Source organism: Pseudomonas sp. KH_024_B2 (assembly GCF_057839965.1).
In genome coordinates this window covers 4568620-4797292 of the sequence record NZ_CM174502.1, presented here as the reverse complement: position 1 = coordinate 4797292, position 228673 = coordinate 4568620, and the positions used below count along the sequence as shown (strand labels likewise).

At 58.8% G+C, this 228673-nt stretch carries 194 protein-coding genes and 4 pseudogenes (2 of these 198 running past the window's edge); 99 read left to right on the top strand and 99 right to left on the bottom strand.

Going from position 1 to position 228673, the window contains the following annotated elements; all coding sequences use genetic code 11:
* The 4 genes from AC3I0A_RS22355 to AC3I0A_RS22340 form a co-directional block, all read right to left on the bottom strand.
* On the bottom strand, positions 1-785 hold the 5' portion of the coding sequence (locus AC3I0A_RS22355) for an NAD(P)/FAD-dependent oxidoreductase (RefSeq protein WP_489374756.1). Its footprint begins 343 nt before the window's first position; 785 of the gene's 1128 nt are visible here — the first part of the coding sequence; the start codon lies at positions 783-785; its stop codon lies beyond the left edge, outside the window.
* Between the two features lie 198 nt (positions 786-983).
* The gene (locus tag AC3I0A_RS22350) at positions 984-1937 is read right to left on the bottom strand and encodes an ornithine cyclodeaminase family protein (protein WP_489374754.1); all 954 of its coding nucleotides are present in this window, start codon (positions 1935-1937) and stop codon (positions 984-986) included.
* Between the two features lie 129 nt (positions 1938-2066).
* On the bottom strand, positions 2067-3554 hold the full coding sequence (gene rhlB, locus AC3I0A_RS22345; RefSeq protein WP_489374752.1) for an ATP-dependent RNA helicase RhlB: 1488 nt from the start codon (positions 3552-3554) through the stop codon (positions 2067-2069).
* Positions 3555-3645: 91 nt separating this feature from the next.
* Complete coding sequence (locus tag AC3I0A_RS22340; RefSeq protein WP_489374750.1) at positions 3646-4302, bottom strand: alpha/beta hydrolase; 657 nt, start codon at positions 4300-4302, stop codon at positions 3646-3648.
* A gap of 472 nt (positions 4303-4774) precedes the next feature.
* Here AC3I0A_RS22340 and AC3I0A_RS22335 point away from each other — a divergent pair, with 472 nt between their 5' ends.
* From AC3I0A_RS22335 to AC3I0A_RS22320, 4 genes are all read left to right on the top strand, one after another.
* The gene (locus AC3I0A_RS22335) at positions 4775-5803 is read left to right on the top strand and encodes an amino acid ABC transporter substrate-binding protein (RefSeq protein ID WP_489374748.1); all 1029 of its coding nucleotides are present in this window, start codon (positions 4775-4777) and stop codon (positions 5801-5803) included.
* Positions 5804-5868: 65 nt separating this feature from the next.
* Positions 5869-7050 (top strand): amino acid ABC transporter permease, encoded by a 1182-nt coding sequence (locus tag AC3I0A_RS22330; RefSeq protein WP_489374746.1) that lies wholly within the window; start codon positions 5869-5871, stop codon positions 7048-7050.
* A gap of 10 nt (positions 7051-7060) precedes the next feature.
* Positions 7061-8158 carry an amino acid ABC transporter permease gene (locus tag AC3I0A_RS22325; protein ID WP_489374744.1) on the top strand — a complete coding sequence of 366 codons (1098 nt, stop codon included), beginning with the start codon at positions 7061-7063 and terminating at the stop codon, positions 8156-8158.
* Positions 8159-8169: 11 nt separating this feature from the next.
* Complete coding sequence (locus AC3I0A_RS22320; RefSeq protein WP_489374742.1) at positions 8170-8934, top strand: amino acid ABC transporter ATP-binding protein; 765 nt, start codon at positions 8170-8172, stop codon at positions 8932-8934.
* 64 nt (positions 8935-8998) lie between these two features.
* Here AC3I0A_RS22320 and AC3I0A_RS22315 read toward each other — a convergent pair whose 3' ends face one another.
* The gene (locus AC3I0A_RS22315) at positions 8999-9487 is read right to left on the bottom strand and encodes a type II toxin-antitoxin system MqsA family antitoxin (RefSeq protein WP_489374740.1); all 489 of its coding nucleotides are present in this window, start codon (positions 9485-9487) and stop codon (positions 8999-9001) included.
* The gene (locus AC3I0A_RS22310; RefSeq protein WP_489374738.1) at positions 9484-9729 is read right to left on the bottom strand and encodes a type II toxin-antitoxin system MqsR family toxin; all 246 of its coding nucleotides are present in this window, start codon (positions 9727-9729) and stop codon (positions 9484-9486) included. Before AC3I0A_RS22310 ends, AC3I0A_RS22315 begins: the two co-directional genes overlap by 4 nt.
* Before the next feature lie 173 nt (positions 9730-9902).
* Here AC3I0A_RS22310 and istA point away from each other — a divergent pair, with 173 nt between their 5' ends.
* The 7 genes from istA to AC3I0A_RS22275 all read left to right on the top strand — a co-directional run bounded on the left by istA (position 9903) and on the right by AC3I0A_RS22275 (position 16495).
* The gene (istA, locus tag AC3I0A_RS22305; protein WP_489374736.1) at positions 9903-11417 is read left to right on the top strand and encodes an IS21 family transposase; all 1515 of its coding nucleotides are present in this window, start codon (positions 9903-9905) and stop codon (positions 11415-11417) included.
* Between the two features lie 19 nt (positions 11418-11436).
* The gene (istB, locus tag AC3I0A_RS22300; RefSeq protein ID WP_489374734.1) at positions 11437-12192 is read left to right on the top strand and encodes an IS21-like element ISPsy14 family helper ATPase IstB; all 756 of its coding nucleotides are present in this window, start codon (positions 11437-11439) and stop codon (positions 12190-12192) included.
* A gap of 375 nt (positions 12193-12567) precedes the next feature.
* A complete protein-coding gene (locus tag AC3I0A_RS22295) occupies positions 12568-13227 on the top strand; it encodes a FadR/GntR family transcriptional regulator (protein WP_489374732.1) in 660 nt (219 codons plus the stop codon).
* Complete coding sequence (locus tag AC3I0A_RS22290; RefSeq protein WP_489374730.1) at positions 13217-14527, top strand: CynX/NimT family MFS transporter; 1311 nt, start codon at positions 13217-13219, stop codon at positions 14525-14527. The genes AC3I0A_RS22295 and AC3I0A_RS22290 overlap by 11 nt, the downstream gene beginning before the upstream one ends.
* 100 nt (positions 14528-14627) lie before the next feature.
* Positions 14628-15098: a nuclear transport factor 2 family protein gene (locus AC3I0A_RS22285; protein WP_489374728.1), complete on the top strand. Its 471-nt coding sequence runs from the start codon at positions 14628-14630 to the stop codon at positions 15096-15098.
* Positions 15099-15151: 53 nt separating this feature from the next.
* Positions 15152-15463, top strand: coding sequence for a GIY-YIG nuclease family protein (locus AC3I0A_RS22280; RefSeq protein WP_489374726.1), 312 nt, complete (start codon positions 15152-15154; stop codon positions 15461-15463).
* A 96-nt stretch (positions 15464-15559) separates the two neighbouring features.
* Positions 15560-16495 (top strand): glutathione S-transferase family protein, encoded by a 936-nt coding sequence (locus tag AC3I0A_RS22275; RefSeq protein ID WP_489374724.1) that lies wholly within the window; start codon positions 15560-15562, stop codon positions 16493-16495.
* A gap of 190 nt (positions 16496-16685) precedes the next feature.
* Here the strand turns inward: AC3I0A_RS22275 and AC3I0A_RS22270 are convergent, their stop codons facing one another.
* Positions 16686-17036, bottom strand: a complete 351-nt coding sequence (locus tag AC3I0A_RS22270; RefSeq protein ID WP_489374723.1) for a glutaredoxin family protein — start codon at positions 17034-17036, stop codon at positions 16686-16688.
* Positions 17036-18040, bottom strand: a complete 1005-nt coding sequence (yejK, locus tag AC3I0A_RS22265; RefSeq protein ID WP_489374721.1) for a nucleoid-associated protein YejK — start codon at positions 18038-18040, stop codon at positions 17036-17038. Before yejK ends, AC3I0A_RS22270 begins: the two co-directional genes overlap by 1 nt.
* Before the next feature lie 395 nt (positions 18041-18435).
* On the opposite strand from yejK, the gene AC3I0A_RS22260 reads away from it, so the two are divergent.
* Positions 18436-18717 carry an HU family DNA-binding protein gene (locus AC3I0A_RS22260; RefSeq protein WP_150640524.1) on the top strand — a complete coding sequence of 94 codons (282 nt, stop codon included), beginning with the start codon at positions 18436-18438 and terminating at the stop codon, positions 18715-18717.
* 91 nt (positions 18718-18808) lie between these two features.
* Here AC3I0A_RS22260 and rlmF read toward each other — a convergent pair whose 3' ends face one another.
* The 5 genes from rlmF to AC3I0A_RS22235 all read right to left on the bottom strand — a co-directional run bounded on the left by rlmF (position 18809) and on the right by AC3I0A_RS22235 (position 25616).
* A complete protein-coding gene (gene rlmF / locus AC3I0A_RS22255; protein WP_489374719.1) occupies positions 18809-19831 on the bottom strand; it encodes a 23S rRNA (adenine(1618)-N(6))-methyltransferase RlmF in 1023 nt (340 codons plus the stop codon).
* A gap of 263 nt (positions 19832-20094) precedes the next feature.
* Positions 20095-22941: a valine--tRNA ligase gene (locus AC3I0A_RS22250; RefSeq protein WP_489374717.1), complete on the bottom strand. Its 2847-nt coding sequence runs from the start codon at positions 22939-22941 to the stop codon at positions 20095-20097.
* Positions 22942-23218: 277 nt separating this feature from the next.
* On the bottom strand, positions 23219-23629 hold the full coding sequence (locus AC3I0A_RS22245; protein WP_489374715.1) for a DNA polymerase III subunit chi: 411 nt from the start codon (positions 23627-23629) through the stop codon (positions 23219-23221).
* Between the two features lie 7 nt (positions 23630-23636).
* A complete protein-coding gene (locus AC3I0A_RS22240; RefSeq protein WP_489374713.1) occupies positions 23637-24065 on the bottom strand; it encodes a DNA polymerase III subunit chi in 429 nt (142 codons plus the stop codon).
* Positions 24066-24125: 60 nt separating this feature from the next.
* Positions 24126-25616 (bottom strand): leucyl aminopeptidase, encoded by a 1491-nt coding sequence (locus tag AC3I0A_RS22235; RefSeq protein ID WP_489374711.1) that lies wholly within the window; start codon positions 25614-25616, stop codon positions 24126-24128.
* A gap of 318 nt (positions 25617-25934) precedes the next feature.
* Here AC3I0A_RS22235 and lptF point away from each other — a divergent pair, with 318 nt between their 5' ends.
* The 9 genes from lptF to AC3I0A_RS22190 all read left to right on the top strand — a co-directional run bounded on the left by lptF (position 25935) and on the right by AC3I0A_RS22190 (position 35623).
* Positions 25935-27056 (top strand): LPS export ABC transporter permease LptF, encoded by a 1122-nt coding sequence (gene lptF / locus AC3I0A_RS22230; protein WP_489374709.1) that lies wholly within the window; start codon positions 25935-25937, stop codon positions 27054-27056.
* Positions 27049-28110: an LPS export ABC transporter permease LptG gene (gene lptG, locus AC3I0A_RS22225; RefSeq protein WP_489374707.1), complete on the top strand. Its 1062-nt coding sequence runs from the start codon at positions 27049-27051 to the stop codon at positions 28108-28110. Before lptF ends, lptG begins: the two co-directional genes overlap by 8 nt.
* A 172-nt stretch (positions 28111-28282) precedes the next feature.
* Positions 28283-30082, top strand: coding sequence for a translation elongation factor 4 (lepA, locus tag AC3I0A_RS22220; protein WP_489374706.1), 1800 nt, complete (start codon positions 28283-28285; stop codon positions 30080-30082).
* A gap of 5 nt (positions 30083-30087) precedes the next feature.
* Positions 30088-30942 carry a signal peptidase I gene (gene lepB, locus AC3I0A_RS22215; protein WP_489374704.1) on the top strand — a complete coding sequence of 285 codons (855 nt, stop codon included), beginning with the start codon at positions 30088-30090 and terminating at the stop codon, positions 30940-30942.
* Between the two features lie 184 nt (positions 30943-31126).
* On the top strand, positions 31127-31816 hold the full coding sequence (gene rnc / locus AC3I0A_RS22210) for a ribonuclease III (RefSeq protein WP_150801957.1): 690 nt from the start codon (positions 31127-31129) through the stop codon (positions 31814-31816).
* Complete coding sequence (era, locus tag AC3I0A_RS22205) at positions 31809-32711, top strand: GTPase Era (RefSeq protein WP_489374702.1); 903 nt, start codon at positions 31809-31811, stop codon at positions 32709-32711. Before rnc ends, era begins: the two co-directional genes overlap by 8 nt.
* 130 nt (positions 32712-32841) lie before the next feature.
* The gene (recO, locus tag AC3I0A_RS22200) at positions 32842-33531 is read left to right on the top strand and encodes a DNA repair protein RecO (protein ID WP_489374700.1); all 690 of its coding nucleotides are present in this window, start codon (positions 32842-32844) and stop codon (positions 33529-33531) included.
* Between the two features lie 210 nt (positions 33532-33741).
* Positions 33742-34488 carry a pyridoxine 5'-phosphate synthase gene (pdxJ, locus tag AC3I0A_RS22195; RefSeq protein WP_489374698.1) on the top strand — a complete coding sequence of 249 codons (747 nt, stop codon included), beginning with the start codon at positions 33742-33744 and terminating at the stop codon, positions 34486-34488.
* Between the two features lie 109 nt (positions 34489-34597).
* Entirely contained in the window at positions 34598-35623 is a 1026-nt protein-coding gene (locus AC3I0A_RS22190) for an IS110 family RNA-guided transposase (protein ID WP_489374696.1), read from the top strand.
* Between the two features lie 357 nt (positions 35624-35980).
* On the opposite strand, the gene mltF is transcribed toward AC3I0A_RS22190, so the two are convergent.
* Positions 35981-37441 carry a membrane-bound lytic murein transglycosylase MltF gene (gene mltF, locus AC3I0A_RS22185; RefSeq protein WP_489374694.1) on the bottom strand — a complete coding sequence of 487 codons (1461 nt, stop codon included), beginning with the start codon at positions 37439-37441 and terminating at the stop codon, positions 35981-35983.
* A gap of 285 nt (positions 37442-37726) precedes the next feature.
* Between mltF and purL the strand changes: the two genes are divergently transcribed.
* Together purL and AC3I0A_RS22175 are read left to right on the top strand one after the other, a co-directional pair.
* Positions 37727-41623 (top strand): phosphoribosylformylglycinamidine synthase, encoded by a 3897-nt coding sequence (purL, locus tag AC3I0A_RS22180; protein ID WP_489374692.1) that lies wholly within the window; start codon positions 37727-37729, stop codon positions 41621-41623.
* A 5-nt stretch (positions 41624-41628) separates the two neighbouring features.
* Positions 41629-41940, top strand: a complete 312-nt coding sequence (locus tag AC3I0A_RS22175; RefSeq protein ID WP_489374690.1) for an NGG1p interacting factor NIF3 — start codon at positions 41629-41631, stop codon at positions 41938-41940.
* 285 nt (positions 41941-42225) lie between these two features.
* On the opposite strand, the gene AC3I0A_RS22170 is transcribed toward AC3I0A_RS22175, so the two are convergent.
* Complete coding sequence (locus AC3I0A_RS22170; protein WP_489374688.1) at positions 42226-43146, bottom strand: histone deacetylase family protein; 921 nt, start codon at positions 43144-43146, stop codon at positions 42226-42228.
* 86 nt (positions 43147-43232) lie between these two features.
* Between AC3I0A_RS22170 and AC3I0A_RS22165 the strand changes: the two genes are divergently transcribed.
* The 3 genes from AC3I0A_RS22165 (at position 43233) to AC3I0A_RS22155 (ending at position 45368) form a co-directional block, all read left to right on the top strand.
* Positions 43233-43802, top strand: a complete 570-nt coding sequence (locus AC3I0A_RS22165; protein ID WP_489374686.1) for a GNAT family N-acetyltransferase — start codon at positions 43233-43235, stop codon at positions 43800-43802.
* A 106-nt stretch (positions 43803-43908) separates the two neighbouring features.
* The gene (gene tesB, locus AC3I0A_RS22160; protein WP_489374684.1) at positions 43909-44778 is read left to right on the top strand and encodes an acyl-CoA thioesterase II; all 870 of its coding nucleotides are present in this window, start codon (positions 43909-43911) and stop codon (positions 44776-44778) included.
* Positions 44775-45368 carry an HAD family hydrolase gene (locus AC3I0A_RS22155; RefSeq protein WP_489374682.1) on the top strand — a complete coding sequence of 198 codons (594 nt, stop codon included), beginning with the start codon at positions 44775-44777 and terminating at the stop codon, positions 45366-45368. The genes tesB and AC3I0A_RS22155 overlap by 4 nt, the downstream gene beginning before the upstream one ends.
* A 113-nt stretch (positions 45369-45481) precedes the next feature.
* Here the strand turns inward: AC3I0A_RS22155 and AC3I0A_RS22150 are convergent, their stop codons facing one another.
* The 3 genes from AC3I0A_RS22150 to ypfJ (AC3I0A_RS22140) form a co-directional block, all read right to left on the bottom strand.
* Complete coding sequence (locus AC3I0A_RS22150) at positions 45482-46438, bottom strand: alpha/beta hydrolase (protein WP_489374680.1); 957 nt, start codon at positions 46436-46438, stop codon at positions 45482-45484.
* Complete coding sequence (gene ypfJ, locus AC3I0A_RS22145) at positions 46438-47331, bottom strand: KPN_02809 family neutral zinc metallopeptidase (RefSeq protein WP_489374678.1); 894 nt, start codon at positions 47329-47331, stop codon at positions 46438-46440. Before ypfJ (AC3I0A_RS22145) ends, AC3I0A_RS22150 begins: the two co-directional genes overlap by 1 nt.
* Positions 47332-47480: 149 nt before the next feature.
* The gene (ypfJ, locus tag AC3I0A_RS22140; protein ID WP_489374676.1) at positions 47481-48347 is read right to left on the bottom strand and encodes a KPN_02809 family neutral zinc metallopeptidase; all 867 of its coding nucleotides are present in this window, start codon (positions 48345-48347) and stop codon (positions 47481-47483) included.
* Between the two features lie 185 nt (positions 48348-48532).
* Here ypfJ (AC3I0A_RS22140) and AC3I0A_RS22135 point away from each other — a divergent pair, with 185 nt between their 5' ends.
* Positions 48533-49309 (top strand): IclR family transcriptional regulator, encoded by a 777-nt coding sequence (locus tag AC3I0A_RS22135; protein WP_489374674.1) that lies wholly within the window; start codon positions 48533-48535, stop codon positions 49307-49309.
* Positions 49310-49457: 148 nt separating this feature from the next.
* Positions 49458-50336, top strand: a complete 879-nt coding sequence (locus tag AC3I0A_RS22130; protein ID WP_489374672.1) for a DMT family transporter — start codon at positions 49458-49460, stop codon at positions 50334-50336.
* A gap of 61 nt (positions 50337-50397) precedes the next feature.
* Here AC3I0A_RS22130 and AC3I0A_RS22125 read toward each other — a convergent pair whose 3' ends face one another.
* On the bottom strand, positions 50398-51735 hold the full coding sequence (locus AC3I0A_RS22125) for an MFS transporter (RefSeq protein WP_489374670.1): 1338 nt from the start codon (positions 51733-51735) through the stop codon (positions 50398-50400).
* Positions 51736-52220: 485 nt separating this feature from the next.
* On the opposite strand from AC3I0A_RS22125, the gene quiC reads away from it, so the two are divergent.
* Positions 52221-54131 carry a 3-dehydroshikimate dehydratase QuiC gene (gene quiC / locus AC3I0A_RS22120; RefSeq protein ID WP_489374668.1) on the top strand — a complete coding sequence of 637 codons (1911 nt, stop codon included), beginning with the start codon at positions 52221-52223 and terminating at the stop codon, positions 54129-54131.
* 103 nt (positions 54132-54234) lie between these two features.
* Positions 54235-54912 (top strand): TetR/AcrR family transcriptional regulator, encoded by a 678-nt coding sequence (locus tag AC3I0A_RS22115; RefSeq protein WP_489374666.1) that lies wholly within the window; start codon positions 54235-54237, stop codon positions 54910-54912.
* Between the two features lie 192 nt (positions 54913-55104).
* Here AC3I0A_RS22115 and AC3I0A_RS22110 read toward each other — a convergent pair whose 3' ends face one another.
* Together AC3I0A_RS22110 and aroQ are read right to left on the bottom strand one after the other, a co-directional pair.
* Positions 55105-55959: a shikimate dehydrogenase gene (locus tag AC3I0A_RS22110; RefSeq protein ID WP_489374664.1), complete on the bottom strand. Its 855-nt coding sequence runs from the start codon at positions 55957-55959 to the stop codon at positions 55105-55107.
* Between the two features lie 5 nt (positions 55960-55964).
* Complete coding sequence (gene aroQ / locus AC3I0A_RS22105) at positions 55965-56405, bottom strand: type II 3-dehydroquinate dehydratase (protein WP_419119835.1); 441 nt, start codon at positions 56403-56405, stop codon at positions 55965-55967.
* A gap of 323 nt (positions 56406-56728) precedes the next feature.
* On the opposite strand from aroQ, the gene AC3I0A_RS22100 reads away from it, so the two are divergent.
* Together AC3I0A_RS22100 and AC3I0A_RS22095 are read left to right on the top strand one after the other, a co-directional pair.
* A complete protein-coding gene (locus AC3I0A_RS22100; RefSeq protein WP_489374662.1) occupies positions 56729-57157 on the top strand; it encodes a DUF4160 domain-containing protein in 429 nt (142 codons plus the stop codon).
* Positions 57154-57600: a DUF2442 domain-containing protein gene (locus AC3I0A_RS22095; protein WP_489374660.1), complete on the top strand. Its 447-nt coding sequence runs from the start codon at positions 57154-57156 to the stop codon at positions 57598-57600. Before AC3I0A_RS22100 ends, AC3I0A_RS22095 begins: the two co-directional genes overlap by 4 nt.
* A 57-nt stretch (positions 57601-57657) precedes the next feature.
* Here AC3I0A_RS22095 and trmA read toward each other — a convergent pair whose 3' ends face one another.
* Both trmA and AC3I0A_RS22085 read right to left on the bottom strand, forming a co-directional pair.
* Entirely contained in the window at positions 57658-58746 is a 1089-nt protein-coding gene (gene trmA / locus AC3I0A_RS22090) for a tRNA (uridine(54)-C5)-methyltransferase TrmA (RefSeq protein WP_489374658.1), read from the bottom strand.
* Complete coding sequence (locus AC3I0A_RS22085) at positions 58743-60038, bottom strand: NCS2 family permease (protein ID WP_489374656.1); 1296 nt, start codon at positions 60036-60038, stop codon at positions 58743-58745. The genes trmA and AC3I0A_RS22085 overlap by 4 nt, the downstream gene beginning before the upstream one ends.
* 194 nt (positions 60039-60232) lie before the next feature.
* Between AC3I0A_RS22085 and AC3I0A_RS22080 the strand changes: the two genes are divergently transcribed.
* Positions 60233-60685 carry a DUF4879 domain-containing protein gene (locus AC3I0A_RS22080; protein WP_489374654.1) on the top strand — a complete coding sequence of 151 codons (453 nt, stop codon included), beginning with the start codon at positions 60233-60235 and terminating at the stop codon, positions 60683-60685.
* Positions 60686-60752: 67 nt separating this feature from the next.
* The gene (locus tag AC3I0A_RS22075) at positions 60753-61304 is read left to right on the top strand and encodes a DJ-1 family glyoxalase III (protein WP_489374652.1); all 552 of its coding nucleotides are present in this window, start codon (positions 60753-60755) and stop codon (positions 61302-61304) included.
* 14 nt (positions 61305-61318) lie between these two features.
* Here the strand turns inward: AC3I0A_RS22075 and AC3I0A_RS22070 are convergent, their stop codons facing one another.
* Positions 61319-62560, bottom strand: a complete 1242-nt coding sequence (locus tag AC3I0A_RS22070) for an MFS transporter (protein WP_489374650.1) — start codon at positions 62558-62560, stop codon at positions 61319-61321.
* A gap of 521 nt (positions 62561-63081) precedes the next feature.
* Between AC3I0A_RS22070 and AC3I0A_RS22065 the strand changes: the two genes are divergently transcribed.
* The 3 genes from AC3I0A_RS22065 to AC3I0A_RS22055 all read left to right on the top strand — a co-directional run bounded on the left by AC3I0A_RS22065 (position 63082) and on the right by AC3I0A_RS22055 (position 65791).
* Positions 63082-64515 carry a cytochrome ubiquinol oxidase subunit I gene (locus AC3I0A_RS22065; RefSeq protein WP_489374649.1) on the top strand — a complete coding sequence of 478 codons (1434 nt, stop codon included), beginning with the start codon at positions 63082-63084 and terminating at the stop codon, positions 64513-64515.
* A gap of 3 nt (positions 64516-64518) precedes the next feature.
* Positions 64519-65529 (top strand): cytochrome d ubiquinol oxidase subunit II, encoded by a 1011-nt coding sequence (gene cydB, locus AC3I0A_RS22060; protein WP_489374647.1) that lies wholly within the window; start codon positions 64519-64521, stop codon positions 65527-65529.
* A 94-nt stretch (positions 65530-65623) separates the two neighbouring features.
* Positions 65624-65791, top strand: a complete 168-nt coding sequence (locus AC3I0A_RS22055; RefSeq protein ID WP_489374645.1) for a DUF2474 domain-containing protein — start codon at positions 65624-65626, stop codon at positions 65789-65791.
* A 92-nt stretch (positions 65792-65883) separates the two neighbouring features.
* Here AC3I0A_RS22055 and AC3I0A_RS22050 read toward each other — a convergent pair whose 3' ends face one another.
* Together AC3I0A_RS22050 and AC3I0A_RS22045 are read right to left on the bottom strand one after the other, a co-directional pair.
* Positions 65884-67008 (bottom strand): methyltransferase, encoded by a 1125-nt coding sequence (locus AC3I0A_RS22050; protein ID WP_489374643.1) that lies wholly within the window; start codon positions 67006-67008, stop codon positions 65884-65886.
* A gap of 218 nt (positions 67009-67226) precedes the next feature.
* A complete protein-coding gene (locus AC3I0A_RS22045) occupies positions 67227-67937 on the bottom strand; it encodes an autoinducer binding domain-containing protein (RefSeq protein WP_489374641.1) in 711 nt (236 codons plus the stop codon).
* 379 nt (positions 67938-68316) lie between these two features.
* On the opposite strand from AC3I0A_RS22045, the gene AC3I0A_RS22040 reads away from it, so the two are divergent.
* Positions 68317-69093 carry a ferredoxin--NADP reductase gene (locus AC3I0A_RS22040; RefSeq protein ID WP_489374639.1) on the top strand — a complete coding sequence of 259 codons (777 nt, stop codon included), beginning with the start codon at positions 68317-68319 and terminating at the stop codon, positions 69091-69093.
* A 249-nt stretch (positions 69094-69342) separates the two neighbouring features.
* Here AC3I0A_RS22040 and mscL read toward each other — a convergent pair whose 3' ends face one another.
* The gene (mscL, locus tag AC3I0A_RS22035) at positions 69343-69756 is read right to left on the bottom strand and encodes a large-conductance mechanosensitive channel protein MscL (RefSeq protein WP_489374637.1); all 414 of its coding nucleotides are present in this window, start codon (positions 69754-69756) and stop codon (positions 69343-69345) included.
* Positions 69757-70280: 524 nt separating this feature from the next.
* Between mscL and radA the strand changes: the two genes are divergently transcribed.
* Complete coding sequence (radA, locus tag AC3I0A_RS22030) at positions 70281-71648, top strand: DNA repair protein RadA (protein WP_419116331.1); 1368 nt, start codon at positions 70281-70283, stop codon at positions 71646-71648.
* Positions 71649-71690: 42 nt separating this feature from the next.
* Here the strand turns inward: radA and AC3I0A_RS22025 are convergent, their stop codons facing one another.
* Positions 71691-72059: a PilZ domain-containing protein gene (locus tag AC3I0A_RS22025; RefSeq protein WP_489374635.1), complete on the bottom strand. Its 369-nt coding sequence runs from the start codon at positions 72057-72059 to the stop codon at positions 71691-71693.
* Between the two features lie 194 nt (positions 72060-72253).
* On the opposite strand from AC3I0A_RS22025, the gene AC3I0A_RS22020 reads away from it, so the two are divergent.
* From AC3I0A_RS22020 to yjiA, 3 genes are all read left to right on the top strand, one after another.
* A complete protein-coding gene (locus tag AC3I0A_RS22020; protein WP_489374633.1) occupies positions 72254-74320 on the top strand; it encodes a carbon starvation CstA family protein in 2067 nt (688 codons plus the stop codon).
* A gap of 15 nt (positions 74321-74335) precedes the next feature.
* Entirely contained in the window at positions 74336-74533 is a 198-nt protein-coding gene (locus tag AC3I0A_RS22015) for a YbdD/YjiX family protein (RefSeq protein ID WP_008052036.1), read from the top strand.
* A gap of 179 nt (positions 74534-74712) precedes the next feature.
* Positions 74713-75684 (top strand): GTPase, encoded by a 972-nt coding sequence (gene yjiA / locus AC3I0A_RS22010; protein WP_489374631.1) that lies wholly within the window; start codon positions 74713-74715, stop codon positions 75682-75684.
* A 113-nt stretch (positions 75685-75797) separates the two neighbouring features.
* On the opposite strand, the gene glyA is transcribed toward yjiA, so the two are convergent.
* Together glyA and AC3I0A_RS22000 are read right to left on the bottom strand one after the other, a co-directional pair.
* A complete protein-coding gene (gene glyA / locus AC3I0A_RS22005) occupies positions 75798-77051 on the bottom strand; it encodes a serine hydroxymethyltransferase (protein WP_489374629.1) in 1254 nt (417 codons plus the stop codon).
* Positions 77052-77317: 266 nt separating this feature from the next.
* Entirely contained in the window at positions 77318-81169 is a 3852-nt protein-coding gene (locus AC3I0A_RS22000; RefSeq protein ID WP_489374627.1) for a sensor domain-containing protein, read from the bottom strand.
* A 283-nt stretch (positions 81170-81452) separates the two neighbouring features.
* Between AC3I0A_RS22000 and ettA the strand changes: the two genes are divergently transcribed.
* On the top strand, positions 81453-83117 hold the full coding sequence (gene ettA, locus AC3I0A_RS21995) for an energy-dependent translational throttle protein EttA (protein ID WP_489374625.1): 1665 nt from the start codon (positions 81453-81455) through the stop codon (positions 83115-83117).
* Between the two features lie 301 nt (positions 83118-83418).
* On the opposite strand, the gene AC3I0A_RS21990 is transcribed toward ettA, so the two are convergent.
* Positions 83419-85851: a glucose/quinate/shikimate family membrane-bound PQQ-dependent dehydrogenase gene (locus AC3I0A_RS21990; protein WP_489374623.1), complete on the bottom strand. Its 2433-nt coding sequence runs from the start codon at positions 85849-85851 to the stop codon at positions 83419-83421.
* Between the two features lie 401 nt (positions 85852-86252).
* Positions 86253-86795, bottom strand: a pseudogene (locus tag AC3I0A_RS21985) (benzoate/H(+) symporter BenE family transporter); the annotation flags it as partial.
* 226 nt (positions 86796-87021) lie between these two features.
* Here AC3I0A_RS21985 and AC3I0A_RS21980 point away from each other — a divergent pair.
* The gene (locus AC3I0A_RS21980; RefSeq protein ID WP_150804022.1) at positions 87022-87252 is read left to right on the top strand and encodes a VF530 family protein; all 231 of its coding nucleotides are present in this window, start codon (positions 87022-87024) and stop codon (positions 87250-87252) included.
* A gap of 9 nt (positions 87253-87261) precedes the next feature.
* Positions 87262-87933 (top strand): Pr6Pr family membrane protein, encoded by a 672-nt coding sequence (locus AC3I0A_RS21975; RefSeq protein ID WP_489374621.1) that lies wholly within the window; start codon positions 87262-87264, stop codon positions 87931-87933.
* A gap of 167 nt (positions 87934-88100) precedes the next feature.
* Here the strand turns inward: AC3I0A_RS21975 and AC3I0A_RS21970 are convergent, their stop codons facing one another.
* Positions 88101-88886, bottom strand: a complete 786-nt coding sequence (locus tag AC3I0A_RS21970; RefSeq protein WP_489374619.1) for a siderophore-interacting protein — start codon at positions 88884-88886, stop codon at positions 88101-88103.
* Positions 88883-89455, bottom strand: a complete 573-nt coding sequence (locus AC3I0A_RS21965) for a PadR family transcriptional regulator (protein WP_489374617.1) — start codon at positions 89453-89455, stop codon at positions 88883-88885. The genes AC3I0A_RS21970 and AC3I0A_RS21965 overlap by 4 nt, the downstream gene beginning before the upstream one ends.
* Positions 89456-90021: 566 nt before the next feature.
* Between AC3I0A_RS21965 and AC3I0A_RS21960 the strand changes: the two genes are divergently transcribed.
* The 5 genes from AC3I0A_RS21960 to AC3I0A_RS21940 all read left to right on the top strand — a co-directional run bounded on the left by AC3I0A_RS21960 (position 90022) and on the right by AC3I0A_RS21940 (position 95909).
* Positions 90022-90528 carry a CS1 type fimbrial major subunit gene (locus AC3I0A_RS21960; RefSeq protein ID WP_489374615.1) on the top strand — a complete coding sequence of 169 codons (507 nt, stop codon included), beginning with the start codon at positions 90022-90024 and terminating at the stop codon, positions 90526-90528.
* 119 nt (positions 90529-90647) lie between these two features.
* Entirely contained in the window at positions 90648-93170 is a 2523-nt protein-coding gene (locus AC3I0A_RS21955; RefSeq protein WP_489374613.1) for a TcfC E-set like domain-containing protein, read from the top strand.
* Between the two features lie 86 nt (positions 93171-93256).
* Entirely contained in the window at positions 93257-93997 is a 741-nt protein-coding gene (locus AC3I0A_RS21950; RefSeq protein ID WP_489374611.1) for a molecular chaperone, read from the top strand.
* 48 nt (positions 93998-94045) lie between these two features.
* A complete protein-coding gene (locus tag AC3I0A_RS21945; protein WP_489374610.1) occupies positions 94046-94534 on the top strand; it encodes a CS1 type fimbrial major subunit in 489 nt (162 codons plus the stop codon).
* A 127-nt stretch (positions 94535-94661) separates the two neighbouring features.
* Positions 94662-95909 carry a hypothetical protein gene (locus AC3I0A_RS21940; protein ID WP_489374608.1) on the top strand — a complete coding sequence of 416 codons (1248 nt, stop codon included), beginning with the start codon at positions 94662-94664 and terminating at the stop codon, positions 95907-95909.
* A gap of 69 nt (positions 95910-95978) precedes the next feature.
* On the opposite strand, the gene AC3I0A_RS21935 is transcribed toward AC3I0A_RS21940, so the two are convergent.
* A complete protein-coding gene (locus AC3I0A_RS21935; RefSeq protein ID WP_489374606.1) occupies positions 95979-99116 on the bottom strand; it encodes a transglycosylase domain-containing protein in 3138 nt (1045 codons plus the stop codon).
* 352 nt (positions 99117-99468) lie between these two features.
* Here AC3I0A_RS21935 and AC3I0A_RS21930 point away from each other — a divergent pair, with 352 nt between their 5' ends.
* Positions 99469-99927 carry an REP-associated tyrosine transposase gene (locus AC3I0A_RS21930; RefSeq protein ID WP_489374604.1) on the top strand — a complete coding sequence of 153 codons (459 nt, stop codon included), beginning with the start codon at positions 99469-99471 and terminating at the stop codon, positions 99925-99927.
* A gap of 550 nt (positions 99928-100477) precedes the next feature.
* Complete coding sequence (locus AC3I0A_RS21925) at positions 100478-101899, top strand: amino acid permease (RefSeq protein WP_489374602.1); 1422 nt, start codon at positions 100478-100480, stop codon at positions 101897-101899.
* A 248-nt stretch (positions 101900-102147) separates the two neighbouring features.
* On the opposite strand, the gene AC3I0A_RS21920 is transcribed toward AC3I0A_RS21925, so the two are convergent.
* Complete coding sequence (locus AC3I0A_RS21920) at positions 102148-103266, bottom strand: OpgC family protein (protein WP_489374600.1); 1119 nt, start codon at positions 103264-103266, stop codon at positions 102148-102150.
* A 366-nt stretch (positions 103267-103632) separates the two neighbouring features.
* On the opposite strand from AC3I0A_RS21920, the gene AC3I0A_RS21915 reads away from it, so the two are divergent.
* Genes AC3I0A_RS21915 through AC3I0A_RS21905 form a run of 3 tightly spaced genes read left to right on the top strand, consistent with a single transcriptional unit; the run spans position 103633 to position 106499 of the window.
* Positions 103633-104013, top strand: a complete 381-nt coding sequence (locus tag AC3I0A_RS21915) for a GtrA family protein (protein ID WP_489374598.1) — start codon at positions 103633-103635, stop codon at positions 104011-104013.
* Complete coding sequence (locus AC3I0A_RS21910) at positions 104010-104951, top strand: glycosyltransferase family 2 protein (RefSeq protein ID WP_489374596.1); 942 nt, start codon at positions 104010-104012, stop codon at positions 104949-104951. Before AC3I0A_RS21915 ends, AC3I0A_RS21910 begins: the two co-directional genes overlap by 4 nt.
* A gap of 6 nt (positions 104952-104957) precedes the next feature.
* The gene (locus tag AC3I0A_RS21905) at positions 104958-106499 is read left to right on the top strand and encodes a glycosyltransferase family 39 protein (protein WP_489374594.1); all 1542 of its coding nucleotides are present in this window, start codon (positions 104958-104960) and stop codon (positions 106497-106499) included.
* Positions 106500-106680: 181 nt separating this feature from the next.
* Here AC3I0A_RS21905 and AC3I0A_RS21900 read toward each other — a convergent pair whose 3' ends face one another.
* The 5 genes from AC3I0A_RS21900 to AC3I0A_RS21880 are packed head-to-tail and all read right to left on the bottom strand — an operon-like array spanning position 106681 to position 115079.
* Positions 106681-108087, bottom strand: a complete 1407-nt coding sequence (locus AC3I0A_RS21900) for an ATP-binding protein (RefSeq protein WP_489374593.1) — start codon at positions 108085-108087, stop codon at positions 106681-106683.
* The gene (locus AC3I0A_RS21895; RefSeq protein WP_489374591.1) at positions 108047-109894 is read right to left on the bottom strand and encodes a DAHL domain-containing protein; all 1848 of its coding nucleotides are present in this window, start codon (positions 109892-109894) and stop codon (positions 108047-108049) included. Before AC3I0A_RS21895 ends, AC3I0A_RS21900 begins: the two co-directional genes overlap by 41 nt.
* Complete coding sequence (locus AC3I0A_RS21890) at positions 109891-110850, bottom strand: cytochrome-c peroxidase (protein WP_489374589.1); 960 nt, start codon at positions 110848-110850, stop codon at positions 109891-109893. The genes AC3I0A_RS21895 and AC3I0A_RS21890 overlap by 4 nt, the downstream gene beginning before the upstream one ends.
* 51 nt (positions 110851-110901) lie before the next feature.
* Complete coding sequence (locus tag AC3I0A_RS21885; protein WP_489374587.1) at positions 110902-112776, bottom strand: GGDEF/EAL domain-containing response regulator; 1875 nt, start codon at positions 112774-112776, stop codon at positions 110902-110904.
* Positions 112773-115079 (bottom strand): GGDEF/EAL domain-containing response regulator, encoded by a 2307-nt coding sequence (locus AC3I0A_RS21880; protein WP_489374585.1) that lies wholly within the window; start codon positions 115077-115079, stop codon positions 112773-112775. The genes AC3I0A_RS21885 and AC3I0A_RS21880 overlap by 4 nt, the downstream gene beginning before the upstream one ends.
* Positions 115080-115340: 261 nt before the next feature.
* Here AC3I0A_RS21880 and nosR point away from each other — a divergent pair, with 261 nt between their 5' ends.
* From nosR to AC3I0A_RS21860, 4 genes are all read left to right on the top strand, one after another.
* A complete protein-coding gene (gene nosR / locus AC3I0A_RS21875) occupies positions 115341-116696 on the top strand; it encodes a response regulator c-di-GMP phosphodiesterase, NosR family (RefSeq protein WP_489374583.1) in 1356 nt (451 codons plus the stop codon).
* Positions 116697-116945: 249 nt separating this feature from the next.
* Positions 116946-118126 (top strand): IS3 family transposase gene (locus AC3I0A_RS21870; RefSeq protein ID WP_489372800.1). Its coding sequence is split into 2 segments (ribosomal slippage): positions 116946-117210 and positions 117210-118126, totalling 1182 coding nucleotides; the frame shifts between segments, so codons are not numbered across the junction.
* Between the two features lie 271 nt (positions 118127-118397).
* Positions 118398-118826, top strand: a complete 429-nt coding sequence (locus AC3I0A_RS21865; RefSeq protein WP_489374581.1) for an NUDIX hydrolase — start codon at positions 118398-118400, stop codon at positions 118824-118826.
* A gap of 25 nt (positions 118827-118851) precedes the next feature.
* The gene (locus AC3I0A_RS21860) at positions 118852-119490 is read left to right on the top strand and encodes a LysE family translocator (protein ID WP_489374579.1); all 639 of its coding nucleotides are present in this window, start codon (positions 118852-118854) and stop codon (positions 119488-119490) included.
* A 151-nt stretch (positions 119491-119641) separates the two neighbouring features.
* On the opposite strand, the gene metR is transcribed toward AC3I0A_RS21860, so the two are convergent.
* Positions 119642-120559, bottom strand: a complete 918-nt coding sequence (gene metR, locus AC3I0A_RS21855) for a transcriptional regulator MetR (RefSeq protein WP_489378575.1) — start codon at positions 120557-120559, stop codon at positions 119642-119644.
* Positions 120560-120665: 106 nt separating this feature from the next.
* Here metR and metE point away from each other — a divergent pair, with 106 nt between their 5' ends.
* The gene (gene metE / locus AC3I0A_RS21850) at positions 120666-122978 is read left to right on the top strand and encodes a 5-methyltetrahydropteroyltriglutamate--homocysteine S-methyltransferase (RefSeq protein ID WP_489374577.1); all 2313 of its coding nucleotides are present in this window, start codon (positions 120666-120668) and stop codon (positions 122976-122978) included.
* A 366-nt stretch (positions 122979-123344) separates the two neighbouring features.
* Here the strand turns inward: metE and AC3I0A_RS21845 are convergent, their stop codons facing one another.
* From AC3I0A_RS21845 to AC3I0A_RS21835, 3 genes are all read right to left on the bottom strand, one after another.
* A complete protein-coding gene (locus AC3I0A_RS21845; protein WP_489374297.1) occupies positions 123345-124370 on the bottom strand; it encodes an IS110 family RNA-guided transposase in 1026 nt (341 codons plus the stop codon).
* Between the two features lie 107 nt (positions 124371-124477).
* A complete protein-coding gene (locus AC3I0A_RS21840) occupies positions 124478-124687 on the bottom strand; it encodes a DUF6124 family protein (protein WP_489374575.1) in 210 nt (69 codons plus the stop codon).
* Positions 124688-124874: 187 nt separating this feature from the next.
* Positions 124875-125825, bottom strand: a complete 951-nt coding sequence (locus AC3I0A_RS21835; protein ID WP_489374573.1) for a phosphotransferase enzyme family protein — start codon at positions 125823-125825, stop codon at positions 124875-124877.
* Between the two features lie 460 nt (positions 125826-126285).
* Between AC3I0A_RS21835 and AC3I0A_RS21830 the strand changes: the two genes are divergently transcribed.
* Positions 126286-127305, top strand: a complete 1020-nt coding sequence (locus AC3I0A_RS21830; RefSeq protein WP_489374571.1) for an alpha/beta fold hydrolase — start codon at positions 126286-126288, stop codon at positions 127303-127305.
* Positions 127306-127565: 260 nt separating this feature from the next.
* Here the strand turns inward: AC3I0A_RS21830 and aauR are convergent, their stop codons facing one another.
* The 10 genes from aauR to AC3I0A_RS21780 form a co-directional block, all read right to left on the bottom strand.
* The gene (aauR, locus tag AC3I0A_RS21825; RefSeq protein ID WP_489378574.1) at positions 127566-128843 is read right to left on the bottom strand and encodes a two-component response regulator AauR; all 1278 of its coding nucleotides are present in this window, start codon (positions 128841-128843) and stop codon (positions 127566-127568) included.
* Positions 128844-128887: 44 nt separating this feature from the next.
* Positions 128888-130789, bottom strand: coding sequence for a two-component sensor histidine kinase AauS (gene aauS, locus AC3I0A_RS21820; RefSeq protein ID WP_489374569.1), 1902 nt, complete (start codon positions 130787-130789; stop codon positions 128888-128890).
* A 177-nt stretch (positions 130790-130966) separates the two neighbouring features.
* Entirely contained in the window at positions 130967-131701 is a 735-nt protein-coding gene (locus AC3I0A_RS21815; protein WP_489374567.1) for an amino acid ABC transporter ATP-binding protein, read from the bottom strand.
* The gene (locus AC3I0A_RS21810) at positions 131698-132369 is read right to left on the bottom strand and encodes an amino acid ABC transporter permease (RefSeq protein ID WP_489374565.1); all 672 of its coding nucleotides are present in this window, start codon (positions 132367-132369) and stop codon (positions 131698-131700) included. The genes AC3I0A_RS21815 and AC3I0A_RS21810 overlap by 4 nt, the downstream gene beginning before the upstream one ends.
* Positions 132369-133115, bottom strand: coding sequence for an amino acid ABC transporter permease (locus AC3I0A_RS21805; RefSeq protein ID WP_489374563.1), 747 nt, complete (start codon positions 133113-133115; stop codon positions 132369-132371). Before AC3I0A_RS21805 ends, AC3I0A_RS21810 begins: the two co-directional genes overlap by 1 nt.
* A gap of 212 nt (positions 133116-133327) precedes the next feature.
* The gene (locus AC3I0A_RS21800) at positions 133328-134242 is read right to left on the bottom strand and encodes a glutamate/aspartate ABC transporter substrate-binding protein (RefSeq protein ID WP_489374561.1); all 915 of its coding nucleotides are present in this window, start codon (positions 134240-134242) and stop codon (positions 133328-133330) included.
* A 440-nt stretch (positions 134243-134682) separates the two neighbouring features.
* Positions 134683-136221 carry a glycerol-3-phosphate dehydrogenase gene (glpD, locus tag AC3I0A_RS21795; RefSeq protein ID WP_489374559.1) on the bottom strand — a complete coding sequence of 513 codons (1539 nt, stop codon included), beginning with the start codon at positions 136219-136221 and terminating at the stop codon, positions 134683-134685.
* A gap of 339 nt (positions 136222-136560) precedes the next feature.
* A complete protein-coding gene (locus AC3I0A_RS21790; RefSeq protein ID WP_489374557.1) occupies positions 136561-137316 on the bottom strand; it encodes a DeoR/GlpR family transcriptional regulator in 756 nt (251 codons plus the stop codon).
* Between the two features lie 95 nt (positions 137317-137411).
* Positions 137412-138917, bottom strand: a complete 1506-nt coding sequence (glpK, locus tag AC3I0A_RS21785; protein WP_489374556.1) for a glycerol kinase GlpK — start codon at positions 138915-138917, stop codon at positions 137412-137414.
* Positions 138918-138997: 80 nt separating this feature from the next.
* Positions 138998-139846 carry an MIP/aquaporin family protein gene (locus AC3I0A_RS21780; protein WP_489374554.1) on the bottom strand — a complete coding sequence of 283 codons (849 nt, stop codon included), beginning with the start codon at positions 139844-139846 and terminating at the stop codon, positions 138998-139000.
* A 382-nt stretch (positions 139847-140228) separates the two neighbouring features.
* Here AC3I0A_RS21780 and ybaK point away from each other — a divergent pair, with 382 nt between their 5' ends.
* Together ybaK and AC3I0A_RS21770 are read left to right on the top strand one after the other, a co-directional pair.
* Positions 140229-140699, top strand: a complete 471-nt coding sequence (gene ybaK, locus AC3I0A_RS21775) for a Cys-tRNA(Pro) deacylase (RefSeq protein ID WP_489374552.1) — start codon at positions 140229-140231, stop codon at positions 140697-140699.
* Between the two features lie 107 nt (positions 140700-140806).
* Positions 140807-141589, top strand: coding sequence for a PhzF family phenazine biosynthesis protein (locus AC3I0A_RS21770; protein WP_489374550.1), 783 nt, complete (start codon positions 140807-140809; stop codon positions 141587-141589).
* A 150-nt stretch (positions 141590-141739) separates the two neighbouring features.
* Here the strand turns inward: AC3I0A_RS21770 and AC3I0A_RS21765 are convergent, their stop codons facing one another.
* Positions 141740-142849, bottom strand: a complete 1110-nt coding sequence (locus tag AC3I0A_RS21765; protein ID WP_489374548.1) for an ABC transporter ATP-binding protein — start codon at positions 142847-142849, stop codon at positions 141740-141742.
* On the bottom strand, positions 142846-143766 hold the full coding sequence (gene argF / locus AC3I0A_RS21760) for an ornithine carbamoyltransferase (RefSeq protein WP_489374546.1): 921 nt from the start codon (positions 143764-143766) through the stop codon (positions 142846-142848). Before argF ends, AC3I0A_RS21765 begins: the two co-directional genes overlap by 4 nt.
* Before the next feature lie 416 nt (positions 143767-144182).
* On the opposite strand from argF, the gene AC3I0A_RS21755 reads away from it, so the two are divergent.
* The 3 genes from AC3I0A_RS21755 (at position 144183) to grxD (ending at position 147185) form a co-directional block, all read left to right on the top strand.
* A complete protein-coding gene (locus AC3I0A_RS21755; RefSeq protein WP_489374545.1) occupies positions 144183-144473 on the top strand; it encodes a hypothetical protein in 291 nt (96 codons plus the stop codon).
* A gap of 137 nt (positions 144474-144610) precedes the next feature.
* Complete coding sequence (locus AC3I0A_RS21750; protein ID WP_489374543.1) at positions 144611-146719, top strand: molybdopterin oxidoreductase family protein; 2109 nt, start codon at positions 144611-144613, stop codon at positions 146717-146719.
* 124 nt (positions 146720-146843) lie between these two features.
* Entirely contained in the window at positions 146844-147185 is a 342-nt protein-coding gene (gene grxD, locus AC3I0A_RS21745; protein ID WP_150643657.1) for a Grx4 family monothiol glutaredoxin, read from the top strand.
* A gap of 98 nt (positions 147186-147283) precedes the next feature.
* Here grxD and bfr read toward each other — a convergent pair whose 3' ends face one another.
* Together bfr and AC3I0A_RS21735 are read right to left on the bottom strand one after the other, a co-directional pair.
* A complete protein-coding gene (bfr, locus tag AC3I0A_RS21740) occupies positions 147284-147754 on the bottom strand; it encodes a bacterioferritin (RefSeq protein ID WP_489374541.1) in 471 nt (156 codons plus the stop codon).
* 199 nt (positions 147755-147953) lie between these two features.
* Positions 147954-148172, bottom strand: a complete 219-nt coding sequence (locus AC3I0A_RS21735) for a bacterioferritin-associated ferredoxin (RefSeq protein ID WP_489374540.1) — start codon at positions 148170-148172, stop codon at positions 147954-147956.
* Between the two features lie 316 nt (positions 148173-148488).
* Here AC3I0A_RS21735 and AC3I0A_RS21730 point away from each other — a divergent pair, with 316 nt between their 5' ends.
* Positions 148489-149091, top strand: a complete 603-nt coding sequence (locus AC3I0A_RS21730; protein WP_489374538.1) for a peroxiredoxin — start codon at positions 148489-148491, stop codon at positions 149089-149091.
* A gap of 75 nt (positions 149092-149166) precedes the next feature.
* On the opposite strand, the gene rnt is transcribed toward AC3I0A_RS21730, so the two are convergent.
* Positions 149167-149844 carry a ribonuclease T gene (gene rnt, locus AC3I0A_RS21725; protein WP_489374536.1) on the bottom strand — a complete coding sequence of 226 codons (678 nt, stop codon included), beginning with the start codon at positions 149842-149844 and terminating at the stop codon, positions 149167-149169.
* Positions 149841-150887 carry a dihydroorotase gene (pyrC, locus tag AC3I0A_RS21720; RefSeq protein ID WP_489374535.1) on the bottom strand — a complete coding sequence of 349 codons (1047 nt, stop codon included), beginning with the start codon at positions 150885-150887 and terminating at the stop codon, positions 149841-149843. The genes rnt and pyrC overlap by 4 nt, the downstream gene beginning before the upstream one ends.
* A gap of 170 nt (positions 150888-151057) precedes the next feature.
* Here pyrC and AC3I0A_RS21715 point away from each other — a divergent pair, with 170 nt between their 5' ends.
* Together AC3I0A_RS21715 and AC3I0A_RS21710 are read left to right on the top strand one after the other, a co-directional pair.
* Entirely contained in the window at positions 151058-151966 is a 909-nt protein-coding gene (locus tag AC3I0A_RS21715; protein ID WP_489374533.1) for a flagellar protein MotY, read from the top strand.
* A gap of 129 nt (positions 151967-152095) precedes the next feature.
* Positions 152096-153313: an argininosuccinate synthase gene (locus AC3I0A_RS21710; protein ID WP_008009296.1), complete on the top strand. Its 1218-nt coding sequence runs from the start codon at positions 152096-152098 to the stop codon at positions 153311-153313.
* Positions 153314-153430: 117 nt separating this feature from the next.
* Here the strand turns inward: AC3I0A_RS21710 and AC3I0A_RS21705 are convergent, their stop codons facing one another.
* Positions 153431-154171 (bottom strand): hypothetical protein, encoded by a 741-nt coding sequence (locus AC3I0A_RS21705; RefSeq protein WP_489374531.1) that lies wholly within the window; start codon positions 154169-154171, stop codon positions 153431-153433.
* 587 nt (positions 154172-154758) lie between these two features.
* On the opposite strand from AC3I0A_RS21705, the pseudogene AC3I0A_RS21700 reads away from it, so the two are divergent.
* A pseudogene (locus AC3I0A_RS21700) lies at positions 154759-155380 on the top strand (response regulator).
* A gap of 154 nt (positions 155381-155534) precedes the next feature.
* On the opposite strand, the gene AC3I0A_RS21695 reads toward AC3I0A_RS21700, so the two are convergent.
* The 8 genes from AC3I0A_RS21695 to metG form a co-directional block, all read right to left on the bottom strand.
* On the bottom strand, positions 155535-155714 hold the full coding sequence (locus AC3I0A_RS21695) for a PA3496 family putative envelope integrity protein (protein WP_489374529.1): 180 nt from the start codon (positions 155712-155714) through the stop codon (positions 155535-155537).
* A gap of 107 nt (positions 155715-155821) precedes the next feature.
* Entirely contained in the window at positions 155822-156460 is a 639-nt protein-coding gene (gene nth / locus AC3I0A_RS21690) for an endonuclease III (RefSeq protein WP_489374527.1), read from the bottom strand.
* A gap of 25 nt (positions 156461-156485) precedes the next feature.
* Entirely contained in the window at positions 156486-157076 is a 591-nt protein-coding gene (locus tag AC3I0A_RS21685; RefSeq protein WP_489374525.1) for an Rnf-Nqr domain containing protein, read from the bottom strand.
* The gene (locus AC3I0A_RS21680) at positions 157069-157680 is read right to left on the bottom strand and encodes an RnfABCDGE type electron transport complex subunit G (RefSeq protein ID WP_489374523.1); all 612 of its coding nucleotides are present in this window, start codon (positions 157678-157680) and stop codon (positions 157069-157071) included. Before AC3I0A_RS21680 ends, AC3I0A_RS21685 begins: the two co-directional genes overlap by 8 nt.
* Complete coding sequence (locus AC3I0A_RS21675; RefSeq protein WP_489374521.1) at positions 157677-158666, bottom strand: RnfABCDGE type electron transport complex subunit D; 990 nt, start codon at positions 158664-158666, stop codon at positions 157677-157679. The genes AC3I0A_RS21680 and AC3I0A_RS21675 overlap by 4 nt, the downstream gene beginning before the upstream one ends.
* The gene (gene rsxB, locus AC3I0A_RS21670) at positions 158653-159861 is read right to left on the bottom strand and encodes an electron transport complex subunit RsxB (RefSeq protein WP_489374519.1); all 1209 of its coding nucleotides are present in this window, start codon (positions 159859-159861) and stop codon (positions 158653-158655) included. Before rsxB ends, AC3I0A_RS21675 begins: the two co-directional genes overlap by 14 nt.
* Positions 159858-160442: an electron transport complex protein RnfA gene (locus AC3I0A_RS21665; RefSeq protein WP_489374517.1), complete on the bottom strand. Its 585-nt coding sequence runs from the start codon at positions 160440-160442 to the stop codon at positions 159858-159860. Before AC3I0A_RS21665 ends, rsxB begins: the two co-directional genes overlap by 4 nt.
* Positions 160443-160576: 134 nt before the next feature.
* A complete protein-coding gene (metG, locus tag AC3I0A_RS21660) occupies positions 160577-162628 on the bottom strand; it encodes a methionine--tRNA ligase (protein WP_489374516.1) in 2052 nt (683 codons plus the stop codon).
* Positions 162629-162934: 306 nt separating this feature from the next.
* Here metG and apbC point away from each other — a divergent pair, with 306 nt between their 5' ends.
* Entirely contained in the window at positions 162935-164029 is a 1095-nt protein-coding gene (gene apbC, locus AC3I0A_RS21655) for an iron-sulfur cluster carrier protein ApbC (RefSeq protein ID WP_489374514.1), read from the top strand.
* A 132-nt stretch (positions 164030-164161) separates the two neighbouring features.
* Here the strand turns inward: apbC and AC3I0A_RS21650 are convergent, their stop codons facing one another.
* Positions 164162-164920: an SDR family oxidoreductase gene (locus AC3I0A_RS21650; RefSeq protein ID WP_489374512.1), complete on the bottom strand. Its 759-nt coding sequence runs from the start codon at positions 164918-164920 to the stop codon at positions 164162-164164.
* Between the two features lie 160 nt (positions 164921-165080).
* On the opposite strand from AC3I0A_RS21650, the gene AC3I0A_RS21645 reads away from it, so the two are divergent.
* The 4 genes from AC3I0A_RS21645 (at position 165081) to groL (ending at position 168586) form a co-directional block, all read left to right on the top strand.
* Positions 165081-165812, top strand: a complete 732-nt coding sequence (locus AC3I0A_RS21645; protein ID WP_489374510.1) for a HugZ family pyridoxamine 5'-phosphate oxidase — start codon at positions 165081-165083, stop codon at positions 165810-165812.
* 65 nt (positions 165813-165877) lie between these two features.
* Complete coding sequence (locus tag AC3I0A_RS21640; protein ID WP_489374508.1) at positions 165878-166351, top strand: FxsA family protein; 474 nt, start codon at positions 165878-165880, stop codon at positions 166349-166351.
* Positions 166352-166599: 248 nt separating this feature from the next.
* Positions 166600-166893: a co-chaperone GroES gene (locus AC3I0A_RS21635; RefSeq protein WP_150803965.1), complete on the top strand. Its 294-nt coding sequence runs from the start codon at positions 166600-166602 to the stop codon at positions 166891-166893.
* Between the two features lie 49 nt (positions 166894-166942).
* A complete protein-coding gene (gene groL / locus AC3I0A_RS21630) occupies positions 166943-168586 on the top strand; it encodes a chaperonin GroEL (protein WP_489374506.1) in 1644 nt (547 codons plus the stop codon).
* A gap of 217 nt (positions 168587-168803) precedes the next feature.
* On the opposite strand, the gene AC3I0A_RS21625 is transcribed toward groL, so the two are convergent.
* Entirely contained in the window at positions 168804-169544 is a 741-nt protein-coding gene (locus AC3I0A_RS21625; protein ID WP_489374504.1) for a phosphatase PAP2 family protein, read from the bottom strand.
* Positions 169545-169762: 218 nt separating this feature from the next.
* Between AC3I0A_RS21625 and colR the strand changes: the two genes are divergently transcribed.
* From colR to AC3I0A_RS21600, 5 genes are all read left to right on the top strand, one after another.
* Positions 169763-170446, top strand: coding sequence for a two-component system response regulator ColR (gene colR / locus AC3I0A_RS21620; RefSeq protein WP_489374502.1), 684 nt, complete (start codon positions 169763-169765; stop codon positions 170444-170446).
* A complete protein-coding gene (locus AC3I0A_RS21615) occupies positions 170436-171716 on the top strand; it encodes a sensor histidine kinase (protein WP_489374500.1) in 1281 nt (426 codons plus the stop codon). Before colR ends, AC3I0A_RS21615 begins: the two co-directional genes overlap by 11 nt.
* A gap of 180 nt (positions 171717-171896) precedes the next feature.
* Positions 171897-172577 (top strand): class I SAM-dependent methyltransferase, encoded by a 681-nt coding sequence (locus AC3I0A_RS21610; RefSeq protein ID WP_489378573.1) that lies wholly within the window; start codon positions 171897-171899, stop codon positions 172575-172577.
* A gap of 3 nt (positions 172578-172580) precedes the next feature.
* On the top strand, positions 172581-173291 hold the full coding sequence (locus AC3I0A_RS21605) for a lipopolysaccharide kinase InaA family protein (protein ID WP_489374498.1): 711 nt from the start codon (positions 172581-172583) through the stop codon (positions 173289-173291).
* The gene (locus AC3I0A_RS21600; protein ID WP_489374496.1) at positions 173291-173518 is read left to right on the top strand and encodes a hypothetical protein; all 228 of its coding nucleotides are present in this window, start codon (positions 173291-173293) and stop codon (positions 173516-173518) included. Before AC3I0A_RS21605 ends, AC3I0A_RS21600 begins: the two co-directional genes overlap by 1 nt.
* Before the next feature lie 158 nt (positions 173519-173676).
* On the opposite strand, the gene AC3I0A_RS21595 is transcribed toward AC3I0A_RS21600, so the two are convergent.
* From AC3I0A_RS21595 to AC3I0A_RS21545, 11 genes and pseudogenes are all read right to left on the bottom strand, one after another.
* Complete coding sequence (locus tag AC3I0A_RS21595; RefSeq protein WP_489374495.1) at positions 173677-176703, bottom strand: multidrug efflux RND transporter permease subunit; 3027 nt, start codon at positions 176701-176703, stop codon at positions 173677-173679.
* Positions 176704-176716: 13 nt separating this feature from the next.
* Positions 176717-177868 (bottom strand): efflux RND transporter periplasmic adaptor subunit, encoded by a 1152-nt coding sequence (locus AC3I0A_RS21590; protein ID WP_489374493.1) that lies wholly within the window; start codon positions 177866-177868, stop codon positions 176717-176719.
* Between the two features lie 96 nt (positions 177869-177964).
* Complete coding sequence (locus AC3I0A_RS21585; RefSeq protein ID WP_489374491.1) at positions 177965-179062, bottom strand: DUF1513 domain-containing protein; 1098 nt, start codon at positions 179060-179062, stop codon at positions 177965-177967.
* Positions 179063-179076: 14 nt separating this feature from the next.
* Positions 179077-180141, bottom strand: coding sequence for an imelysin family protein (locus AC3I0A_RS21580; protein WP_489374489.1), 1065 nt, complete (start codon positions 180139-180141; stop codon positions 179077-179079).
* Positions 180142-180203: 62 nt separating this feature from the next.
* Positions 180204-181631 carry a di-heme oxidoreductase family protein gene (locus AC3I0A_RS21575; protein WP_489374487.1) on the bottom strand — a complete coding sequence of 476 codons (1428 nt, stop codon included), beginning with the start codon at positions 181629-181631 and terminating at the stop codon, positions 180204-180206.
* Between the two features lie 280 nt (positions 181632-181911).
* Positions 181912-183255, bottom strand: a complete 1344-nt coding sequence (locus AC3I0A_RS21570) for an imelysin family protein (protein ID WP_489374485.1) — start codon at positions 183253-183255, stop codon at positions 181912-181914.
* A gap of 195 nt (positions 183256-183450) precedes the next feature.
* Positions 183451-185499 (bottom strand): putative bifunctional diguanylate cyclase/phosphodiesterase, encoded by a 2049-nt coding sequence (locus tag AC3I0A_RS21565; protein WP_489374483.1) that lies wholly within the window; start codon positions 185497-185499, stop codon positions 183451-183453.
* A gap of 1117 nt (positions 185500-186616) precedes the next feature.
* Positions 186617-186760 (bottom strand): annotated as a pseudogene (locus AC3I0A_RS21560) (IS481 family transposase); the annotation flags it as partial.
* 177 nt (positions 186761-186937) lie between these two features.
* Positions 186938-187534 (bottom strand): superoxide dismutase, encoded by a 597-nt coding sequence (locus AC3I0A_RS21555; RefSeq protein ID WP_489374481.1) that lies wholly within the window; start codon positions 187532-187534, stop codon positions 186938-186940.
* 175 nt (positions 187535-187709) lie between these two features.
* Positions 187710-188312: a LysE/ArgO family amino acid transporter gene (locus AC3I0A_RS21550; RefSeq protein WP_489374480.1), complete on the bottom strand. Its 603-nt coding sequence runs from the start codon at positions 188310-188312 to the stop codon at positions 187710-187712.
* A gap of 5 nt (positions 188313-188317) precedes the next feature.
* Positions 188318-188719 (bottom strand): ACT domain-containing protein, encoded by a 402-nt coding sequence (locus AC3I0A_RS21545; protein WP_489374479.1) that lies wholly within the window; start codon positions 188717-188719, stop codon positions 188318-188320.
* Between the two features lie 96 nt (positions 188720-188815).
* Between AC3I0A_RS21545 and AC3I0A_RS21540 the strand changes: the two genes are divergently transcribed.
* The 3 genes from AC3I0A_RS21540 to AC3I0A_RS21530 all read left to right on the top strand — a co-directional run bounded on the left by AC3I0A_RS21540 (position 188816) and on the right by AC3I0A_RS21530 (position 191717).
* The gene (locus AC3I0A_RS21540; protein WP_489374477.1) at positions 188816-189709 is read left to right on the top strand and encodes a LysR family transcriptional regulator ArgP; all 894 of its coding nucleotides are present in this window, start codon (positions 188816-188818) and stop codon (positions 189707-189709) included.
* A 71-nt stretch (positions 189710-189780) separates the two neighbouring features.
* On the top strand, positions 189781-190773 hold the full coding sequence (locus AC3I0A_RS21535) for an NAD-dependent epimerase/dehydratase family protein (protein WP_489374475.1): 993 nt from the start codon (positions 189781-189783) through the stop codon (positions 190771-190773).
* 107 nt (positions 190774-190880) lie between these two features.
* The gene (locus tag AC3I0A_RS21530; RefSeq protein ID WP_489374474.1) at positions 190881-191717 is read left to right on the top strand and encodes an ATPase; all 837 of its coding nucleotides are present in this window, start codon (positions 190881-190883) and stop codon (positions 191715-191717) included.
* A gap of 185 nt (positions 191718-191902) precedes the next feature.
* On the opposite strand, the gene pobA is transcribed toward AC3I0A_RS21530, so the two are convergent.
* Positions 191903-193087: a 4-hydroxybenzoate 3-monooxygenase gene (gene pobA, locus AC3I0A_RS21525; protein ID WP_489378571.1), complete on the bottom strand. Its 1185-nt coding sequence runs from the start codon at positions 193085-193087 to the stop codon at positions 191903-191905.
* A gap of 178 nt (positions 193088-193265) precedes the next feature.
* Between pobA and AC3I0A_RS21520 the strand changes: the two genes are divergently transcribed.
* Positions 193266-194162, top strand: a complete 897-nt coding sequence (locus tag AC3I0A_RS21520; RefSeq protein WP_489374472.1) for a helix-turn-helix domain-containing protein — start codon at positions 193266-193268, stop codon at positions 194160-194162.
* 23 nt (positions 194163-194185) lie between these two features.
* Here AC3I0A_RS21520 and AC3I0A_RS21515 read toward each other — a convergent pair whose 3' ends face one another.
* A complete protein-coding gene (locus AC3I0A_RS21515) occupies positions 194186-194365 on the bottom strand; it encodes a hypothetical protein (RefSeq protein WP_489374470.1) in 180 nt (59 codons plus the stop codon).
* Positions 194366-194614: 249 nt separating this feature from the next.
* Positions 194615-195520, bottom strand: a complete 906-nt coding sequence (locus AC3I0A_RS21510; RefSeq protein WP_489374469.1) for a LysR family transcriptional regulator — start codon at positions 195518-195520, stop codon at positions 194615-194617.
* Positions 195521-195634: 114 nt separating this feature from the next.
* Here AC3I0A_RS21510 and AC3I0A_RS21505 point away from each other — a divergent pair, with 114 nt between their 5' ends.
* A complete protein-coding gene (locus tag AC3I0A_RS21505) occupies positions 195635-196519 on the top strand; it encodes an MBL fold metallo-hydrolase (RefSeq protein ID WP_489374467.1) in 885 nt (294 codons plus the stop codon).
* 62 nt (positions 196520-196581) lie between these two features.
* On the opposite strand, the gene AC3I0A_RS21500 is transcribed toward AC3I0A_RS21505, so the two are convergent.
* Entirely contained in the window at positions 196582-197460 is an 879-nt protein-coding gene (locus AC3I0A_RS21500) for a LysR substrate-binding domain-containing protein (protein WP_489374465.1), read from the bottom strand.
* A 159-nt stretch (positions 197461-197619) separates the two neighbouring features.
* On the opposite strand from AC3I0A_RS21500, the gene AC3I0A_RS21495 reads away from it, so the two are divergent.
* The 6 genes from AC3I0A_RS21495 to AC3I0A_RS21470 all read left to right on the top strand — a co-directional run bounded on the left by AC3I0A_RS21495 (position 197620) and on the right by AC3I0A_RS21470 (position 205236).
* Complete coding sequence (locus tag AC3I0A_RS21495) at positions 197620-199257, top strand: 5-guanidino-2-oxopentanoate decarboxylase (RefSeq protein WP_489374464.1); 1638 nt, start codon at positions 197620-197622, stop codon at positions 199255-199257.
* On the top strand, positions 199254-200702 hold the full coding sequence (locus tag AC3I0A_RS21490) for an aldehyde dehydrogenase family protein (protein ID WP_489374462.1): 1449 nt from the start codon (positions 199254-199256) through the stop codon (positions 200700-200702). The genes AC3I0A_RS21495 and AC3I0A_RS21490 overlap by 4 nt, the downstream gene beginning before the upstream one ends.
* Before the next feature lie 410 nt (positions 200703-201112).
* Positions 201113-202216: an ABC transporter substrate-binding protein gene (locus tag AC3I0A_RS21485; RefSeq protein WP_489374461.1), complete on the top strand. Its 1104-nt coding sequence runs from the start codon at positions 201113-201115 to the stop codon at positions 202214-202216.
* Between the two features lie 195 nt (positions 202217-202411).
* Entirely contained in the window at positions 202412-203320 is a 909-nt protein-coding gene (locus AC3I0A_RS21480) for an ABC transporter permease (RefSeq protein ID WP_489374459.1), read from the top strand.
* Positions 203317-204165, top strand: a complete 849-nt coding sequence (locus tag AC3I0A_RS21475; protein ID WP_489374457.1) for an ABC transporter permease — start codon at positions 203317-203319, stop codon at positions 204163-204165. The genes AC3I0A_RS21480 and AC3I0A_RS21475 overlap by 4 nt, the downstream gene beginning before the upstream one ends.
* Before the next feature lie 15 nt (positions 204166-204180).
* A complete protein-coding gene (locus AC3I0A_RS21470; RefSeq protein WP_489374455.1) occupies positions 204181-205236 on the top strand; it encodes an ABC transporter ATP-binding protein in 1056 nt (351 codons plus the stop codon).
* A gap of 140 nt (positions 205237-205376) precedes the next feature.
* On the opposite strand, the gene AC3I0A_RS21465 is transcribed toward AC3I0A_RS21470, so the two are convergent.
* A complete protein-coding gene (locus AC3I0A_RS21465) occupies positions 205377-206306 on the bottom strand; it encodes an AraC family transcriptional regulator (protein ID WP_489374453.1) in 930 nt (309 codons plus the stop codon).
* A gap of 336 nt (positions 206307-206642) precedes the next feature.
* Here AC3I0A_RS21465 and AC3I0A_RS21460 point away from each other — a divergent pair, with 336 nt between their 5' ends.
* Entirely contained in the window at positions 206643-207008 is a 366-nt protein-coding gene (locus AC3I0A_RS21460) for a putative quinol monooxygenase (RefSeq protein WP_489374452.1), read from the top strand.
* 9 nt (positions 207009-207017) lie between these two features.
* Entirely contained in the window at positions 207018-207290 is a 273-nt protein-coding gene (locus tag AC3I0A_RS21455; RefSeq protein WP_489374451.1) for a hypothetical protein, read from the top strand.
* On the opposite strand, the gene AC3I0A_RS21450 is transcribed toward AC3I0A_RS21455, so the two are convergent.
* A complete protein-coding gene (locus AC3I0A_RS21450; RefSeq protein WP_489374449.1) occupies positions 207283-207912 on the bottom strand; it encodes a flavin reductase family protein in 630 nt (209 codons plus the stop codon). The genes AC3I0A_RS21455 and AC3I0A_RS21450 overlap by 8 nt on opposite strands.
* A gap of 344 nt (positions 207913-208256) precedes the next feature.
* Positions 208257-209576: an MFS transporter gene (locus AC3I0A_RS21445; protein ID WP_489374447.1), complete on the bottom strand. Its 1320-nt coding sequence runs from the start codon at positions 209574-209576 to the stop codon at positions 208257-208259.
* 777 nt (positions 209577-210353) lie between these two features.
* On the opposite strand from AC3I0A_RS21445, the gene ltrA reads away from it, so the two are divergent.
* Positions 210354-211586 (top strand): group II intron reverse transcriptase/maturase, encoded by a 1233-nt coding sequence (gene ltrA / locus AC3I0A_RS21440; RefSeq protein WP_489372898.1) that lies wholly within the window; start codon positions 210354-210356, stop codon positions 211584-211586.
* Positions 211587-211781: 195 nt separating this feature from the next.
* On the opposite strand, the gene AC3I0A_RS21435 is transcribed toward ltrA, so the two are convergent.
* The 3 genes from AC3I0A_RS21435 to AC3I0A_RS21425 all read right to left on the bottom strand — a co-directional run bounded on the left by AC3I0A_RS21435 (position 211782) and on the right by AC3I0A_RS21425 (position 216520).
* Entirely contained in the window at positions 211782-213116 is a 1335-nt protein-coding gene (locus AC3I0A_RS21435; protein ID WP_489374446.1) for a sigma-54-dependent transcriptional regulator, read from the bottom strand.
* A 3-nt stretch (positions 213117-213119) separates the two neighbouring features.
* A complete protein-coding gene (locus tag AC3I0A_RS21430; protein ID WP_489374444.1) occupies positions 213120-214874 on the bottom strand; it encodes a sensor histidine kinase in 1755 nt (584 codons plus the stop codon).
* 122 nt (positions 214875-214996) lie between these two features.
* On the bottom strand, positions 214997-216520 hold the full coding sequence (locus tag AC3I0A_RS21425) for a fumarate hydratase (RefSeq protein WP_008156025.1): 1524 nt from the start codon (positions 216518-216520) through the stop codon (positions 214997-214999).
* 476 nt (positions 216521-216996) lie between these two features.
* Between AC3I0A_RS21425 and AC3I0A_RS21420 the strand changes: the two genes are divergently transcribed.
* From AC3I0A_RS21420 to AC3I0A_RS21410, 3 genes and pseudogenes are all read left to right on the top strand, one after another.
* Positions 216997-218103, top strand: coding sequence for a GGDEF domain-containing protein (locus AC3I0A_RS21420; protein ID WP_489374442.1), 1107 nt, complete (start codon positions 216997-216999; stop codon positions 218101-218103).
* The gene (locus tag AC3I0A_RS21415; RefSeq protein WP_489374440.1) at positions 218096-219031 is read left to right on the top strand and encodes an iron-sulfur-binding ferredoxin reductase; all 936 of its coding nucleotides are present in this window, start codon (positions 218096-218098) and stop codon (positions 219029-219031) included. The genes AC3I0A_RS21420 and AC3I0A_RS21415 overlap by 8 nt, the downstream gene beginning before the upstream one ends.
* A gap of 123 nt (positions 219032-219154) precedes the next feature.
* Positions 219155-219352, top strand: a pseudogene (locus AC3I0A_RS21410) (enoyl-CoA hydratase); the annotation flags it as partial.
* Positions 219353-219490: 138 nt separating this feature from the next.
* Here AC3I0A_RS21410 and AC3I0A_RS21405 read toward each other — a convergent pair.
* From AC3I0A_RS21405 to pyk, 3 genes are all read right to left on the bottom strand, one after another.
* Positions 219491-220792 (bottom strand): NHL repeat-containing protein, encoded by a 1302-nt coding sequence (locus AC3I0A_RS21405; protein ID WP_489374438.1) that lies wholly within the window; start codon positions 220790-220792, stop codon positions 219491-219493.
* A gap of 211 nt (positions 220793-221003) precedes the next feature.
* Positions 221004-222185: a hypothetical protein gene (locus AC3I0A_RS21400; RefSeq protein ID WP_489374436.1), complete on the bottom strand. Its 1182-nt coding sequence runs from the start codon at positions 222183-222185 to the stop codon at positions 221004-221006.
* A gap of 332 nt (positions 222186-222517) precedes the next feature.
* A complete protein-coding gene (gene pyk / locus AC3I0A_RS21395; RefSeq protein WP_489374434.1) occupies positions 222518-223969 on the bottom strand; it encodes a pyruvate kinase in 1452 nt (483 codons plus the stop codon).
* A gap of 165 nt (positions 223970-224134) precedes the next feature.
* On the opposite strand from pyk, the gene AC3I0A_RS21390 reads away from it, so the two are divergent.
* Together AC3I0A_RS21390 and AC3I0A_RS21385 are read left to right on the top strand one after the other, a co-directional pair.
* The gene (locus tag AC3I0A_RS21390) at positions 224135-224509 is read left to right on the top strand and encodes a tetratricopeptide repeat protein (protein ID WP_489374432.1); all 375 of its coding nucleotides are present in this window, start codon (positions 224135-224137) and stop codon (positions 224507-224509) included.
* A gap of 226 nt (positions 224510-224735) precedes the next feature.
* Positions 224736-225095, top strand: a complete 360-nt coding sequence (locus tag AC3I0A_RS21385) for a PilZ domain-containing protein (RefSeq protein WP_489374430.1) — start codon at positions 224736-224738, stop codon at positions 225093-225095.
* A 209-nt stretch (positions 225096-225304) separates the two neighbouring features.
* On the opposite strand, the gene AC3I0A_RS21380 is transcribed toward AC3I0A_RS21385, so the two are convergent.
* The 3 genes from AC3I0A_RS21380 to AC3I0A_RS21370 all read right to left on the bottom strand — a co-directional run.
* Complete coding sequence (locus AC3I0A_RS21380) at positions 225305-226636, bottom strand: DUF58 domain-containing protein (RefSeq protein WP_489374428.1); 1332 nt, start codon at positions 226634-226636, stop codon at positions 225305-225307.
* A gap of 213 nt (positions 226637-226849) precedes the next feature.
* The gene (locus AC3I0A_RS21375; protein ID WP_489374426.1) at positions 226850-227872 is read right to left on the bottom strand and encodes an AAA family ATPase; all 1023 of its coding nucleotides are present in this window, start codon (positions 227870-227872) and stop codon (positions 226850-226852) included.
* Positions 227869-228673: the 3' portion of a DUF4350 domain-containing protein gene (locus AC3I0A_RS21370; RefSeq protein ID WP_489374424.1), read on the bottom strand. The gene runs 359 nt beyond the window's last position; the window shows 805 of its 1164 coding nt (coding positions 360-1164); the start codon falls outside the window, past its right edge; its stop codon occupies positions 227869-227871. The genes AC3I0A_RS21375 and AC3I0A_RS21370 overlap by 4 nt, the downstream gene beginning before the upstream one ends.

Below are 228673 nucleotides of genomic sequence, written 5' to 3'. Positions count from 1 at the left end.
GGGGAGCCGAGGAACATCCCGGCATCCGGTTTCATGTAGAACGACTCGTCGAGACTGACCAGCATCGGCCAGTCATGGATATCCAGCCCTTCGGGGCCGGCGAAGATAAACGCCGCACGGCGCTTGGGTTGCAGGCCGAGCGGTCTGGCCCCGGCCATCTCACCGATCTTGTCCGCCCAGGCTCCTGCCGCATTGATGACCACTGGAGCGCTGAAAGTCTGTTTGGCGGTTTCAACCTGCCAGTTACCTTGGGCGTCACGGGTCAGGCTCTGGACTTCGCTGTCGGTATGCACTTGCCCCTGATTGCGCCGAATGCCGCGCAGATAACCTTGGTGCAGGGCATCGGTGTCGATATCGCTGGCGCTCGGGTCGAAAATCGCGCCGTGGACTTTCTCCCGACGCAGAATCGGCAGTCGCGCACAGGCTTCATCGGCGCTGAGCAATTGCATCTCTGGCACGCTGGCCTTGGCACTCAGGTATTGAGTATTCAGTTCTTGCGGGTCACCGGTGAAGTCCACGGTCATTTCCCCGCGCGCAGTCAGCAGCGGGTGTTCGCAGAAACCGGTCGGCGGCGCATCGAAAAAGTCTCGACTGGCGAGGGTCAATGCGCGGACCTGGGGTGTGCCGTACGCGGCGGTATACAAGGCGGCGGATCGCCCGGTGGAGTGATAGGCCGGATGCGATTCACGCTCCAGCACAATCACTCGGGCGTGGCGCGACAGCCAGTAACCGGTGGATGCACCGGCGATACCGCCGCCGATGATGATGAAATCTGCCTGGGTCATGAAACTCTCCTGCGGGGGGCACAAGGCTGGTGTGAGAGCGGGCATTTGTGGCGAGGGAGCTTGCTCCCGCTCGGCTGCGAAGCAGTCGTAAACCGGCACATGGGTTTTAACTGAACGAACCCGTCGCCTGATTTAGGGCCGCTTCGCGCCCCAGCGGGAGCAAGCTCCCTCGCCACAGGGGATCGCATTCGGTCTGTGTTAGCTATTGCGCTGCAAATGGTAAAGGGCATTGGCCAGTGCGATGTCTTCCAGGCCCAGGCCAATGGAGCGGAAGAATACGTGGCGGTCGTAGGCTGGACGCGGTGTCTGGTCGCTGAGCAGCTCTGGCAGATCGCCGCGAATGGCGCTTTTATCCCAGCCATGCTGCTCGCTGGCGATCAACATTTCCCCGGCCGAGCCGGGGGTGGTCTGACGATAGTCGCAATAGACCTGCATTTCATTCAGCGCTTGCGGCGGCACTTCATGAGCTCGCGGCGCGTTGGTGCTGATTGAGGTGATCAGCGCCGGTTTGCTCAATGCAAGCGGGTCGATCACCGGGCCGGCCGAGGAGGTGCAGAGCATGATCACATCGGCGTCTTCGAGTGCTTGCTCGCGACTGGCAACGATCTGCAAGCGTGGATCAAGTGCGCGCAGTGACGCGAGCGCCTCAGGGGCTTTGCCGGCCAGGCTCGGCGAATAGAGGCTGATGCTTTGCCAGTCGCGCAGGTTTTTCACGTAATGCAGGTGAGCCTGGGCTACAGGACCGCTGCCGATGATCGTCAAGCGCTGAGCTGCGGGTGCGGCGAGCGCATCAACCGCCACCGCAGTGGTCGCGGCGGTGCGGGCGGTGGTCAGTTCGCCAGCGTCGCAGAGCAGCAATGGCTGGCCGGTCTCCATTGACATCAGCAGCGTCCAGGCCGTCACCAACGCGCCTTCGCTGCGCACGATGTAGGGCGAGGTTTTCACGCCGTACACGCGGTCTTCGGCCAACACACCAAGGTAGTTGATGAAATCGCCGGCACCTTGGGGGAATTCCACCCACTGCTGAGCCGGTTGCACGGCTTGCCCGGCGGCCAGGTCACGGAACAGCTTGCGCAGGATCTGCGGCACGTCGACGTGTTCGAGTAGTTGGCGGGCTTGGGCTTGGGCGATCACATAAGGCGTGCTGGACATGCGGATGCTCCCGTGGAGGCGAATGTAAACTAATTTGTCCATTATGGACTTTTTGTTCTGACAGGCAATATCCGGACGAAAAAAAACGCAGACCGTTTCCGGGCTGCGTCTCTTTTATTGCGCCGGGTTTTACGGGCGCTTGCGCTCTACAGGTCGTAGTAGGTGCGTCGGTGGCGTTTCGCAATTGATCTTGCGACCTAGCAGCGCCTCGATGGACGGTAGCTGGTAGGAGTCGTCTTCACCGGCAAAACTGATGGATACACCATCGGCGCCGGCACGACCGGTACGACCGATGCGGTGCACATAGTCATCCGGAACTTCCGGCAGGGTGAAGTTGATGACGTGGCTGATACCCTCGATGTGAATGCCGCGACCGGCAACATCGGTGGCCACCAGCACGCGGATCTTGCCTTCGCGGAAACCTTCCAGGGTCTTGATGCGCTTGTGCTGCGGCACATCGCCAGACAGTTGCGCCGCGTTGACACCATCGCGTACCAGGCGTTCTTCGATGCGCCGCACTTCGTCCTTGCGGTTGGCGAAGACCATCACCCGTTCCCAGCCGTTATCGTTGACCAGGTTGTAGAGCAGTTTGTATTTATCGGCACCAGCCACCGCGTAGATGTGTTGCTCGACGTTTTCGCTGGCCACGTTCTGCGCTTCGATCTCGACGATCGACGGGTCGGTGGTCCATTGCTTGGCCAGGTTCATCACGTCTTCGGTGAAGGTCGCAGAGAACAGCAGCGTCTGACGCTCGTTTTTCGGCGGGGTCTGGCGAATGATCTGACGCACTTGTGGGATGAATCCCATGTCGAGCATCCGGTCGGCTTCATCCAGCACCATGACTTCGACCATATCCAGGTGCACGTCGCCGCGCTGGTTGAAGTCGAGCAAGCGACCCGGAGTGGCCACGAGAATGTCGCAGTGACGGGCTTCGAGGTTCTTGAGTTGCTTGTCGAAGTCCATGCCGCCGACAAATGTCATGACGTTGAGGCCGGTGTACTTGGTCAGGTCGGCTGCGTCTTTGGCGATCTGCACCACCAGTTCCCGGGTCGGGGCGATGATCAGTGCCCGCGGTTCACCCATGTAGCGCTCTTTGGGCGGTGGGGTTTGCAGCAGCTGAGTGATGATCGAAATCAGGAAGGCGGCGGTTTTGCCGGTGCCGGTCTGGGCGCGACCGATGGCGTCTTTACCCGCGAGGGTGAAGCCAAGTACCTGTGCCTGGATCGGCGTGCAATACGGAAAGCCCAGGTCCTGGATGGCGTGCATCAGTTCGGGAGCGAGTTTGAAGTCGTGGAAGCGGGTTTTGCCTTCCTGGGGTTCGACGACGAAATCTTCGAGTTTCCAAGGGATAGCGGGCGCTTTGGGCTTCGGTTCGCGACGCGGTTTTGCCGGTTTCGGGGCTTCGCTGCACGGCTGTTCAGAGGCAATGGCCGGGGCAGAAGGGGCGGTCGGTGTGATCACCGGCTCGTGCTTCGGTGTCGCTGCGGTTGCGGTCCGGCCAGGCTGATTACCGTCGGTGCGGTGGCTGGGGGTATGAGGCGGAGCGCTGGAGCCAGGCGCGAGCTGCTCAGCCTCGCTTTTACCGAACATTTTCTTGAGTGCTTTGAGCACGGTCATCTCATTTCAATTGGTTAAGTGCCGGGCAGTGTAATGCAAGAATCGGGCGCGGCGTAGTGCATTGGTCACCCGGCTACAGGAAGTTTCGATTTCAACGCAAACGGTCGGCCAGCCACACGCCTATATCGCGAATTTCTTCGGGTAACACTTCGTGGCCCATTGGGTATTCCTGCCATGTCACGGTGACATCAAGTCGCTTCAAATGCTCATAGGCGGTTCGGCCCATGGCATTTAGTACGACCTCATCGTAATGACCATGCAGGCAATACACCGGAATTCGCTGTTGACTGGCCGATAATTGCAGTTCGTCACTGAATGTCGGCGCGTAAGTGGAGAGGGCGAGCACGCCCCCCAAAGGGCCTTGCCACTGCAAAAAGGCCGTGTGTAAAACCACTGCGCCGCCTTGTGAAAAACCAGCGAGAAAAATCCGCGAGGCGTCTATTCCGCCGGTTCGCTGCTCTTCAATCAAATTGACGAGCGTTTGCGCGGACTCATCCAGCTGCTCGCGGTTGATTGCCCGTGCCGGGCTCATGGCCAGAATGTCGTACCAGCTGGGCATCTCGTATCCGCCGTTGATGGTCACGGCGCGGGTCGGTGCCTGGGGCAAAACGAAGCGGGTGGTCAGCAGACTTTCTTGCAGCGCCTCGGCTACCGGCAGGAAGTCGTAGCGGTCCGCGCCCAGGCCATGAAGCCAGATTACGCAGGCGTCGACGGGCTTGGCGGGCTGAAGAATCAAGGTTTGGGTCATATCTGCACCATTATTGTGCGCGCACTCTTATTCAGTGAGCTCGGTCGGCGTGCGCGGCTGGTTGATCAGTTAAGAATATGTCGCAATGCTGAAAGTTTTGCTATTGATCCGCAGCTTAAACGTTTTGACGGGCGGTGTGGTACGGGCTTTGCTATAGGAAAATCCGTACATGTAATCCTGCGCCGAGCGGTAACACTATCAGGGTACCTTCGGTTGTGGGATAGCAAAGAATCCAGTGATGGACGTTCGCCAAAGGCCGATACGGGCTTAGCGAACATTGAAAGGGCTACAGTCCGTTCGGCCGATTGGTGAGAAGTAGTTTTCCATTATGTGGAATTTTCTCCTACTAGACTCATGGCTAGGCCTAACGCCGCTTGACCCTAAAAAAAACCTACACGGGTCAACAGCGCCTCATAAGGGTGCGGCAAGGCTCAAGCTCCGACACAACAAGAGCAAAAACTTGGAGGTTTGAATGAAGATGTTGAAATCCACCCTGGCCATCGTGACTGCAGCTGCAGTGCTTGGTGTCAGTGGGTTCGCTCAGGCGGGTGCAACCCTGGATGCAGTGCAGAAGAAAGGTTTCGTACAGTGCGGTGTAAGTGATGGTCTGCCGGGCTTCTCGGTTCCGGACTCCACTGGCAAGATCATCGGCATCGACGCTGACGTCTGCCGCGCTGTGGCCGCTGCCGTTTTCGGTGATGCGACCAAGGTCAAATTCAGCCAGTTGAACGCCAAGGAGCGTTTCACCGCGCTGCAATCGGGCGAAATCGACGTGCTGTCGCGTAACACCACCTGGACCAGCTCCCGTGATTCGGGCATGGGTCTGGTGTTCGCTGGCGTGACTTACTACGACGGCATCGGCTTTCTGGTAAACAACAAGCTGGGCGTCAAGAGCGCTAAAGAGCTCGACGGTGCCACCATCTGCATTCAAGCCGGTACCACCACCGAGCTGAACGTTTCCGACTACTTCCGCGGCAACGGTCTGAAATACACCCCGATCACCTTCGACACCTCCGATGAAAGCGCCAAGTCGCTGGAATCCGGTCGTTGCGACGTGCTGACCTCCGACAAATCCCAGCTCTACGCACAACGCAGCAAGCTGGCGACCCCGGGCGACTACCTCGTTCTGCCGGAAACCATCTCCAAGGAGCCTCTGGGCCCGGTCGTGCGTAAAGGCGACGAAGAGTGGTTCAGCATCGTCAAGTGGACCCTGTTCGCCATGCTCAACGCCGAAGAAATGGGCATCACGCAGAAAAACGTCGAAGCCGAAGCCAAAGCCACCAAGAACCCGGACGTCGCTCGTCTGCTGGGCGCTGATGGTGAATACGGCAAAGACCTGAAAGTGAAGAAGGACTGGGTTGTCCAGATCGTCAAGCAAGTGGGTAACTACGGTGAAGTGTTCGAGAAAAACCTCGGCAAGAGCACTCCACTGGCCATCGACCGCGGGCTGAACGCTCTGTGGAACAACGGCGGCATTCAATACGCACCACCAGTGCGCTGATGGTTCTATCACCCGGTGGGCCAACCGCCGGGTGATGTTCTGTTCCATTATTTCCGGGGCACTTCATGCAAAATTCAATCGGCGCACCAAAGCAGAGGCTCAGCCTCAGCGATCCACGAGTGCGTGCGTGGGTATTTCAGATCATCACGATTGTCGCGGTGGTCTCGATGGGCTGGTATCTGTTTGATAACACCCAAACCAACCTTCAGCACCGGGGCATTACCTCCGGTTTCGACTTTCTCGAGCGCAGCGCCGGATTCGGCATCGCTCAGCACCTGATCGACTACACCGAATCGGACAGCTATGCCCGGGTGTTTGTCATCGGTCTGCTCAATACCCTGTTGGTGACCTTCATCGGCGTCATCCTGGCAACGGTCCTCGGCTTCATCGTCGGCGTTTCCCGGTTGTCGCATAACTGGATCATCAGCAAGCTGGCGACCGTCTACGTCGAGGTCTTCCGTAACATTCCACCGCTGCTGCAGATCCTGTTCTGGTACTTCGCGGTGTTCCTGACCATGCCAGGGCCGCGCAACAGTCATAACTTCGGCGACACCTTCTTCGTCAGCAGCCGTGGCTTGAACATGCCGGCAGCCCTGACCGCCGACGGGTTCTGGCCGTTCGTGAGCAGCATCGTGGTGGCCATCGTCGCCATCGTGCTGATGACCCGCTGGGCCAACAAGCGTTTCGAAGCGACTGGTGTGCCGTTCCACAAGTTCTGGGCTGGCCTGGCGCTGTTCCTGGTGATCCCTGCGTTGTGCGCGCTGATCTTTGGCGCTCCGCTGCATTGGGAAATGCCGCAGCTGCAAGGTTTCAACTTCGTCGGTGGCTGGGTGTTGATCCCGGAACTGCTGGCCTTGACCCTGGCCCTGACGGTGTACACCGCGGCATTTATTGCCGAGATTGTGCGTTCGGGCATCAAGTCGGTCAGCCATGGCCAGACCGAAGCGGCCCACTCGCTGGGGCTGCGCAACGGTCCGACCCTGCGCAAGGTGATCATCCCGCAAGCCCTGCGCGTGATCATTCCGCCGCTGACCAGCCAATACCTGAACCTGGCGAAAAACTCCTCGCTGGCGGCCGGTATCGGTTATCCGGAAATGGTCTCGTTGTTTGCCGGTACGGTGCTGAACCAGACCGGGCAGGCGATTGAAGTCATTGCCATCACCATGAGCGTGTACCTGGCGATCAGTATCAGCATTTCCCTGCTGATGAACTGGTACAACAAGCGCATTGCGCTGATCGAGCGGTAAGGAAGAGCGCATGACGACTCATACTTTCAAACCCGACATGCCACCACCGAGCAGCAGCATCGGTATCGTGGCGTGGATGCGGGCGCACATGTTCTCCAGCTGGATCAACACTCTGCTGACGCTGTTCGCGTTCTATCTGATTTACCTGATAGTTCCACCTATCGTGAGCTGGGCGATTCTCGACGCCAATTGGGTCGGCACCACCCGCGCCGATTGCACCAAGGAGGGCGCCTGCTGGGTGTTCATCCAGCAGCGCTTCGGCCAGTTCATGTATGGCTACTACCCGGTGGACTTGCGCTGGCGCGTGGACCTGACCGTGTGGCTGGCGGTGATTGGCGTGGCGCCGTTGTTCGTCGCACGCGTTCCACACAAAGCAATCTACGGCCTGAGCTTTCTGGTGCTGTACCCGATCATTGCCTTCCTCCTGTTACATGGCGGCGTGTTCGGCATGGTCGAAGTGGCGACCAGCCAGTGGGGCGGCCTGATGCTGACCCTGGTGATCGCTACGGTCGGTATCGTCGGCGCACTGCCGCTGGGTATCGTGCTGGCCTTGGGCCGTCGTTCGAACATGCCGGCGATTCGAGTGGTCTGCGTGACCTTCATCGAATTCTGGCGCGGCGTACCGTTGATCACGGTGCTGTTCATGTCTTCGGTGATGTTGCCGTTGTTCCTGCCCGAAGGCATGAACTTCGACAAACTGCTGCGGGCGCTGATCGGCGTGATCCTGTTCCAGTCGGCCTATATCGCTGAAGTGGTGCGTGGCGGTCTGCAAGCGATCCCCAAAGGTCAGTACGAAGCGGCTGCAGCGATGGGCCTCGGTTACTGGCGCAGCATGGGGCTGGTGATTCTGCCGCAAGCCTTGAAGCTGGTGATTCCGGGCATCGTTAACACCTTTATTGCGCTGTTCAAGGACACGAGCCTGGTGATCATCATCGGCTTGTTCGATCTGCTCAACAGTGTCAAACAAGCCGCCGCCGACCCGAAATGGCTGGGCATGGCCACCGAAGGCTATGTGTTCGCAGCCCTGGTGTTCTGGATTTTCTGTTTTGGTATGTCCCGCTATTCCATGCATTTGGAACGTAAGCTGGACACAGGCCACAAGCGTTAGGAGCGTAGTTTATGAGTGAAGCGATCAAACAGCCTGTGAGCCCTGAAGGCATTATTCAGATGCAGGGCGTGAACAAGTGGTACGGCCAGTTCCACGTATTGAAAGACATCAACCTGAACGTCAAACAGGGCGAGCGTATCGTCCTGTGCGGCCCGTCGGGTTCCGGCAAATCGACCACCATTCGCTGCCTCAACCGTCTGGAAGAACACCAGCAGGGCCGCATCGTGGTCGATGGCGTGGAACTGACCAACGACCTCAAGCAGATCGAAGCGATCCGCCGTGAAGTCGGCATGGTGTTCCAGCACTTCAACCTGTTCCCGCACCTGACCATCTTGCAGAACTGCACGCTGGCACCGATGTGGGTGCGCAAGATGCCCAAGCGCAAGGCCGAGGAAGTCGCCATGCATTACCTGGAGCGCGTGCGCATTCCAGAGCAGGCGCACAAGTATCCGGGGCAACTGTCCGGTGGTCAGCAACAGCGTGTGGCGATTGCCCGTGCGCTGTGCATGAAACCGAAAATCATGCTGTTCGATGAGCCGACTTCGGCACTCGATCCGGAGATGGTGAAAGAGGTTCTGGACACCATGATCGGCCTGGCCGAAGACGGCATGACCATGCTCTGCGTAACCCACGAAATGGGCTTCGCCCGTACCGTGGCCAACCGCGTGATCTTCATGGACAAGGGCGAAATCGTCGAACAGGCTGCGCCGAACGACTTCTTCGACAACCCGCAGAATGAACGGACCAAGTTGTTCTTGAGCCAGATTTTGCATTGATTGGCACTTGGTAGAGAAATAAACCCGGACAATGTTCCGGGTTTATTTTTGTCTAATATTCGGATCAGGATGCAAGCATCGTTTCCTGTTCCGGGAAGCGTGCGGCCAGCAGCCGCTTCAAGTCAGTGCCTTCGTTCATCGCTTGTATTTCAGCAAGTAAGTGAGGATGACGATCCAACAGGCGCATTAGCGTGAACAAAGCTTGAGGTGGGGGAAGTTCCCCGCGCTCGTATCGTGAAAAGGCATTGTGGCCGGCGCCGGAAAGCAGCTTCACCGCTTCCTTCTGCGTGAGATGCAGTTTGCGACGGATGCGTTTCATCTCGGTGCCCATGATTTCAAAGCAATCTTCGAGTAGCTGATCGCCAGCGTCGGAATAGCGCTCGGCGCTGTCAGTATCGTTATCGAAAATGATTTCACCGCAGACCTTGCACTCCCAGCCGGCAATGTCGTGCACCCATCGTGAAACGTTCTTGTAGTCCACAGTGAGACTGCGACGTTCGAAATGTCGCATTGCGTCTTGTGCTCCACAACTCATGCATTGCCGCGTATTCATAAGTTCTTCTCCTTGAAAGAGATCACCGGAGGCCCGCCATCGGGGCAGTAGGTCACTTTGATGTAAAGCTCCAGGTCATGAAATGTAGTGTGATAAACGTCCTGCCAGTTTCGGTGATCGGAATAGCAAGTCATCGACTTGTAGAGCATCCGGCGCTCCAGTGAGCAAATGGCTTTTTGCATGTCTTGCAGGTTTAGCCCCATGCGCTTGCCTGGGGATTCCACGCGCACTTGGACACCCATTCCACGAACACTTGGACAGTGATTCCACGCTGACTTGGACACTCATTCCACGAGCACTTGGACAGTGATTTTCCACTGACCCAACCCATGCTCAGGCAGGCAGCGACGCAGGATTATTCACTACCATCGACCTCTTTTCTCGAAGCGAAGAGGTCGTCGTGGAGCGTATATCCATGCGTAAAATCCGAGAGGTACTACGCCTAAAGTTCGACGCCGGCCTGTCCGTGCGCAAGATCGCCACCAGCCTTCGCATCAGCAGTGGCAGCGCCGGCAACTACCTGCATCGCTTCAACGCTTGCGGGCTGACCTGGCCGACGGCGTTGTCGGATGCTGAACTGGAACGCTGTCTGTTCCCGCCAGCGCCGACGGTTCCCAGCGATCAACGGCCGATGCCCGACTGGGCTCATGTTCACGCAGAACTGCGCCGCCCCGGCGTGACTCTGGCTCTGCTCTGGCAAGAGTATCGGCTCAGCCATTCGCAAGGCTTCCAGTACAGCTGGTTCTGCGAGCACTACCGCCTCTGGGCCGCCAAGGTCGATGTGGTCATGCGTCAGGAGCACCGAGCTGGCGAAAAACTGTTCGTCGATTACGCTGGCCAAACCGTGCCAGTTATCGACCGGAAAACCGGCGAAATCCGTCAGACGCAGATCTTCGTCGCCGTCCTGGGCGCCTCAAGCTACACCTTCGCCGAGGCCACCTGGTCGCAAAAACTCCCAGACTGGCTGGGCTCGCACACTCGGTGCTTCGCTTTTCTGGGCGGCACCTCACAGATTCTGGTGCCGGACAATCTACGCAGTGGCGTCACCAAAGCACATCGCTACGAGCCCGACATCAACCCCAGCTACCGTGATCTGGCCGAGCATTACGGCGTAGCGGTGCTGCCCGCGAGATCCCGAAAACCCAAGGACAAAGCCAAGGTTGAAGTTGGTGTGCAAGTGGTCGAGCGCTGGATCCTAGCGGTCTTGCGCGACCGCCAGTTCTTCTCTCTCGGCGAACTCAACATAGCAATCGGACTGCTGCTGGATCGCCTCAATCAAAAGCCCTTCAAGAAGCTGCCCGGCTCGCGCCGGTCGGCCTTCGAGAACATCGACCGGCCCGTGCTGCAACCGCTGCCGGAACATCCTTACGTTTACGCCGAGTGGAAAAAAGTGCGGGTACACATCGACTACCACGTCGAAGTCGACGGCCATTACTACTCGGTGCCGTACCAGCTGGTGAAGCACCAACTCGAAGTGCGGCTGACCGCGCAGACTGTCGAGTGCTTCCACGCCAATCAGCGCGTGGCCAGTCATCTGCGCTCGCAGCACAAAGGTCGCCACACCACCCACACCGAGCACATGCCCAAGAGCCACCGCGAACATGCCGAGTGGACGCCACAACGGCTGATCCGTTGGGCAGAGCAGACCGGCCCGAACACGGCCGGCGTCATCGCCTACATCCTCGAGCGCCGAATTCATCCGCAGCACGGCTTCCGTGCCTGTCTGGGCATCCTGCGCCTGAGTAAACAGCACAGCGAAGAGCGGCTGGAAGCCGCTTGCCAGCGTGCGCTGGCACTCGGCGCATGCAGTTACAAAAGCCTCGAATCGATCCTGCGCCAAGGCTTGGAACGGCTGCCGCTGACCCAGCAAAACCTGCCACTGCTGCCCGAAGAACACATCAACCTGCGTGGCCCCGACTACTACCACTGACCTGAAAAGGAGCATCAAGATGCTACCCAACCCGACTCTGGACAAGCTGCAAACCCTGCGGCTGCACGGCATGATCAAAGCGCTGAGCGAGCAACACGCAACGCCCGACATCAGCGATCTCAGCTTCGACGAACGCCTCGGCCTGATGGTCGACCGCGAAGTGACCGAGCGTGAAGATGCTCGGCTGACCACTCGCCTCAAAGCCGCGAGACTACGCCACAACGCCTGCCTGGAAGATATCGATTACCGCAGCCCGCGCGGCCTGGACAAGGCCCTGATCCTGCAACTCGGTAGCGGCCAATGGCTGCGCGACGGCCTGAATCTGATCATCGGCGGCCCGACAGGCGTAGGCAAAACGTGGCTCGCCTGCGCGCTGGCCCATAAGGCCTGCCGGGACGGTTACAGCGTGCGTTATCTGCGTCTGCCTCGCTTGATGGAAGAACTGGGCCTGGCCCACGGCGACGGTCGCTTCGCCAAACTCATGGCGGGTTATGCCAAGACCGATCTGCTGATCCTGGACGACTGGGGCCTTGCACCGTTTACCGCCGCGCAGCGGCGCGACATGCTGGAACTGCTGGACGACCGTTACGGAAACCGCTCGACGCTGGTGACCAGCCAGATGCCGGTGGATAAATGGCATGCGCTAATCGGTGATCCGACCTTGGGCGATGCGATCCTCGACCGGCTGGTGCACAACGCTTACCGCATCGAACTGAAGGGCGAATCGATGCGCAGGCGCGCAACGAAATTGACTGCAACCGGGACTTCAGACTAACAATGCGAACCTGCGTCGCTGCGCTCCGACTGCCTGTCCAAGTGAGCGTGGAATGAGTGTCCAAATGATCGTGGGCTGAGTGTCCAAGTGTCGTGGAATCCGCACGCTTGCCCGAACTCATTGCGCTTCCAGTAAAGGCTTTGGCTCCTTGCCTTATGACCTCTTCCTTCACGACCGCCAAGTTGTAATGGGGTGTGTTCTTTTCCATAAGAAGCTATGAACCCTATTCTTGAAATTACCCTTAAAGGGTAATTTTGACTAATCGAAAATCCCGCTCCATTTCCCGTCCTATGACCGTAGGCGGTTGCCGTCCTACGCAAAGCTGACTAACATGTCAGAAAATTCATCCTATGATTGGATGAAAGGGCGAATCCTATGTCAGATATTTCTCCATTAATTAAGCGATCTTTGGTCGATCAGGCCCTGGAGCAGTTGCGCTCGCGCATCAACAACGGCACCTGGACCATCGGCCAGCGCTTGCCCACCGAGCCGGAGCTGGCGATTGAACTGGGCATCAGCCGCAACACCGTGCGCGAAGCCATGCGCGTGTTGGCGTTTTCCGGGCTGATCGAGATTCGTCAGGGTGACGGCAGTTACCTGCGGGCGGTGGTCGATCCGCTGGACACCATGAAGGCTCTGTCACGCTGCTCCCATGAACAGGCTCGTGAGACGCGGCACATTCTTGAAGTCGAGGCCATCGGCCTGGCAGCTTTGCGGCGCACGGATGACGACCTCAAAGCACTGCATGAAGCCCTCGGCGTCAGCGGCAGTCACTACCACGGCGATCTCGACAGCTACATCGCCTGCGATCTGGTGTTTCACCGACGCCTGGTGGATGCCGCGCACAACCCGACCCTGAGCGAGTTGTACCGCTACTTTTCGAGCATCGTCGGCGCGCACTTGCGCCAGACCCTGAGCAGCACGCCCCGGCGCCAGGAAGTGTTCGACCTGCACATCGACCTGCTGGACGCCGTCGAGCAACGCGACCCGGAACGGGCCAAGGCCATTTGCCGGAGGCTGATCAATGAACCTTGAAACCGGGAACCCCATGTCTACCCCACGGGCCGGCAACATCACATTACCTGAACGCACGGCAGAGCTCGAAAGGCTGTTGATCGATGCCGAGGCGGATGACGAGCAGGTCCAGCAAAGTCATCCAGTCCTGCGCCGCCCATGGCTTTTGCTGCTGGGGTTGATTCTGGTTGCATTGAACCTGCGCCCGGCGCTATCGAGCATGGCGCCGTTGCTCAGCGATGTATCCAAAAGCCTCGGCCTGTCGGCGGCGCAAGCGGGTTTGCTGACCACCTTGCCGGTGCTGTGTCTCGGCCTGTTCGCCCCGCTGGCGCCGATTCTGGCGCGACGTTTCGGGGCTGAACGGGTGGTGCTGGGCATTCTGTTGACCCTGGCCTGCGGGATCATTCTGCGCAGTTCGTTCGGTGAAACCGGCCTGTTTGCCGGCAGCATCCTGGCCGGTGCCAGCATCGGTGTGATCGGCGTGTTGCTGCCGGGCATCGTCAAGCGCGACTTCGCCAAACACGCCGGGACCATGACCGGTGTCTACACCATGGCACTGTGCCTGGGCGCGGCCATGGCAGCGGGGGCGACGGTGCCGCTCAGCCAGCATTTCGAGGGTGGCTGGACCATGGGCCTGGGCTTCTGGATGCTGCCTGCACTGGTAGCGGCGGCGTTCTGGTTGCCGCAAGTCGGGCGCAAACACGGTGCCCACCACGTGGCTTATCGGGTGCGCGGACTGCTGCATGATCCGTTGGCCTGGCAAGTGACCCTGTATATGGGCCTGCAATCCTCGCTGGCTTACATCGTCTTTGGCTGGTTGCCATCGATCCTGATCGGCCGTGGTTTGACAGCCACTCAGGCGGGGCTGGTGCTGTCAGGTTCGGTCATCGTCCAGCTGGCCAGTTCGCTGGCCGCGCCATGGCTGGCAACCCGTGGCAAGGATCAGCGGCTGGCGATTGTGGTGGTGATGGCGCTGGTGATCGCCGGCCTGTTCGGCTGTCTGTACGCACCGCTCGAAGGCCTCTGGGGTTGGGCGATTCTGCTCGGCCTGGGGCAGGGCGGGTCGTTCAGCCTGGCGCTGACCCTGATCGTCTTGCGCTCACGGGACGCCCATGTCGCGGCGAATCTGTCGGGCATGGCTCAGGGCGTCGGCTACACCCTGGCGTCCATGGGCCCGTTCGCGGTCGGGCTGGTGCATGACCTGACTGGCGGCTGGACTGCGCTGGGCTGGATCTTCGGGATAGTCGGTATCGCCGCGATCCTCGCCGGCCTCGGCGCCGGACGTTCGCGGTACGTTCAGGTCGAAAGCGAGAAGATCTGAGCCAGGCGCACTCTCGGTATTTGCACCACGAATGCCGATAGTTTTCCTTGGCGTTGCAGACTATCTTGCAGGCATCCTTTCGATTCTTCGGAGCCTGCCCATGAGTGATGCCCACAGCGCATTGATCACTGAGTTCTATAAAGCTTTTCAGCGGCTGGATGCCGAGGCCATGAGCGCCTGCTACACCGAGGACGTGGTGTTCAGTGACCCGGCGTTTGGCGAGTTGCGCGGCCGCGATGCCGGCGACATGTGGCGCATGCTGACCACTCGGGCCAAGGACTTCTCCCTGACCTTCGATAATGTCCGTAGCGATGAGCGCACCGGCGGTGCTCATTGGGTGGCCACTTACCTGTTCAGCCAGACCGGTAACATCGTGGTCAACGATATCCAGGCGCGGTTCGTTTTTCGCGACGGCAAGATCTGCGAGCACCACGATCAGTTCGATGTGTGGCGCTGGTCGCGGCAGGCGCTGGGCACCAAAGGTCTGCTGCTGGGCTGGACGCCGTTGCTGAGAAACGCCGTGCGGGCCCAGGCCTTGAAAGGCTTGAGGACGTTCCAGACCAGTCGTTAAGGGCAGGCCTCTGATAAGATCGCGGCCTGTTTCCCGAAAACCATGATCGTCACGTGAACAGTCTCAGCGAATCCTCCGTCCATAGCCCCGAACCAGAAGTCCCGGTCAGCAAACCGTGGTTCGTCTATCTGGTTCGCGCGGCCAATGGCTCACTCTATTGCGGAATCAGCGATGATCCGGTGCGACGTTTCGCGACCCATCAAAGCGGCAAGGGTGCGCGCTTCTTTCTTTCCAGTCCGGCGGTGGCCTTGGTCTATACGGAAGTGTGCCGCGACAAGGGTGAGGCCCTGCGCCAGGAGCGCTTGATCAAAAAACTCAAGAAAAGCGCCAAGGAATGTCTGGTGGCCAGTGCCTCGAAGGGCTGATCAATCTGACTGATATGGCCCCATCAGGCCGATGGGTAGGCTGCTTGCCCTTTGCGCGCTAAGCTGGTTGTTCCTGATCGTCCGGCGGATTCCAGCATGTCAGAGTTGATTCTTCACCATTACCCGACTTCCCCATTCGCGGAAAAGACCAGGTTGTTGCTGGGCTTCAAGGGCCTGTCATGGCGTTCCGTGAAGATCTCGCCGGTGATGCCAAAACCCGATCTGACAGCGTTGACCGGTGGCTATCGCAAGACGCCGGTGTTGCAGATTGGTGCCGATATCTATTGTGATACCGCGTTGATTGCCCGTCGTCTCGAGCAAGAGAAAGTTTCGCCCGCACTGTTTCCGGAAGGACAGGAAATGATCGCCGCAACCTTCGCTGCCTGGGCCGATTCGGTGGTATTCCAGCATGCGGTCAGCCTGGTGTTCCAGCCGGAGTCGGTGGCGGTGCGTTTCGCCAAACTGCCGCCGGAGGCCATCAAGGCGTTTATCGCCGACCGCGCCGAATTGTTCAGTGGCGGCAGCGCGACACGTTTGTCGGCCGGGCAGGCCAGGCATCAGTGGCCGACGATCATGGCTCGTCTGGAGCAGCAACTGCAGCGCGAGCAGGGTGACTTCCTGTTCGGTGAGCCGTCGATTGCCGACTTCGCCATGGCTCACCCTTTGTGGTTTCTCAAGGGCACGCCGGTCACTGCGCCGTTGGTTGATGTTTACCCGGCGGTGTCGGCCTGGCTCTCGCGCGTGATGGGTTTCGGGCATGGCGCATCGAGCGATCTGAGCTCTGAAGAGGCCTTGGAGATTTCCCGTCGGGCCACGCCAGCCGCGTTGCCGGATGAGCAGTTCGAAGAGCCGAATGGCTTCGAGGCCGGTCAACAGGTGGTGATTGCCGCGATCGACTATGGCGTCGATCCGGTAGCCGGCGAGTTGCTGTTTGCCGGCAGCGAAGAGCTGATCCTGCGCCGTGAGGATGAACGTGGCGGTGTGGTGCATGTGCACTTTCCGCGGTTTGGCTTTCGGATTGAAGCGCGCTAAGTCTTGAGTAGTCGCTAAAGTGAACGCGGTCAATTGTGGCGAGGGAGCTTGCTCCCGTTCGGCTGCGAAGCAGTCGTAAAATCTGTGACCGCGTTTTGCCTGGCAGGACCGGGTCTGCCCATTTGCGAGCGCTTCGCACTCGAGCGGGAGCAAGCTCCCTCGCCACAGTATCGGTACGCTCGCGATCGAGTCACTTGAGCGCTGCGAGTATCCCCTCCGGGCTATAACCCCGAATCAACGTACCGTTCACATCCAGTAACGGAATCCCTCGTCCACCCAGGGCCTCATAGGCCTTGCGTGCCTCGGCATCCTTCTCGATATCGAACTCGTTGTACGGGATGCCTTTCTGATCGAGAAAACGCCGGGTCAGCTTGCAGTAGCCGCACCAGTCGGTGGCGTAGAGCACGACCTTGGCATTCGCCTGGGTCTGCCCGGACACCACCGCTTGTGGGTTGACTACCCGCTCGATCTTGCCCCAGTTCTGGTAAACCACGACCACCAGCAGGATCAGCAGGAATTTCTTCAGCATCCCGTTCAACATCAGTTGCGACGCTTGAGCTGGTCGGTCAGTTGGGTCGGCAAGCCCTTGATGATCAGCGTGCCGGCTTCTTCGTCGTATTCGATCTTCGAGCCCAACAGGTGCGCTTCGAAGCTGATGGACAAGCCCTCGGCACGACCGGTAAAGCGGCGAAACTGGTTGAGGGTGCGTTTATCCGCCGGGATTTCCGGCGACAGGCCGTAGTCCTTGTTGCGGATATGGTCGTAAAAGGCTTTCGGGCGTTCTTCATCGATCAGCTCCGAGAGCTCCGCAAGACCCATCGGCTCGCCCATTTTCGCCTGACTGCTGGCGTAGTCCACCAGGGTCTTGGTTTTCTCCCGGGCGGACTCTTCCGGCAGGTCTTCGCTTTCGACGAAGTCGCTGAAGGCCTTGAGCAGCGTGCGGGTTTCGCCCGGGCCGTCGACGCCTTCCTGGCAGCCGATGAAGTCGCGGAAGTACTCCGAGACCTTCTTGCCGTTCTTGCCTTTGATAAAGGAGATGTACTGTTTGGACTGTTTGTTGTTTTGCCACTCGGAGATGTTGATGCGCGCCGCTAGGTGCAGTTGGCCCAGATCGAGGTGGCGCGACGGCGTCACATCCAGCTCGGCGTTCACCGCCACGCCTTCGCTGTGGTGCAGCAGGGCGATGGCCAGGTAGTCGGTCATGCCTTGCTGGTAATGGGCGAACAGCACGTGCCCCCCGACCGAAAGGTTGGATTCTTCCATCAGCTTTTGCAGGTGCTCGACCGCGATCCGGCTGAACGCGGTGAAATCCTTGCCAGCGTCGAGGTATTCCTTCAGCCAGCCGCTGAAAGGGTGCGCCCCGGATTCGCCATGGAAAAAGCCCCAGGCTTTGCCTTGCTTGGCGTTGTAGCTCTCGTTGAGGTCGGCGAGCATGTTCTCGATGGCCGCAGACTCAGCCAGTTCGGAGTCGCGAGCGTGGAGAACTGCAGGGGTGCCGTCGGGTTTTTTGTCGATCAGGTGGACGATGCAATGACGGATCGGCATGGGCTTCTCGGCTGGTTGAATTGGGGGAGGGCGAGCTCCCCAAAAAGTGCCCAGTGTACCGCACCTGCTGGTTTTGGCGGTGTTCGACGGCCGTTTCAGAGGGGGGCTGAGCGGTGTTATGCGATTTTTTACGGGTTTAGAGCGATAAAGCTGACCAAATGGGTAGGTAGAGGCGGATATTTCCCCGTCTCTGTGCTAGTTTTGCCCCGTCTTACGCGCAGTAATGGCGTTAAGCGTGCATTCAGCATTGTCAGGTCGAACCAAACCCTGATTTCGGTATCTATAACCCCGAGCTGTCGTGGTTATAGCCGGGGTGCCAGATTCAGAAGATCTGGCTCGATGGCTGACACCGCACTCTGCAATCCAAATGAATTTGATAGGGAAGGAACACCACCATGGCTATGACTAAAGACCAACTGATCGCCGATATCGCTGAAGCTATCGACGCGCCGAAAACCACCGCGCGTAACGCTCTGGACCAACTGGGCCAAATCGTTGCTGATCAATTGGAAAATGGCGGCGAAATCACTCTGCCAGGTATCGGCAAACTGAAAGTGACCGAGCGTCCTGCCCGTACTGGCCGTAACCCATCGACTGGCGCTGCCATCGAAATCGCTGCCAAGAAAGTTATCAAGCTGGTCGTGGCTAAAGGCCTGACCGACGCTGTTAACAAGTAAGACTTGTTAAAAAAAACCGTGCTCCGGAGCGATCCGGGCACGGTTTTTTGTTGCCTGGGTTTTACTCAATGAAAACCCGGGCGTCACCTATTCAGTCCTTGCGCACCCAGCGCTGGTGCCAGGCCTGTTGCTCGGTTTTGGTCTGGAAGGTCCAGGCGACGAAGCGGCTCTGCTTCTGGCCTTGGGACATCTCCACCACCTGGCTCTCCAATACACCGGCCTTTTTCAGCGCAGTCTGGATCGCCGGCAGGTTCGAGGCTTTCGACACCAGGGTGCTGAACCACAGCACTTTGTGTTGAAAATGCGCGCTCTCGGCGATCAGCTGCGTCACAAACCGTGCTTCGCCGCCTTCACACCACAGCTCTGCCGATTGACCGCCGAAATTCAGCACCGGCAGTTTGCGTTTCGGGTCGGCACGGCCCAGGGCGCGCCATTTGCGCTCGCTGCCCTTGGTCGCTTCGTCCATCGAGGCGTGGAAGGGCGGGTTGCACATGGTCAGGTCAAAACGCTCGCCGGGTTCGAGCAAGCCCAGCAGGATGTGCTTGGGATTGCTTTGCAGGCGCAACTGGATGGCTTTGTTCAGCCCGTTGGACTGGACAATGGCTTTGGCTGCGGCGATGGCGATGGGGTCGACTTCGGAACCCAGGAACTGCCAGCGGTAATCGCTGTGACCGATCAGCGGATAAACGCAGTTGGCGCCCATGCCGATGTCCAGCACCTTGACCGGCGCGCCACGAGGGATCACGCCTTCGTTGATGCTGGCCAGCAGGTCGGCGAGGAAATGCACGTAGTCGGCACGACCCGGAACCGGCGGGCACAGGTAGTCGACCGGGATATCCCAGTGATTGATGCCGTAGAACGATTTGAGCAAGGCCCGGTTGAACACTCGAACCGCGTCGGGGCTGGCGAAGTCGATACTTTCCTTGCCATACGGGTTGAGGATCACGAACTGCGCCAGTTCCGGCGTGGTTTTGATCAACTGCTGGAAGTCGTAACGACCCTGGTGGCGATTGCGCGGGTGCAGGCTGGCCTTCTCGCGGGGTTCGACGGCTTTGGCCGGGGTCGCGGATTCAGGTTTTTTGCGCGCAGGTCTGGGTGTGCGGGGGGCGTTCATGGGCGTTGTCGATTCGGGTATGGCTAAAAGTGGCGGGTATTGTCCCACATCCAGCTGCTGGTAACCCAACTGTGAAGATCGCCGCATGTCCCTGTGGGAGCGGGCTTGCCCGCGATGGCGGTTTTACATTCAACATTGATGTCGGCTGGTACACCGCTTTCGCGGGCAAGCCCGCTCCCACAGGGTTTTTTTGTGTTTGGGAGGAAGTGGCAGGCAAAAAAAGGGAGGCCACATGGGCCTCCCTGTTTCATTGCGATTTGCCGTTACAAACTGGCAATCCGCGCATGCTGCTCGGCCAACTTGCCCAGAGCCTGTTCGGCTTCGGCCAGTTTGGCGCGCTCTTTATCGATGACTTCAGCCGGCGCCTTGTCAACGAAGGCGGCGTTGGACAGCTTGCCGCCGACCCGCTGCACTTCGCCTTGCAGACGCTGGATTTCCTTGTCCAGACGCGCCAATTCGGCGGCCTTGTCGATCAGACCGGCCATTGGCACCAGCACTTCCATCTCGCCGACCAGAGCGGTGGCGGACAGTGGTGCTTCGGCGCCTGGGGCGAGAATCGTGATCGATTCAAGCTTGGCCAGCTTCTTGAGCAGCGCATCGTTTTCGCTCAGGCGACGCTGATCTTCGGCACTGACGTTTTTCAGGAACAACGTCAGCGGCTTGCCAGGACCAATGTTCATCTCGGCCCGAATGTTCCGGGTGCCGAGCATCAGCGCCTTGAGCCATTCGATATCGTCTTCGGCCGCCTGATCGATGCGCGCTTCGTTGGCCACCGGCCACGGTTGCAGCATGATGGTCTTGCCTTCGATACCGGCCAGCGGCGCCAGGCGCTGCCAGATTTCTTCGGTGATGAACGGCATGAACGGATGGGCCAGGCGCAGCGCCACTTCCAGCACCCGAACCAGCGTGCGACGGGTGCCGCGCTGACGTTCGATCGGCGCGTTCTCGTCCCACAGCACAGGCTTGGAGAGTTCCAGGTACCAGTCGCAATACTGGTTCCAGATGAACTCGTACAGCGCCTGGGCAGCCAGGTCGAAACGGAACTGGTCGAGTTGGCGGGTCACTTCGGCTTCGGTGCGTTGCAGCTGCGAAATGATCCAGCGATCCGCCAGAGACAGCTCGTAGGCTTCGCCGTTCTGAGCGCAGTCGTCGCCTTTATCCAGTACGTAACGCGCAGCGTTCCAGATCTTGTTGCAGAAGTTGCGATAGCCTTCGACGCGGCCCATGTCGAACTTGATGTCGCGACCGGTGGAGGCCAGCGAGCAGAACGTGAAGCGCAGGGCGTCGGTGCCATAGCTGGCGATACCCTCGGCGAATTCGTCGCGGGTCTGCTTTTCGATCTTTTTCTGCAGTTTTGGCTGCATCAGGCCGGTGGTGCGTTTTTCCACCAGCGCTTCGAGTTCGATGCCGTCGATGATGTCCAGCGGGTCCAGGACGTTGCCCTTGGACTTGGACATTTTCTGGCCCTGACCATCGCGGACCAGGCCGTGCACGTAGACTGTCTTGAACGGAACCTGCGGGGTGCCGTCTTCATTTTTCACCAGATGCATGGTGAGCATGATCATCCGGGCGACCCAGAAGAAAATGATGTCGAAGCCAGTCACCAGCACGTCGGTGGAGTGGAATTTCTTCAGGAACTCGGTTTGCTGCGGCCAGCCCAGGGTGGAGAAGGTCCACAGACCGGAACTGAACCAGGTGTCGAGAACGTCGTTGTCCTGTTGCAGCGCTACATCCGGGCCAAGATTATTTTTGGCACGCACTTCGGCTTCATCGCGGCCTACATAGACTTTGCCCGATTCGTCGTACCAGGCCGGAATCCGGTGGCCCCACCACAGCTGACGGCTGATGCACCAATCCTGGATATCGCGCATCCACGAGAAGTACATGTTTTCGTACTGCTTGGGCACGAAGGCAATCCGGCCGTCTTCAACGGCAGCAATCGCCGGTTCCGCCAGAGGTTTGGTGGAGACGTACCATTGGTCGGTCAGCCATGGCTCGATGATGGTCCCGGAGCGGTCGCCTTTCGGCACTTTCAGGGCGTGATCGTCGACGCTGACCAGCAGGCCCGCAGCCTCGAGGTCGGCAACGATTTCCTTGCGGGCCTGGAAACGGTTGAGACCGGCGTATACGGCGGGCAGGGTGCCGTCGATCTGCTCGTTGAGCGTGCCGTCAAGGTTGAACACTTGAGCGGCCGGCAATACATCGGCGTTCTTGTCGAAAATGTTCAACAGCGGCAGATTGTGGCGCTTGCCGACTTCATAGTCGTTGAAATCGTGGGCCGGGGTGATCTTCACGCAGCCGGTGCCGAATTCAGGGTCGCAGTAATCGTCAGCGATGATCGGGATGCGACGGCCGACCAGCGGCAGGTCGACAAACTTGCCGATCAGCGCTTTATAGCGCTCATCTGCCGGGTTCACCGCAACGGCGGCGTCGCCGAGCATGGTTTCCGGGCGCGTGGTGGCGACGATCAGGTAATCCAGACCTTCAGCGGTTTTGGCGCCGTCGGCCAGCGGGTAGCGCAGGTTCCACAGGAAACCTTTCTCGTCGTGGTTTTCCACTTCGAGGTCGGAGATCGCTGTGTGCAGCTTGGTATCCCAGTTGACCAGACGCTTGCCGCGGTAGATCAGGCCGTCTTCGTGCAGGCGCACAAAGGCTTCTTTAACGGCTTCCGACAGACCGTCGTCCATGGTGAAGCGCTCGCGGCTCCAGTCCACGGACGAGCCGAGGCGGCGGATCTGGCGGCTGATGTTGCCGCCGGATTGATCCTTCCATTCCCAGACTTTTTCGAGGAACTTTTCGCGGCCCAGGTCATGACGGCTCTGGCCCTGGGCTTCGAGCTGACGCTCCACCAGCATTTGCGTGGCGATACCGGCGTGGTCGGTGCCCGGCTGCCACAGGGTGTTGCGACCCTGCATGCGGCGGAAACGGATCAGCGCGTCCATGATCGCGTTGTTGAAGCCATGGCCCATGTGCAGGCTGCCAGTGACGTTCGGCGGCGGAATCATGATGGTGTAAGAATCGCCCGCGCCTTGCGGAGCGAAATAATTCTCGGACTCCCAGGTGTTGTACCAGGAAGTTTCAATGGCGTGCGGCTGGTAGGTCTTATCCATGCGCGGCGGGACCCTATTGGCATTTATTCAGGAAAAGCCGGCAAGTATAGCGGGGATGTTCGATTGGGCGTAGAGCGAGGTGATGATGGGTGAACTAAAACTTTTCGCGAAATTTGGGTGGTCGGGCTTTTGTGGCGAGGGAGCTTGCTCCCGCTGGGTTGCGAAGCGACCCTGAAATCTGCAACCGGGTTTTTCAGGATGACCGAGTCAGCCGATTTACGACTGCTTCGCAGTCGAGCGGGAGCAAGCTCCCTCGCCACAGGAGTTGTGTTTGGCCTCAGAACTGATACTGACTCAACAACCGCTCCATCCGCGCATCAAGGCGGCGTTTGATTTCGGTTTCGATGTGCGGGGCGAAGTCGTCGATCACGTCTTGCATGATCAGTTGCGCGGCGGCGCGCAGTTCGCTGTCCAGATGCAAGAGGGCGTCGGCACCTTTGTTGGTGACCGGTGCCGGGGCGGGCTCTGCGACCGGCACTGGCAGCGGTTGCACAGTGGCCTCGACGACTAGCACAGGAGGTTCGCCACCCACCATGTCAGACAGTAGGGGGATCTGCACCTGCACATCGCCGGTAACGGTTTCGGTCAACAGCGGTGGCTGCAGGTTGTCATCGCCGAGCAGTTGGCGGATCGACTCGAGGTCATCCAGCAGGTGCGCGGACTTTTGTTGCGGATTTGGAGTGTCCATCGGGTGCTCAGAGTCGCTGTAAACGGTGATCTTGCAGAGGATAGCCCTGTTCGCGGTAGAAACGGAAACTCTCCCGCGCGGCCTGACGAATAGCAGGGTCTTCGACCACGACTTCTGCCACGCGGGCGAAGCGCTGGGCAAATGCCGGGACTTTCAGGTCCAGATTGACCAGCAGGTCCTGATGTTGTCCGCAGTCTTCGCCCAGGCCCAGAACAATCAATCCATCCGGTTCGCTTTCGGCGGGGCCGTGGGGGACGAAACTTTCACCCTTGAAGCTCCACAGGCGAGCGTCGAGATCGTCACGCTGGGCCGCATCGCTGCAATGCAGGTAGATCCGATGGCCCATGCGCCAGGCTTTTTCGGTGAGTTTGCAGGCGAAGTCCAGGCGTGCGCAAGGATCGGCGCTGGGCAGAATATAAAAGTCGACTTTGGTCATTGCGGGTCCTGACGCCTGTGCTGCGTCATCCCTGGATGAGGCAGCACAGAGTCTTCAGTTTCAGGCTTTGGCGCGATCCAGCAAGTATTGGGTCAGCAAAGGAACCGGGCGGCCAGTGGCACCCTTGTCCTTGCCGCCGCTGGTCCAGGCAGTCCCGGCGATGTCCAGGTGCGCCCAGTTGTATTGCTTGGTGAAGCGCGACAGGAAGCAGGCGGCCGTGATGGTGCCGGCTTTCGGGCCGCCGATGTTGGCGATGTCGGCGAACGGGCTGTCCAGCTGTTCCTGGTACTCATCGAACAGCGGCAGTTGCCAGGCGCGGTCGTCAGCCTGAACACCTGCGCTCAGCAGTTGGCCGATCAGCTCGTCGTTGTTGCCCAGCAGGCCGGAAGTGTGCGCACCCAGAGCGACCACGCAAGCGCCAGTCAGGGTGGCGATATCGATCACCGCTTGTGGCTTGAAGCGCTCGGCGTAGGTCAGGGCGTCGCACAGCACCAGACGGCCTTCGGCGTCGGTGTTGAGGATTTCCACGGTCTGGCCGCTCATGGTGGTGACGATGTCGCCCGGACGGGCCGCGCCGCCGCTCGGCATGTTCTCGGCACAGGCCAGGATGCACACCAGATTGATTGGCAGCTTGAGTTCGAGCACCGCATGCAGGGTGCCGAACACGCTGGCCGAACCGCCCATGTCGTACTTCATTTCGTCCATGCCGGCGCCAGGCTTGAGGCTGATGCCGCCGGTGTCGAAGGTGATGCCTTTGCCGACCAGTACGAACGGCTTCTCGGATTTCTTGCCACCCTGGTAGCTCATGACGATCAGGCGAGGCGGTTGATCGCTGCCCTGGCCTACGGCGTAGAACGCGCCCATGCCCAGTTCCTTGATTTTCTTCTCGTCGTGAATCTCGACTTTCAGGCCCTTGTGCGCCTTGCCGAGATTTTTCGCCTGTTCGGCGAGGAAGCTTGGGTGGCAGATGTTCGGCGGCAGGTTACCCAGGTCGCGGGTGAAGGCCATGCCTTTGGCGATGGCTTGTGCGTGAGCCACGGCGCGCTCGACTTCAGCCTGTGCAGCCTTGATGGTCAGCAGGGTGATTTTTTTCAGGGCGCGCGGTTCGGTTTTCTGGCTCTTGAACTGCTCGAAGAGGTATTCGCCGTCCACCAGGGTTTCGGCCAGCAGGCGCGTTTTGCCGTAGCTGTCACGGCCTTTGACGATCACTTCGTCCAGGGCCAGTACCGCGTCGCTGCCGCCCAGGCCTTTGAGGATATTGAGCACGCCGCCGATGATTTTGCGGAACGGGCGATCGCCCAGTTCTGCGTCTTTGCCGATGCCAACCAGCAGCACGCGTTCGGCCTTGAGGTTAGGCAAGCTGTGCAGCAACAGGCTCTGGCCCGTTTTGCCGGCCAGATCGCCACGCTTGAGGACTGCGCTGATGGCGCCGCCGCTGAGTTCGTCGAGTTGGCGGGCAGAGGTGCCGAGCTTGCGATCTTCGCCGACGGCGACCACCAGAGTGGCGGTCTTCAACGTCTCCGGGCTAACGCTTTTTACAACCAGTTCCATGTCCGAGTCCCTGAATAAATGGTCAAAGTGCGCCGCGCTCAACGGCGGACGCTTGGCTTATCTATATGAAGCTTGTCTATAAAAGGCGCCAGTACGTGCCAGCGACAAAGCCGCCAGTTTGAACCTCGCCGCCCGAGGCTGACAACCCTCCCATGCGCGAACTTCGCCGCTTTACGCGCCAGCTTGAGCGTGTGCAGTGACAGGCGCACCCAATCACAGGATAATGCGCCATCTTTTTTCGGCGGCTCTGCATTACGAGCCGGCTCGATACGTTTGCTTGTTTGGCCGCCTTAGCCTGACAACCCTGGAGTGTCTGGTTTGATCGTCTTCCGTTATCTGTCCCGCGAAGTTCTGTTGACCTTGAGCGCCGTCAGCGCTGTGCTGCTGGTCATCATCATGAGCGGACGCTTCATCAAATACCTGGCTCAGGCCGCTTCGGGCGCCCTGGACCCGGGCTCGCTGTTCCTGATCATGGGTTTTCGCCTGCCAGGCTTTTTGCAGCTGATTCTGCCGCTGGGGCTGTTTCTCGGGATCCTGCTGGCTTACGGCCGCCTGTACCTTGAAAGCGAAATGACCGTGCTCTCGGCCACCGGCATGAGTCAGCAGCGTTTGCTGGGCATGACCCTGTTTCCGGCCACGCTGGTCGCATTGGTGGTGGCGTGGCTGAGTCTGAGCCTGGCGCCGCAAGGTGCGAACCAGTTCCAGTTGCTGCTCAACAAACAGGACGCGATGACCGAGTTCGATACGTTGGTGCCAGGTCGCTTCCAGTCGCTGAGCGATGGCACGCGCGTGACTTACACCGAACAGCTGTCCGATGATCGCGCCAACCTGGGTGGCGTGTTTATCTCGCAAAAGAATACTTCCGCTGACAAGAGCAAGGATCGCGGTATTTCCGTGCTGGTTGCAGAGACGGGGCGCCAGGAAATAAAACCAGACGGCAACCGCTACTTGATCCTCGAGAACGGCTATCGCTATGACGGCAAACCGGGCCAGGCCGACTACCGCGCCATCAAGTACGACACCTATGGTGTGCTGCTGCCCAAGCCGGATGTCAGTGAAGAAGTGACCGATCGCGACGCAAGGTCGACCCGGGATCTGTTGGGGAAGGACGACCTGCGTTCTCGCACCGAGCTGCAATGGCGGCTTTCCCTGCCTCTGCTGGTATTCATCGTGACCTTGATGGCGGTGCCGTTATCGCGGGTCAACCCGCGCCAGGGGCGTTTCCTCAAGTTGCTTCCGGCGATTCTTCTTTATATGGCTTATCTGACCATCCTGATCTCCGCCCGTGGCGCTCTGGAAAAAGGCAAGCTCCCGGCTGCACTGGGCTTGTGGTGGGTTCACGCAATCTTCCTGACCATTGGTCTGGGGTTGCTGTACTGGGAGCCGTTGCGCTTGAAGATGGCGAGTCGCCGCAGTGCGTTGGAGGTGGCCCGTGGATAAGCTCGATCGCTACATCGGTAGCAGCGTGTTCACGGCCATTGTCGGGGTGTTGGGGGTTATTCTCGGTCTGGCGTCATTGTTTGCCTTCATTGACGAGATGGGCGACGTCAGCGATACCTACGCGCTGGTCGACGTCTTGAGCTTCGTGTTGCTGACCGCGCCGCGCCGCGTCTATGACATGTTGCCAATGGCGGCTTTGATCGGCTGTCTGATCGGACTTGGCAGCCTGGCCAGCGCCAGCGAACTGACCATCATGCGCGCCGCTGGTGTGTCCATTGGTCGTATCGTCTGGGCAGTGATGAAGCCGATGCTGATCCTGATGCTCGTGGGCGTGCTGGTCGGCGAGTACGTTGCGCCGGCCACGGAAAACATCGCGCAGGCCAATCGTTCCCTGGCTCAAGGCGGCGGTGAAGCGCAAAGTGCCAAACATGGCTTGTGGCACCGTCAGGGCGATGAGTTCATTCACGTCAACTCCGTGCAACCCAATGGTTTGCTGTATGGCGTGACCCGTTATCGCTTTGACGATCAACGTCACATGCTGTCCTCGAGTTTTGCCAAGCGCGCGAAGTTCGAAGAGGATCATTGGCAGTTGAGCGACGTGACCACCACATTGTTCCACGACGGCAGTACTGAAATCGTGAGTATTCCGGTAGAGCGCTGGGATGTAGCCTTGAGTCCGCAATTGCTCAGTACCGTGGTGATGGCACCTGAATCGCTTTCGATCACCGGTCTGTGGGGTTATATCCATTATCTGGCTGACCAGGGCTTGAACAATGGTCGCTACTGGCTGGCGTTCTGGGTCAAGGTGCTGCAGCCCCTGGTCACCGCGGCGCTGGTGCTGATGGCGATTTCATTCGTGTTCGGTCCGCTGCGCTCGGTGACTCTCGGTCAGCGTATCTTCACCGGCGTGCTGGTGGGCTTCACCTTCCGGATCGTCCAGGATCTGCTGGGGCCGTCGAGTCTGGTATTCGGTTTCTCACCGTTGTTTGCGGTGTTGGTGCCGGCCGGTATCTGTGCGCTGGCCGGGGTCTGGTTGTTGCGCCGAGCCGGCTGATAGCGGTTATTCCCCCGCGCTGGCTGGAAAAAAACGCCTCTGTCGAAAGACCGGGGCGTTTTTGCATTTCACCGTTGGTGACAGGCAAACGTGACGCTTGCGCCGTGGATCAGGTACAATTCCCGGCTATTTTTCGGCGGGCTATGCCTGCAGCCTTTTTGAGTGTTGATCCGTGAGTGATTTGAGTCATATCCGCAATTTCTCCATCATCGCCCACATTGACCATGGCAAGTCGACGCTGGCCGATCGCTTCATCCAGATGTGCGGCGGCCTGGCCGAGCGCGAAATGGAAGCCCAGGTTCTGGACTCCATGGACCTGGAGCGTGAGCGCGGGATCACCATCAAGGCCCATAGCGTCACCCTGTATTACACCGCCCGCGACGGTATCAAGTACCAGCTGAACTTCATCGACACCCCAGGCCACGTCGACTTCACCTATGAAGTCAGCCGGTCGCTGGCGGCGTGTGAAGGTGCGTTGCTGGTGGTCGATGCCGGCCAGGGCGTAGAAGCCCAGTCGGTCGCCAACTGCTACACCGCGATCGAGCAGGGCCTTGAAGTCATGCCGGTGCTGAACAAGATCGACCTGCCGCAGGCCGATCCAGACCGGGTGAAGGACGAAATCGAGAAAATCATCGGCATCGACGCTACCGATGCGGTCGAGTGCAGTGCCAAGACCGGCCAGGGCGTCGACGAAGTGCTCGAGCGTCTGGTTCGCACCATTCCTGCGCCGACCGGCAACATCGAAGATCCGCTGCAAGCGTTGATCATCGACTCCTGGTTCGACAACTACCTGGGCGTTGTTTCCCTGGTACGCGTGCGCCATGGCTGTGTGAAGAAGGGCGACAAGATCCTGGTCAAGTCCACCGGCAAGATCCACCTGGTGGACAGCGTTGGTGTCTTCAACCCGAAACATACCGCGACCGTTGACCTGAAAGCCGGTGAAGTGGGTTTCATCATCGCCGGTATCAAGGACATTCACGGCGCGCCGGTCGGTGACACCCTGACCTTGAGCTCCACGCCGGACGTCGACGTGCTGCCAGGTTTCAAACGCATTCAGCCGCAGGTTTACGCCGGCTTGTTCCCGGTCAGTTCCGACGACTTCGAAGACTTCCGCGAAGCCCTGCAAAAGCTCACGCTCAACGACTCGTCCCTGCAGTACACCCCGGAAAGCTCCGACGCCCTGGGCTTCGGCTTCCGTTGCGGGTTCCTCGGCATGCTGCACATGGAGATCATCCAGGAGCGCCTTGAGCGCGAGTACGATCTGGACCTGATCACCACGGCGCCGACGGTGATTTTCGAGCTGTTGCTCAAGAACGGTGAAACGATTTACGTCGATAACCCGTCCAAGCTGCCAGACCTGTCGGCCATCGAAGACATGCGCGAGCCGATCGTGCGGGCCAACATTCTGGTGCCGCAAGAACACCTGGGCAACGTCATTACCCTGTGTATCGAAAAGCGTGGCGTGCAGCACGACATGCTGTTCCTCGGTACCCAGGTCCAGGTGACCTACGATCTGCCGATGAACGAAGTGGTCCTGGACTTCTTCGACCGTCTGAAGTCCACCAGTCGCGGCTATGCTTCGCTGGATTATCATTTCGATCGTTATCAATCAGCTAATCTGGTGAAGCTGGATGTATTGATCAACGGTGACAAAGTCGACGCCCTGGCGCTGATCGTGCACAAAGACAATGCGCACTACAAAGGTCGCCAGTTGACCGAGAAGATGAAAGAACTGATTCCGCGTCAGATGTTCGACGTCGCAATCCAGGCCGCCATTGGCGGACAGATTATTGCGCGGACCTCCGTCAAGGCTCTCAGAAAGAACGTATTGGCCAAATGCTACGGTGGTGACGTTAGCCGTAAGCGCAAGCTGCTGGAAAAGCAGAAGGCCGGTAAAAAACGCATGAAGCAAGTGGGCAACGTGGAAATTCCACAAGAAGCCTTCCTTGCGGTGCTCAGGTTGGATAGTTAGGTCCTATGTCACTAAATTTCCCGCTGTTGCTGGTCATCGCTGTCACCGTTTGCGGTCTGTTGGCGTTGCTCGATCTGGTCTTTCTGGCGCCGCGCCGGCGTGCAGCCATCGCCACCTATCAGGGTAGCGTCAGCCAGGCTGACATGGTGGTGGTCGAGAAACTGAACAAAGAGCCGCTGCTGGTCGAATACGGTAAGTCGTTCTTTCCGGTGTTGTTCATCGTGCTGGTGCTGCGTTCGTTTCTGGTCGAACCGTTCCAGATTCCATCGGGCTCGATGAAACCGACCCTGGATGTCGGCGACTTCATTCTGGTGAACAAGTTTTCTTACGGGATCCGTTTGCCGGTGATCGACAAGAAAGTCATCGAAGTCGGTGAACCACAACGCGGCGATGTGATGGTGTTCCGCTTCCCAAGCGACCCGAACGTCAACTACATCAAGCGTGTGGTGGGCCTTCCGGGTGATCAGGTTCGTTACACCAGCGACAAGCGTCTGTTCGTCAATGGTGAGTCGATCGCCGAGCAATTGGTCGGCGCCGAGCCGGGTACGCTGGGTAGCGCAGAACTCTATAAGGAAAAACTCGGCGCTGCCGAGCACCTGATCCGCAAAGAGATGAGCCGCTACCGTGCGACGCCGGACCATCAGTGGACCGTCCCCGCCGGGCATTACTTCATGATGGGTGACAATCGCGACAACTCGAATGACAGTCGCTACTGGGATGACCCGAGTATTCCCAAGGATCTGCTAGGCATGGTTCCCGACAAGAATATTGTCGGCAAAGCCTTCGCAGTCTGGATGAGCTGGCCCGAACCAAAACTCAGCCACCTGCCGAATTTCTCGCGGGTTGGCCTGATCAAGTAATCACACACGGCGCTGTTGAACACAGCGCCGAATGCTTTTCTGGGTCTTGTAGAACGTTTCACCAGAAGCATGCAGTCAACGATATTCAGGATGTGGATTTGAACACAGCGTTAATTGTCGAGGGCCACCGGTGCCTCGCACCTATGGTGGTGATAGTCGACCACGAATTCAGTGTGGGTAAACCGTGAGCGTCTCTTTAAGCCGTCTCGAGCGTCAGCTCGGATACACCTTCAAGGATCAGGAACTGATGGTCCTGGCCCTGACTCACCGCAGTTTTGCCGGACGCAACAACGAACGTCTGGAATTCCTCGGTGATGCCATTCTCAACTTCGTCGCCGGTGAAGCCTTGTTCGATCGCTTCCCGCTCGCCCGCGAAGGCCAGCTATCGCGTTTACGCGCACGGCTGGTGAAAGGCGAAACCCTGGCCGTACTGGCTCGCGGTTTCGATCTGGGCGAGTACCTGCGCCTGGGCTCCGGCGAGTTGAAGAGCGGCGGTTTTCGTCGCGAGTCGATCCTCGCCGATGCCCTGGAAGCGCTGATTGGCGCCATCTACCTGGATGCAGGCATGGACATGGCGCGCGAACGCGTGCTGGCCTGGCTGGCGTCCGAGTTCGAAGGCCTGACGCTGGTCGACACCAACAAAGATCCAAAGACCCGACTGCAAGAATTCCTGCAGTCGCGTGCCTGCGACCTGCCGCGTTACGAAGTGGTAGATATCCAGGGTGAGCCGCATTGCCGGACGTTCTTCGTCGAATGCGAAATCACCTTATTGAATGAAAAAAGCCGAGGTCAGGGTGTGAGTCGTCGTATTGCCGAACAGGTAGCGGCCGCTGCAGCTCTGATTGCCCTGGGCGTGGAGAATGGCCATGACTGATTCAACTGCAACTCGCTGTGGCTATGTCGCCATCGTCGGCCGCCCCAACGTGGGCAAATCCACGCTGCTGAACCATATTCTCGGGCAAAAGCTGGCGATCACTTCGCGCAAGCCGCAGACCACCCGCCACAACATGCTCGGGATCAAGACCGAAGGCACCGTTCAGGCGGTCTACGTCGACACCCCCGGTATGCACAAAGGCGGCGAGAAAGCGCTCAATCGTTACATGAACAAGACCGCTTCGGCGGCGTTGAAAGACGTCGACGTGGTGATCTTCGTGGTTGACCGCACCAAGTGGACCGACGAAGACCAGATGGTCCTCGAGCGCGTTCAGTACGTTCAAGGCCCGGTCATCGTGGCGTTGAACAAGACCGACCGTATCGAAGACAAAGCCGAGCTGATGCCGCACCTGAGCTGGTTGCAAGAGCAGCTGCCCAACGCGCAGATCATGCCGATTTCGGCGCAGCACGGTCACAACCTCGAAGCCCTGGAACGGGTGATCGCCGGGCACTTGCCGGAAAACGATCACTTCTTCCCGGAAGACCAGATCACCGACCGCAGCAGCCGCTTCCTCGCTGCGGAGCTGGTGCGCGAAAAAATCATGCGCCAGATGGGCGCTGAATTGCCGTACCAGATCACCGTGGAAATCGAAGAGTTCAAGCAGCAGGGCAAAACCCTGCATATCCATGCCTTGATCCTTGTCGAGCGCGACGGTCAGAAGAAAATCATCATTGGCGAGAAGGGCGAGCGGATCAAACGCATCGGCACCGAGGCGCGCAAGGATATGGAGCTGCTGTTCGACTCCAAAATCATGCTCAACCTGTGGGTCAAGGTCAAAGGCGGCTGGTCCGACGACGAGCGCGCCCTGCGTTCGCTGGGTTATGGCGACCTGTAATCACTTGGCACCGCGACGCGGCATTCGCGGGCAAGCCCGCTCCCACAAGGACAGTGTGATCCCTGTGGGAGCGGGCTTGCCCGCGAAGACGGGCTGAAAGTCACCTAAGGTTTTCAGGGTTCAAGAAACTATGTCGCCCACCGCACCAACCGCCCAACCCGCCTACGTACTGCACAGCCGGGCGTACCGCGAAAGCAGCGCGCTGGTGGACTTCCTTACGCCTCAAGGGCGGCTGCGGGCGGTATTGCGTAGCGCGCGGGGCAAGGCCGGGACCCTGGCTCGACCGTTCGTGGCACTGGAAGTTGAATTCCGTGGTCGCGGTGAGCTGAAGAACGTCGGGCGGATGGAAAGTGCTGGCGTTTCAAATTGGCTCAACGGTGAGGCGCTGTTCAGCGGTCTCTATCTGAACGAACTGTTGATTCGCTTGTTACCTGCCGAAGTTCCCCACCCAGCGGTTTTCGATCATTACGCCGCAACCCTGCTCGCCCTCGCTGAAGGCCGCCCGCTTGAGCCGTTGCTGCGGGCGTTCGAATGGCGGCTGCTGGATGATCTCGGTTACGGCTTCGCGCTGGACACCGATATTCATGGCGACCCCATCGCGGCGGACGGCATGTATCGCTTGCAGGTCGACGCCGGGCTTGAGCGGGTCTACTTGCTGCAGCCCGGTTTGTTCAACGGCATCGAGTTGCTGGCCATGGCTGAAGCCGACTGGACTGCTCCTGGCGCTCTCTCCGCCGCCAAGCGCCTGATGCGCCAGGCATTGGCCGTGCACCTGGGCGGTCGGCCATTGGTCAGTCGCGAGTTGTTTCGCAAGCCGTAGTCTCCCTGTGTCCGGTCTCGGAAATACGTTCGAATTTTGACGAGTGGCTCTCGAAGTCAGGCTAGGCGCCGCGACGAGTCATAGCCCGCTATGGCGAGGAGCGGCAACGCAGCGTGGCTGCGAGAGACGCCGTCAAAAGCGAACAGTTATTTTCGTGACCGGACACTATATGCTGTGCGCCGAATCTTCATTTATTTCAGGAGCGCTTCCGTGACCACCAGCAATCGCATTCTTCTTGGCGTGAACATCGACCACGTTGCCACTCTGCGCCAGGCCCGGGGCACTCGTTATCCTGATCCGGTCAAGGCAGCGCTGGACGCGGAAGAGGCGGGCGCTGACGGGATCACCGTGCATTTGCGTGAAGACCGTCGCCACATTCAGGAACGCGATGTGTTGTTGCTCAAGGATGTGCTGCAAACCCGCATGAACTTCGAAATGGGTGTCACCGAAGAGATGATGGCGTTTGCCGAGCGCATTCGCCCGGCGCATATCTGCCTGGTCCCGGAAACCCGTCAGGAGCTGACCACCGAAGGCGGTCTGGATGTGGCGGGGCAGGAAGCGCGGATCAAGGCTGCGGTAGAGCGGCTGGCCAAAATCGGCTGTGAGGTCTCGCTGTTCATCGACGCCGATGAACAGCAGATCGAGGCGTCCAGGCGGGTTGGCGCACCGGCGATCGAGCTGCACACCGGCCGTTACGCCGATGCGCAGACGCCGACCGAAGTCGCAGAAGAGTTGCAGCGAGTGGCTGATGGCGTGGCCTGCGGTCTGGCTCAGGGCTTGATCGTCAACGCCGGTCACGGCCTGCACTACCACAACGTCGAAGCCGTCGCGGCGATCAAAGGCATCAATGAATTGAACATCGGCCATGCGCTGGTGGCCCATGCGCTGTTCGTCGGCTTCAAGTCGGCGGTGTCGGAGATGAAGGCGTTGATTCTGGCGGCTGCAGCAAAGGCGTAATAATTAAGTTCTTTGGATAAATGCAAATCTAGTAATGAAATGGCTACCCCCGCCGCCCCTTGCGATCGCCCACTAAGCTTTCGCAGGGGGCTCATCGGAGACCGTTGCCATGAACAAAGTAGCTATTGCCGCCATCGACCTGGGAAAACACACCTTTCATCTGCATGCGCAAGATGATCGTGGTCATGAGCTTTACCGCAAAAAGTTTAACCGAGTGGCGCTCATTCAACACCTGGCGAACCTCGAACCCTGCACCATCGTGATGGAAGCCTGTGGCGGAGCCCACTTCATGGTGCAGGAGGTGGCAAAGCTGGGACATACGCCCAAGCTCATTGCCCCTCATCTCGTGCGTCCTTACGTGAAAAGCAACAAGAACGACTTCGCTGATGCCGAGGCAATCTGCGAGGCGGCGACTCGTCCAACGATGCGCTTTGTGCACCCCAAAACCCCAGCTCAGCAGGCGCTGGCCATGCTCAACTCGACACGCGATTCGTTCATCGAAGACCGCACCGCTACCGTCAACCGGATTCACGCCGCCCTTCTGGAGGTGGGCGTCAGCCTGGCCCCAGGCTTCAAATCCATCAAAGAGCTTCCGGCGCTGCTGGAGGCGAGTTCACTTTCTGAACGCTTCAAAAAAATTCTGATGAAGCTGCATAAGCACTTCAACTATCTGGATGAGCAGGTCAAGGAACAGGACAAGGACGTGGAGTGCCAGGCCGCTGAAGCTGATCTGGCGACTCGTTTGATGACCATGCCCTGTGTCGGTCCGATCACCTCCACCGTCCTGGCTGCCGAGTTGGGCGATGGCAAACAGTTCAAATGCGGTCGAGGCTATTCGGCCTCGATCGGGCTGGTGCCCAAACAGCATTCCACCGGCGACAAGACCGTACTGTTGGGCATCAGCAAGCGCGGTGATCGGAACCAGCGGCGCCTGCTGATCCAGTGCGCCCGTGTTTACTTGATACAGCTGGACCGACAGAAAGGCCGGCTGGCGGACTGGGTCCGGCAGCTATTGGCCCGCCATCACTCCAACCATGTGGTCTGCGCGCTGGCCAACAAGCTGGCGAGGATCGCCTGGGCGATTGCGGCCCACCACACTGAATTCGATGCAGGGCCAACCGCGATGAACGCCTGACCCTGCTGTCACCCGAGCACCACCCACCTGGTTTTGCGATGCTGGATAACAGATGACGTGAACGGCAAACCGGCCTGACGACAACCCTGAGCTCCCACACGGCTGAAAGGCCGTTCTAGTAATTAGGATCGTCGGGCATCGATTCTCATCGAGGCGCGGGGCCACAGCCCCACTCAGACGCCGGATAGATGAAAGCAAGCCAAACACCCATCAAAAACAGTATTGCAGAAAAGGGGGTAACCATAGATGTGGGAGCGAGCTTGCTCGCGAAGGCGGTGTCACAGTCGACAGAGATGTTGAATGTTGAACCGCTTTCGCGAGCAAGCTCGCTCCCACATTTGATCTCGGTTAGCCAGATTAAAGCGGCGGGGTTTCTTCAGTCGGCTTGGTCTTGTCCACGCCCGGTACATGCAGGCTGCCTTCAGCCACCTGATTGCCTTCGAGCTGCGGCTGCGTGACCCAGGTCAGGATGTCGTAGTAACGACGGATGTTGGCGACAAAATGCACGGGCTCACCGCCACGGGCATAGCCATAGCGGGTCTTGCTGTACCACTGCTTCTGCGACAGACGCGGCAGCATTTTCTTCACATCGAGCCACTTGTTCGGATTCAGGCCTTCTTTCTCGGCCAGTTTGCGCGCGTCATCGAGATGGCCGCTGCCGACGTTGTAGGCTGCCAGTGCAAACCAGGTGCGATCCGGTTCCAGGATCTTGTCGTCCAGCTGATCTTTCGTGTATGCCAGGTACTTGGCACCGCCGCTGATGCTTTGCTTGGGGTCCAGACGATTGGACACGCCCATGGCCTGGGCGGTGTTCTGCGTCAGCATCATCAAGCCGCGAACACCGGTCTTGGACGTGACTGCCGCTTGCCACAACGACTCTTGATAACCAATGGCGGCGAGCAGGCGCCAGTCGACTTTCTCTTCCTTGGCCGACGCCTTGAAGTGCTTCTCGTACTTGGGCAGCCGTTGCTGCAAATGCTGGGCAAAGGTGTAGGCGCCGACATAGCCGAGTACGTCCACATGCCCGTAATAGCGGTCTTTCAGGCGTTGCAAGGTGCCGTTCTTCTGCACCTTGTCGAGGAAGGCGTTGATCTCGTTAAGCAGACTGTTGTCAACGCCCGCGGCAACCGCCCAACTCTGGTTACTGGCATCGCCCAGGTCGAAGGCGACCCGTACTTTGGGGAAGTAGACTTGATTCATCGCTACTTCGTTGGAGTCGACCAGCGTCAGATCGATCTGGCCTTCATCGACCATGCGCAGCAGATCGACGACTTCAACGGCGTCGGACTCTTCGTATTCAATAGCAGGGTATTTCAGTTTCAGATCCGCCAACTGCTCGGCGTGGGTGCTGCCCTTGAGCACCATGATGTGCTTGCCCACCAGATCGGCTGCGTTGGTCGGGCGGGACTGGCCGTTGCGGTAGATGATCTGCGGAGTGACTTCCAGGTACTTGTGGGAAAACCTGACTTGTTTCTTGCGTTTTTCGCTGCTGATCAGGCCGGCAGCTGCCAACACCGGGCCGTTGGGTTTGCCGATCTGAGCGAAAAGATCGTCGAGGTTGTCGGCGGTTTCGATCTTCAGCTCGACACCCAAATCGTCGGCGAAACGTTTCACCAGCTCGTATTCGAAGCCGGTTTCGCCGTTGCGATCCTGAAAGTAGGTGGCGGGGCTGTTACGGGTGACCACCCGCAGCACGCCATCCTCCTTTACGCGCTCGAGTGTGCTGGGTTTATCAACACAGGCACCAAGCATCAGGAAGAGTCCGGTTGCGATGAGCCATTTGGCAAAGCGCGGACGGAAAGCCGTTTGGGAAAACATCTGCGCAGTATACGCAAAGGACCACGGCCGCCATATCTCGACAGCGAAGGGCATGTCTGTTAGTGAGTGGGGAAACCGACTAAAGGCCTCAAGAACAGGCGCTGTGGCGCGAATGTAGGGGTGAAAATAACCCTTCGCACCCGCCTTGATACCCATAGGTTACAGGCCCTGAACCGCGGGCCGACGTTCGGCCAAAGTCTGGCGTGCCGTTTCGGGTGCCGTCGCGGGCGGTTTAGGCTAGAATGCACGGCCTCAAAGCATTCCCTTCCCGAGGCTGTCCCGAAGATGTTGATCCTGCGCGGCGCTCCTGCCCTTTCTGCCTTTCGCCACAGCAAACTTCTTGAGCAACTGAGCCGATGCGTTCCGGCTGTCAGTGGCTTGTATGCTGAATTCGCTCACTTCGCCGAAGTTAACGGCGTCCTGACTGGCGACGAACAGCAGGTGCTCGCGCGCCTTCTGAAGTACGGCCCAAGCGTGCCGGTACAAGAGCCGACCGGCCGACTGTTTCTGGTGTTGCCGCGGTTCGGCACCATCTCTCCATGGTCGAGCAAGGCCAGCGATATCGCCCGTAACTGTGGCCTGGCGAAAATCCAGCGCCTGGAACGCGGTATCGCCTTCTACGTCGCCGGTGAATTCACCGACGCGCAGGCACAGCTTGTTGCTGATGCGCTGCACGACCGCATGACCCAGATCGTGCTGGAAAACCTCGAGCAGGCGGCTGGCCTGTTCAGTCACTCCGAGCCCAAGCCGCTCACCGCAATCGACGTGTTGGGTGGCGGTCGCGCCGCGCTGGAAAAAGCCAACGTCGAACTGGGCCTGGCCCTGGCCGAAGACGAGATCGATTACCTGGTCAACGCTTTCGTTGGTTTGAAGCGCAACCCGCATGACATCGAACTGATGATGTTCGCCCAGGCGAACTCCGAGCACTGCCGTCACAAGATCTTCAACGCCAGTTGGGACATCGACGGTCAGAGCCAGGAAAAAAGCCTGTTCGGCATGATCAAGAACACCTACGTGATGCACAGCGAGGGCGTTCTGTCGGCTTATAAGGACAACGCTTCGGTGATCGTCGGCAACGTCGCCGGCCGTTTCTTCCCGGACCCTGAAACCCGCCAGTACGGCGCGGTGCAGGAACCGGTGCACATCTTGATGAAAGTCGAAACCCACAACCACCCGACCGCGATTGCCCCGTTCCCCGGCGCATCCACCGGTTCCGGCGGCGAGATTCGTGACGAAGGCGCCACCGGTCGCGGTGCCAAGCCCAAGGCTGGCCTGACCGGTTTCACTGTGTCCAACCTGCAAATCCCGGGCTTCGAACAACCGTGGGAAGTGCCGTACGGCAAACCAGAGCGCATCGTTACCGCGCTGGACATCATGATCGAAGGCCCATTGGGCGGCGCTGCATTCAACAACGAATTCGGCCGTCCGGCGCTGACCGGTTACTTCCGTACCTTCGAGCAATCCATCACCACTCCGCGTGGTGAAGAAGTGCGTGGTTACCACAAGCCAATCATGTTGGCTGGCGGCATGGGCAACATCCGCGAAGAACACGTACAGAAAGGCGAAATCCTCGTTGGCTCCAAGCTGATCGTGCTCGGCGGCCCGGCGATGCTGATCGGCCTGGGCGGCGGTGCGGCTTCCTCCATGGCCACCGGCACCAGCTCGGCGGACCTGGACTTCGCTTCGGTACAGCGCGAAAACCCGGAAATGGAACGCCGCTGCCAGGAAGTCATCGACCGTTGCTGGCAGTTGGGTGAACACAACCCGATCAGCTTTATCCACGACGTGGGTGCGGGCGGTCTGTCCAACGCCTTCCCGGAACTGGTCAACGACGGCGACCGTGGTGGCCGTTTCGAACTGCGCAACATTCCAAACGACGAGCCGGGCATGGCCCCGCACGAAATCTGGAGTAACGAATCCCAGGAACGCTACGTACTGGCGGTCGGTCCGGCCGACTTCGAGCGTTTCAAAGCGATCTGCGAACGTGAACGCTGCCCGTTCGCCGTCGTCGGCGAAGCCACTGCCGAGCCGCAACTGACGGTCACCGACAGCCACTTCGGCAACAGCCCGGTGGACATGCCGCTCGAAGTGCTGCTGGGCAAAGCCCCGCGTATGCACCGTTCGGCCGTTCGCGAAAGCGAGCTGGGCGATGACTTCGACCCGAGCGCCCTGGAAATCGCTGAATGCGTCGAACGCGTTCTGCATCACCCGGCCGTGGCCAGCAAAAGCTTCCTGATCACCATCGGTGACCGGACCATTACCGGCCTGGTCGCTCGTGATCAGATGGTCGGTCCGTGGCAGGTTCCGGTGGCTGACGTCGCCGTGACCGCCACCAGTTTCGACGTCTACACCGGCGAAGCCATGGCCATGGGCGAGCGTACTCCGCTGGCACTGCTGGATGCTCCGGCCTCCGGTCGCATGGCCATCGGCGAAACCCTGACCAACATCGCCGCTTCGCGCATCGGCAAAATCTCCGACATCAAACTGTCGGCCAACTGGATGTCCGCTGCCGGCCACCCAGGCGAAGATGCTCGTTTGTACGACACGGTCAAAGCCGTTGGCATGGAGTTGTGCCCGGAGTTGGGCATCACCATCCCGGTCGGTAAAGACTCGATGTCGATGGCCACTCGCTGGAGCGAAGAGGGCGTTGATAAGAGCGTGACCTCGCCGCTGTCGTTGATCGTGACCGGTTTTGCGCCAGTGACTGACATCCGTCAGACCCTGACGCCGCAACTGCGCATGGACAAAGGCACCACCGACCTGATCCTGATCGATCTGGGCCGTGGCCAGAACCGCATGGGCGCCTCGATCCTCGCGCAGGTTCACGGCAAGCTCGGTAAACAGGCTCCGGACGTCGATGACCCGGAAGACCTGAAGGCCTTCTTCGCAGTGATCCAGGGCCTCAACGCCGATGGTCATCTGCTGGCTTACCACGACCGTTCCGACGGTGGTCTGCTGACCAGTGCGGTGGAAATGGCCTTCGCCGGCCACTGTGGTCTGAGCCTGAACCTCGACGGTCTGGCGGAAACCTCGGCAGACATCGCGGCGATTCTGTTCAACGAAGAGCTGGGTGCTGTGATCCAGGTTCGTCAGGACGCCACCCCGGACATCCTCGCGCAGTTCAGTGCTGCCGGTCTTGGCGACTGCGTCTCGGTCATCGGCCAGCCGCTCAACAACGGCGAAATCAGCATCAGCTTCAATGGCGAGACCGTGTTCAACGGTCAGCGTCGTTTGCTGCAACGTCAGTGGGCTGAAACCAGCTACCAGATCCAGCGTCTGCGCGACAACGTGGAATGCGCCGAGCAAGAGTTCGACGTGCTGCTGGAAGAAGACAACCCGGGCCTGAGCGTCAAGCTCAGCTTCGATGTGAACCAGGACGTCGCTGCGCCGTACATCAAGAAAGGCATTCGTCCTCAGGTGGCGGTACTGCGTGAGCAGGGCGTCAACGGTCAGGTGGAAATGGCCGCGGCGTTCGACCGTGCCGGCTTCAACGCGATCGACGTGCACATGAGCGACATCCTTGCCGGTCGTGTCGACCTGAACGAGTTCAAAGGTCTGGTGGCTTGCGGCGGTTTCTCCTACGGCGACGTTCTCGGTGCCGGTGAAGGCTGGGCCAAGTCGGCACTGTTCAACAGCCGCGCACGGGATGCCTTCCAGGGCTTCTTCGAGCGTAACGACAGCTTCACCCTCGGTGTGTGCAACGGTTGCCAGATGATGTCCAACCTGCACGAACTGATCCCGGGCAGCGAGTTCTGGCCGCACTTCGTGCGTAACCGTTCCGAACAGTTCGAAGCCCGTGTAGCGATGGTTCAGGTGCAGGAGTCGAATTCGATCTTCCTGCAAGGCATGGCCGGTTCGCGCATGCCGATCGCCATCGCCCACGGTGAAGGCCATGCCGAATTCGAAAGCGAAGAGGCACTGCTCGAAGCCGATCTGTCCGGTTGCGTGGCCATGCGTTTCGTCGACAACCATGGCAAGGTCACTGAAAACTACCCGGCCAACCCGAACGGTTCGCCGCGCGGGATCACCGGGCTGACCAGCCGCGACGGTCGCGTGACCATCATGATGCCGCACCCTGAGCGGGTGTTCCGTGCCGTGCAGAACTCCTGGCGCTCGGAAGACTGGAACGAAGACGCGCCATGGATGCGCATGTTCCGTAACGCGCGCGTTTGGGTTAACTAAAAGCCGTGTACAAGCTCAGCTTTTTTGTTCCCGACAGTCATGTCGAAGTGGTCAAAAGCGCCGTATTCGCCGCCGGTGGCGGACGGATCGGCGCCTATGATCATTGCGCGTGGCAGGTGCTGGGGCTTGGTCAGTTTCGGCCACTGGACGGCAGTCAGCCGTTCATTGGTGAAGCGGGGCAGGTCGAGCGGGTTGAGGAGTGGAAGGTTGAGTTGGTGGTGGCTGATGAGCTGATTGTCGCTGTAGTGGCGGCGCTCAAGCTAAGCCATCCCTATGAAACACCGGCTTATGAAGTGTGGCGTCTGGAAGATTTCTGATCTGATCGGTGCCACATGAAAAACCCGCTGACCTTTACTGGTTCAGCGGGTTTTTTGTTGTGTGTGGGTATGCCAATCAACTATGGGGCCGGCTTGCCCGCGGCCGGACAGCCGACCTGCTCTCGCGGATGTACACCGATCACCCATACCTGGCTGGCAATGGGTCATTAACTGATCAAAAAACACTCAGCGCTCCGCAGGCTATACGCAGCGGCGCCTGCAGAACCTTCCACTCAGGTTATCCACAGGCAGTTCCACAGGCATTGTGGGTAACGCGCCCACATCTCAGTGACAGCCTGATGACTCCCAGACCCGTTGTGCGCTGTGATGGAGGATGCCATGGCGTCGCGCCAGCGCTTTGCGGTCTTTGCTGTAACCGCCGCCGATCACCCCGACCACCGGGATGTCGCGGCCCAGACAGTGGTGCAGTACGCTTTCATCGCGGGCGGCGACGCCTTGGTCGGTGAGCTTCAGGTAGCCCAGCGCGTCATCCTTATGCACATCCACACCGGCGTCATACAGCACCAGGTCTGGCTGGTAGAGCGGCAGCAGGTAGTTCAACGCATCGTCGACCACTTTCAGGTAGTCCGTATCGCCCATGCCCATGGGCAACGGGATATCCCAATCGCTTTGGGCTTTGCGTGCCGGAAAATTCTTTTCGCAATGCAGGGAAACGGTCACTGCATCCGGGGTGTCTTCCAGGATGCGTGCAGTCCCGTCACCTTGATGCACATCGCAATTGAAGATCAGTACCCGACCCACCCGGCCGCTTTCCAGCAGATATCGGCTGATCACCGCCAGGTCATTGAAAATACAGAATCCCGCCGGATGGTCGTAATGGGCGTGATGGGTGCCGCCGGCCAGATGGCAGGCCAGTCCATGCTCCAGCGCTTGCTCGGCGGCCAGCAGCGAACCGCCGACCGCGCGCACGGTGCGCCGGGCCAGTGCTTCGCTCCAGGGCAGACCAAGACGCCGTTGGTCTTCGCGGGACAACTCGCCGCCCATATAGCGTTCGATATACCCAGGGTCATGGGCGAGGGCGAGAATGTCCGGCGGGCACAGCTGCGGGCGCAATAGCTCGGGGTCGCGGGTCAGGCCGCTGTCCACCAGGTGATCGCGCAGCAGGCGAAATTTGTCCATGGGGAAGCGATGTTCCGCCGGAAACTCGGGGCTGTAGTCTTCGTGGTAGATCAGCGGCAGGGGCATGGCAGATTTATCTAGGAAGGCATGTAGGAATGAGTGAAGGATCCTACCAGCGATGTAGACTTGTGGCATGGAAACGGAGGGGCACGATGGAGCCGATACTGGAACTCGAGAGCGCGCGGCTGCTGTTGCGTCAGTGGAGCGATGACGATTTGCCGGAATTTGCGGCCATGTGTGCCGATCCACAAGTCATGCGTTATTTTCCCGCACCCTTGAGTCGACTGGAAAGCGCCGCATTGATCGGGCGAATACGCGGCCATTTTGCCGAGTATGGCTTCGGCCTGTGGGCGCTGGAGCGTAAGGACACCGGTGACTTTATTGGCCTGACCGGCCTGCTGCATGTCGGTTTCGACGCAGCATTCACACCGGCGGTGGAAATCGGCTGGCGTCTGGCTCGCGAGCATTGGGGCTTGGGCTACGCCAGTGAAGCGGCCTGGACCGCTCTGCGTTGCGGCTTTGACCGCTTGGCGCTGAAGGAGGTCGTGGCGTTTACTCCCTTGACCAATCTGCCGTCGCAGAAAGTCATGCAGGCGATCGGCATGCAGTACGACCCTGCGCACGACTTCGAGCATCCCAGGCTCGGCAGCGATGATCCGCTGCGCCATCATGTGCTGTACCGCATCACTCGTGAACAATGGCTGGAAACCTTGCATGGCTAAGCCTGCCTGGACGTTTACAATGGGTCCATTGTTGGCCCGGGCCAAAAACCGAATCGACCGCCGCAGCCAAGACTGCGCGGCATTGCTCTGTGTGAGGAGAGTCTGAATGAGCCACGTGTTGGAAGATCTGGTCGACCTGCTGACCCTGGAACCGATCGAAGAAAATCTCTTTCGCGGTCGTAGCCAGGACCTGGGTTTTCGCCAGTTGTTCGGCGGCCAGGTACTCGGTCAATCGTTGTCGGCGGCCAGCCAGACCGTCGAAGAAGCGCGTCATGTGCATTCGATGCATGGCTATTTTCTGCGCCCCGGCGATGCCGCTTTGCCGGTGGTCTATCAGGTCGATCGGGTGCGCGATGGCGGTAGCTTCAGTACCCGTCGCGTCACGGCGATCCAGAAGGGCAATCCGATCTTCACCTGCAGCGCATCGTTCCAGTATGACGAAGAAGGTTTCGAGCATCAGCTTCAGATGCCGCAAGTGGTCGGCCCGGAGAATCTGCCGTCGGAACTGGAAATCGCCCAGCAACAGGCACACCTGATCCCGGAGCACATGCGCGAAAAGCTGCTGTGCCCCAAGCCGATCGAAGTGCGCCCGGTGACGGAAAAAGACCCCTACAACCCGCAACCCGCCGACCCGATCAAGTACGTGTGGTTCCGTGCCGACGGCGCCTTGGCCGACTCGCCGGCGCTGCACAAATACCTGCTGGCGTACGCTTCGGACTTCGGTTTGCTGACTACCTCGATGCTGCCCCATGGCAAATCGGTCTGGCAGAAAGACATGCAAGTCGCCAGCCTCGACCATGCCTTGTGGTTCCACGGCGACTTGCGCGCCGATGATTGGCTGCTGTACGCGATGGACAGCCCGTGGGCCGGCAATTCCCGTGGTTTTTCCCGAGGCAGCGTGTTCAATCGCGCCGGGCAATTGGTAGCGTCGGTCACTCAGGAAGGCTTGATTCGTCACCGCAAGGATTGGGCATGAGTCTCTCCGAGGTTCGGTACTGGGTGTTCGACATGGACGGCACGCTGACGATCGCCGTGCATGACTTCGTGGCGATTCGCGAGGCGCTGGCGATCCCCGCGGAACACGACATCCTGACCCACCTCGCTGCGCTGCCGGCCGATGAAGCCGCGGCCAAACACGCTTGGCTGCTTGAGCATGAGCGGGATCTGGCGCTGGGTTCGAAACCGGCGCCGGGAGCGGTGGAACTGGTGCGTGAGTTGGCCGGGCGGGGTTATCGCCTGGGCATCCTCACACGCAACGCTCGCGAACTGGCGCATGTCACGCTCGAGGCGATCGGTCTGGCCGACTGCTTCGCGGTGGAGGATGTGCTGGGCCGCGATGAAGCCCCGCCAAAACCTCATCCGGGTGGTTTGCTGAAACTGGCGCAAGCCTGGAATGTGACGGCGAGCGAGATGGTAATGGTCGGTGATTATCGCTTTGACCTGGATTGCGGTCGGGCGGCTGGCGCACGGACCGTGCTGGTCAATTTGCCGGATAATCCGTGGCCGGAATTGACGGATTGGCATGCGCAGGATTGTTTGGCATTGCGGCAGATGTTGTCTGCTTGAGGTCCATTCGCGGGCAAGCCCGCTCCCACGGGAGAATACGGTTACCTGTGGGAGCGGCGGTGCGGCGATCCGACTTGCCCGCGAAGGCGTCAGGTCAGGCAATACCATCTCGACTATCGAAATAACGCCTTCTGCCCCTCAGGCGAGGTAAACATCCCGTCCCCATCATGCCCAACCCCGGGCACTTCGATCAGTTGCTGATTCAACCCTTGAGGATGGCGCCGCTTCAGATAGACATAATATTTGTGCCCGCGGATCAATCGATTAGCGCCTTGGGCCTGGGCTTCACAACTTTTATCCAGCGCCGGATGATTCGGCTCGATGTCCTGCTGCCCCAGTAAATAAACGATGTCACGCTTGACGTAGTTTTCCTCCAGTTGTTTGGGTGTTTGCCCACCGGCATAGGCGGGCAAGTCCTTCAGCCCATACTTCCAGCGATTGAAATCCGGACAACCGGCGTGTTTGAAAGCCACCGGCCGTTGCTCATTGAAATACGCATACGACGAGGGATTGGCGATCACGTAGCGCACCTGCACGCCAGCCGTCTTGAGGGCTGGCTGATCCTGGCTCAACAATGCATAACGCTGAACCACCTGAGCGCCGTCGGCGTGACCGGCAATGACGACTTCCTTCACGTCCGGAAACTGTTGTCGATCACCCAGTCGGGCGATGATTTCGTCGATAACCGTGTAGGAACTCATAGAATTTTGACCTGTGGATAAGCCTCCGGCCATCCAGTCATTGCCCTTCCAGTACAACAGGTTGTCCGTCAGTTGATGGCGAACGATATCGGTTTCATTGAGAAACTGTGGGACGATCACCAGAGTGGTGGTGTTTTGCCCGGCCTGCCTGGCCGCGTATTCAGCGCTCTGCAGGTAGGTTTCAGCATTGCGTGAAGGACCATGAATAATGATCAGCATGCGTTCGATTTTCGCCGGCGACGGGCCTACGGCCACTGCCATCTCGCCGGCTTTCAACTGCAAGCGCCCGGGGCTGATCGACTCAGCCCCTTGCTCGGCAGCCTGGGTGCCGGCGCAGGTGATCAGTAAAGCCAGCAGCCACTTACGCATTACAGGCTCCCCGCGGCGAAGGTGTCGCACTGGTCGATCTGACCTTTAGCAAAACCGGCCTTGAACCAACGGACCCGTTGCGCCGAAGTGCCGTGAGTGAAGGAGTCCGGCACCACGTGGCCCCGGCCCTGCTGTTGCAAACGGTCGTCACCGATGGCGTTGGCCGCGTTCAGCGCTTCTTCGATGTCACCCGGCTCCAGCCAGTTCAGGCGTTTTTGCGCAATGTGCGCCCAGACACCGGCCAGGCAGTCGGCCTGCAACTCCTGACGCACCAACAGACCACCGTCGCCCTCCATCTGCCGACCCTGTTGCCGAGCAGTCTGGATTTTGGCGGAAACCCCGAGCAAGGTTTGCACGTGGTGACCAATTTCGTGAGCGATCACATAGGCCTGAGCGAAGTCGCCGGCAGCGGAGAAGCGCTGGGACATCTCCTGGAAGAAACTCATGTCCAGATAAACCTTTTGGTCCGCCGGGCAATAAAAAGGGCCGGTGGCGGAGGTGGCAAAACCGCAGGCGGAATTCACGCCGTTGCTGAAGAGGATTAGCGTCGGGTCCTGATACTGGCGTCCGGCCTGCTGGAAAATCTGAGCCCAGGTGTCCTCGGTGTCACCGAGGATGGAGCGGACGAATTCCGCCTGCTCATCGTTGGCCGGCGGCGCCTTGCGCGTCTGTTGGGTGGAGGGTGCCGATTGCTCGGTCATCTGACCGGTCAGTTGCCCGAGAATCTGCAGCGGATCCTGTCCGGTCAACCAGCCAATGCCGACAATCAGCACAATGGCTGTCAGACTCAGGCCCTTGCCACCACCGAAACGCATCCCACCGCCGCCAACGCCAGTATCGTCACCGCGAGCATCCACCACGTTGTCGCTGCGTCGACCTTTTTTCCATAGCATGTGGGAATTCTCTTTTGGTTTGCTGATGAGTGTTGCTGGTCAGTGGGGTTGGCGCCAGTCCAGTCGTCAGACCACGCCGAGCGACAAAGGTTAGATGCCTGCTGCATTTCAGCGTCACGAGCGGGAGGTTTCGCCCGCCCGTGGTGGTCTTACAGGTCAGCGGCGAAGGTATCGCACAGGCTGATCCGGCCTTCGGCAAAACCGGTCTGGAACCATTGCGCACGCTGGGCCGAGGTGCCATGGCTGAACGTCTCTGGCGACTGGGCGCGGTTCGGGTTGCGCCGGGCATAGTCGTCACCGAACACTGCCGCAGCATGCAGCGCCTCTTCGATATCTCCGGGCTCCAGCCAGTTCAGACGCTGCTGCGCGTGATGGGCCCAGACACCCGCCAGGCAATCGGCCTGCAGCTCTGAGCGAACTTCCAGGCCATTCGCCCCCGCCACCGGCTGATCGGCGTCCAGCGCATCGTCCAGGGCTTGTGTCAGACCGAGCACCGTTTGCACGTGATGCCCGACTTCGTGGGCGATCACATAGGCCTGGGCGAAGTCGCCGACCACTGCATAGCGCTGCGCCATCTCACGGAAAAACTTCAGATCCAGATACAGCTGCTGGTCCTCGGGGCAATAGAAGGGGCCGCTGGCGGACCTGGCAAAACCACAACCGGAGACCACCCCGTTATCGAACAGGGTCAGGGTCGGTTCCGGGTAGCGTTTACCCAGTTGCTCGAATATCGGGTTCCAGGTGTCTTCGGTATCACCCAGCACCGCTTCGACAAACGCCAGTCGGGGATCTTCGGCGACGGACGCGTCTATGGCTGGCGAGTCGAGTACTTCGATGGGGACGGGCTCCAGTCGAACCTGGTCGACCGGCGGGTCGACACCGGCATACAGGCCGATACCCGCCAGGGCGAAGGCGCCGAGCCCCAGCCCCAGCTTGTTACCAGTCAATGTGCGCGTTTGCCGGCCATCGCGCGCATCCACCACATTGGCACTGCGTCTTGCTTTGTTCCATAACATTGATCGTGCTCTCCATAGCGTGATCGGCGGTAATCGCCTGTCTTTATAGATAGCTCGGTTGACGTTGAAAGAACGCGCAATTGTGTAAACGCACGTAAGGCTATTTCATTCCGGAACACAGTTCCAGGTTTCGTATTTGGTACGTTGTCTTCTAGAATCAGGCAAATTTCGTCTGGACCCCAACCATGGCCGGCAGTCAAATCGAACGTGTTTTCAGCGTTCTGGAAAGTCTCACCAGTGACTCGCGAGGCCTGCCGATGCAGACTCTGGCGGAGCAACTGGACATCCCGAAAAGCGCCACCCACCGTCTGCTCGCCGAGCTGATTCGCTTGGGTTACGTGCGGCAGAATCCGGACACTCTGCGTTATCACCTGTCGACCAAACTGGTCGCCATGGGCTTTCGTTACCTGTCCAGCAGCGGTGCGGATATCGTTCAACCGGTGCTCGATCGCCTGGCTCAGGAAACCGGCGAGCTGGTGCGTCTGGGGGTGATCGAGAGCGAGCGCCAGACCTGGATCGCCAAGTCTCAGGGCGCCCGTTCCGGCCTGCGCTACGACCCGGACATGGGCCGTGAAGCGCCACTGTTCTACACCGCCTCCGGGCATGCCTGGCTGGCTTGCCTGAGCGACGCCGAGGCCTTGTCGCTGGTTGAACGGCAAGCTGCGGACGTACCGCTGGAGCCGGGCCCGAATGCGCCGCGTTCCAATATCGAACTGCTCGAGCGTTTGCGTCTGGCTCGTGAACTGGGTTATGCCTGGGTCGAGGAAAGTTCGGCGGTCGGCACTTCGGCCATTGCCGCGGTGGTGCGTCATCCGGTGGATGGGCGGGTGATCGGTGTGCTCAGTGTGGCCGGGCCGAGTGCGCGGCTGCCGCAAACCAGGCTGCATGAGCTGGCGCCGCTGTTGTTGAGGTTTGCGGATGAGTTGTCGGCGGCGAGTCAGGCGTCGGAACTCTTTAGCTGAACCTTTCGGGTTGACTCACGTCCCTACGGGGATTTCGTAGAGCATTCCATAATCTGTGCGCTGTTCGCACAGCTTTTTATTTCTCTATTGATTGAAACTGGAACCGGGTTCTAAATAATTAGAGCTCAGCTTTCTCTCAGAGAACCCCATGACCCTCAGCACACCCCTTTCCGGCGTCAATCAACCCTTCAAGGGCATTCTGTTGGTCGTCGTGGCAACCTTTCTGTTTTCCAGTCATGACGCCTTGTCCAAATACCTCTCTGGTTTCTATCCGGTGATGATGGTGGTCTGGGCCCGCTATGTGGTGCACACCTTGCTGATGGCCGGGATTTTCCTGCCGCAGTCCGGCCTGCGGGTGCTGCGCAGCAAACGGCCGCTGCTGCAGTTGTTGCGGGCGCTGTGTCTGCTCAGTACCAGTCTGTTGTTCACCACGGGCTTGTTGTTTATCCCGTTGGCCGAAGCGACTGCGGTCAATTTTCTTGCGCCGGTGCTGGTCACGGCACTATCGGTGCCGTTGCTCGGCGAGCACGTTACCCGTGGCCAATGGCTGGCGGTGATCTGCGGTTTTATCGGAGTGCTGGTTATCGTTCACCCTGGCGGCGAACTGTTCACCCCTGCGGTGCTGTTGCCATTCTGCTCGGCGCTGTTTTTCTGCTTCTATCAATTGCTCACGCGCAAACTCAGCGAGTTCGACAGCCCGACTACCAGTAATTTTTTTGCCGGCCTGTGCAACACCTTGGTGATGAGTGCGTTGGTACCATTCTTCTGGCAAGTACCGAGCTTTGCTCACGGTTTGCTGATGGTGGCGTTGGGGGCGTGTGGCATGACCGCGCATTTGTTTCTGACCCAGGCGTTCCGCCACGCCGCACCGGCGTTGCTGGCGCCGTTTGGTTACTGCCAGATTGTCTTCGCCGGTTTGCTGGGCTGGCTGCTGTTTTCCCATACACCGACCCTGACCACGGTGTTCGGCATCGGGGTGATTTGTCTCAGCGGTCTGGCCGCGGTCTGGCAGCAGCGACGTCAGTGAGTGATAAACGCGGGGGGGAGAGAGATGTGCAGGCCTGGAGCCAGGCCTGCACGAGGGTGGATCAGTTTTCGACTTTCGGGATCTTGCGCGGTGCCATGAAGTACAGCCAGATCAGCGCGATGAAGTACATCGCCGGGATCATGGTGAACAGCACGGTGTAGTTGTTATGGGTGGTGGTGAGGACGTAGCCCACCAGTTGCGTCATGAACATCCCGCCGACGGCCGCGCACATGCCGCCGAAGCCAAACACCGTACTCATCATGTGCTTGGGCGTGTAGTCCATCACCAGGCTCCAGATGTTCGCAGTCCAGGCCTGGTGCGCACCGATGGCCAGGGAAATCGCCCCGACCGCTACCCACAGATGGCTGGAACCGGCGGCGAACACCACACCAATGATGCAGCAGGCGAACAGCGCCATGGATATCAGCCGCGCCTTGATTGGCGCCATCCCGCGACCGATCAGGAACGACGACAGAATGCCGCCGCCGACGCTGCCGAAGTCTGCGGTCAGGTAGATGATGATCAACGGAATGCCCATTTGGGTGACGCTGATACCCAGGTTGTATTGCTGATTCAAGAACGGCGGCAGCCAGTACAGGTAGAACCAGAACACCGGCGCGGTGATCGAATAAGCCAGGGCGAAGGCCCAGGTGCCACGCATCCGCAGGATCCGCGAGAAGGGCACGGGGGTTTGTTCCGGTTCGACTTCGTTATGGATGTAGTCCAGTTCGGATTGTTTTACCGACGGGTGATCTTCCGGGTTGAAGTATTTCAGACCCCAGAACGTCAGCCAGATCGCGCCCAGTGCCGCCATGCAGAGGAACGCGGCTTGCCAGCCCCAAACCTGCAGCACCAATGGCAACAGCATCGGGGTAAACATGGCGCCAACGTTGGTGCCGGCGTTGAAAATGCCGGTCGCTACTGCGCGCTCGCCAGCCGGGAACCACAGCCGGGTAGTCTTCACGCAGGCCGGGTAGTTGGCCGCTTCAGTCAGCCCCAGGATGAATCGGCAAACCATGAAACCGACTGCAGACGTCGCCAGGCCATGAGCGCCAGTGGCCAGACTCCAGAGCAGCACGGCGAAGAAAAACACCCGTTTCACGCCGATCCTGTCGATCAACCGTCCTTGCAGAACGAAGCCGACGGCGTAACCGACCTGGAACCAGAAGTTGATGTTGGCGTAGTCCATCGCCGTCCAGCTCATTTCCTTGGCCAGGATCGGTTGCATCACGCCCAGTGCGGCGCGGTCGATGTAGTTCAGCGTGGTGGCGAAAAACACCAGTGCCAGCATGCCCCAGCGGGTCTTGCCGACGGCCATGGCTCCGCGAATCTTGTCACCTATGCCGCCTCTGGCGACGCCCAGGTCTGGGGTTATGCGTGAGCTTTGAGAAGGAATCATGTGGGTACCCGATTTTTGAAATTTTTATGGTGTGTACTGGGTCTTGGGTAACTGAGGCCTGCGTTCACAGGTGCCTCAATATGGTGTCGATGGTGCGCAGTGAGCAAAAAATCGTCAATTCGCCAACGGCCATTGTGTTCGATAATCGCCCGAAAAACTAACTAGTTCGTACACTTTGAATTGCTGTATGGAATCGCCAGACCAATAATTGGCGCACCAAAGCGAACTCTGACCCATGAGCGCGGGCTTGCCCTGATGCTGGTCAGTTAAGGCGGTCAAGAGTCAGATACAAGACCTGTGGCGAGGGAGCTTGCTCCCGCTCGGCTGCGAAGCAGTCGTATAGCTGGCTGATGCGTTCTGTCTGAAGAATCGCGATGCCGGGTTTTGGGGCCGCTTCGCGGCCCAGCGGGAGCAAGCTCCCTCGCCACAGTTGATCACCAGATAGATTCGCGCACCTCACCATCCCCACAACCGGGAGTTGAAACATGCAGCGTTCCATTGCCACCGTTTCCTTGAGCGGTACCCTGCCGGAAAAACTTGAAGCCATCGCCGCCGCCGGTTTCGACGGGGTGGAGATTTTCGAGAATGACCTGCTCTACTACGACGGCAGCCCGCGTGAAATCAAACAGATGTGCGCGGACCTGGGGATCGCCATCACGCTGTTTCAACCCTTCCGTGATTTTGAGGGCTGCCGCCGCGATCGCTTGCCGCGCAACCTCGAGCGGGCCGAGCGCAAGTTCGACCTGATGCAGGAGCTCGGCACCGATCTGGTGCTGGTGTGCAGCAACGCCTCGGCAGACTGCGTCGGTGATGAGCAAATCCTGATCGACGACTTGCGCTTGTTGGCCGAGCGCGCCGGTGCCCGCGGCTTGCGGATCGGCTATGAAGCCTTGGCCTGGGGTCGGCATGTAAACACTTATCAACAGGTGTGGAATATCGTCCGCCAGGCCGATCACCCAAGCCTTGGGGTGTTGCTGGACAGTTTCCACACCTTGTCGCTCAAGGGCGACCCGCGTGCCATCGCCGGGATTCCCGGCGACAAGATTTTCTTCGTGCAAATGGCCGACGCGCCGATTCTGGCCATGGACGTTCTGGAGTGGAGCCGGCATTTCCGCTGCTTCCCAGGGCAGGGCGAGTTCGACTTGCCGGGCTTCCTTGCGCCGATCATCAAGAGCGGCTACACAGGGCCGCTGTCACTGGAGATCTTCAACGACGGTTTTCGCGCCGCGCCGCCTCGGGCCAATGCCGCCGATGGTTTGCGTTCGCTGCTGTACCTGGAAGAAAAGACCCGCGAGCGCCTGCAACAAGAAGCTACGCCTGCGGCCAACCTCGATACGCTGTTCGCCACGCCTGCGGCCAGCGAGTACGACGGCATCGAGTTTCTTGAGTTTGCCGTGGACGAAAGCCTCGGCGCCAAGCTCTCCCATTGGCTGGAGCGGCTGGGGTTCGTCAAGGCCGGTCAGCATCGCTCCAAGAGCGTCAGCTTGCTGCGCCAGGGCGATATCAACCTGATTCTCAACTCCGAGCCGTATTCCTTTGCCCACAGCTTTTTCGAGTCCCACGGGCCGTCGCTGTGCGCCACGGCGATTCGGGTCAAGGACAGCGCCAGCGCGCTGGCACGGGCGGTGGCTTACAAAGGTCAACCTTATCGTGGTCTGGTCGGGCCGAACGAGCTTGAACTAGCCGCGGTGCGCGCGCCGGATGGCAGCCTGATTTACCTGGTGGATCAGGACTCTGGTGGCAAAACCCTCTACGACACCGACTTCAATTTGCAACCGGCATCGACCGCCAGCGGCGGCCTCAAGCGCATCGACCATATGGCCATGGCGCTGCCGGCGGACAGCCTCGACAGTTGGGTGCTGTTCTACAAAAGCCTGCTGGATTTCGAGGCCGACGATGAAGTGGTGCTGCCCGATCCTTATGGCCTGGTGAAGAGCCGCGCGTTGCGCAGCCGTTGCAGCTCGATTCGCTTGCCGCTGAACATCTCCGAGAACCGCAACACCGCGATTTCTCACGCCTTGTCCAGTTATCGCGGTTCCGGTGTGCACCACATCGCCTTCGACTGTGAGGACATCTTCGCCGAAGTCAGTCGTGCCAAGGCAGCTGGAGTGCCGCTGCTGGACATCCCGCTCAATTACTACGACGATCTCGCGGCACGCTTCGATTTCGACGACGAGTTCCTCAGTGAACTGGCGTACTACAACGTGTTGTATGACCGTGACGCACAGGGCGGTGAGCTGTTCCACGTCTACACCGAACCTTTCGAAGGGCGCTTCTTCTTCGAAATTATCCAGCGCAAGAATGGCTACGTGGGATATGGCGCGGCGAACGTCGCGGTGCGTCTGGCAGCGATGGCCAAATCGCGCAGTGGTGGGGTGCGACACGCCAAGTTGTAGGAGTTTCGTAACGGCGGCCAGAAACGGCCGCCTGTATGCTTTCCTTCACTGCGCGGCGCGGCCCATAATCGATAACTTGTGCAGTGATGGCCGTGAGCCCGGAATGACAATGACCCCAGAACTCTCCGTAACGCCCGACGAGCCTGCTCTCGAGCCGCGCAAGAGTCGCAAGAACAACCCGGAAAAGACCCGCGAGAACATTCTTCAAGAAGCCATTGTCGAGTTTGTCCAGCAGGGGCTTTCGGGGGCTCGCGTCGATGCCATCGCCGAGCGCATCCACACCTCCAAACGCATGATCTATTACTACTTCGGCAGTAAGGAACAGCTCTACGTCGAGGTGCTGGAGAAACTCTACGGCGATATCCGCAGTACCGAGAACCGTCTGCACCTGGCTGAACTGGAACCCCGCGAAGCGATTCGGCGGTTGGTGGAATTCACCTTCGATCACCATGACCGCAACGTCGACTTTGTGCGTATCGTCAGCATCGAGAACATTCACAACGCCGAGTACGTGAAGCAGTCCGACGCGATCAAGGCAATGAACAACACCATTCTGGATTCACTGGGCGAGATTCTGCAGCGCGGTGTCGAGGCGGGTGTGTTCCGCAGCGGGCTTGTACCGCTGGACGTGCATTTGCTGATTAGCTCGTTCTGTTTCTACCGCGTGTCGAACCGCCATACGTTCGGCGAAATCTTTCAGATCGACTTGCCGGACGAAGCGATCAAGCAGCGCCATCGCGAGATGATTTGCGAATCGGTGTTGCGGTATTTGCAGGCCTGACCTTGTGGCGAGGGAGCTTGCTCCCGCTCGGCTGCGCAGCAGTCGTAATCCGGCTGATGCGGTCTTCCTGAAATACTTGGGTTGCAGGTTTTGGGGCCGCTTCGCAGCCCAGCGGGAGCAAGCTCCCTCGCCACAATTGAGTGCCAGACCGAATTTTTTGCGTTAACTGATAGGGCTTGCCCGCGAAGCTTCTCAGCCATTCATGCTCTGAAAATGCTCGAGCATCCGCTGCGCATCCGGCGCCACGCCGCTGAACAGTTCAAACGCCTTCACCGCCTGAAACACCGCCATGGTGCCGCCATCCAGCGTACGGCAGCCTAAGGCACGGGCGTTGCGCAGCAGTTCGGTCTCCAGCGGGAAGTAAACGATTTCCGCGACCCACAATTGCGCGCGCAGCAACTCCACCGGTACCGGCATTCCAGGCAGCTTGGCCATGCCCATTGGCGTTGTGTTCACCAAACCATCGGCTTGCGCCATTACGCTCGGCAGATCGGCTCCAGCATGGGCACGGCCGGCACCGAAGTGCTCATTGAGATTGTCAGCCAGGCTTTGCGCGCGGCAGGTTTGCACATCGAAAATGCTCAGCTGTTGTATGCCTTCGCTCAGCAACGCGTGGGCAACTGCCGCACCGGCACCGCCAGCACCCATTTGCACCACACGCTCGCGGGCGACGCCATTCAAGCCGCGCCGAAAACCCTCGGCGAAGCCCAGGCAATCGGTGTTGTGGCCGATGCGCTTTCCATCCTTGAGCACCACAGTATTCACTGCACCGATGCCGCGAGCCTCAGGTGAAAGTTCGTCGAGCAACGGGATGATTATTTGCTTGCACGGGAACGTGATATTCAGCCCGGTGAAATTCATCCGTTCTGCGGCCATCAGCAGGTCGGGCAGGGCGTTGCTGTCGAGTTTCAACTGATCCAGATCGATCAGCCGATAGAGGTAGCGCATGCCTTGGGCATCGCCCTCGTGTTCGTGCAGCTTTGGCGTGCGCGAGGCCTGGATGCCGGCGCCAATCAGTCCTGCCAGGACACAGCTGTTCTGCGACATGCCGATCACCCCTTCAACTGCTGACTGAAATGTTCCAGCGCCAGGCGATAGCCGTTGCTGCCAAAACCGCACAGCACTGCCTTGGCAATCGCCGACACAAACGAGTGATGACGGAACGGCTCGCGGGCATGCACGTTGGACAGGTGCACTTCGATCACTGGCAATTCACTTGCCACCAGCGCATCACGGATCGCCACCGAGGTATGGGTCCAGGCGGCCGGGTTGATCACGATTCCGGCACAACGGCCACGAGCGCCGTGAATCCAGTCGAGCAACTCGCCCTCATGATTGGTCTGGCGAAACTCCACTACCAACCCGAATTCCTCGGCGGCGCGTCCGCATAGGGCAGAAATGTCAGCCAGGGTTTCATGGCCGTAGGTCGCCGGCTCGCGGGTACCGAGCATGTTCAGGTTCGGGCCGTTGAGCACCAGAACGATAGGGGACATGGGGGGATCTCCGTTGTTGTTTTTGGCTTTGCTGAGGGGCTCAGCCTGTGGAGATAAAATGTACTAGATGGTTACTTTGGTCAATTGAAGACAAGCGGCAGGCGAGAAAGGGTGGAAAGAAGTGTTCGGTGATCGGACATCTCAGCTAGGGCAGAGGGCTGGATCGTAAGGATTGCTTACGACTTGGTTCCGTAGAGCGAAGGCCCTTGCCCGCCGCCAGAACTAATCTCAAGTCCGGGCAGCGGTATGGAAAAACTGCCAGTGGTCGGATTCATAATGGAAAACAGAGCCAGCAGGCTCATTAACCTAACGGATGGGTTAGCATGAAGGTATGCAACTACAAAGGATTGGTGATGGTGGTGAAGCTGCGCGACGAACACTGTCCGCCTCACGTGCATGTGGATGGAGGCAGATGGAGTGCTCGTTTCAAGTTCAGCTTCTGGCATAACGGTGTTGAGCTGTGGGATGTCATCCCTTATGCCCGTCGACCGCCTTTGGCTGTTCTGGAGGGCTTGCGTCAGGAATTGAAACAAGCCGCCCATTTGCAGCTTGCGCGCACTATTTGGTGGGCCAAAATCCAGACTGTCTGCCTGGATAATCAGTTGTGGGATTGGCAAGCAGATGAAGTGGTTGCAACGAAAAGGCCTGGCAGCATGACTTATCCGATTGAGTCTGCTCGCTATGAGGTAGAGGGGAATAGAACCCTGCTGGAGCTGGTAGATGCACCAGACAGGGTGGAGATCGAACTATGAAAACGATAAAGGCCAGGGTGCCTTTCGATGCGCCGGTAACCGAGGCTGTTTTGGATGAGGCGATAGAGCGTGGTCAGGCTCGCCGCAGTTGCGGGGTCAATGCGACCTCAGTGAAATTTCAGGAGCAGCGCTTGTCTATCGGTTTTGAAGATGGAAGCGCGATACTGCTGCCGATTAAGAACTATCCGGAGTTCGATGATTTCAAGGTCGAGGATTTCGCCGGACTGCAGGTTGGCTTTGCAGGTACGGCGCTCTGTCATGAGGAGCGGGATTTACAGGTTTCCATCGCCGGCCTGATATCAGCCAGCAAACCGTTGATGGATATGGCAGCAGTGGTCATCGCCTCTCGTAACGGTCGTCAGGTCAGTGATGCCAAAGCGCAGGCGGCCCGTGCCAACGGTAAAAAAGGTGGTCGCCCGCGTAAGGTCGATATAGCCCTTTAAACAAGACCCAGACAAACAGCCGTCATTGCGACGGCTGTTTTGTTTGTCGGAGCCGTTTCAGCGCCGGGTCAACAACACCCCGGACTCCATGTGATGAGTCCATGGAAACTGGTCGAACATCGCACATTGGCTGACGCGGTGAGTGTCGTGCAATTGCGCGATGTTGGCAGCGAGGGTTTGCGGGTTGCACGAGATGTAGAGGATGTTCTCGAAGCGTCGGGTCAGCTCGCAGGTGTCCGGGTCCATGCCGGCGCGCGGCGGGTCGACGAACACGCTACCGAACGCGTAGCTCTTGAGGTCGATGCCGTGCAGGCGACGGAACGGACGAACCTCGTTCAGCGCTTCGGTCAGTTCTTCGGCGGACAAGCGCACCAAAGTGACGTTATCCACAGCGTTTTCGCTGAGGTTGCTCAACGCGGCATTTACCGAGGTCTTGCTGATCTCGGTGGCCAGCACTTTGCGCACACGGGTCGCCAGCGGCAGGGTGAAGTTGCCGTTGCCGCAATACAGCTCCAGCAAATCATCGGAACGCTCGCCGAGGGCCTCGAACGCCCAGTTGAGCATCTTCTGGTTGACCGTGCCGTTGGGCTGAGTAAACGCGCCCTCTGGTTGGCGGTAGCTGAACGTGCGGCCGCCGACGTCGAACTTCTCGACCACATAATCGCGGCCGATCACTTCGCGCTTGCCCTTGGAGCGACCGATCACGCTGACATTCAAATCGGCGGCCAGCTGCCTGGCAGCCACTTGCCAGTGCTCGTCCAGCGGGCGGTGATAGCACAGGGTGATCATCGCATCGCCGGCCAGGGTGGTCAGGAAGTCCACCTGAAACAGCTTGTGACTCAAGGCTGCGCTGGCTTGCCATGCTGCTTTGAGCTGCGGCATCAATTGATTGATGCGTGGGCTGGCGATCGGGAACTCTTCGATCAGAATCGGCGTGCGATTGTCCCCCGGGGCGAACATCGCGTAGTGGCGCTGGCCGTCTTCGCGCCACAGGCGGAATTCGGCGCGCAGCCGGAAATTTTTCAGCGGTGAGTCAAACACCGCAAGCTCGGGCGCATCGAACGGCATCAGCAGTTCGCGCAGGCGTGCAGCTTTTTCATCGAGCTGACGGGTGTAGGACTCAGTGTCGAAAGACGGAACACTCATGCGTTGAACCAACCCAACTTGATCACGAACAGAATCGACAGAATCACCAGCGCGGAGTTCAGTTCACGACCACGGCCGGACAGCAGCTTGATCGCGGTCCAGGAAATGAAACCGAAGGCGATACCGTTGGCAATGGAATAGGTGAACGGCATGGCCAGCGCAGTGACCACCACGGGCGCTGCTACGGTGATGTCGTCCCAGTCGATTTCCGCCAGACCGGAAGTCATCAATACCGCGACGAACAGCAAGGCCGGTGCGGTAGCGAATGGCGGAACGCTGCTGGCCAGTGGCGAGAAGAATAGCGCCAAAAGGAACAGGATCGCCACGACAATGGCAGTCAAACCGGTACGGCCACCGGCGCTGACGCCTGCTGCCGACTCGATGTAGCTGGTAGTGGTCGAGGTACCCAGCAAGGAACCGGCCATGGCCGCGGTACTGTCGGCGATCAGGGCACGGCCCATTTTTGGCATGTGACCGTCCTTGCCCATCAGCCCGGCGCGTTTGGCCACACCGATCAGGGTGCCGGAGTTGTCGAACAGGTCAACGAACAGGAAGGCGAAGATCACGCTGACCAGACCGATGTCCAATGCACCCATGATGTCCAGTTGCAGGAAGGTCGGTGCCAGCGATGGCGGCATCGACATCACGCCGCCGAACGGAGTGAAGCCCAGAGCGATGGAAACGATGGTCACCGAGAGAATGCCGATCAGCACTGCACCGCGAATCTTCAGCGCTTCAAGGGCGACGATCAGGGCGAAACCGAGGGTGGCGAGGATCGGCGCCGGTTGTTTCAGATCGCCCAGGCCAACCATGGTGGCCGGGTTGCTGACCACGATACCGGCGTTATGCAGGGCGATCAGTGCCAGAAACAAACCAATACCGGCGGCAATTGCCGAACGCAACGCCAGCGGGATGCTGTAGATGATCCATTCGCGGATGCGGAAGATCGATAACAGGAAAAACATTACCGCCGAGATGAACACCGCCCCCAGCGCCACTTGCCAGGTGTGGCCCATGTGCAGGACTACGGTGTAGGTGAAGAAGGCGTTCAAGCCCATGCCCGGCGCCAGAGCGATCGGGTAGTTGGCGATCAGGCCCATCACGGTCGAGCCGAAGGCCGCCGCCAGACAGGTCGCGACAAACACCGCCCCCTTGTCCATGCCGGTCTCGCCGAGGATGCTCGGGTTGACGAACAGAATGTAGGCCATGGCCAGGAAGGTCGTGAGGCCCGCAAGAATCTCGGTTCGCACATTGGTGTTGTGTGCCTTGAGTTGAAACAGCCTTTCCAGCATGTCTGCTCCCCGTGGCGCGCCCGGCGCCGTGAATGTATCGACTTCAACAGCAAAGCACAGACTGCCTGAAGCGCCTGTTGATTTTCTGTGGGTCGGAAAAAGCCGCGCATCATACCAGCAGCTTGCGCGATCGTCGGCGATGTTTTGCGGTGCAGGGGAGTGGGGCATACTGCGCGCAGGTTTTGGGGGTAGATATGTATTGCACAAAGAGCGTCGTTTTTGGCCTGGGGTTGTTGGCCACCCTGGTGGTGGGCGCGCAAAGCGCCTGCGCCGCTTCGGCCGCGCCGCTGAGCGAAGTGAAAATTCTCAAGGTCCAGTCGCCCGCCTGTGGTTATGAAGATGTGGCGGATGGCCGTAAACAGACCCGATGCAATCACGGCGCCGGGACTATCAAGGTTTTCGTACTGGAGCAGGGTTATGGTCGCAACCCGACAGTCGCGCTGGACGGTTTCGCTGTGAGCGGCAGCAAAACCAGAGTGTGCGGGGACGCAGGCAACGGTTTGGGGGAGTGTTCCGGTTCGGCGAAGATCGTCGGCTACCTCTATGTCTTTGATCTGCTCGGCAAACAGGAAGGCACCTTCACCTTCAGCAACAGGTCCATCAACGCGCCGGGAAACACCCGGTCAGCGCAGATCTACATCAAGTAATCGCGCTGCCCGGACACTTGTAGCGAAAGCTGGCTAAGCTTTACAGATCATTGTGTGGAAACTGCCCATGACCTTTAGAGCCCTGATCACCCTCGCCGAAGGCATCGACGACCTGCAAAGCGTGACCCTGATCGACGTGTTGCGCCGTGCCGGGATCGAAGTGGTGGTGGCGAGCATCGAGTCGCGGCGCATGCTCACTTGCGCCCGCGGTACTCGCCTGACCGCCGACGCCATGCTGGTCGATGTACTGGCCCAGCATTTCGATCTGATCGCTCTGCCCGGCGGCGCCGTCGGTGCACAGCACCTGGCGGCCCATCAACCCTTGTTGCAACTGGTCAAGGACCAGGCGGCGGCCGGGCGGCTATTCGCCGGCATCGCCGAAGCCCCGGCGCAGGCCTTGCAGGCTTACGGCGTTCTGCGTCAGCGGCGCATGACCTGCCTGCCAACGGCCAGCCATCAGTTGTCCGGTTGCAACTTCATCGACCAGCCGGTCGTCGTGGACGGCAACTGCATCACCGCCCAAGGCTCCGGCGCAGCGCTGCAGTTTGCGTTGACGCTGGTGGAGCAACTCTGCGGCAAGGCCAAACGGACAGCGTTGGCGGGGGAGTTGGTGGTTTAGCCGCGAGGGGCGCCTCAGACTTTTATTTCGGCACCCACATCCGCATGCATGCGGTCGCGATTGGCCAGGGTCGGGAACAGCTTGACCCACACTCCGGTGACTATCAGCGTGCCAATTCCGCCGAGTACCACGGCCGGCACGGTGCCGAACCAATGGGCGGTCACCCCGGATTCAAACTCACCCAACTGGTTTGAAGCGCCGATGAACAAGCCGTTTACGGCGCTCACCCGACCGCGCATTTCGTCCGGTGTTTCCAGTTGCACGAAGGAGGCACGGATCACCATGCTGATCATGTCCGCCGCGCCCAGTACCACCAGCACCGCGAGGGAGAACCAGAGCGAGGTCGACAGGCCGAAGGCAATAGTCGCGACACCGAACACGCCGACCGCGGTGAACATGATTCGTCCGACCTGGCGCTCTACCGCAAAGCGCGCCAGCCACAGCGACATCAGCAAGGCGCCGACCGCAGGGGCGGAGCGCAGCAAGCCCAGCCCCCAGGGACCTGTGAGCAAGATGTCTTTGGCGAACACCGGCAGCAATGCTGTCGCACCGCCCAGCAATACGGCGAACAGATCCAGGGAAATCGCCCCGAGAATATCCGGACGGCTGCGAATGAAGCGAATCCCGGCCAGCAGTGAATCCAGTGTCGCCTTGCCTTTGTTCAGTGGTGTCTGTCGAGCCGGCAGGTTGAGCATCAGCAGGCAGGCGATGAGGTACAAAATCACCGTCGGGCCGTAGACCCAGACGCTGCCGAAGGCATAGAGCAAACCGCCCAGAGCCGGCGCGACGATGGTCGCCGATTGCTGGGCCGACTGCGAAGCGGCAACGGCACGCGGGAACAGCCCGCTGGGGACGATGGTCGGCAGCAACGCTTGAGTGGTCGGCATTTCGAACGAGCGGGCGGCACCCAGCAGGAACGCGAGGATGAAGATCATTTCCCGGGTGACGTTGTCGGTGACACTGCCGATGACCAGGGCCAATGCGATCAATGCTTGCAGAGACTGGCAGATGGCCGCGATCTTGCGCCGGTCATAGCGGTCCGCCACATGCCCGGTGTGGAGCATGAACAGTACCCGCGGTGCGAACTCCACCAGTCCGACCCAACCGAGATCCAGGACATTACCGGTCAGTTGATAGAGGTTCCAGCCGATGGCCACGGTGAGCATCTGGAAACCACTGGCGGTAAACACCCGAGCCAGCCAGAACGCGATGAAAGGGCGGTGATGACGCAATAGCAACGGGGCTTGGCTTGGCATCTGAAAGGCAGGTCCGAGCGGGGGAAAGGCGAGATTATCATCAACTTGTAACCATAAGTTGCCATGGCTGTAAATATCGTTAGCAAAGCACCTATTTCAGAGTGACGACATCCCTGTGGCGAGGGAGCTTGCTCCCGCTGGGGTGCGAAGCGCCCCCAAACCCTGCCACCTCAATTTATCTATCACACCGCGTCAGCCGGATTTACGACCGCTTCGCGATCGAGCGGGAGCAAGCTCCCTCGCCACAGAAAGCCCCTGACCTGGGTTGGTGGAAACGGTGAGGCAACCTGTCACGCGACAAAAGACCACACAGTCCGGGCCTGAAAATGCGACTACTCTTTGATCGTTGCTTGATCCAGATCAATTTCTTTCCGGGAGTTGCTCTGGCGGCCAGATGGCCAGAATCCCTGCGTTGTGATGGTTTAAAAGAACGAACTCGAATTCGCCACACTCAATGTCCGTGGGGGAAGTGGGTGCAGGCCTGACGCCCGCAGCCGGTATTACCTGACAGAGGAAGACTTATGTTCGGTTTGGAGGCACTTGATCTCGCCCGAATTCAGTTCGCGTTCACCATCTCGTTCCACATCCTGTTTCCGGCCATCACCATTGGCCTGGCGAGTTACCTGGCGGTGCTCGAAGGCCTGTGGCTGAAGACGCATAACGATACCTACCGCGATCTGTACCACTTCTGGTCGAAGATCTTTGCCGTCAACTTCGGCATGGGTGTGGTTTCCGGGCTGGTCATGGCCTATCAATTCGGCACCAACTGGAGCCGCTTCTCCGATTTCGCCGGCTCCGTCACCGGGCCGCTGCTGACCTATGAAGTGCTGACGGCGTTCTTCCTTGAAGCCGGTTTCCTCGGCGTCATGTTGTTTGGCTGGAACAAGGTCGGGCGCAATTTGCACTTCTTCGCCACGATCATGGTGGCCATCGGTACGCTGATCTCGACCTTCTGGATTCTTGCCTCCAACAGCTGGATGCAGACCCCTCAAGGCTATGAAATTGTCAATGGCCAGGTGATCCCGGTGGACTGGCTGGCGGTGATTTTCAACCCCTCGTTCCCCTATCGTCTGATGCACATGGCCACGGCCGCCTTCGTCGCTACTGCCTTTTTCGTGGGTTCGTCTGCTGCATGGCATCTGTTGCGTGGCCGTGACAATCCGGCGATCCGCACGATGCTGTCGATGGCGATGTGGATGGCATTGATCGTGGCGCCGATTCAGGCGGTGATCGGTGACTTCCACGGCCTCAATACCCTCAAGCATCAACCGGCGAAAATCGCCGCGATCGAAGGCCATTGGGAAAATCACGGCAACGAGCCGACCCCGCTGATCCTGTTCGGCTGGCCGGACATGAAAGCCGAGAAGACCCATTTTGCCGTAGAGATTCCGTACCTGGGCAGCCTGATTCTGACCCACTCGCTGGACAAGCAAGTGCCGGCTCTCAAGGAGTTCCCGCCTGAAGATCGAGCGAATTCGACCATTGTTTTCTGGTCGTTCCGGATCATGGTCGGGCTGGGCATGTTGATGATCTTCACCGGTTTGTGGAGCCTCTGGCTGCGCAAGCGCGACACCCTGTACTCGTCTCGTCCGTTCCTTTATCTGGCGTTGTGGATGGGCCCGTCCGGGTTGATCGCGATCCTTGCCGGCTGGTTCACTACCGAAATCGGTCGTCAGCCGTGGGTGATCTACGGATTGATGCGCACGGCGGATGCCTCGTCCGGGCATAGCTTCACGCAGATGAGCATTACCCTCGCGTTGTTCGTCGTGGTGTATTTCTCGCTGTTCGGTGTAGGCCTGGGCTACATGATGCGTCTGGTGCGCAAGGGTCCGGTGACCAACGAAGGTGCCGAGCCGAGCCACGGTGGTCCTGGCCAGCAACGCACGCCGGCCCGTCCGCTTTCCGCTGCTGATGATAATGGCGATCTCAGCGACAGCCTGAACAAGGGGAACTGAGTCATGGGTATTGATCTTCCGCTGATCTGGGCTGTGATCATCATCTTCGGCATCATGATGTACGTGGTCATGGATGGGTTCGATCTGGGAATCGGGATTCTTTTCCCCTTCATCAAGGGCGACCGCGACCGCGACGTGATGATGAACACCGTCGCGCCGGTCTGGGACGGTAATGAAACCTGGCTGGTGCTGGGCGGTGCCGCACTCTTTGGCGCGTTCCCGCTGGCCTACTCGGTGGTGCTCTCGGCACTGTATCTGCCGTTGATTCTGATGTTGATCGGACTGATCTTCCGCGGCGTTGCGTTTGAGTTTCGCTTCAAGGCCAAGGACGACAAACGACATATCTGGGACAAGGCCTTTATCGGCGGCTCAGTGACGGCGACCTTCTTTCAGGGGGTGGCGCTGGGGGCGTTCATCGATGGCCTGCCGGTGGTCAACCGCCAGTTCGCCGGTGGCTCGCTGGATTGGTTCACGCCGTTCACGCTGTTCTGCGGTGCGGCGCTGGTGGTGGCCTATGCCTTGCTCGGCTGCACCTGGCTGATCATGAAGACTGAAGGCCAGTTGCAGGAGCAGATGCATAATCTGGCGCGACCATTGGCGTTCGTGGTGTTGGCGGTGATCGGCATCGTCAGTATCTGGACCCCACTGGCCCACGCCGAGATCGCCGCACGCTGGTTTACCCTGCCGAACCTGTTCTGGTTCCTGCCGGTGCCGATACTGGTGCTGGTGACCATGTACGGTTTGATCCGCGCCGTAGCCCGCAATGCGCATTACACGCCGTTCCTGCTGACCCTGGTGCTGATCTTCCTCGGCTACAGCGGTTTGGGCATCAGCCTGTGGCCGAACATCGTGCCGCCGTCGATCTCGATCTGGGACGCCGCCGCGCCACCGCAGAGCCAGGGCTTCATGCTGGTCGGCACGTTGTTCATTATCCCGTTCATCCTGGGCTACACCTTCTGGAGCTACTACGTGTTCCGCGGCAAGGTCACCCATGACGACGATGGTTACCACTAGGTGTGTAGGAGCAGCCGGGCGGCGTTCCGTTTGCTCCGGGCGGCGTTCCGACGATGGCGTCCCCATTGACGCCAACCCAAGAGAGGATCAGGCAATGACCGGCAAACACTCCTTGCAGGAAATCGAACAGGCCGAGAACAAGCCACTCTGGCAACGACTCGGCTGGCTGGCAGTGATCTGGACCGGCAGCGTGCTGGCCCTGGCCATTGTTGCCAGTCTGATGCGCATGTTCATGAACGCCGCTGGCCTGACCACTCACTGAAATTTGCGCCACGCACTCCCATCCCGTTGCCTTGCGGCACGGATTTATAACCCTCCGTGTATGGAGGGTTTTTTTTACCTGGAATTCGAGTGTTATTTACGCGCTTTGAGGATCACGAACTTGGGCGTCGCCGCGACTTGCTCGACACCGCGGAACAGCCGGGCCAGTTTGCTGTGATAACCCAGGTGGCGATTGCCGACGATATACAGCGCGCCACCGACCACCAGTGCCTCACGAGCTTGCTGGAACATCCGCCAGGCGAGGAAATCACCGACCACCTGTTGCTGGTGGAACGGCGGGTTGCACAGCACCACGTCAAGGGATTGCGGCTCTTGACCGGCCAGACCATCGCCTGCGCGGACGATCACTTCGCGTTCACCGAGTGCGGCGCGCCAGTTCTCGGTCGCCGATTGCACCGCCATGAACGATTCATCCACCAGCGTGTACCGGGCCTCGGGGTTTTGCAGTGCACTGGCGATGGCCAGCACGCCGTTACCGCATCCCAGGTCGGCGACCCGTGCGTTACCGAGGTTTTTCGGCAGGTGCGGCAGAAAAGCCCGGGTACCGATATCCAGGCCTTCGCGGCAAAACACATTGGCATGGTTCAACAATTCGATCGCCGGCGTGTCGAGGCTGTAGCGAGTCGGGTAGGGCGATACGGCCGGCTGTTTGCTCTCGGGTGTGGCAATCAGCAGGCGGGCCTTTTTCACCGCCAGCGAAGCTTGCACCGGGCCGATATAGCGTTCCAGCAGATCGCCGGCGGCGCGTGGCAGGTGCTTGACCATGGCCGCTGCGATCACCTGCGCACCGGGAGCCAGTTGGCCTTGCAAGCGAATCAGCTGTTCTTCCAGCAAGGCCAGGGTTTTCGGTACCCGAATCAATACCCGGTCGAACGGTCCGCTCGGCACTTCACTGGCGGGCACGATCGACACGGCATCGAAGGCCTGGCCGTTGCGCAGCAGATTCTTCTCCAGTGCCAGGGTCCCCAGAAACGAGTCGCTGCTGCTGGTGACCTGCGCATGCCCGGCCAGACTGGCGGCCAGAGCGCCAAAGCTGTCGTTGAGCACCAATACCCGGGTATCCGCCGCTGGCTGCTGTTCGGCCAGATAATTGAGCAGGTATTCATCCGCCGCGTCGAACGCCTGCAAAGGCTCGTTCTGTTGTTCTGGCTGGCGGATCAGGTCGAGCTGGGCGAAGGGACTGTCGAGCAGGGGCATGGGGCGGGGACTCTGGGTAATCAACGGGTGTCCCGCAGGACCTGGGCGGTTTAATGCTGGCAGGTCCGACTGAGTGAACTACGTCGCGGTGAGGGGCAACTCGCGTCATCGCTCAGATGGGCGACAAATGTTACGTTTTTTTCTTATGGATTACTCGCAGGTTTTTATCGGATCGCAAAGCGTGGACTGGCTTTTTTTTATTTATCTGGCGGTGCGGGTCAGAGCCACCCTCCCTTGGCAGCGTGTACTACTGCCGAGATCTTATTGTTGACGCCCAGTTTCTTTATTGCGCGGCTCACATGGAAATTCACGGTCCGTTCCGAGAGGCTGAGAATGGTTGCAACGTCGGCGGCGGTCTTGCCTTCGGCAGACCACTTCAGGACTTCGGTTTCCCGGGTCGATAAACGGCTTTCAGGGCGAAAATGAGCGGTGGGTATCAGTTTTTTCGCGACGACTGAGTGGAGCGCGTGGGCCAGCCAGATAAAGTGCCCTGCTTTCTCGTAAAACTCGCCGGAGGAAATCGACTGATGGCTTCGTGTGAGGCTCAGCATGCTGAAGAACCCACTACCGTCATGCACCGATTGCGACCAGCCATGACACATCCCGTAGCTTTGTTTCTCCTCCCAAAAGGCAGGAAAGGTAGCGAACACGTCGTCGTTCCAGAGGATAGGCAAGGCCGATAGGCTGCAATGTTTCAGTAATGGGTCTTGCACAGCATAGTGACGCGTTTCGTATTTTTGGTTCCATTCGGTTGGGTAGTTATTGATCCTTATCGTTTGCGTGTGAGAAGCGAGTGAGTGAGGGCTTAGCGCAAATGCACAGTATTCAAATCCCATCTCACGGGTAAGGTTGAGAGCGACTTCGAATATCGACTGTATGTCGTCACCTTGAGTCAACCGTAGTAGCTGGGCTTCCTTCCAGAGTGCCATTGGAAACTCCCTTTGCTGGGCTCTGTAGTGTGTTCAATTTTCGGATACGAAAATGAACAAAAACGAGTGTAGGATATTTCTTATAGAGTGGGAGAGAATTTTTTGTTCTGAATTGTGTTTTACTCGGTTTGATTCTTGGGAGTACCACTCTTATTGATGTTTTTGGCTGTAGTACTTTGATGTCATGAGTGGTCGCTAGATGAAATATTTTTGTAACAAAACTTCAACCTTTGTTTTCAAGTGTCTAGCGCAATGTTCCATATAGTTAATAGTTTCTGGGGCGGGCCTTCTGTGTTGAGGCCTATACCATTACAAATCGCCGGTGTTCCTGCGCCCGACTTTGCGGGAAACTGATTGCATCTGTTCATTGGAGCGGCCCATGACCGCCAGCGCCGAGAAATTCACCCGACAGACGTTATTCGATGTTCAGCCGCTGACCTCAGGCCTGTTCACGCTGCGCACGACCAGGGATCCGGGTTTTCGTTTCCGGGCCGGGCAATTCGCTCGGCTGGGGGTTACCAAGGCGGATGGCAGCATGGTATGGCGGGCGTATTCCATGGTGTCTTCGCCTCATGACGAGTTTCTTGAGTTCTTTTCCGTTGTGGTACCGGGTGGCGAGTTCACCAGTGAACTGAGCCGTTTGGGAGAGGGCGACAGGTTATTGGTCGACCGTCAGGCGTTCGGTTTTCTGACCCTTGACCGCTTTGCTGACGGCCGTGATCTCTGGCTGTTATCCACAGGTACCGGCGTTGCACCGTTTTTGTCGATACTCCAGGACTTCGAAGTCTGGGAAAAATTCGAGCGAATCATCCTGGTCTATAGCGTGCGTGAAGCACGAGAGCTGGCCTACCAGGACCTTATAGCCGGGCTGGCACAGCGCGAGCACCTGGCTGAGCACGGGCATAAATTGCAGTTCATCGCGACGGTCACCCGCGAGCAGTACCCGGACGCCTTGAACGGTCGGATCACCCGGTTGATCGAGAATGGCGAACTGGAGCGAGCGGCGGGCGTGAGTCTTACGGTCGAACACTCGCGGGTGATGCTCTGCGGTAACCCGCAGATGATCGATGACACGCGCAACCTGCTGAAAAAGCGTGGTATGAATCTGAGCCTGAGTCGCAAGCCCGGACAGGTTGCGGTAGAAAATTACTGGTAAAAAAAAACGGCGCCATCAAGGCTAATGCCGGTCAGTTAAGCGAACACAAGTCTCAACACAGCGAAAATCAAATGTGGGAGCGAGCTTGCTCGCGATGGCGGTGGGGCAGTCAACATTGATGCTGAATGTTATTCCGTCATCGCGAGCAAGCTCGCTCCCACATCTAGATCTGCTGCGTTTTACAGACCGTACTCCTTAACTGATTGGCATTAGCCTTGATGGCGCCGTTTTTGATTGCGCCAAACCCGTTCAGGGCCTGTCATTCTGCGCTTTGAGCAGGTCGCGAATTTCGCTCAATAGCTCTTCTTCCTTGGTCGGAACCGGCGGCAGGGTTGGCGCAACGGCCTCTTCGCGTTTCAGACGATTGATCGCTTTCACGCCCATGAAAATCGCAAAGGCGACGATTATGAAGTCGACCATGCTCTGGATGAATTTGCCGTAGGCCAGCATCACCGCCGGTGCATCGCCCACGGCTGCCTTGAGCGTGATCGCCAGATCACTGAAGTCCACCCCGCCGATCAGCAGACCAATGGGCGGCATCACCACGTCACCTACAAACGATGAAACGATTTTGCCGAAGGCCGCGCCGATGATGATCCCGACGGCCATGTCGACCACATTACCTTTGACCGCGAAGGCCTTGAACTCACTTATCACGCCCATAGGGTATTCCTTGTTACAGATGAGGTTGGTGAACACAGTGTAAATCAGCAAAACGCATCCTGCTCGACACAAGGGCGCTGCGAAAACCTTAGCGAAATGAACAAGGGAAAAACGGTGAGTGTTGTTGGGTTGCTCTGCGTTATCGGACAGGTTGCCAGATGTCAAAATCATGGTTCGGAAATGTTCGGAAATGTTAAAATCTTAAATCGTATGGCTAAATGTTCGATTGCGCGTATAGGAAGGTCAATTTCCAATGGTTTAGTTGTACATGCAGGATTGCAATACAACAGGGCTTGTACAAGTTTTAATCCGTGTCTTTTGGATATGGTCGATTTGGCGGGTTGTCCAGGAATGGAAAGTTTGACAAATAATGCTGAAGCTCTAGTTCGAGGAGTGTTTCAGAATCTGAACAAGTTGCCAGGTTTGGCGTGCCAAACTTTGCTGGCTTAGCCCATAGGGCTCAACTCAACTGCGCCGATCAGCTGCCAGCTGAGCTATCATCGCGGTTTTTCGTTGGAGTTCTGATGGCCAAGGCAAAGCGCATGTACGGCTGCACCGAGTGCGGCGCAACCTTTCCCAAGTGGGGCGGCCAATGCGGCGAGTGCGGCGCCTGGAACACACTGACCGAAACCATGGTGGAAAGCGGTGGCGCAGCGGCCCCCAGCGGCCGTACCGGCTGGACCGGGCAACAGGCTCAGATCAAGACGCTGGCCGAAGTCAGCGTTGAAGAAATCCCGCGTTTTTCCACGGCGTCCGGCGAGCTGGACCGCGTCCTCGGCGGCGGTCTGGTAGACGGCTCGGTGGTGCTGATCGGCGGTGATCCCGGTATTGGCAAGTCGACCATCCTGTTGCAGACCTTGTGCAGCCTTGCCGCGCGCATGCCGGCGTTATACGTCACCGGCGAAGAATCCCAGCAGCAAGTGGCCATGCGTGCCCGTCGCCTGGGATTGCCTCAGGACAAGCTGCGGGTGATGACCGAAACCTGCATCGAAACCATCATTGCTACGGCTCGGGTAGAAAAGCCGAAAGTCATGGTGATCGACTCCATTCAGACGATCTTCACCGAGCAACTGCAATCCGCACCGGGCGGCGTGTCCCAGGTGCGTGAAAGTGCGGCGCTGCTGGTACGTTATGCGAAACAGAGTGGGACTGCGATTTTCCTGGTAGGTCATGTCACTAAAGAAGGCGCACTGGCCGGGCCGCGGGTGCTCGAGCATATGGTCGATACCGTGCTGTATTTCGAAGGTGAGTCGGATGGCCGTCTGCGCCTGCTGCGGGCGGTGAAAAACCGCTTCGGCGCGGTCAATGAACTGGGCGTGTTCGGCATGACCGACAAAGGCCTGAAGGAAGTCTCCAACCCTTCGGCGATTTTCCTGACCCGTGCTCAGGAAGAAGTGCCGGGCAGTGTGGTGATGGCAACCTGGGAAGGCACGCGGCCGATGCTGGTGGAAGTCCAGGCACTGGTGGACGACAGCCATCTGGCCAACCCGCGTCGGGTAACCCTGGGCCTGGATCAGAATCGTCTGGCCATGCTGTTGGCGGTCCTGCATCGACACGGTGGAATTCCTACACACGATCAGGATGTTTTCCTTAACGTGGTCGGCGGGGTCAAGGTGTTGGAAACCGCTTCCGACCTGGCCTTGATGGCGGCGGTGATGTCCAGTCTGCGCAACCGGCCGTTGCCCCATGATCTGCTGGTGTTTGGCGAAGTGGGTCTGTCCGGTGAGGTACGGCCAGTGCCCAGCGGTCAGGAGCGCCTGAAGGAAGCCGCCAAACACGGTTTCAAGCGGGCCATCGTACCCAAGGGCAACGCGCCGAAAGAGGCGCCGCCAGGGTTGCAGATTATTGCCGTGACACGCCTTGAGCAGGCGCTGGATGCGTTGTTCGAGTAGGAGGGGAGCGCGAAGTCACCACAGGACTCGCGGTCACCATGATCAAACGTCGATCAGTGCCCCCAGCTCCCGCTCCAGCTCTTGCGGATCTCCCACATTCAACTCGACCAGTCGTCGCAGGTGTTCGACCGATTCCAGGTCGATATGCAGGCAGACGAAGCCAAGCTGGCCGTAATCCTTGCGGGTCAACTGCACGTCCATCCTGACGTCGACATCGTCGCTCAAATGAATGTTGGCTCCAAAAGGCTGCGTCTCGTCGCCCTGCCAGGGTTCGGGGCGCTGAATCAGCAGTCCTTTGAGTGACAGATCAATCAACTGCACCGGCCAACGATGCTCACCCTGGCTCAGCTCAGTCCTGGCATCGAAGGCAATACGTTTGAAACGGCGGCGATCTGCGGGCTGGTCGCTCATGATGCAATCCTCTGGATGTTCGCTGACTATAGACCCGCATCTGCAGGCGTCGCCACCGGCGTCCATTCATGACGTTGAAGAGTGAGTGCCTTAAAGAAGGCTCTAGACCAATGTCAGGGGTATGGTCTTTGGCGCAATCGGGGCTAAACTCGGGATGGCTTTATCTCAAGTCCACCCTGGCCGGAATAAAAAAAATGAAAAACAATAATAGCCTGCTACGCCACTTACCCTGGCTGCTGCTGGCGATCGTAGGAGCGTGCGCCTTGGGCGTAGTGGCCTTGCGCCGCGGCGAGGCGATCAACGCCTTGTGGATTGTGGTCGCGGCAGTGGCCATTTATCTGGTTGCTTATCGTTACTACAGTCTGTTCATCGCTAACAATGTGATGCAGCTCGATCCACTCCGGGCCACCCCCGCAGTGCTCAACAATGACGGTCTGGACTATGTGCCGACCAACAAACACATTCTTTTCGGTCACCACTTCGCGGCCATCGCTGGCGCGGGGCCGTTGGTCGGTCCGGTTCTGGCAGCGCAGATGGGCTACCTGCCCGGCACGCTTTGGCTGATTGCCGGTGTGGTGCTGGCCGGTGCCGTGCAGGACTTCATGGTCCTGTTCCTGTCGACCCGCCGCAATGGCCGTTCGCTGGGCGATATGGTCCGTGAAGAAATGGGCCGTATCCCTGGCACCATCGCGCTGTTTGGCTGTTTCCTGATCATGGTCATCATCCTCGCGGTGCTGGCGCTGATCGTGGTCAAGGCCCTGGCCGAGAGCCCATGGGGCATTTTCACGGTGATGGCGACCATCCCGATCGCGATGTTCATGGGCATTTACATGCGTTACATCCGCCCGGGCCGCATCGGTGAAATCTCGATTGTCGGCGTACTCCTGCTGCTCGGTTCGATTTGGCTGGGGGGCCAGATTGCCGCTGATCCGGTTTGGGCCAAGGCCTTCACCTTCACCGGGGTTCAGATCACCTGGATGCTGATCGGTTACGGCTTCGTTGCCGCAGTGCTGCCGGTCTGGCTGATTCTGGCGCCACGGGATTACCTGTCGACCTTCCTCAAAATCGGCACCATCGTCGCCCTGGCGATCGGCATCCTGATCACCATGCCTGACCTGAAAATGCCGGCACTGACCCAGTTCACCGACGGTACCGGGCCGGTATGGAAGGGCGGGTTGTTCCCGTTCCTGTTCATCACCATTGCCTGCGGTGCGGTGTCCGGTTTCCACTCGCTGATCGCCTCCGGCACCACGCCGAAGTTGCTGGCCAACGAAGGCCATGCCCGTTACATCGGTTACGGCGGCATGTTGATGGAGTCCTTCGTGGCCATCATGGCCATGGTCGCTGCTTCGGTGATCGAGCCGGGTGTCTACTTTGCGATGAACAGCCCGGCGGCGATCGTCGGCGGTGATGTCGTTGCGGTTGCCCAGACCGTCAGCAGCTGGGGTTTCGCCATTACCCCGGAGGCCCTGCAAGCGGTGGCCAAGGACATCGGTGAAACTACCATCCTGGCCCGTGCCGGCGGTGCGCCGACCCTGGCGGTGGGGATCGCGCAGATCCTGCACACGCTGCTGCCGGGTGAAAACACCATGGCGTTCTGGTACCACTTCGCGATTCTGTTCGAGGCGCTGTTCATCCTGACCGCTGTCGACGCCGGTACTCGTGCCGGACGTTTCATGCTGCAGGACTTGCTCGGTTCCTTCGTTCCGGCGCTCAAGCGGACTGAATCCTGGACCGCCAACCTGATCGCGACGGCAGGTTGCGTGGCAATGTGGGGTTACCTGCTGTATCAAGGCGTGATCGACCCGTTGGGCGGCATCAACACCTTGTGGCCGCTGTTCGGTATCTCCAACCAGATGCTGGCCGGTATCGCGCTGATGCTGGCGACCGTCGTGCTGATCAAAATGAAACGCCAGCGCTACGTCTGGGTCACCATGCTGCCGGCTGTCTGGCTGCTGATCTGCACCACCACTGCCGGCTTCATCAAGCTGTTCGACGCCAACCCGGCGATCGGTTTCCTGGCGCTGGCCAAAAAGTACGGTGATGCATTGGCCAACGGTCAGGTCCTGGCGCCGGCCAAGAGCATCGAGCAGATGCAGCACGTGATCTACAACGCCTACACCAACGCGACGCTGACGGCGCTGTTCCTGTTCGTGGTGTTCAGCATTCTGTTCTATGCGCTCAAGGTCGGCATTGCCGCCTGGGGCAGCAAAGAACGCACGGATAAAGAAACGCCCTTCCAGGCCCAGCCGGACGCGTAATCGAGGATTGCAAACATGTTCAATGACCTGAGTCGCCTCGGTAAATACCTCGGTCAGGCCGCCCGCCTGATGGTCGGCATGCCCGACTACGACAACTACGTCGAGCATATGCAAAGCAAACACCCGGACAAACCGGTGATGAGCTACGAGATGTTCTTTCGCGAACGTCAGGAAGCCCGCTACGGTGGCAAGGGTGGACCGAAGTGCTGTTGATCCGCTGGTAGCGGCTCACCAGACGTAACATGGGAGCAGAATTTTTGTGGGAGCGAGCCTGCTCGCAATAGCAGTCTGACAGTCAACATCTGTGTTGAATGTCGGGCCCTCATCGCGAGCAGGCTCGCTCCCACACAAGACTGCTCCCATTTTCATTTGTGTACCGAAGGAGCACAGGTTTGTCTTTCCCCATCCCCGTCACGATCCTCAGCGGCTTTCTCGGCGCAGGTAAAACCACTCTGCTGCGCCACCTGCTGAAGGCTGAACACGGCTTGAAAATAGCCGTGATCGAAAACGAATTCAGCGACGCCGGTATCGACACCCAACTGTTGGGTGATGAGCCGGTGCAAGTCATGACACTGTCCAACGGCTGTGTCTGCTGCACCATCCACACCGATCTGACCAAGGCCCTGTACCTGCTGCTGGAGCGTCTGGACAGCGGCGAAATCGCCTTCGACCGGTTGGTGATCGAATGCACCGGGCTGGCCGATCCGGCACCCGTGGCACAGACCTTTTTCATCGATGAAGAGCTGCGCGAGCGCTACATCCTCGACGGCATCATCACCCTGGTCGACGCCGCTCATGCCGAGCACCACCTGACCCAGACCATCGCTCAGGCGCAGATCGGCTTCGCCGACCGCTTGCTGGTGAGCAAGTGCGATCTGGTGGACGAACCAACCTTTACCGCACTCAGCGAACGGCTGACGCGGATCAATCGACGTGCGCCGATCCGTGTGGTCGAGCACGGCAAAATCGATTTGGCCGAATTGTTGGACGTGCGCGGCTTCAACCTGAATGCCGACCTGGGCGGTGGCTTGAGCCTGCGACCGGTGAGCAAGGCACCGACCATCGACCGTATCTCCAGTCTGGTGCTGCGCACCGACAAACCGCTGGATATCGACAAGCTCAGCGAGTTCATGAACGAGCTGCTGGAGGAGCACGGCAAACAGTTGCTGCGCTACAAAGGCGTGCTGAACATTGTCGGCGAGGCACGGCGGATGGTGTTTCAGGGTGTGCTGAAGCTCTATGGTTTCGACTGGGATACCGAGTGGGCAGAAGGCGAGGCGCGTGAAAGCGTCATCGTGTTTATTGCCGATGATTTGCCGGAAGAAAAAATACGCGAAGGGTTTGCTCGGGTTGAGGCGCATTGAAGGATTAAAGTTTGTAGCGCTCATCAGGACGCTATCGCGAGCAAGCTCGCTCCCACAAAAAAGCCCGACCATCACTGGCCGGGCTTTTTTACTACTGCGCTAATGCGGGCTGATTAAGCGCCGTATACCGGCAGCTTCTTGCAGATGGCCTTGACCTTCTCGCGAACGGCGTCGATCACCGCTTCGTTGTTCAGGTCAGCCAGGATGTCGCAGATCCAGCCGGCCAGCTCTTTGCACTCAGCCTCTTTGAAGCCACGAGTGGTGACTGCCGGAGTACCGAAGCGCAGGCCGGAGGTGACGAATGGGGAGCGTGGATCGTTCGGTACCGAGTTCTTGTTCACGGTGATGAAAGCCTTGCCCAGAGCGGCGTCGGCATCTTTACCGGAGATTTCCTGTTTGATCAGGGACAGCAGGAACAGGTGGTTTTCAGTACCGCCGGAAACCACGTCGAAACCGCGCTCGATGAACACACCGGCCATGGCCTGGGCGTTCTTGACCACTTGTTGCTGGTAGGTCTTGAACTCAGGCTGCAGTGCTTCCTTGAAGCAGATCGCTTTAGCGGCGATCACGTGTTCCAGCGGGCCGCCCTGAGCACCCGGGAAGACTGCGGAGTTCAGCTTCTTCTCGATCTCGGCGTTGGCGCGAGCCAGGATCAGGCCGCCACGTGGACCGCGCAGGGTCTTGTGGGTGGTGGTGGTCACGACGTCAGCGAATGGCACCGGGTTCGGGTAGACACCAGCGGCGACCAGACCGGCCACGTGGGCCATATCAACAAAGAGATAGGCGCCAACCTTGTCAGCGATCTCGCGAAAGCGCGGGAAGTCGAGGATTTGCGAGTAAGCGGAGAAACCCGCGATGATCATTTTTGGCTTGTGTTCTACAGCCAGACGCTCGACTTCGTCGTAGTCGATCAGGCCGTTGCTGTCGATGCCATACTGCACGGCGTTGTACAGCTTGCCGGAGGAGGAGACGCTGGCGCCGTGGGTCAGGTGACCGCCGTGGGCCAGGCTCATGCCCAGGATGGTGTCGCCGGCTTGCAGCAGTGCCAGGTAGACCGCGCTGTTGGCCTGGGAACCGGCGTGCGGTTGAACGTTGGCGTAATCTGCACCGAACAGCTCTTTGGCGCGATCGATTGCCAGTTGCTCGACGACGTCGACGAACTCGCAACCACCGTAGTAGCGCTTGCCCGGGTAGCCTTCGGCGTACTTGTTGGTCAGTACCGAGCCTTGAGCTTCCATCACCGCTGGGCTGGTGTAGTTTTCCGAAGCGATCAGCTCGATGTGTTCTTCCTGGCGCTGAGCTTCTTGCTCCATGGCGGCAAAAAGGTCGGCGTCGTACTTGGCAATAGTCAAATCACGGCTGAACATGGCGGTCCTCAAGGATCGGGGGCAGAAAAAGAAGGCATTCTAACTCAATGGGTTTTGTCTGGCATATGAAAGGACATCATGTCGCAGACAAGTGGTGTTCATGCGGGGGAGATGATGAATGCTCTTGTGGCGAGGGAGCTTGCTCCCGCTGGAGCGCGAAGCGGTCCCAAATTGAAGAATGCGGTTTGTCGGATTGAACGCGTCAGCCGGTTTTACGACTGCTGCGCAGCCGAGCGGGAGCAAGCTCCCTCGCCACAAAAGCCAGGTCAGTCGAACATAAACAACGCATCATTGCTGAACTGCGCTTCGAAGCGATTGGCCGGCATCGGACGGCCGAACAGGTAGCCTTGCACCTCGTCGCAGCCATGCTCGCGCAGGAAGTCGAGCTGCTCATGGGTTTCCACGCCCTCGGCGATCACCGACAGGTTCAGGCTGTGGGCCATGGCGATGATCGCCCGGGCAATCTGCGCATCCTGTTCACCCGAGGGCAGACCGTCGACGAAGGTGCGGTCGATTTTCAGTACGTCGATCGGGAACTGCTTGAGGTAGTTCAGCGATGAATAGCCGGTACCGAAGTCGTCGACCGCAATGCTCAGGCCGAGGTTTTTCAAGCTGGCGAGGATCTGCATCGCCTCATTGACCTCGCGCATCAGAATGCTTTCGGTCAGTTCCAGCTCCAGACAGGCCGGTGGCACGCCGGTTTCCTTGAGGATCGTGGCGATCCGCGTGCCGAGCTGACCGTCGGAGAACTGCCGGGCCGAGATGTTCACCGAAACTTTTGGCACCCGGACCTTGGCCTGGTGCCAGGTCTTGAGCTGACGGCAGGCCTCGCTGATCACCCAGTCGCCGACATCCACCACCAGTCCGAGCTCTTCGAGCACCGGAATGAAATCTCCCGGCGGCACCAGCCCGCGACGCGGATGACGCCAGCGCAGCAGGGCCTCGGCACCGGTCAGGCGTTTGCCGTCGCCGCTGAACTGCGGCTGGTAGTAGAGAACGAATTCATTTTGCTCAAGGGCATGGCGCAAATCGCTTTCCAGCTCCAGACGCTCCAGGGCGCTGGCATTCATGTCCGCCTGATAAAACTGGAAGTTGTTCTTGCCGCGTTCCTTGGCGTGGTACATCGCGGTGTCGGCGTTCTTCATCAATTGGCTCAGCTCGTTGCCGTCCTGCGGACTCAAGGCAATACCGATACTGGCGGTGACAAAAAACTCCCGGCCTTCAAGCACGAACGGCTTGACCAGGCTGGCGAGGATTTGTTCTGCAACGTGAATGGCCCGGTTCAAGGCCATTTCACGGTTGGCGCGCGGTTGCAGAAGCAAGGTGAATTCATCGCCGCCCATACGCGCCACGGTGTCGTCATCGTCGACGCAACCGAGCAGGCGCGTGGCCATTTCCTTGAGCATGCGATCGCCGGCGGCGTGACCCAGGGAGTCGTTGATCGGCTTGAACCGGTCGAGGTCGAGGAACATCAATACCACCCAGGACTTCTGCCGCTCGGCCGATTGCAGCGCCGTGTGCAGGCGATCCTGGAACAGCGTACGGTTGGGCAGGTGGGTCAGGGCGTCGTAATAGGCCAGGCGGTGGATGCGCTGTTCACTGGCCTTGCGCTCGCTGATGTCGCTAAAGAAGCAGACATAGCTGGCAAGATCGCCTTCGTCGTCGAGCACCGCGGTGATCCCGACCCAGGCCGGGTAATGCTCACCGTTACGTCGTTTGAGCCAGACTTCACCTTCCCAGGTGCTGTGCTGATGAAGCTGTTTGAGCACATAACTCAGATGGGCTTCTTGCTGCTCGTCGACCGTCAGCATGTTCGGCAACTGATCGAGGACTTGCGCCACCGCATAACCGCTGACGCGGCTGAAGGCCTCGTTGGCCTGGACGATGTAGCCGGCCGGGTCGGTGATCAGAATCGCCGAGGTCGAATGTTCGAATACCGTGGCCGCCATGCGCAGGTCTTTTTCCGCGCGGCGTTGCTGGCTGATGTCACGACCGACACCGAGCACGCCTTCGAAGGCACCGTGTTCGTCCCATACCAGTACCAGTCGCAGTTCGATCGGAATCTTGCGTCCGTCGGCCCGCAGGCAGTCGAACAGGAACAGTTGGGTCTGCACCTGGCTGCGCAATTGAGCAAGCTGTTCGGGTTTGTCCAGGGCCTTGCTGACCCGTTCCATCAGCGTGTAGATGCCGGTCAACTGTTGTGGGTTGGCGATGATCGATTGCCAGCCGTTCTGGAAGATCCAGTCGGCGTCATAACCGAGTACCGCCTGCACCGAAGGGCTGACGTAATTGAGCGCCAGCTTGCTGTCAGTGGAGAAAATCACATCGCTGATGCTCTCGGCGAGCATGCGGTAGCGCTGCTCGCTGTCGCGCAGGGATTCGCTGGCTTCGATCTGGTCGGTAATGTCCTTGGCCACGCCGATGATGCGCGTGACCTGGTCGTGCCTGTCGCGGGCCAGTGCTTGCTCGCGGATCTCGAAACGGCGCCATTGATTGTTGCGATGGCGGAAGCGCAGTTGGCATTGCATGAGCTGCGCGTAGCCGGTTTGACGTTGTTCCTGACGCATGCGGTGATAGTGATCGGCGTCTTCCGGGTGCAGCAGGATTTCCCAGAAATACTCGCCCATCTGATGCAACTCGGTCTTGTTGTAGCCGAGTGTCTGGCCCAGGTGATGGTTGCTGAAAATCATCCGTTGGCTGATCACATCCTGCACATACAGATGATCAGGTACGGTGCGTACCACATCCGACCAGAAGCCTTCACGCTCCAGCAGGGACAACTCGACGAGCTTGCGGCTGGTGATGTCGCTGATGCTGAGAATCACCGCCTGATAGTCATGCTGTTCTTCCGGCAGCCGCAGTACCAGCCACAAATGCTGGTCATGGCCTTGGGCGTCCTTGTGCTTGATCTCCAGTTCCAGCTGTTTCTGCTGGCTGATCACGGCCTCGAGCAACTGATTGCCGATGGCTTTGCCGTCCAGCGGACAGCCGTCGATCAGGACTTTCCAGGCCTGCTCGCAGGAGTCGACGTTAAGCAGGTGCAAGGCGACCTGATTGACTTCAGTGATCCGCAGCTCTTGCAGCAGTTGCTGGCGTTGTTCGGGGTAGCTTTCCAGCCAGAGCCGCAGTTGCTCACTGGTCTGCAGTTGAGCTTTGTCGAAGAGCGCCTGGAGACCGGAAAGATCGAGCACACACAAGGCCACGCCGGTGCCTTCGAAAATGTCCTGATAACGGCGACGCCCTTCATGCAATTGCCGCTGTCGGCGCCGCATGTTCAGCAGTGCGATCAACGGCACAAGGGAGAAGACCAGCCCCAGCAGGCATTTACCGATGAAGGCCGGCAACAGTGCTGCGATCACCGCTTGTTCATCGAACAGGCCGCGCAGTTGCCAGTCGCTTTTGCTCAAGGGCACGGCCAGGACACTATTGGTCAGGTCATCCGGGCTCAATACTTCGGGGCTGGCGGTTGGCAGTTTATCGTTGCGCGTGATGATTTGATGATCGAGCTGGTTTTCCACCAGCCACATCGGCGGTAGCGGATGTTCGGTCTGTTTGGTCAGGGACTGGAAAAACGTTGGCGCCAGTCGCAACACCCAATAGCCGTTGGTCGCGCCACTGGATTGGTTGAGCAATAGATGCACCACCGAACCATCGTCGGCGTTGCTATAGAAGTCGCGTTGGCCACGGCTGCGTTTGACCAGCTCGGCGAGCCAGGCGTCGTCATGGCTGTCGATGGCGCTGTCACTGAGTACTCCGCCGGTCGGGCCCAGCAGGGCCACGCTGCGCAAGTCCGGGAGCGACAATCGGAGTTTTTTCAGCAACGCCTGCTGTTGGTCGGCATTTTGCGGTTGTTCCACGATCGGTAGCAGATTGAGGGCGGTTTGCGCGTTCAACGCCATGTTCAGGCTGACGTGATCGGCCAGATCAGCGGTGTAATCGATGGTGTATTGAAGCTGATGCTTTTGGGTTTGCCTCAGCTGATCGAGCAATTGCCAGAACAGCAAGGCGAGCAGCAGCAAGACCAGCGTCGCCAACCCGCCTTTGAGCGTGCCGCGCAGGGGCGAGCCGGGCGCAGGACTCGATGCGCATACGGAAGATGGCTGCGTTAGGTTGGACAAACTGTGATCCTGCGGTTTGGCTGGATTGGCGCGACGTGCACTATAAGCCGGGCGCCCGGAGGGCGGCTAGCATGCCCTGAGTTGTGGCAAAGTGCCAGCCCCTGTTGGCTGGACTGGCAACTCTCATTAAGGTAGCTTTGCCGGTTACGCGGGGGCGTTCCAGCTCCTACACTCAGGCCTTTTCCGCACGCGGGTATTGATCGCGATCAATCGCTGGCGCTGCGCATGGCCTGGCCGAGCTTCGCTCGTGCTTTATTCATCAGTCACTGACGCTAGGTTCTCCATGGCTCAATACGTCTTCACCATGCATCGGCTGAGCAAAGTTGTTCCGCCGAAGCGGGAAATTCTGAAAAATATTTCTCTGTCATTCTTCCCCGGCGCCAAGATTGGCGTGCTCGGTCTCAACGGTTCGGGTAAGTCCAGCCTGTTGAAAATCATGGCGGGCGTCGACACCGAGTTCGACGGCGAAGCCCGGCCAATGCCCGAGCTGAACGTCGGCTATCTGCCGCAAGAACCCCTGCTGGATCCGACCAAGACCGTGCGTGAAGTGGTCGAGGAAGCGGTCAGCGTGATCAAGGACGCTCAGGCGCGCCTGGATCAGGTCTATGCCGAATACGCCGAGCCGGATGCCGACTTCGACAAGCTGGCTGCCGAACAGGCCAAGCTCGAAGCCATCCTGCAAGCGGGCGACGGTCATAACCTCGATCGTCAACTGGAAGTCGCCGCCGACGCGCTGCGTCTGCCGGCCTGGGACGCGAAGATCGAATTCCTGTCCGGTGGTGAAAAACGTCGTGTGGCCCTGTGCCGTCTGCTGCTGTCCGCTCCGGACATGCTGCTGCTCGACGAACCGACCAACCACCTGGACGCCGACTCCGTGGCCTGGCTGGAGCATTTCCTCCACGACTTCCCGGGCACCGTGGTTGCGATCACGCACGACCGGTACTTCCTGGACAACGTCGCTGGCTGGATCCTCGAGCTCGACCGCGGCGCCGGTATTCCTTACGAGGGCAACTATTCGGGTTGGCTGGAAGCCAAGTCCAATCGTCTGGCCCAGGAATCCAAGCAGCAGTCGGCCCACGAAAAGGCCATGAAAGACGAGCTGGAATGGGTGCGCCAAGGCGCCAAGGCCCGTCAGTCGAAATCCAAGGCTCGTCTGCAACGCTTCGAAGAAATGCAATCGCAGGAATTCCAGAAGCGCAGCGAAACCAACGAGATCTACATCCCGGCCGGTCCGCGCCTGGGCGACAAGGTCATCGAATTCAAGAACGTTTCCAAGGGCTATGGCGATCGCGTGCTGATCGACAACCTGTCGTTCTCCATGCCTAAAGGCGCGATCGTCGGCGTGATCGGCGGTAACGGTGCCGGTAAGTCGACGCTGTTCCGCATGCTGATGGGCAAGGAAACACCGGACTCCGGCACCATTGAAGTCGGTGAAACCGTGCAGCTGGCTTGCGTGGATCAGAGCCGCGAAGACCTCGACGGCAGCAAGACAGTGTTCCAGCAGATCTCCGATGGTTCCGACCAGATCCGCATCGGCAGCTATGAAATCCCGTCGCGCACTTATGTGGGTCGTTTCAACTTCAAGGGTGGCGATCAGCAGAAGTTCGTCAAGGACCTGTCCGGTGGTGAGCGCGGTCGCTTGCACCTGGCGCTGACCCTGAAAGAGGGCGGCAACGTCCTGCTGCTCGACGAACCGTCCAACGACCTCGACGTCGAAACCTTGCGTTCGCTGGAAGAAGCCTTGCTCGACTTCCCGGGCGCCGCCATTGTGATCTCTCACGATCGGTGGTTCCTTGACCGCGTGGCCACTCACATCCTGGCGTACGAAGACGACTCGCAAGCCGTGTTCTTCGAAGGTAACTACACCGAGTACGAAGCCGATCGCAAGAAACGCCTCGGCGAAGCGGCTGCCCAGCCACACCGGGTACGGTACAAGAAGCTGGCCTGATCAGCGATAAAAAATGCCCCGACGAGTCGGGGCATTTTTTTTGCCTGGCAGATAGAGTTTTCACCCCGATGCAGCGGCCAGGCACAAATCCTGTGGCGAGGGAGCTTGCTCCCGCTGGGGCGCGCAGCGGCCCCAAAACATGCAAACCGGTTCTACCAGACACACCGCAGGTGCCGGATTTACGACTGCTGCGCAGCCGAGCGGGAGCAAGCTCCCTCGCCACAAGTCCGCGCTCGATGCGGCTTTTTCTTAACTTACTGGCAGACCGGGTTTTCACCCAGTCTGCTTTCGGTGGCCAACCTTAATCCGGCAGTTTGTACGCCAGGACATAATCACCCTGTTTGGTACCCAGCGAGCCGTGACCGCCGGCAACCACCAGCACGTATTGCTTGCCGTCTTTACCGGTGTAGGTCATCGGTGTGGTTTGAGCGCCTGCTGGCAGGCGGGCTTCCCATAGCTGTTTGCCGTTTTTCACGTCGTAGGCGCGCAGGTACTGGTCGAGGGTGCCGCTGAGGAAGGCGACGCCACCCGCGGTGGTGAAGGCTCCGCCCAGGCTTGGCACGCCCATGCTCAGGGGGATCGGAACCGGTGCGCTGTCACGCACGGTGCCGTTCTTATGCTGCCAGATGGTTTTTTGCGTGGTCAGGTCCACTGCTGCCACGTAACCCCAGGCCGGCGCCTGGCAAGGCAGCCCCATCGGCGACAACAGCGCTTCGAGGACCACGCCATAAGGCGCGCCTTTGTTCGGCTGTACGCCTTCGGTTTCGCTTTTGCGTGGCCCTTGGGCGGCAATTTCCGCCGCCGGAATCAGCCTGGACTTGAACGCCATGTAGTTAGGGTTCACGAAGGCGATCTGACGAACCGGGTCGACAGACATGCCACCCCAGTCGAACACGCCGAAGTTGCCGGGATAGATGATCGAACCTTGCAGCGATGGCGGGGTGAACGGACCGTCATAGCGCATGGATTTGAAATCGATCCGGCAGAGCATCTGATCGAATGGCGTCACGCCCCACATGTCGCGCTCTTTGAGGGGCGGCGGCATGAAGTGCAGGTCGGATTTGGGTTGGGTCGGCGAAGTGTGATCGCCGGCAACCGCGCCTTGTGCAACCGGTACTTCATGGATTGGAACGATCGGTTGGCCGGTGCTGCGGTCCAGCACGTAAATGCTGCCTTGCTTGGTCGACGCGAGGACCGCCGGTTTCACACCGTCTGCGGTTTTCAGGTCCATGAGCGTCGGCTGACCACCGACGTCCATGTCCCACAGGTCATGGTGAGTGAACTGGAAGTACCAGCGTACGTGGCCGGTGTCGATGTCCAGTGCGGTGAGGCCGGCGCTGTATTTTTCCGACTCGGGGGTGCGGTTACCGCCCCACTGGTCCGGTGTCTGGTTGCCCATCGGCAGGTAAAGCATGCCGAGTTTTTCGTCGACGCTGAACATTGACCACATGTTCGGCGAGTTGCGGGTGTAAACCTTGCCTTCAGCAATCGGCGTGGTGTCATCCGGATTGCCGCTGTCCCAGTTCCACACCAGGCGACCGGTGTGCACGTCGAACGCGCGGATCACACCGCTCGGTTCGTCAATGGAGACGTTGTCGGTAACGTGACCGCCGATGACCACCAGGTTCCGGGTCACGGCAGGCGGCGAGGTGGAGTAGTAACCACCGGCGGTGAAGCTGCCGATGTTGGCGCGCAGGTCGACTTGACCCTTGTCGCCGAAGTCTTCGCACATTTTGCCGGTGTCGGCATTCAGGGCGATCAGGCGGGTGTCGGCGGTCGGCAGGAAGATGCGCCGCGGGCACGAGTTGCTGGCAGCGGCAGGCGCGGCAGCAGTGCTGGCGTCGGCCGGAGCAGCCGGGCTTTGCTCGGTGGCAGCGTAAGCGGCGTCATCGTGATACGCCACGCCGCGGCAGGTCATGTGCGCCCAACCCTTGAAGTTCTCCGCATTCAGCGTGCTCAGCTTGGGATCGAAGCGCCAGATTTCCTTGCCAGTGTCCGGGTCCAGGGCGATCACCTGGCTGTGGGGCGTGCAAACGTAGAGCATGCCGTTGGCTTTGAGCGGGGTGTTCTCGGCGGTGGTCTCACCCGGGTCGTTCGGCCCTGGAAGGTCACCGGTGCGATAGGTCCAGGCCGGCACCAGCGTGTTCACGTTCTCTGGAGTGATCTGCGCCAGTGGCGAGTAACGGTCACCGTGAGCGCTGCGGCCGTAGGAATTCCAGTCACCGTCGGGCATGGCCGGGGCGGTGTTGGTCATGCCGGGAACGGCGTCGCGATCCAGCTGGCCTTTGATTTCCCCCGGGTTGGTGAACAGGCTGGCCAGCGCGGCAATACCGGCGATAACCACGGCAGCGCTCAGCGCGCCAGTGCCAATCGGGTTGAACTCACCGCGATGCAACGGACGGCGGACCCACGGCAGCAGCAGGACGATACCGAAGGCAAAGAACAGCGCCAGACGCGGCACCAATTGCCACCAGTCCAGGCGGACTTCCCACAGAGCCCAGACCGTACTGACGAACAGCACCAGTGCGTACAGGCCCAGTGCGGAGCGGCGGGCAGCGAGCAATAACGCTCCGGTCGCGAGCAGACCGATACCGGCCAGCAGGTAATACAGCGAGCCGCCGAGCATGCTCAGCTTGATCCCTCCGGCCAGCAAGGCCAGGCCCATTAGCACAAGCATGATGCCGAGCAGGCTCGGCAGCAGACGGCTTCGACTCAAAGCACCATCAGTGCTCATAGTGTGGTTCTCCATGACGTTAAGAGTATTCCCCGCGCATGTTCACTGTAGATGACGATCAGGCGCGGGCTTTGGTTTAGGTAAGTCGGGTTTATCGGATTCGTCGGCGTTAAGGTGGCGAGACAGCGCTGTCTTTCGGCTTTTTGAAGTGAGTCAGTCGTGGATCTTTTTCCGGGAGTGGGCAGAAGCAAAGGGTAGATGAAACGTTTCAGCTTTTAATGCTTAAAGGATAAAGCTCTGTCTGCGGGAGAGAAAGGGCTTTTATTGACATGGATCATTTCGGATTGGGTAACAGTTGGCTAAGACCCGTCGCCGCAACGATTCATCACGGCAAAAAGGGCGGACAGAGCAGTCCGCCCCGGTACACTCAAAGAGCCTTCAGTTCAGCAGATACACCGCGATCATGGTCGGCTGCCCTCGACCACAGTGTTCGCTTTGCTTTCCCGGGTGTAGGTCAGCACGAAATGCGCGACGAGCCCGAAGATCAATCCCCAGAAAGCAGCGGCCAGTCCAAGGAAACTCATACCCGAGGCGGTCACCAGAAAGGTGATCAGCGCGGCTTCACGCTGTTTTTCATCGGCCATGGCACCGGTGAGCCCGGCGCTGATCGCCCCGAACAGGGCCAGGCCGGCCAGGGAGGCAATCAACTCTTTGGGCAAGGCGGAAAATACCGAGGCCAGGGTCGCACCGAACGTGCCCATCAGAATGTAAAACACTCCGCAGGCGATCCCGGCGACGTAGCGTTTGTCGCGATTCTCATGGGCTTCGCGACCGGTGCAGATCGCCGCGGTAATGGCTGCCAGGTTAAAGCCATGGGAGCCGAACGGCGCCAGCAGTACCGAACCGATGGCCGTGACCGAAATGATCGAGCGCGCCGGGGTGTTGTAGCCCGAGGTGCGCAACACTGCCATGCCTGGTACGTACTGCCCGGTCAGGGTCACCAGGGTTTAAAACCGGCTGATGCATTCCATCTGAAAAAAACGTGATAGCTGGTTTTGGGGCCGCTGCGCGACCCAGCGGGGCGGTGCGGCGTTCCGACAAGCCCCCTCGCCACAGTCACCTACAGTTAATTCAGTATCTGACGCGTGCCTGCGTCCGGGGTCTTCCACCGGAAGAAGCCCTCGGCTAAGGTGCGCGGCTTCCTTTTCTTTCTTCGCTCAAAGGCCTGGCATGACCGCACCGAATAACGACCCGCTGCATGGCGTGACCCTGGAACAGATCCTCACCGCGCTGGTGGAACACTACGAATGGTCGGGGCTGGCCGAGCGCATTGATATTCGCTGCTTCAAGAGCGATCCGAGCATCAAGTCGAGCCTGACCTTTCTGCGCAAAACCCCTTGGGCGCGTGAGAAAGTCGAAGGGTTGTATGTGAAGTTGCAGCGCACCAAGCGCCCGATCTAGGGAACAGGGATGCACAACGGACAGCCTCAACCGTCACGCAGGATGCGTGGTTTTATCGCTTTGGCCGCAGTGTCTGGCTGGTCGGGATTAGCCATTCAGCAGTACCTGATCCTTTACTCTCGCTGGATGTCCGAGGCCAGTCTGCTGGCTGGGCTGGTGAACTTCTTCAGTTTCTTTACGGTATTCACCAACACCCTGGTTGCAGTGGTGCTGACCTACGCGCTGAGCGTGCAAACATCCAAGGCACGGGATTTCTTCCTTCAGCCGTGGGTCAGCAGTGGGATCGCGGCGAGCATTACGGTGGTCGGCCTGGCCTATAGCCTATTGCTGCGACACCTGTGGCAACCACAAGGTTGGCAGTTTCTGGCAGACGAGTTGTTGCACGACGTGATGCCGGTACTGTTTCTGTTGTATTGGTGGTTGTGTGTGCCGAAAGGGGCGTTGCGCCTGAAACACATTGGGTTATGGGTGATCTACCCGCTGGTGTATTTCGCCTACGCCTTGTTGCGTGGGGAGTCGTTGGGGCTGTACCAATATCCTTTTATCGATGTTGCCCGGTTGGGTTATCCACAGGTGTTTATCAATGCTGGCGGGATATTGGCAGGGTTTGTGCTGGTTTCGTTGGTGTTGGTTGGGTTGGATCGGTGGCTGGGGAGGCGCTCCAGCGCAGATCGAATGTGAGCACTGACTTGTGGCGAGGGAGCTTGCTCCCGCTGGGTTGCGATGCGACCCCAAAATCTGCTGGCGCGCTATGTCTGACAAAACCCATTGACCAGGTTGCGCCCGCTGCGCGGTCGAGCGGGAGCAAGCTCCCTCGCCACAGGGGACTCGTGTGTAGCATGTAAGGATCATTCTTCCTCACCACCCTCCAACCGCCAATATCCAACTGCTTTGACCGATGCCTCATTGAGTCGATGCTCATCGAGCAGCACCCGGCGAATCTGTCGGGACAATTTGGTTTCGGTCGCCACCCACGCATATAACTCGCCGGTCGGCATTTGCAGTTGCCGCACGGCGCTCAACAAGTCCTGCTGACCGCCCTCGCGCAACACCCAGATCACCTCGACCTGCGCAGCGCTTTTCAGTGGTTGCTGTTCGGCGGCGTTTTCCACTTCTATCACCACCAGTGCGCGACGATTGGCAGCCAGGCCTTCCAGGCGGCGGGCGATGGCGGGTAGGGCGGTTTCGTCGCCGATCAACAGGTAGCTGTCGAAGATGTCCGGCACCACCATCGAACCGCGCGGCCCAGCGATATGCAGGTACTGGCCGGGCTTGGCCTGTTCGGCCCAGGTCGAGGCGGGGCCGTCGCCGTGCAGGACGAAATCGATGTCCAGCTCCAGGGTTTCCAGGTCATAGCGCCGTGGCGTGTAATCGCGCATGGCGGGCATCGGGCCACCGTCCTTGCCGGCACCGAGCACCAGGGTTTCCAGGGCGGCCTGTTCCTCAGCAGTCTGCGGGAACAGCAACTTCACATGGTCATCGGTGCCCAGGCTGATGAACCCGGCCAACTCCGGTCCACCGAGGGTGATTCGGCGCATGCGCGGGGTCAGGTCGACTACTCGCAGCACTTGCAGGCGACGACGTTTGATCTCATGGCTGACACGGTGAATCGTTTGCACAGTCACTGCAGTCATTCGGCTTTCTCCGGTGCAGGTTGAACGGCAGGGCCGTCGACGATGGCTTTGGCGGTGTTATTCAGCAGGTCACGAACCCGGAGGATTTCTTCGGCGCTCCAGCGACCGTGGTGCATTTGCAGGGCGTGACGCAGGTTGTGCACGGCTTCGTGGATCTCCGCCGGACGGTCACGCCCGCACAATGAGCGCTTGCTGACTTCGATGCGCATGCGCACGCCGTCCAGGGCAATTGCTTGCTCGCTAAGTGAAAGACGTCCGGCGTCGGTCACGCTGTAACGTTTTTTTCCGCCTTCAGCGTCGCCAAGAATCAGTTCGCTTTCCTCCAGGAAGGTCAATGTCGGGTAAATCACACCGGGGCTCGGGCTGTAGGCGCCGTCGAACAGGCTTTCGATCTGGCGGATCAGGTCGTAGCCATGGCACGGCTGTTCGGCGATCAGCGCCAGCAGCAGCAATTTCAAATCACCGGGGGCGAAGACCCGCGGTCCACGACCACCGCGTAACCGTCCCGGGCGATTTTCGAAGCCGTCACGGCCGTCACCGTGCTCGCGATGGGGATGATGCTCTCTCATTTTCTCGTTCTCTCGTCGTGTTTAGATATAACTCAAGATGTATCGTTACGAAAAAACAAGGCCTCAGGACCAACGGTCGGGCACAGGAGCAGGTGTGATTCGTTTACGTACAGTTGTCGGACAATTCTATATTGATGAAAAGCGGGTTTTAATTCAGGTGCGTGTTTGGAAATTAGTGTTAACTCTCTAATGGTCCTGTGCTGGCCTGTATTTGCTAGTTGCGGGATGTCGGTCGTGCGGATAGCGCATTACGATGAACGCTGTATTGTTTTTTCCATTGTTCTGTTTGTAGGCTGGTTCTTACGGTTACTAACTGATTGTATTATTTTTTCAGGTTTTATCACTCTGCATTTGCGGCGCCCTGGCTACAGGTTTACCGGAACTTTCCTGCTTACTTTTTATGGGAATTGTTCGATCATCTGCTGGCGTTGAAAGTTCGAGTCAATAGCCGTCCGGCTCTAACAAGAAGGACTGGCTATTCAGCGCGTAAAGTAAATCTCGGTTGTTCGGGGTTTTAATGTTCAGGTGTTAACTGTCTGACCTTTTGACATAACAGGTGTCTAACAATGTTCAAGAAAATCGCAATCGCTACTCCTCTGGCTGTCCTTGCTTTGAGTTCCTCCGTGGCCTTTGCCGCAGGTGAAGCGCGTCATTCCATTAATCTGGTTGCATCGATTCCAACCAAGGTCTTTCACGTACTGCCAGTGGACCCGGATCTGATCGTTAAAGACCAAGTGTTGAACTACAACCCGATTTCCGATGATCTGAGCACTTTGCGTGCATTCTTCGATACCAAAAACACCAATGGCTCGATTGCTGCCAGCCTTGAAAGCGAAGCCTTTCTGTCCAACGGTGTAGTAGCGGAGAAGGTTCCCTTAACGGTGACGTTCAATGGTAAAGCGCTGAGCCATACGAAGGCTGAGGAAGTCGTCGGCGAGGCCGAGTCCACTCCAGGCAAGCGTGTCGAACTGGTCATTGCTCCCACCAAGCCAGGCACTGGTTATAAGCCGGGTGAGTACACCGGTGCGGTCACCATGATCTTTGACGCCGTGCCAACGCCGCCAACGCTTTGATGTCTTGAATGCTTGTGAGCGCCAGTCTCACAAGGCATCCATAACCGGTCGACAGGTAAGTTCCCCCTGTCGTCCGGACTTTTACTGCGTTAACCGTTAAAACTTAGAGTATTCCGTTCATGTTCCCGATGACACCCATCGCGGCTGCGCTCGCGCTTTTTATTTGCGCAAGTGCACTGGCTGCGCCAACTAACAACGGCACGACACCCCGAAGTTTGCTCGCTCAAGCCAAAGGTTTACCGGCGGAGTTCGAAGAGCACTTCTTTGATGTGCCCTTGGCGGTTCGGGTGGAACTTGATCAACAATTTCTCGGCGAGGCGATGATTGTATTATCCCGCGATGATCGCGTCACCCTGCTTGAATTCGTCGATGTCGGCGACAGCAATATTCCCGCCAGCGAGCGTGAAATCTGGGCCTCGTATCTACAAAAAGGTGCGGCACTGGGTGCCTGCGAAGGTAGTTGCCCGGAGCAGATGCTGGCAGTGCATTACAACCTTCAGAATTCATTGGTGTCGATCCTCACTGAAAATGCCGAGCGCGACACTGAAACCAAGCGTTACTACGACCAACCCGAAGGCGGCAGCAGTGGCTTGATCCTGCGCAACCAGCTCAACCTGAACGGTGGTCAGGATCAGGACCTGGGCGGGCGTTATGGCCTGGAAGCCAGCAGCAGCCTCGGCAACTGGACCCAGAGCCTGAACATGCAACTGGCCCGTTTGGGCGGCCCCGATGACAAGCTCTATCACGCGGTCCACGAGCTCTACAGCCAGCGTGAGCTGGAAGGCCGCTTTCTGCGCCTGGGTTATTTCACCCCCAACTCCGAAGGCCTGAGCCGTCAGCCGCGTTCGTTCGGTGCCAGCCCTGACACGGCGGTGGGCCTTATGTACGGCAGCTCCGACAGCCTGGCAATCAACAGCCCCAAACCCAGCGTTTATCCGATCTATGTCACCGCCAATCGCCAGGCTTCGGTGGAGATTTTTCGCAATGGCCTGCTGATCAATACCCAGGCGGTCGATGCCGGTTTGCAAACTCTGGATACCCGGGTATTGCCCGGTGGTATCTACGAAGTGGAAGTGCGCTTGATCGAAGACGGTCAAATCACCTCCACCACTCAGGAGCTGGTGTATAAACCGAGTAACTGGCGCAACCACGATGAGCGTTGGCGCTACAACCTGTTTGCCGGGCAGGAAAGCAAGTTGTTGAGCAACTGGGATGAGCAGGCTTACGGCGACATGACCGCCGGCGCCGCTGTCAACTTCCTGCTGCACCCGCGGGTCATTCTCGGGGTTTCGGGTCGCCAGGTTCGGGACACGATGCAATACGGCTCGTCGGTCGACTGGAGCCTGGCCGACAACACCAGCCTGTTCGCCAACGTTTATCAGACCGAAGACCACGGCACCGGTCTCGACCTGCAAGCGATGTACAACTATGGCTCCGGTAGTGTGTTCGCCACCCATAACCGCAGCTGGCTGGACACTACCAATACCTACGAAACCCTGCCCGACGGCACCCGGGTGCGGCAGCGCAATGTGTTTATCGGCCAGACCAGCAACTCGTCGTTATCGGTGAATCACCGCCTGAGCAGCAAAAGCTCGATCAACGGTCGGGTCTCTCACAGCGACGGCAATAGTGAAGGCGTAGGCGTGGATCTGGGCTGGACCCAGCGCACCCAGCTGTTCGGCAGCGATGCCAACTGGCGTTTCTCGGTGTTTGACCGGCCCGGGACCTTCAGCAGTGGTGACCAACGCAACCGCGGCTTCGACCTGACGGTCAGCCTGGCCTTGGGCGGGCCGGGTGAGCAGTGGTCCGCCAGCATCGGTTCGCGCACTTCCCGTGACGGCGGCCGCGACAACAATGCTTCGCTCAGCTACCGCAAAGACCTGCAGGGCCATGTGCTGCAAAGCGTCTCGGCCACCGCGATTACTGATACCTACGGAGTCGGGCTTTCCAGTACGGCGAACTTTCGCACTGAAGCCATCAACGGCGATGCCTTCGTCCAGCGTTCGTCGTTCAACGGCAACTACACCGGCGGGTTGAACCTGGACAGCACCGTCGCCGTGGGTGGCCAGCAAATCGTCATGACCAGCCAGCATCAAGGAAGCGGGGCCGGGATGATCATCGACGTCGAATCCGACCTCGATGAAATCGCCCTGCGCGCCGACGATCTCAGTGGTGGCAGCACAACCCTGCGGCCGGGACGCAACTTCGTCCCGATCACCGCCTACAAGAGCAGTTCGGTGAGCTTCGACTTCGAAGGCAACCACCCGCCAGCGGCGAGTATCCAGCCGGTACGCACCAGCTATCACCTGAACAAGGGCGGTGTGGACTACCGCAAGATCACCATCAGCAAAACCCTGACCGTGCTCGGCCGCTTGATCGACCCCCAGGGCAAACCGCTCAAGGGCCACCACATCATCAACCACGCCAGCCGTGGGGTCAGTGAAGTGGACGGGTTCTTCTCCATGGAAATGAAGGCCGGTGCACCGACCCTGGAAGTGCGTTATGGCAACCAGTTGCTCTGCCAGTTCCGCCTCGACCCAGGCAGCGCGCGCAATGAAAACGATGTGTTGATGATCGGGGATTTGCGTTGTACGCCGGACACGTTGGCGGATGTGACTCATAGAACCGGTGCAGCCGGGTGACGGATATCCGGGACTCAGACGTTTAGTCAGTTCTTGAAACATGTCGTCGCGGCACTGCTGCATTCAATCAAGGAGGTAATAGGAATATGAAACGCCTATTGGCATTGTTTGGCTTTTGTTTATTCACCCAGTCCGTTCATGCGGGACCGAGCATCAATGTCGGGACGGTGTATGACTATCTGGATGGGGACAAAAGTACTTATTTGAAGCGCGTGTTCAATGGTGGCGACAGTACGGCGTTCGTCAAGGTCAATATTCTTGAAATCGTCTATGACGCCGATGGCTCATCGCGGGAAATTCCGCTCAAGGCGCAGGCCGACACCAGCGCCCGTGACGGCTTGATGGCCAGCCCCGCGCGGCTGATCGTGCCGGCCAATGGCATGCAGGGCACGCGGTTGTTGTACATGGGCGAACGGGAGAAGGAACGCTACTTCCGGGTGCGCTTTGTACCCGTAGTGCCGGAAAAAGAAGATGAATTCGCCGTCTCGGCCGAAGAACGCGAAGACTACAAAAAAGGCCTGTCGGCCGGAGTTAACGTGCTGGCCGGTTACGGCACCGTGTTTTTCGTGCGGCCTAAAGAAACGCGCTACGAAAGCGTGATTGATAACGCTGCGAGTCACTATCAGATCCGAAACAACGGCAACACCGTGGTGGTGATCGATGAGTTCAAGGATTGCTCGATCAAGAGCGAGACCGACTGCCAACCGACTACCAAACATCACATTCTGACCGGGCGCACCTTCCAGTTCGAAAAGCAGGCCGGTCGTAAATACCGGTTCACGATGATTGAAGGTGCGAGTACAAAAAAACTGGAGATAAAGGGATAGGTTGTTATCTATTGACCGGCATCGAAGCGTAAGCAACAGGTGATCAGCATGATTAAAATATTAACGACATTCACTTCAATGGCGCTCCTGACGCTGGCCAGTACGTGTGCGTTTGCTATTCGAGAGAGCGAGACTTTTGAGGTGTCGGTGACTATTCCAACCGCGGAGTTTTATGTCTTGCCGTCGGAATCGGACTGGATTCATCGGGAACAACGTCTGCCGTGGAATCTGGTGACCTCTGAATTAAGCCCATTGCGTAAAAATTTCGACGTTAAAAACACTAACGGCGGGATCTCTGCCTGGCTGAATGCCGAGCCGTACCTGAGCAACGGCAGGGACACCGACAATATTCCATTGATCGTCACGTTCAACAAAATACAACTCACCGTCGATGCTGAAGAAGTGATTTCGCAAACCGATGGAAAAATCGGTAAACGCGTGGGCCTGGAAATCGCGGCGGTTAAACCGGATGACGGTTACAAGGCCGGTGAGTACTACGGTACTGTTCATATGATGTTTGAAGCGCTCAGTCCTTGATAAGGGCAACTCTGAAGGTGGCGGTTAGTAGGCGTTAGTATCTTGGTGATTAAGTATGAAAAACGCTATTTCGATAGTGCCTTGGTTGTCTGTGGTTTTTAAAATTATATTGCGGGGGTGGTCGGTAATGAATGTTTCCAAGGTTGTTGTTTTACTACTCGCTATTGGTTTTTTTGCAACCCCGGCCCATGCGATAGTAGAAGATATCACAGCGAAATTCGAGCCGGATCCAACAAACCCGCAGGTTAACAAGTTTAAAAATACGACGGCAATAAGTAGCATCTGTTTGGTGCATATACCCACGCAATGCCAAGCACTGAATCTTTTCAGTCTGCGAAACACGGGGTTCCGTGCTTTCTCCAATTCACCGATCCCGGCGAATCATGCGTTGATGGCGGGGGAGCGGGACCCTCGGCAAGGCGCGATGTTCAAGGTGCCGTCGCAATGGCGCGCTTTTCAAGTGACACACGAAAAGAGCGGAGAAGTCGAGACGGTGGAAATGCGCATTGCGGGTATCGGAAGCCACTGGCGTACTCCTCGGCCCCCGGGCGTCAGTGCCTGGGCTTTGCCGGGAATGTCTTGGGCCGCCCAGTGGCTGCGTCCATCAAGCCCGTGTGTAGCGACTGGTTTTTTCACATCCGATACGGCTAACGCGAATTTTTTCTGGGTCGTGCCTGAGAACGCCGGGGCTTGCGTCGCATTCCCTGGTATTGAACTTTCATGGCTTGAATATCGCACGCTTGAATATGCCTACGAGCTCAGAACGCCCAAACCATTGGGGATGTCCACGGGTCAATACCGTGGCAGCCTTACCTATTCGATGGGACTTGGGGGTGATTTCGATTTTGGCGACCTTATGATTCCCACTGACACTCAAATGACCTTCAACTTCGTCCTGGATGTGCAGCACACTCTCAAGGTTGAAGTCCCGCCGGGTGGCAACAATATCCAGCTGGTTCCACAGGGTGGCTGGCAGGCCTGGCTGAATCAAGGGCGTAAACCGACGCGGCTGTTTCGTGATCAGACTTTCAATATTTCTGCTTCTTCACGGTTCAAGATGAAGATGGAATGCCAATACGACGCGCCGGGAGACACCTGCGGCCTGGAGGACGGGGTCGGCAATCGAGTGCCGCTGCAGGTGTTGGTGACGTTGCCCAGCGGCCTGACTCGCGAAGACGGCAGCCCGGTGATCCGACAGCCGTTACGGATGAGTGGCAGCGGTACGGAACTGTTCAAACCGGGATTTTACGTAGACCGCAAACCTGGCGCTTTGCATTTTGAAATTCAAAGGGACGATGTTGAACAGATGCTGGCCCGTGAGGCGGCGACCTACAAGGGCAATGTCACGGTCGTCTGGGACTCGGATGTGCGGTGAGGGAAGGGCCCCCAATGGTAGCTATGCCCGCCAGACTAAAGATCTACCTCAGGACCAGGCTCTGAGTTATCAGAGCCTCGATAGTTCTACCGGCAGGCACTGGGTATTACTCCCCGGATCCAGGTAAGGCGTAAGAATCGGTGCCATGCCTTTAAGCACCTGCACCGGCAATGCCGAGGTGAACGTGTAGGTTTGCGCCGAGGCACCGGGAACGAACGCGGTCAGCGTACCGAAGTGATGGTCGCCGATGTAGAACACGAAGGTCGCGGTGCGGTTGATCGATTTGGAGCTGAGAATCCGCCCGCCGGAACCGACGGCTTCGATGCGGTTGTCACCGGTACCGGTCTTGCCGCCCATGGCCAACGGGGTGCCGTCAGGCAGTTTGAAACTGCCGGCGAGCCGCTTGGCCGTACCGGCATCCACCACTTGCGACAAGGCTTCGCGCATCGCTGTCGCCACCTCGGAAGGCATCACTCGTTTGCCTTTGTCCGGGTCATTGATCAGCCTGGTTTCATAGGGTGTATTGGCGGCGAAGTGCAGGCTGTCGATGCGCAGGGTCGGCATGCGCACACCGTCGTTGAGGATGGTGCCGATCAGTTCTGCCAGCGCGGCGGGGCGATCGCCGGAGCTGCCGATGGCAGTGGCCAGCGATGGCACCAGGTGGTCGAACGGATAGCCGACTTTCTGCCAGCGCTGGTGAATGTCGAGGAAGGCTTCGATCTCCAGCATGGTGCGGATCCGGCTGTCGCGAGCGCTCTTGTGTCGGCTCTTGAACAGCCAGCTATAGACTTCCTGACGTTCGAATTTGCTGGCTTTCACTATTTCGCTGAACTTGGCGTCGGGGTTGTTCAGCAAGTAGCCTATCAGCCACAAGTCCAGTGGGTGAACCTTGGCAATGAAGCCCTGATCCGGCAGGTCATAGGAACCGGGGCCGTAGCTAAGATAGAGTTTTTCCAGGCGCTCGTCGGTGAGTTTTTCGGTGGCTTTGGTGGGTTTGGCGGTTTTGTCGATTTTGGCGGTTTTCAGGTGCGAGCGCACGAAGCTGTTGAAGTTCTCCTGACTGGCCTCCGGAAACAGGTAGCGGTGCACCGCCGCGAGACGGATGGCAGTCGGGCGCATGCCGTCGAGGAAGGTCTCGAGGCGGGCCTGGGTGTCCTTCTTCTGGTATTTCTTCCAGAAGCGCAGCAGGAACGAAGTGCCCTCGTGGTCGGCGAATTGGGCCAGATACTCCTGGCGCCGTGGGTCCTTGTCATCCTTGAGCAATAGGGCGCTGCTATTGGGTCCCGAGTAAGTGCTGTAGCGCACCAGATCACGCATCAACCTAATGAACGGCAGGTTGATCGATTCGCGTATGGCATCGCGCAAGGTCGGCATGCGGCCGTTGTCTTCCTTGCGAAAGTTGTTGAACGTGTGCAGCCCGCCACCGGTAAAAAAGGCTTCGCCGGGGCTCGCCGAATATTTGCGATCGAGGGCCGCGCTGAGCATTTTCGGCAGGCTGCGGTCGGTGTTCTGGATCAGGTAGTCGACCGCCCAACGGGTGATTCGATCTGGATCGGCGACCTCGGTTGTTTTCAACTCTGTTGGGGTTTGTGTCCCATAGCGCTCGTGCAGTTCGGCGATGATTTGCAGGTACGTCGTCAGCACCCGCAGTTTGGCGGTGGAGCCCAGCTCCAGCTTGCTGCCTTCGTTGATGTCGAACGGCTGATCGGTGCTATCTGTCTGTACCCGGACCCGTGAACCGTCGGGGGTCAGCTCGAACAGCGTGAAGCTGTAGCGCACCTGTGTGGTGCTGGTGGGGGTCAACAAACGTTCACCCATCAGGCCGATTTCGGTGGCGAACGCCGGGTCGGCCAAATGCTTGAGGTACTCGGTGGCCCTGGTTTGCAACTCGCCTTGCAAGGTGCTGGTGGCCGACAGGTCGAGGCGGTCGAGGTCATACAGCGGACGGTTGAGCAGGGCTCCCAAGCGGCTACGGGCAACGCTGATGCCTTTGTTGGTTTCGATTGGCTGGATGGTCGGTTGCTGCTGCCAGTCACGGTAAACCACCTTGCTAGCCAAGGCGGCGGCCGACAACGGTGCATCGATCACGCCGCTTTGCGCGAGCAGGCGGATATGGCTGTCGGTGAGGTCTGCCAATTCAATGCGACCCTTGGACAGATAATGCGAAGGCCGCCGCTGGGCGATCATCAGCGACAACACCTGACGCAAGGCCAGACCTTTTTTCGCCAGACTCTGCGGATCGCTGGCGTCGCTCGCCAGGTTCTGGTTGACCTGATTGAAATCCGCGCCATACCAGACCCGCAAGCCCTCGGCCATGCCATGCACTTCACCATGGCCGGGCACCGCTGACAGCGGCACGCTATTGAGGTAGTCGCGGACGATATTCTTCCGGGCCTCCAGGGTTTGCGGGCCATCCTGATAAGCGCGCACGCTGGCGGAAATCATCTGACGGATTTTCTCGCCGCCGGAAATCGTCAGGCCATCGGGTGAATGGCGATATTTTTCAAGCTGGGTGGCCAGGGTGCTGCCGCCCGCCGTCTGACCGGGCACGCTAAGGATTTTCGCCACTTGCGACCACACCGCCTTGCCAAAACGCGGCCAGTCCACCGCCGGGTTGGCCAAAGGTTGTTTTGGATCGAGCAGTTCGCGGTTTTCGATAAACAACAGGCTATGCACCACCAGCGGAGGAATCGCTGCAAAGCTTGAATAGAGCTGCTGCGGATATTTGTATTGGTACAGCGGCGCGGCGCGGCAATCGGTGATCGACAACCCGGCCTGGATTTTCTCCGCATAGGGCACGAAGAAGCCTTTTTCGCTGTAATCGAGCAAGTCTGGGGAAAAGCGGGTTTGTGACTGTATCAGGTAGTCGCGCTTGAGCAGGCGCGGCAGGAATTCACCCAGAGAGCTGTAGCCCAGGCGTTTGTCGAACGGGCCGGCACCCGGATAGTAAATCGAATCGCTGGGGCCCGGCTGCATGGAATAGCTCAGCGACGCTGCGAATTTGCTGAACTCACGCGCCTGCAATTTCGAGGTGCGCATTTCCTTGGTAGCGGCAAACCCCAGAGCAATCAAGGTAATCAGCAGTAATAACCAGAACAGCCGCCACCAGGGTCGGCTACGGCGAGGTTTTTTTGGTAAAGGCGCTTCATCCACACTGTCCGTTGGCACCACAGCTTCACTCGAATCGGATTGCCACAAAGCGCCCATAGTCGACTGATCCATTCACGCAGATTGAGAGGACTTGTCTGAAGCTTAGACGGTGCTTGGAATCGGTGAAAAATTTGTGAAGGATGAGTTTCGTTGGCCGGGCACTTTCCCTGTGGCGAGCGAGCTTGCTCGCGCTGGACTGCGCAGCAGTCCCAAAACCTGCGACCGCGTTTTGTCAGGTAGACCTCGTTGGCTGAATTGCGGCTGCTGCGCACCCGAGCGGGAGCAAGCTCCCTCGCCACAGTAATTCCCCACCGTTTCTGAAATATTCACACAACAGTCCGAACGTCAGCTCGAGCTTTGGGCTGCTAGCGTCAATTTACGAACCTCTCCACTTCAAGGAAGCAACGGATTGCCTTCTCGACCAAACTCACACCGCCTGCGCCTAGGCAGGTACTCAGAACAAGGCCGGGCTTACCTGATCACCATCGTCGTTCACAACCGCCGGCCTCTGTTTGCTGATTGGCGACTGGGGCGCCTGCTGGTCGCTGAACTCAAACATGCGCATGAACAGGGGTGGGTCAACTCAATGGCTTGGGTGGTCATGCCGGATCACCTGCATTGGCTGTTTCAGCTGAGGGAAGGGACTTTGGCGCAGGTTATGCAGCTCACCAAATCTCGTAGCACCCTCAGCATTAACAGAGCTCTGAGTAGCAAAGGTGCCTTCTGGCAAAGCGGTTATCACGACAGTGCCGTCCGCGATGGTGAAGATCTATGCCATCTAGCTCGCTACATCGTTGCTAACCCGATACGAGCGGGCTTGGTCAAACGCTGTGGTGACTATCCGCTTTGGGATGCCTGCTGGCTTTGATCCTCGCCTCAGGGTTCACACTGCCCTGTGGCGAGGGAGCTTGCTCGCGCTGGACTGCGCAGCAGTCCCAAAACCTGCCACCGGGTTTTGTCAGGTAGACCTCGTCGGCTGAATTGCGGCTGCTGCGCACCCGAGCGGGAGCAAGCTCCCTCGCCACAGGGGATTGGTGCTCGGCTTTAGTAGTCGTGCGCCTGAAAGTGTCAGAGTAGAGCCATCGCTCAGGTAATACAGCACAGTTAGGGGCATGACGATGCACCATTGCTGTGCAATACTCGGCACCGCTTTTCAGGCGCGATGACACACAAAACCCAGGTAATGCCCCTCCGTCAGAGGCGCTTTCACCGCGAGTTCTCGCTGAATCCAGTCGTTTATATAGTGAAAAACCCTGTCCTGAGCTTTTTATACTGCACGCCCCGCTGATCTTGCTGGATTTGTCCTACAAGAAGGGCCCGCCCATAAGGTGGACCCGGTATGAGGAGGTACAGACTATCCGTCGGTACTTCGAACGCTCGGTGGTTCATATCCAATAACAAGACGAGGTTGTATCCCTATGCCAGTTGGCAACCACTTGCCCCACGGCGAGACCGCTCAGGGCGGTCCGCTGAAACGTGAACTCGGCGAACGGCATATTCGCTTGATGGCGCTCGGCGCCTGTATCGGTGTCGGTCTGTTCCTCGGCTCGGCCAAGGCCATCGAAATGGCCGGCCCGGCGATCATGCTGTCCTACATCATCGGCGGCCTGGCGATTCTGGTGATCATGCGCGCCCTCGGCGAGATGGCTGTGCATAACCCGGTGGCCGGCTCCTTCAGCCGTTACGCTCAAGACTACCTTGGCCCATTGGCGGGCTTCCTCACTGGCTGGAATTACTGGTTCCTGTGGCTGGTGACCTGCGTCGCGGAAATCACCGCGGTGGCGGTGTATATGGGCGTCTGGTTCCCCGAGGTGCCACGCTGGATCTGGGCACTCGCCGCGTTGGTCAGCATGGGCTCGATCAACCTGATCGCGGTCAAGGCGTTCGGTGAGTTCGAGTTCTGGTTCGCCTTGATCAAGATCGTCACCATCATCGCGATGGTCGTCGGCGGCATCGGTGTGATTGCTTTCGGCTTCGGCAACGACGGTGTTGCGCTGGGGATTTCCAACCTGTGGAGCCACGGCGGTTTCATGCCGAACGGTATCCAGGGCGTGTTGATGTCCCTGCAAATGGTGATGTTCGCGTACCTGGGCGTCGAGATGATCGGCCTGACTGCCGGTGAAGCGAAGAACCCGCAGAAGACCATTCCGAATGCAATCGGCTCGGTGTTCTGGCGCATCCTGCTGTTCTACGTCGGCGCGCTGTTCGTGATCCTGTCGATCTACCCGTGGAATGAAATCGGCACCCAAGGCAGTCCGTTCGTGATGACCTTCGAGCGTCTGGGCATCAAGACCGCTGCCGGCATCATCAACTTCGTGGTGATCACCGCGGCGCTGTCGTCCTGCAACGGCGGCATCTTCAGCACCGGTCGCATGCTCTACAGCCTGGCGCAGAACGGCCAGGCCCCGGCGGGTTTTGCCAAGACCTCGAGCAATGGTGTGCCGCGTCGCGCCTTGCTGCTGTCGATCGGTGCTTTGCTGTTGGGCGTGTTGCTCAACTATCTGGTGCCGGAAAAAGTCTTCGTCTGGGTTACGGCCATCGCCACCTTCGGCGCGATCTGGACCTGGGTGATGATCCTGCTGGCACAGCTCAAGTTCCGCAAAGGCCTGAGCCCGGCTGAACGTGCGGGGCTCAAGTACCGTATGTGGCTGTACCCGGTGAGCTCGTACCTGGCGCTGGCATTCCTGGTGTTGGTCGTGGGCCTGATGGCTTACTTCCCGGACACTCGTGTCGCGCTGTATGTCGGCCCCGCATTCCTGGTGCTGCTGACGGTGGTGTTTTATGTGTTCAAGCTGCAACCGAGCCATGCACCTCTGGGTGCGGTACGTTCGGCTTCGTAGTTTGTAGCGCTGGAAAAGCAAAAGCCCCGGTCGGATGATCGGGGCTTTTTGATTGTGCGGGGAATTCCTTGGCGACGAACTCCACTGTGGCGAGCGAGCTTGCTCGCGCTGGGGTGCGAAGCAGCCCTAAAACCTGTAAACGCGCTGTATCAGACACACTGCGTTCACCGACTTTTACGACTGCTGCGCAGCCGAGCGCGAGCAAGCTCGCTCGCCACAATGGTGGCTGACCTTAAATCTTGTGCTATTCAAACCGCCGCCACCTGCACCGGCCTGTTCAAACGCTTGTGCAAATCCAGCCACGCCGCCAGCACCGCCATCAATCCCACCCCGAGCACGGCGCTGAATATCTGCATCGCCAAAGCATCCCCGGCCAACGAGTTGAGCATGTCCGCCAGCGGTGCGAGCAGTACGCCGAAACAGAACACCTCCAGCGAGTAACGACCCATGCGACAGCTTTGCTGCGCCAACCAGTTTTGCGTCCAGCCGCTGCTCGGCAGCAGTTTTGCGGTGACGTAGGCGAGGGCGAGGAAGTGCAGCAGGCGCGTTGGCGAGAGGTTGGTCTTGCTGATCGGGTAGAGCCATTCGCCGAGCATTTTTGGCATGAGGGCGTCATGCACCGCCGGCCATTTCCACGAAAAGGCGATCAACCCGCTGATCAGCAAATAGATCGCCGCTGCGACAAACAGCGGCTGACGCGGCAAGGGACGGGTCTGCGCTGCGCGTTGCCCATGAATCGCCGCGGCACCGCCGAGGATAAACAGCAGTTGCCAGGCCATCGGATTGAAAAACCACACACCACCGTCCGTAGCTGCCAGGTTCCATTGAAGCCACGGTGCCAGCAGATACAGCGTCACCGACAGCCCCACTACGTACTTGGCCTTGCGCAACAGCATTGGCAAAACCAGCGGCAAACCCAGTAACAACAGAATGTACAGCGGCAACGGATCCATCAGGTTGGGCTTGAAGCGCAACAACAATTCATCGACCAAGGCCTGCTGCGGATTGCTCAGGAAATACTGAAGACCCATCTCTTGCACCAGGTCGCGGGTTTCCACATGGCTGTTGGCGAAAAACACGATGCCCATCAGCAGCGCCAACAGAAAGATATGCACCACATACAGCACCCAGGCGCGGCGCAGGATCTTCACGCCGGCAATCAGGTAACCGTCGCGCCGGGCGATCTTGCCGTAGGCCAGCACCGCCGCGTACCCGGCCAGAAACACGAAGATCTCTGCTGCATCGCTGAAACCGAAATTGCGCACGGTGAAATGGGCCAGCGGATTTTGTGGCACGTGATCCCAGAAAATGAAGATCAGCGCCAGGCCGCGAAAGAAATCGATGCGAGGGTCGCGTCCGTTAAGCATGACAGCGGGCTCTTGAGCGAGTGTTCAATTGAGTGGCGGGCGTAGGGTTGCGCCTCGAAGATCGACGGCGCGAAGGGTGGCGGGATTTTTCGGTAATTGCAAAAGCCGGGTATTACTGGATGTCTCCGTGCAGGAAGCGAACGGCGTTTTTTCCCACTGGTCTATTCTCAGCGCTGAAAGTAGACAAGTAGGCGAAGGGTGCCAAGCTTCGTATACGACCCGCCCCGGTCTGACAGCTGCAGTATTCGCAAAGAACGGTGCGTCAGTTATGCCTTCTTCGAACAGGAAGATGAGGTTCGGAGTGTCATGGATTGATGACGGTATTCAATTGAATTGCTGCCAGCAGACAGATCGGAAGTAAACGTCATGGATATGAAGCCAGCGTTTCACGGTTTTTCCAGATTCGTATCAGTCGGTTTTCTTAATACGTTGATCCACTGGTCAACGTTTTCAGTTCTGCACGCCATTTTGGGCTTCAGCCAGGCGCTGAGTAATCTCGCGGCGTTCTGTCTGGCTGTTTCCTTTTCTTTTTATGCCAATGCGCATTACACCTTCAAAGCCAGGGCAACGGGCTCGCGTTATCTGCTGTTTGTCGGGTTCATGGGTTTATTCAGCCTTGGCGTGGGTTACGCGGCGGACCGATTACGACTGCCTGGGCTGATCACCTTGATTGTCTTCTCGGCCATCAGTCTGGTCTGTGGTTTTTTTTACTCCAAATGCTTCATTTTTCGGGAGCGTGAGACGTGAAAGTTTCGCTGATCGTTCCGGTGTTCAATGAGGAACAGGCGATTAACCTGTTTTATCAGTCTATCCGCCGGGAATTGTCGCTTACTGAGTACGAGGTCGAGATCGTTTTCGTCAACGACGGTAGTACGGACCAGACCGCTGAGCAGGCCAAAGCTCTCGCGTTGGCCGACGACAATGTGCTGGTGATCAATTTCTCGCGCAATTTCGGCAAGGAGCCGGCGTTGTTTGCCGGGATCGAGTACGCCAGCGGTGACGCGGTGATTCCGATGGATGTCGATCTGCAGGATCCGATCAGCGTGATTCCGCTGTTGATCCGGGAGTGGCAGAACGGTGCTGATGTAGTGCTCGCCAAACGCCGTGACCGCACCGCCGACAGCTATCTGAAACGGCATGCCGCAGCGATGTTCTACCACCTGATAAACCGGATCGCCTATACCCGGATCGAAGAGAACGTCGGTGATTTCCGGCTGATGGACCGCAAGGTCGTGAATGTGATCCGGGCGCTGCCAGAGCATCAGTTATTCATGAAGGGCGTCCTCTCGTGGGCAGGTTTCACTACCGTGGTCGTCGAATACGAACGGGCCCCGCGAGTGGCGGGAACCAGCAAGTTCAACGGTTGGAGGCTGTGGAACCTGGCACTGGAAGGTATTACTTCTTTTAGTACTGTGCCGTTGCGGTTGTGGACCTATATAGGCAGTGGAATTTCCTTGTTTGCGATTTTTTACGCCGTTTATATGGTGTTGGATAAAATTTTCTTTGGTAACAGTGTGCCGGGCTACCCGTCGTTGATGACCGCCATTCTGTTTCTGGGCGGTGTGCAGCTTATTGGTATCGGCATACTCGGTGAGTATGTCGGCAGAATTTATATTGAAGCGAAGCATCGGCCCAGGTACGTGGTGAAAGATGTCATCGGCGGCAAAAACAGACTCGGGCTATAAAAAACCATGAACCTTTATTCCGTCGATCGAACACACCATCGGCAGCTGTTCGTCGACGGACTTGGCCTGGTCGCTATAGTCACCCTCGCGTTGATTGTGCGCTTTCACGGTATTAGCGTGCCGGTCATCTGGTACGACGAAGCGTACAGCCTGCTGCTGAGCGAAAAGTCTCCCAGGCTGATCTGGTTCAGCACTGCACGGGACGTTCACCCACCGCTCTACTATGTCCTGCTGCATTACTGGATGACGCTGTTTGGAAACAGCGTCTTGTCTGTACGAGGCCTGAGTGCGCTGGCCGATGTGGGGACATTGTTGTTCTGCATGAAGCTGATGAGTCTGCTTGGAACCCGCAGAGCAACCTGGATCGCTGCCTTGCTGCTGGCGTTGCTGCCGATCTCGGTTCGCTACAGCCAGGAAGTTCGAATGTACACGATGGTCGGTTTTTGGCTCATGGGCGCAACCGTGGCGTTTGTGTCTTGGGTCAAAACACCGCAACACCTACGTTATCCGGTTATTTACGTGCTGCTGATGACGTCTGCGTTTTATACGCATTACTTCGCGGCTCTCTGCGCATTGGTTCATTGGCTTTACTGGGGGTGGCTGCAAATCGCTGGTCGTGGCACGGCACTACCCGTCCGGGCATGGGTACTGGCCAATGGCGCAATTGTCTTGCTCTTTTTACCGTGGCTGCCCCATTTCATTGATCAACTGATACATATAGGCGGGCTCGGCTGGATACCGCCTGTCACCTGGCAGACAGTGTCGGGCGCTGTAGCGCAATTCACCGTGATGAAGGGTGCTGCGGATGGCTTGGTGTTGTGGGCAATAGTCCCGTCAGCATTGGTCGTTATGGCGGCCACAACAGTGATCCTGAAGGATCGCAACGATCGAAGGTTCAGTCTGTTGCTGGTCGGTTATTTTTTTGTGCCGGTACTGATTGTCTTTCTGGTGTCCTTGGTCGTTCCAATGTTTGTCGCCAGATACCTGGTGTTTGCGGCCGTCGGATTGCCCCTTATCGCAGCGGTTGCTCTGGATGCGTTGGCCGAACGGCGAGCAATCATTGCGTTTATTGCCATGGCTGTTCTTGTCATGGGGGAAATACAGGGCCTGCTGATTGTCTATGAGCAAAAGGATGAGCTGAACGCGACATCCATTCGCAAAGTGGCCAGGATGGACACCGTGGCGGCCGGTATCAACCAGCTGGCTCGTCCGGATGACGAGATCGTGGTCGACGGTTTGTACTGGTACTTACCGTTCATGTACTACAACACTACGGGCATCCAGCCGCGGCTGTACGTTTCCAGATCGCGCTCCGGTGAATCCCGAGGACCTTACAATTACGGTGGGTGGGTGATCATCCCGCAACGTCTGGACTGGATTTTTTTCAATGATGTTTCAGCGTTGAAACTGAATGCCAGCCGAGTCTGGTGGGTGACGGGCAAACCCCAGCCCGAGGATGTCGTGAGATTTCCAGTGGAGTGGAAACAGACAATGACGATCACGGGCGGGGAGCTCGAAGCCCGTCTGTTTATCCTTCGCGGGCGCTGACGTGACTGTGGCGAGGGAGCTTGCTCCCGCTGGGGCGCGTAGCGGCCCTGAAACCTGCAAACCCGGTACTGTCAGACACACCGCATGCACCGATTTTACGACTGCTTCGCAGCCGAACGGGAGCAAGCTCCCTCGCCACAGGTTTGCTCTCAACCTGGGGGAGCGGGGGAGCACTGCCTGGTCAAGCATTCGCTTTCGACTGCCGAATCGGCAACTTGACCCGAAACGTTGTGCCCACACCGACCTCACTGAGCACTGAAATATCCCCGCGGTGCTTTTTCACGATGCCGTAGGACAATGACAGGCCGAGTCCGGTGCCTTGCCCGACGGGTTTGGTGGTGAAGAACGGATCGAAGATTTTCTGCAAACTCTGCGGTGCAATGCCCGAGCCCGTATCGGCCACTTCCACCCAGACGTTTTCCCCTTCAATACCATTGCGGATGGTGATCGTGCCGCGTTCTGGTCCCATGGCCTGGGCGGCATTGACGATCAGGTTCATGAACACCTGATTGATTTGCGAGGGCAGGCATTCGACCTCGGGCACCAGCGCGTACTCCTTGATGACGTTGGCTTTGTACTTGAGCTCATTGGCCACGATGTTCAGGGTCGATTCGATGCCCTGTTGCAGATTGGCCCACTGCCACTCCTGGTTGGAATCCACTCGGGAGAAGTCCTTCAAGTCCTTGACGATCTGTCCGACGCGGCCGATGCCTTCTTTGGATTCCTTGATCAAGAGCGGGATATCTTCCTTGAGAAAGTCCAGTTCGATCCGCTCTCGAATACATTTCAGGCGTTCAAGGAGCTCGCTCGAGCCGATGGCCTCTTCGGCATCCTGATAGGCGTCGAGCATTTCCTGCAGGTTGCTGAAGTAGCCGGCGAGGGTGCCGAGGTTCGACGAGATAAAGCCGGTGGGGTTGTTGATTTCATGGGCGACGCCGGCGGCCAATTGGCCCAGGGAGGCCAGTTTTTCCGATTGCATCAGCTGGTTTTCCAACAGTTTGCGTTCGTCGGTTTCCCGTTGCAGGGCCATGCTGGCCTGTTTGAACTCCTGGGTCCATTGCTCGACCATCTGTTCCAGATGGCTCATCTGTATCTGCGCTCGCTCGGTCATGTCCCACTTGGTGGTGAGGGTATTGGCCATCTGCAGAACTTCGATATTGTCGAAGGGCTTTTTCAGGATCAACAGTCGGTCGTGGGCCTGCAAACGGTCGAGCAGTTCTTCCCAGGAATAGTCGGAATAGGCGGTGCAAACCACCACTTGCAGGCGCGGATCCTTTTCCCACAGATGCTCGATGGTTTGTGCGCCATCCCACCCCTCGGGCATGCGCATGTCGACGAAGGCCAGCGCGTAAGGTCGATGGTTCTCCAGGGCTTCACCGAGTGTGCTCAGCCCTTCCTGCCCCCCATAGGCCGAATCCAGTTCGAACGCTGTGTTCGTGCGCTTGACCTCGCTGCCGAACAACGCCGACTCCATCAGGTCCAGGTCGGCGTTTTGTTGCACCTGAGGGGTCAGGATCTTGCGAAAGTCGTCATGAATCGAGGGTGTGTCATCGATCAGCAGAATACGCCGGTTCGACAGGTTGTTCATGCTTGACCTCTGCGCTTATCAAGGGGATTTGCAAGGTGAACAGCGCACCCTTGCCCGGCCCATCACTATAGGCTGCGAGATGGCCGTTCATCTCGATGGCGGCCAGGGCGCAGCTGTGCAGGCCGAAGCCGTGACCCTCCTTGCGGGTGGTGAAACCGTGGGCAAAGATTCGCGTTATGTTTTCGGGCGCGATGCCTTCACCTTCATCCTTGACGCTTACCTGCAAGGTCGCGTTGTCGATGACTTTCACCCCCAGGGTCATTTGCCGAGGTCGATCGCTGAGGTCGGACATCGCGTACTTGGCGTTGCTGATCAGGTTGATCAGAATCAACAGCAGCCGGTGTTTATCGCCCATCACGCGCGGCACATCGCTGTACTCCTTGACCACCGTCACATGGTGCCGGGTCAGGGCGCCGGAGTTCATGCGCAGGGCGTCCTCGAGCAGGTCGCTGACATGCAGTGGTTCCACCAGACTGGAGGCCCCCGCGTAGGACTGTTGGGTGGCGACGATGTCCTTGATGTGATCGACGCTTTTGCTCAACTGGGCCAATTCCTCGGTGATGCTTTGTTGCTCGATGGCAATGGCGTCGACCAATTGGTTGAGATAACCCGGCAGCAGCTTGCCTTTTTCGTCACGGGTGATGAATTCGCCGAGGTCGTGGGGGTGTTCGTTGATCAATTGCATGGCTTTGCCCAAGCCGAGCGCCTTGCTGGTGCGCAGTTTGCGGGTGACCAGGTCCGCGGAGATATTCACGCTGTTGAGCACATTGCCGACGTTATGCAGCACGTTGGTCGCGATCTCGGCCATCCCGGCCTGACGCGCGGTATCCAGCAATTCGCTCTGGGTGTCTTTCAGTTCACGGGTGCGATCTTCTACCCGTTGTTCGAGGCCCTCATTGGCGGCTTGCAACTCCTTGTTGACGCGGTTGATCACCGCGAAGCTGCGCAGCAGCCGGATCGCCAGGTACACCAGCAAGACCATCAGCAGGGACGAGAACACCAGCACATAGAAGTCGTATTTCTGGTTGGCGAGATGGTCCTGTTGCTGCTCTGCATTGAGCTGGTTGGTGATGTCATCCAGGCGCTCAGCCACCGGGACTGCGGCGATTTTATCCAGCAAGGCATTGACTACCGGCTGTTCGCGCAGGATCAGGGCAATGTGATTGTTGAGGATTTCTATCGGGGCATGAAATTCGATCGGTAAACGCTCCTTGTTCACCGCGAGTTTGTTCATGCCGAGCAGGATGTCGGCGGCCCTTTCATCGGAGGTGACCAGAGCGAACTCAAGGCCGCTGAGCACCAGGTCGTAGGTGTCGATCGCGACGTTTTGCAGCATGGGGTTGTCGGTGTCCTCAAGACGGGCGAGCAGGCTTTGAATATCGTCTTCGGCGGTCGGCAGAAACGCCAGGGAGTTACGCAATATCGCGTTGTGGGATTTGAACTGCTCCACCAACCGGGTCTTTTCCTTGATCGCATTCAGATAAGCATCATGAACGACCTGCCATTGCGCCGAGCCTTTGCGGCCATTGCTGGACTCTATCTTCTCGAACCTGGCCCAACGGCCGGTCATTTCGGTCAGTGGCGAAACCAGTGGATCGTAGTTGTGGTTGATAGCGATCCTGGCCTTCAGAATTTCGGATTCCCACTGTGCGTCCAGTTGTTTTATCTGACGGATCAAGTCTCGTGATTCGATATAGGCCGAAGCGTCATTGGTGCTGGACAGGAGGTACAGGAACAGCAGAATCGAGGCGAGTAGCAAGGTCATGCCGGTAAGCAATACCTGGCTGAGACGGCGGGACATGTTCATAAGGGTTTACCTCCCCATTCACCGGTCAGTGTTTTGAGGTATTTGATGATCAAGGTCTTGTCCTTATCGGAAGGGACGCGCCCGAGCTGATATTTGAACATCACATCGACCGCATCCTCGAGGGTGCTGGCCGAAGCATCATGAAAGTACGGTGCGGTCACCGCGACATTGCGCAGGCTGGGAACCTTGAACACATTGCGGTCCTCTTCATCCTTGGTGATCAGATAGCGTCCCAGATCGGACTCGGTCGGGTTACCCCGGGCCTGGAAGTAATCACCCATCACACCGAACTTCTGGAACATGTTGCCGCCGATGTTCACCCCCTGATGGCAGGCAATGCAGCCGTAGTCCTTGAAACGCTGGTAACCGTACTTTTCATCCCGCGTCAGGATGTGGGTATTGCCCCGCAGGTATTGGTCGAAACGTGAATTGCCGCTCAACAGGGTGCGTTCAAAGGTCGCCAGAGCGTTCTGCACGTTGGCGGCCGTTACGCCGTCCGGGTAAGCCGTGGTGAAGGCCGAGTGGTAGGTCGGGTCGGCGGAAAGGGTCTGAACCACATGTTCCCAACTGCTGGCCATTTCGCTGGGGCTTTGCACGACGGCGTGGACCTGTGCTTCCAGGGTATCGGCCCGACCGTCCCAGAACTGTCTGAAATTCAGGCTGGCGTTCAACACGCTGGGGGTGTTGACCGCCAGTGATTTGCCGTCGAATCCAAGGGAAAACGGCTTGTTATCGGCGCCGCCTTTTTCCAGTTGATGACAGCTGGCACAAGACAGGCTGTTATTGACCGATAAACGTGTTTCGTTGAACAGTTGACGGCCCAACTCTATGCGCCGGGGATCCTGCCGAGGGGCCGGCGGCAGCGGTTTGAGTGGTTCATCGAGTGGGTGGGCGCTCGCTGTCAGGCAAATTCCGAATAACAGGGCGCAGATCAGCTTGGGGCGAGATGGCGACATCTTATAATTCCTTGGCCGGGTGCCTGAGTGTCGTTGGGTCGAAGCGCTGATCTAATCGTCCGGTGGCGCCTGCAGCCCCACGGTCTTCAGCAATTGAGCAAAAGCCAGAGGTTCTACCGCTTTGCTGAAGTAGTAACCCTGACCCTCCTCGCAGTGATTGGCCTTGAGGAAGTCCAGTTGCTCGAGGGTTTCCACGCCTTCGGCGATGATATTCAGGTTGAGGCTTTTCCCCAGACTGATGATGGCGCTGACCAGTGCTGCGTCATTGCTGTCGTTGCTCAGGCCGCGAACGAAGGACTGGTCGATTTTCAGCACATCGATGGGAAACCGGCGCAGGTAACTCAAACTGGAGTAACCAGTGCCGAAATCATCGATGGCCAGCCGGACCCCCAGCGCCTTGATGGCCCGCAGCGTAGTCACCGTGGCCTCGACGTTTTGCATCAGCACGCTTTCGGTGATCTCAAGTTCGAGCAACGCCGGATCGAGACCGGTTTCTTTCAGAATCTGCACAATGCCATCGACAAAACCGCGCTGACGAAAATCGATCGCGGAAATGTTCACCGACATACTGATTGGCGGCAGCCCGGCCGCCTGCCAGGCGCAGGTTTGACGGCAGGCCTCGGCCAATACCCATTTGCTCAGCGGGACGATCAGACCGCTGTCTTCGGCAACGCCGATGAAGTCCGACGGGTAGACCCAGCCAAACCCCGGTTTCAACCAGCGAACCAACGCCTCGGCACCGACCACTTTGCCGGACTTGAGATCGAGCTTGGGCTGGTAATGCAGGACGAATTCCTTGCGGTCCAGGGCGAGACGGATACCGGACTCGATGCTTTGTTGTTCACGGGCGCGCAGATTCATGTCGTCGATGAAGAAGCCGTAATCATTTGGCGCGCTCTCCTTGACGTTGCGCATGGCGGTTTCGGCTTTCTTGATCAGCACCAGGGCATCGAAGCCATCGTCGGGAAAAATGCTGATGCCCAGGCTTGCGGTCACGGTCAGGTCATGAGCGGCGACGTGCTGCGGGGTGCTCACCGCGGCCAGGAGTTTTTCGGCAATGCCTTTGGTTTGCTGAGGGTGCTGGATATCGGCGAGGAGCACCACGAACTCGTCGGAACCGTAGCGAAACACCGAATCGGATGCACGCACGGTGGCCACCAGGCTCTGCCCGACCCGCTTGAGCATTTCATCGCCAACCGGATGGCCCAGGGCGTTATTGATCCGTTTGAAGCGGTCCAGGCCGAGAAACATCACCGCCAGTTGCTTGCCATGGCGCCTGGAAAGCGCCAGGGACTGGGTCAGCCGGTCACCGAGCAGCGTGCTGTTGGGCAGTTCGGTGAGCACATCGAACTGCAGCAGATGGGAGACTTTGAGCAGCTCATGGACGCGATCCTCGATGGTTCGCTCCAGGCTGATCATTTTTAATGTGGCATCCTGAGCCATCTGCCATTTCCAGGTCAGCGCACTGGCCATCTGGCGTATTTCCAGGCTGTCGAAGGGCTTTTTCAGCACCAGCAGCTGGTCACCGAACTCCAGGCGTTCGGCCATTGCCTCCCAGGAATAATCGGAATACGCCGTGCACAGCGCAATTTGCAGATGCGGGTCGACTTTCCATAGCCGCTCGATGGTTTCCAGCCCATCCCAGCCAGGCGGCATACGCATATCGGTGAACGCCATGGCATAAGGCCGGCCCTCGGCCAGGGCGCGTTCGACCAGCGCCAGCGCTTCCTGGCCTTGATAGGCCGAATCGAGGTCGAAGGACGGTCGCGCAGGCTGCGCAGCGCCAAACAGTGCCTCTTCGCAACAGGCTAGAGATGACTCATCCGCAGGTTCGGGACTGAGGATCTTGCGAAAGTCCAGATGGATCGAAGGCGTGTCGTCAATGATCAGGATGCGCCGGTTGGTAACCTCCAGGGATGGTTTCATCGTGTGGCCTCCGGTGGACGCGGCAACGCCTGGCCCACAGGGCTCGCGGTATCGGCAAGCGGCGCCGGTACGATGCTCCCGGCCATCAGTAGCTCGGCAGCCTGCAGGCTGCTGACCGCTTTGCTGAAAAAGTAGCCCTGAGCATTCATTGGCGAGCCTGTGGACATCAGTGAGGACCGCTGCTCCTGGGTTTCCACGCCTTCGGCAATGATGCCGATGCCGACATCGCGGGCGAAATTGATGATCGCGCGCAGCGTCGTGGCGCTGGCCGGATCCCGGGACGCACTGTCGATGAAGGCCTGAGCGATCTTCAGATGGTTGACCTGATAGGTCTTGAGGTAATCGAACGACGAGTAGTCGGTGCCGAAATCGTCGATGGCGATCTTCACCCCGAGTTCGCGCAAGCGCGGCAGTATGTCGTTATGGGTCCATTTGGTCTGGGCCAGGGTCGCTTCGGTGACGTCGAAGCGCAGATCCCACGGGCAGAGGTTCCAGCGGGCGGTGGTGCGCAGCACGTCATAGATCAAATCCGGGCCGCTCTTGAGCTGGGCCAGGGAAAGCTTGATCGCAATCAGCGGTGTTTCCATGCCCTGGTCGCGCCATTGGCGCATTTGCTGGCAGGCCCGATCCAGTACCCAATGCCCGAGCGGGATGATGGTCCCGGTTTTTTCTGCGGCGGGGAGGAACACATCGGCCTCCAGTAGCCCTCGCACTGGGTGGTTCCAGCGCACCTGGGCCTGCATGCCGAGGATCTTTCCCGAGCTCAGATCGACCTCGGGCAAATAGTGCAGTTCGAGCTCGCCCTGTTCGATGGCCTGTTTCAAGTCGCTGGTCAATGTCACACGGTCGACCACCTCCCGATTGATCTCTTCAGAGTGGAAGTGGTACTGGTTGCGGCCCTTTTCCTTGGAGCGGTACAGCGCCATATCGGCCTGGGTCAGCATGTGATCGGCATTGGTGATGTCTGACGTGTAGGTGCTGATGCCGATGCTGACCGATACCCGCACGTTGTTGCCATCGAGCGAGTAGGGCAGGACCAGCACATCGCGGACCTTCGCCGCCAAGGCTGCGGAGTGGGTCGGGTCGCCCATGTCCAGCTGCAATATCGCGAACTCGTCGCCGCCCAGCCTCGCCACCACATCGTTTTCGCGCACGCAGGCCTTGATACGCCGGGCGACTTCCTGCAACAACAAATCCCCCACGGGGTGGCCGAGGGTGTCGTTGATCCGTTTGAAGTGATCCAGATCCAGATAGAACATCGCAAAGGGCTCGGCGCCGCGTCGGGCTGCGGCGAAGGCCTGGTGCAGGCGCTCGATCAAGGTGGCGCGGTTGGCCAGACCGGTCAGCCCGTCGGTACGCGCCAGCAGGGAGATCTTCTCCTCGGCCGCCTTGCGTTCAGTGATGTCGATGATGATCCCTTCGACTTCCAGCAATCGGCCTTCGCTATCACGCACCGGGATGTAGCGGTTCTCGACCCAGCGCCAGGTACCCTCGCCGGTGCGCAGGCGGAACTCGATGGAGGCGCCCGCCGCGTGCCGGTCCAGTACCCGGGCCATGGCGGCGTCGACTTTCTCTTGATCATCGACATGAATCAGTTCCTGGGCCCAGTTCGCCGACGCCACCAGTTTGGCCGCGACGTGGCCGAATTTGGTGATGTTGTGGGAAATGTACATCAGCGGGAACGACGGCTCACCGCGCAGGCGATAAAGGATGGTCGGGCTGTTCTGCACAATGATATTGGCGTCGGACAGCTCTCGGGTGCGCTCCTCGACTGCCTGTTCCAGCAGGTTCATTTTCAGTTCTGCATCTTCGGTCATCTGCCATTTGACCGTCAGCGCACTGGCCATCTGGCGAATTTCGATGGCATCGAAGGGTTTCTTCAGGATCAGCAGCCGGTCACCCAGATCGAGGCGCTCGGCGATGTCTTCCCAGGAGTAATCGGAATACGCGGTGCAGAGCGCGACTTGCAGCTTGGGGTCGGCCTGCCAGAGCCGCTCGATGGTTTCCAGGCCATCCCAGCCCGGCGGCATGCGCATATCGATAAAGGCCATGGCGTAGGGCAGATCCTTGGCCAGCGCCGATTCCACCTTGATCAGCGCTTCGATGCCCTGAAAGGCCGAGTCGAGTACAAAACTCTGCAGGGAAACCGCCACCGGGGAGCCGAACAGTGCCTCTTCGGCGCTGCTCAGTGCGTCCTCATCGTGCGATTGCGGGCAGAGGATCTTGGCAAAGTCCTGATGAATCGAAGCGGTGTCATCGACGATCAGGATGCGTCGGTTTGCCCGCTCGTGGGCCGGCTTCATTGGCCTACACCAGGAAAAACAGCTGTCATGTGCATCGAGTTCATATGGCATCCCTTCCTGATCGTATAGTTATCCGAGTGTAAAATTGGATCCGAGTACCCTGAGCATAGTTCCACTCTTCCGGATTCGCCGGACGAGTGACGTCAAATCGCCATCTAATGGAGCCAAAATCGTCTAGCCTGTAGTTCAAGCTCAAGGAATGCCGGACGTTTCCTTGATAACCACGCAATAATTGTCCCAGTGTTGAGATGAGGTAGTGCCATGGATGAGCAACCTGCGACGATTTCGGACTATAGACCCAAGGTGCTGCTGGTCGATGATGAAGAGTCGATCCTCAACAGCCTGCGGCGTTTACTGCGCAGCCAGCCCTACGACGTAATACTGGCCAGTAGTGGCGCGCAGGCCCTGCAGATCATGGCGCAGCAGCCAATCGATCTGGTGATGACCGATGCACGCATGCCCACGATGGATGGCGCCACCTTGCTGGCGGAAATTCACCGGCATCACCCTTCCACCATGCGCATTCTGCTGACCGGTTACGCTGACCTGACGACGATCATCAAAGCGATCAACGAGGGGCAGATCCATCGTTACATCAGCAAACCCTGGAACGACGAGGAAATGCTGTTGACCTTGCGTCAGTCCCTGGCCCATCAGTATTCCGAGCGCGAACGGTTACGCCTGGTGCAGTTGACCTGGGAACAGAACGATCAATTGAAGTCGCTCAATGCGCAGCTGGAAAAACACGTCGCCTCACGCACCGCTGAATTGCAGCAAACGGCAGACATGCTCGACCTGGCCTACGAAGAGCTCAAGCGCAGTTACGTCACGGGTACCGAAGTGTTCTCGCTGTTGGCCAATCTGCGTTTGCCGCCAGCCAAGCAGACCAACCGGCAGATCATCGAACTGGTGCGCGTCTACTGCAAATCCCATGGGCTGGATGAGGCCAGCAGCCGCGATCTGACCATGGCCGCAGCGCTCTACAACATCGGCAAGTTGAGCTGGAGCGACAGCATGATGACGACGCCCTCCGACTTGCTCCATCACACCGAACGTGAGTGTTATCGGGGCTATCCGAAGCAGAGCGAATCGCTGCTGATGACCCTGGACCCGATGAAGGATGCGGCGCGCTTGATCCTTCACCATCAGGAACGTTGGGACGGCAGCGGGTTTCCCGATCACCTCAAGGGCGAGGCCATTCCTCTGGGTTCGCGGCTGTTGAAACTGGCGGTGGACTTTATCGAACTGCAGCGCGGGCTGATCCTCGAGCGGCAGATGAACAGCGATGAAGCGCTGGTGTTCATCCGCCAGTACGCCGGCAAGCTTTACGATCCGGAGCTGGTGGAGGATTTCGTGCAAGTCTGTGCCGCTTACTTGAGCGATGTCACCCTGGGTGATCCAGCGGTCAAAGTGCTGAGCACCCGCGATTTGGTGCCTGGAATGGTGCTGGCACGCAACCTCAATGCCGACAACGGCATGCTCCTGCTCAATGCCGGCAAGGTGCTGAACGGGCCGCTGGTGGATAAGTTAATTGCCTTTGAGGCGATGGAAGGGGGCAAGTACAGCATTTTTGTCAAAGTGCCGGAGGAAGTGGAGATTCTTGAGACTGCGGGTTAGGTCCTGTTTGAATCGATGCGAGGTTGGGAACGATGTGCGTCTCTAAAAACACCCCTCACCCTAACCCTCTCCCCAAAGGGGCGAGGGGACTAATAGTGGTGCCCTTTAGAGTCACTGCGACCTGTGAAACCGAGTCGACTCTGGATTCAATGTAGAGGTTTCAGGTCGCAGTAGCTCTACAAAACTGCAGTGGTCTAATTTCCCCAGACACCCCGATAGGTGGAAAATACATCTATCGAGGAGTTTTTCATGACCGACAAACGCAGAGTTTTTGACGAGAGCTTCAAGCTACAAGTCGTTAGGATGATCAAGGACCAAGGCCTGACCGTTCCACAGGTCTGCCTGGATTTGAATCTAGGTGAGACGGCTGTTCGACGTTGGGTGCGTCAGTACGATGCTGAGCTACTGGGAGAGACCGGTATCGGCAAACCACTGACGACTGAGCAACAACGTATCCGGCAATTGGAGCAGGAAAACCGCCAGCTTAAGATGGACAATGACATCTTAAAAAAGGCTACCGCCTTCTTTGCCCGCGAACTGAAATGACCTATCGGCTGGTCAGGCAGTTGCAACAGAAGGCTTACTCGGTTGCGCATGTCTGTCGGTTACTCAACGTCAGTCGATCCGGTTTCTATGAGGCCAACAAACGCGCTGCTGAGCCGGCATCTGTGTGCCCGATCACGGTTCAGCTCAAAGCCTCGTTTGTCGAAAGTGGTGGTTGCTACGGCAGCCGCCCGTTGCGGGATGCTTTGCGTGGCAAGGGCATGGTGGTCGGCCTTTATAAAATCCGCCGTTTGATGAGTGCCAACGGTCTGCGTTCGGCCTGGAAGCGCAAGTTCGTCCATACGACTGACAGCAATCATGACCTGCCCATTGCCGAAAATGTGTTGAATCGTCAGTTTGACCCCGCTGCGCCGAACAAGGCTTGGGTGGCTGACATTACCTACATCCGGACCCGCAGCGGCTGGTTATACCTGGCGGTGGTGCTGGACTTGTACTCCCGTAAAATTGTCGGCTGGTCCATGGCCCCGAACATGCCGGCGGAGCTGGTGTGTAGCGCGATGCAGTTGGCCATTGCTCAGCGTCAACCACCACCGGGACTGATCGCTCACTCAGACCGTGGCAGCCAATACGCCAGCGCGAGCTACAGAGCGCTGCTGGCGCGAAATGACATGCAGCAAAGCATGAGCCGTAAAGGTAACTGTTGGGATAACTCGGTGATGGAGCGCTTCTTCCTGAGCTTGAAAATGGAGCGGGTCTGGCGACGTGATTACGCCAACCATGGCGAAGCGATCCGCGACATCACGGAGTACATCGTTGGGTTTTACAACAACAAACGGCTGCACTCGAAACTGGGATATCTACCACCGACCGTTTACGAACGGACAATGGCGTCGAAACCACCTATCGAGGTGTCTGGAATTAGTTGACCACCGCAGGGATTGACCGAGATGTTTTGTAGAGCTACTGCGACCTGAAACCTCTACATTGAATCCAGAGTCGACTCGGTTTCACAGGTCGCAGTGACTCTAAAGGGCACCACTATTAGTCCCCTCGCCCCTTTGGGGAGAGGGTTAGGGTGAGGGGTGGATGTCACGGCAGGCTCGGTAATCGAACAAACACAACACCCGGCTCTTCAATTGCCGACAAACAGCAGCTCATGTGATCCTTGCGCCTTTGCACTCAGGCCAATTTTCACCCATGACTCTTTTATCTCCTGCGCCAACCCCTTCCATCATCCGTATCGCCGCCGCGCTGTTGATCGGCCCGGACGGTCGAACCCTGCTGGTGCGCAAGCGCGGCACTCAGGCTTTCATGCAAGCGGGTGGCAAGATCGAAGTTGATGAACAGCCGGTGACGGCGCTGGCCCGTGAGCTGGAAGAGGAACTTGGCCTGCGTATCGATCCGGCTCTTGCAACCTATCTTGGAAAATTCTGCGCTCCGGCCGCCAACGAGCCAGGCTTTGTGGTGGAGGCCGAACTTTTCCAACTGAACATCGCCTCTCACGTAGCCCCGGCGGCGGAGATCGAAGAAGTACTCTGGATCGATCCGGCCACCGACGGCGACCGGGTGCTGGCGCCATTGACACGGGACCTGATTTTGCCGTTCTATCGAGCATCGCAAATCTGATCTTCAGAGGACAAAGGACTGCCCCATGATTCCCACTCAAGACTTGTTGCTGTTCGCCGCTGCCGCACTGCTGATGGTGCTCACGCCAGGGCCGAACATGATCTACCTGATTTCCCGTTCGATCTGCCAGGGTCGCAAGGCCGGTATCACCTCATTGCTGGGGGTGGTGTCGGGATTCTTCGTGCACCTGTTCGCTGCAGCGGCGGGTTTGACCGCGGTGTTTCTCGCCGTGCCGATGGCCTATGAAGTGCTGAAATGGGCCGGCGCGCTGTACCTGCTGTGGCTGGCCTGGCAGGCGCTCAAACCTGGGGCGCGCTCACCGTTCGAGGCTCAGCAATTGCCACCGGACTCTTCCAGAAAACTCATCCTGATGGGCTTCCTCACCAGTGCGTTGAACCCGAAAATCGCGGTGTTCTACCTGTCGGTATTTCCGCAGTTCATCAGCCCCGAGCACGGTTCGGTATTCACCCAGAGCATCATGCTCGGCCTGACTCAGATCAGCGTGAGCTTTTTGGTCAACCTGCTGATCGCGCTATTCGCCGCCGGGATTGCCGCGTGGTTCGTCCACAACCCGTTGTGGCTGGCGGTACAGCGCTACTTCATGGGCTTCGTGCTGGCTACGCTCGCGGTGCGTTTGATGCTCGAACAACGTCGTACTGCGTGATTTCTCCGCTGTTTTGAAGACGATCTCGGGAGCGGCACAAATCCTGTGGGAGCCGGGCTTGCCCGCGAAGCAGACGCCGCGGTTTGCCTGATGTACCGCGTTATCGTTCATCGCGGGCAAGCCACGCTCCCACAGGAGATCGCACAGGCTTTTAGCGCACCGCACTCACCCCATCCAGGGTCGAGAACGAGGTGTCTTTGGCCGTCAGCAGGAAGTCGCGCATGTACGGCGCATCCAGCATGTCGGCGCGAATCCCGGCATACAGCGTCGCAAACAAACCTTTCTCGCCCAATCGCTTGGCCTTCACGTAACCCCGTGAGCTGTATTCATGCAGCGCCCAGTGGGGCATGCCGCACACGCCACGGCCGCTGGCCACCAGCTGCATCATCATCACCGTCAGCTCCGAGGTGCGGACCTGCGCCGGTTCGATATCGGCCGGCTCCAGGAAGCGGGTGAAGATGTCCAGCCGGTCCCGTTCCACCGGGTAAGTGATCAGGGTTTCACTGAGCAAATCTTCCGGCACGATGTACGGCTTGCTCGCCAACCGATGCTGATTGGCTACCGCGAGCATCGCTTCGTAGGTGAATAGCGGCACATACGTAATGCCCGCCAGCTCCAACGGATCAGAAGTCACCACCAAGTCCAGATCGCCACGGGCCAGGGCGGGCAGGGGCGCGAAGGCGAACCCCGAGGCCAGGTCCAGTTCCACTTCCGGCCAGGCATCGCGGAACTGGTCGATGGTCGGCATCAGCCACTGGAAGCAGCTGTGGCATTCGATGGCCATGTGCAAACGCCCGGCGGTGCCACCGGCCAGCCGGGCGATATCCCGTTCAGCGCCGCGCAGCAGCGGCAACGTGGCATCGGCCAGTTGCAGCAGGCGCAGCCCGGCGCTGGTGAAACGCACCGGCTTGGTCTTGCGCACGAACAGTGGCATGCCCATGCGCTCTTCCAGCTCCTTGAACTGATGGGACAGCGCGGACTGAGTCAGGTGCAAGCGCTCGGCGGCTTCAACCAGGCTGTCTGCTTCGCGCAAAGCGTGCAGGGTCTTCAGGTGACGGATTTCCAGCACTGCGGCCTCCATGAGGAAAACTTGTGATCAATACGAAAAGGTTGAGTTTGTCTCATGTTGCCTGGAGTGTCGACAATAGAGCCATCTTTTATGGAGGAATGCCGTAATGGCCCTGGCCCACAATCTTGGTTTCCCGCGCATCGGCGCTGACCGCGAACTGAAAAAAGCCCTCGAATCCTATTGGAAGGGCGACCTCGAACAAAGCGCGTTGCAAGCCGTTGGCCGTGAACTGCGCGCCAGACACTGGCAACTGCAGAAAGACGCCGGCATCGACCTGCTGCCAGTCGGCGACTTCGCCTGGTACGACCAGGTGCTGAGCCACTCGCTGACCTTCGGTGTGATCCCCGAACGTTTCGACAGCGTCAAGGATGCCCGTGGCCTGCCGACCCTCGACACGCTGTTCGCCATGGCCCGCGGCGCCAGCGCTGCCTGTTGCGGTGGCGAGCACGCCAAGGCGCAATACGCTCAGGAATTGACCAAGTGGTTCGACACCAACTACCACTACCTGGTCCCGGAATTCAGCGCTGACCAACAGTTCAAGCTGAGCTGGGAGCAGCTGTTCGAGGAAGTCGACGAGGCGCTGGCGCTGGGTCACAAGGTCAAGCCGGTCATCATCGGTCCGCTGACCTACCTGTGGCTAGGCAAGGCCAAAGGTGCCGACTTCGACAAACTCGAGTTGCTGGAGCGCTTGCTGCCGGTCTACGGCGAAATCCTCGGTCGTCTCGCGGCCCAAGGCGTGGAATGGGTGCAGATCGACGAGCCGATCCTTACTCTGGACCTGCCACAGGAGTGGAAGAACGCCTTCGAACGCGCCTACCACATCCTGCAATATTCGCCGCTGAAGAAACTCGTGGCGACCTACTTCGGTGGCCTGGAAGACAACCTCGGGCTGGCCGTGAGTCTGCCGGTGCAAGGCTTGCACATCGATGCAGTGCGTGCGCCGGATCAACTCGGCCAGGTGCTGGACCGCCTGCCGACCTACAAGATTCTCTCGGTGGGCTTGGTCAATGGCCGCAACGTCTGGCGCTGTGAACTGGAACAGGCGCTGGAACAACTGAAAAATGCGCAAGAGCGCTTCGGCGACAATCTCTGGGTCGCCGGTTCCTGCTCGCTGCTGCACAGTCCGGCGGATCTGAACCGCGAAGACAAACTCGATACCGAGCTGAAAAGCTGGCTGGCCTTTGCCGTGCAGAAGTGTGGCGAAATCGCCGTGCTGCGTGATGCCTTGAACGATCCGCACGCCCCGGCGGTGCAAGCCGCGCTGGCCGAGAGCCGCGCCGTACAGGCCAGTCGTGCCCGGTCGCCGCGCATTCACAAAGCCGAGGTTCAAGCGCGCATCGCCGCCATCAGCGCCGCCGACAGCCAGCGTCAATCACCGTTCGCCCAGCGCATCGAAGTGCAACGGGCTCGCCTGCAACTGCCGGCGTTTCCGACCACCACCATCGGTTCGTTCCCGCAGACCGCGTCGATTCGCTTGGCGCGTCAGGCCTTCAAGCAGGGCAAGCTGTCGGCCAACGACTATACCGATGCCATGCACAGCGAGATCCGCCACGCCGTGCAAATCCAGGAGCGCCTGGGGCTGGACGTGCTGGTCCACGGTGAAGCCGAGCGCAACGACATGGTCGAGTACTTCGCCGAGCAACTTGACGGCTACCTGTTCACCCGTTTCGGCTGGGTCCAGAGCTACGGTTCGCGCTGCGTGAAACCGGCGATCATCTTCGGCGACCTGAGCCGCCCGAACGCCATGACCGTGGACTGGATTCAGTACGCCCAGAGCCTGACCGACAAGGTCATGAAAGGCATGCTGACCGGCCCGGTGACCATGCTGATGTGGTCCTTCCCGCGCGAAGATGTCTCGCGCAAAGTCCAGGCACAACAACTCGCGCTGGCATTGCGTGACGAAGTGGTCGACCTGGAAAAAGCCGGGATCAAAATCGTCCAGATCGACGAAGCCGCCTTCCGCGAAGGCTTGCCGCTGCGCCGTGCGCAATGGCAGGAATACCTGGATTGGGCAGTGGAAGCCTTCCGCCTGACCGCGTCCGGGGTGCGTGACGAAACCCAGATCCACACGCACATGTGCTACAGCGAGTTCAATGACGTGATCAAATCCATCGCAGCGATGGATGCCGACGTGATCACCATCGAGACTTCGCGCTCGGACATGGAACTGCTGGAGGCGTTTGAAGCGTTCGATTACCCGAACGATATCGGCCCGGGCGTCTACGACATCCACTCGCCACGGGTGCCGGCCACTGCCGAGATGGTCAAGTTGATGAGCAAGGCGGTCAAACGCATCCCGGCCGAACGGCTATGGGTCAACCCCGACTGCGGCCTGAAAACCCGCGCCTGGCCGGAGACTGAAGCGGCGCTGGTGAATATGGTGGCGGCGGCGCGGCAGTTGCGGAGTCAGTTGGCGTAAAGCAGTCCGAAACAACAAACCCGCCACCTTCGAGAGAGGGGGGCGGGTTTTGTTTGGGGGGCAATAGAAGGACCTGTGTTGGCCATGAGGCCGCTATCGCGAGCAAGCTCGTTCCCACATCTATGGTTACCCCCTTTTCTGCAATACTGTTTTTGATGGGTGTTTGGCTTGCTTTCATCTATCCGGCGTCTGAGTGGGGCTGTGGCCCCGCGCCTCGATGAGAATCGATGCCCGACGATCCTAATTACTAGAACGGCCTTTCAGCCGTGTGGGAGCTCAGGGTTGTCGTCAGGCCGGTTTGCCGTTCACGTCATCTGTTATCCAGCATCGCAAAACCAGGTGGGTGGTGCTCGGGTGACAGCAGGGTCAGGCGTTCATCGCGGTTGGCCCTGCATCGAATTCAGTGTGGTGGGCCGCAATCGCCCAGGCGATCCTCGCCAGCTTGTTGGCCAGCGCGCAGACCACATGGTTGGAGTGATGGCGGGCCAATAGCTGCCGGACCCAGTCCGCCAGCCGGCCTTTCTGTCGGTCCAGCTGTATCAAGTAAACACGGGCGCACTGGATCAGCAGGCGCCGCTGGTTCCGATCACCGCGCTTGCTGATGCCCAACAGTACGGTCTTGTCGCCGGTGGAATGCTGTTTGGGCACCAGCCCGATCGAGGCCGAATAGCCTCGACCGCATTTGAACTGTTTGCCATCGCCCAACTCGGCAGCCAGGACGGTGGAGGTGATCGGACCGACACAGGGCATGGTCATCAAACGAGTCGCCAGATCATCTTCAGCGGCCTGGCACTCCACGTCCTTGTCCTGTTCCTTGACCTGCTCATCCAGATAGTTGAAGTGCTTATGCAGCTTCATCAGAATTTTTTTGAAGCGTTCAGAAAGTGAACTCGCCTCCAGCAGCGCCGGAAGCTCTTTGATGGATTTGAAGCCTGGGGCCAGGCTGACGCCCACCTCCAGAAGGGCGGCGTGAATCCGGTTGACGGTAGCGGTGCGGTCTTCGATGAACGAATCGCGTGTCGAGTTGAGCATGGCCAGCGCCTGCTGAGCTGGGGTTTTGGGGTGCACAAAGCGCATCGTTGGACGAGTCGCCGCCTCGCAGATTGCCTCGGCATCAGCGAAGTCGTTCTTGTTGCTTTTCACGTAAGGACGCACGAGATGAGGGGCAATGAGCTTGGGCGTATGTCCCAGCTTTGCCACCTCCTGCGCCATGAAGTGGGCTCCGCCACAGGCTTCCATCACGATGGTGCAGGGTTCGAGGTTCGCCAGGTGTTGAATGAGCGCCACTCGGTTAAACTTTTTGCGGTAAAGCTCATGACCACGATCATCTTGCGCATGCAGATGAAAGGTGTGTTTTCCCAGGTCGATGGCGGCAATAGCTACTTTGTTCATGGCAACGGTCTCCGATGAGCCCCCTGCGAAAGCTTAGTGGGCGATCGCAAGGGGCGGCGGGGGTAGCCATTTCATTATTAGATCTGCGTCGAGCCACGATGGTGTGTTCAACACAAAACCCCTGTGGGAGCGGGCCTGCCCGCGATGGTCTTCAATACAACAAATATCCAACTGACAAACCTCACACTACAGCTTGACCGAATACTCTCGATCAAGCGCCTTGCCAACGCCAGGTTGCGGTGCTTGCCCTCGATGTCATCGGAAAGGTCAAGGGCCAGGATGCTCGCCGATGAGAAGGTTTCATAGGCATTGACCAACAGTGTCAGGGTGTTGATGTTCGGAGCGACAGACGATCTGTTGCGGATGGTCGTGATGGTTGGTTGGCGGCGTCAGATAGTGATCGAGGGCATGTTGTGCAGCTTCGTGAAGCTTGCTGGAGTCGAGTGCCTGGTAGGGGGAAACGCTGGGTATTTCAGGGGAGGGTTGTGCAGGTCCTTTGGCCAGTCACTCTCGAATTAGCATCTTGAAGTCATTCAGATCAGATGGGAAGGCGTCTATGAACCATTGTGTTCTTGTTTTTAAATGCCCAAGAAGCTCTTCGTTGATAAATATATGATTGGCGATAAATACTAAGCTGCGAAGTTCGTTTAATTTAACAAGCCTGGGGAGGTCTTCGTTAAGTAGGTTTTCTAGGGTTTCTCCGTATCCTTGCTTGAAGTAATTCCATGCATTGATAGTGTTTGTATTGTCTTGTAGGTCTGTTGCCCACCAAAGGAAAGTGGAAATGTCGAATGCTGGAGTTGAAATGCAGGTGTGTTCAAAATCTAAAAGGGTACATGAATTTTTATGGTAAAGAGCATTGCCGGGCCAGGCATCTCCATGGCATATTCTCCGATTGTTGCTAGGTGTAGATGGAAGGGCGCGTATATGGTTGAAGAGGGTGACTATTAAATTTCTGATTTTCTTTGAGTAAGAAGTGTCGATATCTTTTCTTAAGCGACCCATTAGTTGGTTTTCGTTAATCAAATGCAGATGCGGATTTGGTAGGTTTGGGAGTTTGCATGTGTGTAGCTTGTAAAGGGATTCACCGAACATAGAGATTTGTGATTCGAGGTTTTCTGTTGGAGTGAAAGTGCGTCCTGTATCCTCGATGGTAACGATTCCAAAGTAGTGTTGGCCTTCGTATCTATAAATTTGTTCGCCTTGATTTTTGATGGTGTCTATGGGAACAGTGCACGCTATTTTATTGTCTATGATGTGGTGTACTATTTTACGCTCATACGAAATTTGATAGTGGGTTCGGTTATTTTGGTTGAAAAGCTTTAGAGTCAGTTTTTTGTTGTTGGCGCGAAATTTAATGATCTTGTTGATGCCGTCATAAATCAGCTCAAATTCAGATGCCTGTAGGTCATACGCTTTCAATAACGCTCGGGTCAATTCCTGCGTGCAACTCATTGGTCTGCCTCCAGAGAGCACCGCTGAAAATGTTTGGTTGAATATAGGTGGGGGCTTTTAGAAGGTGTATGTCATCACGACCACTTTCTGAATACTTCCGAATTTTCTTACGGTGCTTGATGATGGGTCCTACTTGGTGTTGCTTCCAATGTTGGGGTGGGTTTTGTTTTGGGGCAACAGTAGGATTTGTATTGGTCATGAGGCCACCATCGCGAGCAGGCTCGCTCCCACACTTAATTGGTTCCAGCCACAAAAAGTTTGGTTGGCAGAAATCGAATGTGCGAGCTTGCTCGCGATGAACGAGAACGCGGTCCTCCTGGTGGCGCGCGGTCCCGGTCTGTTTGGCAAAATAGTGACCACTCGGCGATCTTCATCAAACTGTCACACAACTGTGGCAGCGCGCTTGATCAAACTTCATCAGACTCGCGCTCTACTGGGTTTCTGCGTTTCGGTGTTTTTCATGCGGGTATTACTTTTTCTGGTCGCGCTGGTGTTCGGCCTGCCATCTTTCGCGGCGTCACGTTGCGATGTGAATGTGCCGACCCAACGGGTCGAGCTGAATCAGGTCAGCCTGGCCTATCAGAGCATTGGCCGTGCCTCGGACCCGGCCTTGCTGCTGGTGATGGGCTTGGGCGGGCAGTTGATTCATTGGCCGGACGAGGTGGTGGCCGCGCTGTGTCAGCAGGGTTTTCGGGTGATTCGTTACGACAACCGCGATGTCGGGCTTTCCACCTGGCGCCAGGCGCCCGCCAACGCCAATCTGACCTTTGAGGTGTTGCGCTACAAGCTCGGTTTATCGGTGGCGGCGCCGTACACGCTGACCGATATGGCCGACGATGCACTGGGCCTGATGGATGCCCTGCAGGTGCAGCAGTTCCATGTATTAGGCGCGAGCATGGGCGGGATGATTGCCCAGCATATGGCGGCCATGGCGCCGCAACGAGTGGAAAGCCTGACCCTGATCATGACCAGCTCCGGCGCCGAAGGCTTGCCGGCGCCAAACGCGGCGTTGGTGCAGTTGCTCTCACGACGCAGTGCACCGAACCGTGAGGTAGCACTCGAGCAACAGGCGGATTTGCTGGCGGCATTGGGTAGCCCACAGGTGATGGATGATCGTCAGGCGCTCTTGCATCAGGCGGCAGTCTCTTACGACCGGGCGTTCAATCCCGAGGGCGTGAAGCGCCAGATCATGGCAATCCTCGCAGAACCGAGCCGGGTGACGTTGCTCGACGAGTTGCGGGTGCCGACGTTAGTGGTGCATGGCACCGCCGACCCGTTGCTGCCAGTGATGCATGGCGTGCATCTGGCGGCGCATATCCGGGGCAGCCAGTTGACACTGATTCCGGGATTGGCCCATCGTTTTCAGGAGGCGTTCAAGGCGCCATTGCTGGGAGCGGTGCTGCCGTATCTGCAGAGCCATCGCGAAGATACTTCGCATTGGGCGCAGATTGATCCGGTGGCAGGGCCGAATATGTTGTAACCCTGGCGGGCACTTTGTGGCGAGGGAGCTTGCTCCCGCTGGGGCGCGCAGCGGCCCTAAAACCTGCCAAGCCGTTGTGTCAGGCACACCGCGCTCTCAGGTTTTACGACTGCTCCGCAGCCGAGCGGGAGCAAGCTCCCTCGCCACAGGGGATTGCGGTGGCCAGGTCAGCCGTGCAGTCGAACCCAAACGCTGACCAACACCGTCACCGTCACCGTCACCGCCATCAACCACGCCACGGCTGCCACGGCCAGTGACGGTTAATGGCTCAAGCCGTACTTTTTGACCTTGTCGAACAGCGTGGTCTTGGCCATCCCCAGTTCCAGGCTGGCCTGGGTCAGGTTGCCGCCGCTGCGCTGCAAGGCGTCGTTGAGCAGATTACGCTCGAAGGCCTCGACCGCCTCGGCAAAACCCAAGCCCTGGCTGGCGATGCTGCCGGACTTTTTGAAGGCCGGCAGGCCAAGGGCGAAACGTTCGGCGACGTTGCGCAACTCGCGCACATTACCTGGCCAGTCATGGCTCATCAGGTTCGACAGGGTCTGGTTGTCCAGGTCCGGCGCGGTACGGTCAAAGCGCAGCGACGACTGCTGCAGGAAGTGCTCGAACAATTGCAGGATGTCTTCACGGCGCTCGCGCAGCGGTGGCAGTTCCAGGGTCACCACGTTCAAGCGGTAATACAGGTCGCTGCGGAATTGGTTGGCCTTGCTCAGTTCATCCAGATCGGATTTGGTCGCGGCAATCACCCGGCAGTCGACGGCGACGCTCTGGTTCGAGCCAAGGCGTTCCAGTGTTCTTTCCTGCAAGACCCGCAACAACTTGATCTGCAGGTTCAGCGGCATGCTTTCCACTTCATCGAGAAACAGCGTGCCATTGTGGGCGTGTTCGATTTTACCGATCCGTCGCTTGCCGGCACCGGTGAAGGCGTTGGCTTCATGACCGAAGATTTCGCTTTCGAACAGGTTCTCCGGCAGACCACCGCAGTTCAGTGCGACAAACTGCTGGGACTGGCGACGGCTGAAATCGTGCAGACAGCGCGCGACCAGTTCCTTGCCGGTGCCGGTCTCGCCTTCGATCAACACGTTGGCCGAAGTGTCGGCGACGTTGGCGATCAACTCGCGCAGGTTCTGCATGGCCGGCGAACGACCGATGATCCGGCCTTCCAGGGAGTCGCGTTCGGCCAGTTGCCGCCGCAGCGACCAGACCTCAAGGGCCAGGCTGCGTTGCTCCAGCGCACGCCGGGCCACGTCCACCAAACGCTCGGGTGAGAAGGGTTTCTCCATGAAGTCATACGCGCCTTTTTGCATGGCCCCGACCGCCATGGAAATATCGCCGTGACCGGTAATCAGCACCACCGGCAGGCTGCGATCGCGGGCCTTGAGGCGGGTCAGCAATTCCAGGCCATCGATGCCCGGCAGGCGGATATCGCTAACGACGATCCCGGGGAAATTGTCGCCGACTTGCGCCAGGGCTTCCTCGGCGCTGCCGACACCAATGCAAGGAATATCTTCCAGAGTCAGGGCCTGTTGGCAGCCGAGCAGGACATGGGGATCGTCTTCGACAATCAGCACGGTAAGGTCGTTGTTCATATTGGCTCGGCTTGAAGGGGGCTTACCAACGGTAAACTGAGGATAAAGGCGGTACCACCGCTGGCCGGGTGTTCGACGCCCAGATTGCCGCCGGTGGCGGCGGCCAGGCTTGCCGACAGGGTCAGGCCGAGGCCCAGTCCCTGTTCACCGGGTTTGGTGGTGAAGAAGGGTTCGAACAAATGCTTGCGCGTCTCGGCGTCGATGCCATGGCCGTTGTCGCGCACCCGCAGGCGGTATTTGCCATCGGCGGTTTCGCCTTCCAGCCACAACTCGGGCAGCGGCTGTGCCTGCATAGCGTCGAGGGCGTTGCCGATCAGATTGACCAGAATCTGCTCCAGGCGCGTCTGATCGATTTGCACCTGCACGTCGCTGAAGTCGCGGTGCAGTTGCAGCTCGCTGCTTTCCAGACGGCTGCCGAGCAACTGCAGGGCGGCGTCGACGGCTTTGCCGAGGCTGGCCTGGCCCTGGTCATCACCGCGACGGGCGAAGGAACGCAAGCTCGCGGTGATGCGGCCCATGCGATCGATCAGCTCGTTGATGGTCTTGAGGTTGGCACTGGCAGTATCCAGCGCGCCGCGTTCGAGGAAGCGCACGGTATTGCCGGACAGGGTGCGCAGTGCCGCCAGCGGCTGGTTCAATTCGTGGGCGATGCTGGTGGACATCTGACCGATGGCCGCCAGCTTGCCGGCCTGCACCAGTTCATCCTGGGCGCGGCGCAAGGTTTCTTCGGCTTGCCGTCGCTCGCGGATCTGGCCCTTGAGGCGTTCGTTGCTGGCGCGCAGGTCGGCGGTGCGTTCGGCGATTTTGCGTTCCAGCTGATTGTTGGCCTCTTGCAGGGCTTCACGGGCGGCGAGGCGGGTGGCGATGACCTTGCGCCGCTCGTTCCAGGCAATCAGCAAAAACGCGACCAGGGCAAACGCCACGGCCACCAGAATGCCTTGATTGATGGCTTCGCGGCGCAGGTCTTGCAGGGGCGTCAGCAGGGTGAAGTTCCACGGCGTGTCGCTCAGCGGGCGGGTCTGCGACAGGTAACTGATTGCCTGTTCATCCGACACCAGTTCGGTGTTGGCCGGGAAGGTCAGCTTCTCTACGCCTTCGGCCAGGCGTTCGCGGGCCAGCGGTTGCAGTTCGTTGAGCGGGAACCAGTAATATTGCAGGCTGCGCGCCAGTCGTTCCCTGGTTTCATCACTGAGCGGGCGGACTGCCTTGAGCCGTCGCGCCGGGTCGCTGGAGAGGATGATGATGCCATTCTCGTCACTGACGAAGGCTTCCAGCCGTGCCCGCTGCCAGCGTTCCTCCATGGCTTCGAGGCGCACTTTGACCACTGCGACGCCGATGATCTTGCCTTGCTCTTCCAGGCCATGGGCCAGGTAGTAGCCGGGCTCGCCGCTGGTGCTGCCAATCCCGTAAAAGCGCCCTGGCTGACCGCGCACGGCGTTCTGGAAATAGGCGCGGAAGGACAGGTCTTCACCCAGGTAACTGTCGACATCGCGCCAGTTACTGGTGGCCATTACCCGGCCGGTGGTGTCCATCACGTAAATGGCCCGACTGCGGCTGCGCCGGTTCAGGCCTTCGAGGTAATCATTGACCGTCTGCCGGTTTTCCGCGGACGGGTCGGCCAACAGTCTGGAGACACTGGATTCGAGCTCCAGCAGACTGGGCAGGTAGGTGTATTTGCTGATCTCGCTTTCGACGGCGCGGGCGTGCAGTTCCAACTGACGCTCGCCGTTCTCGCTGAGGGTGCGGATCCCGTAGTGCTCACTGACCCAGAAGCCGACATAACCCAGACCGATCATCAGTGCGATGACCAGTGGCGGCAGGAACAGATGGCGAATCAGGCGGGGTTTCACGGCGAGTGATGGCGGCGCGGCGCGATAGAGGGTGGGGTCGCATTTCATCACAGATGCCTTGGGTCAACCAGATCGCATTTCCTCCTGGAAATACTTTCGGGATGTACTCATAACCTGTGGGAGCGGGCTTGCCCGCGAAGACGTCATCTGGGCGAAGATCGCTTTCGCGGGCAAGCCCGCTCCCACAAAAGCCCGCTCCCACAGGTTGGGGAGCGGTGCCGGTTGTCAGTGCTGCAGAATCTTCTCGAGGAAGTGCTGGGCACGGTCGGAGCGGGCGTTGATGTCACCGAAGAACTCTTCTTTCTTGCAGTCTTCGATGATCTTGCCCTGGTCCATGAAGATCACCCGATCCGCCACTTTACGGGCGAAGCCCATTTCGTGGGTCACGCACATCATGGTCATGCCTTCGTGGGCCAGTTGCACCATCACGTCGAGTACTTCGTTGACCATTTCCGGGTCCAGCGCCGAGGTCGGTTCGTCGAACAGCATGACGATCGGGTCCATCGCCAGCGCGCGGGCAATCGCCACACGTTGCTGCTGACCGCCGGAGAGTTGGCCCGGGTGCTTTTTGGCGTGGGCGGAGAGGCCTACGCGTTCAAGCAGTTGCAGGGCTTTCTTGTTGGCTTCTTCCTGGCTCCGACCCAGCACCTTGATCTGTGCGATGGTCAGGTTTTCCATGATGCTCAGGTGCGGAAACAGCTCGAAATGCTGAAACACCATGCCGACCCGCGAACGCAGTTTTGGCAGATCGGTTTTCGGGTCGGCGATGGAGGTGCCATCGACCACAACGTCGCCTTTCTGGAACGGTTCCAGGGCGTTGACGCATTTGATCAGGGTGGATTTTCCGGAGCCGGACGGCCCGCACACCACAATCACTTCGCCTTTTTTGACCTCGGTGCTGCAATCAGTCAGTACCTGGAAGTCGCCATACCACTTGTTGACATTCTTGATAGAGATCATACGGCAAACCTTTTTTGCAGACGCTTGACCAGCTGCGAGGCGGCAAAGCTGATTATAAAATACACCAGACCTGCGAAGACCAGGAACTCATTGGAGCGACCGATGATGTCGCCACTGGCGCGTGAAGCATTGAGGAAATCCACCAGCCCGACCGCGTAGACCAGCGAGGTGTCCTGAAACAGGATGATGCTCTGTTGCAGCAGCAGCGGGGTCATCTTGCGGAACGCTTGCGGCAGGATGATCAGCCGCATCATCTGGCCATACGTCATGCCCACGGCTTGGGCAGCAGCCATCTGGCCCTTGGGGATCGACTGCACGCCAGCCCGGACGATTTCGCAGAAGTACGCCGCTTCGAACATCATGAAAGCCACGATGCACGAGGCGAACGCGCCGATCGGGGTGTCTTCGCCGGTGATCCAGCGCAGTACGAACGGCACCGCCAGGTAAAACCAGGTGATGACCAGCAGCAGCGGGATCGAGCGGAAGTAGTTAACGTAGGCGCCGGCAATGTTCGACAGCAGTTTGTTGTGGGACAGGCGCATCAGCGCCAGGATCGTGCCGAGGATGATCCCGCCGGTGACGCCCAGGGCCATCAGCTTGAGGGTCATCACCATGCCGTTCCACAGGCCCGGTGTGGCCTGGACGATTCCACTGAAATCGAAGTCCATTATTTACCCCCCAGGGAAATCAGGCCGGGCACCGCGACTTTCTTCTCGACCATGCGCATCAGCAGCATCAGGCCCATGTTGAGTGTGAAGTAGATCAGCGTTGCCAGGGTGAAGGCTTCGAACAGGTTGGCGGAGAACTCGGCGGTCTGTTTGGTCTGCGCGAGCAGCTCCATCAGGCCGATCAGCGAGGCCACGGAGGAGTTCTTGAAGACGTTGAGAAACTCCGAGGTGAGCGGCGGAATGATGATCCGGTAAGCCTGGGGCAGCAGCACATTCGAGTAGACCTGTGGCAGCTTGAAACCCATGGCACGGGCGGCTGCTTCCTGGCCAACCGGCAGTGCCTGGATGCCGGTACGCACTTGTTCGCAAACCCGTGCGGCGGTGAACAGACCCAGGCAGACGACGACGCTCAGGTAGGCCGAGGTAGTCGGGTTCAGGTCCTGCTTGTACCAGTCCTGCAGGTTTTGCGGCAGCAGATCCGGTATCAGGAAGTACCAGATGAACAGCTGAACCAGCAGCGGCACGTTACGAAAGAGTTCCACGTAGCAGGTCGCGATGCCCGACACGATGCGATTCGGTACGGTGCGCATGACGCCCAGAATCGAGCCCAGCAGCAGGGCGATGATCCAGGCCACGATGGCGATGGCGATGGTCCAGCCCAAACCGGTGAAGAACCAGTCGAGATAGGTCTCGCTGCCCACGCCGGTGGACTTGAAGAACACGCCCCAGTCCCAGTTGTAATTCATTAGGGTCTCCCCTCGGATTCGATCGATGTACAAGTGCCCGCCAGGGGAAGATCCATTCCCGCCCGACCAAAGTGGCCTGTGTGGTCACTACGGTCAGACACACACGAGCGGCTCGACAATCACCGGTTCGAGTGTTTCCAGAAAATGCCAGCAGGGAGTGACAATCCCCTGAAAGGGCAGTGGCCCCCTCAGGAGATAAGGTTAGTCAGAAATCAGGATTTCTTTTCGTCAGCCGCTTTGTCGGTCGGATTGGCGATCAGGGTCTTGAGCTCTTCGCTCATCGGGAACATCAGGTTCAGATTCTTCGGCGGAATTGGCTGCATGAACCACTTTTCGTAGATCTTGTTGATTTCGCCGGACTTGTAGGTCGCGACGATGGCGTCGTCGACAGCTTTCTTGAACGGCTCGTCGCCCTTGCGGACCATGCAGCCGTAGACTTCAAAGGACTGTGGAGTACCGGTCACGACCCAGTCGGTCGGCTTCTTGGCCTTGGCCATTTCACCGGCGAGCAGTGCATCGTCCATCATGAAGGCAACCGCACGGCCGCTTTCCAGCATCTGGAAGGATTCGCCATGGTCCTTGGCCGAGATCACGTTCATGCCCATCTGCTTGTCGGCGTTCATCGACTTGAGAATACGCTCGGACGTGGTGCCGGCGGTGGTCACGACGTTCTTGCCTTTGAGGTCGGGGAAGTCTTTATACGGCGAGTCTTTTTTCACCAGCAGCTTGGTACCGATTTCGAAGATGCCGACGGAGAAGGCAACTTGCTGCTGACGCTCGACGTTGTTGGTGGTGGAGCCGCACTCGACGTCCACGGTGCCGTTTTGCACCAGCGGGATACGGGTTTGCGAGGTGACCAGATTGTAGTTGACCTTGAGCTCCGGCATGTTCAGGTCTTTCTTGATGGCTTCGACGATTTTCAGCTGAATATCGTGGGAGTAGCCCATCGGTTTGCCGGAAGCGTCCGCGATGTAGGAAAACGGAATGGAAGCGTCGCGATGTCCGAGGGTGATGGTGCCGGACTCTTTGATTTTCTTCAGTGTGCCGGTGAGTTCGGCTGCGAAAACTGGAGTGCTGATCAGAGCAACAGCGATGGCTGCGCCCAGAAGATGGGGAACGATACGCATCAAATTTTCCTCGACATTGTTTTTTTTATGGAGCCAGGTCATCGGCCTTTCTGTATTGCAAATACCTTGAGGGCTTCGGCACATCAGGCATTCGTCCAAGAGTGTAGAGCATGACTCGTGCCAGGCCAGGCGATCTAGGTCAAGTTATTGATTTTAAAGGGTATTAAATATTTATGGCGGTGTTTTCGCAGAGGGGAAATCCGGTAAACCGAATCGACCGGCAAGTCGCGTTCGGAAAACCGAATACTTGATTGGAGTTCCTTGCACCTGTGGGAGCGTGGCTTGCCCGCGAATCAGGCGATGCGGTGTATCTGACAAACCGCGTCATCGCTCTTCGCGGGCAAGCCCGGCTCCCACAGGGACCGTGCCAGGCTCTTGCAAAAACGGAAAAGCCCCTGAACCGTGAGGCGCAGGGGCTTTCGTTTAACCCGGATTCCCGATCAGGCCGCTTCGATCTTGCTGCGGTTGTGTTGGGCCTTGTCGAGATACTGCTGCAATTTTTCCTGTTCTGCCGGGGTGGTGAACAGCCCCAGTTTGCTGCGGCGCCACAGAATGTCGTGAGCGCTCACGGCCCATTCTTCGCGGCACAGGTAATCGACTTCGCGAGTGTAGAGGCCGCCGCCGATATGCTCGCCCATGTCGCTCAGGTTCTGCACGCCTTCCAGCAAGCGCCAGATGCGGCTGCCATAGGTGGTGGCCCAGCGACGGGCGATGTCGCTCGGGATCCAGTCGAATTGATCGCGGATCCTTGAGGTCAACGCCTGCGGGGTGGTCATGTCTTCGCCGCCTGGCAGCGTCGATTGCGCGGTCCAGCCTGGCTTGATGCCTTTGAAGTACGGTGCCAGTTGAGCCAGGGCCGATTCGGCCAGCTTGCGATAAGTCGTCAGTTTGCCGCCGAACACCGACAATAGCGGCGCTTCTTCGGCGCTGCCAGACAGCGCCAGGGTGTAATCACGGGTCACGGCCGATGGATTGTCGGATTCGTCGTTGCACAGCGGACGAACACCGGAATAGCTGTGCAGGATGTCATCGCGGGTCAGTTGCTTCTTGAAGTGCGCATTGACCACATTGAGCAGGTAATCGGTTTCGCCCTCGGTGATCGTCACTTTGGCCGGATCGCCAGTGTATTCGCGGTCGGTGGTGCCGATCAGGGTGAAGTGGTTCAGGTAGGGGATGGCAAACACGATGCGCTGGTCTTCGTTCTGCAGGATGAAGGCATTTGGCGCGTCGTAGAGTTTCGGCACGATCAGGTGGCTGCCCTGGATCAGGCGGATGCCATACGGCGATTCCATCTTCAGGTCATCGCGAATGAACTTGGCGACCCACGGGCCCGCAGCGTTCACCAATGCCTTGGCACGGATCGAGAACAGGCTGCCATCGGCACGCTCCAGGTTCAGGTTCCACATACCTTTGCTGCGACGGGCGCTGACACAGCGGGTCCGGGTGTGAACGTGGGCGCCTTTTTCACGGGCGGCCATGGCATTCAGGACCACCAGGCGGGCGTCATCGACCCAGCAATCGGAATATTCGAAGCCTTTGCTGATTTCGGCTTTGAGCGGGCTGTCGGCGCCAAACTTCAGGCTTTTGGAGCCGGCGAGTTTTTCCCGCTTGCCCAAGTGGTCATAAAGGAACAGCCCGGCACGAATCATCCAGGCCGGACGCAGGTGAGGACGGTGTGGCAGCACGAAACGCATCGGTTTAACGATGTGTGGCGCTTTGGCCAGCAGCACTTCGCGCTCGGCCAGGGCTTCGCGCACCAGACGAAATTCGTAATGTTCGAGATAGCGTAGGCCGCCGTGGATCAGCTTGCTGCTGGCGGACGAGGTGTGGCTGGCCAGGTCGTCCTTTTCGCAAAGAAACACCGACAGACCGCGACCGGCGGCATCAGCTGCAATCCCTACACCGTTAATCCCACCGCCGATGACGGCGATATCGTAGACCTCGGCAAGAGGGGGCACAGGCAAGGTAGAAGTGGGCATCGGCTGGCCTCGGGGGTCTTTTAGCTTTTAATTGGATATTTGAATTCGAACATTAGTGTTCATTTTCGAAAATGGTAGCGCATAAACACGGGCACAGCCAGTCAACTTCGATTGAAAATACTGATCGAAGGACGCCGAAAGGAAAATTTTCGAACATTTTGAATGGGGAAAGGGCGTGCGAGCTCTCTGTGGCGAGGGAGCTTGCTCCCGCTGGGGTGCGCAGCAGCCCTAAAAGCTGCAATCGCGGTTTTTCAGGTAGAACACCTCAGCCGGATTTGCGACCGCTGCGCGGCCGAGCGGGAGCAAGCTCCCTCGCCACAAGGGAGCGTGCCCAGCGGGTTAAACCACTTCCAGCCGAATCTTGTGCTGGCTCAGCAATTGCGCGAGAGCAGGCACTGGCGGCTGATCGGTGACCAGGCAATCGATCAGGCTGATCGGTCCCAGTCGAACCATGGCGTTGCGGCCAAATTTACTGGAGTCGGCGGCCAGCAACACTTGTCGGGCATTGGCGATGATCGCCTGGGACACCCGCACTTCCTGATAGTCGAAATCCAGCAGGCTGCCGTCTTCATCGATGCCGCTGATGCCGACGAGGGCGAAGTCGACTTTGAACTGATTGATGAAGTCGACGCTGGCCTGGCCAACGACGCCGCCGTCGCGGCGCACATTGCCGCCAGCCAGCAGGACTTCGAAATCATCCTTGGCGCTGAGGATCGAGGCGACGTGCAGGTTGTTGGTGATCACCTTGAGCTGGGTGTGATTGAGCAGCGCCCGGGCGATGGATTCGGTGGTGGTGCCAATGTTGATAAACAGCGAGGCATGATCGGGAATATGAGCGGCGATGGCTTCGGCGATACGTTGTTTCTCATCGCGCATTTGATCGGCACGCATGGCGTAGGCAGTGTTTTCCACGCTTGAATCGTAAGCCGCGCCGCCGTGATAGCGACGCAACAAATTCACTTCCGCCAATTGATTGATATCGCGGCGAATGGTTTGCGGTGTAACGACGAACAGCTGAGCCATTTCCTCGATGCTGACGTAGCCGCGTTCGCGGACCAGTTCGAGGATTTGCTGCTGACGGGGAGGCAGATTCATGGGGCGTCCTTTGGGCTGCCGTGCAAAATTTGCCCATGATGCCGCAGGAATCTACTCCCTGCCAGTTACATACCGATACGAGTCCGCTGCCTGGCTTATTTAACCTCTTCGTGCGGCTCCCAATCGCGGGTGCGGCTCACGGCTTTTTTCCAGCCAGCGTAGAGTTTTTCCTTCTCGGCTTCGGCCAGTTGCGGTTCGAACTCGCGCTCGATCACGGCCTTGCCGCGCAGCTCATCCAGGCTGCCCCAGAAACCACAGGCCAGGCCCGCCAGATAGGCCGCGCCGAGGGCGGTGGTTTCGCGCATTTTCGGGCGTTCGACATGAGTGCCAAGAATGTCCGCCTGGAACTGCATCAGGAAGTTGTTCGCCACTGCACCACCGTCAACGCGCAGGGCTTTGAGGCGTTCGCCGGAATCCTGCTGCATGGCATCGAGCACATCGCGGGTCTGATAGGCAATCGACTCCAGGGCGGCGCGAATGATGTGATCCACGCGTACCCCGCGGGTCAGGCCGAACAGCGCGCCACGGGCATACGGATCCCAGTACGGTGCGCCCAGACCGGTGAAGGCCGGGACCAGATACACGCCGTTGCTGTCTTTGACCTTGTTGGCAAAGTATTCAGTGTCATGAGCGTCGTTGATGATTTTCAGTTCATCACGCAGCCATTGCACGGTGGAGCCACCGTTGAACACTGCGCCTTCCAGCGCGTAAGCGACTTCGCCGCGTGGGCCGCAAGCGATGGTGGTGAGCATCCCGTGCCTGGATTTCACCGCCTTGTCGCCGGTGTTCATCAGCAGGAAGCAACCGGTGCCGTAGGTGTTTTTCGCCTGGCCAGGTTCGACGCACATCTGGCCGAACAACGCAGCCTGTTGGTCACCGGCAATGCCGCCGATGGCGATACCGCTTTTGGTATGGCCGTAGATTTCCGAGGACGACTTCACCTGCGGCAGCATCTCGCGCGGAATATCCAGCAGCTCAAGCATCTTCGCGTCCCACTCCAGCGTGTGGATGTTGAAGAGCATGGTGCGCGAGGCGTTGGTGTAATCGGTAACGTGGGTCTTGCCGCCCGTAAATTTCCAGATCAGCCAGCTGTCGATGGTGCCGAACAGCAGTTCGCCGTTGCGGGCGCGTTCGCGGCTGCCTTCGACATTGTCGAGAATCCACTTCAGCTTGGTGCCGGAGAAGTACGGGTCGGTGACCAGACCGGTGGTGTCGCTGATGTATTGCTCGTGGCCATCGCGCTTGAGCTGCTGGCAGATCTCGGTGCTGCGACGGCACTGCCAGACGATCGCGTTGTAGATCGGGCGGCCGGTGGTCTTGTCCCAGACCACGGTGGTTTCGCGCTGGTTGGTGATACCGATGGCCGCCACCTGGTCGTGATGCAGGCCGGCTTGAGCCAGGGCCTCGACCATCACTGCACTTTGGGTGGCGAAGATTTCCATCGGGTCATGTTCGACCCAGCCGGCTTGCGGGTAGTGCTGGGCGAATTCACGCTGAGCGGTACAGACCACATTGGCGTCGCGGTCGAAAATGATCGCCCGGGAGCTGGTCGTACCCTGATCGAGGGCAATGATGTAGTTCTTATTCTGAATGTCGGTCATGTCGATTGCCTTGGACTGGATAAAGTTTAAATGCACAGAGTGCGAAGCCGCGGGAGGGCAGTGGCTTCACGCAGACTGTTTCAAAGTCGGACCTTGCCGTTGACGGCGTGTTCTGCATCCTTTGTAGCAGGTGTGGCGCTGGGTAGATGGCGAGCAATCAGCCCGCGATAGGCGGCAGCGCCGAGGCAGGCACCAATGATCGGTGCAAATACTGGAATCAGGAAGTAGGGGATATCGCGCCCACCGGTGAGGGATATTTCACCCCAACCAGCAACAAAGGTCATCAATTTAGGTCCGAAATCCCGTGCCGGGTTCATCGCAAAACCGGTCAGCGGGCCCATCGAGCTGCCAATAACGGCAATCAGCAGACCGATCAACAAGGGCGCCAGCGGGCCCCGTGGCAAGCCGTTGTTGTCGTCGGTCAGGGACATGATCACGCCCATCAGAATGGCGGTGATGATCACTTCAACCAGGAATGCCTGGCCAGTGGTCAGGGCGGGGTTCGGGTAGGTGGAGAATACAGAGGCCAGTTCCAGGCTGGCCTGGGTGCCACGGATCATTTGATGGGATTGTTCGTAATCGAAGAACAGGTTGCTGTAAAGCGTGTAAACCAACAACGCCGCGCAAAAGGCTCCGGCGACCTGAGCAAAGATGTAAAACGGTAGTTTGCGCTTTTCAAAGTCGGCAAAAATACACAGCGCAATACTGACTGCCGGGTTGAGGTGCGCGCCGGAAACGCCGGCAGTCATGTAGATCGCCATGCTCACGCCGATCCCCCAGATGACACTGATTTCCCACAAGCCAAAGCTGGCTCCCGCGACCTTGAGCGCGGCAACGCAACCAGTACCGAAGAAAATCAATAAAGCAGTCCCCAGGAACTCGGCCATGCATTGGCTCGAGAGCGAAGGTTGTTGTAAAGCAGTTGTCATTGAAAACCTCGTTTTTGTTGTTGTCTGGCGCTGTTCTCATCATGGTCCGAGCGCGATTTTCACCGAGGCAGGATCCCCATCCTGGTCTTGGCTTACTGCTGGGTGCTTCGCTGGAGCTGTTGAAGCATATTCATATTCGAAAAAATATAGACAAGAAACGCTGCTGTCAAAGGTCGAAAGTGAACTGTCGGTCATTTTTTGTCTATCAGTCGTGTGAATGATCACGCTGCAGGCATGTGGGGAGCGCTGCCAGTGAGCTGGAGGATGGCCAATGGATTCAATCGGCAGCCGGCGTAGCAGCTGCGCAATAGAGCCTTTTGCCAACTGATGACCTAGAATCCTCCCTCAATGTTCTATTCCATTGGCCACGCCCGGAGCCGTCATGACCCCAGCATTGGATTTGTTGAAAAAAGTTCGTGCCGAACATCGAGTGCACAGTTACGAACATGATCCCAAGGCTGCTTCCTATGGCCTGGAGGCTGCAGAAAAACTGGGGCTCGATCCGGCGCAGGTGTTCAAGACGCTGTTGGCCGCCAGTGAAAAGGGTGAATTGTTGGTGGCGGTGGTGCCGGTCGTCGGAAGTCTGGATTTGAAGGCGCTGGCCCAGGCTGCGGGGGTGAAAAAAGTCGAGATGGCGGACCCGGCCGCCGCGCAACGGGCTACCGGCTACCTGCTGGGTGGGATCAGTCCTTTAGGGCAGAAGAAGCGTTTGCGAACTTTCGTCGATAACAGCGCCCAACCCTTCGCCAGCATTTTTGTCAGCGCCGGGCGCCGAGGCCTTGAAGTGGAGCTATCAGCGGCTGTACTGGCCGAGCATACCCAGGCGAAGTTCGCCGATATTGGTCGGGCTTGATGGCTTGAATTGACGCTGTATGGCGCAAATTAACCTGCTCTGTAACTATCCCCGGAGGGTGTCCGGGCGCATGCTCGCTGTCGCATTTTCAAGGAAGAGGTAGGGTTATGCAGCTTGAGTTTCATCAGGTCGACGCGTTCAGTGATCGGCCGTTCAGTGGCAACCCGGCCATGGTCTATCGGCTCGATGCATGGCTCGCCGATGAGTTAATGCAGAAGATTGCCGCCGAGCACAATCTGGCCGAAACCGCTTTTGTGGTGCGCGAAGACCAAGGCTGGCATATCCGCTGGTTCACGCCGACCACTGAGGTTCCGCTTTGTGGTCATGCCACCTTGGCCAGCGCTTATGTTTTGTTCGAGATTTATAAGGAGTCGGTCGATCGGCTGGACTTCATCAGCAAGTCGGGCCCCCTGAGCGTCAGCCGTGAAGGTGAGCGCTTGTGGCTGAATTTTCCGGCGATTGTGCCCCGCGAGGTGGGTGTGACTCCGCAGGTAGAGCGCGCGCTGGGGCTGAAGGTGGTGGACGTGCTGGGTTCCAACGAGCTGCTCGTGGTGCTGGAGTCCGAGCAGGCCGTTCTGGATTGCCAGCCTGACATGGCCGCATTGGCGAAACTGCCGTGGCCGGGTGCGATTGTTACGGCGCAGGGCTCTCGGCATGATTTTGTCTCGCGCTATTTCGCCCCGGCGATCGGGATCAACGAAGATCCGGTGACCGGGTCGACCCATTGCAGCCTTATTCCGTACTGGTCGCAACGCTTGGGCAAGTCGAGCCTGACGGCGTATCAATGTTCGGCGCGCGGTGGCGAGTTGTTCTGTCGCCTGGAAGGGGGGCGGGTGAAGATCGGCGGCAATGCGACGCTGGTGGCCAGCGGGAAATTGATGCTGGGCTGACAGGCTAACCTCGACCTGTGGGAGCGAGCTTGCTCGCGATGGCAGCGGCACGGTACATCTGAAAAACCGCGCCGCCTGCATCGCGAGCAAGCTCGCTCCCACATTGGATTTTCTTCGCATCAAGCGCGTGCTCGCCACAGGCACTGCGTATCAGCTAGCGGAGCTATGCCGTCGGACACCGGAATCCACCTCCGGAATCTGCGCCGCCGTGCTGCCGGACGCCTGAAACAGTACGAGATGCTCTGCCGCCACTCGAATACCGACATCAGCACCGACCAGATGATCAGCATGGCTCGGGAAGATCGACTCCAGCTGGCTACCGGTCGGTAACAGCAGGCGATACAGCATCGAAGCGCCAAGGAAGGTCTTGCCGATGATTCGCGCTTTCAGCTCGCTGTCCGGTGCATAGACGATATCGTCCGGGCGCAGCAGCACATCGACAGCCGCGCCAATCGGCCATGTATAGGCACGATTGCCGCGCATTACGCCCAGTTCGGTCTGTACCGATTCCGGGCTCTGCAATTGGCCGCGAATGAAGTAACCCTGACCGATAAAGCTCGCAACGAAAGGGGTGAACGGTTCGTGATAGAGGTTATACGGTGTGTCCCACTGCTCCAGTCGACCTTCCTTGAACACGCCGACATGGTCGCTGACCGCGAAGGCTTCTTCCTGGTCGTGGGTCACCAGAATCGCGCTGGTGCCACGGGCCTTGAGAATGTCCCGCACCTCATGGCTGAGTTTGCGTCGCAACTCGCCGTCGAGGTTGGAGAAGGGTTCGTCGAGCAACAATAACTGTGGTTCTGGCGCCAATGCGCGAGCCAGCGCGACACGCTGCTGCTGGCCGCCGGACAGCTCATGGGGGAAGCGCTTGCCAAGATTTTTCAGGTTGACCAGTTCGAGCAGTTCGTTGGTCACGCGATCCTTTTGCGGATGCTTGCGGATCCCGAAGGCGATGTTCTCGGCTACGCTCAAGTGCGGAAACAGTGCGTAGTCCTGGAACACCATGCCGATCCGACGCTTCTCCGGCGCCAGGGTGAAGCCGGCGCTGGAGATGACTTCGCCGGCCAGCTGGATTTCACCTTCGTGCACTGGCTCGAAACCGGCAATCGCCCGCAGGGTGGTGGTCTTGCCACAACCGGACGAGCCGAGCAGGCAACCGATATCTCCAGCATTGAGGTGCAGGTTGAGGTTCTGCACAACCCGTTGGTCCTGGTAGCCGCAGGCCAGATTATGCAGGTTGAGCAGTAATGGATGGCTCATGCGTGGTGATACGCCGGCTCGACCAGAAACTCGAGCAGAGCCTTTTGTGCGTGAAGACGGTTTTCCGCCTGATCCCAGGCGACAGAGCGCTGATCGTCGAGCAGGTCGAGGCTGATTTCCTCGCCGCGGTGAGCCGGCAGACAATGCATGAACAGCACATCCGGTGCAGCCAGATCGAGCAGGGCGCGAGTCACCTGGAAGGGGCTGAACAGCGCCAGGCGCTTGGCGGTTTCCTCTTCCTGGCCCATGGAGGTCCAGACATCAGTGCTGACCAGGTGAGCGCCGAGCACCGCATCCCGAGGGTCGCGGACGATGGTCACGCGATCGCCGGCCTTGGCGACGAATTCCGGGTTCGGTTCGTAACCTTGCGGGCAGGCGATGCGCAGCTGGAAGTCGAACTGAATGGCCGCTTCTATATAGCTGTTGCACATGTTGTTGCCATCGCCGATCCAGGCAACGGTTTTGCCCTGGATCGAACCACGGTGTTCGAGGAAGGTTTGCATATCAGCCAGCAATTGGCAGGGATGCAGGTCGTCGGACAGGCCGTTGATCACGGGTACGCGGGAGTTGGCGGCGAATTCGGTCAAGGTGCTGTGGGCAAAGGTACGGATCATCACCGCATCGAGCATGCGCGACATGACGATGGCGCAGTCGCCAATCGGCTCGCCACGGCCCAATTGAGTATCGCGCGGCGAGAGGAAGATCGCCTGGCCACCCAGCTGGATCATGCCGGCTTCGAAGGAGAGGCGGGTACGGGTCGAGGACTTCTCGAAAATCATCCCGAGAACGCGGTTTTTCAATGGCTCGAAGAGTACGCTGCGATTGCGCAGGTCCTTCAGCTCGATGCCGCGACGAATCACGCTGACCAGCTCTTCGGGCGTGCAATCCATCAGGGAGAGAAAGTGCCTTGCGCTCATCATTAACTACCTTTTTGCAACAGACCGCAGATACTCAAAGCCTTGTTTAATTGAAAAACGGGCGAGACCTGCGGCGAAAGCCGCACGGGGCGACGAAATAGGGGAAGGCGCGATCTTGACATTAAATGTCGCGTCTTACCAATAGGCTACTGTTCTTAGGGGAGTTCAGAGGTGCTACGAGGATGTCGCGGTAGCGCTTTTGAAGCCTGTTTCCTGACTGCAGCACGACATTTGTACACTGCCCGCGCGCGGCTTGGCAATCAGCCGGGATGGGCAAAGTGCAGTAACAGTCGGTTTTTGACCGGTTAGCCGGGTTTTTTGCAGGCAGGATCGGTCAGGCTGGCCCAGCTCAAACATTTCCTAATGCCAGGTGCTGGGCTATAAAGATGTCACAAGCGATACATGGAGTTTCTGGAGTGGAGTCGAAAGAGCAGCAATTAATGGAGTTACTGGGGCTGACTGCACGCTCCCTGACTCACCTCACCGCGGCTGTGACCTCGATGTCTTTCGAGTTGCTGCGCAGTGACGACGAAGTGACCAAGGCCGCGGGGCGGCGCATGATCGACCGCATGGCGACCGTCAGCACCGGGCTCGACGAGCACTGGCGATTGATCGGCGAGCTCACCGGGATCCACCTGGCCCATGAGCAGATCGAAACCATCGAGGACATTCAGTTGCAGAGGCCGTCCGGGCTTCCAATGGGCTGAATGTTGGCTGGCCGGTATCGGCTGGCCTGATGCCTCTGGATTCACAAGATGAACGTCTCTGGCGCGGTGGCCGGTCAGGCGCCATAGTTTTGTTCTCGCGGCCTGAGGCTGGCTGCTTCGAATAATAGAGACTGGCCATGACCAAGACTCTCCATCACCGTGCCTGCCACCTGTGTGAAGCCATCTGTGGCTTGACCATCGAAACCACTGCGGTCGACGGCGCTGGCGTGCAGATCACCTCGATCAAGGGTGATCCGCAGGACAGCTTCAGTCGCGGTCATATCTGCCCCAAGGCGGTAGCGCTGCAGGATATCCAGAACGATCCGGACCGCCTGCGCCAACCCATGCTCAGGGTCGGCAGCGAATGGCAGCCTATCGAGTGGGAGGCGGCGTTTGCGCTGGTAGCCGAGCGACTCGGGGCGATTCAGGAGCGTCATGGACAGAACGCCGTGGCGGTCTATCAGGGCAATCCCAGCGTGCATAACTATGGGCTGATGACCCACAGCAATTACTTTCTCGGCCTGCTGAAAACCCGCAACCGCTTTTCCGCCACCTCGGTCGACCAGTTGCCTCATCACCTGACCAGTCACCTGATGTACGGCCATGGCTTGTTGCTGCCGATTCCGGACATCGATCACACCGACTTCATGCTGATTCTGGGCGGCAACCCGTTAGCCTCCAACGGCAGCATCATGACCGTGCCGGATGTGGAGAAGCGCTTGAAGGCGATCCAGGCGCGGGGCGGCAAGGTGGTAGTGGTCGATCCACGGCGCAGCGAAACGGCGGCCATCGCCGATCAACATGTGTTTGTCCGTCCGGGTGGCGATGCGGCGCTGTTATTCGGCTTGCTCAACACCTTGTTCGATGAAGGCTTGACCCGCGACAGCCATTTGCCGGTAGAGGGTCTGGACGAGGTCCGCCAGGCAATCAGACGCTTCACACCCGAGACGATGAGCGCACTCTGCGCCGTCCCGGCCGGGCAAATCCGTCAGTTGGCGCGGGATTTCGCCGCAGCAGACAAAGCCGTCTGCTATGGCCGCATGGGGGTTTCCACTCAGTCATTCGGCACCTTGTGCCACTGGCTGGTTCAGTTGATCAATCTGCTGACCGGCAATCTCGATCGGGTCGGCGGCGCGCTGTGTACGGAACCTGCGGTGGACCTGGTGGCTTCGACTTCGGGTGGACATTTCAATCGCTGGCAAAGCCGGGTCTCGGGGCGTCCGGAATATGGCGGCGAGCTGCCGGTGTCGGCACTCGCCGAAGAAATGCTCACTGAAGGGCAAGGCCAGGTACGAGCGCTGATCACGGTCGCCGGAAATCCGGTGCTGTCCACGCCCAATGGCCGGCAACTGGAGCAGGCGCTGGACGGGCTGGAGTTCATACTCAGCATCGACCTGTACATCAACGAAACCACCCGCTATGCCGACCTGATCCTGCCATCGACCTCGGCGCTGGAGAACGATCACTACGACACCACGTTCAATATGTTCGCGGTGCGTAATGTCAGTCGTTTCAATCGGGCGATTCTGGCCAGGCCTGAAGGTGCATTGCACGACTGGGAAATATTTGTCGGCCTGGCACAAGCCTTTGCGGCGAAGACCGGCAAAGAGCTCAAACCGACCATTTCCCCGGCGCAGATGATCGACCGAGGGCTGCGTGCCGGCCTGTATGGCGATGCTTCGACCTATAAGTTGTCCGTTGCGACCTTGTTCGACCATCCCCATGGGATCGACCTGGGGCCGCTCAAGGCGAATCTCGGGCCGCGTTTGAAGACCGCGAATCAGCACGTTCAGGCGGCGCCTGCAGTGATTCTGGCTGATCTGGAGCGCTTTGCCGCGCTGCAAGCACCATTGCCTGACGAACTGTTGATGATCGGGCGCCGGCATGTACGCAGTAACAACTCCTGGATGCATAACTACCATCGCCTGGTGAAAGGCAAGCCGCGTCATCAATTGCTGATGCACCCGGATGACCTGGCCAGTCGCGGCCTCAGTGATGGGCAGCGAGTGCGTGTCAGCTCGCGGGTCGGAGCCATCGAGGTCGAAGTGCTGGCAAGCGTCGAGATGATGCCGGGCGTGGTCAGTCTGCCCCATGGTTGGGGCCATGCACGGCCTGGGGTGCAGATGGGAATTGCCACTGGCCAGCCGGGTGCCAGCGCCAATGACCTTACGGATGAGCGACAGCTGGATGAGCTTTCCGGCAACGCGGCGTTGAACGGCGTGCCGGTCAAGGTGGCGACGGCCTGAGTGTAGCGCAGGGATTTCTGCGATAATGAGTGCCTGTCGGGGAGGCCGAGCATAGCGCTCGGCTTTCCGTTACAATGCGCCACCGTGCCGACAACTGAGTCGGAAAGTTCAGCCGAGGTGCTCCATGGATATTATCGAAACTATTAAAGAGCAGATTGCCAACAACACCATTCTGCTTTACATGAAAGGCTCGCCGAATGCCCCACAGTGTGGCTTCTCCGCGAAAGCCGCTCAGGCCGTTATGGGCTGTGGTGAGAAGTTCGCTTACGTGGACATCCTGCAGAACCCGGAAATCCGCGCCAACCTGCCAAAATACGCCAACTGGCCAACCTTCCCGCAACTGTGGGTCGGTGGTGAGCTGGTCGGCGGTAGCGACATCATGACTGAAATGGCCGCCGACGGTTCATTGCAGGCCACGATCAAAGCTGCTGTCGAAAAAGCCGCAGCGAACAAGACCGAAGCCTGATCGCTGGTGATTTGACAACAAAAAGCCCCGCCTCTCGAAAGAGGGTGGGGCTTTTTGTTGCATCGAGACTTTTGTTGTATCGAGAGCAGGGCGCCAGGTTACTCGCCCATCTGCGATTGCAGGTAGTTCTCAAGACCGACTTTATCGATCAGGCCCAGTTGGGTTTCCAGCCAGTCGATATGTTCTTCTTCAGACTCAAGAATATCTTCCAGTAGTTCACGGCTGCCGAAGTCGCCGGTCACTTCGCAGTGAGCGATGGCCACCTTGAGATCGGCATGGGCGGTTCTCTCGATGCGCAGGTCGCACTCAAGCATTTCCTTGGTGTGTTCACCGATCTGCAGCTTGCCGAGGTCTTGTACGTTCGGCAGGCCTTCGAGGAACAGGATGCGCTTGATCAGCTTGTCCGCATGCTTCATTTCGTCGATGGATTCGTGGTATTCGTGCTTGCCGAGCTTGCCCAGGCCCCAATCTTCATACATGCGTGCATGCAGGAAGTATTGATTGATCGCGACCAGCTCATTGGCAAGAATCTTGTTGAGATGCTGGATGACTGTAACGTCGCCTTTCATGATGGGAATCCTGCCCTATATTCGCGGTATATGAATATAGTTTGAGCCGCGCAACTACTAGTGTCAAACCTAAGTTATTGAATAATATATGAAAATTAATCGGAATAAGAATGTTTTTGTTCCGCATCGCGGTGCTAAGCAGTTGATTTCCAGACATAAAAAAACCGGACGCTAAGTCCGGTTCTTTAAAATACGTTATTTAAGCGGCAGAAAATTCTACAGGGTAGGGGATCGCTGCCTGGCTGCTTTGCAGTTTGGTCAGGGTTTCACGAACCACTTCCTTGGCAAGGCAGGCGCATTTGCCGCATTGGCTGGCAACGCCGGTGGCCTGACGTACTTCCCGATAGCTGCAGCAACCTTCATAGATTGCATCGCGGATTTGACCGTCGGTGACGCCAGTGCAGAGGCAGACATACATAAGTGAAAACCGTCGCTGGTTGTGACTCGATTGCGATGGATCTTAATGTTAACGAGAATGATTGTCAAAGTGGTTTCTGAAAGCTTTTCGTCATAAGGGCGTGTGACTGACGAACGGTTTCCTCTCACGTCTCCATGAGGAAAATATAGCAGCGGCTTTTTACCTGTCTCGAAAAAAAACCGCTAAGGACAGGTTAAAAACGCAGTGTATGATGGCCGGTCCTTGCGAAGCGGGTTCGTGTCACAGGGCTGTCGCCTGAGGGTGGCAGGCTGGTACGAACCCTGTTCTTCAACGTTATTACACCAGGAGATATCCAATGAGCGTACTCGTAGGCAAACAAGCCCCTGATTTCACCGTACCGGCCGTACTCGGCAATGGCGAGATCGTAGACAGCTACACCCTGTCCTCGGCCATCAAAGGCAAATACGGCCTGGTGTTCTTCTACCCACTGGACTTCACCTTCGTTTGCCCGTCCGAGCTGATCGCTCTGGACAACCGCATGGCTGACTTCAAGGCACGCAACGTTGAAGTGGTCGCGGTGTCGATCGACTCGCACTTCACCCACAACGCATGGCGCAACACCCCTGTGAACAATGGCGGCATCGGCCAGGTTCAATACACCATGGCTGCCGACATCAAGCAGGAAATCATGAAAGCCTACGACGTTCAGTCCGCAGACGGCGTGGCTTTCCGTGGCGCGTTCCTGATCGACGACAAAGGCGTTGTCCGTTCGCAGATCATCAACGACCTGCCGCTGGGCCGTAACATGGAAGAGCTGATCCGCTTGGTCGACGCTCTGCAATTCCACGAAGAGCACGGCGAAGTTTGCCCGGCCAACTGGAAAAAAGGCGACAAAGGTATGACTGCTTCGCCAGAAGGCGTTGCTGCTTACCTGACCGAGAACGCTGGCAAGCTGTAAACCAGGCGTCAGGCATAAAAAAACCGGCCTCTGAGGCCGGTTTTTTTATGGGCGGGATATTTTCAGGCGACCCGATCAGTCGTTGAAGTCTTCCCAGCCGCCCATTTGTTTCCAGCGGTTGACGATGCCGCAGAACAGCTCGGCGGTCTTCTCGGTGTCGTAGCGTGCCGAGTGGGCCTCGCGACCGTCGAAGTCGATATCGGCAGTCTGGCAGGCCTTCGCCAACACGGTTTGACCATAAGCCAGACCGGCCAGCGTCGCGGTGTCGAAGCTGGAGAACGGATGAAACGGGTTGCGCTTCATGTCCAGGCGCGCGACAGCGGCGTTGAGGAAGCCCAGATCGAAGCTGCTGTTATGCCCCACCAGAATCGCGCGTTTGCAGCCATTGGCCTTCAGAGCCTTGCGTACGCCGCGGAAGATATCGGTCAGGGCCGTTTCTTCGCTGACAGCCATGCGCAGCGGATGATCGAGCTTGATCCCGGTGAACTCCAGAGCGGCTGCTTCGATGTTCGCGCCCTCGAAAGGCTCTACCCGGAAGAAGTAGGTGTGTTCAGGGAACACGAAGCCTTTTTCGTCCATGCCGATGGTGACCGCGGCAATTTCCAGCAAGGCATCGGTGGCACAGTTGAAACCACCGGTTTCAACGTCGACGACTACCGGGAGGTAACCACGAAACCGGGCTGCCATTGGATGGCGAGAGCCGCCACCGCCGTTATGGCCGTCTTGTTCGTCGTCGAAATGGTCTTCACTCACGAGTGTTTCTCCAGCAGGCGCCAGCGCAGTTTTTCACCGGCGCGCAGCGGGATTACAGACAGCTCGCCGAAGGGCAGGCTGGTCGGGGCGGTCCATTCTTCGCGAACCAGGGTGATGCTATCGGTGTTCGCTGGCAGGCCATAGAAGCGCGGGCCATGCAAACTGGCGAAACCTTCGAGCTTGTCCAGTGCATTGCGCTGTTCGAAGGCTTCGGCATACATCTCGATCGCAGCATAAGCGGTGTAGCAACCGGCACAGCCACACGCCGCTTCTTTGGCATGTTGAGCATGCGGGGCCGAATCGGTACCCAGGAAAAACTTCTCGCTGCCACGGGTGGCGGCGTCGAGCAGTGCTTCCTGGTGGATATTGCGCTTGAGGATCGGCAAGCAATAGAAATGCGGGCGAATCCCGCCAACCAGCATGTGGTTGCGGTTGTACAACAGGTGGTGAGCAGTGATGGTCGCGCCTACGTTGGCCGGGGCCTCGTTGACGAACTGCACGGCTTCACGGGTGGTGATGTGTTCGAACACCACCTTGAGTGTCGGGAAGCGTTCCACGACCCGGCGCAGGTGTTCGTCGATGAACAGTTTTTCACGGTCGAAGACATCGACGTCGCCGCGAGTGACTTCACCGTGAATCAGCAAGGGCAGCCCGACTTCGGCCATGGCCTCAAGTGCAGGGAAGATCTTGTCGATGCTGGTAACGCCAGAGTCCGAGTTGGTGGTCGCGCCGGCCGGATAGAGCTTGGCGGCGTGCACGAAACCACTGGCCTTGGCCTCGCGAATCTCGGAAGGCTCCGTGCGATCGGTCAGGTAGAGCACCATCAGTGGTTCGAAAACGCTGCCGGCCGGGCGCGCAGCGAGAATACGCTGGCGATAGGCATCGGCTTCAACGGCGTTACGCACCGGTGGTACCAGGTTGGGCATGATGATGGCGCGGCCAAAGGTGCGCGCAACATCCGCAACAGTATTGGGTAGCACAGCACCATCGCGAAGATGTATATGCCAGTCGTCGGGACGCAGCAGGGTCAGGCGGTCGGACATTGGGGATTCCAGGCGGGTCAAACTGAGGGGAATGCTACCGGAAAAGACTCTCTCAGGCACTCGCTATCAAGTTTTGCAGCAAGCTTCCGATATCCCATAGGTGTGCTGTAAACAACTGATATGCCGTAAACGCGTGTCGGTCTTTTGTGTAGAAGCCAATGGAGCCTCCCGTGCGCCAGCGTTATTTAGCCTTGCTCAGTGTGTTTGCCTGCCTGCCCGCGATGGCTGTGACTTTCCAGACGCGTCTGGAAAGCATCGAGTGGAAGGTCGATGGTGACAAATTCGAGTGCCGCCTGAGCCAGCCCATTACCGATTTTGGTTCCGGTGAGTTCGTGCGGCGTGCTGGCGAGCAGGCGACGTTCCGCCTCAAGGCCTACAACTCGACGCTCGGTGGTGGCTCGGCGACCTTGTTGGCGGCCGCTGCACCCTGGCAGCCGGGGCGCGGTGATATCAATCTGGGGGCGGTGAGGGCCGGCAGTGGCGATGTGCTGTTCAACAGTTCGCAGGTGCAGGCCGGTCGACTGTTCAATGGCTTGCTGGACGGCCGCAGCCCGGTGGTTCGCCATTACTCTCGGGAGGGTGGCGTTTCTGAAGTTCGTTTGTTACCGGTCAAGTTCAACAAGGCCTATAGCGATTATCAGGCGTGCACTGCCAAGCTGTTGCCGATGAATTTCGATCAAGTGAAGCAGGCCGAAGTCGGCTTTCCAGGCGGTGGCATCGACCTTGATGCGCAGGCCAAGGCCAGATTGCAGGTCATGCTGGAGTTCCTCAAGGCTGATCCGAGCGTCAATCACATCGAGCTCGACGGCCACTCGGATAACAGCGGCAATCGTTTGACCAATCGTGATCTGTCGCGGCGTCGAGCCTTGGCGGTGATGGATTTTTTCAAGGTCAACGGCGTCCAGGAGTCGCAAATCATCATGCGTTTCCACGGTGAGCGCTATCCTTTGGCACCCAATACCAATCCCGCCAATCGAGCGAAGAATCGCCGGGTCAATGTTCACCTCGAGCGTGTTGCACCCACCGAAAAGCCGGCTCCACAGGTCAGCTCCGCGAGCAATGCGGCGGCGACTTCCTGAAACGGCTGTAGTCGTCGCGCACTCGACATAATCTGTCGCTTCGTCGTCATAAGCTGTCGCGCCTCTGTAAATTTATTGGTTTGAACGGTAGAATCAAAGGCTTTCCGTACAACCCGGTGGAGTGATGGCATGGCGGACGTAAACAAGGTCGTTCTGGCGTATTCCGGCGGCCTGGACACTTCGGTGATCCTCAAGTGGCTGCAGGATACTTATAACTGTGAAGTGGTGACGTTCACCGCTGACCTGGGTCAGGGCGAAGAGGTCGAACCTGCACGCGCCAAGGCACAAGCCATGGGCGTGAAAGAGATCTACATCGACGATTTGCGCGAAGAGTTTGTCCGCGATTTCGTTTTCCCTATGTTCCGCGCCAACACCGTTTACGAAGGCGAGTACCTGTTGGGTACCTCCATCGCTCGTCCGTTGATCGCCAAGCGTTTGATTGAAATCGCCAACGAAACCGGCGCCGACGCCATTTCCCATGGTGCAACCGGCAAAGGTAACGACCAGGTTCGTTTTGAACTGGGTGCCTATGCGTTGAAGCCTGGGGTCAAAGTGATTGCTCCGTGGCGTGAATGGGATCTGCTCTCCCGTGAAAAGCTGATGGATTACGCTGAAAAGCACAACATCCCGATCGAGCGTCACGGCAAGAAAAAATCCCCGTACTCGATGGATGCCAACCTGCTGCACATCTCCTATGAAGGCGGCGTGCTGGAAGACACCTGGACCGAGCACGAAGAAGACATGTGGCGCTGGACCGTCTCCCCGGAGAAGGCTCCTGACAAGGCGCAATACCTGGAACTGACCTACCGCAACGGCGATATCGTCGCACTGGACGGCGTCGAAATGACCCCGGCCACCGTGCTGGCGACCCTGAACCGTATCGGTGGCGAACACGGTATTGGCCGTCTGGACATCGTCGAGAACCGCTATGTCGGCATGAAGTCCCGCGGCTGCTACGAGACGCCTGGCGGCACCATCATGCTGCGTGCTCACCGTGCGATCGAGTCGATTACCCTGGACCGCGAAGTGGCTCACCTCAAAGACGAGCTGATGCCTAAGTACGCCAGCCTGATCTACACCGGTTACTGGTGGAGCCCCGAGCGTCTGATGCTGCAACAGATGATCGATGCGTCTCAGGCACACGTGAATGGCGTGGTTCGCCTGAAACTGTACAAGGGCAACGTCATTGTCACCGGCCGTAAGTCCGATGAATCGTTGTTCGATGCAAACATTGCGACTTTTGAAGAGGATGGCGGCGCTTACAATCAAGCGGATGCTGCGGGCTTCATTAAACTCAATGCGTTGCGTATGCGTATTGCCGCAAACAAAGGTCGGAAATTGTTCTGATTGATTGAAGGCGAGCAAAAAATGGCCCTGCATAAGCAGGGCCTTTTTTTTGCATGATGCTTTCTTTTTTTCATCTTGCGAATTCGCGTTTTTTTGTGTGTTTTCTATTGTCGATCATTAACTTGGCAGGCTCTGTGTCAAGGCGCGCGTGCTCAAGTTGTACACTATATAGGAAGGTTGTTTCGTCTCGTCCTTGTTTGGCTTTTCAAGTTCGTGCTGATTTATAAGTTGAGCCGACTTCTGATTGGTAAGAAAAATGATAAGCTCGCCGCTGTCTGGCTTGTTACGTATCTTCTGGCCGATCTCTAAGAATAGTGTATCAATGTCTTCTTTGGTATTTATCCGCCGGGTATCAATAAGGTGCAGGCCGTGCAGCATCTGGGGTAGATGGACGGTGGGTTGCATAGCGTGGTTTTTGAATAAATTGAAATGGACGGGTGGGTCTTGTGCATTGCGTGATGAATAGCGGCTTTTCTGCTGCCGGAATATAAGACTTTGCGGCGGGCATTTTTTCAGCCTTGCTGGCGGATAGACGTCTTTCTCATCGCCTGCTGTGCAATTATGTTGTTCCGGGGGGGCTTTGATTTCTTTCGGACGAGCCGCATCGTCGATGATCTTTATAAAGTCTTCTCCTTTCTCGAAATCGGAAGGCGCGTACAACGATTTGTAGTTGAAATTCAATGTGATAAAGAAAAGAAATATCAAGCAGAGCGGGAAACTGATAAGGAACCAGACATAGATATCCCGGTCGCCGTCATCAAGGAACGGCAGCGATACAGTTGCTGAGGCTTCCGTTAGCGCGGCGAAAATTGCAATGATGGTCATTGGGTTGGTTACTTTCTCTCGGTATTTGTTCATCTTTTCTCACTTAAGAATACTGTATTTCATGTCCTGGGTTTTAACGGCGGTAAGGTGCAGGAGACTGAGTGGTTTCTTTCAAGTGATGTGGTTGTCAATCTCGCCGTTGTTGTGGGTTTTTCTATCAATGGGTTATCGATGATCTTCAGTATCTGAAGGGGCTGCTATTTAACAAGTTCTCAAGATAAGTGTTGGTGTTTGGCATGCTAATAGTCGGGTGGGTTTTTCATGGTCGTTAGAGTTATTCTAGTCATGATCAGGCAAGGAAGATGAACTTTTTTAGACGCTAGGTGAGTATTTTTTAATGATGTTTCGATACAAAAAAAGCGAGGATTTAGTTTGAGTGATTCGGCAAACTTCCGCTATAAATGTGATGCGGTACAAAAAAATCATCAAGCCAAGGTAGGGCGCGTGTCGATTAAACTTTAAGACACATCCTTTTTGGTGTTTTTTTGTAGGATAAATCCGAGTTGCTTGTAGGAATGGTCTCTGGGTGCTGGTGACTGGGGAGGGCGCGATGCCAAGGGGAAATGACTAGGCTATTGTGCTGACTCTAAAAATTCGAACAGCGAAAATTGGACTTGCCCATGAATAAAGTGCTGATCGTGGATGCCCGTCATTCGTCTTGCTGTACGCATGCTGATGGAGCGCCATTGCTATGAAGTCATTGCAGAGACGGATAATGGTGTGGATGCCTTGCAGCTGGCCCGTGAGCATATGCCGGATATCGTTATCCTGGATATCGGAATTCCAAAGCTTGATGGTTTGGAAGTTATCGCGCGCCTGACTTCAATCACCATGCCTTTCAAGGTGCTGGTGTTGACCTCACAGGCACCGGGACATTTTTCCATGCGTTGTATGCAGGCCGGCGCCGCAGGGTATGTGTGCAAGCAACAAGATTTGACAGAGCTGCTTAGCGCGATCAAAGCGGTACTTTCCGGATATAGTTATTTTCCCAATCAGGCGTTGCATACCGTACGTTCGAGTTTGGGGAATGCCAGCGAAGCGGATATGGTCGATCGTCTTTCTGGTCGGGAGATGATGGTGTTGCAGCAGCTTGCACGAGGAAAGACCAATAAGGAGATTGCCGATGGAATGTTTCTCAGCAACAAAACAGTGAGTACTTACAAGACGCGCTTGCTGCTGAAGCTCAATGCCCGTTCATTGGTTGACCTGATCGAGCTTGCGCAACGCAATGGATTGGTTTGAATCCCGATACCCACGACCGTAAGAAAGGGCAACGGCATTGCCGTGTGGTGCCGGGCGCTGTGCTATCGGGCGACAGGACGTCTGCGTGAAAAAGCCAGTGCCAAGGCGCCGGGCAGCCAACAAAAAAGCCTCCATTTCGGGAGGCTTTCAGGTGTTAATCGTCAAAATCATAATCGGCCAATTGCTTTTGCAGACGGCGCTCTTCCAATAGATTGTCAATGGTGCGGCGTTTGCTCAGATTGGTCTTCGCCACTTCCACCACAGGCTCGGCATCCTCTGACTCAGCGGCGGTGAAGTCGTCTTCTACGTCCAGTTGTTCTTTACTAGCGCTCATAAGGTTAACTCCAGGCTAAGACTGCCATTGGGGCACCTTATAGCGATATTCCGGTGTCGGGTAAAAAAGATTTTTTCAATCGATCGATCATCAAACTCTATGGATACTCAATCGTCAGAGGTCTTGTGCTTGTATTCGCACAGGTCTTCGATCCGGCAGCTGCCACAGCGCGGTTTGCGAGCCTGGCACACATAGCGTCCGTGGAGGATGAGCCAGTGGTGCGAGTCGAGCAGGAATTCCTTGGGCACGAACTTCATCAGTTTTTTTTCCACCTCGACGACATCTTTTCCCGGTGCCAGTCCAGTACGGTTACTGACCCGGAAAATATGGGTGTCGACGGCCATGGTGAGCTGGCGAAAGGCGGTATTGAGCACCACGTTCGCGGTTTTGCGCCCCACGCCGGGGAGTGCTTCAAGCTCTTCGCGTGTTTGTGGAACTTCACCGTTATGACGCTCTACCAGCAATCGACAGGTTTCGATCACATTCTTCGCTTTGCTGTTGTACAAGCCGATGGTCTTGATGTATTCCGACAGCCCTTCGACACCGAGGGCATATATCGCTGCGGGTGTGTTGGCGACCGGGAACAGTTTCGCTGTGGCCTTGTTGACCCCAACGTCCGTCGCCTGGGCAGACAGGATGACCGCGATCAACAGCTCAAACGGTGAGGAATAAGCCAGCTCGGTTTTCGGTTCCGGATTGTCTTCGTGCAGCCGGCGGAATATTTCCAGACGTTTTGCAGCGTTCATGGGTAGAGCGTTTCCTTGAAGGCGGTCAATGTGGTTTTGAGGAGGCGGCCCAGGCCTGTTTCGCGGCGATCAGCAGCCCTGCGAGGATAAACCCGCCTGGCGCCAGAATGAGCAGGCGCGGTCCCGTATCCTGAGCCCATAGCCACAGCTGCCAGTGAGTATCGGTGGATCCGGCCAGCCACCACAAATGGCTGCCCAGGGAGCCCGTTCCCAGAACTTCACGCAGCGTGCCAAGTGTAATCAACAGCGCGCCGAACAGGCCAAGCAGTCGCAGGCGGTCAGTCATCAAGCTGTGTTCGAAAAAGCCGTCGAGTTCGAGCAACACACATTGAAGGGCAATCAGCCCAAGGTAAATGCCCAGATTTTGATGCAGCTCGAGAGCCCAGACTTGCAAGGCCAGTCCTGCACAACTGACGATAGTTACAGCCGATACGATATTGGTCGCCAGACGCAGGCTGGGGTTCAGCCGGCTCCGAATCGCTTTCATGCTCATGCCATAGATTGCGATGATCAGAATGGACATCAGCCACACACCGACGGCCTTGACCAAGGTGTCGCTGACGCCAATCAGTGGCGCGAGCATCAGCGAATTGCGCAGCGTCGAGGTGTTAGTCATGAGCAGGCTTTCCTGTGAGTTGCGCCTGATGCTCGTCGAAATAACGCAGCGCATCATGAATGGCGCTGATCGCCGACCTTGAGGTAATCGTTGCTCCGGCCATTTGATCGAACTGGCCGTTATCTTTTTTAAGTCCCCAGCCGGAGTCGGGCGGCTCAGTGCGCGATTTACCGGAAAAGCTCTGCAGCCAAGGGTTTGGGGTCGCCGCAATGTTCCCTCCAAGCCCCGGCGTTTCTGACTGCTTGAGGGTTTTGACGCCCAGCAGCTTGCCGTTTACCCCGATCCCGATCAACAGCTCGATAGGGCCTGCGTAGCCCACTGTCTGGCTGCGCAGAATCACCGCGCTGGGTTGACCGGATTGAGTGGCCAGATACCCGCCGAGCAGTCGGCTGCTGCCAAGCTCAATATCCTTGAGCGACAGTGGCTGGTCCAGCGGCTGATTGTCGTAGCTGTCCTGGGGCAGCATTTCCAGCAGATTACGGTTTTGTATGGCGCGTTGTTCCGCCGCGATGTGCGGCGCAGCGATTTGTTGCACGAAGAATGTCGCGGTTCCACCCAGACCGGCCAGTAACACCAGGATCAGTATGCCGAGGGCTCTATTCATGGCGCTGACGGCTCTGGTCGGGGGGCGAAAAGGCGCTCCAGCGCAGGCACGGTGAGGTTCATCAACAGCACGGCAAATGCCACACCGTCTGGATAACCGCCCCAGGTCCGAATGAGATAGGTCAGCAGGCCAACACCTGCTCCGAACAGCAGCCTGGCTTTTGGGTTTTTGGCGCCGGAGATCGGCTCGGTGACGATAAAGAACGCCCCGAGCATGCTCGCGCCCGTCAGCAAGTGGAACAGGGGTGAACCATTGGAATCGGAGCCCGAACCGTTCCAGCACAGCAAGCTGATGACAAACAGGCTGGCAAGCATGCCGACCGGAGCGTGCCAACTGAACACCCGCCGTTGCAACAAAAATGCGCCACCAGCGAGGAACGCCAGATTGAGCCATTCGATGCCTTTGCCACCCCAGTGGCCGAACGCAGTATTGGCGGCGAACAGTTCATCCATGGTCAGGCTTTTGTTGATTCGCAGGCTGTCCAGGGCCGTGGCCTGGACCCAGGCATCGGGTGTCGAGCTGCTGAAGCTGAAAACCTGTTGCAAGCCACCGAGCAGGTCCATGCCGTGGGAGGCCGGCCAGTGGGTCATTGGCTGTGGAAACGACACCAGAACCATTGCGTAGCCAAGCATCGCCGGATTGAACGGGTTTTTGCCGACCCCGCCGTACAGGTGTTTCCCAAAAAACAGCGCAAACGCGGCTGCGCTCAGGGTTAACCACCATGGGCAATAAGGTGGTAAGGCCAGTGCCAGCAAGGTGGCACTGACCAGCGCACTGCAATCGCTCAGAGAGGGTTTCAGAGCGCGTTTGCGCAAACTGAGGACAGCGGCCTCAACGGCTAATGCGGTGAAACCGGCCAGCAGCAAGTTGATCAATACGCCCCAGCCGTACAACCACAGCAAAACGAAAATGCCCGGCAGGGTCGCCAGCAGCACCAGCTTCATTGCCTGCTGAAGTCGCTCGTCTACCGTTTCAAGAGGCAACATAAGCATCTACCTGACGCTCGGCTTCAGCCAGTCGACTGCGAGCCTTGGCCAGGACCTCAGCTGATGTCTCGCAGCGTCGCTCAAGTTTACTGACGTCCGCGCGAGCGTAGGCCAACTCCGTTTTCAGCTGTCGAAGCTGGTTGTCGATGGGGCGTTTCTCGACCCGCATCAGATCGGGAACGGGTTGCTCGCTGGCGTTCTCGGCGCTGTGCAAAGCCTGCTCGGCTTCAGCCAGAGCATTGCCCAGAGCCGCAATGTGCTCGCTCGATGCTTCGCTGCTCTGAGCCTTCTTCAGTTCGGCACGGCGCATGGCCAATTGGATTTTCGCGCGTTTGAGATCGGCATCCTTGAGCAGAGCCACCTCGGGTGCGGGTGCCGCGCTGCTCTCCAGTTGCGCCAATGCAAGCTCTGCGGCCTCGAACTGTCGTTGCAGAATGATCAGCTGTGACTGCTGCTCAAAGGTCGGCGGATGCCCGAAGGCTTTCAGCGACTTGTTCAGTTGTGCACGGCTCATGGCCAGATCGATCCTGGCCTTTTTCAAGGCTGCATCGGCAGCAGCGGCCTTCTGCGCCTGAACCCGTTCGATGGCGGCTTGAACCGGGTCGACTGAAACTTCGCTGTGTTGCGTCGTACGCTGGGCCCGCGCCAGGCGCTCGGCCTGTTTTTGTTGTTCTTCGCGGTGCAGACGGGCATTACGTTGTTCGAAACGGTACCGCGCGTGATTGCGCTTTTCGGTGCGAGCGCGCTGTTCCTCAAGGCTGAACGCCAGCCCTCCGACAATCGGCAGCACAGTGGCCAGCGGCAATGGATGCATTTCAATGCAATCCACCGGGCAGGGCGCCACGCACAGATCGCAGCCAGTGCATTCGTCGATGATGACCGTGTGCATCAACTTCGCCGCCCCGACAATCGCATCCACCGGGCAGGCCTGAATGCATTTGGTACAGCCGATGCATTCCGCTTCACGAATAAAGGCGATTTGCGCAGGGGCCGGCCCACGTTCCGGGTCCAGCTCCAGAACCGGTATTTTCAGCAGTTCGGCCAGTGCCGCAATGGTCTCGCTGCCGCCCGGTGGGCACTTGTTGATGGCCTCGCCGTTGGCAATGCCTTCAGCGTAGGGTTTGCATCCTGGATGGCCACATTTACCGCATTGGGTCTGCGGCAACAGGGCGTCGATGCGTTGAATCAGACTCATGTTTTGATCAGTCCGGTGAAACCGAGAAATGCCACTGCCATCAGCCCGGCGCTGATCAGTTCGATCGGCAGGCCGCGAAAGGGCAGCGGGACATCGTTATTGAGGGTTCGTTGACGCAAATCGCTGAACAGGCTCAACACCAGCCAGAAGCCCAGGCCCGCGCCGAGGCTCAATGCGGTCGTATAGCCCAGGCCTTTGTCCTCCTGTGTGACGAGCAGAGCCAGGCCGAGTACGCCGGCGTTGCCAATCAGCAGAGGCCAGAGACCGCTGAATGGCAGCTGTGGAAGCCAGCGCGAAAGCAGACTCAGGATTGGCCTGATCAACACAACGCTGAGGGGCAAAAACACGAACAAACGCAGCGACGTCAGCGCAAGCGGTACCAGCAGGTAGTGATAGAGCACATAACCCAGTACGCAACTGACCAGCATCAGGCAGGTTGTTGCGATGCCCAAGGCATGCACCTGGCGTTCAGCACCCGGTTCGCAGGTCGTCTGCAGCAGCGGATCGACGCCCAGCGGCCAGTGCAATATGAAGTTATTGATCAGGGCAGCGCTGATAAGCGTGAGAAGCATGTCGGTCATGATCGTGCCGGGTTGAGCGAACAGGTCTGTCTACCTAAAGGTTAGGCATTATCCGGCAAGGAAGGAGGGCGGACCAGATATGAAAATCCCACAGCCACGAACAACCTGACTGTGGGACCGATCGAGCAGAGAACTTACTTGATCCGCTGACCTGGCTTGGCACCGCTGTCGGGGCTGAGCAGGTAGATTTCTTCACCGCCGGGACCTGCAGCCATCACCATGCCTTCGGAGATCCCGAAGCGCATTTTGCGTGGCTTGAGGTTGGCGATCATCATGGTCAGACGACCTTCCAGCTCGGCCGGATCCGGGTAAGCACTCTTGATACCGGAGAACACGTTGCGCTGCTCGTCACCGATATCCAGGGTCAGGCGCAGCAGTTTGTCCGCACCTTCCACGGCTTCGGCCTTGAGGATCAGGGCGACGCGCAGATCGACAGCGGCAAAGGTATCGAACTCGATCTCTGGCGACAGCGGATCCTTGGCCAGTTCGCCGTTACCCTGAGGTGCAGCGTCGCCGGTGTCGGTCTGGCTGGCGGTCAGGTCTTCTTTCGAGGCATCGGTCATGGCTTGGACTTTTACCGGGTCGATGCGGGTCATCAGCGGTTTGAATTCGTTCAGCTGATGGTCGCCGAGCAAGGTCGCGTGATCGTTCCAGGTCAACGGTGCGACGTTCAGGAACGCTTCGGCGTCAGCGGCCAGCAACGGCAGCACCGGCTTGAGGAAGATCACCAGTTGGCGGAACAGGTTGATGCCCAGGGCGCAGATCGCCTGAACTTCGTCCTGTTTACCTTCCTGCTTGGCCAGCGACCATGGAGCCTTGTCGGCGATCCAGGCGTTGGCGCGGTCGGCCAGGCCCATGATCTCGCGCATCGCCCGGGCGAAGTCGCGAGTTTCGTAGGCTTCGGCAATGCCTGGCGCGGCAGCGAGGAAGGCTTCGGTCAGTTCTGGCGCGGCGTTATCGGCCACCAGCACGCCGGCGTTGCCTTTATGAATGAAGCCGGCGCAACGGCTGGCGATGTTGACGACTTTGCCGACCAGATCCGAGTTGACCTTCTGCACGAAGTCTTCGAGGTTCAGGTCCAGGTCGTCGACGCCACGGCCAAGCTTGGCTGCGTAGTAGTAACGCAGGTATTCCGGCGACAGGTGATCGAGGTAGGTCCGGGCCTTGATGAACGTGCCGCGGGACTTGGACATCTTCTGGCCGTTGACGGTCAGGTAACCGTGCACATTGATCCCGGTTGGCTTGCGGTAGCCCGAACCTTCGAGCATCGCCGGCCAGAACAGCGCGTGGAAATTGACGATGTCCTTGCCGATGAAGTGATACAGCTCGGCGGTGGAGTCCTTGCCCCAGAACGCGTCGAAGTCCAGCTCCGGCGTGCGGTCGCAGAGGTTCTTGAAGCTGGCCATGTAGCCGATCGGCGCGTCCAGCCAGACGTAGAAGTACTTGCCCGGCTCGTCGGGGATTTCGAAGCCGAAGTACGGTGCATCGCGGGAAATGTCCCACTGTTGCAGGCCGGCATCCAGCCATTCGGCGATCTTGTTGGCTACGGCGTCTTGCAGGGTGCCGCTGCGGGTCCAGCTCTGCAGCATTTCCTGGAAGTCCGGCAGCTTGAAGAAGAAGTGTTGCGAATCTTTCAGTACCGGCGTGGCACCGGAAATGGCTGACTTGGGATCTTTCAGGTCGGTTGGCGCGTAGGTCGCACCACATTTTTCGCAGTTGTCGCCGTACTGGTCTTCGGTGCCGCATTTCGGGCAAGTGCCCTTGATGAAGCGGTCGGCCAGGAACATTTTCTTTTCCGGGTCGAAATACTGAGTGATCGACCGCGTGGCGATGTGCCCGGCGTCGCGCAGCTTCAGATAGATCTGGCTCGACAGCTCGCGGTTTTCTTCGGCGTGGGTCGAGTGGAAATTATCGAAGTCCACCAGGAACTCGGCAAAGTCGGCGCTATGTTCAGCCTGGACGTTGGCGATCAGTTGTTCCGGGGTGATGCCTTCCTTTTCCGCACGCAACATGATCGCCGAGCCGTGGGCGTCGTCCGCGCAGACATAGATGCATTGATTGCCGCGATGCTTCTGGAAGCGCACCCACATATCGGTCTGGATGTACTCAAGCATATGGCCAAGGTGGATTGAACCATTGGCATAGGGCAGGGCGCTGGTGACGAGGATCTTGCGTGGCTCGGACATGGGGCTCGGCTACTTGATGAAACGGAGGTCGGCCACTATAAAGCGCCGGCGCATATTTTTCACCCTTCGGGCCTGTTTCCGGATGCATCGACTGCGAAACCTGTGGCGAGGGAGCTTGCTCCCGCTGGGTGGCGAAGCCGCCCCAAACCCGGCAACGCCGATCAGCCAGACAAACCGAGTTAGCCCAATTGCGACTGCTGCGCCCGGGCGCGGATCGGCCGGCGGGAGCAAGCTCCCTCGCCACAAATGTGTGTCCGGCGTAGGATAGCCCCCTGATTTTCTAAAGCCTTGCTATCGGAGTTGCCCATGAGCGCAGTCAATCGCGCAGCGGTGGAAGCCGTCCTTCGCCAATACACCGACCCTTACCTGAACCAGGATCCGCTCAGCGCCGGTTGTGTCCGCGCCATCGACGTCCAGGGTGATCGTGTCACCGTTCAGCTTGAGTTGGGCTATGCCGCCGGGCTGTTCAAGAGCGGTTGGGCGCAGATGCTGCAACTGGCCATCGAAGGTCTGGATGGCGTGACGACGGCCAGGGTCGACATCACCAGCGTCATTGCCGCGCACAAGGCTCAGGCGCAGATTCCAGGTCTGGCCAACGTGAAAAACGTGGTGGCGGTAGCTTCCGGCAAGGGCGGGGTGGGTAAATCCACCACCGCGGCCAACCTGGCGCTGGCGCTGGCGCGCGAAGGCGCGAAGGTCGGGATTCTCGACGCAGACATCTACGGTCCGAGCCAGGGCATCATGTTCGGTATCCCGGAAGGCACCCGACCCAAGGTCAAGGACCAGAAGTGGTTCGTGCCGATCGAATCTCACGGGGTCGAGGTCATGTCCATGGCGTTCCTGACCGACGACAACACGCCAATGGTCTGGCGTGGCCCGATGGTCTCGGGCGCGTTGTTGCAGCTAGTGACACAAACCGCCTGGGGCGACCTGGATTATCTGGTCATCGACATGCCGCCAGGCACCGGTGACATTCAGCTGACGCTGGCGCAGAAAGTCCCGGTAGCGGGTGCGGTGATCGTCACCACGCCACAGGATCTGGCACTGCTGGATGCGCGCAAGGGTGTGGAAATGTTCCGCAAGGTCAACATTCCGGTGCTTGGCGTCGTGGAAAACATGGCCGTGCACATCTGCTCCAATTGCGGTCATGCCGAACACTTGTTCGGTGAAGGCGGTGGCGAGAAGCTGGCCACGCAATACGGCGTCGAACTGCTGGCTTCACTGCCGTTGTCGATCGTGATCCGTGAGCAGGCCGACGGTGGCAAACCGACGGTCATTGCCGAGCCGGACAGCCAGATCGCCATGGTCTATCAGGAACTGGCCCGTCACGTCGGCGCACGGATTGTTTTGCAGGAAGCCGCAACGCCGGCGATGCCGAACATCACTATCAGCGACGATTGATCTCTATCAGCTAGCACTAATACCTGTGGGAGCGAGCTTGCTCGCGATGAGGTCATAACATTCACCATTGATGGTGGCTGGTATACCGCTATCGCGAGCAAGCTCGCTCCCACATTTGTTTTGTGCTGACCTTTAGATCCGCAAACCGCCGTCCAATTCCAGAATCCGGCCGGTGTAGTAGTCGTTCTCGAAGATGTAGGCCGCCGAGTGGGCGATCTCTTCAGGTTTGCCCATGCGCTTGAGCGGAATACCCGAGGTCATTTTCTCCAGGGCTTCAGGCTTCATGCTCAGGGTCATCTCGGTTTCGATAAAGCCCGGCGCGATGCCGGCGACGCGAATCCCGTAGCGCGCGAGCTCCTTGGCCCAGGTCACGGTGGCAGCGGCGACACCGGCCTTGGCGGCGGAATAGTTGGTCTGGCCAACGTTACCGGCGCGGGAAATCGACGAGATATTGATGATTGCGCCCTGATTCTGCAGTTCAACCATCTTCGCCGCCACTTCGCGGGTACAGAGGAACACGCCGGTCAGGTTGACGTCGATCACTGCCTGCCATTGGGCCAGGCTCATTTTGCTCATTTCACCGTCCTTGATCTTGAGCAGCAGGCCATCGCGCAGGATCCCGGCATTGTTGATCAAACCGTGAATCGCGCCGAAATCTTCGGCGACCTGAGTAACCATGTGAGTCACTTGTTCTTCATTGGCGACGTTGCACAGATAAGCGCGCGCTTCGACGCCGGCGGCCTTGCAGGTAGCCACGGCCAGATCGAGCTTTTCCTGATTCAGATCGACCAGGGCCAGCTTCGCGCCCTTGGCGGCGAGATACTCGGCCATGGAGCGGCCTAAACCCTGGCAACCGCCAGTGATAATGATTACTTTGTCAGTGAGTTGCATTCGCATGCCCCCGGTAGCAGGTCAGAGTGGTTTTCTTTATGAGGCCTCTCTTGCGCGCCTGAGGTGGCCGGCTGCACATGAGAACTGCCCGATGGCGTCCTGGGGACTTTAGCCCAGTTGCCCGTCCGTTTTCGACGGATTTTACATAAGGAGTCACAAATTGAGCATTAAAGCTGCTAAGCAGGCCCGAGAATTGCTGCTCAAGGAATACCGTGGCGTGTTGTCGACGCACTCCAAGGCGATGCCCGGTTTTCCTTTTGGCTCGGTGGTTCCTTATTGCCTGGACGAGCAGGGCCGGCCGCTGATCCTGATCAGCCGGATCGCCCAGCACACCCACAATCTCCAGAAAGACGCGAAGTGCTCACTGCTGGTGGGCGAGCGTGAGGCTGAGGATGTACAAGCCGTCGGTCGTCTGACTTATCTGGCCGAGGCCGAAAAGCTCAGCGAGCCCGAGGCGATCGAGGCCGCCGCCGAGCGTTACTACCGCTATTTCCCCGAGTCGCAGAACTACCACAAGGCCCATGACTTCGACTTCTGGGTGCTCAAACCGGTACGCCATCGCTACATCGGCGGGTTCGGTGCGATTCACTGGCTTGACCAGATAACCCTGGCCAATCCCTTTGTCGGCAAGGCCGAGGTGAGCATGGTCGAGCATATGAACAGCGACCATGCCAAGGCCATCGCCCATTACGTCGAATTGGCCGGGCTGCCGAAAACCGTACCCGCGCAACTGGTCGGAATCGACACCGAAGGCATGCACTTGCGCATCGGTCAGGGGCTGTACTGGTTGCCCTTCCAGGAGTCTTGTAATACGCCGACACAAGTGCGCGAAGCCTTGGTTTTTCTGGCTCACGCCGAACATTGGCCAAAAAATGAAGCCGCCGACGCTTGAATTCACGAAACAGCGACGTCATCTAATGTGAACTGGAAGGCATTCTTCCGTAGAGGAACCATTTGATGCGCGCTTTTTTGTTGCTCTTTCTGCTGTTCCCGGTGCTAGAGCTGTTCGTGTTTGTCAAAGTCAGCTCGGCCATCGGCTTTTTCCCGGCGCTGCTGCTGATCATTCTTGGCTCGATGCTTGGCGTGCTGGTGTTGCGCGTCGCGGGTCTGGCCACGGCCCTGCGGGCACGTGAAAGCCTGAACCGCGGCGAGTTGCCGGCCCAGCAAATGCTTGAAGGCCTGATGATGGCCCTGGGCGGCGGTCTGCTGATCCTGCCGGGTTTCATCAGCGATGTGGTGGGTTTGATCATGTTGCTGCCGATCACTCGTCGGCTGCTGGCCAACAAGATGCGTCAGCGTGCCGAGGAGCAGGCAATTCGTCAGCGTGCCTTTGCCGAAGACATGCAGGCTCGCGGCGGGCCGACCCCGCAGCAGCCCATAGGGCGTCAGCCGAACGTGATCGAAGGCGAGTTCGAGAAACGCGATTCGTAACCGGCTTTGGCTATCGACATGGCACCTTCGGGTGCCATGTTTATTTTCAGGCCGAAGGTAAAAAAAATCGCTCATCAGCCCTTGTAATAAGCTTATGCGCCCTTATGTAACGGTCACCGCAAGGTTTTGGTGGTGACACCAGACAGACTTCCGCGGTTCGCTTTGCGAGCCGCAACCGGCAACGCCGGATTTGCTAACCCGCCGGGATTACACCGGCCGATGAAAACTACAATTAGGAGAGATCGACAATGAAGCTTCGTCCTCTGCATGACCGCGTCGTAATCCGTCGCAGCGAAGAAGAAAAGAAAACCGCTGGCGGTATCGTTCTGCCAGGTTCGGCTGCTGAAAAAGCCAACAGCGGCGAAATCCTCGCTGTAGGCACCGGCCGCGTGCTGGACAGCGGTGAAGTACGTGCGCTGGCCGTGAAAGTGGGTGACAAGGTTGTGTTCGGCCCTTACTCCGGCAGCAACACTGTGAAAGTAGACGGCGAAGACCTGCTGGTAATGAGCGAGAACGAAATCCTCGCTGTTATCGAAGGCTGATTCCCGCTCAATTTCCCGCTACTACAAAAGTATTTAAGGAATATCGATCATGGCTGCTAAAGAAGTAAAATTCGGCGACTCCGCCCGTAAGAAAATGCTCGCCGGTGTCAACGTCCTGGCTGACGCAGTAAAAGCGACCCTGGGCCCTAAAGGCCGTAACGTGATCATCGAGAAGAGCTTCGGCGCTCCGACCATCACCAAGGACGGCGTTTCCGTCGCCAAAGAAATCGAGCTGAAAGATCGCTTCGAAAATATGGGCGCGCAGCTGGTCAAAGACGTTGCCTCCCGTGCCAACGATGACGCAGGCGACGGCACCACCACCGCTACCGTTCTGGCTCAATCGATCGTCAACGAAGGCCTGAAAGCCGTCGCTGCCGGCATGAACCCGATGGACCTGAAACGCGGCATCGACAAAGCGACCATCGCTATTGTCAAAGAGCTCAAAGCCCTGTCCAAGCCTTGCGCTGACACCAAGGCCATCGCTCAGGTCGGCACCATCTCCGCCAACTCCGACAGCTCCATCGGCGACATCATTGCCGAAGCCATGGAAAAAGTCGGTAAAGAAGGCGTGATCACCGTTGAAGAAGGCTCGGGCCTGGAAAACGAACTGTCGGTTGTTGAAGGCATGCAGTTCGACCGTGGTTACCTGTCCCCGTACTTCGTCAACAAGCCAGAGACCATGACTGCCGAGCTCGACGGTCCGCTGATCCTGCTGGTCGACAAAAAGATCTCGAACATCCGCGAAATGCTGCCAGTACTGGAAGCCGTTGCCAAAGCCGGTCGTCCATTGCTGATCGTGGCTGAAGATGTTGAAGGCGAAGCCCTGGCGACTCTGGTTGTGAACAACATGCGTGGCATCGTTAAAGTCGCAGCCGTCAAGGCTCCAGGCTTCGGCGACCGTCGCAAGGCCATGCTGCAGGACATCGCTGTTCTGACTGGCGGTACCGTTATCTCCGAAGAGATCGGCCTGAGCCTGGAAAGCACTACCCTGGAACACCTGGGTAATGCCAAGCGCGTGATCCTGTCCAAAGAAAACACCACCGTGATCGACGGTGCCGGCGTTGAGGCTGACATCCAGGCTCGCGTTCTGCAGATCCGTCAGCAAGTGGCCGACACTTCGTCCGACTACGACCGTGAAAAACTGCAAGAGCGTCTGGCCAAGCTGTCCGGCGGCGTTGCAGTGATCAAGGTTGGCGCTGGTTCCGAAGTTGAAATGAAAGAGAAGAAAGCCCGCGTTGAAGACGCCCTGCACGCTACCCGTGCAGCCGTTGAAGAAGGCGTGGTACCTGGCGGTGGCGTGGCACTGATTCGCGCTCTGCAAGCGATCTCCGAACTGAAGGGCGAGAACGCCGATCAGAACGTTGGTATCGCTGTGCTGCGTCGCGCTATCGAATCGCCTCTGCGTCAGATCGTTGCCAACTCTGGCGACGAGCCAAGCGTAGTGGTCGACAAGGTCAAGCAAGGCGCGGGTAACTTCGGTTACAACGCGGCCAGCGGCGAATACGGCGACATGATCGAAATGGGCATCCTCGACCCTACCAAAGTGACTCGCTCTGCTCTGCAGGCTGCGGCGTCCATTGGCGGTTTGATGCTGACCACCGAAGCCATGGTCGCTGATGCTCCGGATGACAAACCAGCTGGCGGCGGCATGCCAGACATGGGCGGTATGGGTGGTATGGGCGGCATGATGTAAGCCAGCTTTACCCTGTACTGAAAAACCCCGTCGGCGTTAAGCCAGCGGGGTTTTTTTATGTCTGTGATATGCCTTGAGAGGTATGTCGCCTGTGACTGACCCTTCGCGGGCAAGTCGGATCGCCGCACCGCCGCTCCCACAGGTTCTGTGTCGATCACACCATCCAGGGTTGGCGCTGATCCAGTGTGGGAGCGGGCTTGCCCGCGAAGGCGTAGGGTCAGGCGCCGACAGGCTCCGCTTCGGCGACTTGTTCAGCCTTCGAAGCCGGCCGATACAGGACGTAGTAATACGACCCCAGGCAAATCAACCAGCAGAAAATCGCCGTCCACACGTTGTGGGAGAAGAAGTGCGCGCCTTGCATCATTCGACCCAAGGAGAACACCGTACCCAGCCCGAAAGCAAAGACCAGTGCACTGCGAGCCATTCGCGGACGACGGTCACGCAATACAAAAAACAGCGCAAACAGCGTGAAACCGGTGGCCGCATGTCCACCGGGCCAGCAACGGCCGGGTTTGTCGGTCTGTGGCCGTGGGCTGAGCAGTTCACTGTAGGTTTCCTTGCCACCGAACTCCTTCAGGCTCCAGGGGCATTGCACGGCAGTCGCGGCCTTCATCGGGGTAACGAAGGAGGTGGCCAGGGCCAGCGATAGCACCAGGCAGCCCAGTTCTCGCTTGAGCGGTTTGAGCCGCGAGACAAAAAAACAGCCGATGTACCCGAGAATGGCGAACACCGAGAAGCCAATGACCATCTGCTTGGCCCGGGTATGCAGGACGGTTTCCAGAAAGTAACTGTGCTTGCCGACGAAGTCGCCCGCAGGGTCATAGAAAATTCTCGCAAGGTCCATGTCCAGAGACGTCAATTCGAGCAACAGCAGGACGAGCGCCGCAATGGCAGGCACACCCAGGAATACCCGGAAATTCAGTGGGCGGGAGACGGGGCGGACAGTAGTTGAGGCCATGGCAAATCCTTCGAAGATAAAAACGCTCGGACAGCGGTCCGCGCAGAGTCTGGCCCTGGCCCTGTCGGCAGGTTGTGAATCGATAGTGAAAAACCTGTAAAGCCCGTTCAGCAATTTACTGGCAGGCATTGCTGTTGGAGACAGCCCTAGCCGTGGGCCAGACTTGGCCGTAAGCTGCGCGAGCCAAGACGGCCGTCACTGTGTACGCAGGAGTGCCCATGCGAATTCTACTGGTTGAAGACAACCGCGATATCCTCGCCAATCTGGCCGACTACCTGGGGCTTAAAGGCTATACCGTGGATTGCGCGCAAGATGGTTTGTCGGGCCTGCACCTGGCGGCCACCGAGCACTATGACTTGATCGTACTCGACATCATGTTGCCCGGCATCGACGGTTACACCCTGTGCAAACGGCTGCGTGAAGATGCTCGTCGCGATACCCCGGTGATCATGCTCACCGCCCGCGATCAACTGGATGATCGGCTGCTGGGCTTCAAGTCCGGCGCCGATGATTATCTGGTGAAGCCCTTCGCGCTGTCCGAGCTGGCGGCGCGAATCGAGGCGGTCATGCGTCGTGCTCAGGGTGGCGGTCGCCGTGCCCTGCAAGTCGGTGATTTGACCTACGACCTCGACACCCTCGAGGTCACCCGCGAAGGGCGTCTGCTCAAGCTCAATCCGGTGGGGCTCAAGCTGCTGGCGGTGCTGATGCAGAAGAGTCCGCATGTGCTACGTCGCGAGATTCTTGAAGAAGCCCTGTGGGGCGACGATTGTCCGGACAGTGACAGCCTGCGCAGCCACGTTCACCAGTTGCGTCAAGTGATCGACAAGCCATTCGCCAAACCGTTGCTGCATACCGTGCATGGCGTCGGTTATCGCCTGGCCGAGGGGCGTGATGGAGTTTAAGCAGAGTCTTGCTCAACGGATCATTATCGCCTTTGCATTGATGAGCGCATTGGTTGCAGGGGCGTTCGCCCTGGGCATCGTGGCGACGGTGCACCTGGTTGAAGAGAAGCTGATTTCTGCAGGTCTGGGCGGTGATCTGCAGCGTCTGTTGTTGATGGACAGCGTCGGGGACTGGAGCCACCGGCCGGAACCGGACCAGTTGTTCTATGTCAGTGGCGGGCGTGGTGATTTTGAGTTGCCCAAGGATCTGCGCAGCCTGGATCGGGGGTTTCACGAGGTGTTTCGCGAGCAACTGTCGTATCACGCCATGGTCGAGATCATCGATGGTCGGCGCTATGTGTTGCTGCAGGATCAGAGTGATTTTGAAGAGCGTGAACGGGTACTGTTCGCCGTAGTTCTGGTGGGTTTTATGCTGAGTCTGGCCCTGGCGGTATTTCTTGGCTGGCTCCTGGCGCGCAAGGTGATGGCGCCGGTGGTGCGACTGGCTCGCCAGGTTCGCCACCGCGATCAGTTGCTCGGTCTGGCACCGCCATTGGCGCCGGATTATGCCGCGGATGAGGTCGGTGAGCTGGCGGTGGCCTTCGATGCCACCTTGGGGCGTTTACGCCAGGCACTGAGCCGTGAGCGTATGTTCACCAGTGACGTCAGTCACGAGCTGCGCACCCCGTTGATGGTGTTAGCCAGCTCCTGCGAATTACTCCTGGAAAATCCCGGTATCGACCGACGTGGTCGCGCTCAGGTCGAACGGATTGCCCGTGCCTGCGAGGAAATGCGCGAGCTGGTCCAGACCTTCCTGATGCTGGCGCGTGCCCCGCTCGAAGACGCCAGCATGTCGCCCCGGCTGACATTGAATCAGGCAGCAGAGAATTTGCTCGCTCTGTGGCGAGAACCTATCGAGGCCAAGGGGCTCAAGCTGATCTATGACCCGGGTAAGCCGCTGGATGCCCGCTACAACGCGACATTCCTGCATGCGGTGATGGGCAATTTATTGCGCAACGCGCTGCACTACACCGAGCATGGTTTTATCCGCCTGACGCTGGAACCGAGCGGTTTTGTGGTCGAGGACAGCGGAGTGGGAATTCCCGAAGAAAAACGTGAGGCGATGTTCGAGCCGTTCGTGCGTGGCAACGACAAGCGTGGTGAGGGCCTGGGGCTTGGTTTGTCCCTGGTGCAGCGGATCTGTGAAAACCAGGGTTGGGGTGTCAGCCTCAGCACCATGGAGCCCAATGGCTGTCGTTTCCATGTGCAGCTGAGTCAGGCCGAGACCTGACCTGTCCGCCGGGCTTCCCGGCGCAGCTTTATCCGGTGATGGCCCTGAGCTATTGCTGCCAACCTGTAAATTCCTGAAATACATCAAGACTGGACGGGACAAAGTTTTCACAAGGGATTGACCTGACGCTGACATGCCGCGCCCTATGGTGAAGTTATCAGTTACAAGGAGACCCTGATGATGGCCAAGCCGATCAAACTTGAATTTTCCAAAAAATACGATGAACAGCACGCGCAAGATTACTTGCTCAAACATCAGGACGGCCTGGCTCGCAGGTTGTCACACAAACGTGATGAGCAACTGGCGCGTCGGGCACTTGCACTGGCCGCAGAGCCGGGTCTGGTGCTCGACTTGCCCTGTGGAGCGGGTCGTTTCTGGCCGCTGTTGGCGCTAAAGCCGAATCGCGTAATCATCGGTGCCGACAACTCTGCGGCCATGCTGGAAGTCGCCAAACAGGCCCAGCCGGCCGAAGTGGTAAAACGGGTACAACCCTTGCAGACATCAGCATTCGACATCGCTTTGCCGGACAACGCTGTCGACAGCATTTTTTGCATGCGTCTGCTCCATCACATCGGCGAACCCGCTCATCGGCTCGCGCTATTGCGGGAGTTTCAACGGGTTACCCGCGACAGCGTCATCATCTCGCTTTGGGTCGATGGCAATTTCAAGGCCTGGAAACGCAAGCGCCTGGAACAAAAGCGCCGGCAGGAAACTGGGCAGGCCGGTTACCAAAATCGATTTGTGTTACCTGCTGCTACGGTAGAAGAGGAATTTGAACAGGCTGGTTTTCGAGTTCAGGAACACCTGGATTTTTTCCCGCTCTACGCCATGTGGCGAGTTTACGTATTACGCAAGAGGTAACAGATGGCAGTTAAATATGCAGCGGACCTCGCTCCTGAAGATCGCTTTGATTATTTCTGGAATCTGCGCGGTGAGTGGGTAGAAGAACCCAATCAGCGCAGAGGCGGGGAAAGTGGCGTGCAGCGGATTCTGAGCAGTAATGGTGATCTGCTCTATTCGAAACGTCAGACCGGGCATATTTATCGCAGTTGGCTATACCCTTTCGGCCGTCCGACGGTGTTGCGCGAGCGTGATGCGCTCAAAGGTCTGCGTTCGCGGGATGTCCGTGTTCCAGAACTGGTGTTCTGCGGTGCGCAGCGCGATCCCCAGCACCAGTGGCGGGCACTGTTGGTGACGGCAGCGCTGGAGGGCTTCGTGGAAATCGACACCTGGTACGCCTCCGGGGGGCGCGAGCGTCACGGCGAAGCATTTCATGAGCGCATGTTGCAGGAGTTGGCCGGGACTCTGGCGCGTATGCACAGGGGCCGTTGGCAGCACGGCTGTCTGTATCTCAAGCATATTTTCGTGCGGGTGAGCGGTGAGGGCGAGGCGGCCCAGGTCGAGGTGGCTTTGCTGGATCTGGAGAAAAGCCGGCGACGTTTGACCCGTAACCGTGCTGCCAGCCATGACATGAAACAGCTACGTCGCCACTCGTCGTGGAGCCCTACGGACTGGAAGAAACTCAGCTATTTTTACACCACAGCGTTTGGCAGCGTTATCAAAGGTTTAGAGTAATGAGACTGGAAATTGCACGAGGTTTGTTTTTGGCAGGAGCCTTGGCAGTTGTTTCTCTGGCGGTAGTTGCTTGGGAGCAGCCACGCACGGAAGTTCTCAGTTCAGTACACGGCGATCCACATTGCCCCTTGCCGCGGGTAGCCAAGGCATCCGTTGCAACTGACCCCGATCAGGATTTTTTGCTGTTCATGTTCGGTCTTTCTCAAGGAATGAGGCCGCAGAGTTGAAGAGAATGAAACCCAAATAAAAGGCCTCGCATTGCGAGGCCTTTTATTTGTGGGAGCGGGCTTGCCCGCGAATAAGGCTCTGCGGTTTATCAGACACACCTCGTCATCGTTCTTCGCGGGCAAGCCCGCTCCCACAGCTGTTTGCACTTAGGGACGTCTCAGCGTTTGTCCGGCTTGGCCAGCAAGGTGTAGACACAAGGCAGCACGAACAGCGTGAACAACGTACCGATCGACATCCCGGTGGCGATCACGGTACCGATATCGAACCGGCTGACCGCGCCCGCGCCGCTGGCGAGGATCAAGGGCACCATGCCGAACACCATCGCCGCCGTGGTCATCAACACCGGGCGCAAGCGAATCGCTGCGGCTTCTTCCACGGCTTCCCGAGGTGACAGCCCCTTGGTCTTGCGCAGCTGGTTGGCGAACTCGACGATCAGGATGCCGTGCTTGCTGATCAGGCCGATCAAGGTCACCAGTCCGACCTGGGTATAGATGTTCATACTCGACCAGCCGAGGAACAGCGGGATCAGCGCACCGCAGATCGACAATGGTACGGTCACCAGAATCACCAGCGGATCACGGAAACTCTCGAACTGCGCCGCCAGCACCAGGAAGATGATGGCCAGCGCCAGGGCAAAGGTCACCCACAGCGCGCTGCCTTCCTGGACGAACTGCCGGGAAGCGCCGCCATAATCGAAGGCATAACCCGGCGGGGCTTCTTCCCGGGCGATCTGGCGCATGGTTTCGATGGCTTCGCCCATGCTGACCGTTGGCACGCCCGAGATCGTCGCCGCGTTGAGCTGCTGGAACTGGTTCAGCTGCCTTGGGCGGGCACGGTCGCTGACGCTGATAAGCGTCGACAGAGGCAGTGCTTCGCCCTTGGTGTTTTTCACGTAGTAGTTGTTCAGCCAGTCGGGATTGTCACGGTAGGCTCGTTCGACCTGGGCGATCACCTTGTAGCTGCGGCCTTCGATCGTGAAGCGGTTGATTTCGCCTTCACCCAGCAGGATCGCCAGAGTGCCGCCCAGGTCCTGCATCGACACACCCATCTGCGCGGCCTTGGCGCGATCGATATCGACCACCACTTCAGGCTTGTCAAAGGCCAGGTCGATGTCGAGAAAGGCAAACTTGCCGGATTCCAGCGCGCGTTTTTTCACCCGGTCAGCCACTTGCAGCAGCGCCGGGTAATCGTTCGCGGTGTTGATGATGTAGCTGAAGGGCAGCCCCTCGCCGGTACCCGGCAAGGACGGCAGGTTGAAGCCGAAGATCTGCAGCCCGGTGATGGCCGCGAGCTTGCCCTGGACTTCCGGGAGGATTTGCATCTGAGTGCGGCTGCGCTCGTTCCATGGTTTGAGCAGGAAGCCGCCGATCCCCGATTGCACACCGTTAAAGCCATTGATCTGGAACGATTGATAGTACTCGGGGAACTCCTTGAAGATCGCGAGGAACTCGTCGGTGTAGGTGTTGAGGTAGTTGAGGTTGGTCGGCTGTGGCGCGTTGGCCATCATGAAAATGATGCCCTGGTCCTCGTCCGGTGCCAGTTCCGACTTGGTGAATTTCAGCAGCACCGGGATCAGGCACAGGACGATCACCGCGAACACCAGCACCACCGGCCGCGTATTCAGGGTGCCATGGAGAATGCTCTGATAGCGGCGTTTCAATCCCTCGAAAATCAGGTCAAGGCGATGGGCCAGACCCGTCGGGTTTTCATCGTGGCGCAGGAGGAAGGCGCACATCATCGGCGACAGGGTCAAGGCGACGATCCCGGAGATCACCACTGCACCGGCCAGGGTCAGGGCAAACTCCTTGAACAACGCTCCCGTCAGACCTGTGAGGAAACCGATCGGCGCGTAGACCGCGGCCAGGGTGATGGTCATCGAGACCACCGGCATGGCGATTTCCCGGGCGCCCTCGAGGGCGGCATCGAGCGGTGTCTTGCCTTCTTCGATATGCCGGTGGATGTTTTCCACCACCACGATCGCATCGTCCACCACCAGCCCGATGGCCAGTACCATTGCCAGCAAGGTCAACAGGTTGATCGAGTAGCCCATCAGTTGCATGAAGAACATCACGCCGATCATCGACAGCGGGATGGTGACCACCGGAATCACCACCGAACGCAACGCGCCGAGGAACAGGAACACCACGACGATCACGATCAGCACGGCTTCAAACAGGGTTTTTATCACCTCATTGATCGACGCCTGAATGAACAGGGTGGCGTCGTAGGCGATCTCCGCTTTGAGGTTCGGCGGTAGCTGGGATTCCAGCTCCGGCATGATCTTGCGCACCTCCTTGATCACATCCAGAGGGTTGGCGGCGGGTGTGGCCTTGATCCCGATATATACCGACGGCGTGCCACCGAAGGAGCTGATGGTGTCGTAGTTCTCGGCACCCATTTCCACCCGCGCGACATCGCTGAGCAGCACCCGGCTGTCGCCATCGATTTTCAGCGGGATGGCGGCGAAGGCTTCGGCGGATTTAAGCTCGGTGTTGGCGTTGATACTGGTGACCACGTATTCGCCTTTTACCTCGCCGGCCGCGGAGAGGAAGTTGTAACGGCGCACCGCCTCGGTCACATCACTGGCACTGAGGCCGTAGCCGGCGAGCTTGATCGGGTCCAGCCACAGGCGCATGGCAAACACCTGGTTACCGAGAATCTGCGCTTCGGCCATGCCTGGCAGGGTCGCCAGCTTCGGCTGGATTACCCGTGACAGGTAGTCGGTGATCTGTGGGTTGTTCAGGTCCTTGCTGAAGAAGCTCATGTACATCAGCGCCGAGGCATCGGCGGCTTCCTTGCTCAGCACGGGGTCTTCAGCGTCCTGAGGCAGCTGGTTCTTGACCTCGTTGGCCTTGGACAGCAGCTCGGTAAACAACCGGTCGGTGTTGGCGCCGATGCGCGCGTAGATCGAAATCACCGAGAAATTCTGGCGACTGACCGAGGTCATGTAGTCGATGCCTTCGGCACTCGCCAGGCTCTGCTGCAGCGGTTGGGTGATGTAGCCCTGGATGGTCTCGGCGTTAGCCCCGGGGTAGGCCGTGGTCACCGTGATCAGGGCGTTTTCCATTTGCGGATACTGGCGCAGCGGCAGCTTGCTCCAGGCCTGGAAGCCCAGCAGCACAATCAACAGGCTGACCACGGTGGCGAGCACCGGGCGGCGGATGAACGGATCGGTAAAAGCCATGGGGATTCCTTGATCAGTCAGCGCGTGGCTGGCTGTTCTGCTCGGCAGGCAATGTCTTGTCGGCGCTGATTGCGATGCGGGCGTCATTGTCCAGTTTGATCTGGCCAGCGCTGACCACTTGTTCGCCGTTCTTCAACCCTTTGGTAATCAGCACCATTCCATCGCGGCGCTCGCCGGTCTCGATAGAGCGTCGCTCGGCGATCAGCACCGGTTGTCCGTTGGCGTCCTTCTCGATGCTGCCGTCGGCGGCTTTTTTCTGCGCCACTACAAATAGGGAGTTGCCGTAGAGGGTGTAGGTGATCGCGCTTTCCGGCACCACGATCTGCGGTTGCGGATCCGGCAGCATGACTTGCAGGCTGGCGAACATGCCCGGCAGCAACTTGCCGTCCGGATTGGCCAGAGTCGCACGTACCAGCACGTTGCGGGTGGTGTTTTCGACTTTCGGGTTGATCGCGCTGATGGTGCCGGGGAAGTTCTGCGTCGGGTAGGCCGAGACGTTGACCTGAACCGGCTGACCGAGAGCGATTTTCGGTACCGACTGTTCCGGCACGTAAAAGTCGACGTAGAGGCTGCTCAAATCCTGCAAGGTGGCGATCACTGTGCCACTGGGCAAGTAGTCGCCGACATCGACCTGACGAATGCCGATGGTGCCGCTGAAGGGCGCGACGATGTGTTTCTTCGCCAGGATAGCCTTGAGCTGGTTGACCGTGGCTTTGTTCTTGTGCAGCAGTGCCGTGAGTCGGTCGAATTCACCTTTGGAAATCGCCTGGCTGCCCACCAATTGACTGCCGCGGCCATAGTCGAGCTGAGACAGACCGAGATCGGCCTGAGCGGTTTCCAGCAGGGCGCTTTCCACTGCGCTGTCGAGTTGCACGATCGGCTGGCCGGCCTTGACCTTCTGCCCGGACTCGAACTGCACGTCCTTGACCGTCCCGGCGACTTCCATGCTCAGGTTGATCCCTCGCAGCGCCTTGAGCGTGCCGACCGAGGGCAAACGGTTTTGCCACGGGCGTTCGGTAGCCGTGGCCACGGCCACGCTCACCGGCGGTGTCGGCACGGAGAACATCTGGACTTGCTGATAGATGGAGAAGGCTTTGTAACCTGCGAGCAGCAGAACCATAAGCAGGACAATACCCAACATGATCAGCATGCGGCGACGCAGCATATTCCGGTTCCTTGGAAATTAAAGCTGAAAAAAATGAGATGTAAGGCAGGTTACTCCGACTGTGGTGGTGATTCCAGATGGCCCCGATCCGGGTGTTTAGATCAAATGAAGGTGGTTGTCCCAGAGCCCTGCAGGTAGCTCAAGGGGTTTTGCAACGAGTTCTGTCTGACGACAATCGTAGAAACGACAACGTCCCTGACCCGAAGTGACGACGAAGCCGTCAGCGACTGCACCGACCCCGGCACAGTCGGGTAAAGGCGCGTCGAGGCGAACTTGCGCAGTATCCAGATCCCAGATAAAGAAGCGGTTACCCCGCGGTGCGGTGAGGGCTACCAGGCGCAGTTCGCTGTGTACGGCGACACTGGCGGTGTAGTGCCCCATGGCTTGTAGCTGGTGCTCGGCGACCGGGAACGGCACAAAGGGCTGACCAGGACGCTTGATCGCCAGCAACTCGGAAGGCTCGTGGGCATCGCCCATGAACTGTTGACCGGCGACGATGGTGCCGTCGCTGGCAATGCCCAGATGGCGCACGCTGTTCATCTGCTGGGCGAGGGTTTCCTTGCTCAGCAAGGTGCCGTCGCGCTGCATCAGCACCAGGCTTGGCTGCATGGCATTGAGGTTCATTTCGACCCGGCTTTCGGCCTCGGTACGGATACCGCCATTGGCCACTACCAGGGTCTCACCGTCGGGCATCCACGACACTTGATGCGGTCCGATGCCATGGGTGGAAATTTCCCCACTGTGCACCAGCCGCTCACCTTCGAACTTGTATACGCCGAGCAGGCCGCGACCGGGATCAGTGGTGTCGTTCTCGGTGGTGTAGAGCCAGTCGCCGCTCTTGTGAATCACCGCGTGACCATAGAAATGCCGGTTCGGCTGAGAGGCAATGGTCTGCAACAGCGTGCCGTCCCGCAGATCGATCAGGTAACTCTCGGTCCCGGGGCGACGGGCGACAAACAGTGCTATCGGCAGCGTCGGATGATGGATGATGTCATGGCAACGCAGACCGACCCGGGTGGCGAACACCTGGGTGCCGTCCAGACGATAACCGACGGCATAATGCTTGCCGTCGCCATCGTCCCGCGCCGAGAGCAGCAAAGGACTTTTGTCCTTGTGCCGAAACAGCGTCCAGCCGCCCAGCGTCACTACGCCAAGCAGCAAACTGCCTAAAGTCAGAGCCTGACGTCGCAGCATGGAGCTAACCCTCATCAGTCGCCGTCGTTGGCGTTGAAGCCCAGTTGGATGCCCAGCGCCTTGGCCAGTTCGCCTTCGTGCAGGCGGTGGACGACATTGAGGCTGTCATAGATAGCGTTGAGTTGCTGGCGACCGGCGTCGTCGGCAAGCATCTCGGTCAGTGAACGCTGGTTGCTGGTGAACAGTTTCAACGACGCGGCGTAGGCTGCATCGATCTTGTCGGCCAGCGGTTTCTGCTCGGTTGGCAACAGGCCGCGCAGGCCCTTGTTGTCGACACCGACCCAGACGGTCTGGGCGGCAGCCAGGCTGGCTTCCATGCTTTTTAGTGAAGACTGGCTGCGCCAGGCATCGGCCTGGAACGGCTGTGGGATACCCTTGCTCTGGCGACCCATTGGCGTGCCGAGTTTTTTCTTCAGGGTGTCCAGCGCGGTCACTTGAACCCGCAGCAGATCGGCGATTGCTTCGCGGGAGTCGGCATAACGCTGATTCGGGAATTTGCTCATCTGCGCGAGCATGCCGTCGTTGGTGTTCCAGCGTGACAGGATCTCTTCGGCGAGGACTTTCTGACGTTCGCCAATCGCTTTCAACAGTGGGCAATAGCGGGCTTTCTGCGCGCTGTCGGCCATGTCGACCTTGCTGTCGAACAGAACGTATTCATAGGCCGAAAGGCCTTGCACCACTACGCTGGATTTGGCCAGCGCAGCGGCATCGATTTGCGGCTGCGCGGTCACCAGTTGCTCGACCTGACGGCCGACCAGATTTTTCTTGTCCGGCCAGAACTGCACTTGCCAGGAACGGTTGCCCTCGGCCAGCGGGCCGATCAGCAGCGGCTGCAACTCGGCCCAGGCTTTTTGCGCGTGGAGGAAGTCGGCGCGGGCGGTTTCCAGGTTTTCCTTGCCCTCACAGAAGGCCAGCGCGCTGACCGCCAACTGGCGGTCGGCTTCGACCCAGCGGCTGTAGGTCGGCAGGATCACCTGCTTGGCGATGGCCGCCGAGGTCACTGCTTGTGGGTCCTGGGGCGAACAGGCACCCAAGGCGAGCGCGGCAAGGCTGGTGAACAACAGTTTGGGGCGGAACATGTCGGGCTCCCTTTTTTGGGGTAGAAAGCTGGGTGGAAAGCTGGGGAAAGCTGGAGAAAGCGTTATAGAGAATTCAGAAATGCCAGCAACGCAGTGCGCTGCTCGGCATTGAAAGACAAAACCTGTTGCTGTGCCGCCTGTGCTTCACCGCCATGCCAGAGCACCGCCTCGAGCAGGTTGCGGGCACGGCCGTCATGCAAGAATTGGGTATGACCGCTGACCGTCTGCGTCAGGCCGATGCCCCACAACGGCGGCGTGCGCCAGTCGCGGCCACTGGCCTGGAATTCCGTGCGGTTGTCGGCGAGGCCATCGCCCATGTCATGCAGCAGCAGGTCGCTGTAAGGGCGAATCACTTGATTGGCCAGTTCAGGCTCTGCGGCATTCGCGGCAGTGGTGAATTTTGGTGTGTGGCAGGATTGGCAGCCGGCCTGATAGAACAGGCTTTTGCCGGCCAGCACTTGCGGCGAGCTGACGTCGCGACGAGCCGGAACGGCGAGGTTACGGCTATAGAACAGCACCAGACGCAGGATGTTGTCACTGACCTCGGGCTCGCTGTCCGGGCCATTGCCATTGGGCGCTTGCAGACAGGCGGTCTGTGTTTGGGTGCAGTCATCAACAGGTCTCAGGCGGGTGCTCAGGCCCATATCACCCGAAAACGCGTGAACGTTTTGTTGATTGAGATTGGGCTGCCCGGCTTTCCAGCCAAAACGACCGAGAACGGTTTTTTGTTGCGCGTCATCCCAGACTCGATTCGGTCGCCCGGCGATGCCGTTATTGTCGTCGTCTTCAGGGTCGGCATTGGCCAGAATTGCAGCATCGGGGATAGCTTCGAGCAGGCCCAGGCCAATCATCGGCGGGGCTATGCGTGCAGAGAAGCGCGTGTCCGGATGCATCGGCCCGTAGCCGAGTTGGGTGATTTGCAACTTGGGTTTACGCAGCTCGACCTCGGTGCCGTCCTTGAAGCGAACCGGTACGGGGTCGTAGTCGACGCGTACTTTGCCTTCCGGTGCGACGCCGGGTACCGCCATGTCCTGAAATTGCCCACCATAGACCGGCTCCGGCACCACGCCGAGCTGTTCGATGACGTTGGCATAGGCCGGGGTGTTCGGGATCGACAGGCGTACCAGCATCGACACCGCGTTATCCGAGTCGGGCGTTGGCGGATGGCCGCGTCCGTCCTTGATGTGACAGTTCTGGCAGCCATTGGTATTGAACAGCGGCCCCAGACCGTCACGCGCGGTAGTGGTCGACGGGGCAATCACCCAAGGGTTTCGAAAGAAGCTGTTGCCGACGCTGAAATCCAGACGGCGGGTGGGCGACAGGTTGGCCGAGGGCAGGGAGAAGGCGTTCTGATCGGCCTTGCCCACCGTCGCGCTGCCACCTGAACGCGCTTCACCGGGCTCGGCCTTGGTGAAATGCGGGACGTCATCGCAGGCACTCAGGCTCAGGGCCAGCAACAGAGCAGACAAGCGAAGCAGCAGCGAGGGCATCAGACTTCCTGCAGGACGAGCAAAACAAGGGCGCAAAGTCTATCAGGGTAGGGGAATTTGAATAAGAGGAATTAGCGTTTAGTTTGATATGAAGCAAGGTTTTCGGGGCGCAGCGATTACCTGTGGGAGCGGGCTTGCCCGCGAAGAAGATTATGCGGTGTTTCAGATGCAACCGTGTCGTCTGTTTCGCGGGCAAGCCCGCTCCCACAAAAATATCATCTTCCAGCCACAAAAAAGGCGACCCGAAGGTCGCCTCTCTATTCACTCAAGCAACGGGTGATCAGAACTCGTGATCAGCGTTGTCCGGGTTCAGGTCGGTGATGCCCAGTTTGCCGGCAGCCTGTTCGATCGAACCGGTCTGCTTGACCAGCGAAGCGATGGCGTCGCGAACGATCTGATTGCCGGCGGTGTTGCCTGCGGCGATCAACTGGTCATAGTGCTCACCCTTGTTGGCGTGGTCGACGATCACTTGCATCCTGGCTTCGGTAGCGGCCAGATCGGCTTTAAGCGCGGTGTCGGCGGCCGGGTCGGTTTTGGCGACCAGTGAGGACAGGCTGGCGCCGGTCATTTTGGTGCCGTCGACACGGGTGTATTCGCCCAGGTACACGTTGCGAATGCCTTTGGCATCGTAGAACTGCGAGTAGTGAGTGTTATCGCTGAAGCAGTCGTGTTCGTCTTCCGGCGAGTTGGCTTCCAGGGAAACCTTCATGCGCTCGCCCGCCAGTTCACCCAGGGACAGGCTACCCATGCCGAAGAGCATTTTGCGCAGGCCGGTATCGGTGGGTTCGGCTTGCAGAGTGGCGCGGTAGTTGTCGGCCACGTTCGGCTTCCAGTTACCGACCATTTCTTCCAGGTCACTGACCAGCAATTGGGTTACGGATTTCAGGTAAGCACGACGACGATCGTTGTGACCGCCGGTGGCGCCTTTGCCTTCCAGGTAGTCGGAGGCTGGACGGTTGCCGGCGCCAGGGCCGGTGCCGTTGAGGTCCTGGCCCCAGAGCAGGAATTCGATGGCGTGGTAGCCGGTGGCGACGTTGGCTTCGGAACCGCCCAGCTCATTGAGGCTGGCGAGTTTTTCCGGGGTGATGTCTTTCACGTCGATCTTGTCTTCGCCGACCTGAACTTTGGTGTTGGCGATGATGTTGGCGGCCGCGCCGGGGTTGCCCAGTGCGTGCGCGTAGCTCTTGTCGACGTAGTCGATCAGGCCTTCGTCCAGCGGCCAGGCGTTAAGCTGGCCTTCCCAGTCATCGACGATGGTGTTGCCGAAGCGGAACACTTCGCTCTGCAGGTAAGGTACGCGCGCGGCGACCCAGGCAGCCTTGGCAGCTTTCAGGGTGTCGGCGTTCGGCTTGGCAAGGAACGCGTCGATCGCGGTTTGCAGGGTTTTCGCGGTGGATTCGGCATCGCTATAGACGGCGAAGACGATGTCGGCGTAATGCGCGACAACGGCTTTGGCAGCGGCTTCGTCAACTTTACCAGCCGTAGCGGCAGCAGCAGGTGCTGCGGTGCTGGCGGCCGGAACAGGCGCTTGAGGAGCGGCAGCCTTGTCTTTGCCTTCGCCACAACCGGCGAGGGAAATAGCGATGGCCAACAGACTGGCGGTAGCCAGAGGCATACGAATCATGGCGAACATCCTGCTTCGAGAGGGGGGACAGGCGCGGCGGGCGCGCAAAACTGCGACATAATGCGAAAGATTTGCATTATGTGTAAAGGGTTGGCGTTGGAAATATTTCTTATTCACGCTTGCATATGACCTGTAGCAGCTGCCGAAGGCTTCGCCAGCTGCTACGCGGTTCGCATCCGGGCACGTCGGCATGTTTTACAGGATGGTTGCATTGCTGCGTTGGGCTTGCTTCAAATAAGCGCTCAACTCCCGGGCAGGCAGCGGCTTGCTATAGAAGTAGCCCTGACCTTCGTGGCAGCCTTCGGAGATGATGTAAGCCTCTTGTTCGGCGGTCTCCACGCCCTCGGCAATCACCTGCATGCCCAGACTCTTGCCCAATTGAATGATCGCTCGAACGATGGTGGCATCGTCGTCGTCATCCAGCAGGTCCTGAACGAAGCTCTTGTCGATCTTGATCTTGTCCAGCGGCAGGCTTTTCAGATAACTCAGGGACGAATAGCCGGTGCCGAAGTCGTCGATGGCGATCAACGCCCCGGAGCGGCGCAGGCTGAGCAAGTGCTGAGCAGCGGTGCTGATGTCTTCCATCAGGCCGGTTTCGGTCACTTCCAGCTCCAGACTGCGTGGCGGCAGGCGATATATTTGCATCAGGTTGTTGACCACCCGTGGCAACTCGGCGTGGTGCAATTGCACGGTGGACAGGTTGACCGCCATGCGCAAGATGAATCCTTGATCGTGCCATTCGCGTAACTGGCGGCAGGCCTGATCCAGCACCCATTCACCGATGGCGATGATCGTGCCGTTCTGTTCGGCCAGCGGGATGAACAGGTCTGGTGGCACTATCCCGTGTTCCGGATGTTGCCAGCGAATCAAGGCTTCGACACCGACTATACGGTGATCGCGGTAGCTGATCTGCGGTTGGTAGACCAGATAGAACTGTTCGCGGGTCAGGGCCTCGCGCAGGTCTTTTTCCAGCTCCCGTCGGCGACGCATTTCGCTGTCGACGCTGGCGATATAGAACTGATAACGGTTGCGCGAGCGGGTCTTGGCCAAGGTCATGGTTTGCTCGGCTTTCTGCAACAGCTTCTCGGTGCTGTCGCCATCCTCCGGGAACAGCGTGATGCCGATGGTGGCCCGCAGGCGAATTTCCTGATGGTCGAGGGCAAACGCCGCTTCCAGGTCATCGAGAATGCTTTGTGCCAGTTCAGCGGCTTCGTAAGGCTGTTCGATATCGGCCTGAACCAGCGCGAACTGGTCGCCGCCCAAGCGGGCGAGGGCGCCCAGGCGACCGCTATGAGCGCGCAGGCGATCGGCCAGTGCCAGTAGCAATTGGTCGCCGGTCTGGTAACTGAATTGTTCGTTGATGCCCTTGAAGTCATCGAGGCCAACACAAAGCACGGCTACACGCCGTTGCAAGCGGCCGGCATCCACCAGAATCTTGTCCAGTTGCTGCTGCAGCTGCTGACGATTAGGCAGCCCCGTGAGGAAGTCGTACTGGGCCATGCGCAGCAGGCTGTTTTCCGCTTCATGGCGCAGGTGGGTGTTGCGTTCGATCGAGGCCAGCAATTGATTGGCGGTGTTGATCCAGAGGCCCAGCTCGTTTTTCTCATGGCCCTTGAGCTGCGGAATTTTGTGTTCGCTGGGGCGGTCGGGGTTGATCTCGGTCAGGTGCTCGATGATCCGCGACAGCGGCTTGGTCAACAGCCAGTGATAGACCAGATACAGCACCAGGCCCATGGCCATGGCGCGCAGCACCCCGGAAATAAAGATGATCACCGAACTGACGATAAAGCCTTGACCGTAAGTGGCGGTGTCGAGGGTGATGCTGAGGTCGCCGTAGTACTCGCTGTACGGTCCGCGACCTACCAACTGGGTGGTAAAGGTGCGTTCCTGACCGAGGATCAGGTCGGTCAGCCAGCGGCTGGGTGATTGCCGCAGTTCGCGGTTTTTTTCCGCCAGCATGGTTTCGTTGGGATGGCCGATGGATGCCATGCGCACGGCGTCATCCCGGAACAGGCCTTCGATCACTTGCATGCCCATTTCCCGATCGAGGCTGTACACCGCCTGGGTCGATGGGTCGCGGAACATGTCGAGGATGCGCTGGGCATCGTTGGCCACAGCCTGGCGTGTCTTGTAGGCATCGAAGACGATTTGTGCACAGCTCAGAACTACGCCGACGATCAATGCCGACAGCAGTACAACCCGGAGCAACTTCACCGACAAGCTGTTTTTGAGTTCCAGCTTCAAATGGCTTTTCCTTGTTCCGTGCGGGTAGCGTCAAGTTGCCATGAGTATTGGCAATCCTGTGATGGCCGTCAAAGGGACAATCAAACACAGGATATTTCGCCTGTCTGCTTGGCCAAAATGCGGTTTGGCTTGTTCGGGCGATTGGTACTGTGTCGGTCGCAACCCTGCGTAACTTGAGGGTTGTGCGAGAATTTTCCCAGGGCTTGATGTTAGCGTGCCATTACGCTGAGGCAAGGAAAAAATTGGATCCCTGTAGGAGTGAGCTTGCTCGCGAAGGCGGCCTGACAGCCGGCCTGGCTCTCACGGATGTACACGGATCCATGTGGGAGCTGGCTTTGCCTGCGAAGGCGGCCTGACAGCCGGCCTGGCTCTTGCGGGTGTACATATCCATTCCTGCGGTAACGGCTGCTTAAGGTTCCGCCTTTACGGCGGGTCACTTGGAAAAGCCCCAAGTAACCAAGGGCTCTTGCCCCTTTCGTTCGGTGCCTCGCCTAGGCTCGGCATGCCCTCGCTCCGGTCCTGCTCCGTGGGCCCGCCGCGATCGGCCATCCATGGCCGTGCGCGGCTAACCCGGCATCCATGCCGGGTTGCCCACTGCGCAGAACCTGCGCTCGGCCTCTCGAGGGGGCGGTGCATCAAGATCAAAAGCTGCAGGCGAGCTAACGCTCGGCCTGTTGAGTGGTGAAAAGCGAAAGTTGTACGCCGATCTATTGTGGGAGCGAGCCTGCTCGCGAAGCTGTTGATCTTGCCGTTGCCGTTGCCGTTGCCGTTGCCGTTGCCGTTGCCGTTGCCGTTGCCGTTGCCGTTGCTTCTGCTTCTGCTTCTGCTTCTGCTTCTGTTTTTGCTGTTGCTTTGCTTCGGCTTTGGATCTGCCTGCCCCTTTCCCAGAGGCCGAACGCAGGCGTTGCGTAGGGGGCACCGCGGCAGGATGCCGCGGTAGCCGCCCCCGGGCCATGGATGGCCAATGGCGGCGGGCCCCCGGAGCAATGCCGGAGTGAGGGCATGCCGAGCCTAAGCGAGGCACCGAATGGTGGGGCAGAAGCGCTTTGGTTACTTTCGCGCTTTTTGTATAGATCGGAGAGATGGTGGACACGTGTACGGGGACATGGTGGACACATTATGGACCGTAATCAGGATTGTTTACGTTGATAGTGCGCAGTAGGTGATGGCAAAAAAAGATGTTGAATAGGTCCTCGCTGTCAGGATGAGGACGTATGGCGATCAGGTGCCCGACGAGGCCTTTGGCGATGTGTATAGACCGGAGAGATGGTGGACACGTGTACGGGGATATGGTGGACACTTTCTGATGAATCTGACGCCATCGCGAGCAAGCTCGGCTCCTACAAGGAAGTGCAGTACCGCAGAAAATGGATATGTTCCTCACCCAAAACCCATAAAAAAACCCGGCAAATGCCGGGTTTTTTGACTGGCGCGAAGCTTAAGCAGTGAAGACCTTGCCTTCGAATTGCTCAGCCACGAACTTCCAGTTGACCAGGTTCCAGAACGCTTCGACATACTTTGGACGAAGGTTGCGGTAGTCGATGTAATAAGCATGTTCCCAGACATCGCAGGTCAGCAGCGGGGTGTCGCCGTTGGTCAGCGGGTTGCCGGCGCCGATGGTGCTGGCCAGAGCCAGGGAACCGTCAGCCTTTTTCACCAGCCAGCCCCAACCGGAACCGAAGGTACCGATGGAGGTTTTGCTGAATTCTTCTTTGAACTTGTCGAACGAACCGAAAGCCGCGTTGATGGCATCAGCCAGCGCGCCGGTTGGTTGACCGCCGGCGTTTGGCGCCAGGCAGTTCCAGTAGAACGTGTGGTTCCAGACCTGAGCGGCGTTGTTGAAGATACCGCCCGAGGAAGTCTTGACGATTTCTTCCAGGGTCTTGCCTTCGAACTCGGTGCCTGGCACCAGGTTGTTCAGGTTCACGACATAGGTGTTGTGGTGCTTGTCGTGGTGATATTGCAGAGTTTCCTCTGAAATGTGCGGCTGCAGGGCATCGTGTGCGTAAGGCAGCGGCGGCAATTCGAAAGCCATGATGATTCTCCTAATCAGGTCAGTTGCGGTGAGCGCAAGGCCGATCACGGGCGGCCAGACATGCGCCGGGGAGTTTGTACTCTTTGCGGCGCAGGGTTCGGATCATAGCACCGGGGGTGCGGCATAACCACGCAACAACTGTGTGGAATAGAGGTTCCAGAGCTTTTGGGAATAATCAGGCCGCGGTGATTAATTGAAAGGCGACGGTGAACATCATTATGGCCACCAGCAGGTCGAGAATTCGCCAGGTGCCGGGGCGTGCCAGCCATGGTGCGAGCCATGCGGCGCCCAGGGCCAGGGTGAAGAACCACAGCAATGACGCGCTGGCCGCGCCAATCACGTAGGCGCCGGGTACGGTTTGCTGAGCCCCGAGGGAACCGATCAGCAACACAGTGTCCAGATACACATGGGGGTTGAGCAAGGTCACCGCCAGTGCGCTGAGCATCACCGCCCGTAGCGAGCGCACGGTCTGGTTCCCGGCCTGTTGCAGGCTTTGCCGGGAACACGCCCGACGCAGTGCCAGGCTGCCATACCACAGCAGGAAGGCCGAGCCGCCCCAGCGGGCGATCGCCAGCAGCAACGGATTCTGCGCCAGGAGGGTTGCCAGCCCGAAGACCCCGGCGGCGACCAACAAGGCGTCGCAGGTCACACACAGCGCAGCCACTGGCAGGTGATGCTCGCGTCGCAGGCTTTGCGCCAGGACGAAAGCGTTTTGCGTGCCGATCGCCATGATCAGCCCCGCTGCGACCAACAGGCCGTTCACATAGCTTTGCCACATAGGGTTTACTCCGCGCCCGCCGCCAATTGCCGCAGCACAGTCATGGCGCGCTCGGCATCGGCCTGGCCGACAAACAAATGATCGTGGTAGTAACCGGCAATCACATTGCAGCTGATCCCGGCCTGGCCCAAGGCACTGGCGAATGCAGCGGTGAGGCCGACGGCTTCGAGTGCCGAGTGCACGTTCAAGGTGATCCACGCCGCTACATAATCGAAACTGAAGCCAGCCTTTTCGGCTTGCTCGCGCTCGAGGATGACCGTCAAACCTTCCTGCTCGCGGAAGCTGCCGATGACTTCACAGTCCTTCGGCAAATGGCCGTCGCGAATGGTGCAGAACACGTACTCGCCGTCGTTCAGTTGCGGGCTCATGCTGCGCAGCAGGGTTGCCAGAGAGGTTTCACCAGCCATGGAAAATGTCCTTGAAAGAGGAAGCTTGCTGGTCATTCTCCGGTCAGAAGTTGTATAAGAAAAACCAATATTGCTGATCACCCATTAGGAAAACTGATGTTCGACTATAAATTGCTGTCCGCTCTCGCTGCAGTGGTCGAGCAGGCCGGCTTCGAGCGGGCTGCCCAAGTCCTGGGCTTGTCGCAATCGGCCATCTCGCAGCGGATCAAACTGCTCGAGGCGCGGGTCGGCCAGCCGGTGCTGGTGCGGGTCACGCCACCTGCGCCGACCGAGATTGGCCGACGCCTGCTCAACCATGTGCAGCAAGTGCGTTTGCTCGAGCGCGATTTGCAAACACTGGTGCCGGCGCTGGATGAAGAAGGTTTGCCGGAACGTCTGCGCATCGCCCTCAACGCTGACAGTCTGGCGACCTGGTGGGCAGAGGCAGTGGGTAATTTTTGCGCCGAGCAACATCTGTTGCTGGATCTGGTGGTGGAAGACCAGACCGTCGGCCTCAAGCGCATGCGTGCCGGTGAAGTGGCGGCATGCGTGTGTGCCAGCGAGCGGCCGGTGGCCGGGGCGCGCAGCCTGTTGCTGGGGGCCATGCGCTATCGTGCCCTGGCCAGCCCGGCCTTCATTGCCCGACATTTCCCACAAGGCGTTCGGGCTGAGCAGTTGGCGCGTACACCGGCGCTGGTGTTCGGTCCGGATGATTTTCTCCAGCATCGCTACCTGGCTTCATTGGGTGTCGACGGCGGTTTCGAGCATCATTTGTGCCCGTCATCCGAAGGGTTTATTCGACTGACCGAAGCGGGGCTCGGCTGGGGGCTGGTGCCGGAGTTGCAGGTCCGTGAGCAGCTTGAGCGCGGGGTGTTGGTGGAGCTTTTGCCAGATAAGCCGATCGATGTGCCGCTGTACTGGCATCATTGGCGCAACGGCGGGCAATTGCTCGGTCAGTTGACCGAGCATCTGGCGCGATCATCAGCGCAATGGCTGGTGCCGTTGGAGTGATTGCAAGCGTCAGGGCTTCAGGTAATACGCAGTGCGATACGCATGAAAAACGAAAGAAATCGGAGCAAGTCATGAAAATTCTGGTCACCGGCGCAAGCGGCTTCATTGGCGGGCGCTTTTCGCGTTTCGCCCTGGAGCAGGGCCTGGACGTGCGGGTCAACGGGCGTCGGGCCGAGGGTGTCGAGCATCTGGTGCGCCGCGGTGCCGAGTTTGTCCAGGGTGACTTGAGTGATCCGCAGCTGGTTCGCCACTTGTGCCGTGACGTCGACGCAGTGGTGCACTGCGCTGGCGCGGTCGGGCTGTGGGGGCGTTATCAGGACTTCCACCAAGGCAATGTGCTGGTCACCGAGAATGTGGTCGAGGCCTGCCTGAAACAGAACGTTCGACGGTTGGTGCATCTGTCGTCGCCGTCGATCTATTTTGATGGCCGTGATCACTTGGGGCTGACGGAAGAACAGGTGCCGAAACGCTTCAAGCACCCCTACGCCGCCACCAAATACCTGGCTGAGCAAAAGGTCTTCGGTGCCCAGGAGTTCGGTCTCGAAGTACTGGCCCTGCGCCCGCGTTTCGTCACGGGTGCCGGTGACATGAGCATTTTTCCGCGGCTGCTGAACATGCAGCGTAAAGGTCGCTTGGCCATTATCGGCAACGGCCTGAACAAGGTCGATTTCACCAGTGTGCAGAACCTCAATGAAGCCTTGCTCAGCAGTTTGCTGGCCACCGGCTCGGCGTTGGGCAAGGCCTACAACATCAGTAACGGTGCGCCAGTGCCGTTGTGGGATGTGGTGAACTACGTGATGCGCCAGATGGAAGTTCCACAGGTTACCCGCTACCGTTCCTACGGTCTGGCCTACAGCATCGCGGCACTGAACGAGGGTTTTTGTAAACTCTTGCCAGGGCGCCCGGAGCCGACGCTGTCGCGCCTGGGCATGCAGGTGATGAGCAAAAATTTCACCCTGGACATCAGCCGCGCCCGCCATTATCTCGACTATGAGCCGAAGGTCAGCCTGTGGACGGCCCTCGATGAATTCTGCGGTTGGTGGAAGGCTCAGGACATTCGCTGAAAAAATAAACACTGAACCGAGTTTGGAGTTCAGGGTCGATCAGTGCTACGAGTAGCGGTTTATACTCAAAGCATTAAGCCATCACTGCGGTTCAGAAAGGTTGACCCATGCGTAACGATGCTCACGACGACTTCGATGATGTCCCAAGCCTGCGGGCCGACTCCATCGACGATGATTTCCCGACCACCGCCACCGCCCGTGAGCGCACCAGCGTGCACTCGCGGCCCACTAAGGTGGTCAAGGTCAAAGGTTCGGGCAGCGGGCCGCTTTGGGCGCTGGTCGGGGCCTTGTTCTTCGCGTTCGCGGGCCTTGCCTGGTGGAGTTTCCAGCAGATATCGTTGATGGAACAGCAACTGGTCGCGACCCAGGAAAGTTTCGCGCGCATCAGCGAGGAAGCGGCGGGGCGCTTGCAGGCTATTTCCGGCAAGGTGGTCGCCAGCGAATCCAGCGTCAATAACGGCAGTGAAGCGCTGAAGTTGCAGATCAGGCAGCTTGAAAACAAATTGCTTGAGCAGAACAAGCAACAGCAGGGCGTTGCTGGCCAGGCCACTGACCTGGACAAGCGCCTGGCGCAAATGACCGCGCAGACCGCCGAACAGCAATCCGTCAATACCCAGCTGCAAGCCCAGGTGAAATCCCTGAGCAGCGAACTGACCGCCCTGAAAAACGCCCCGGCCGACACGAGTAAAGTCGACGCTCAACTCAAAGGACTGAGCGCTGAAATCGCCGCGTTGAAAAAACAAGGCAACCCGAGTGCCGCCATCGAGCGCCTGGAGCAGGACTTGATCGTCCTCAAAAGCCAGCAGGACAACCGCCCGGCAACGCCTCAGGGTGGCAGCAGCACCGCCGAGTTCGATGCCTTCCGTGGCCAGGTCACGCGTAACATCAATACCCTGCAAAGCCAGATCCAGAACCTGCAACAGCAGATCAGCGCCCGTCCTTGAACGCAGATTGGCGGTGATTGACCGATCGCGAGCAGGCTCGCTCCCACATTAGTTCTGCGTCGATCACACTATTGTGGAACGACACAGATCCAGTATGGGAGCGAGCCTGCTCGCGATGCAGGCGACGCGGTCTCTCTATCTGACCTTGTCCTCCCGCCCCCGCAACAAAGGTCAGCAGCAGGCTCCTACTCGATAGCCTCATAAGGAAGCCCGACGTAATTTTCCGCAATGGTTTTTCGACCGGCCTCGGAGCCGACGAAGTACTCAAGTTCGGTCTGCGCAATACGTTGGCTGAAGGCATCCGTGTCAGGGAAGTTGTGCAGGATCGAGGTCATCCACCAGGAAAAACGCTCGGCTTTCCAGACCCTTCGCAGGCAGATTTCAGAGTACTTCTCGAGCAAGTCGGTGCGGCCTTCGCGGTAGACCTTGAGCAGGATATTGAACAAGGTACTGACATCGCTGGCGGCCAGATTCAGACCCTTGGCGCCGGTGGGCGGGACAATATGGGCCGCGTCACCCAGCAAAAACATCCGCCCGTATTGCATCGGCTCGACCACGAAGCTGCGTAGCGGCGCGATGCTTTTCTCGATAGATGGCCCCGTCACCAAATCGTTGGCCAAATCCTCGGGCAGGCGGGATTTCAACTCATCCCAGAAACGCTGATCGGACCAGTTCTCGACCGTCTCTTCGGCCGGTACTTGCAGGTAATAGCGGGTGCGGGTGGCCGAACGCATGCTGCACAAGGCAAAACCGCGTTCATGCCTGGCGTACACCAGTTCCTCGTGGACCGGCGGCGTATCGGCGAGGATGCCGAGCCAGCCGAACGGATAGACCCGCTCGAAAACCTTCAGTGACTCGCTGGGAATCGACTGCCGGGCGACGCCATGAAAGCCGTCGCAGCCGGCTATGTAATCGCAGTCCAGGTGCCAGGTTTCGCCGTCCTTTTCGAACGTCAGATAGGGTTGTTCGGTGTTCATGTCATGGGGCTGGACGTTGCTCGTCTCATACAACGTCAGCGCGCCTGCGGCTTGCCGGGCGGCCATCAAATCGCGGGTGACCTCGGTCTGGCCGTAGATCATCACGGTCTTGCCACCGGTGAGTGCCTGCAGATCGATATGCACCTGGCGCCCGTCGAAGGCCAGTTCGAAACCGCCATGGACCAGACCTTCTGCGTCCATTCGCTGGCCGACCCCGGCCTGGCGCAGCAGATCGACCATGCCTTGCTCCAGTACCCCGGCGCGGATCCGGCTCAATACGTAGTCCGGGACCTGGCGTTCGAGAATGACGGTGTCGATGCCGGCGTTATGCAGCAATTGGCCGAGCAGCAGACCGGACGGACCGGCGCCGATAATGGCCACTTGAGTCTTCAGCGTTATCATTGTTTTTATGTCTCGCAAGCTTCACCCGAACAAATCGGTGAATGGGTTCTGAGTGCTTGCATTTTTCGCTTGAGAACCCGTCAAATGAAGGTGAAAACTGAGCCGATAGCTGTACATTTCGCCAATCGGTGCGATTATCGCCCAACTCTCCGAGGCCTGGATTGCAGTTATGAATAAGCCTGCCCTTCCTTCGATTCCAGTGTTCAAACTCTATGGCGAAAGCCTGGACTGGCCGACGCCGGATTTACTGCACTGCGAAACCATCTCCAAACGCAGTCGTGAGCATCAGTGGGAAATCAAACCGCACCGGCATGCCGATCTGTGTCAGTTGCTCTTCGTACACAAAGGCCAGGCGGAGCTTGAGATAGAGGGCAAGCGCACGCGGCTCGAAGAGTCGGCCATCCAGATTCTGCCGCCGCTGTCAGTGCATGGCTTTCGTTTTTCGCCAGACGTCGAAGGCTATGTCGTCACCCTGGCCGCGCCGCTGGTGGCGCACCTTCAGGCGCAGCTTGGCAACTCGGTGAATGCCCTGGCGGTGGCCGAAAGCTATCCGGCAGGTGCCGACAGCCACTACCTGAACAGTCTGTTCTCGGCATTGCAAAACGAGTACGTGGGTCATCAACCTGCGCGGGAAATGCTGATGCACTCGCTGGTCAGCGTGATCATGGTGTGGGTCAGCCGCCAGGTGATCCAGCGCCGCACCGCGAGCCAGCGCCCACAGCGTGCACGGGAATACCTCAATGGGTTTATCCAGCTGGTCGAAGAGCATTATCGCGAACACGTGAAAGTCGAAGACCTGGCGCATAAGCTGGGGATTTCCGTCTCGCATCTCAACGGCACTTGCCGTGAGCTGGCCGGTCAGCCGGCCTTGCAGATCATGCATGAGCGCCAGTTGCTGGAGGCCAAGCGGCTGCTGACCTACACCAGCATGACCATCTACGAAATGTCCGACGTGTTGGGTTTTTCTGATCCGACCAACTTCACGCGCTTGTTTCGGCGGCGAGTCGGAATCTCTCCCAAAGCGTTTCGCGACCGGTTGAAGGCCGACCAGGACAGCGAGGTGTAAGGCTGCGTTTTTTATCCGAGCCGTTATCGAAGCGCGTTAAAGGTCGCGGTGTGCGGGATACAGCGCTCGAAGTTGCAGCTGGCAAATGCGCTCTTGGGTTGCTGACGGGCCTGTTCGACACGGTAGGCCGCTGTTCCGTACAACGCGAGCGTGGCCGTGCAGGTGATGAAAATCGCGAGGTATCTTCTTGTTTTGATGTTCATGGCGCTGACCTCTGAACGAGTACCCGTCAGTCAGGTGGGGTACTGATATCAGCATAGGTCAGCGGTGGTGAGTTGCCATGGAGATGGGCCATGCCGTTGATGGGGTATTCAGCAGGTTGATCGGGTCAATAACTGTGGGAGCGGGCTTGCCCGCGAAGACGTCATCTCAGGTGAAAAATAGGCTGGGGCGACCGTTGCTTTCGCGGGCAAGCCCGCTCCCACAGGGGGTGTGTTCTGATCTTGATGTCCCTAAAGCCCTACATCCCACTCCGGCTCTTGCGGAAACCTCAGCACCAGGAAATCCAGCATGCTGCGCAAAGTGGCCGGCATGTGTTTGCGTGAGGCATAAACCGCGTAGATGTTCATTTGCCGTGGTTCGGCGCCGGGCAGTAGACGCACCAGTTCGCCGCTGTGGATATGCACTCCCGTCTGATAGCTTGGCAGCATCGAAATTCCGGCGCCGGCTATGGTCGCGCGCAGCAGGGTGCTGGCCTCGTTGGCGCTGATGTTGCCCTGCACCGGTACCGAAACCTGTTCACCGTCCCGCTCGAAGTGCCAAAGGCTTTTGCCGAAGTAGGAGTGGGTCAGGCAATTGTGCTGGCTGAGCTCTTCCACCCGATGCGGCGCCGGATGCTGGCGCAGGTAGGCGGGGGAGGCGCAGATCACCGAACGACACACCGTCAGCCGGCGGGCGATCAGGTTCGGGTCCAGGTCGTTGCTGGTGCGGATCGCCAGGTCGATGCGCTCATCCACCAGGTTCACCGTGCGGTCGAGCATCTGCAGGTCGATGCTCACGCCCGGGTAGCGTTTGACATATTCGACCATGGCATCGGCCAGTTGCGCCTGGCCGAATGAAGTGCTGACGCTGATTCGCAGCAAGCCACGCGGGGCATCGTTCGGCTCGCTGACCGCGGCTTGCATGTCGCTCGACAAATCGAGCATTTGCCGGCAGCGCGGCAGGGTCTCGGTGCCGGCAGCGGTCAGGCTCAACTTGCGGGTGGTGCGATGCATCAGCCGTGCGCCGACCCAATCCTCCAGTTCCGCCAGATACCGTGAAACCACTGGCCGCGAGAGCTCCAGATGGTCGGCGGCGGCCGACTGGCTGCCGAGGTCGACCACGGTGACAAAGACCCGCATTGCTTGAAGACGATCCATGATTTGCCCGATTTCAGAAACAAACTATGTCCAAGCATCGCATTTTTTGTAGCGAGTGAGGCAACTAAGCTCTGTCCATCGTCACTCACGGCGAACAGATCTCAGGAGCAGCACATGATCGGATTTTCCTCACTCAAGCGCCTTTTGCTGGCCACCGCGACCCTGGGCTTCGTCGCCCATGCAGCGGCGGCCGAGCCGGTGCTGACCCTGGACGTTTACAACCCAGGCACGGCGGCGATTTTTCCGGTGACCTCGGTGCTGGTCAGCGGCAAGAAAGAAGCCATTCTGGTGGACGCGCAGTTCGGCAAATCCCAGGCCGAGCACGTGGTGGAAAAGATCCGCGCCAGCGGCAAGCAACTGACCACCATCTACATCAGCCACGGCGACCCGGATTACTACTTCGGCCTCGACACCCTGACCGCGGCTTTCCCGAACGCCAAGGTGCTGGCCTCCGGGCCGACCGTTGAACATATCAAGGCCACCGTTGATGGCAAGGTGGCGTTCTGGGGCCCGAAAATGGGCGCTGACGTACCGAGGAAAACCATAGTTCCGCAAGTGCTCCAGGGTCACAGCCTGACCCTGGAAGGGCAGAAACTCGAGATCATCGGCCTCGACGGCAAGCAGCCGGATCGCACCTTCGTCTGGATTCCGTCGATCAAGGCCGTGGTCGGCGGTGTCGTGGTAGCGGAAAACATCCATGTGTGGATGGCCGATACCCAGACCGCGCAGTCCCACACCGATTGGCTCGGCACACTGAAAACCATCGAAGGCTTGAACCCCAAGACCATCATCCCGGGTCATTACCTGGGTGAGAGCGCCCGCTCCGTGGCCGCCGTGCACTTCACCGCCGACTACATCAACGCCTTCGACGAAGAAACCGCCAAGGCCAAAGACTCGGCCGAGCTGATTGGGGCGATGAAAAAGCGATACCCGGACCTCGGCGAAGAAAGCTCCCTGGAGCTGAGCGCCAAAGTCGCCAAAGGCGAAATGAAGTGGTGAGTCTGTGGCGAGGGGGCTTGCCCCCGCGCCACAATAGGTGATCGTTCCCACTTAAAGCGCGATCACCTTTCCTGCGCCTGCTCCACCAACCACTCCATCAATTCGCGCAACTGCGCCGACGGCTCCGGGCGTTCCGGGTAGACCAGGTAATAGGCCTGCCCGGTACGTACTTTCAGTTCAAATGGCATGACCAGCCGTCCGGCGCTCAGGTCTTCGCCGATCAACGACCAATCGCCGATCGCCACCCCAGTCCCTTGAGAGGCGACGGACATCGCCAGGTCCAGCGTATCGAAATGCTGTCCTTTGCCGATGTTGCTGACGCGGGCCCCGGCGGCCTTGAGCCAGGCTTCCCAATCCCGTTCGTCGCGAGTCGGGTGCAGCAACATGTGCTGTTCCAGATCGGCGTGGGTCTTGAGTGGCGCCGCGCCGTTGAGCAATTGCGCCGAGCAGACCGGCGTCAGTTGTTCATCGAACAGGTGATGGCAGGCCGCATTGCTCGGCGCCGTGCCATACACCACCGCCGCATCGAACTCTTCGCGACGAAAATCCACGGCGTGCTGCACGGTGGTGGTCAGTTCCACCGGCACGTCCGGGCGTTTCTTTTGCCACTGCAACAGACGTGGCAGCAGCCAGCGCATCATGCAGGTCGGCGCCTTGAGTTGCAGGGCCTCGCGCTTGGCGCCGACGTGTTCGACGGCTTCGTCGATCAGGTTGAAGACCTGTTGAATGCGCGGATACAACTCACGTCCTTGTGCGGTCAGGCTCAGGCCTCGGGCCTGGCGCTGGAACAACGGATAACCGAGATGGCTCTCCAGCCCGGCGATCTGTCGGCTCACCGCTCCCTGGGTAATGTGCAGCAGATCCGCCGCCCGCGTGAAGTTGCAGCACTGGGCGGTGATCATGAAGGTATGCAGAGCGGGCAAGGGCGGAAGACGTTTCATGGGTGCTCAGGCATGAGTGGAGGACATGCCTAGTATGACTATTTTTGGTTTGTCACCGCTATACGCCGACGGGTCCAATTGCGTCACCTTTGTGCCCTGGCGCGTGCCTGAAAAAACGCCATCAGGGCGCAGTTTCAGCAAATAAGAAGGACAGCAGAAATGGCGACGTGCGGCGAAGTATTGGTCAAGTTACTCGAAGGTTATGGCGTCGAACAGGTGTTCGGTATTCCGGGTGTTCACACCGTTGAGCTGTATCGCGGGTTGGCCCGTTCGAGCATCAACCACGTCACGCCACGCCACGAACAGGGCGCCGGTTTCATGGCCGACGGCTATGCCCGCACCAGCGGCAAGCCGGGTGTGTGCTTCATCATCACCGGCCCTGGCATGACCAACATCACCACCGCCATGGGCCAGGCGTACGCCGATTCGATCCCGATGCTGGTGATCTCCAGCGTGCAGTCGCGCAGCCAGTTGGGCGGCGGGCGCGGCAAGCTGCATGAGCTGCCGAACCAGAGCGCGCTGGTGGGCGGTGTGGCGGCGTTTTCCCATACGCTGATGTCCGCTGCCGAACTGCCAGGTGTGCTGGCGCGGGCATTCGCTTTGTTTCAGGCCGGCCGTCCGCGTCCGGTGCATATAGAAATTCCGCTCGACGTGCTGGTCGAAGACGCCGATGACTTGCTCGCCAGTCTGCCGGTGAGCATCACCCGCGCCGGTGCAGCGCCTTCAGCCATTGCGCAAATGAGCCAATTGCTGGGCACTGCCAAGCGTCCATTGATCCTCGCTGGTGGCGGTGCCATCGATGCGGCGGCAGAACTCACGAAGCTGGCCGAACTGCTGGACGCGCCGGTGGCGTTGACCATCAATGCCAAGGGCATGCTGCCATCGCGTCATCCGCTGTTGATCGGTTCGACTCAATCGCTGGTCGCAACCCGCGCGCTGGTGGCGGATGCCGACGTAGTGCTGGCGATCGGCACCGAATTGGCCGAGACCGATTACGACATCACCTTTGCCGGTGGCTTCGAGATTCCCGGCGCCTTGCTGCGCGTTGACATCGATCCGGACCAGACCGTGCGCAACTACCCGCCGCAAGTAGCGCTGGTGTCCGACGCGCAAACGGCAGCGCAAGCCTTGCTGACTGAACTTGCCGGACACACCCTGGCCGAGCGCCGCTCCGACTGGGGCCATGCCCGTGCAGCCACGTTGCGAGCCGAGCTCGAGACCACCTGGGACGCGCCGACCCGCGCGCAGACGCTATTTCTTCAGACCGTTCTGGACGAACTGCCGGAAGCGGTGTTTGTCGGAGATTCGACCCAACCGGTGTACACCGGCAACCTGACGTTCAACCCTGAGCAACCGCGCCGCTGGTTCAACTCGTCCACCGGTTACGGCACCCTCGGTTATGCCTTGCCGGCAGCCATTGGTGCCTGGCTCGGTGGTGGTTCCGAGCGCATTACGCGCAGACCCGTGGTGTGCCTGATCGGCGACGGCGGGCTGCAATTCACCTTGTCGGAACTGGCCTGTGCGGTGGAAGCGCAAACGCCGGTCATCGTGCTGCTGTGGAATAACCAAGGCTACGAAGAGATCAAGAAATATATGGTCAACCGCGCCATCGAGCCGGTTGGCGTGGACATCTACACCCCGGACTTCATCGGCGTGGCCAAGGCTCTGGGTTGCGCTGCCGAAGCCATCAACGGTGGCGACGAACTGCGCGCTGCGTTGCGGGTAGCCAGTGACCGTCAAGGTCCGACCCTGATCGAAATCGACCAGACCACCTGGATGAAGGCGGTGCAGGCATGAGCAGTTCTTCGACCTTGAATGGCCTGTATATCAACGGCCAATGGTGCGCCGGCAGCGAGCGTTTGCAGGTGATCAACCCGGCCACCGAAGAACCCTTGGCCACCGTGAGCGGTGGCGATGAGCAGGCGGTCGATCAGGCAGTGAACGCCGCCAGCGCTGCGTTTTCGCAGTGGGCTAAAACCCGCGGCTCTGAGCGTGGTGCAGTGCTGCGCAAGATCGCCAGCGGCGTGCAGGCGCGCCGTGAACGCCTGATGCAGTTGCAGTCGAGCAACAACGGCAAACCGCTGTTCGAAGCGGCCATCGATGTTGATGACGTGATTGCCACCTTCGAGTATTACGCCGGGCTGGCCGAAGCGCTGGACGCTCAGCAGGACCGCGCCGTGGACTTGCCGAGCGAAGACTTCGCCGCCCGTGTGCGCCGTGAGCCTTGCGGTGTGGTGGGCTTGATCGTGCCGTGGAACTTCCCGATGGTCACCACCGCCTGGAAGCTCGCTCCGGCGTTGGCCGCGGGCTGCTGCGTGGTCCTCAAACCGTCGGAAGTCACGCCGCTGCCGGAACTGGAACTGGCGGCGATCATTGCCGAGAGCGGTTTGCCCGACGGCGTGTTCAACCTGGTCTGCGGTACTGGCCTGGCGGTCGGCGCACCGTTGGCGGCCGATCCTCGCGTGGCGAAAATCTCTTTCACCGGCAGCAATGCGGTGGGGGTTCAGGTCATGCAACGGGCGGCGGAAACCGTCAAGGGTGTGAGCCTGGAACTGGGCGGCAAATCCTCGCTGTTGGTGCTCGCCGATGCCGATATCGAGTTGGCGGTGGAATTGGCCAGTGGCGGTGGATTCTTCAACGCCGGGCAGATGTGCTCGGCCACCAGTCGGGTACTGGTCGCCGATACACTGGCGGACGAGTTCCTGCTGCGGCTCAAGGCGCGTGCCGAATCCATTCGTGTGTCCGACCCGTTCGACCCGGAAGTGGAGATGGGCGCGCTGGTGAATCAGGCGCAGTACCAACGGGTACTTGGCCACATCGATCGTGGGCTGAGTGCTGGCGCCAAGCTGATTTGCGGCGGTGAGCGGCCGGAAAATCTGCCCCGCGGATATTTTTTGCGGCCGACGATCTTCACCCAAGTGCCCCTCGACAGTGCGCTGTGGTGTGAAGAGATCTTCGGTCCGGTGATTTGTGTGCGCAGTTTCGCTGGCGAGGAAGAGGCGATCGCCCTGGCCAATGACAGCGAGTTCGGTCTGGTGGCCAGCGTGGTCAGCCGCGATAGCGAGGCCGCCGAGCGGGTCGCCAACGCCTTGCAGGCCGGGCTGGTGTGGATCAACGCACCGCAAGTGATCTTCCCGCAGACAGCCTGGGGCGGCTACAAGCAGAGCAGCATCGGTCGCGAGCTGGGGCCATGGGGCATGCAGGCGTTTCAGGAAATCAAACATGTGATCCGGGCTGTCTGACAGCCCGCATAACCTGTGGCGAGGGAGCTTGCTCCCGCTCGGCTGCGCAGCAGTCGTAAACCTGCGCATGGGTTCCTACTGAAGGAACCGGTTGGCTGATTTTGGGACTGCTGCGCAGTCCAGCGGGAGCAAGCTCCCTCGCCACAATTGATCGCCAGAGCATAGGTTTGCATACCTGACTGGCATCAAGTCAAACCCGCTTCAAATTGGTCCGCGCATGCCTCGAAATAAGGCATGCGCTGAGCACATGGCTTCAATGACAAATTTTCGATTGTTGCGCGTTCTGCGCGACCTCAGGATGAACCGGCCGACTTAGCTACACCCCGTGATCTGCGGGAATTAGAGCTAGATCGATCACCGGGCGCTGGATGCGACCAACCTCATACTTAAAAGAATAAAGGGAGTCCTTAATGGGCGAGCATGATCTGAACAGAAGACAGTTCATCAAGACGGTGGGAGTTGCTTCGGTTGCCGCGGCAGCCATGAGCATGCCGTTTATCCGGGCCAACGCCAGCGACACGCGTTTTCAGGGCAAGACCCTGCGCCTGCTGACCTGGTCCGATGACACCGGCCTTGCGGCACTGCGCAACATCGCCGCGACCTTCGAAGCCAAGTACGGCGCCAAGGTCATCGCCGACCGTACCGGCAGCACCTCGGAAATGGTCGCCAAACTCAAGGCCGGTGGCGATCGCCCGCAATACGACATCATCACCCTGGCCGGCGTCGGCGCTGAAGGCCTGGCGGCCGCCGGTCTGCTGGAAAAACCCGATCTGAACCGCATTCCCAACCTGGTCGACGTGCCGGAGAAATACCGCACCGGCGCCAACGGTCACGGTATCGGTTATCTGCTCTGGTGCAACAGTCTGGTCTACAGCACCCGCACCGTGAAGGAAGCGCCAGACAGCTACGCTGCGCTGTGGGACAAGGACCTGGCGCCAAGCATTTTCCTGCCGCCGCCGAACTGGACCGAGGCCATGGACCTGATCATCATCGCCGCCAAACTGGCCGGTGGTGACGAACACAACATCGAACCGGGCTTCAAGAAACTCGCAGAGCTCAAGGACCGTGTGGTGACTCTGGGTGAAAACCCTAACCAGATCGCCGAATTGTTCCGCACCGGTTCGCTGGATATGGGTGGTCTTTACGCCCCGGCGTTTTTCCCTAAACAGATTCGTGATCCGGCCTATGGTCTGGGCGCCACCTTCGGCATGAAGGAAGGCTTCTACACCGACCTGATGCTCTCGGTAATGCCGAAAAATCGTCCTGGCGATACCGAACTGGCCTACGCCTTTATCAACCATTCTCTGGACCCGCTGGTGCAGGGCAAGATGGCTGAAGATATCTACAACGGCCCGGTCAACGCCAAGGCCATCATCTCCGCCGAAGCGCGCAAGAGCCCGTACATCCTTACTCCGGAGCAGATTTCCGAGAAAGCGATCATGCACGACAACGCATTCCTGGCCACGGTGCATGACCAGTGGATTCGTCGTTACACGGAAATCTTTTCTTCCTGATCGAGTGGCGAACACAGGCCCTTCAACCACTGAAGATCCCCTGTGGGAGCGAGCTTGCTCGCGATAGCGGACTGTCATTCAACATTGATGTCGACTGATAAGCAGTCATCGCGAGCAAGCTCGCTCCCACAGGGGGCCAATCTGTCTGGAAAGACTGTGAACGCTCAGCTGCTTTCCATTGACGAGACCCTTGCTATGGAACACCAACCTCTGACCCATCCGGTAAGTGCCGCACCATCGCGCGCCAATCGGGGTGTCTCACCGACCACACGTGCCTGGCTTTTCCTTACGCCGTCGATGCTGTTTCTCGGCGTACTGATTGCCGCGAGCCTCTTGGTACTGCGCATGAGCGTGGGTACCAAGGGCGCGGAATGGTCCGGCTTCAGCCTGGCCAGCTACGCCCAGTTGCTGGAACCCTATTACCTGAAGTCACTGATGCTGACCTTGCGTCTGGCCCTGATCAGCGCGGTGATCGCGGTGCTGCTGGCGATTCCGGTGGCTTACACCATGTCGCGGCTGACTTCACCTTTTGTACGTCGGATATTTCTCGCTGCGGTGCTGTTGCCGTTGCTGGTCAACCTGTTGCTGCAAAGCTACGGCTGGCTGGTGATTCTCGGGCCTGGCGGGATGCTCAATCAGGCATTGATGGGACTGGGCCTGATCAAGCGCCCGATCATGATGTTGTACAACCAGAACGGCGTGTTGATGGGACTGGTGCAGACCGCGTTCCCCTTGGCAGTGCTGCCGATTGCCAGCGCCATGCGCGGCGTCGCCCGCACCTACGAAGAGGCCGCCGCGACCCTGGGCGCCAGCCGCTTGCAGGTGTTCCGCCAAGTGGTATTGCCAATGAGTCTGCCGGGCATTATCACCGGTGCGACCTTGGTCTTTGCCTACAACGCCAGCAGCTTCGTGGTGCCTTTGTTGCTCGGCGGTCGGCGCGTGCCGATGCTCGCGGTGATGGTCCATGACCAGATCGCACCGCTGATGAACTGGCCGGCCGCATCCGCCGCCGGGGTGGTGTTGATCGTCACCACGCTGGTCATCATGACCTTCTCCGAATACATCACGGGCCGTCGTCGGCGCATGCTGGAGGCTTCGCAATGAGCACGCTAATCAAGAAGCGCCAGTCGCTGCTGCCTGGTGAAACCGGGCGGTTCGCCGGGATCCTGTCAGGCTTCATTCTGCTGCTGGCGGTATTGCCGATCCTGACGATGATCGTCATGTCCTTCAGCGGCGCGTCGAACCTGGACTTCCCGCCCAGCAGCTACAGCCTGCAATGGTACAAAGCCGCCTGGAATACCTTCGTTTCGCCCGACTCAAGCGATGTGCTGAGCTTGGGCCAAGCCATGACCACCAGCCTGATGGTGGCGTGCCTGACCATGGTGTTTGCAACCATTATCGCGGTGCCGGCGGCCTATGCACTGACCCGCTGCGAATTCCGCGGCAAGGCCGTGGCGCTGCAGCTTATGTCTTTGCCCTTGGTGTTCCCGATGGTGGTATTGGGGCTGGCGTTGCTGCTGGTGTTCGACAGCCTGCCGTTCCAGATGAACACCTCGCGGCTGGTGATTGCCCACGTCATTCTGGCGTTGCCGTTCGTGGTGAAAAACTGCACGGCGGCGATGCTCTCCATCGGCAGCGAAGTCGAAGAGGCCGCGCAAATGCTCGGTGCTTCACCGCTGCGGGCAATTGTCGACGTGGTGGTGCCGTTGATGAAGTCGGGGATTCTCGCCGGGATGCTGCTGGCCTTCATCGTCTCGTTCAACGAATTCACCGTGACCTATTTCCTCTACACCATCGATGTAATGACCGTGCCGATCTGGATGTACAGCCGCACCGTGTCGTCGCTCGACCCGACCGTTTTCTCGTTCGCCGTGCTGATCGTGCTTATCGACTTCGTCCTGATCTGGGCGCTGGAGAAGCTGGTTGGTGAAGGTGGCGTTTCGTTCTGATTCTTGAGGTGAAGCATGACTGGTTTAATTCTGGAAAACGTCGAGAAATATTACGGCTCGGCATGTGCGGTAAAGGACGTCAATCTGCATTTGCCCGAGGGCAAACTGGTGTGTTTTCTCGGCCCTTCGGGTTGCGGCAAAACCACCTTGCTGCGGATGATCGCCGGGCTGGAAACCCTGTCTGACGGCGAGATTCGTCTGGACGGTGAAGACATCGGTCATACCCCGGCGCACCTGCGCAACTTCGGCATGGTCTTTCAGTCCCTGGCGTTGTTTCCGCACATGACGGTTGGCGAGAACATTGCCTATCCGCTGAAATTGCGTGGTGTCAGCAAGGCCGATCAGCAGGCGCGGGTGGTGGAGTTGCTGCAACTGATTCAGTTGCAGGAAATGATTGATCGTCCGGTATCGAAGCTCTCCGGCGGGCAACGCCAGCGCGTGGCGATTGCCCGGGCGATTGCCTCGCGTCCGAAAATTCTGCTGCTCGACGAGCCGCTGTCGGCGCTGGACGCCAAGTTGCGCGAATCGATGCAGGTGGAAATTCGCCAATTGCAGCAACGTTTGAATATCACCACCATCATGGTTACCCATGATCAGCGCGAAGCCATGACCATGGCCGATATCGTGGTGGTGTTGGGTGAGCATCGAGTGCAGCAGGTCGGTACGCCGATCGAAATCTATCGGCATCCGGCCAACGAGTTCGTCGCCGACTTTATCGGCTCAGGGAATATTTTCCCGGCGACTGCCTTGGGCAACGGGCAGATAAGCCTGCCGGGCGGCGATGCGCTTCACGTACCGATTTGCAGCAGCATCGTGGTCGGCGAGAAGGTCAAAATGCTGGTGCGTCCTGAGGATCTGCAACTCTCGCAACCCCAGGCGACGGCGGGCAATCGCCTGCTCGGCAAGGTGACCTTCGTTCGGGATATTGGCGCGACGATCGAAACCACGGTCGAGTGTTCCGGGGTTACGTTTACCGCATTGAGTACACCGTGCCAGGGCTTCGGCTTGAGTATCGGCAACCCGGTGTCTGTGACGATCCCGGCCGAGGCGTGCCGGGTGCTGGGGGCCTAGCCGATTGTTGTATATAGGGCTGCTGCGCAGCCCATCGCGAGCAAGCTCGCTCCCACATTTGATCTGAGGTGTCCACCACAAATCCCCCTGTGGGAGCGGGCTTGCCCGCGAAGGCGTCGGGGCAGGCGACACAAGGCCGGTCAGACACTCAACCGCAACCGCGCCAGATCCCGCAACGGCGGTGCGCCAAACAACCGGCTGTACTCACGGCTGAACTGCGACGGGCTTTCATAGCCCACCCGATAGCCCGCCGCCGACGCATCCAGCCCTTCAGCCAGCATCAAGCGCCGCGCCTCTTGCAGGCGCAGTTGCTTCTGATATTGCAGCGGACTCATGGCGGTCATCGCTTTGAAACGATGATGCAGGGTCGATACGCTGAGATTCACTTCCCGCGCCAGATCATCAATGCGCAATGGCTGCTCATAGTTGCCGTTGAGCCATTTGATCGCCTGGCTGATCCGATGGCTCTGGCTGTTGGCGATGGCGATTTCATACAGCCGATGGCCCTGATGACTGCGCAATAGCCGATAAAGAATTTCCCGACGAATCAGCGGCGCGAGCATGGCGATGTCTTTCGGGCTGTCGAGCAACCTCGCCAAACGCAGCACCGCATCGAGCATCGGCTGGTCGAGTCGCTCCACATAGAGGCCGCGCCCGGTGGGCCGGGCAGGCACACCCAAGGGGCCGGCATCGGCGATCAACGCGGTGATTTCTGCCGGGTCGATATCCAGGCGCAAGGCCAGGATCGGCTGCTCTGGCGAAGCATCGACCACCCGTCCACTCAGCGGCATCGAGACCGAAACCACCAGATAATTGAGCGGATCATAGTTGAAGTATTCATCGGCCAGGCGCACTTCCTTGCGCCCTTGGGCGATGATGCACAACGCCGGTTGGGCGAGCACCGGGGCGAACTCGTGGGAGCAGCTGTGCCGCGCCAGGAACAACGAGCCGATGGCCGTCGTGTAGCTGCCGTCTTCACTGGTATTGCGCCGGATGATAGCGCTCAGCTCCACGCGCTGCTTTTCCAGGTCGGCATCCAGCGGGATTTGGGTGTGATCGAGCGACGGCATCGGTTGCATCCTCTGCGAGGCTTTGGGGATGGGCACAGCTTAAATTTGTGCAAGGCAGGGTGGTAGGCAATTCCTGCGTAAAACTTGCCTGATTCTGCCTGGGGTTGAAAATCAGAATAGATACAACAGGTTCGGTGTGGGGAAAGTTGCTTGAAACACGACTGTCAGCGTTGTGCCGTGGATTTCCCGCCGACCTGCACTGCCGGAGTGCTGGCGCAGGATTGTGCAATAAGCCGGCAGGAATCGACTAACGGCCTGTGTGCAGGTCGCTTAATCTTTGATCCTGTCGCAGCCCGTCTCAAGGCTGCTGATTGAGTCATCTTGGGAGAGTCGAATATGTCCACGCAAATTCCCGTTAGTCATATGGCCTTCGTTCGGGCCCGTGCAGGACGCTCGATTGAGTTGGGCGCGCGTTTGAGCAGCCTGATCGAACCTACCCGTCAGGCACCCGGTTGCCTGCACTTTGCCCTGCAGCGTTCATTGTGCGACCCGCAGTTGTGGCTGGTGTCCGGTTTCTGGGTCAACCAGCAGGCCATGAACGCCTATTTCAGCAGCCCGAGCATGGATATCTTCGCCGAGCTGGTGCAGGAACTGGTGGTCAACAGTCTGGACTTTCACACCTTCAGCGACGTCACCGCGGTTCAGGCCCACGGCGAATACGCGCAACGCAACCTGCCTGCGATGCACCAGCTGGCCAGTTGAAGGTTTAGAATGGCCGACTTTCAATTGGCCAGGATCCGCGACATGGCACGTAAAGAGTTTGCGCAGTTCGAAGCAGTTTCCGCTGTTGTACCGGGTGAGGGTGGCTACAGCGCCGCAATCGCCGTCAAGGCCCTGGGTGGTTCAGGTGCCCCGCGTTTTCATAAAGTGCTCGATGACCAGACATTCAAGACCGCCCACGATGCCGATCAGGCTGCCGCGCAAAAGCTCGAGCAGTTGATCGATGTGACCGAAGACGGCGAATTGTCCTGGGAAACTATTTGACCACTCCCGGGCGGAACATCTTGAACAAGGCCTCAGGCCCCAACTGGAAATAATCCGCCGGCCCGCCGCCGCGCAGAATCGGCTCTGCCGCGGCGGTATCGTAGACCCCATCCTTGAGCAGCCACTTGGCGATATGCACGGCGACCACTTCGCCGAGAATCAGCCAGCTGGGCACCCGCTCTTTGTCTGCGCGTTGCAGTTGAATGATCTGCGTGACCTTGCATTCGAAGGACACCGGGCTTTCGGCCACCCGTGGCACCGCGATTATTTTCGAGGCCGCCGGCGTGAGCCCGGCCAGTTCGAACTCGTTGACCTGCGGTGGCACCATGGCGCAACTCTGGTTCATCCGCTCCGCCAGCGGGCGGGTCGCCAGGTTCCAGGCAAATTCGCCAGTCTGTTCGATGTTGTTCAGGCTGTCTTTACGCCCGACGCTGGAAAACCCGATGATCGGCGGAATGTAATTGAACGCGTTGAAAAAGCTGTAGGGCGCCAGGTTCAGGCGGCCTTCGGCATCCTGTGAGGAAATCCAGCCGATTGGGCGCGGGCCGACGATGGCATTGAACGGGTCATGGGGCAGGCCGTGGCCCTGGGCGGGTTCGTAATAGTGGATATCGTCAGGCATGGCGCGGGGTTCCTGAGGTGAGGTTGAAGGGGGAAAGGGCAATAGTGCAGGGCGTTGGGGGTTAATTCCAGTCGAGAGCGGAACAAGTGGGGTCGTGTGGGAGCGTGGCTTGCCCGCGAAGCAAGCACCACGGTCTATCTGAAACTACGCGTTATCGTTCTTCGCGGGCAAGCCCGCCCCCACAAGGATCGGTGCGAACTCATGATTTTCCTTCCCCCCAAAACAACCAAGCCGCGTTCATGGATTAGAACCAGTGCGGTCGAAGCCATCAGCAGCGAGAGTGGCAGAACCAAAAAAGGGACAGTACCTTGCAGGTCTGCCCCTTCTTTTGCTGCCCTGTAGCTTTAGTCAGTCTCGATCCGCGAGTGTTTGCGGGTGTCTTTCATGGTGATGTAGACCAGCAGCGAAACCGCGATGCAGGCGGTGACGTACCAGTAGTAACCGGTTTCCATGCCGATGCTCTTGAACCACAGCGCGATGTATTCAGCGGTGCCGCCGAAGATCGATACGGTCAGGGCATACGGCAGGCCGACGCCCAGGGCGCGGATTTCGGTCGGGAACAGTTCGGCTTTGACCACGGCGTTGATCGAGGTGTAGCCGCTGACGATGATCAGCGCGGCCATGATCAGGAAGAACGCGCCCCACCAGGTCTGGACGGTGTGCAGAGTGGTAAGGATCGGTACGGTGAACAAGGTGCCGAGAATGCCGAAGGCAATCAGGATCGGCCGCCGCCCGACTTTATCCGAAAGCCCGCCAATGATCGGCTGCAGACACATGAACAGGAACAACGTGGCCGCCGAGATGGTGGTGGAGTCGGAAATGCTCATGCCGACGGTGTTCACCAGGTACTTCTGCATGTAGGTGGTGTAGGTGTAGAAGGCCAGGGTGCCGCCCATGGTCAGGCCGACCACTGTCATCAGTTCCTTGGGATGGCGCATCAAGGTGCGCATCGCGCTTTCCTTGGCTTTCACTTTCTTGGTGAACGACTCGGTTTCTTCCATGCCACGACGCAGGTAGAGCGCGACCACGGCACACAGCGCGCCGATGGCGAACGGGATGCGCCAGCCCCAGGCGTACAGCTCTTCGGTGGTCAGGGTCTGTTGCAGCACGATCAGTACTGCCAGGGCGATAAGCTGACCGGAGATCAGCGTGACGTACTGGAAGCTGGAGTAGAAGCCGCGACGTTCCTTGGTTGCCATTTCGCTGAGGTAAGTCGCCGAGGTGCCGTACTCGCCGCCAACCGACAGGCCCTGCAGCAAGCGAGCGAACACCAGCAGGATCGGGGCGCCGATACCGATGGTTTCATAGCCCGGGCTCAGGGCGATCAGCAGTGAGCCGAAGCACATCAGATACACCGAGGCCATCAACGCGGCTTTACGGCCGACGCGGTCGGCGTAGAGACCCATCAGCCAGCCACCGATCGGACGCATCAGGAAGCCCACGGCGAAGATCGCAGCGGTGTTCAGCAGTTGTGCAGTGGTGTCGCCCTTGGGGAAGAACGCTTTGGCGAAGTACAGCGAGAAGGCGGCATAGACGTACCAGTCGTACCACTCGACCATGTTGCCGACCGAACCGCTGAAAATCGATTTGATCCGGCTGGCAGTGGTTCTTTCTTTCGCCGGCGCAACGGCCGATCCAAGAGGCAGGGTATTGGAGTTATCCATAAAGGATCCTTCAAGTAATTGTTTTTGTGGAGCGCGCCGAAACGCAGCCTGACAGGGCTATAGCAGGAGCTGTGCCAGAATGGAGAGGCTTGATTTAGAGGGGTTTCGGGGATTTTGTGAGCGGAAATCCGCTTGTTGGCGGGATGGGCGTGAGCGGAAATCCGCCTATCCGGTACGGATCGGTGAAGGTCATTGCCTGTTCGGGCCCCTTCGCGAGCAAGCTCGCTCCCAGTGTGCCCGGCATGGGCCAAAGCCAGTCACCTGAAAAGTGGTGACCAGAATGAGTGACGAGAACTGTAGCGAAACGCAAGGGGGAAGCCGCGAGGCCAGCCTGAAAGAAGCGTGTAGCAAAGGCGCGACCGCAGGAACACGAACAAGCAGCGAGGCCGGATGCGGGCGATAAGTGTGCTGGGAGCCACGAAATCCAACCGTCACCGAAAGACGCATCAGGTAGAGCTTGGCGGCCCGAGCCGAAGGTTTTGGCACCTTACCCGGGGAGATCTCGCGGGCGTAGCCCGCGAGAAGTCAGCAGATGCCGTAGTAGTGAAGAAGGGTCGTAATGGATCTGGAGCGAAGGGCTGAAGAACAGAAACACTCACCATAGACTACTGCCTACAAAGCGAGAGCCCTTTGAAACCGCACCCGGAAATGCCATGTGGCACGTAGCGGGAAGGCCGTGCGTGGGAAAGTCGGGTGGACCTCGACCAATGCGCGCAAGGAAGGGGCGAGTCAGCAGGCAGACGGAACGGGAATAGAGACGTGTTGAGCGAAACCTGCATGGAAACGATTGTCGAAAAGGAGAATATGCACCGAGCGCTCAAGAAGGTCCGGTCGAACAAAGGGGCGCCAGGGGTCGACGGAATCACTACCGACGAACTCACCGCACACCTTCAAACGCATTGGCCGGCCATCAAGAGCAAGCTTCTGGACGGGACCTATAAACCGGGTCCTGTCAAAGGTCTCAGGATCCCCAAGCCGCAAGGCGGGGAGCGGCTGTTGGGCATTCCGAATACGCAGGATCGCTTGATCCAGCAATCGGTCCAGCAGCACCTGACGCAGCTGTGGGATGCCAAATTTAGCGAACACAGCTACGGTTTCCGGCCAGGCAGGAGCAATCTCGATGCCATACGAGCCGCCAAGGCCTTTGTCCTGGAAGGCAAGACCTGGGTCGTGGATATCGACATCGAAGCCTTCTTCGATCAGGTCAATCACGACAGGTTGATGAGCCTCATATCCAGGGATATCCGTGACAAGCGGCTGATGAGTTACATCGGTCAGACGCTTCGAGCGGATATGCTGTTGGACGGTCAGCGGGTCAAAAGGACGGCCGGAACTCCGCAAGGAGGCCCGCTAAGCCCGCTGCTTGCCAACCTCTATCTGGATGCACTGGACAAAGAGCTGGAAGCCCGAGGGCTGAGCTTTTGTCGCTACGCCGACGACCTGGTGATTTATGTCACCAGCGAACGCAGTGCGGATCGCGTGCTGGGCAGTGTGACGGCTTGGATAGAGAAACACCTCAAGCTCAAAGTGAGTGCCAGCAAGAGTGGAACGGGACGGCCTTGGGATCGCGACTTCCTTGGTTACAACATCGACGAACAAGGGAATGGCCAACTGTCCGGCAAGACCGTGAAGAAATACCGCAAGAAAGTTCGCGAGCTGTGGTCGGCCAGGCAAAGTCTGACGAGCACCGAACTCGTGGCTCAATGGGGACGTTACATCCGGGGGTGGTACGAATACTTCCGCTGGGTGAAGGACGACTTCAAGCGGTTATCGCAATGGACTCGCCGACATATGCGCAAATGTTTCTGGCAGCGCTGGCACAGTCGTGAGGGACGAATGCGCAAACTGCGCGGGCTTGGTATCGCAAGCCGGCAACTCGCGCGAGTAAGCTTCCACGACGGTGCCTGGCGAGCGGCGCGCCACCCGGTGATGCAGCAGGCGATGAGTCTGAACATGATGCGTCGCTGGGGACTGTGGACGCCGCAGGACTTCGCCTCAGCACCTTGCTGAGCTGTTCAACCGCCGGATGCGGAAAACCGCACGTCCGGTGGTGTGGGAGGGGTAACGGGCACAAGCCCGTTGCCTCCACCCAATCATTTGATCTGTGTTGTGCCACAAATTGCTGGCGCACCCTCAGTACACTGTGGGAGCGAGCTTGCTCGCGAAGGGGCCAGGACAGGCAATACAGAATGAGGGCCTGAAAAATCACTCCTCCTTCAAAAACATCTCTCGCGCCAACCCATGCCGCTGCATCTTTTCATTGAAGGTCCGACGCGGCAGTTGCAACTCGGCGAGCACCGCCTTGATATCGCCTTTGTGCCGGGTCAGAGCGGCCCTGAGGCAGTGGGCTTCAAACGCTTCCTGCTGCGCAGCGAGGGACTGGCCGGGTTCGATGCCTTGCGGTTCCGGTTCACCCAGTCCCAGCACCTGACGTTCGGCGACATTGGCCAGTTCGCGGACGTTGCCCGGCCAGTCGTGGCTGAGCAGGCGGCTCAATTGCGGACCGCTGAGCGGCGGGAAACTGCGCCCCAGGCGTTCGGCGGCGCTATGGGCGAAGTGTTCGAACAGCAACGGAATATCTTCGCGACGTTCGCGCAACGGCGGCAGGCGCAATTCGGCAACGTTCAGCCGATAGGCCAGGTCTTCGCGAAAACGCCCGGCGCGGGCTTCATCCAGCAGATCGGGTTTGGTCGCGGCGATGATCCGCAGATCCACCCGGATGCTCTGGTTCGAACCCAGCCGCTCAAGTTTCTGCTCCTGCAACACCCGCAGCAGTTTGACCTGCTGGGCCAGCGGCATGCTTTCGATTTCATCGAGAAACAGCGTGCCACCGTCGGCGTACTCGAGCTTGCCGATGCGCTTGCCCTGAGCGCCGGTGAAGGCGCCGCTTTCATGGCCGAACAGCTCGGCTTCGAACAACTGCTCAGGGATCGCCGCGCAGTTCAGCGCCACAAAAGGCTTGTCGGCGCGCGGGCCGAAATCGTGCAGGCAACGGGCGACCAGCTCTTTGCCGCTGCCGGTTTCGCCACGGATCAGCACGTTGACCGTCAACGCCGCGAGGTCCAGCACCTGCCGACGCAAGGTCTGTAGCCCACGGGAAACCCCCAGCAGGCTGGCGTCGAGTTTGGCGCGGTTGTCGGCCTGCTCATGCAGGGCGCGGTTTTCCAGCACCAGCCGGCGTTTGTCCAGCGCCCGGCGCAGGCTGCCGAGCAGGGTTTCGGGGCTGAAGGGCTTTTCGAGAAAATCGTAGGCGCCATCACGCATCGCCTCGACCGCCATCGGCACGTCGCCATGGCCGGTGAGCAGGATCAGCGGCAGGTCGGCGTCCAGCGCCTGGATCTTGCTCAGCAACTCCAGGCCGCCCATGCCGGGCATGCGCACGTCGCTGAGAATCACCCCGGGGAAATCCCTCGGCAGCTGCGCCAGACACTCTTCGGCGCGGCTGAACAGCTGCACCACAAAGCCCGAGAGGCTTAGCCATTGCTCCACGGCGCTGCGGATACTGGCTTCATCGTCGACCACCATCACCGAGTTCAACATGGGTTACGCCTCCAGAGCGATAGGCAAAGTCAGGGTGAAGATCGCGCCGTTGGCGTGATTGCCGGCACTGAGGCGCCCACCGTGTTCGTGGACGATGGCGTAAGACACCGCCAGCCCGAGACCGAGGCCGTCACCCACCGGTTTGGTGGTGAAAAACGGGTCGAACACATTCGCCAGATTCTCTTGCGCGATACCGCCGCCGCTGTCCGCGACGGTCAGCTGCCACAGTTGCTGATCGGCCTCGATGCGGATCTCCAGACGCTTGAGCGGTTTGTCGCGCATGGCGTCCAGAGCGTTACGCAGCAGGTTGATCAACACCTGTTCCAGACGAATCGCATCGCCACGCACCCACGCCGGACGCGTCAGATGCAGCACGCTGCTGACGTGTTCGTCGCGCATGCGGGCGTCAAGCAGGTGCAAGGATTGATCGACCACCGCCGCCAGGTCCAGCCGCTCGCGCAAACCGCTGGGACTCTTGCGGGCGAAGGTCTTGAGATGGCTGGTGAGGGCGGCCATGCGCGTCAGCATGTCATCCAGCGGGGTGATGGCTTGATAAGCGTCGTCTATCCGGCCGTGATCCAGCAGTAGGCGCAACGTTGCAAGCTGCATGCGTTGGGCGGTCAGCGGCTGGTTGATTTCATGGGCCAGCGCGGCGGACATCTGTCCAAGGGCGGCGAGTTTGGCTGACTGCACCAGACCGTCCTGAGCCGTGCGCAAATCGCGGGTGCGTTCTTCCACCAAATTTTCAAGCTCTTCACGGCTGCGCTGACGCAGGCGGGCCAGGCGCCAGCGCTGGTTGAGAAACAGCAGCAGGAACACCAGCGTCAGCCACAGTCCGGCCGCCGCCAGCCCGGCGTTACGGCTGTCTTCGATGGCGGCTTGTGGGCGACGCAGCAGGTGCAGGGTCCAGCCTTCGGCAGTCAGCGGCAGTGATTCCCACAGATAATCGGCGGTACCGTCCGGACCTTCGACACGGGCCAGGTAACTGTTCTCGTCGAAGTGCCGCACTGCGCGGTATTCGAGTGGGGTCAGCGGTTGCTTGTCGTATTGGCGGGTGGCTTTGAGCTGCGCCCGGTCATTTTCCGACAGTGGCTGCAACAGGCGATACCGCCAGCCAGGCTGATTGGCGATGAACACGATGCCACGGGCATCGCTGACCAGCAGGGTGTCGCTACCTTGGCGCCATTCACGCTCAAGTTCCGGGAACTCCAGTTTCACCACCATGGCGCCGAGGAACTCGCCGCTGTCGTTGGTCACCGCGCTGGACAGAAAATACCCGGGAATCCCACTGGTCACGCCCACCGCATAAAAGCGTCCGGTGCCCTGGCTGCGGGTCTGGCTGAAGTACGGGCGGAAGCCATAGTTGTGGCCGACATAACTGCTCGGTAATCGCCAGTTACTAGCAGCTACAGCCAAGCCCGTACGATCGAGCAGCTCCAGCGTGGACGACTCGGCGGCGCCGTTGATTTTCTCCAGCTTGCGATTCAGTGCGTCCTGTCGCTCGGCGTTCATCGGGCCGTCAAGCGCGGCACTCAGTTCCGGGTCCAGCGCCAGTACGGAGGGCAGGGCGCGATAACGTTCGATCAGGGTGTGCAGGGAATTGGCGTACAGCGCCAGTTGTTCATTGGCGCGAGCGGCGTCGTCCACCAAGGCCTGACGCTCGGCGTGACGCATGGCCAGACCGGCGGCCAGCACGGCGCCGGCGAGAATCAGCAGGGTGTAGAGGGTCAGGCGCAGGGAGCGAGCGGTCACGAACATGCTGGATGAACAGGTGTGATAGGGGTGGGCACCATAACACGTAGCAAATCGCGTCGAAAAAAAACGGCCGGGTTGTTGATGACAACAATCCGGCCGCTTTTTGGATCTGGGGATTTAAGCGCTTACTGCACTTCTACCGCCAGGCTTTCACTGATTTTCTTCTGCCAGATGGCAGGACCGGTGATGTGTACCGACTCGCCCTTGCTGTCGACCGCAACGGTCACAGGCATGTCTTTGACGTCGAACTCGTAGATTGCTTCCATGCCCAGTTCGGCGAAAGCTACCACGCGGGATTTCTTGATGGCTTGCGCCACCAGGTAAGCCGCGCCGCCGACAGCCATCAGGTAAACGGCCTTGTGGTCCTTGATCGCTTCGATAGCGGTCGGGCCGCGCTCGGATTTGCCGATCATGCCCAACAGGCCGGTCTGCTCGAGGATCTGCCGGGTGAACTTGTCCATCCGCGTCGCGGTGGTCGGACCAGCAGGGCCAACCACTTCTTCGCGCACCGGATCGACCGGGCCAACGTAGTAGATGAAGCGGCCCTTGAGGTCTACCGGCAAGGTTTCACCCTTGTTCAGCATCTCGACCATGCGCTTGTGCGCGGCGTCGCGACCGGTGAGCATTTTGCCATTGAGCAGGACGGTTTCGCCCGGCTTCCAGCTCTGCACGTCTTCCGGGGTCAGGGTGTCGAGGTTGACGCGACGAGCCGACGGGCCGGCTTCCCAGACGATTTCCGGGTAGGCGTCCAGCGGTGGTGCTTCCAGCGAGGCCGGGCCGGAACCGTCGAGCACGAAGTGCGCATGACGGGTGGCGGCGCAGTTAGGAATCATGCACACCGGCAGGGATGCGGCGTGAGTCGGGTAATCCATGATCTTCACGTCGAGCACGGTGGTCAGGCCACCCAGGCCCTGGGCGCCGATGCCCAGTTGGTTGACCTTCTCGAACAGCTCCAGACGCATCTCTTCGATACGGTTGGACGGGCCGCGCTTTTTCAGCTCATGGATGTCGATGGATTCCATCAACACTTCCTTGGCCATGACCGCGGCTTTCTCGGCAGTGCCGCCGATGCCGATGCCGAGCATGCCCGGTGGGCACCAGCCAGCGCCCATTTCTGGCACGGTTTTCAGCACCCAGTCAACGATCGAGTCGGACGGGTTGAGCATAGCCATCTTCGACTTGTTCTCGGAACCGCCGCCTTTGGCCGCCACGTCCACTTCCACGGTATTACCCGGGACGATGGAGTAGTGGATCACTGCCGGGGTGTTGTCCTTGGTGTTTTTCCGAGCGCCCGCCGGGTCGGCGAGGATCGAGGCACGCAGGACGTTTTCCGGCAGGTTGTAGGCGCGACGCACGCCTTCGTTGATCATGTCGTCCAGGCCCATGGTCGCGCCATCCCAGCGCACATCCATGCCCACACGGACGAATACGGTGACGATGCCGGTGTCCTGGCAGATCGGGCGGTGGCCAGTGGCACACATCCGCGAGTTGATCAGGATCTGCGCCATGGAGTCGCGGGCTGCCGGCGACTCTTCACGCAGGTAGGCCTCGTGCATCGCCTGGATGAAATCCACTGGATGGTAGTAGGAAATGAACTGCAGGGCGTCGGCAACGCTCTGAATCAGGTCGTCTTGCTTGATCACGGTCATGAGTCGCGCTCCTCTATAAAGACGGGAACATTTAATAAGGTGCCTTCAGTCGGGTGGATCTGGTCACTGAAAACACCTTTTAAGGCACGCCGGGCATGCTGGCGCGACGCTAAAAAGGCGCGGCAGTATAGCGCGCTCAAGGCTTGGGTACACCCGCTGGCAGATAAACGAAGGTCGCATAAACAGATGGCTCTGCGCGGACTAATTCAGCGGGTCAACTTTGTGGCGAGCGAGCTTGCTCGCGCTGGACTGCGAAGCGGTCCTAAAATCTGCTACCGCGGTTTGTCAGGTAGAAAGCATGCGCTGTATTTACGACTGCTGCGCAGCCGAGCGCGAGCAAGCTCGCTCGCCACAGGTTCTGCTCCACCCGGTCAACCAAAAATTGAATAGTCATTTTTGGGCCACGACACTAAAGTGACACGTGGCCTCCAGGGTAGGAAACCCGTTCAGCCCCCTTACGCACGGTGAGTCAAAGATTGACCCATAAAGCCATACAAAGTCTGTTGCTCAAGCGCTTTACCCTGGCGGCGGGCACCTATGGGTTGGCATTGCTGCTGCTTTGGCTGGCCATTCTCAGTGGTCACTATCACGCCTCGATGAGCAGCGCAGTGATTGCCACGGTGCTGGTGGCGCTCAGTCAAGCGGCCTTGCTCGGGGTATTCCTCAGCGGACGTAACCTGAGCTTTGCCGACCCCAGCCTGACCGAGCTGCAAATAGTGCTGGGTCTGGGCTGGCAAACCTGGTTCATCGCCCAGCTCGACATGGCTCGCGGCGCCTTCCTGGTGTTCTACGTGCTGATCCTGTTGTTCGGTCTGTTTCATTTGCCGCGTCGGGCATTCGTGCGCTGTGCGGCACTGGTGTTTTTCAGTTTCGCCGGGATCAATCTCTGGGAAGGTTACCACTTCGAATTGGCTGACCCGGCACTGGCGGCGCTGCAAGTCTGCGTGTTGTTGATCGTTCTGGTGTGGCTGACGCTTTATGCCAGCTACGTCCAGGCTTCCCGTCAGCGCATGCGCCAACGGCGCTTCGCCTTGCAGGCGCACCAGGACACCCTGCGCGGGATGATGCGTCAGCTCGAAGGCCAGGTGGCCACCGACGAACTCACGGGTCTGTTCAACCGCCGGCATTTTCTGCGCCTCGCTACCCGCGAGTTGCACAGCATGGAAGCCGATGTGATCCACGGCCTGGCGCTGATCGATCTCGATCATTTCAAACGAATCAATGATATTCACGGGCATGCGGCGGGTGATCAGGTGCTGCAGGCATTTGCCGCCGTCGCCAGGGCCTGCCTGCGTGACGACGATGTATTGGCCCGTTATGGCGGTGAGGAGTTTGTCGTGTTGTTGCCCGATTGTGATGCCGAGCGCCTGACCTCCTGCTGCGAGCGTCTGCGCATCGCCTTTACCGATGTCGAGTTGGTTGGCCTGAGCGTGCAAGGCCTGAGCCTGTCGGCGGGAATGACCTTGCTTGAGCTGGGCGATGATCTGGATGAGGCCTTGCAGAGCGCGGATCAGGCGCTTTATCGCGCCAAGCGCGATGGCCGCAACCGTTGCGCGGCCGCCTGGGAAAACGTCGATGCCTGAATTACGGGTAGGTGAACGGCAGTGGTCGGTAGCGGTGGGAAGCAACCTGCTCGACGCTTTGAACCAGGCCGGTGTCGCGGTCCCCTACAGCTGCCGCGCCGGCAGTTGCCATGCGTGCCTGGTGCACTGCGTTCAAGGCCGGCCGAGTGACCGCCAACCTGATGCGCTGACGGTAGAGCAACGTCAACGGGGCTGGCGCCTGGCCTGCCAGTGTCAGGTGATCGAGGACTTGCAGGTCGAAATCTTCGACCCGTTGCGCGACGGCTTGCCCGCACAAGTGTTGGGAGCCGACTGGTTGAGCCCCAGTGTACTGCGCCTGCGTTTGCAGCCTGAACGGCCATTGCGCTACCAGGCCGGGCAACATCTGGTGTTGTGGGCGGGCAACGTGGCGCGCCCGTATTCGCTGGCCAGCCTGCCGGAGGAGGACCGCTTTCTCGAGTTCCACCTTGATTGCAGTCAGCGCGGTGAATTCAGCGACGCGGCCCGTCAGCTCAGGATCGGTGACCCTATTCGTCTCGGCGAGCTGCGTGGCGGCGCCTTGCATTACGACCCGGACTGGCAGGCTCGACCGCTCTGGCTACTGGCGGTGGGTACTGGCTTGGGGCCGTTGTTTGGTGTGCTGCGTGAAGCATTGCGTCAGGATCATCAAGGTGTCATTCGGGTCATTCACCTGGCGCATGACCCTGATGAGCATTATCTGACCAAACCCCTGGCAGCATTGGCGGCGAAGTATCCGAACCTGCAGATCGAACTGCTGACAGAGGCCGGGCTGCCAGCGGCCCTGGCGCAACTGCGGCTGGTTTCCCGGCAAACCCTGGCCTTGCTCTGCGGCAGCCCCGACAGCGTCGACGCCTTTGCCCGACGTCTGTACCTGGCGGGGTTGCCGCGCAATCAACTGCTGGCCGATGTGTTCCTGCCCCGTGGTTGAACGCTGAATTTCATTCTCGAGATTCCCCATGACTAACGCCATCACGCTTGAACGCGAGCGCGGGTTACTGACCTTGCGCCTCAATCGCCCGGACAAGAAAAACACCGCGCCATGTACAGCCAGTTGGCCAAGGCCCGCGAGGTGGCGTTGCGCTTTGAGTCGCTGGCGCCTGATGCGGTGCAGATCAGCAAACACCTGATGAAAGCCCCGGACCGCGAGCAATTGCGCAGAGGGATCGAGGAGGAGGGCGTCTTGTTCACCCAGCGACTGCGTTCGCCGGAGGCGCTGGCGGCGTTGACCGGGTTTATCAAGCGGCATTGAAGCTTCGGTGACTGGGCCGGCCTCATCGCGACCAGGTGGCACATCAACAGAATCAGAAAGCAAAAAGCCCCGCCATTCATATGACGAGGCTGTTCGGTTCTCAGCACAGGCGCCAGGTATCAATACCAGGATCCAGACTCAGCCTTGAGTTGAGCCATGATAACGAAGCATACAAGCCTTGTAGCCGGCCAGGCCTTCATTGCGAATGTAGCCGCCAATAGTGATTTTTCCATCCTTCCTTAACGCTATACAGTTAGTCGATATCGTTGTCGCGTCCGGCTGGGTGAATGCCCAGCCTTTGCCGGCGAAGTCGAGATCAAACCTTGCGTCGATCAATCGTGCGACAACGGCGCCTGAACCCTCGGCAGACTGGGCGCCTCCAACGACCACAAGCTTGCCGTCGGGTTGTATCTTGGCGTCGCGCCAAGAGGTTGGAAGACTGTCCACTTGGGTAAGCAAGGGCTTGCCCTCATTGAACTGGATGTTTGGCTTACCGTCAGGCTCGATACTGATCAAGAGACCCTCGTCGGAGTGCGAAGCGCCGATGCCAAGCACTCGCCCATTGCGTTGGTGAATCAACCGGAGCAGGTAGGCGCTCTTCGACATCGGAACCTGGATGAGCACAAACCCTTTACCATCGAATGAAGTGTCAAGGTTGCCATCGACGTTATAGCGGACAAACAGGGGGACACTCGCTGACGATTCATCTACCACAGCGCCGCACGCCATCGGTTTGCCGCCCTCATCCACCATGCAACCGTATATCCGGATATTGGCTGAAGTCACACCGGGGAGAGTGACTTGAACGTAACCTGTTTGATTGAACGTCTCGTCAAGTGAGCCATCACTATTGAATCTGAACATCAGTACTCGGCGTTCAAAAGAGCGCATAACGTAAGTCTGGACGACGAGTATTTTTCCGTCCGCCTGCAGCGTGCTGCTTTCCATGTATTGAAAATCCGCCATCTCGTCAGGCGATGATGGACGATCTCCTGATTCGGTTTCTACAGGTCTGTTTTTGTGAATGATGTAGCCGTTGGTTCCAAACGTGGTGTCTATCGTGCCGTCAGCAAAAAAACGTGCCAGGGACGGTTGGTCAGGGGTGAGACCGGTTAACGCTATGAGCAGGAACCGACCATCATCGAGCGTCAGAATGGATCTGCCGACAGCTCTCGTCTCTCCGGGAAAACTGCCGACGACAAAACCATTACTACCAAAGCCTGGGTCGGGCGTTCCCTCATCGGTCAGGCGGGCAATAATAAAATTCCTGGTCGATTGTCCGGTGGCGTACATCGCATTATCCGGGGCATCAGCGACGCCGTAGATGATTGTGTCACCCGAAACTTGCGCAATCGTCAGGGGAACAATGCCAGTGCCATCAGGCCCGAAACTTTGATCAAGATTGCCGGGTGTATTTGTGGTTAACGGGTCAGTGTGCATATCGAAATTCCTTGAGGATATGGATATTTGGAGACCCATTAATAATCCGGCCGATGCGCCGAGTCTACTGGCATACTTGACAGTTGACTATTTTAGTAATTTGCGTTTTGTTTCGCGATAAGACCCGATCATGCGCAACACCTGTTGGGCCACAAACCAAAAATCCCGCTATTCGTGCGGCGGGACTTTTGGTTTTCAACAGCAGTAGATATTAGTTGTGGTATCGCAATACAACACCCTTCTCATCTGATAAGCCAGTAACAACAATTTTTCCGCTTTGCAAGACTGCGGCAAGAGCACCGGCGGTTTGACTACCTAAGCGCGTTCGCGTCCAGCCAAGCCCGGTATTGAAGTCCGTATCCAGTTTTCCCGTTTTATCAAAACGGGCTACGACGACGTCGAAAATGAACGAGTTCATTTGCTTGTCTATTGCTCCGGTAACGACAAGCTTACCGTCGGTTTGACGAGTAAACGCTTTCCAGAGCGTGCTGCTCTCACCCAGCTGTGTGTTGAGTGGCTGGCCGAAGTTGAAGTCAGAATTCATTTGACCGTTTTCGTCAAGCATCAATAATTGGCCAACGTAGGGGTCATGTACAGAGCCGCCCAGGCTCAAAATACTGCCCTTCTCTAATGTGATAAGCATCTCGACGCGCGCTCCGCCAGGAAGACCATCGTTGTTGCGGATAATCTGAAATCCCCCCGGGCCAAATGTTGTATCGGGTTTTCCATCAGGGCTATAACGAACAAAAAAAGCGTTAAGAGGCGATGTGAGGTCGTATACACCGCCACAGGCTAGGTATCGACCTTCATGGTCGACAGTGACACTTCGAATTTGCGTCTGGGCGTTTTCATACCCCGGGGCGACGACATCGAGATAGCCAAGGTTATTGAACTCGGTGTCCAGAGAACCGTTAGAAAGGAGCCGGAGGATGACTCCGTAGCTTGAGTTGCCTGGCCTGAAAAAATAGTGAGAGAGCAGGATCTTCCCGTCGTCCAGCATGTTGATTGCGCCTCCCGGTAAGGCAGTATTGCCCTCAATGCCGGGTTTGAATGCGTCTGGACGATGCTGGTCGGTAAGAGTGCCAGGTGGCCCGGAAAGCGGGATAACCACTTTACCTCGTCCGTTTTCTCCGAATGTTGTGTCAAAGTTGCCCTGTAAATCAAGCTTGGCCAACGCCGGGAACGGGTCGGTGCCGATGTAGGAACTTCCGATCAGCAACAGCCTTGCATTTTCTACTAGAACAATGTTGCTGGCATTAGATCCTTCATGGTTCAGGTCAAAAAAATCGATTACATAACCCTCGTCACCGAAGTCGGTGATGACGTGGCCTTTTGCGTTTAGAGCGGTGATGAAAAATGTACTAGCTGATTTGATGCGTGCATTTCCACACACATACAGGATGTCATCTGGGCCGCTTACAACCCCAATAACGTTTTAACTCGCTGCTCCAGGTACGTCGATTGATACGACGCCGTTTATCCCGAAGCTAGTATCAATTTTTCCGGGCGTAGTGGTTGTAAGGTCTGGGTGTGAAATGGACATATCGGCTCTCCTTGGTACGTGATTGCATGGATTGAAGATGTCTATTGATACGCCCGGGAGGAAAGAAATGATACTGTCATAAGTGACAGGTGTTATATGACCATTTATATGTTAGTAGCACCGAATACAAAAAAGCCCCGCCATTCACATGGCGGGGCTTTTGCGTTTCAGCGATCCGACACTCAGACCATCTTGTCGCCAACGTGCAGGATTTTCATGCCATTGGTGCCACCAATGGTGTGATAGCTATCACCCTTGGTCAGGATCACCCAGTCGCCTTTCTCGACCACACCGAGTTTGAGCAACTCGTCGATCGCGGCCTGGCTGACTTGTTCAGGCGGCAAGGACGCCGGGTCGAACGGTACGGTGTAGACGCCGCGGAACATGGCCGCGCGGGCTTGGGTTTCGCGGTGCGGGGAGAACGCGTAGATCGGGATGGAAGAGCGGATCCGCGACATGATCAGCGGCGTGTAGCCACTTTCGGTCAAGGAGATGATCGCTTTCACACCCGGGAAGTGGTTGGCGGTGTACATGGCTGCCAAAGCGATGCTCTGGTCGCAGCTTTCGAAGACCTTGCCGATGCGGTGGCTGGAAGTTTTGCTGGTCGGGTGCTTTTCAGCGCCGATGCAAATCCGTGCCATGGCCTGGACCGCTTCGAGCGGGTAAGCGCCGGCGGCACTTTCGGCCGAGAGCATGACCGCGTCGGTGTAGTCGAGCACGGCGTTGGCTACGTCGGACACTTCAGCGCGGGTCGGCATCGGGTTCTGGATCATCGACTCCATCATCTGGGTCGCGACGATCACCGCTTTGTTGTGGCGGCGTGCGTGCAGAATGATCTTCTTCTGAATGCCCACCAGCTCGGCGTCACCGATTTCCACGCCGAGGTCACCACGGGCAACCATCACCGCATCGCTGGCCATGATCAGACCGTCGAGGGTTTCGTCGTCGGCCACGGCTTCGGCGCGCTCGATCTTCGCCACCAGCCAGGCGGTACCGCCGGCTTCGTCGCGCAGTTGGCGGGCGTATTCCATGTCGGCGGCGTCGCGCGGGAAGGATACGGCGAGGTAATCGACTTGCATTTCCGCGGCGAGCTTGATGTCGGCCTTGTCTTTCTCGGTCAGGGCTGGAGCGGTCAGGCCGCCGCCGCGACGGTTGATGCCTTTGTGGTCGGACAGCGGGCCACCGATCAGCACGGTGCAACGCAGTGCATCGGCGGTTGCGGTGTCAACGCGCATGACCACACGGCCATCATCGAGCAGCAGTTCGTCGCCGACGCCGCAATCCTTGACCAGGTCCGGGTAGTCGATACCGACGACTTCCTGGGTGCCTTCGGTCAGCGGATGGCTGGTGGAGAAGGTGAAGGTGTCACCGACTTTCAGCTCGATGCGCTTGTTGGCGAATTTGGCGATACGGATTTTCGGGCCCTGCAGGTCACCCAGCAGCGCAACGAAGCGGCCGTGCTTGGCGGCGATGGAGCGCACCAGCTTGGCACGAGCTTTATGCTCGTCCGGGGTGCCGTGGGAAAAGTTCAGCCGGGCAACGTCCAGGCCAGCCAGAATCAGCTGTTCGAGAACTTCCGGCGAGTTGCTGGCAGGGCCAAGGGTAGCGACGATTTTAGTGCGACGTACGGACATGCAGAGACTCCTGAGTTCAAGCGCAAGCAGAGGCTACTATGGTCCGAAGTTGTAGTCATTGTTCGTTTGCACTACTTATTTGTTTGTTTGTTGAGCTTTCATTAATAGGCATCCTGAAGATTTCCGCCAATGGGTCGATACAGAGCTCAAGACAGGAGAACCCCCATGCGATTCGTGCTCATTGCGGCCCTTGCCCTCAGTGTTGTTGGCTGCACCCGTTGGTCGATGGACCATCATTTGAATAATGCCTACCACGCTTATGATCGTGGTAATTGCGAGCAGGTGATGCTCGAGTTGTCCAAGGTCGACCGCGAAAGTCGCTCTCGGCGCTATGTGCAGCCGGAAGTGTCGATGATGCGCGGGTTATGCCTCGAGCGTCAGAAACTGTTCATCGACGCAGCGCAGACTTACCAGTTTCTCATTACGCAATACCCGTACAGCGAATACGCATTCCGCGCCCGCGCGCGACTGGAGACCTTGCAGTCACTGGGTCATTCCCCAACCCGCAGTGCCACGCAGGTGCGTCCGACCGCCTTCTAATGACGCTGCCATTTTATCGGGCTGACCGTCAGTGTTGAGCTAGTATTCGAATAAGTGGTTTTAGAGAGTGCAACCTAAAACACCACAACACTTGGGAGCGGCAGAGGCAAGCGACAGGGCCAAGGCCACTGGCGCACCGCGACCGGGGAGAGCGTGCCTGCTCGGCAGGCGCGTTCCGAAGCACTGGTGCGGCCATGCTTGATGGCCTTCTATAGCGATATCCAGCATGTTCACAGACCGCCGGATCGAGCGGCATCAACTGCCGTATTTTTTAAGGGTGTTCAATAGCATCACCGACAAGCCGATTGGCTTTTTGGGCAACATTTGCGAAGACGGACTGATGCTGATCAGCCAGTTGCCGATGATGATCGGCGCCGACTTCGAATTGCGGTTGAAGATCCCCGCCAGCGACGGCTGCCAGCAGATCATCGACTTCACCGCCTGTTGCCTGTGGTGCCATGAAGACGCGACCCCCCATCACTACGATGCGGGTTTTGTCGTGCTCCGGGCACCGGCTGAATTTGGACAACTGGTCAGCGCCTTGCGGCAGTATTTCAGTTTTCATCCGTTGCCGGCTTCGGCTTAGATCTTGAGCCTGGCAATCAATTGTGGCGAGGGAGCTTGCTCCCGCTGGACCGCGAAGCGGGCCCAAAATCAGCTACCGCGTTTTATCAGGTATTTTGTGTCGGTTTCATTGCGACCGCTTCGCGCTCGAGCGGGAGCAAGCTCCCTCGCCACAGGTCATGTGTCCGGCGCCTGATTGCCTTAAGCCGACTTGTCCTACAGCTTCGCCATTTAAAGCACCCCTGCCTTCTTCCAGCTCAAATAACGCGTCACCAGCTCAGCGCCCAATTCACTGGGCCGGGCATCCAGCACTGGAACGCCATGGGCATTCAATCGCTCATGAAGCTCGGCCCGTGCATTCAAATAATCGACCGCGCCGCAGTAAGCCAGGGCCTGGGGCAAGGTTTGCACCGGAGCCTGGCGCACGCTGTCGAGTACTTCCTCGCGCAGGCTGGCGACCAATACCCGGTGTTGTCGGCTCATGCGTTTGACGGCTGTCAGTAACTCTTCGTCGTCTTCATCGCGCAGGTTGGTCAACAGCACTACCAGTGCCCGGCGCTTTTGCCGGGCTAACAGTAGACTGGCAGCGGCCTGGTAGTCGGCGGGGTGTTGGGTGCTGTCCAGATCGTAGACGGCGTTGAGCAGTACATTGAGTTGCCCCGGCCCTTTGACCGGGGCGAGGTAGCGTGGCTGCTCGCCGGCAAAGGTGCTCAGGCCAACCGCATCCCCTTGGCGCAGGGCTACGTAGCTGAGCAGCAGGCAGGCATTGAGCGCGTGGTCGAAGTGCGCCAGTTCACCATCCTGGCTGCGCATGCGCCGGCCGCAGTCGAGCATGAAGATGATTTGTTGGTCGCGTTCGTCCTGATACTCCCGGGCAATCGGGGTGCGTTGGCGGGCGGTGGCTTTCCAGTCGATCTGCCGCAGGCTGTCGCCTTCGCGGAACTCGCGCAACTGATGGAATTCCAGGCCCAGCCCGCGACGTGGACGCTGGCGTACGCCGAGCTGGCTGAGCCAGTTGTCCACGGCCAATAGCTGTGCGCCATATAGACGGGCGAAGTCCGGATAGACGCGGGTACTGTCGATGACGTGCAGGTAGCGCCGGGCAGTCCACAGGCCCATGGGGCTGGGCAGGTTTATTTCGCAACGATCGAAGCTGAAATGACCGCGCTTGAGCGGGCGCAGGCGATAGCCGAGCTGACTGTGCTGGCCAGGCTGCAGCTCGACCGATTGCGGCAGATTCTCGAAGCTCAGACCGTCTGGTACGTGGTCGAACAGTTGTACGTTCAGTGGTCGGTGGTAGTCGTGCTGGATATCCAGACGTACTTCGCCCCAGCGGCCCAGTGCCAGGCTGCCGGGCATTTGCCGTTGCAGGTGCGGCGAGGGCAGGCGTTTGAGTCTGAGCGCGTCGAGTGTCGCCAGAAACAGGAGTGCCAGCAGCAATCCCCAGTTGATGGACTGGACGATCTGCGCCACATTTATCCCGAGCGCTCTGAGTGAGCCCAGCACAATGCTCAGGGTCAGCAAGGCACCGAGCCAGGTCAGCAGCAGGCGGGAGGGTTTCATTGGCTGGGGTTTCTCATCATGAAATTACCCACCTGTTCTGAAGGCGCACGGATTGTGGCGAGGGAGCTTGCTCCCGCTGGACTGCGCAGCAGTCCCGAAACCTGCCACCGCGTTTTGTCAGGCATTGCGCATCAGCCCGATTACGACCGCTTCGCGCTCGAGCGGGAGCAAGCTCCCTCGCCACAGGGAAGCAGCCCATCCAGCTGGTGGCGTTCACAGCCGTGGCGCCGGGACTTGGTCGAGTAACTGCTTGAGCACCTGATCCACCTCCAGCCCTTCGATATCCAGCTCCGGCGCGATGCGCACGCGATGGCGCAGTACGGCCAGTGCGCAGCCTTTGATGTCATCCGGGATCACGAACTCACCGCCACGCAACAAGGCCCGGGCCCGTGCGCCGCGCACCAGGGCGATCGAGGCGCGAGGTCCGGCACCGAGGATCAGGCCGGGCCAGCTGCGGGTGGTGCGGGCCAGACGCACGGCGTAGTCGAGTACCTGTTCGTCCAGCGGCAAATCGCTGGCGATGCGTTGCAGGGCCAGTACGTCCTTGGCTTGCAGCACGGTGCGCAGCGGTTGCACGTCAAGCATGTCAGCCCTGGTCGAACGGCTGACCTGACGAACCATGTCCAATTCCTGATCGGCATCCGGGTAGTCCATGCGTACTTTGAGCATGAAGCGGTCGAGCTCGGCTTCGGGCAGCGGGTAAGTGCCTTCCTGTTCGATGGGGTTCTGCGTGGCGAGCACCATGAACGGCTGGCCGATCGGCAGGGCGCGACCTTCGAGGGTGACCTGGCGTTCCTGCATGGCTTCGAGCAGCGCCGCCTGGGTTTTTGCCGGGGCGCGGTTGATCTCGTCCGCCAGCAGCAGGTTGGTGAACAGCGGACCCTTGCGCAGCTTGAACTGCTCGGTTTGCATGTCGTACACCGCGTGACCGGTGACGTCGCTGGGCATCAGGTCCGGGGTGAACTGGATGCGCGCGAACTCACCGCCGAAGCAGCGGGCCAGAGCGCGGACCAACAAGGTCTTGCCCAGGCCCGGCACGCCTTCGAGCAGCACATGGCCGCCGGCAATCAATGCCGTGAGTACGTCATCGATTACCGCGTCCTGACCGATCACGGCTTTGCGCAGTTCATCGCGCAAGCCTTGAGCCAGTTGGCTGGCGCGCTGACGCTGTTGCACGGCGTGTGCCTGGGTGCTGACGGGCTCGATCTGGCCCGCATCCGTCGGTTGTTCAGTCATAAGGCGTTCCTGAGGGCTTGCAACCGGGCCACCTGACGGCTGAAGTCAGCGCTGGACAGCCGCTGTTTCGGACGTGGGCTGAGGGCCTGGCTGATTGCACGGGTGGGTTGGCGGGTCAGGCGCGCGAGCACCTGCCATTGCTCGGCAACGCCGAGTCGTTCAAAACCGGGATGGCGACGTCGGGCGCGGCGCAAGATGTCTTGCTGCAAGGCGTGCAGCAGACTGCTTTGACCGCTGCGTCGCAGCAGGAAATCAGCGCTGGCGCGCAGGTGTTCCTGGAGTTGTCGACGAGCCTTGGGGGCTGGCGATTGCACGGGGCCGTGGCGCATGGCGACGTGCCAGGTACCCAGCCCGGCCAAGGCCGCGAGCGCGATCAGGGCCTGGGGGAAATAACGTAGCAGCAAGGTCAGCAGGTCGTCGTGGTCGGTGTTGAAGAGCAGCGTCACAGCGGTGTCCGAATACAGATACCAGAGCAGCCAGGCATTGTCGTACTTGCCGATGTTCGGGGTTTTCCAGAGCTCGGCGTCGGTGACCACGGTGATCGAACCGAGGCCATAGTTCAGCTGCATCATATGGGTGCCCAAGGCACTGTTGGCCCAGGACTGGGCGAGGTTTTTCGGGTCTTCGAGATGAAAGTCGGTGTCGAAGCTGGCGTAGGCCGGCGCCTCTTCGTCTTCCAGATAGAGCTTGGTCAGCTTGGGATAGGGATCTTTAGCCGATTTTGGCACCGGGTCCTTGAGGTCTTTGCTCAGGAATTGGTGCAATTGCACGCGGTCGAGCAGCAGATCGCCACTTCTGCCC

Excerpts from the sequence above, each read along its gene's own strand:
- AC3I0A_RS22350 (WP_489374754.1), bottom strand. The coding sequence starts at position 1,937 with ATGTCCAGCACGCCTTATGTGATCGCCCAAGCCCAAGCCCGCCAACTA.
- rhlB (WP_489374752.1), bottom strand. The coding sequence starts at position 3,554 with ATGACCGTGCTCAAAGCACTCAAGAAAATGTTCGGTAAAAGCGAGGCT.
- AC3I0A_RS22340 (WP_489374750.1), bottom strand. The coding sequence starts at position 4,302 with ATGACCCAAACCTTGATTCTTCAGCCCGCCAAGCCCGTCGACGCCTGC.
- AC3I0A_RS22335 (WP_489374748.1), top strand. The coding sequence starts at position 4,775 with ATGAAGATGTTGAAATCCACCCTGGCCATCGTGACTGCAGCTGCAGTG.
- AC3I0A_RS22330 (WP_489374746.1), top strand. The coding sequence starts at position 5,869 with ATGCAAAATTCAATCGGCGCACCAAAGCAGAGGCTCAGCCTCAGCGAT.
- AC3I0A_RS22325 (WP_489374744.1), top strand. The coding sequence starts at position 7,061 with ATGACGACTCATACTTTCAAACCCGACATGCCACCACCGAGCAGCAGC.
- AC3I0A_RS22320 (WP_489374742.1), top strand. The coding sequence starts at position 8,170 with ATGAGTGAAGCGATCAAACAGCCTGTGAGCCCTGAAGGCATTATTCAG.
- AC3I0A_RS22315 (WP_489374740.1), bottom strand. The coding sequence starts at position 9,487 with ATGAATACGCGGCAATGCATGAGTTGTGGAGCACAAGACGCAATGCGA.
- AC3I0A_RS22310 (WP_489374738.1), bottom strand. The coding sequence starts at position 9,729 with ATGGGTGTCCAAGTGCGCGTGGAATCCCCAGGCAAGCGCATGGGGCTA.
- istA (WP_489374736.1), top strand. The coding sequence starts at position 9,903 with ATGCGTAAAATCCGAGAGGTACTACGCCTAAAGTTCGACGCCGGCCTG.
- istB (WP_489374734.1), top strand. The coding sequence starts at position 11,437 with ATGCTACCCAACCCGACTCTGGACAAGCTGCAAACCCTGCGGCTGCAC.
- AC3I0A_RS22295 (WP_489374732.1), top strand. The coding sequence starts at position 12,568 with ATGTCAGATATTTCTCCATTAATTAAGCGATCTTTGGTCGATCAGGCC.
- AC3I0A_RS22290 (WP_489374730.1), top strand. The coding sequence starts at position 13,217 with ATGAACCTTGAAACCGGGAACCCCATGTCTACCCCACGGGCCGGCAAC.
- AC3I0A_RS22285 (WP_489374728.1), top strand. The coding sequence starts at position 14,628 with ATGAGTGATGCCCACAGCGCATTGATCACTGAGTTCTATAAAGCTTTT.
- AC3I0A_RS22275 (WP_489374724.1), top strand. The coding sequence starts at position 15,560 with ATGTCAGAGTTGATTCTTCACCATTACCCGACTTCCCCATTCGCGGAA.
- AC3I0A_RS22270 (WP_489374723.1), bottom strand. The coding sequence starts at position 17,036 with ATGTTGAACGGGATGCTGAAGAAATTCCTGCTGATCCTGCTGGTGGTC.
- yejK (WP_489374721.1), bottom strand. The coding sequence starts at position 18,040 with ATGCCGATCCGTCATTGCATCGTCCACCTGATCGACAAAAAACCCGAC.
- AC3I0A_RS22260 (WP_150640524.1), top strand. The coding sequence starts at position 18,436 with ATGGCTATGACTAAAGACCAACTGATCGCCGATATCGCTGAAGCTATC.
- rlmF (WP_489374719.1), bottom strand. The coding sequence starts at position 19,831 with ATGAACGCCCCCCGCACACCCAGACCTGCGCGCAAAAAACCTGAATCC.
- AC3I0A_RS22250 (WP_489374717.1), bottom strand. The coding sequence starts at position 22,941 with ATGGATAAGACCTACCAGCCGCACGCCATTGAAACTTCCTGGTACAAC.
- AC3I0A_RS22245 (WP_489374715.1), bottom strand. The coding sequence starts at position 23,629 with ATGGACACTCCAAATCCGCAACAAAAGTCCGCGCACCTGCTGGATGAC.
- AC3I0A_RS22240 (WP_489374713.1), bottom strand. The coding sequence starts at position 24,065 with ATGACCAAAGTCGACTTTTATATTCTGCCCAGCGCCGATCCTTGCGCA.
- AC3I0A_RS22235 (WP_489374711.1), bottom strand. The coding sequence starts at position 25,616 with ATGGAACTGGTTGTAAAAAGCGTTAGCCCGGAGACGTTGAAGACCGCC.
- lepB (WP_489374704.1), top strand. The coding sequence starts at position 30,088 with ATGTCACTAAATTTCCCGCTGTTGCTGGTCATCGCTGTCACCGTTTGC.
- era (WP_489374702.1), top strand. The coding sequence starts at position 31,809 with ATGACTGATTCAACTGCAACTCGCTGTGGCTATGTCGCCATCGTCGGC.
- recO (WP_489374700.1), top strand. The coding sequence starts at position 32,842 with ATGTCGCCCACCGCACCAACCGCCCAACCCGCCTACGTACTGCACAGC.
- AC3I0A_RS22190 (WP_489374696.1), top strand. The coding sequence starts at position 34,598 with ATGAACAAAGTAGCTATTGCCGCCATCGACCTGGGAAAACACACCTTT.
- mltF (WP_489374694.1), bottom strand. The coding sequence starts at position 37,441 with ATGTTTTCCCAAACGGCTTTCCGTCCGCGCTTTGCCAAATGGCTCATC.
- purL (WP_489374692.1), top strand. The coding sequence starts at position 37,727 with ATGTTGATCCTGCGCGGCGCTCCTGCCCTTTCTGCCTTTCGCCACAGC.
- AC3I0A_RS22170 (WP_489374688.1), bottom strand. The coding sequence starts at position 43,146 with ATGCCCCTGCCGCTGATCTACCACGAAGACTACAGCCCCGAGTTTCCG.
- AC3I0A_RS22165 (WP_489374686.1), top strand. The coding sequence starts at position 43,233 with ATGGAGCCGATACTGGAACTCGAGAGCGCGCGGCTGCTGTTGCGTCAG.
- tesB (WP_489374684.1), top strand. The coding sequence starts at position 43,909 with ATGAGCCACGTGTTGGAAGATCTGGTCGACCTGCTGACCCTGGAACCG.
- AC3I0A_RS22155 (WP_489374682.1), top strand. The coding sequence starts at position 44,775 with ATGAGTCTCTCCGAGGTTCGGTACTGGGTGTTCGACATGGACGGCACG.
- AC3I0A_RS22150 (WP_489374680.1), bottom strand. The coding sequence starts at position 46,438 with ATGCGTAAGTGGCTGCTGGCTTTACTGATCACCTGCGCCGGCACCCAG.
- ypfJ (WP_489374678.1), bottom strand. The coding sequence starts at position 47,331 with ATGCTATGGAAAAAAGGTCGACGCAGCGACAACGTGGTGGATGCTCGC.
- ypfJ (WP_489374676.1), bottom strand. The coding sequence starts at position 48,347 with ATGTTATGGAACAAAGCAAGACGCAGTGCCAATGTGGTGGATGCGCGC.
- AC3I0A_RS22135 (WP_489374674.1), top strand. The coding sequence starts at position 48,533 with ATGGCCGGCAGTCAAATCGAACGTGTTTTCAGCGTTCTGGAAAGTCTC.
- AC3I0A_RS22130 (WP_489374672.1), top strand. The coding sequence starts at position 49,458 with ATGACCCTCAGCACACCCCTTTCCGGCGTCAATCAACCCTTCAAGGGC.
- AC3I0A_RS22125 (WP_489374670.1), bottom strand. The coding sequence starts at position 51,735 with ATGATTCCTTCTCAAAGCTCACGCATAACCCCAGACCTGGGCGTCGCC.
- quiC (WP_489374668.1), top strand. The coding sequence starts at position 52,221 with ATGCAGCGTTCCATTGCCACCGTTTCCTTGAGCGGTACCCTGCCGGAA.
- AC3I0A_RS22115 (WP_489374666.1), top strand. The coding sequence starts at position 54,235 with ATGACAATGACCCCAGAACTCTCCGTAACGCCCGACGAGCCTGCTCTC.
- AC3I0A_RS22110 (WP_489374664.1), bottom strand. The coding sequence starts at position 55,959 with ATGTCGCAGAACAGCTGTGTCCTGGCAGGACTGATTGGCGCCGGCATC.
- aroQ (WP_419119835.1), bottom strand. The coding sequence starts at position 56,405 with ATGTCCCCTATCGTTCTGGTGCTCAACGGCCCGAACCTGAACATGCTC.
- AC3I0A_RS22100 (WP_489374662.1), top strand. The coding sequence starts at position 56,729 with ATGAAGGTATGCAACTACAAAGGATTGGTGATGGTGGTGAAGCTGCGC.
- AC3I0A_RS22095 (WP_489374660.1), top strand. The coding sequence starts at position 57,154 with ATGAAAACGATAAAGGCCAGGGTGCCTTTCGATGCGCCGGTAACCGAG.
- trmA (WP_489374658.1), bottom strand. The coding sequence starts at position 58,746 with ATGAGTGTTCCGTCTTTCGACACTGAGTCCTACACCCGTCAGCTCGAT.
- AC3I0A_RS22085 (WP_489374656.1), bottom strand. The coding sequence starts at position 60,038 with ATGCTGGAAAGGCTGTTTCAACTCAAGGCACACAACACCAATGTGCGA.
- AC3I0A_RS22080 (WP_489374654.1), top strand. The coding sequence starts at position 60,233 with ATGTATTGCACAAAGAGCGTCGTTTTTGGCCTGGGGTTGTTGGCCACC.
- AC3I0A_RS22075 (WP_489374652.1), top strand. The coding sequence starts at position 60,753 with ATGACCTTTAGAGCCCTGATCACCCTCGCCGAAGGCATCGACGACCTG.
- AC3I0A_RS22070 (WP_489374650.1), bottom strand. The coding sequence starts at position 62,560 with ATGCCAAGCCAAGCCCCGTTGCTATTGCGTCATCACCGCCCTTTCATC.
- AC3I0A_RS22065 (WP_489374649.1), top strand. The coding sequence starts at position 63,082 with ATGTTCGGTTTGGAGGCACTTGATCTCGCCCGAATTCAGTTCGCGTTC.
- cydB (WP_489374647.1), top strand. The coding sequence starts at position 64,519 with ATGGGTATTGATCTTCCGCTGATCTGGGCTGTGATCATCATCTTCGGC.
- AC3I0A_RS22055 (WP_489374645.1), top strand. The coding sequence starts at position 65,624 with ATGACCGGCAAACACTCCTTGCAGGAAATCGAACAGGCCGAGAACAAG.
- AC3I0A_RS22050 (WP_489374643.1), bottom strand. The coding sequence starts at position 67,008 with ATGCCCCTGCTCGACAGTCCCTTCGCCCAGCTCGACCTGATCCGCCAG.
- AC3I0A_RS22045 (WP_489374641.1), bottom strand. The coding sequence starts at position 67,937 with ATGGCACTCTGGAAGGAAGCCCAGCTACTACGGTTGACTCAAGGTGAC.
- AC3I0A_RS22040 (WP_489374639.1), top strand. The coding sequence starts at position 68,317 with ATGACCGCCAGCGCCGAGAAATTCACCCGACAGACGTTATTCGATGTT.
- mscL (WP_489374637.1), bottom strand. The coding sequence starts at position 69,756 with ATGGGCGTGATAAGTGAGTTCAAGGCCTTCGCGGTCAAAGGTAATGTG.
- radA (WP_419116331.1), top strand. The coding sequence starts at position 70,281 with ATGGCCAAGGCAAAGCGCATGTACGGCTGCACCGAGTGCGGCGCAACC.
- AC3I0A_RS22025 (WP_489374635.1), bottom strand. The coding sequence starts at position 72,059 with ATGAGCGACCAGCCCGCAGATCGCCGCCGTTTCAAACGTATTGCCTTC.
- AC3I0A_RS22020 (WP_489374633.1), top strand. The coding sequence starts at position 72,254 with ATGAAAAACAATAATAGCCTGCTACGCCACTTACCCTGGCTGCTGCTG.
- AC3I0A_RS22015 (WP_008052036.1), top strand. The coding sequence starts at position 74,336 with ATGTTCAATGACCTGAGTCGCCTCGGTAAATACCTCGGTCAGGCCGCC.
- glyA (WP_489374629.1), bottom strand. The coding sequence starts at position 77,051 with ATGTTCAGCCGTGATTTGACTATTGCCAAGTACGACGCCGACCTTTTT.
- ettA (WP_489374625.1), top strand. The coding sequence starts at position 81,453 with ATGGCTCAATACGTCTTCACCATGCATCGGCTGAGCAAAGTTGTTCCG.
- AC3I0A_RS21990 (WP_489374623.1), bottom strand. The coding sequence starts at position 85,851 with ATGAGCACTGATGGTGCTTTGAGTCGAAGCCGTCTGCTGCCGAGCCTG.
- AC3I0A_RS21980 (WP_150804022.1), top strand. The coding sequence starts at position 87,022 with ATGACCGCACCGAATAACGACCCGCTGCATGGCGTGACCCTGGAACAG.
- AC3I0A_RS21975 (WP_489374621.1), top strand. The coding sequence starts at position 87,262 with ATGCACAACGGACAGCCTCAACCGTCACGCAGGATGCGTGGTTTTATC.
- AC3I0A_RS21970 (WP_489374619.1), bottom strand. The coding sequence starts at position 88,886 with ATGACTGCAGTGACTGTGCAAACGATTCACCGTGTCAGCCATGAGATC.
- AC3I0A_RS21965 (WP_489374617.1), bottom strand. The coding sequence starts at position 89,455 with ATGAGAGAGCATCATCCCCATCGCGAGCACGGTGACGGCCGTGACGGC.
- AC3I0A_RS21960 (WP_489374615.1), top strand. The coding sequence starts at position 90,022 with ATGTTCAAGAAAATCGCAATCGCTACTCCTCTGGCTGTCCTTGCTTTG.
- AC3I0A_RS21955 (WP_489374613.1), top strand. The coding sequence starts at position 90,648 with ATGTTCCCGATGACACCCATCGCGGCTGCGCTCGCGCTTTTTATTTGC.
- AC3I0A_RS21950 (WP_489374611.1), top strand. The coding sequence starts at position 93,257 with ATGAAACGCCTATTGGCATTGTTTGGCTTTTGTTTATTCACCCAGTCC.
- AC3I0A_RS21945 (WP_489374610.1), top strand. The coding sequence starts at position 94,046 with ATGATTAAAATATTAACGACATTCACTTCAATGGCGCTCCTGACGCTG.
- AC3I0A_RS21940 (WP_489374608.1), top strand. The coding sequence starts at position 94,662 with ATGAATGTTTCCAAGGTTGTTGTTTTACTACTCGCTATTGGTTTTTTT.
- AC3I0A_RS21935 (WP_489374606.1), bottom strand. The coding sequence starts at position 99,116 with ATGGGCGCTTTGTGGCAATCCGATTCGAGTGAAGCTGTGGTGCCAACG.
- AC3I0A_RS21925 (WP_489374602.1), top strand. The coding sequence starts at position 100,478 with ATGCCAGTTGGCAACCACTTGCCCCACGGCGAGACCGCTCAGGGCGGT.
- AC3I0A_RS21920 (WP_489374600.1), bottom strand. The coding sequence starts at position 103,266 with ATGCTTAACGGACGCGACCCTCGCATCGATTTCTTTCGCGGCCTGGCG.
- AC3I0A_RS21915 (WP_489374598.1), top strand. The coding sequence starts at position 103,633 with ATGGATATGAAGCCAGCGTTTCACGGTTTTTCCAGATTCGTATCAGTC.
- AC3I0A_RS21905 (WP_489374594.1), top strand. The coding sequence starts at position 104,958 with ATGAACCTTTATTCCGTCGATCGAACACACCATCGGCAGCTGTTCGTC.
- AC3I0A_RS21900 (WP_489374593.1), bottom strand. The coding sequence starts at position 108,087 with ATGAACAACCTGTCGAACCGGCGTATTCTGCTGATCGATGACACACCC.
- AC3I0A_RS21895 (WP_489374591.1), bottom strand. The coding sequence starts at position 109,894 with ATGAACATGTCCCGCCGTCTCAGCCAGGTATTGCTTACCGGCATGACC.
- AC3I0A_RS21890 (WP_489374589.1), bottom strand. The coding sequence starts at position 110,850 with ATGTCGCCATCTCGCCCCAAGCTGATCTGCGCCCTGTTATTCGGAATT.
- AC3I0A_RS21885 (WP_489374587.1), bottom strand. The coding sequence starts at position 112,776 with ATGAAACCATCCCTGGAGGTTACCAACCGGCGCATCCTGATCATTGAC.
- AC3I0A_RS21880 (WP_489374585.1), bottom strand. The coding sequence starts at position 115,079 with ATGAAGCCGGCCCACGAGCGGGCAAACCGACGCATCCTGATCGTCGAT.
- nosR (WP_489374583.1), top strand. The coding sequence starts at position 115,341 with ATGGATGAGCAACCTGCGACGATTTCGGACTATAGACCCAAGGTGCTG.
- AC3I0A_RS21865 (WP_489374581.1), top strand. The coding sequence starts at position 118,398 with ATGACTCTTTTATCTCCTGCGCCAACCCCTTCCATCATCCGTATCGCC.
- AC3I0A_RS21860 (WP_489374579.1), top strand. The coding sequence starts at position 118,852 with ATGATTCCCACTCAAGACTTGTTGCTGTTCGCCGCTGCCGCACTGCTG.
- metE (WP_489374577.1), top strand. The coding sequence starts at position 120,666 with ATGGCCCTGGCCCACAATCTTGGTTTCCCGCGCATCGGCGCTGACCGC.
- AC3I0A_RS21845 (WP_489374297.1), bottom strand. The coding sequence starts at position 124,370 with ATGAACAAAGTAGCTATTGCCGCCATCGACCTGGGAAAACACACCTTT.
- AC3I0A_RS21835 (WP_489374573.1), bottom strand. The coding sequence starts at position 125,825 with ATGAGTTGCACGCAGGAATTGACCCGAGCGTTATTGAAAGCGTATGAC.
- AC3I0A_RS21830 (WP_489374571.1), top strand. The coding sequence starts at position 126,286 with ATGCGGGTATTACTTTTTCTGGTCGCGCTGGTGTTCGGCCTGCCATCT.
- aauS (WP_489374569.1), bottom strand. The coding sequence starts at position 130,789 with ATGAAATGCGACCCCACCCTCTATCGCGCCGCGCCGCCATCACTCGCC.
- AC3I0A_RS21815 (WP_489374567.1), bottom strand. The coding sequence starts at position 131,701 with ATGATCTCTATCAAGAATGTCAACAAGTGGTATGGCGACTTCCAGGTA.
- AC3I0A_RS21810 (WP_489374565.1), bottom strand. The coding sequence starts at position 132,369 with ATGGACTTCGATTTCAGTGGAATCGTCCAGGCCACACCGGGCCTGTGG.
- AC3I0A_RS21805 (WP_489374563.1), bottom strand. The coding sequence starts at position 133,115 with ATGAATTACAACTGGGACTGGGGCGTGTTCTTCAAGTCCACCGGCGTG.
- AC3I0A_RS21800 (WP_489374561.1), bottom strand. The coding sequence starts at position 134,242 with ATGCGTATCGTTCCCCATCTTCTGGGCGCAGCCATCGCTGTTGCTCTG.
- glpD (WP_489374559.1), bottom strand. The coding sequence starts at position 136,221 with ATGCCCACTTCTACCTTGCCTGTGCCCCCTCTTGCCGAGGTCTACGAT.
- AC3I0A_RS21790 (WP_489374557.1), bottom strand. The coding sequence starts at position 137,316 with ATGAATCTGCCTCCCCGTCAGCAGCAAATCCTCGAACTGGTCCGCGAA.
- glpK (WP_489374556.1), bottom strand. The coding sequence starts at position 138,917 with ATGACCGACATTCAGAATAAGAACTACATCATTGCCCTCGATCAGGGT.
- AC3I0A_RS21780 (WP_489374554.1), bottom strand. The coding sequence starts at position 139,846 with ATGACAACTGCTTTACAACAACCTTCGCTCTCGAGCCAATGCATGGCC.
- ybaK (WP_489374552.1), top strand. The coding sequence starts at position 140,229 with ATGACCCCAGCATTGGATTTGTTGAAAAAAGTTCGTGCCGAACATCGA.
- AC3I0A_RS21770 (WP_489374550.1), top strand. The coding sequence starts at position 140,807 with ATGCAGCTTGAGTTTCATCAGGTCGACGCGTTCAGTGATCGGCCGTTC.
- AC3I0A_RS21765 (WP_489374548.1), bottom strand. The coding sequence starts at position 142,849 with ATGAGCCATCCATTACTGCTCAACCTGCATAATCTGGCCTGCGGCTAC.
- argF (WP_489374546.1), bottom strand. The coding sequence starts at position 143,766 with ATGAGCGCAAGGCACTTTCTCTCCCTGATGGATTGCACGCCCGAAGAG.
- AC3I0A_RS21750 (WP_489374543.1), top strand. The coding sequence starts at position 144,611 with ATGACCAAGACTCTCCATCACCGTGCCTGCCACCTGTGTGAAGCCATC.
- grxD (WP_150643657.1), top strand. The coding sequence starts at position 146,844 with ATGGATATTATCGAAACTATTAAAGAGCAGATTGCCAACAACACCATT.
- bfr (WP_489374541.1), bottom strand. The coding sequence starts at position 147,754 with ATGAAAGGCGACGTTACAGTCATCCAGCATCTCAACAAGATTCTTGCC.
- AC3I0A_RS21735 (WP_489374540.1), bottom strand. The coding sequence starts at position 148,172 with ATGTATGTCTGCCTCTGCACTGGCGTCACCGACGGTCAAATCCGCGAT.
- AC3I0A_RS21730 (WP_489374538.1), top strand. The coding sequence starts at position 148,489 with ATGAGCGTACTCGTAGGCAAACAAGCCCCTGATTTCACCGTACCGGCC.
- pyrC (WP_489374535.1), bottom strand. The coding sequence starts at position 150,887 with ATGTCCGACCGCCTGACCCTGCTGCGTCCCGACGACTGGCATATACAT.
- AC3I0A_RS21710 (WP_008009296.1), top strand. The coding sequence starts at position 152,096 with ATGGCGGACGTAAACAAGGTCGTTCTGGCGTATTCCGGCGGCCTGGAC.
- AC3I0A_RS21705 (WP_489374531.1), bottom strand. The coding sequence starts at position 154,171 with ATGAACAAATACCGAGAGAAAGTAACCAACCCAATGACCATCATTGCA.
- AC3I0A_RS21695 (WP_489374529.1), bottom strand. The coding sequence starts at position 155,714 with ATGAGCGCTAGTAAAGAACAACTGGACGTAGAAGACGACTTCACCGCC.
- nth (WP_489374527.1), bottom strand. The coding sequence starts at position 156,460 with ATGAACGCTGCAAAACGTCTGGAAATATTCCGCCGGCTGCACGAAGAC.
- AC3I0A_RS21685 (WP_489374525.1), bottom strand. The coding sequence starts at position 157,076 with ATGACTAACACCTCGACGCTGCGCAATTCGCTGATGCTCGCGCCACTG.
- AC3I0A_RS21680 (WP_489374523.1), bottom strand. The coding sequence starts at position 157,680 with ATGAATAGAGCCCTCGGCATACTGATCCTGGTGTTACTGGCCGGTCTG.
- AC3I0A_RS21675 (WP_489374521.1), bottom strand. The coding sequence starts at position 158,666 with ATGTTGCCTCTTGAAACGGTAGACGAGCGACTTCAGCAGGCAATGAAG.
- rsxB (WP_489374519.1), bottom strand. The coding sequence starts at position 159,861 with ATGAGTCTGATTCAACGCATCGACGCCCTGTTGCCGCAGACCCAATGC.
- AC3I0A_RS21665 (WP_489374517.1), bottom strand. The coding sequence starts at position 160,442 with ATGACCGACATGCTTCTCACGCTTATCAGCGCTGCCCTGATCAATAAC.
- metG (WP_489374516.1), bottom strand. The coding sequence starts at position 162,628 with ATGTCCGAGCCACGCAAGATCCTCGTCACCAGCGCCCTGCCCTATGCC.
- apbC (WP_489374514.1), top strand. The coding sequence starts at position 162,935 with ATGAGCGCAGTCAATCGCGCAGCGGTGGAAGCCGTCCTTCGCCAATAC.
- AC3I0A_RS21650 (WP_489374512.1), bottom strand. The coding sequence starts at position 164,920 with ATGCAACTCACTGACAAAGTAATCATTATCACTGGCGGTTGCCAGGGT.
- AC3I0A_RS21640 (WP_489374508.1), top strand. The coding sequence starts at position 165,878 with ATGCGCGCTTTTTTGTTGCTCTTTCTGCTGTTCCCGGTGCTAGAGCTG.
- AC3I0A_RS21635 (WP_150803965.1), top strand. The coding sequence starts at position 166,600 with ATGAAGCTTCGTCCTCTGCATGACCGCGTCGTAATCCGTCGCAGCGAA.
- groL (WP_489374506.1), top strand. The coding sequence starts at position 166,943 with ATGGCTGCTAAAGAAGTAAAATTCGGCGACTCCGCCCGTAAGAAAATG.
- AC3I0A_RS21625 (WP_489374504.1), bottom strand. The coding sequence starts at position 169,544 with ATGGCCTCAACTACTGTCCGCCCCGTCTCCCGCCCACTGAATTTCCGG.
- colR (WP_489374502.1), top strand. The coding sequence starts at position 169,763 with ATGCGAATTCTACTGGTTGAAGACAACCGCGATATCCTCGCCAATCTG.
- AC3I0A_RS21615 (WP_489374500.1), top strand. The coding sequence starts at position 170,436 with ATGGAGTTTAAGCAGAGTCTTGCTCAACGGATCATTATCGCCTTTGCA.
- AC3I0A_RS21610 (WP_489378573.1), top strand. The coding sequence starts at position 171,897 with ATGGCCAAGCCGATCAAACTTGAATTTTCCAAAAAATACGATGAACAG.
- AC3I0A_RS21605 (WP_489374498.1), top strand. The coding sequence starts at position 172,581 with ATGGCAGTTAAATATGCAGCGGACCTCGCTCCTGAAGATCGCTTTGAT.
- AC3I0A_RS21600 (WP_489374496.1), top strand. The coding sequence starts at position 173,291 with ATGAGACTGGAAATTGCACGAGGTTTGTTTTTGGCAGGAGCCTTGGCA.
- AC3I0A_RS21595 (WP_489374495.1), bottom strand. The coding sequence starts at position 176,703 with ATGGCTTTTACCGATCCGTTCATCCGCCGCCCGGTGCTCGCCACCGTG.
- AC3I0A_RS21590 (WP_489374493.1), bottom strand. The coding sequence starts at position 177,868 with ATGCTGCGTCGCCGCATGCTGATCATGTTGGGTATTGTCCTGCTTATG.
- AC3I0A_RS21585 (WP_489374491.1), bottom strand. The coding sequence starts at position 179,062 with ATGCTGCGACGTCAGGCTCTGACTTTAGGCAGTTTGCTGCTTGGCGTA.
- AC3I0A_RS21580 (WP_489374489.1), bottom strand. The coding sequence starts at position 180,141 with ATGTTCCGCCCCAAACTGTTGTTCACCAGCCTTGCCGCGCTCGCCTTG.
- AC3I0A_RS21575 (WP_489374487.1), bottom strand. The coding sequence starts at position 181,631 with ATGCCCTCGCTGCTGCTTCGCTTGTCTGCTCTGTTGCTGGCCCTGAGC.
- AC3I0A_RS21570 (WP_489374485.1), bottom strand. The coding sequence starts at position 183,255 with ATGATTCGTATGCCTCTGGCTACCGCCAGTCTGTTGGCCATCGCTATT.
- AC3I0A_RS21555 (WP_489374481.1), bottom strand. The coding sequence starts at position 187,534 with ATGGCTTTCGAATTGCCGCCGCTGCCTTACGCACACGATGCCCTGCAG.
- AC3I0A_RS21550 (WP_489374480.1), bottom strand. The coding sequence starts at position 188,312 with ATGTGGCAAAGCTATGTGAACGGCCTGTTGGTCGCAGCGGGGCTGATC.
- AC3I0A_RS21545 (WP_489374479.1), bottom strand. The coding sequence starts at position 188,719 with ATGGCTGGTGAAACCTCTCTGGCAACCCTGCTGCGCAGCATGAGCCCG.
- AC3I0A_RS21540 (WP_489374477.1), top strand. The coding sequence starts at position 188,816 with ATGTTCGACTATAAATTGCTGTCCGCTCTCGCTGCAGTGGTCGAGCAG.
- AC3I0A_RS21535 (WP_489374475.1), top strand. The coding sequence starts at position 189,781 with ATGAAAATTCTGGTCACCGGCGCAAGCGGCTTCATTGGCGGGCGCTTT.
- AC3I0A_RS21530 (WP_489374474.1), top strand. The coding sequence starts at position 190,881 with ATGCGTAACGATGCTCACGACGACTTCGATGATGTCCCAAGCCTGCGG.
- AC3I0A_RS21520 (WP_489374472.1), top strand. The coding sequence starts at position 193,266 with ATGAATAAGCCTGCCCTTCCTTCGATTCCAGTGTTCAAACTCTATGGC.
- AC3I0A_RS21515 (WP_489374470.1), bottom strand. The coding sequence starts at position 194,365 with ATGAACATCAAAACAAGAAGATACCTCGCGATTTTCATCACCTGCACG.
- AC3I0A_RS21510 (WP_489374469.1), bottom strand. The coding sequence starts at position 195,520 with ATGGATCGTCTTCAAGCAATGCGGGTCTTTGTCACCGTGGTCGACCTC.
- AC3I0A_RS21505 (WP_489374467.1), top strand. The coding sequence starts at position 195,635 with ATGATCGGATTTTCCTCACTCAAGCGCCTTTTGCTGGCCACCGCGACC.
- AC3I0A_RS21500 (WP_489374465.1), bottom strand. The coding sequence starts at position 197,460 with ATGAAACGTCTTCCGCCCTTGCCCGCTCTGCATACCTTCATGATCACC.
- AC3I0A_RS21495 (WP_489374464.1), top strand. The coding sequence starts at position 197,620 with ATGGCGACGTGCGGCGAAGTATTGGTCAAGTTACTCGAAGGTTATGGC.
- AC3I0A_RS21490 (WP_489374462.1), top strand. The coding sequence starts at position 199,254 with ATGAGCAGTTCTTCGACCTTGAATGGCCTGTATATCAACGGCCAATGG.
- AC3I0A_RS21485 (WP_489374461.1), top strand. The coding sequence starts at position 201,113 with ATGGGCGAGCATGATCTGAACAGAAGACAGTTCATCAAGACGGTGGGA.
- AC3I0A_RS21480 (WP_489374459.1), top strand. The coding sequence starts at position 202,412 with ATGGAACACCAACCTCTGACCCATCCGGTAAGTGCCGCACCATCGCGC.
- AC3I0A_RS21475 (WP_489374457.1), top strand. The coding sequence starts at position 203,317 with ATGAGCACGCTAATCAAGAAGCGCCAGTCGCTGCTGCCTGGTGAAACC.
- AC3I0A_RS21470 (WP_489374455.1), top strand. The coding sequence starts at position 204,181 with ATGACTGGTTTAATTCTGGAAAACGTCGAGAAATATTACGGCTCGGCA.
- AC3I0A_RS21465 (WP_489374453.1), bottom strand. The coding sequence starts at position 206,306 with ATGCCGTCGCTCGATCACACCCAAATCCCGCTGGATGCCGACCTGGAA.
- AC3I0A_RS21460 (WP_489374452.1), top strand. The coding sequence starts at position 206,643 with ATGTCCACGCAAATTCCCGTTAGTCATATGGCCTTCGTTCGGGCCCGT.
- AC3I0A_RS21455 (WP_489374451.1), top strand. The coding sequence starts at position 207,018 with ATGGCCGACTTTCAATTGGCCAGGATCCGCGACATGGCACGTAAAGAG.
- AC3I0A_RS21450 (WP_489374449.1), bottom strand. The coding sequence starts at position 207,912 with ATGCCTGACGATATCCACTATTACGAACCCGCCCAGGGCCACGGCCTG.
- AC3I0A_RS21445 (WP_489374447.1), bottom strand. The coding sequence starts at position 209,576 with ATGGATAACTCCAATACCCTGCCTCTTGGATCGGCCGTTGCGCCGGCG.
- ltrA (WP_489372898.1), top strand. The coding sequence starts at position 210,354 with ATGGAAACGATTGTCGAAAAGGAGAATATGCACCGAGCGCTCAAGAAG.
- AC3I0A_RS21435 (WP_489374446.1), bottom strand. The coding sequence starts at position 213,116 with ATGTTGAACTCGGTGATGGTGGTCGACGATGAAGCCAGTATCCGCAGC.
- AC3I0A_RS21430 (WP_489374444.1), bottom strand. The coding sequence starts at position 214,874 with ATGTTCGTGACCGCTCGCTCCCTGCGCCTGACCCTCTACACCCTGCTG.
- AC3I0A_RS21425 (WP_008156025.1), bottom strand. The coding sequence starts at position 216,520 with ATGACCGTGATCAAGCAAGACGACCTGATTCAGAGCGTTGCCGACGCC.
- AC3I0A_RS21415 (WP_489374440.1), top strand. The coding sequence starts at position 218,096 with ATGCCTGAATTACGGGTAGGTGAACGGCAGTGGTCGGTAGCGGTGGGA.
- AC3I0A_RS21405 (WP_489374438.1), bottom strand. The coding sequence starts at position 220,792 with ATGCACACTGACCCGTTAACCACAAATACACCCGGCAATCTTGATCAA.
- pyk (WP_489374434.1), bottom strand. The coding sequence starts at position 223,969 with ATGTCCGTACGTCGCACTAAAATCGTCGCTACCCTTGGCCCTGCCAGC.
- AC3I0A_RS21390 (WP_489374432.1), top strand. The coding sequence starts at position 224,135 with ATGCGATTCGTGCTCATTGCGGCCCTTGCCCTCAGTGTTGTTGGCTGC.
- AC3I0A_RS21385 (WP_489374430.1), top strand. The coding sequence starts at position 224,736 with ATGTTCACAGACCGCCGGATCGAGCGGCATCAACTGCCGTATTTTTTA.
- AC3I0A_RS21380 (WP_489374428.1), bottom strand. The coding sequence starts at position 226,636 with ATGAAACCCTCCCGCCTGCTGCTGACCTGGCTCGGTGCCTTGCTGACC.
- AC3I0A_RS21375 (WP_489374426.1), bottom strand. The coding sequence starts at position 227,872 with ATGACTGAACAACCGACGGATGCGGGCCAGATCGAGCCCGTCAGCACC.